Consider the following 230,686-nt stretch of genomic DNA (forward strand, 5'->3'; position numbering starts at 1 on the left):
CAGCTAGCGGATTAATCGAAATAGTTACCAGATATTTCAGTTTCCAGGGAAACTCTTTTGTGACCTCATTTTTCCCCACAAACACAACTTGGTTTGGTACGTCCCAATAAAGCTGGAGTACCTGATGCCTCAGCCAGCCATGTCGCGGAAATGAAGAAAGAGCTTCGATCGGCTTTCCGAAAAATGGAAAACAAATCGGAATGCCACCTCTGGATTTTTCACCAACCATTCTTTCTGGATAAATAAGGTTTTTACCGTGATATACGAATTCCTTCACGGTTGCGCCAGTGGATGAAATCACAGCATAAGTACTTTTGTCACCAATAGTTTTTAGCATGATTCATAATCCTCCTCTTGAAAAGTTGTTGTAGATTCTAACAAAATATCACCTTTTTAGATTATATCTAACCTCTCTTTGAGAGATAGTTTTTGTTAAAAAGCTGGATTTACTATTTAAGCATTATTGTAAAGTAAATGCAAATAATCAAATGTTTTCCAATATAAAAAGGCTTTAATAAGCCTTAAAATATACCTATGCTCCGCGACCAGGACTCGAACCTGGAACCAATTGATTACACATAATCTTTCTGTTTCCAAAAAGGGTGGACTATATCATCTCCTCATTACTAAGGAGTGAGGCGCTTCCCGTCCCGATTAATCGGGACAGTACTCTCTTGCGAGATAGTCTCTGAACCTTCCTTCACTAAAAGATTGCTTTGCAAGCCGTAGCTTTAGCGAAGGCTTGGCTGCTGATTACCATAATTCCCGCTGAGGAATATTAGGCTTCCAGCAATTCACCTCATTCTTCACTTCCAAATTTCTTTGGAAGGCTGCGTATGTTGTTATGCAACTCTCTATGACAATTCGCGCATACAAGGATGCACTTTTTAATCTCACTTTTTACTCTTTCCCAACTGCGAGTCAACCCCGCTTGAGAAACGCCAAATTCTTTTTCCGAAGAATTGGCATGGTGAAATTCCAATGCATCACTGCAACGATCATAGCCACAAAGGGCACATTTACCGCCTCCGTATTCAATCGCCATTTCTCGAAGCTTTTTGCGTCTTTTTGAAACGGCTTTTTTTATATACTCTCGGCGGTCAGCGTATTTTCGGGTTTCCTTCATGTATCAATTATACCATTTTGCACAAAGGATGTGTACCACAGTCAACTGCTCTACCATTGAGCTATCGCGGAATATTTGATTTGTAAATTACAAAACAAACTTATTCTAGCAAGGAATTTCGAATAAATCAATAGTCGGCTTTTATATGCCCTATTTTTGATAAATTTTAGGCGAAAAAGAACTAGAAAATATGTTGCTAAATTATAATTGCAGGATTATTTTTGACAATTTAGTGTTCTTTATTTGGCTAATTTAAGTCATAATTTCATATTATGCTAAAATCATATGAAAAATACTTGACAAGTTTTTGCCCATGCTCTATACTGGACTTAGTTAGTACCTTTAATAAAAAATAAGCCAGTGAGGAGCGGTTTTGAAGATTTGGCGGAATTTGATTGGGACGGGCAGAATTTTCTCCCGATACATTTCGATTGATAAATCCTTACCAATCTTCCCTCTCATTTTCCTTTCCCATCTTCTTTCTCCCTTCTTCCTCGCTCGCTTTCTTTTTCACACTGGAATAAACATCGCTTTTATTTCAGTTCTTCTTTTTTAAAGCAACTTTTTAAAATATATATGGACACAACAATTCTCAAAAAACTTGGCCTTGATGACAAGGAAGCTAAGGTTTATTTGACCCTCTTGGAATATGGCGCCATTTCTGTGCGTGGCCTAGCGGAAGTTTCCGCGCTCAACCGCGGGACAGCTTATGACACTTTGAAACGCCTGCAAGAAATCGGCCTGGTCAGTTATTACTATCAAGAAAAAAAACAACGCTTCGTGGCGGAAGATCCGGAGCGCCTCTTGGAAATTCTCAAAAAGCGTGAACAGGAAATTAAGGAAGTGAAAAATGGAATTCTTGATATCATCCCAGAACTAAAATCGATCCAAGACAAAAAAGATTTGAAACCCGTTTCCAAGCTCTATGAAAACCGCGCCGGCATAAAAACAATCTTGGATGATTTATTGTCTTCGATGGAAACTCTGCCCGAAAAAGAACGGGAATATTATATCTATTCTTCAACCCAAGCCAGTGCTGACATCCACAAGGCCTATCCCAATTTTACCCAAGAGCGGATTAAGCGCGACATTCACGTCCGCTCAATCTCGCTGGCGCAGGGCGGAAATTTGCACGGTTTGGATCACCGGCGCTGGCTCGGCACGGACAAAGATTCGGCCACTTTTATCCTGATCTACGCCGAAAAATGCGCCTTCATTTCCCGCGACTCCGAGGGTACGCCGGTGGGAATTTTGGTGGAAAACAAGATGATCTACGAAACACAAAAAATGATATTTCTCAAACTGTGGGATTTTTTACAATAAATCAATCTAAAAAACAAAACTATGTGTGGAATCATCGGTTACATTGGCAAGCAAAAAGCGGCGCCCATTCTTTTGGAAGGACTACGCCAATTGGAATATCGCGGCTATGACAGTGCGGGAATTTCTGTCATTGAAAACGACAAAATAAAAACCATAAAAGCCGCAGGAAAAGTTGTCGCGCTTACCCAAAAGATGGAAAAACTAGAGCTGAAAAGTACCGTCGGCATCGCCCATACCCGCTGGGCCACGCACGGAAAACCATGCGATATCAATTCGCACCCACACGGCGACTGTCACGGAGATATTTTCTTGGTGCACAATGGCATCATTGAAAACTACCAAGAATTGAAAAAAATTCTTCTCAAAAAAAATCACAAATTCACTTCCGAAACCGATTCAGAAATCATTGCCCATCTGATTGAAGAGTTTGGCAAAAAAATGGTTTTTAGAAAAGCCGTCTGCGAAGCTTTGAAACTGCTTCGTGGCACCTATGGCCTGGCGATCCTGAGCCGCAAAGAACCCGACAAACTGATTGTCGCACGCCTCGGCAGTCCCTTGGTTTTGGGCATCGGCAAAGATGAATTCATTGTTGCTTCAGATGTGAGCGCCATTGTTCGTCACACCAAAAAAGTGATCTACCTTGATGATGGCGAAGTAGCGGAAATTAATCGCACTGATTTTACTATTACTAATGTTAAAAACAAACCGGTGAGTAAAGAAATTGCCGAGTTAAATTGGACGATAGAAAAATCACAAAAGAACGGCTTTGCGCATTTCATGCTCAAGGAAATTTTTGAACAGCCCGCAGCAATCCGTAACGGACTGCGTGGCAGAATCGATACTTTTTTACGCGAGAATACGGCGCCGATTCTGGGCGGTTTGCACTCAGTGGAAAGACGCTTGCGCAAAATCAATAGAATTATCATCGTCGCTTGCGGCACCTCCTATTATTCCGGACTGGTCGGCGAATATATGCTCGAAGAATATGCCGGCATTCCAACCGAAGTGGAATATGCCAGCGAATTTCGTTATCGCAAAATTCTGGTCGATGAAAAAACGGCCGTTATCGCGATTTCCCAATCGGGTGAAACAGCCGATACGCTCGCCGCGATCCGGGAAGCGAAAAATAAAGGGGCGCTGACTTTGGGAATTGTGAACGTTGTCGGCTCGACTATCGCCCGCGAAACCGAAGCAGGAACATATACACTGTCAGGTCCGGAGATTGGCGTCGCATCGACCAAAGCTTTCACTTCCCAACTGACCGCCCTCACAATTTGGACACTGATGCTCGGTCGACAACGCGATATGTCCTTTGTGATGAGCAAAAGAATCGCCCAAGAGCTCAAGAAAATTCCAGAACTGATTGAGAGCATTTTGAAAAAATCAGGAGAAATTAAAAAAATCGCGGACAAATACTGCGCGGCGAAAGATTTTCTCTATTTGGGCAGAAAATATAATTTTCCAATCGCGCTGGAAGGAGCATTGAAGATCAAAGAAATTTCCTATGTACATGCCGAAGGTTATCCCTCAGGAGAAATGAAGCACGGCCCGCTAGCACTCATCGACGAAACTTTTCCGGCAATTTTTATCGCTCCACGTGATAGTGTCTACGAAAAAAATATCAGCGGGATGATGGAAATCAAGGCTCGTGGCGGACGTATCATTGCCATCGCAAGCCTTGGAGACGAAGAGATCAAAAAAATTGCTGATGATGTGATCTATATCCCCAAGACCATCGAGATGCTCACACCATTCCTCGCCATCATTCCTTTGCAACTTTTCGCCTACTACTTCGGCGTCGCCAAAGGATTGGATGTCGACAAGCCGAGAAATTTAGCCAAGAGCGTAACCGTGGAATAATTTCTGGTCAACCGGAAATTGCTCGCTTTGGCAAAAATTATTCTTTATGCTAAACTCTGTTTAGTAATTAATAATTTTAAAAAATATATGAATCTTGAAGGAAAAGTTTATGGGTATGAAAAAAAAGTGCTCGCCGTTATTGTGCTAGTTGTCTTTGTAGCGGGGGCAATGTTTTATGCCGGTGCAAAGTATGAAAAAAGAAAATTAGATAAATTGGGACTTTTGAGAAATGCTCCGGCCAAAACAGCCAAAAAGAAAGAGGCCCCAAAGAATCCACCAGCTGAAAATGCCACACCAGAAGATAATTCCACTACTCCAAACAAGCAGGACAACACAGCCCCAGCCGCGCCTGAAGCAAATCCGGGAGCTCCAAAAGCGCCAACTGCAACTACTCCAGCCACCATGCCAGTACAAAACTAGATTCTGTTATAACTTACTTAAAAAAACTACGACCAATCGGTCGTAGTTTTTGTTTGCCCTTGCGCTCTTCCCTTTTTGGGAAATATGGTATAGAATAAAAACTCGAGTAATTTAAGTTAATTTTTGTCTTATGTCAGCAAACGAGCTAGCAATCAGGTTTAATGAGGTTTCCTTTGAATTTGCTAAAAACAAAGTCATCCTGGATGATGCTTCTTTTTCTTTGCGCCAAGGAGCAAAAGTGACTTTAATGGGTCAAAACGGTGCGGGGAAAACCACGCTATTGGAACTGATCACGGGAAGCCTGAAACCCAAATCCGGCACGATCCATCTGGCCAAAAATCTCACCATTGCCTATGCCAAACAAGTCATTCCGCGCGAAGAATTGGAACTCACTGTCACGGAGTTTTTTGCTAAACGTTTTTCGGAAAAAATCTATAACCTCTCTCCGCGCATCGACAAAGTTTTGGACGTGGTCAACCTCAAAGCACCGCATGACCGAGTGGTCAAATCTTTTTCCGGTGGCCAGCAAGCGCGCCTACTCCTCGCCTCCGCGCTCATCACTGATCCAGATCTTTTGATCCTCGACGAACCGACCAACAATCTTGATCCGGCCGGCATCATGCATCTCACGCAGTTTTTGATCGATTATAACAAAACATGTCTCGTCATTTCCCATGACGCCGATTTTCTCAATTCCTTCACTGATGGCGTGCTGTATCTTGATATTTTTAATCACAAAACACAACAGTATCAAGGCGACTATTATTCCGTCGTGGAAGAAATTGCCGCGCAGATTGAAAAAGAAAAACGCAAAAATGCCCAATATGAAAAAGAAATTATTGCTAACAAGGAAAAGGCCAACTTCTTCGCCAACAAAGGTGGCAAGATGCGTCTCGTTGCTCGGCGGATGCGTGACAAAGCGGCTGAAATGGAAGAAGCCAAAGTGGACGTCAGAAGAGAAGACAAAGCCATCAGAGAATTTGAAATCCCCTGCCAGACGGAACTGGGCGGAGAAATTCTCCACATCGATTCGGTCACGATCGTGAAAAATTACGAACCGACAGAAAAAAATGTCAATGTATCTCTGCGCAAAAACGAGCACCTTTTGCTTTCCGGACCAAACGGCATCGGCAAAAGCACTCTACTTGAATCGATTGCTAAGCAGGAAACGCTGAGCGCCAAAATTGCCGAAGGTGTGCGCGTCGGCTATTATCGCCAAGATTTTTCCACGCTTAATTTTGAAGACACGGTCTATGATTCATTGCTCTCTGTGATGCTTTTAAAAGACGAAGAAAAGATGCGTTCTGTCGCCTCTGGATTTCTCATTACCAAAGATCTAGTTTACTCTAAAATCGGCAGTCTTTCGGAAGGTCAAAAAGGTTTGGTCGCTTTTGCCCAATTAGTACTTCTGGAACCAGGGCTCCTAATTCTTGACGAGCCAACCAATCACATCAATTTTCGCCATCTGCCAATCATCGCTAAAGCGCTGGATGAGTACAAAGGCGCGATGGTTTTGGTTAGTCATGTGCCGGACTTTGTGATGCAAATCAGGATTGACGAAGTGCTGGATCTGGAAAGATAGTTTTGTTTTTTATTTTGACTTTTTATGCTAAGCTGGAAGTATTAATCTAACATATTCACGTGGATTATGATTATCCTCCAAATCATCTTTTTTCTTTCCTTGGCTGTCGTTATTCTTTTTGGTTCGCACTATTTTCTCTATACTTCACTCATCAAGTTTTTTCCTTTTTTTAGTAGCCATAAGCTGGGTCTAATCATCACCCTGAGCATCTTGGCGCTCAGTTTTTTTCTCACTTCCTATTTTGCCCATCAACGCGAAGATCTAATTACTCGCATCAGCTATTTCCTGTCTGGTTTTTGGCTAGGACTACTTGCTAATCTGACGCTAGCGCTCATACTGATTTGGCTTTTGCATTGGATCTTCCAATTTGCCAACATTACCTTTGACATCTCAATGACGGCGGCGATTTTTCTTGGCGTGGCTCTTGTAGTTTCGGTCGTGGGAGCGTGGGACGCTTTTCAGCCGAGGATAAAAAACATCGCGGTTACCATTCCCAATCTACCACCCAATTGGCAAAACAAAAAAATCGTCCAGCTGTCCGATGTGCATCTAGGACTAATCTATCAAAAAGATTTCTTGGAAAAAATTGTTGCTTTGACTAATTCAGTCAATCCCGAATTAGTCGTGATTACCGGTGACCTGTTTGACGGTACGGACAATACGGATCTGGATGCGCTAACTGTTCCACTCAATCATCTCAAGCCCAAACGGGGCGTCTTTTTCGTGAACGGCAACCACGAGACCTATCTTGGGACAGACATTGCAGATAAAGCTCTCCAAAAAACGCAAGTGAAAATTCTCGACGATCAGGTAGTGGATATCAACGGTCTCAAACTGATCGGCCTGAGTTATCCTGAGCGTGATCTGAAAAAAGACGTTGTCGCTACACTATCCCAGCTGAAGCCTCAATTTTTCGACTCACCCAACATTCTGCTTTATCACGCCCCAACTAACATCGAAGCCTTTGCTAATAACGGCGTCAATCTGCAATTGTCCGGCCACACCCATCTGGGACAACTTTTTCCTTTCAATTTTATTACCAAGTTGATTTATCACGGCTATGATTATGGCCTGCACACGATCGGAGATTATACACTCTACACAACAAGTGGCATCGGCACCTGGGGACCAACTATGCGGACTGATAGTCGACCGGAAATTGTGGTGATCACACTTGAGAAAAAATAATTTTTGCTAATTTTTCTTGCCTCGCTCTTTTTTTTCTGTTAGAATAATTTTAGACCAACCGAAAGAAAAAAGTTATGCAATTTTCCCGAAAAAATAAACTGATTTTCCAAGCACTGGCTGAGCTGGTAATGTTTTACAATGCAGATTGATAATTTTCCAAAGCGCCTTATGGCGTTTTTTAATAACCACTCACGGGATAAAATAAAAATATGGCTGATAGCACAAACCAAATTGATTTACCAGAAGAACAATCAACCAAATCCGGAAAAATATTCTTTCTGGTTTTTGGCTTACTCATCGCCGGATCGGTGTTCGCTACTTATTTACGCATAATGGTCCAAAAAAACTATACCATCGAAGCTCAGACGGAGTGCGACCCCTATACGCAAAAATGTTTCGCTTGGTTTTGTGATCCGGCATCGGACGTAGACGGAGAAGCATGCACCGGCGACCCCGACAATGATAATTGGTACTATAAACTTTCCAAAAGAAACGCTTCGAAAATTCCCCTTTGCGATCCGGTCACCGACGAAACTTGCCAGCCGATGCTTTGCGACCCAGGAGAAAAAGATTGCGAAGACATTTATTGCAACGAAGAAAATAAAATTGAGCAAGAAGTGGAATGCAGTGATCCGGAAGAATATACTAAAAATAATCCACCAGAAGAGGAAGACGCGATAGACGAATCAACTGAAACTTGCGCGTCAGATGATGCGGAGTGTCAAGCGAATGAGACAATTCCATCTACTGACGAAACAATCCCGCCTACTGATGAAGTAAATACAGCCACTGATAGCTCATGCACACCTGGTGATCCAGCTTGTCAGACTGCTCCAGCTCAACCAAACACAACCAACCCCGAGCCAACCGTTTTTCCTGCAAATTAGTCGATTAATGTTTGACTTTAATATGCAATAAAAAGAGAAATCGTCACTTGTTTCTCTTTTCTTTTTTTGAAACTGCAATGACAATTTTTTGGGCAATTCTACAACTCGCGCTTATCATCTTAATCGTCCCACTGACACTCTATGGTTTTATCATCGGCGCGCCGATCTTTTTTTCGCCCAAAAAAGGCATCGGAGAAATTCTCGCTGAGTGCCATGTTAAACCGGGAGAAAAATTCTATGACCTGGGCGCCGGCAACGGTCGAGCAATGATTCTCGCGGCCAAAAAATTTAACCTGGACGTCTATGGTTTTGAATTATCACCGCTTTTAGTCTTAATCGCTAAACTTAATTTATTACTTTGCGGAGTAAAAAAATCCACCATCTATCTCAAAAATTTATATAACGAAGATCTGAGTAATGCCGACATCATTTTTTGCTTTCTCACTCCCAAAGCGATGGAGCGCCTCCGACCAAAATTTGAAAAAGAGTTGAGGCCTGGCACAAGAATAATTTCCTATGCCTTTCCACTCAAAGACTGGCAACCAAAAAAAATCATCCGCAATGGTTATCCGGGGAATATGTATCTCTACGAAAAAAGCTAGAAGCTTTTTTCATTGACAGTCCGCCAATTTTCCGCTAAACTGCCAAATCATTTCAAACTTAAAAAATTCTAATTCATTTCAAACTATTATGGACAACACCGCTGCTTTTCTTGCCAATCACTGGATCCTCATTGCATTCATGGCGCCATTATTTTGGTCGCTGGTGAATATCATTGATGTCTATTTCGTCGATGGCATCTACAAAGATGAGCTTGATGGTTCAATCATCTCCGGACTTTTCCAAATCATCCCCTGGTTCATTCTCATCTTTCTTGTCGACATCAGATTGGTGGATATATTCAATCCCCAAGATCCTAATACTTTTTTCTTCATAGATAATACCCTACTTCTATCTCTTTTTGGCGGTATCGTATATGTTTTGGGAATTTATTTCTATTTCAAAGCTCTTTTCAACTCTAATGACGCGCCACTTTTGCAGATTCTCGCCAATATGGCCGTGATCGCCGTTCCCCTTTTTTCATTTCTCCTCTTCAGGGAGCAGCTACCGCTTTCCGGCTACACTGGGATGCTCATCACTTTTTGTGGCGCCACTGTCCTCTCTTTCAATCCGCATCTGCGAAAAAAACTTTCCGGTAAATATTTCAAAATAATGCTCGGCGCCGTGCTTTTGATGTCACTTAGCATGGTGATTGAAAATCACGCTTATGGCCTCCTGGAGAATTCCTATGGGGCAAGAAGTTTTTGGTTGGGCTTTCTTTTTTTCAGTCTCGGCGCCTTTCTGGGCGCGCTGCTCCTGGCGATCTATGCTAAACGAAATCCACTGCCCACAATCAGGAAATATTATGGCATCTTTTTTATCGGCGAAGGTCTGTATTTTTTGGGCAATTTCGCTTCCCAAAAGGCCATCTCAATCGCCCCTTCCGTCTCATATGTCGCCCTGATCGAAACTTTCGGTCCAGTTTTCATCATGGCATATAGCCTCCTCATCATCTTTTTCTCTTCTTTTCTCCTGCACAAAAAAACCGCGGCCGTGAAAAGGATCTATTCTGAGCAGATCGGCGGAATTTGGGTAAAAGTTTTGGCAACAGTAATCATGGCGGTTGGTGTTTATGTCATCAGCTCCTAGTTACAAAAATCCTTGACAAATAGATACGACTAAGCTACATTTGATTTATTAAAATATAGGATATGAATTTTTCACACCAAACAATCTCAATCCGTCGTCATAGACTTTCAAGAAATTACTTGAGGTTGTTTGAGAGTGCTCACATTGAATAATCAGCTACTTTGAACTCTTACATGCAGCCTCAAGTGAGGCTGTTTTTGTTCTTTTACCCAAACAACACATAACCCCAAGAAAGGAGGACTCTAATGACAGTTTCCATAGAAAGTTGGGAAAAATTGGCAAAAGCTTTGCAAAAAGAAGCTACAATTATGGGCTATCGGAATACGGCGAAAAATCTCTCCGACCTATATCTGGAAGATTTGGCCGTTATTAAACAAAACCGGATTGGCGATATCATAACTTTTGGTGGATTATGGTCGACAACGGAAGAAAAATGCCTCGAGGCGGGATCATTTTGGGTCCATCCGGAATATCGGAATAAAAAACATTCCTCTTGGATGTTTCAACGATTGTCTGAAAAAATTCCAACTGGCTATCTTGCAATGTGTATTACCCATGTCGATAAAGTGGCCCACTTAGTGATCAAATCCGGTTGGTCAGAGTCAAGCAAGGAAAATTGGCATAGTGCCGTTCCTTTCGCCGCTTCATGTGGCCCTTGCGATGTGGTTGCAGATAACGAAAAAATGACCTGCCCCCACATGGCGACAAAAAGTTTGTGTAGAATGTTCTATAAAATTGGATAAATCATCCGGGCGGGTATCTAAAAAATTAGATACCCGCCAAACTAAACTAACCAAAAAAATTTATGACAACTATTGAAAAATTATTGATAGAAATGCTCAAAATCGACTCCGTTTCCGGAAATGAAAAGGATCTTGGTAATCTTATTGTACAAAAATTAGAAGGTTTTAAGATAAAAAAACAATTTATCGGAAAGGGAAGGTTTAATATCATCGCCAAAAAAGGAAACTCTGATGTATGGCTGGTCGGGCATCTTGATACGGTGCCTGGAGCAGTGCCGATCAGAATAACAAAAGAAAAAATTTATGGCCGTGGCGCTTGTGATAATAAGGGTAATCTGGCGGGAGCGATCCTGGTGGGGAAGAAATTAAAAAACATCAACCTCCTATTCACTGTTGGAGAAGAGGTAGATTTCGCCGGAGCGGAAAAGGTCAAGATAAAGGGATCTAAAATTATTGTTTTGGAGCCAACTATGCTAAAAGTTATGACGGGACAATTAGGGATAATCGCCTACTCGATCAGCACCAAAGGAAAAGAAAAACACACATCATTGCCCTTCACTGATAAAGAAAATGCCATCCATGAGCAGATAAAAATATGCAATTATTTGAGAGAGAAAAACTTCAATGCTTTCAATGTAGGGAAAATAAGCGGTGGCTTAGCAGATAATATTGTCGCCGGAAACTCCGTGATGGATATTTCCCTGCGACCAAAAGATGGAAAAGAATACGCCCAAGCACTAAGCATCTTCAAATCGCTACCGAAAAATTTCAACTGCAAAGTGAAATTAAAACACAAGTATGCACCATTTTTCACCAATTTAACCGTCAAAGGAGAAACAGCGCAATTTTTTTCCGAAATGCAATTTTTCAAAAATAGCCTCCTGTTTGGTGCGGGAAATATCAAGCAAGCGCACGCTAACGATGAATATGTTTCAAGATCACAGCTGAACTCTCTTGAAAGAGAGCTATTGAAAATTATTCCATGATTTTTCTTGCCCCACCTGCTTTTCTTTGTTATACTAAAATTACCATAAAAAAATCAAGAATCATATGAAAACCTTTGGACAAGATACTGATCAAGCACGGATAGTTTTTAAATCATCGGCTAGGTCGATGGAAATAGCTTGCGTTTCAAATTAAATATTGTCTCCCAACGCCCATTGTGGCGTTTTTTTGTCGCCCGAAGCGGAATTTGCCCAAAATAAAGGCATTCCTCCGCCATTGACAAACCCATTATTTTGTGCTAGGCTGGTAAGTTACTTTAGTCATGAAAAAACTAAGCTCTATGCCAAGAATGAAAAAAGAATTATTTCAGACAATTACCAATTATGCTTTTTCTCCAGAGAAAGCCGAGCTATTTTTTATTTTTTCTGCCAATAGTTAGTGTTCTTCTGGGGACGGCGTGCGCCGTCCTTTTTTGTACGTTTATATCCTATTGTGTCACTGATAAATTAAAATAATTAATTAATTTTCTATTTATGCGAGTATTGTTTGTTTCGGGCGAACTCATTGCGGCAGATTTGTGTCTAAGATTGCAACAAGAAGGTTGCGAGGTAAAACTATACATAGAGGATGAGGGAAGGCGTGACTGCCTAGACGGAATGATTGAAAAAGTTACTGACTGGGAAAAAGAACTAGACTGGGTAGGAAAGAATGGGCTTATTGTTTTTGATGATATTGGTTATGGTAAAATTCAGGATGATCTAAGAAGTGAGGGTTACAACGTCGTTGGCGGAAGCCTAGGCGGAGACAAACTTGAAAAGGAACGCGAATTTGGACAAGTTGTTTTTTCTACCTACGGCCTAAACGCCCTAAAAACAATTAATTTCACTAAAATTAGCGAAGCTGTTAATTTTATCAAGAAAAATCCCTGCGCCTGGGTAATAAAACAGAACGGACATATTAGCGCCCTCAATTATGTTGGCCAGTGGAGCGATGGAAGCGATGCAATCTCTATTTTGGAAAGTTACAGAAGACTAAATGGAAATTTGGGTACAATAAGCTTGCAAAAAAGAGTAGACGGAGTAGAGATCGGCGTTGGGCGATACTTCAATGGGAAAGAATGGATTGGTCCGATTGAACTCAATATTGAGCATAAGCATTTATGCAATGGAAGCATTGGTCCAATGACTGGAGAGATGGGAACGGTAATGTGGTATACTGAAAATGAAAAAAATAGACTATTTCAAGGAACACTTGCAAAATTAAAACCCTTCCTTGAGAAAGTTAATTTCAAGGGGGATATTGACATTAATTGCATCGTTGATAAAAAACACATTTACCCACTTGAGGCGACTGCTAGATTTGGTTGCCCAGCTATCCAACTCCAAACAGAAATACACAAATCTCCCTGGAAAGACTTTTTGTTGGCCGTAGCTAAAGGAGAAAAATATGACCTAAAGTATAAAAAAGGTTTTGGCGTAGTCGTATCCATTGCCATCCCCCCATTTCCCTACAAGTCCATTTCCACGGATTATCACGACAAGGGAGTGAAAATATTCTTCAAAGAAAAACTTTCCAAGAAAGAACTTGCCAGTCTTCACTTTGAAGAGGTATCCTTGAAAAAAACAAATTGCACGGAGGATTTGTGCGTTGCTGGAAGCAATGGTTTTATTATGTATGTTTCTGGATTCGGAAAAAACGCAAAAAGCGCTCGTCACCAGGCATATGAGCTAGTAAAAAAAATTAACATACCTAAAATGTTTTATCGAGATGACATAGGAGAAAGATTTGTAAAAAAAGATATGAAAACATTGAGGGAATGGAACTGGATATGATATGGAAAAACGCCATCTGGCGTTTTTTCCTTTTTTGACAATCAAAACACCCTTCACTATTAAAGCCAATATGCTATAATTAAGAAAGCATTATTTACATTGAAAGATCGTTTTGTCAATATCTTACCCTATAATTATTTAATTGCTTGCAAACAAAAATGGAAAAGTCTTCTTTTGGAAAAGAAAATGCCAATCTTGAACAAAACGTAGAGATCGTCAATGAATTTAGTGAAGACTCTCTGGCTGCAATATTAGATTTGGAAAAAAAATGCTTCCCTGCTGACTGGCAATATGAAGATGCTGATGACTATTACAGAAAGATGCTAAACGACAAGGAAAATATAAATATTTTTTTAAAACAGAACGCTGCAATCGTTGGCTATGCATTAGCTAAGCCACTCAATAATGCCTTAAGTGATTTAATGAAATATGACCCAGAGATACAAAGTATTGATAATAATTTGTACATAGAAACGATTCAGGTATTAGATCAATTTAGAGGGAAAGGTGGAGCCAAAAAGATTTTATTAGAAATTTGTAATGAAGCTCTAAAACGGGGAATTGTAGATTTTTCAATTCACGCAAGAAAAAGTAATGGACTAAATTTAAAGCTCAGGAAAATATTTGATGGAATGATCACTAAGCACAGACAGATAGAGTCATGGGAACCCGGAGGAGGAGAGCCCTATGAATACATGGAATGGAGCTATAAAAAAAATAATTAGATTAAAACAAAAAAATATGTTGTGCCCGGAATATGCTAACCCGCAGTATTTTATTTTTTCAAATCAGGTCCCCCCTCTTCTTTATTATTCCCACTTGCCGGCCATAATCACATCCCTACTTATTGGATTTTTTGTTTTTTTAAAAAATCCAAAATTGCTCCTAAGCAAGCTGCTACTTGGCTTATCGATATCATTTTCATTATGGGCAATAGCAAGTCTCATTACTTGGACAAATAATAGCAGCGACATCATAATTTTTGTATGGTCACTATTTGGAATTTTTTCATCATTAATATATTTTTTCAGCCTTTATTTTGTCTACGTATTTATCAACCAAAAAGATATAACATTAAGAGGAAAAATATTATTAGGACTAACAATTCTTCCCGTAATCATTTTCACTCCAACCAAACACAATCTGAATGAATTCAATTTAGGAGTTTGTGGCATCTTCACTGAGGGTAAGTATTTTACAAATTATTTCTACACACTTGGCCTTGTAGTTTTCTTATGGATACTGTTTCTATTGAGTACTAGATACAGAAAATCTGATCGTGAAACTAAAAAAAAGATTATTTATTTAGCGCTTGGCATAGAATTCTTTCTATTCTCTTTTTTTGTCTCTTCTTTTTTGGCAAGCTTCCTCGTTTGGATGGGCAAAAGCAATGATTTTTCGATAAATCTATACGGTCTTTTTGGAATGCCTATCTTTACAGGTTTTCTCGCCTATCTTATTGTCAAATTCAAAGCATTTGAAATTAAACTCTTTAGCGCACAAGCTTTGGTTGTAGCATTAATTGTCATCATCGGATCACAATTTGCCTTTATTCATAGCAGCATTAATAAAATTTTAACCGCCATAACGCTAACATTAGCCATCGGCTTCGGATGGTTTTTGATCCGCTCGGTCAAAAAAGAAATTGAACATCGGGAAGAATTGGAAATTGCCAATAATGAAATTGAAAAAAGCAGTTTTGAGATTGAAAGCCGTAACAAAAAACTCAAAAAAGCCAACAAGGAAATCAGTGAGCGGAAAAATCAGTTGCAAAAAATTTCCGACTCTTTGGCGATTGCTAATGATAAGCTGAAAAAACTGGACACAGCAAAAACGGATTTCATTTCAATGGCCTCCCATCAATTGCGCACCCCCCCAACTCCGATCAAAGGCTATTCCTCGATGCTTTTGGAAGGCTCTTATGGACCGCTCAACGCAGAACAGAAAAGAGCAGTGGAAAATATTTCCAATGCCAACAACCAGCAAATCACCTTCGTAGAAGATCTTTTGAGTGTTTCACGCATTGAATCAGGCAGTTTGAAGTTCGAGTTTAAGAAGACCCAACTGGATGAGTTATGCAAAGAAGTAGTTAATAATTTGGTTCTCAAAGCCAAAGACAAAGGGCTTTATCTGGACTACAAGACTCCCGAGCCCCTGCTCCCAGAACTGAATGTCGATGGAGCAAAAATCCGGGAAGTACTTTCCAATCTAGTGGATAATGCCGTGAAATATACCCAGCGAGGCGGAGTAACTATCAGCACGGAACTGTGTAAAAAGAAAGAAAAGAATTGCCTGACGAAACCCCACCTGCGTATTACCGTTTCCGACACCGGCATCGGTGTACCAGCTGAAGAAATCCCCTACTTGTTCCAGAAATTTTCCCGTGGCAAAGATATTACCCGACTCAATACCAGTGGAACGGGACTCGGGCTTTATGTCGTTAGAATGATCACCGAAGCGAACGGTGGCAAATCCTGGATTGAATCCCCCGGCGCCGGCCGCGGATCAAAATTCATCGTAGAACTGCCGCTGGAACAATTGACAGAGACGATCGAACGGAATGGGTAGTATCAGATTGTGTTAAATTGAGATAATCTCACAAATAAAAACCAACTAGGAAATAGTTGGTTTTTTAATTCTTTAAAATCTGAGCCCTTTACTTTTCTCCAAAAACCAGCATACTGAAAAAGTTAACTATTTTTACAATTAAATGCCAAAATATCTAACCCAAAAAGATATCTTTGCTAATCAAGACTTTTATGCCTCCGAAATCCAGAAGGGCCGGCTTTTTATCTACCCTACTGACACCTTGCACGGACTGGGCGCCGATGCGAAAAATACTGGAAGTATTGAAAAAATTGTTGCTCTTAAAAAAAGAACCGGCCAGGCTTTTTTGGTCATCGCCCCGTCTCTCGAATGGATCTTTTTCAATTGCGAAATTTCCAATGCTACTATCAAAAAATTACTCACTGAAAAATTACCCGGGCCATTTTCTTTTATCCTAAGACTAAAAAACACCCAAGCTGTCGCTCCCCTGGCGCTAAATTTCGGAGAAACTATCGGTGTGCGGTTGCCTAAGAATTGGTTTTGGGAAATAATCGCAAAAAGTGGTGCGCCCTTCATTTCCACTTCCATAAACTACAGCGCAACACTTTCGGCCAAAAGCCTCGAAGATATCCCAACAGAGATTCTGAACTCTGTAGATTATATTATTTGGGACGACGCAGCGCCCACCGGAAAAGCCAGCACTATAATTGATGTGACTTCCGGAGTACCAAAAATATTGAGGAAATAAAATTGTTATAATAAGCATCTTCCCTTGTGCCATCCCCATCTTCGCAGAGATGAAAAATCTTTGACAAAAAGCTTTTTTAGGGGTAGAATAAGGTTTATGTTTAATTAGGTTAAATAAGCAACATTTGTACACTTGTAAATTTGTACGAGATTTGTAGTTTGTAGTGTTATGGAAATTAGAAACATTGCGATTATCGCCCATGTGGACCATGGTAAAACAACCTTGACTGACGCCATTATGCGCCAAACCGGAAACGCCCCTGAAGGCGACACGATGGACAGCAATGCCCTGGAAAAAGAGCGCGGAATCACGATTTATTCCAAAAATGCCGCTATCATCTACAAAGACACGAAAATTAATATCGTGGACACTCCAGGTCACGCCGATTTCGGCAGTGAAGTAGAACGAGTTTTGCGTTCGATCGATAGCGTCGTTTTAGTTGTAGATGCTCAGGAAGGTCCGATGCCCCAGACCAGATTTGTTTTGAAAAAATCCCTCGAACTGGGACTGAAACCAATTGTTGTGATCAATAAAATTGACAAGCCGGCTGCTGATCCGGATATGGTCCAAGAACAAGTTTTTGAACTGTTTTTGGATCTGGGCGCGAACGACGAACAATTGGAATTTACAACTGTCTATGCGATTGCCCGCCAAGGGATCGCCAAGATGCACTTGGAAGATGAGTCAACTGATCTCTCTCCACTCCTCGACACGATCCTCGCGCGCATTCCTGCAACACCCCTAGAGAACAGTGACAAGCCACTGCGCATGCAATTTTTTAATCTCGGCTATGACAATTTTTTGGGACGCCTCGGCATCGGCCGGATCTATGAAGGAAAAATCCGGGCTAATGACACGGTGACGGTGAAAAAAAGCGACGGAACGGTTGAAGCAGGGAAAATTGTGAAATTGTTCTCCTTTCTCGGCACAGAAAGAAAAGACGTCCCCGAAGCGATTGCCGGAGATATCGTGATGATTGCCGGAATTCCCAAGATCGACATCGGTGAAACTGTCTGCGCTACACCAGAACAAGAAGCTCTGCCTTACATCAGTATCGATGAGCCAACGATTTCTCTTAGTTTTCTGGTCAACGACTCCCCATTTGCCGGCAAAGAAGGCAAGCTCGTCACCAACAAACAGATCAAGGAACGCTTGATGAAAGAATTGGAAATCAATGTCGGACTCAAAATTGATTTTTCAACCGCGGAATATTATACGGTTCTTGGTCGCGGCGAACTGCACATCGCCATCCTTTTGGAAAATATGCGCCGGGAAGGATTTGAATTACAAGTTTCCAAGCCACGCGTAATCATCAAAGACATTGACGGAGTGAAATCCGAACCTTTCGAGGAACTGACAGTGGACGTACCGGAAAAATCTTCCGGCGTGGTAATTGAAAAAATCGGAAAAAGAAAGGGCGTGATGATGAACATGAAGCAGACCGGAACGCAGATGCGGATGATTTTTGAGGTGCCGACCCGCGGAATCCTCGGATATCGCGGAGAATTTATGATCGACACGCGCGGCGAAGGCATCCTGTGCAGTCGAGTGATCGGTTTTCGCCCTTATGCCGGTGAGATCAAAAAGACTGATACTGGTTCAATGATTTCCATGGCCACCGGAAAGGCGCTCGGCTTTTCTTTGGCTAATCTCCAGACGCGCGGTACGCTTTTCATCGAACCATCGACGGAAGTCTATGAAGGTATGGTCATCGGAAACACTTCAAAAGGTCAAGATATGACTGTGAACCCAACCAAAGGCAAAGCGATGAGCAATATGCGTTCCTCCGGAGCCGACGAAGCCATCCAGCTCTCTCCTCCGATTAAAATCACCCTCGAACGCGGTTTGGAAATTATGGCTGATGATGAATATCTGGAAGTTACTCCTCTTTCCGTGCGTCTGCGCAAACAATACTTGAACGAAACAGAACGGATCAGGCATTCACGAAAAGCGTAATTTTATACCTAAAACTTTTGCAACAAAAAACTTTCCGGGAATGGAAAGTTTTTTGTTACAAAGAAAGATTGTTACTTAATCAATCTGCTTCAAAGCTAAAAGTAATTTTTTGTTTTTCTGTTCGTCTTGGATAGTGATACGCACATAGCCCTTACCCTCCAATCCAAAGCTTTCCCTGAAATCAGCCGTCAGAATAAATTTATTTTTCAATTCATTATAAAGATCTTTCTTCTTATGCTTCAAGATAAATACATTCGTCTCAGAAGTTCCCCCAATTTTATAGTTTTTCAGCTTTTTTATTTCTAAGAACAATTTTTCTCTGATTGCTCTGGTCTTATTCGCAACTTGAGTAATATAGTTTTTGTCTCCGATGGCAATCTTAGCCACCTCTTCTGACAGGGCATTTATATTAAAAACCGGCTTGATATGATTTATCTCTTCGATCAAACTTTTGTCCGCCACGACAAAACCCAATCTTATCCCGGCCAAGCTATATGATTTTGACAAGCTTCGGACGACGATCAGATTTTTATATTTCTTCACAAGATTGACGGCTGATTTTTTTCCAGTCGGATCAAAAAAATCAAAGAAAACTTCATCCACAACCAAGATTGTTTTTTGATCGATGTTATCCAGGATATACCTAACTTGTTTTTGCGTCATCATGTTTCCCGTTGGATTATTCGGATTGCAGATCCAGGCCGTCCGCGCTTTTCTCAAATTTATTTCAGCAATGAAATTGTCCAGAAAAGTTCCGTCATACTTAAAATCGTTCTTTTCATCCAGCCCCACTAAGTGCACATTGATTTTAAACATGATATTGGCTTCAACGATCCGATAGAAAGTTGGCACAGCACAAACACAATCACTGTCTGGTTCGCCAAAGACACGCGGAATTATGCCGATGGCCTCGTCTGCTCCGACCGACAGGAGTATATTTTCCAATTTCACACTGAGCCGGTCAGCAATCACTTGTCTCAACTCCCCATATGTCGGATCGAGGTAAGCGCTCAATTTCTTCAAATCGAACTTGCCTAAAACCGGCCTGATTTTTTTGCAAGGTGCAATGAAGCTTTCGCCCATATTAAACAGCTCGTATTTGGAAATATTTTTGATGTCATCATGCACATAGCCAGCCACTTTTTGACTGAGTAAATTTTCAATGTAGGAATTCATAGTTTTTTAGTTGATTAAATATTTAAATTTATTGATTAATAAATCTGGATGGGAAATTGCTCGCGAGCAATTTCCCACCTTTTGTCATGAAAAAACTTGTCGATATTGGTCACCAATCAGCTGATCCAACTGTTGCATGCACTCGATAAAGGTCTCGATCGGAGGACTGCCATTGAGATGAAATCCCATAGCAGAAAAAATATCAAAAGCCGGTTTCAGAGTGTTTCTTTTTATCTTCGCCGTTTTGACTGTTCCACCTTTTCCTCTTACGAGAAATTTTGCTGAAAGACTGTCCGCGTCTTCCACAAGCAACACTCGACAATCCGCCGTAGTACGCTTTACCAAATAGGGCGGTCCAGGCACATAATTGGGAATCATCCCGGGAAATTTTCCCAGTACAAATCCGATGTCATTACGCTGCGGAAAAAATTTCTTGAAATGATAGGAAAAATAATGTTCATCCTTGGCCAAGAAATTTGTTTTGTAATATGGATAGACCCAGCCAATCTGGAATCCCCCATCCGGCAAAAGCCGATTAGTGATATTGCTCTGGACTTCTTCATAGCTCCAACCCAAATTTTCATCGGCAAACAGATCGGAATATTTCACAATCCGCCAATCTTTCATGCCAAGAGAATCAAGGAAGAAGGTAACAAACTTTTCTTCTTCGGAAACATCAATGATGTCCTGACCAAACGGCTTGTTCATGAGAAATAGCGTAGCACTTCTGGCTGATAACTGCTGCCGGGTTTCTTCGGCCATCTTCAGCATAAACAGAAAATCCAACCCCAATCCGCAACACTTACTGCAATCGCTACCGAAAAATCCCATCCCCATATAGATATCAGGATTTTCCAATGTACATTCCGGCACAACCACTTTTTCCACAAAAGGCACGTTCTTCAAATTCTCGAGCATATTTCCCCCTCTTTCGTATGTTGGTCATCGATTATCGACAAATTATATTCATTTTTCCAAGGAACAAAAAAACCGGTCTCGCGTGAGATCGGCTTTGACTTGACTGAAATAGATGGAACTTTTTATGCGTTATCTATTTTAAGCAAACCAAAACCGATCTGGCTAAACCAGAAGCTAAAGAAATAGAAACTATATAAATTTTGGTTGGTTTGATTGCTCATTGTTTTTTACTAAATCAGTTTAGCACTTTTAGAAATCTTGTCAACCCAAGGTGATGAGTCATACAGCCTTCTTCGCCAAAAGAGCAAAAGCTTCGTCTAAATAGTTCATACCCATGCCTCTTCCATCATCTAAGTCACTATGATAAACACTCATAAGTTTATCCAGACTTGCTGTAACAATCTCGGTTTTTTTAGTTATTTTATGCAAGTTTTTTACCGGAAAAGCCAATATTACTATGCTTGGATCAGTGATCACAATTGTTGGGTCATTTCCCACGCAATCGATCACAATAATTTTTTTGGCGCCATCAATAAGTTTTTGGTATTTCAGTTCAAAAGCACGGAAACCACTCCCCCAATAAATCGGTTTATCATAGGATAATTCCTCGGCTCCAGAGAAAACAAACAAATTGTTTTTCAATATCTCCGGTTTTTCCAAAACAACCCTCATCATAACTGCAACTCCTGAAGCATTATCAATTGCACCTTTTTTAATACTATCATAATGAGCGAAAAAGATGGCTTTAGGATTTTTTGCATTTCCCACTAGTATATTAGCTGATTGATGAGAAACTTTTTCAACCTGAACATTGCCAACGATTTTTTTCGCCTTAACTATTTTTGAGATATCTTTATAACTAACACAAATTGCTGGAGCGAAATAATAATTTTTTAGAGATATCCCCTCGCATCTAGGATTGAAACTAATACTAGAAATTTCCTGGCAAATTGAAGATGAAAGCAGTGAACTAATCACGACGTCATTGTTCTTAATTTCCCCACTCAAAAAAGAACAGCCTTCACATTTGACTCTTTTACCATCCGCCAATAGAGAAACATTTTGCGTTAAAGGAATCGCTACTTTGAATTTTTGCAACAAAAATAAGATGGAATTTTCTTTTAACACGGAAATTAGAAAATCGCACGCCTTTGATTCTCCTTCCAATTGCCTTGGAGCAAAAGAAACTAATTTGGAAATAAACTTTTGATAATTGAATTTTTTAGTATTCATAAAAATATATAGAAAATTTAACTGCAATTAAGGGAAGGAGGGTTGCACTAATACAATCTTAGCACAACCCCCTTTTGAAGCAATCACGAGTGAGCAATCAGCTCTTTTTCGTAATGCTTCATTAGATCAAAGAAGCAACCGTCAATAGTGGTTTGGGACGGCGTAGGAAGGGATCGCAAAAAGCCATTTCCGCCCAAGGCCTTCCGAGGAATCTCGTTCAACTTTGAGCAAAATCCGTCAGCCTCCACTTTGAGCGGAGTATCGAGAATAAGTGGTAAAAAGCCACAGATATTCTTGATTTTTTGGTTGCTCTCCCGAAACCACGCAATGACTTCCGGGTCCTCATCAACAGTCGAAGCAAGACCACGACTGCCACTGACGAAAAGAAGTAAATAAAAAAAGTAATACCAGTCTGCCGGCGGACGCGGATCGTTCGCCTCAGATAAGTCACAGCCATAAAAAATTTTCTCTCGTCTACCTTGACGCACAAAAACACAGCGGGGTAAATTTTTTGAAGAACTCATAAGTAATTCTTGGAAAAAACCAGCGAGCTCAAGCTTTTGAGGAGGATTATGAATGGCTTTTTCCATTAGCTCCCAATGAACCTCCGGAAGTTTCCTGCCACACTTTGTTCTCAAATCGGCAAGGATAATATTTTGCAGGACACTATCTTGGACCAAACGTTCATGCTGAACCGAAATCCCCTTTCTTCCATGAAACATTCTCGGTGAATTAACCAGAGATTTTTTGTACTGGTTTTCTGCCGCCTGCTGCGGGAAAGAGTCACGGGTCAATGACATATAGACCGGCTCTAGTCCCCAAGCCTTAGCCGATAAATACGTCGCCAAATGCTCGACATTTGGTGTTGGTACTTGACGCACCAAGCAAACCTGAAACCCGCCCATTTGTTCAGGTAAATGTTTGTCTGCAATTGCAAAAAAATCTTTGATCCCAAACTCTTCCGCGCAATATGCGTTAACAGAGCTTCGAATCTGATCCCGACGATTCGTCCTTGCCGCAACTTCTTTTTCGATCTGCTTTCGTTTCATCTGAATAATCCCCCTATTCCCATAGTTGCTAGTTGACTTGAATCAAATAACTCAAGCTGTTATTATATTTTTTATTTCTTCATATTCTTTCAAGGAACTAAAAAACCGGCTCTTGCGAGACCGGTCTTGGTTTAGTGAAAATGTTTTTTTTCTTACCCCCTACACATTTCCCTTAAACCAAAACCAGCCTTGACAATAATCAAGACGCAAATCAACATCAAAGTGATATTCTTTTCAATTGTTTTGGTTATATCTCTAAACATAGTAATAACTTAGCAAATAGCCGGTTTTTTGTCAAATTTTTTATCCTTTGGCTTTATACAGCTTGTAATTCACGCTATCTGAGAGCGCTTGCCAACTGGCTTCAATCACGTCATAGGACACGCCCATCGTGTGCCAACGCCCGGCTTCGCCATTGGCTGATTCGATGAGCACCCGCACGCGCGCCGCTGTTCCTGCCCGACCCGGCAGCACCCGCACTTTGTAATCAAGCAGTTTCATCTCTTTCAAAACCGGATAATATTTCTCCAGCGCTTTTCGCAAAGCTCGGTCAAGCGCGTTGACCGGACCATCGCCCGAAGCAATTGTTTCTTCCAACTTATTCCCAACTCTGATTTTCACCAGCGCTTCCACTTGCGGATTTTCTTCCCCGGCCTTGCGCTCATCAATCACCCGCCGGCTGATCAGTTCAAAAAATTGTGTCTTTCTCCCCAGCGCTTCGGATAGTAAGAGCTCAAAACTCGCCTCAGCAATCTCAAATTGAAATCCACTATTTTCCAACTCTTTCAATTTTTTGAGTGCTCCTGCAACGACAGGATTTTTTGGATCAAGTTCGATCCCTAATTCTTTGGCTTTCATAACAATTGACGCTCGGCCGGCCAGATCGGAAACTAAAATTCTTCTTTTGTTCCCCACATGCTCCGGCTGGATATGCTCATAGGTATGCGGATTTTTGGAAACGGCGCTGGTATGCACTCCGCCTTTATGCGTAAACGCACTTCGGCCGGTATAGGCTTGGAAGTGATTGGATGGCAAATTGGCCAGTTCCATAAAATAGCGACTGAGCGCTTGTAACTGCACCAGATTTTCTTTTGGCACGCACTCGATTCCCAATTTTAGTTGCAAGGTGGGAATGATCGAACAAAGATTAGCATTACCACAACGCTCGCCCACTCCGTTCAATGTTCCCTGAATCTGCGTCGCGCCCGCTTTCACTGCTGCAAGCGTGTTGGCCACCGCCATCTCTCCGTCGTTGTGCGTATGGATGCCCAAGGGAACATTAGGCAGCTGCTTTTTAACTTCCGCCACGATGCGCGTCACTTCATCCGGCAGTGATCCGCCATTAGTGTCGCATAGCACAAGACAATCCGCCCCGCCAGCCTTGGCCGCTTTCAATGTCAAAAGCGCATACTCCGGATTATTTTTATACCCATCAAAAAAATGTTCCGCGTCATAGAAAACTGTCGCAATATTTTTTTTCAAAAACTTCACGCTCCCTTCAATAATTTCCAAATTGCGCTCGGGAGAAATTCTCAGAACTTCCTCCACGTGCACCGTCCAACTCTTGCCAAAAATGGTCGCCACTGTCACTCCGGAATCCACCAACTCTTTGAGATTCTCATCAGTCTCGGGCGTGTTTTTGGCCAGATGCGTCGAACCAAAAGCCGTGAGCTTGGCATTTTTCAATTTTTGCGTTTTCATGACTTCAAAAAATTCCCGATCCTTTGGATTGGATCCCGGCCAGCCACCTTCAATATAATGCACGCCAAACTCATCGAGCTTCCTCGCAATCCGCACCTTGTCCGCCACCGAAAGGCTCATCCCTTCGCCCTGAGTGCCGTCCCGCAGAGTCGTGTCATAGATTTTTACTTTTTGCATATATTTTTTAGCAATCAAAAAACCCGGTTCCGCCGGGCTATGCTTTGCTTTTGTCTTATTATCTTCTATGCATAAACCCGAGCGAAAAATTGTCGTCTAATAATGACGATGCTAATAATCTCAAAAAATTTTCGCGCTATGTTTTGCATAGGAATAGTTTAGCTTGTGGGAGGAAAAGTGTCAAATTAAAATAAAAAGCGGCTCGGTAAATCCTTACCTCACCGCTTTTCCAGACTGTTTTAAATCCTTGCTTATTTCCTTTGCATGAGCTGACTTATTTCTGCGTTTCTCTCAGCTAATGAATTCAGCCATTGCAAAAGAACTTCTTCGTGAAAGCAGAAATTGTCGTCATAGGAATTTAACACGGCTTCCATTTCCGCAATCTCCGCTTCGGTTTTGTACGAGTTACGCGCCCAAAGATTTATTTGCATAATCTCATCGGGCGAATAATTCAAGAGAAAAAGCCTGTTTGTTTTCGCATGTGCTAGCCATTCTCTTGCCGATATGATACTTCCTTTTGAAAAGTCTAACTGATCCAAAAGCATATCGACATACTCACGCATTTTCATTTTTTGCAGCTCAAAGTAATAGTCCACGATACCTCCTTATTTTTAGGGGAAGGAACGATAATTCAGGTTTATTTCACATTGTACTGAACTTATATTTTTAGCACAGTATCTAACTTTAGTCAACCCCGCCTTCCTTCATTAACTACTCGACCATTATTGGTAATCAAAAAACTATTTTTTATACACATCCGCCTTGTATGCCAGAGGAAGCAGTTCTTGCGAATCGGTTTTGATTACAAGGGAAAAATCACTATTGGTAAGCAGGATTGGAATGGCTCTGTTTTTTATCCCATACCCTTGCGCTTCTGACAAAATTTGACGACAAGTCCCGCAGGGCGGAGTAAGTTGATCGGATTTCCCGCTCCCATCAGCGCTATTGTTGTCAAAAAATCCCACGATAGCCAAAAGTGCATAGTCATAATTTTGATCAAAAAGTGCTTTGTCGAGTGCCATCCGTTCTGCGCAAGTTGAATTGCTCGTGTTCGTCCGGCGGATACTAACACCGTGATAAACTTTCCCATCATCACAAAGCAGTGCCGCGCCAATATGGCGAGTACCTTTTTTGTTTATGTACCGAGCTCCAGCGCCTTTCGCTTCTTGCAAGAGTGATTGTTCTTTTTCACCCAACTCACTAAAGTTGATTTGTTGCATAAAAATAAAATTAAATTAATAAAATTAATTAAATAACCGCAGAGCTTTTCCATCTTGAATTAAAAACAGCCACCATACTCTGTCGAATATCGCTCCCCAATGCAACAATAAAGCTTTCCTTTTTCCCCAAATAATTAAGACTATTTCCAGATAACCAAAAATTTCCGCCATCCATAATATATCTGTCATGCAATATGCTATTATGGTAAGCCCTAACCTCAATTTTAAATCCTTCTTGTTTGATTTCATCTAGTTGCCTCTTAAAGAATCCCTTTGGTTTATCTATAATATTTGCTGTTAACACTTTAATTGGCACTTTTTTATTGAAATTATGAAAGATAAAATCAAGGGTATTCACATCCACATATGGATCACAAATTTTGACTTCTTTTCTAAGATTCGAGACAAGCGCTCTAAGCGTTTCATTCTTTTTTGCTGAAAATGGCTTATCAGCGTCAATAAATATAACCCTCTTTACACTCCCTGCTTCCGAAAGATCCTGCCTGCCCTTTTCCATCATCTTGAAGGAGCCCCCTTTACAATGAAAAATACTTTTTTTTCTTTTCAGGATATTCCGAACAGCCTGGACTGAAGTCTTTATTCCCTTTTCTTCAATTAAAAAATTAGCCACATCAGATGGCTTAAACCTATCTTTTGTGTCAGTTTCAAGTTGATCAAATGCCCAATAAACTTTATAACTTAGTTCATCCAAGCAATACACATCTATTTTTTCGCTTATCTTAATATTATTCATTATTTTACTTAAACCTATTTTCCACAAACAACTCCCCCGTGCTAGTTAGACACCACGCCTTTCTGCTATTCTTTTTTTCCTTTAATTCCATGATATGACCTTTTTTGATGTTCATATTCACTTTGTCATTTATGTTTTGCGGCACTTTCTCTTTGGCAATCCTGAAAGACCGTCCTAAGTCATCAGCATTAAAAGAAGTTGCGTCTTCAAATTTTTCCAAATAATATCCCATAGAAAGTGCCCTTTCCACATCCGTTAATGGCTTTTTCGATAATAAGAACTCCCTTAAGGACATTTTCTTTTGTTGTGGATTACTAGAATCCACTTCTGGGGAGTGTGGTTTTTCCAGTTTTGCAATTCTTTTTTCCAACTCCATGATCTTTTCTTTTATTTGTTGAATTTCTTCAGCCATAGTGTTTATTCTTAATATTAACTTTTTTTATTTTCTTATCACATACTCCCATTTAGTTCTGCCTTTATCAACAGCAGGTATTCTTTTTAAAACCTTCTTATTAGAAACAAACCCATTCCTTACTGTTGCGTCGATAACACGATCGTCATGAAATTTTACCTCTTCTCTCAGTTTTTTTGAAATTTCCTTAATCGTTTTTGGCGTGTTAAAAAACCCACCAACAACCAACTCCTGTATATCCTTGCCTATTCCTTTTGTAGAAATTCGCTTATTTTTGCTAGGCGAACTTTTTACTTTAATACCTTGCGCATCCCGTAATAAAAGATTATCCAAGAAAAATTCAATTTTATGTGGCATAACTTGATAGACACCCCTTTCTATTTTTTTTGCAAAACCAGATCTTACAATTTTCGAAAGTCTAGACCCCGTCGCCTGCGTTCTTTCTTGGATTATTTTTTGTATTTCTGAAAGCGTTGCGCTTGACTGTATCCCGCTATCAAAATTATGAGCTATGAACCGAACCACCAAACAAAGTTTTATTTTTTCATCAGACGGGAGCTCATTATTTTCTATCAAAATCTGCCCGTTCTTGGCGATTTTTGCATATTTTAAAGCCTTTTCTGCATACTTTTTCACTTTTTCTTTTGTATATTCATTCTCATCAACAATGAACATATTTTCTATCTCTTTTTCATTTGTCATAAAAGTTTAATTGTTTTTAATTAAATAACGCCTATATTATACATCTATGTTTATTTCTTGTCAATTATTAAAATTTTTATTATATGTAATATGAAAAAAAACAGCCTTCTACGGGCTGTTTTTCCTTGTATGTCTTGTACTCCTAATAATCCCTCAGCTTCTTGATCGTCTTATGATCCCGGATCTTTTCCAACGCCTTGGCTTCGATTTGCCGGATGCGTTCGCGGGTGACGCCAAACTCTTGGCCGACTTCTTCGAGCGTGTGGGTCACGCCGTCTTCGAGGCCAAACCGGATTTTCAAAATCTTTTGTTCGCGCGGAGTCAGATCTTTCAAGATTTCTTCGACATGTTCCTTGAGCATTTTTCTTGATGCCAACTGATTAGGCATGACAGTTTCTGTGTCTTCCACGAAATCGCCCAAAACTGAATCATCATCACTGTCTCCCACTGTCGTTTCCAAAGAAACCGTTTCTTGGGAAATCTTTTGGATGTGACGGATCTTTTCCACTTCCACGCCCATTTCCACCGCAATCTCTTCCGGCAACGGTTCGCGTCCCAAGTCCTGGACAAGCCGTCTTGTGATTTGGGTATATTTATTGATCGTCTCCACCATATGCACGGGAATTCTGATTGTTCTGGATTGGTCAGCCAATGCGCGCGTCACCGCTTGGCGGATCCACCAAGTAGCATAGGTGGAAAATTTGTAGCCTTTGCGATAATCAAATTTTTCGACTGCGCGGAAAAGTCCGATGTTCCCTTCTTGGATCAGATCAAGCAGTGACAGATTGTGCGAACGGCCGACATATTTTTTAGCGATACTCACAACAAGACGCAAGTTAGCTTCTGTCATTCTTTGTTTGGCAGCTAGATCGTCTTTTTCTATTCTTTTTGCGAGAGCAACTTCTTCGGCCGTGGAAAGTAATTCCACCCGTCCGATTTCGCGCAGGTACATCTGAACCAAATCCGATGAAACATCATCGGAAATTCCGGCAGCCAAATTATCCTTGCGCGTCGACTTGCCTTTTTTGTTCGGTTTTTCACTTTCAAAATCTTCGGAAATCTTATCCGTCTCGAACTTGATCATCTCGTCTGAACTGATTACTTTGATGCTGCTTTTTTCTAATTGATCATAGAGCTCTTCCAGTTTTTCAATGTCGCGTTCTGCATCAGGAAAGGCATGTAAAATTTCATCTTCGGTGATGAAGCCACGTTGCTTGGAACGATAGACCAGATCTTCAATCTGGTTTTTTTTCTTCGTCTCTGTTTCAACTTTTTTTTCACTCAGCACTTTTTTTTGCTTGCTTTCTTTCTTGGGTTTTTCAGCTGTTTTCGGCTTGTTCTTGGGCTTGATCTTGATCGTAAAACGCCCGGCAGTCTTTTTGGAGGTCGGTTTTTTTTCATCTTTGCGCTTCAAAACTACTGGCTTTTTTGCCGGATTTTTAGATACTTTTTTAGGCGTCTTTTTCTTTTCGGTCTTGACTTTGACCGGTTTTGATTTCTTTTTCAAGGGCATAGTTTTCTTTCCACCAGCTGGCGGATTAATTTTCTTAATTTGTTTCTTTTGTTTATTTTTTTTAGGCAAACTTTTTTTTATTTTAAACGGTCCTTTTTTCTTGGCCATAAAAATTAAAAGTTTAAAAATTTATCTATAAAAATTTACTCCGTGAGTATTTTTTCAAACTCTCCTCTCAAAAATTTAAGTGCTGCTTGGTCGCCATTCTTTTCAGCCAACTCCAGATCCTTTGTAATCTGCAACAGTTTCGTCTTCTTAATCTCTTTTTTCAACTCTGCCAAAATCTCCCCAAACTCCTTGGGAAATTCTTCCGGCAGCACTTCTTCTAATGTATTTTTCAGTCCCAAGCGGAACTTCTTGCGAAAAAAAAGCTTTTCGGCGTAGAGTTTTTGCTCCCGCGAAAGCACACTAAGCAGATTGTTGAAATCAAAGTCAAGCTCCATTCCCCGCGATAGCATGATGCCGAGCAACTCAAGGCGCGAAAAATAGGAATGGTATTCATTTTTTTCTGACAGCTCCTCCCAGATCACTCCGGAAACGAGCACCAAGCCGGCCAGCTCTTCAAGCAATATATCTATTTTTTGCCGGTCGTCGATTGGGACAGACGCGACAGCTTGAGTTCTAACGCTCGCCGATATTCTACTCACCAGCTTAGCCTTTTTTAGCTCTGCCGTCAATGCCTGCTCTGAAATATCCAAACCTTGCGCCAGTTTTTTGATCCAATGACTTTTCTCAACTTCACTCGAAAGACTTGCAACCATCTCCAACAGCGCCTCACTGATCTTTTTTTTGCCCTCCGCCCGGCTGCGATCAAACGAAGAAAAAGCTTTGTCATAGAGATATTCCATCGCGCTTTTGGCTTTTTCGATCGCTTGACGTAATTTCTCCGGATTGTTTTTCGCCACATCAGCCGCATCTTTTCCAAACGGCAACTCCACAATTTGGACAGTGATATTTTTTTCCAGCGCCAACTTGATACTTTTTTTCGTTGCCGCTTCGCCGGCCGCGTCCATATCAAACAGCATCTTGAGATTTTTTGTGTAGCGTTTCAAAGTATCGAGTTGTGTCGGGGTAAGCGCCGTTCCGGAGACTGCCACCACATTTTTGATCCCTGCTTGACTTGCTGCAATCACATCCATATTCCCTTCGACGAGCAACGCAAAATCTTTCTGTTTGATCTCACTTTTGGCCTTATCAATTCCGTAGAGCGCTTTACTTTTGTGATAGACTTCTGTTTCCGGCGAATTGACATATTTCGCTTGCGACTCGTCTCCGCCAGGGGCGACGCGGGCGCTATAGCCCAAAACTTTGCCGGAATAATCACTGATGGGGAAAATGATTCGGTCACGAAAGCGATCATAAAATTTCACGTTGGCCGTCTGCATTTCATCTTTGCGCACTAAAAGGCCAGTCTTTTCAATTTCCAAAATATCATAACCGCGCTTGGTCAAAAATTCTAACATGTTGCGCCAACCATTGGGCGCATAACCCAAACGAAAAAGTTTGATTGATTCTTCAGTCAGTCCCCGCTCTTTCAGATAGTTCACAATTTTTTCTTTGCCCGCCCCTTTCCAAAGTTGGATCTCATAAAATTTCGTCGCCAGTTCCAAAATTTCCAGTGTGCGATTTTTTTTCTCAACCGTGCCAGGAGCGACTTTCTTCAACTCCACTCCCGCCTTTTCCGCCAGCTGTTTCAAAGCGTCACGAAATTCCAAACCTTCAATTTCCATCACAAAGGAAAAAATATCTCCGCCTTTTTGACAACCAAAACAATGCCAGATCTGCTTGTCCTCACTGATCATAAAAGACGGGCTTTTCTCATTATGAAAAGGACAGAGCGCCCGATAATTGGTCCCTGTCTTCGTCAAACGCAGATATTCACCCAAAACATCCACAATATTCAGGCGGTTTTTGATCTCTTCGAGGTCTGTTCCCATAGCCTAATGCTACTATACTACGAGAAAATATGCAAAAAAGGTGCGATTTTCGGGAAATTTAGCTCAATTTCTTTTTGGCAATTGTTTTTAGCTCTCGATTAAACTGGGCAATTGCTTCATCGATGGCTGGGTCGAAGTGTTTATAGATTTCTTTTTTCTTCACGACCAAGCTTGCTTCCAAAAGCGAATCGTAGGTTCCCGCATCAAGCCAGGCGCCACGGATCTTTTCCACTTTCAACTCCCCCATTTTCATATAGCGTTTATTGATATCAGTGATTTCAATTTCTCCCCGCACGGAGGGCTTCAAACTCTTGGCAATTTTTACCACTTGATTGTCATAGACATAAAAGCCTGTGACAGCGAAATCACTTTTTGGTTTTTTGGGTTTTTCCTCGATGGAAATCGCTTTATCATCTCCATCGAATTCCACCACGCCAAAGCGTTCCGGATCAGTTACTTTTTTAGCAAAGACTAATCCGCCTTTTCCAAATTTTTTAATTTTAGCACTCAAGTCATCTTCAAAAATATTATCCCCCAGAGCCATCGCTACAGAGTCGTCGCCGATGAAAGTTTCACCAAGGATAAACGCATCAGCGAGACCTTTGGGAATTTTTTGCACGCGAAATTCTAGATGAATTCCTACGCCTTCAAAAATCGAACCCAAAAGATTGATGAATTGCCCAGAGTGTTCTGGCGCCACAATAATGAGGATTTCCTTGATGCCGGCTTTAATGAGCACGTTTAGGGGATAGAAGATCATCTGCCGATCATAGACCGGAAGGAGTTGTTTGGAAGTAGTCGCGGTGAGCGGAAACAGCCGCGTCGCCGTTCCACCGGCTAAAATTATACCTTTCATATGCTTTATTATTTATTGCAATTCGCAAGACAGGCCGCTTTTGCTTCAGCGGGAAGACTGCCGCACATCTGGCAAACATCGGTCGGTTTTTGACTACCTGCTTTTGGCAGATTGTTGAGCATCTGAGAAAAATCATTGAATTGGATATCGGCAGGAAGGACAAATTTAGAAGCGTCCACGTTCCACTTCTGGCAATTATAATCAACTTTATCATTCAAATCTATGTTTCTTCGACCCTCTTCGTTCGGTTTGATGTTTGTATCGACTGGACTGTTTTTTTGGACATCTTCCGCCATTTTTTCCACTTCGCTAGTTTTCATTTTCGTACCCATCTTGGACATCGAATTCCATTGATAGATCCACTCCCCATCGTTCAGGAGATAGCTCTTAATCTCTCCTAGTTCTACTTGGGTTGTAGAAAAATCTTGAAAAAACTTATCTCCACTGACATAGACCGTACCGGACACTTTCCCTGATTCGTCAGTCGAGGACCAGGCGCATTGCATATTAGACCCTTTGGCCAAAAGATCCTTGATCGATCCGGAGAATAGTCCGCCGGTATCATCCTTCTTTTCCGTCTGGACATCGGTTGGATTTTCTCCCGCAGGCTTAGTTTTTTCTCCGGATTCCTGGGCCTGATTGCCACAACCAGAGAGTAAAAAAACTGCCAACAACGCCCCGGCCAAAACAAAGTGTTTTTTCATTTGATTTAAGTTTTAAAAAATTATGCTTCCATCTTAGCACTATTTGACCATTTTTCAAAATCCCTCCCTCGTTAGCGCAAGATTAATCTTTCCAGCTATTATAGGCTCACGGGTTATCGATTGAGATACGTAATGGTCAGCTGCAAAACAGTGGCAAAAGTTACCCAGAGCAAATAGGGAATATTGACATAAGTGATCCAGCGCGCGTGCGGATAAATCGCCATGAGCGCCCAAATAAGTGTCCCAAGGACGAGCAAAATATCGACAGCAGCCAGCAGATTATTTTTAAGCCCGAACTGCAACGGCGTGAAAGCAAGGTTGAAAATCAGATTAAGCACGAACGGCAAAGCGATAATCCAGGAAATTTCTTTTTTGAAAACCAGCCAAAAAACTTTACCGAACGAAACCGCAATGACAGCATAAAGAAAAGTCCAGACAGGACCAAACAGCCAAGCCGGCGGAGACCAGGAGGGCTTAATTAGTTGCGAATACCAATTGTAGTTATTCATAGGTTTTTTATTTTTTTCTTCACCTTTTTATCGAGCAATTTAATATTTTCTAAATATGCCTTTTCGACTGGCGAAAGAGTTTTGGCCTGAAATTTCCTGTATTCTTTGATGGCCTTTTCGGTAGCTTGTTCATTGCTAACTTTCCCAGCATTTTGTAACACACCCTTGCCATAATTTTTAACAAATTTATCTAATTCCGCCACCCAATCAACCATACGCATTTTTTGTTTTTCTCGGGCTTTTATTTCAGCCAAATCAAAGAATGCCGAAACCATGCGGTTGAGCCGAAACAATTCGTCTTCGGTAAGATAGTTTTTTGCCACTGTAACTTCAGATAATATTGGCAATACTCCAGCAAAAGTGGTCAGTCCCATAAAATCTTTTTTGGCATCGGCTCTTTCGGCGATTGTTTCCGCGGCGGTGTACTGATTGGTCGCATAATGAAGTTTGTTTTGCACCACCTTAAAAAATGCAATTGATTCAGAACCATGAGGATCATAATCAATGCTCGTAGCATACAAATCCAACACCTGACGATAAAGAGCTTTTTCACTGCTTCGAATATCACGGATGCGATCAAGCAATTCTTTCCAATAATCTCCCCCGCCGGTCCCCTTGAGCCTCTCATCGTCAATCACAAAACCTTTAACAATATACTCTCTTAATTTTTGCGTCGCCCAAATGCGGAATTGTGTACCGCGTGATGATTTCACGCGATAGCCAACGGAAATAATTACATCAAGATTATAGTTTTTTACAAGGTAATTTTTGCCATCAGAAGCAGTTGTCGAGTATTCCTCGGTAACTGAACTTTCCCCTAGCTCAGCCTCTTTGAAGATATTTTTTAGGTGCAAGCTAATATTATCGACACTGCAATCAAAAAGCTCCGCCATTTGCTTTTGCGAAAGCCAAACGGTCTCGTCTTTCATCCGCACCTCAATCTTAGTCTCGCCGTCTGCGGTGTTATAGATAATTATTTGGTTTTGGATTGCTTTTTTCATATTTTTTTATTACTGAATTTATTCAGGAATTATTTATAGCCATTAACTCACTTTGTCCAGAAACCGATGTCGGTGCCGAGAAGGAATACGAGAATAGCAAAAAGAATTTTTATTTTTTTATTTTCTGGATGAAGTAGTACTTGTTTATTTTTTGCAAGTTTGCGCCATTAACTTTTTTATTTAATAAGTTGATTTATTATGTAATTATCGTGCCTCAAACTCAATTTTTCTCAACTGAATCATTTCATCTTCTCTTTTTCTCTCTTCTTCCGCTTTTTCTTTGAATTTTTCAATCATTCTTAAGGCAAATTTTTTAACCCATCCTTCATTTTTATTAACATAATCTTCTAATAATTTGACTTTTTCTTTATAAGCCTCGGAAAAACCGTGTACCCCCATAACTGTTCCCGTTGAATACATAACGGACTCGACTCTATCTAAGACTTCCTTATCGGTGGTTTTTTTCACAATTTCAAAGCAAATTTCAAACGGTGGAACATTGACAGTTCTCAAGATATCAATTGCATTGTTAAAACTTTTTTTGTCTCCTCGATTAATAATATTTTTTAAAACATCTGCAAAAGATAAATTCATTTTTTCAATAAATTCACCTAATTCCCAATTATACACGCTCCAGTCTTTTGTCATTTTTTCGGACCATTCAGAAACATATTCAAGATACCCATTTTTTTGATCCTCACTGATATATTTTATCAAATCATCATTGAAATGATACGGAATCGCGTTATATCGCCTGTCTTTAAATTTTTTCTTCGGATTTTCTTTATCGGCCTTCTGAATTCTTTTTAAAAACACCTCCATCAATTGGTCGAAATATTTTTCACCAATACCTAAGAGAATATTTTGCGCGCTATGATCCAGATCACTCAATTCCACTAGCCTCTTTAAAATATAATTCCTCAAGCCATTACTCCAATTTGAGATATGCGCCATTCGCTTGCTATTCATAAAATCCAACTCCCTGACATATAAACTCAGTAATTCTTGGTTGCTTTCCATTTCTTCAATTATTAATTTCTCTATTGCAATAGGATTTTTTTCGAATATTTGCAAAAGTCCAGAAAATAAAGAGGAGTGCAATAATAATTTATTAGTTCCTTTCGCCCTCAAAAATTTATATTTTCCTTTGCCCACTATGGATTTCCTTAGTAAATCTATGTCGCTTTGCCTGACAACTTTTTTTATATCTTTTGCATCAATATACATTAAAGAAACGAATGCTGTGGAAAGCAAGTCGGATGATTTAATTTCAATTATTTTCTCGACATATCTATCCCAAAGTATAACATTGTTTTTTCGCCTAAAACCAGACAGAAAATAATCAACGAAGTTAATGAGTGGTTTTTTATTTTTAAATGCGTCATCTAATAACATTTCGGCAATCATTGGCTTTTCTTCGGCAATTCTTTGCATAAAATTGTTAAACCCCTGAAGCGTCCACCCCTCAATAACATTTTTATATTTTGCAATATTATCCAAAGTTTCAATCCATCCATTAACATTGTCGTCATTTATTTTTTTAAGAGAATCATCAATTTTATCATCCTTCTTTTTTTGCCAAGCCTCATAACCTCCTTCATGATAAACAACATCGCCAATAAGCATTCTGTATAGCCCGTAGAATTCATCTTCTCTGATCTTTTTTGTTATGTTTTCAATCTTTTTCTTATCAATAAATTCATCCCCTTTCGACATCCAATACAGCCTATTCTCAATTTCAAGAATAATTGGTGCTTCGGCTATAATACTGCTTTTTTTATCGAAAATTACTTTTTCATAAAATCCTACAATATAATTCAAATCATCCGCAACAAACTTTCTTCCTTTTTCATCAATACTAGAGTGAACTCTGGAAGCGTTTTCAAGAACATTAAGTAAACTGATTTTTTCTTTTATATCCTCACTGTGATTAAAAGTTTCCATAATTAAATTAATGGAGTCAACTCTTATCTTTTTCAGGTAATCGGTCGGAGATAACGGACCTGATTTAAAGACCATCTTATTCGCCTCGACCATTTCTGTTCCCTCAAACTCAAATTGCAAAAACTCACCCACTACTAGATTTATAATTTCTAAATATTTATCCCGCTTTTTTTCTTTCCACCCCAAGATAATGTCTAAAATTTTTCTTTGTGTCGTGTAACCGATATTTTTCAGAGCGAAGTAATTATATTTGGTAAGATTTTTTATAGCATCTTTTGATTTTTCAGAAATCTTTCCGTCTATTTTTAGATCAATCAAAATCTCAAAAACATCTTCTGTCTTTATATATTTAATGTAGCTTAATAATTCAACGCATTTCAAAACAAGATCTTCATAATTCTTGCCATCATATGTTCCAAATTTAGTTTTATATTTTTTGACTCTGTTTGTTTTCTTGTTTTTAATAATATCCCTGACAATATCCAACGCAATTTCCGGAACTTTATATATAAATTCTTCCAGCAATTCTAATTTTTGAAAAATTTCATCATTATTTTTATTCTTCATTACCTCCATTTTCATTTTTAGCGACGTACTACTTAAAAATGAATTTGAAATGTCACTATCAATTTTTAGCAGTTTTGAAAAAGCCCTTTTCTTTTCTTCATGATTAAACAACTTTAAAATTTCTTCAATTTTTATAAAACGGAAAAACATAGTCCCTGCTTCTTTGCTATATTTCACAGTAAAAATATCTCTTTCTTTTGAAACCAAGTCCATTTTTAATAAATCTTCTAGATATTTTTTTTGAAAATCTACAGTAACCCCGATAATATTTTCAATCTTTTCCATAATTCCACTCTCGGTTTGCATATCTAAATGTCCCAATAAACTGATTATTGAGTAAAAATTATTTAATTTTTTTGGAATATTATTTTTTTTCATCATTTTTTGAAATATATTTGAATTGTTCTTTTATATTTTCTGCTTCGTTTATCCTCTCTTGATTTAATAATTCATGTTCCTTTTTTAGCTTGTTGGTGCTTGGATCATTAATAATTCTACCCACATCCTCTCCATTATAATTTCTTCGACTATTAACTTCTATAAATTCTCGTCTTAAGTCATTAATAATATCATCTTTACTTGCTAAATTATTAGGCATTTGTTCGTTGCTGTACATTTTTTCCCAAATAGCAGGATACAAAGCAATGCATTTTTTTAATGATAAGCTTCCCGGTGACCACCATAAAATTTGAGATTGACCAAGTCCCAAATTATTTATTTTTGGTATTGTGTCTAACAACCATTTATCCTGTTCTTTATATTTTGAAACTACACAATAGCAAGTTGGTCCAGTTTGACCCATTACCAACATGTCGATAATTTTGTCAGCTAGCTCTTTTTTATAAATTTTTTTTCCATACTTTCCTCTCAACTCATGACTCTTGCATTCAAACCACCAATCATACAGGACTCCATTATGTCTCCATTTTGCAGTTATATCCCTTCCGTTCTGATCTCCTGCTTGCTGAATACATGGCTCTAATATAAACGTGCTTAATAAAAAACATTCTTTAATAAATATCTTTAAAAATTCACAAAATATTTTTTCAAACTTTGTTCCCTGTGCTTGAGAATTTTTATTTTTTTTAGTTTTAGTGAGATTACTTTTTGGCATTTTTTCATGAACTTGAATATTTTTTATACAACCCGAATAAAAGTTCCACCCTCTCCGCTGAAGAATTGAAGGGGGTTTTTGCCATAGGCGTTGTCCAAACTTCTTCCTTTGGACTTATGTTCAACCAAAAGCATCCCCGACCAAAACAAATCAACAAAACCTTGATTTCCTCCGTATTTTTTCACATGCACTTCAAATTGCGCCAAACGCCTCCGAGTCAATCCAAGCACATTGAAAAATCCATCCCAAAAAGATTTGGCTTCCGCGTCTTCCGAGCCTTCATCTTCCCATTCTTTGGAAAATTCAATCGCTCTTGATTTTATTTCATTCCATGATAGTGGCATAAAATTATTCTTATTTCTTCCAATCCTTAACCAATACCCCTCCCCGAACACGTTTCACTACGACCTTTTGTTTGTCCTTCCAGCCAAGCTCGCGGACGACTTCGATGGGCAGAGTGAGACCGATGGATTTTCCGCCACCGGATTTGGTTAATTTTCTGATATTACTTTCTTCTGCTTTTCGCCTTGGCATATGTTTTGATTTATTACTGAATTAGTTCCTGAATTTATCCTAATTCTACAACAAATCATAGCTTTAGTAAAACAGGCTTTTTCACCAAAAAACCCGCGAATGAGCGGGGTGCTTTAAATTGCTTGGTAATAATTTAGTAAAACAAAGGTCGCCTTCGCGTACCTTCTGGCGGACTGCGTCACGCCGAAGGTCCGCTACGGCGAATCAATAGCGGAAGGAGAGGGATTTGAACCCTCGATGCCCGTTAAGGCATGCCGCATTTCGAGTGCGGTACTTTCAACCACTCAGCCATCCTTCCAAGACTATCCTGAACTGAAAATTTTGTGTTCTCAGGGGGGTTCGAACCTCCGACCTCAGGTTCCGGAAACCTGCGCTCTATCCAACTGAGCTATGAGAACTGAAAAACTTTTGTGGACTTGAGGAGAGTCGAACTCCTGACCCCTACAATGCGAATGTAGTGCTCTACCAACTGAGCTACAAGCCCGAAATTAAGCATATTATCAATCTAGCACGCCTAATCGGTTTTGTGTAGTCTGGCACGCGGAAAGACGTGGCAGTGCCACGTCTCTACAAGCATGCCCAATCTAATTCCTGCCACAACCATGGCAGTTTGCGCCGGGACCAAAATTGCCGCCTGGGGTGATATTTTTCATCATCCCCCGCATCGGTCCTTGCTGTAGCCAGACATTATCCAGCCCGGTCATATCAATAACGATTCCTGTAGCAATAATTGCCAGGACAAAACCCAAGATCAAAAACCAAAAATTCTTCTTATAGGAAAAATCAAATTTGCGCATTAAAACTACGCCGATTATTAATGCTAAAATTGCGACCAGCGGAACCCAGAGCGGAAAACTGGTGAGCAATTGTTCTAGGCGAAATTGCCCCATCGGTCCGTGCGTACGAAACATAAAGCGCATCAGGCTGACTAAAAAAATTGCTGTGACGCTTGACGCAACCAATCCAGTGAAAACAAAGATTGATCCAAGGATAAAATAAATCCGGGGGCGCATCTTGATTTGACCTTTGTTAATTTTTTCCATCACGGCGCTGGAAATATTTACTGATTCTTTTGGCATACTTTTTTCATTAATAATTTTGCGCGACTGATCCTAGTTGCCACTGTCCCCTGCGGTAGCTTTAAGATATCACCGATCTCTTCGTAGGATTTTTCTTCGATGCAATATAGCGCTAGCGGCTCGGAATAAGCCAGCGGGAGTTTGGCTAAACATTTTTCCACCGCGGCGACAATTTCTTTTTGCGAATAATCTTTTTCCAAATCTTCCACGCTTTCAAAATCAAACTCTGGAAGCATCGGCAGTTCTTTTTGATATTTTTTCAAAACATTGAGCGCCTCGTTGTGCACGATGCGATAGATCCAGCTGGAAAATTTTTTCTTGAGATTAAACCCATTAAGATTAACAAAGGCGCTGATAAAAGCTTCCTGCACAACATCTTTGGCGCGGTGCTCATCTTTAACTAAATTATTAGCATAGCGCAAAAGCTTGGATTGATACCGCTCCATCAAGTACGCATAAAATTCCTGATTTTCCAATCGAACTTTTTCCACAATCTCTTCATCGGTCAGTTTTTCAAAAGCGTTATTTTTGACAGCTTTATTTTGCATAATCTGATTATAGCAGAACTTACGCATTCGCTCGAGTCAGCCGCATTTTCTAAAAAAATCTTGTCTGAGAATGCCTTTTTTCTTCAAAATTTTCCATTGGTTGCCGTCGATTGAGGGAAAATTTTGAAAAGAAAAAAGAGCGTTCGAGTTATTTTTTTAGAAAATACGGCTGTGAGGTGAAATGTATAAGTTCTAAAAATATTAAGCTCCAGCAGAACTGGAGCTTAAATATAACTTGCCTCGTCAACGCTTAGCGATTTTGGCAATTCCCCATTCCCCTGCCGGCACCAGTACCATTTTTCAGTCCCAGTCCAAGTTCTGCGCGAATTTTTTGCGCTCCGGCTAAATCACCACTTTCTGCTAAACGATGCGCTTCGGCAAATCTCGCAAAATTGCTTTCATTCACAACTTGCATCGCTCGACCGCGTCCCGCCATCAGACTTTTCCAAGCATTGTAATCATTATTTTTAAATGCTTCTAGCATTGCTTCGTGTCGCTCCTCCGAATAGTTAGGTCCCTTAACATTTGGATCGCCCTCGTATGCCTGCGAGCTATTAGCAAACGCCACTGCACCACCCAAAATAATTGCTAGCGCGCCTAATCCTATGATTGTTTTTTTCGTATTATTCATATAATTTTATTTGTTTAGGACTTACGCATTTGGCTGGGAAAAGTTCGCATGGTAATCTTTTTTAGCATCCTCAGGCTTTTGGTAAACCAGAGAGGGAAAACCAAGTTGCGGTAACCGTGCTTTCAGAATTTTTTCCAGGCAAATGCGTAAGTCCTATATTAGATTAATTAAGTTTATCGACCCTTCTAATATTAATACAATCTGAGATGCGTTTTTCTTTCACTTGCAAAAAAGCGCCCTTTTGAGGCGCTTTTAGACAAGTTAATCAGAAAAAAACTAAATGCTAGAAGATTTTGAGGTAGGAGTGGTTTTGGTTGGCGCATTGTTGGTAGGTGCGGTCTTGTCCGCACTTGCATCAGGAGCGGATTTTTGCCATTTGGTTGCGTCCCAAGTCAGTTTGTCTCGCAGGGCGCTTTCCACCAGATAGGTGTTTTTGATTCCGTCTTTTCGCATATAAAACTGGTTAGGCACACTGCTGGCTTTTCCCACTAGGAAAATATTGTCTTGGCCGTTTTTTGTGATGATCAGTTGAATAGCACTTGCACTGTCAACGCCAAATTTAGCTTGATTAGTTTCGGTTTGAGAAACCATTTCTCCGACTTTAAGACCCTTGAGTTCCGTAAAAAAGTCAGCCACTTTTTGAGCGTCTGCTTCATCATTGCCAATCAGCCATTTTCCGTCCTGGAAAGAAAGCGTTTTTTCCGCACTGGCATTTTTAATCACAATTTTCCCCACAGAACTTTCCGAGAAATCCGAAAAATTAAGACTGATATTTTTGGGCGCGCTGGCATCCTTGTTCCCATTAATCATCCGACCGACAAAAGGCAGGGCAACAATCACGGCCATGACAATAAAAACGCCTGTTAAAATTTTTAGCATTTGATTATTCATAGTAAAAATAGGTTAATGATTTAAGCTTCATAGACATCGTTTTTCCTTTTCTTTCGCCTCCAGAGACGCAGTGTGCCATAGCCGGAAACAGCGAGGAATACGAAAGCCAAGTTTCCGAATTTGATCAAATTGGGATCATCGCTATTGTCAAAAACCAATTTTCGCTCATCCAAATTTTTGATCTTTATATTCCCCAGCGAACTCTCTTGTCCGAGCCAAGAAAAAGTATCCAGCGCAAAAGACAGATTGGCTTGGCCATTTTGCAAAAACTGATCAGAAATGAAATTAGAACTACCGACAACAATCACGTGCGACTGATTTTTATCTCCCGCTTTTGGTGCGAGGGCTAGAGCCAGTACCTTTTGCCCGAGTCCGCTCTGGCTGAATTTCTGGTTCGGTGTGATGTTAAATTGAGCCGATTGCGTCCCGCCATAAGCCGAGGAACTAAATAGATCAACCGCATCCCAACCCTTCCCATCAATCACGCCACTATCCGCAGTCAAAGAACTGCTCCAAGGCAAAAGAATATTTTCCAGCTTAGTGGCAATCGGCAAAGAATTTTTATCCCTAATGGCTTGAATCCAAAATGGATAGGGCAAAACAACCCGAGATTGTCCCGCTCCTCCAAAGCCAACCGCTTGATTGGATTTTAGATCATACACAAGATCTTTCCCCACTTCAACGCCCGTCTGTTCTTTAACAAAATCAGCCAGACTCTTTTCATTCACCGCCACACTCATATTCTCAGGAGAAATTGTCGTTCCATCAATCATAAAAAAGACGCTTCCGCCATTGGCGATGAAATCTGCCACGGCTTTTTTTTCTTCATCGGAAAAATCCTGTGTCGGTCCGGCAATCACCAGCACCTTAAGACCTGTTGGGATAGAAAAACTTTTGACCGGCGCGGGAGTACTCGTCGCGCTTTTGGTTTTATTCGCAGTTGTAGTGTCTTTGCTTGATGCGGCTGGTTCTGCTCCCGCCACCGCAACTGGTACAATTTCAAATTGCTTGGCTAATTCTTTTTGTAAAATTGTATAGTCACTAGCCAGCGCCTTCTCGCCATGCCCGGAAACAAATCCGACTTTCGGTTTATTCTCCGCCGTCAATTCTTTGATAAAACTGGTCAGTTGGTATTCCAGATCATTGACATTCTGCACAAAAGGGATGCTCTCGTGCTTTCCGCCATAAGAAACCGCCAGACCCAAGTAACCCTCATTGACTTGAAACTGCTCCTGAGAAACTACATTGAATTGCATCGGAGTTACGCCAAGAGACGCCGCTTCCTTGGCAATTGCAGTGTCGCCCGACGGATTTTTATCGCTGACGTGAATATTGCCTTTGGAAAAAGCCTGATAGTCAGCCAAGATATCTTTCGTTTCTCGCAAGACTGGTTGCAACTGAGCCGGCAATTTATCGGAAGCATACAGCGTGACATTGACCACGTCCGGCAAATTCCCAGCGATGCCCCGCGTCGTGTCAGACAGTGTATAAATTTTTTCCTCAGTCAGATCAAGCCGCCCAGGAATATTTACTCCGATAATATTCGAGAGGACAAAAATTCCCGCAAGCAAACTCACTGCTAATTTGATATTGCGAAATGCGGACTTTCGGTTGCCATATTTATTTTTCACAAGTCCGAGATAGGCCAGACCAAGAAAAACCGCTGAGAGCGAAACGAAATACCACAGATCGCGCAAATCAATCACCCCGCGTGCCATTGAATTGAAATGGGTGGAAAGCGAAAGTTGTTCAAAAAAAGGCGCAAGCTCAAATGGCAATCTGGCGGTCATCAATTCCGTGCCGGAAATGATCAGAAAAAAACTGGCAATGATCGTTATGAGAAAAGCGGAAATCTGACTGGAAAAAAGACCGGAAATGACAATTCCAAGACTCGCGAGAACCGACACAGCAAAAATACTGGCTAAATATTGACTGAAGATTTGTCCCCAATCGAGATTACCAAATTTGCCCAAACTCCAGGCGAGCGGAAAAATGAAAAGAAGGGTCAGGGCAAAAAAAATCACGATGCTCAAAAATTTTCCGATAATTAGCTGTGCTTGTTGCAAAGGATGAGTGAGCAAAAATTCCAAAGTGCCTTCACTTTTTTCCTCTGCGAGCGTTCCCATCGTAAGCGCCGGCACGATGATAAGCAATATCCAAGGCAAGATATCAAACAGCCCGCGCAGAGAAGCTTCGCCGACCAAAAAAACATTACGAAAAAAGAGAAATTCCCAGAGGAATAAAAAGGCCAGAATAATGATGTAGGCGGTCGGATTGTTAAAATAGTTCCGCAGTTCTTTTTTGATAATCGTTAGAATGTTTTTCATACTGTTAAATAATAGTTAATAACATTTAAGCTTTGCTCTTGGTTGCTAGTAGGGCTTACACAATCGCCAAAAAGTTGTTCGCACGTTCAACTTTTTTAGCATCCCAGGGCTTTTGGTAAACCAGCAAGGGAAAGCCAAAATGAGGAAACCGTGCTTTTGAGAATGACTTTTTGGCGATTGTGTAAGTCAGTTTGCCTAACAAAATAAAACTAGGATTTAGTCAACACTTGGAAAATTTCTTCCAGTTTCTGTTCTTCTTCATGCAAATTCCAAACGATCCAATGATTTTCCCAGGTCAGCTTGGCAATATCTTTTTGCGCCGTATGCCCTTCTTCCAAAATCAACTTGCCTTCGATACGCTCATTTTCTTTTTTAGTAACTTCCAGTTTTTTCAAATGCGCCAAAACACTGAGCCGCGCTTCAATTTCCCGGCCTTCCAGTTCGAAATTCAACACTTTTTCTTTTTGAGACAAGCGGGAAAGATCATCAGCTGTTCCATCGGCGACCAATTTTCCTTGGCTGATGATCAGGAGCCGACTGCAAACAGCCGAAGCCTCTTGCATCACGTGAGTGCTAAGAATGATGGTGTGCTCTTTAGCTAAATCTTTGATCAACTGACGAATTTCTGCGCGCTGATTCGGATCCAAGCCTTCCGTCGGCTCGTCCATGATGATAATCTGCGGTTTGTGGATCAGTGCCGCCGCAATCCCCACCCGTTGCTTATAACCCTTAGAGAGCTCCCCAATCGGACGATGGAATACTTTTTCAATCCCGACCGCCTTCACAACAAACTCAAACGCTTCCGCTTTTTTCTCCGCCGCAATCTGATGCAGACTAGCGGCTAGATCCAGAAATTCCGCCACTTGCATATTTTTGTAGAGCGGATTGTTTTCCGGCAAGTACCCGATCTTTTTTTGCGCCGCGATTGAGTCTTTTTCGATATCCACTCCGTCAATCAAAATCTTACCTTTGTCCGAAGAGAGAAAACCGGTCAGCATCCGCATCGTCGTCGTCTTGCCGGCGCCGTTGGGTCCGAGAAATCCCAACACTTCGCCAGAATGAATCTCGAAGGACAAATTATCTACCGCTTTCACACTACCAAATTTCTTGGTCAGATTCTCGACTTTGATCATAGGTTTGTTTTTGACTGATTATTGATTTAAAAAAGTTGGCGTTCGGAAGACCAGACCACCAACTCTTATTTTATAAAACTGAGTTTTCTTGTCAAGTAAGGCCAGTTTGACAAATTCAAAAACGCTTCTGTCGGATATGGCAATAGGGTTCGTGTCCATTTTTGGCATAATATTTTTGGTGATAGCTTTCTGCCTCCCAAAAAGTTCCAGCCTTTTCCAGTTTCGTCACCACGACATACCCTTTTACCTTGAGCAAACCGATCAGTTTTTCTGCAATGGATTTTTGCTCAGCATCCACGTAAAAAACAGCTGAACGATATTGCTCGCCGATGTCCGGTCCCTGGCGATTAAGTTCAGTCGGGTCATGAATTTCGAAAAATAGCCGTGTCAACTGTTCATAGCTTGTCAGCGAGCTATCAAAAGTAACCTCTAGAGTTTCTGCATGACCGGTTTTTTTGGCTGAAACTTCCTCATAGGTCGGATTCTCCTTGAATCCGCCCATATAACCGACTTTAGTCAAAATGACTCCGGGCAGATTTTGGAAATAGTACTCCACACCCCAAAAGCAACCGCCGGCGAAATAGGCTTTTTGAATTTTGTTGTTATTATTTTTCATCTGGTTTAAATTTAAGCGAAATTGAATTGACACAATGGCGTGTATCTTTCTCGGTCAATTTTTCTCCAAAGAAGATATGCCCGAGATGCGCCCCACAATTCGCACAAACAATTTCTGTCCGCATTCCGTCCTTGTCCGGAATTCTCTTCACAGACTTTGGCAACTCCGCGTCAAAACTGGGCCAACCGCAACCGGAATCAAATTTGTCATCCGAACGATAAAGCGGAGCACCACACCGCCGACAAACAAATGTACCCCGAGCTTTGAAATTATTATACTCACCGGAAAACGGCGCTTCCGTGCCTTTGTGGACAATGATGCGCTCTTCTTCGGAAGAAAGTTGGTTGAATTTTTTAGCTTTCATATTATTGAATTATACATTATGTATACGATAAAAGCTCCAAAATCGATGCTGAATTGTTTTTATTTGAAGGTAGATATAAAAAAAGACCAATCACATATTGGTGGTCTTTTTTTACAGAGGCGCTCTTGAAAGCTTTGAAGTGGCAAATTCTGCCTTCATATGGCTTTGGCGGACTGCGTCAGCCGTGGGCTTCAGCATGGCGAAAGCGGAGAGTATGGGACGAAATTAGAACATACGTTTCAGTATGCAATTAAGGTAAAACAAGAATTTAGCCTCCATTTCTCCTCCTTTCTTATTTTTTTCTCTTATATTCCTGTGCCGCCAGCTCTCTGGCTGATTTTCTATCTTTGGGCAGTTCAATTCCATGTGCCTTAATCATATCTTCCAACAACATCTTTCTCGTTTCATATTCCGTAATTGCATATTTTTTTCTATATCTTATATCTTTAAATTTACAGTGAAAAATTTTATTTCTTATAGCATTAATTTCTCTATAAAAACTAGCGCCCTTGATTAATTTTTTATTTTCGGAAAAATATTTTTTCAGTAATTTTTCATAGATATTAATTTTTTGTGTAAATGTCAGCTCTTCAAAAGCATACTCCATCATTCCATTGACTTGCGGCGTAACAACGATTGCTCCTCTTTTTATGAAATCTGCACATACTTTCTCGATATTTTTTTCACAAAAAAATATTAACATTGAAACAAAATTGATCGCCTTATAATCAGCCTCGTCTATTCCAATACTTTTGCTAAAAAATTCAATAATCTCAGCTTCGAATTTATCATTAAGTTGAGCTTCTATTGCAAGGCTATCACGAGCTTTTTCCGATAATTTTTCCAGGCTACTTTTTGCCATTTGATTTGTGAACAGACATCATCCCCCTAGCTTTACTCCTTACAATTTTTTTTGAACGAAGTTAGAATTTATTTAATCAACAACCCTAATTCTATTGAAGTTTTTCCCCTTAAGCCCATCTATCTTAATTTCTTCCCATTCGTAGCGAGTCGACGCAAGTTGTGACGGTGATAAGATAATTTCTTTATACGAATCATCACTTCTTTTCAGTGCGCCCACTCCAACCCAAAATTTTGCTATAGACGATTTTGTTGTTCCTACTGAGATAGTCGTTCCTGACGGCAATGGTTGTGTGAAAGCCAGAATCTTATCTGATCGAAAATGGTAATTCGCCATGCGTTTCGTGGCCATGTAGGCGCCATGGAGTTGCCATACTTTTTCACGCCAGCTAGGATCTTTTTCTTGCTCGGGAGTTATCTTGACGTTTAATTCCACCATAGCTCTTTGTGAATCAGTGAGAGCGGGTAGTTTTCCGGCAAATTTCTGCTTAAGCTCTGAAAGGTTTCGTTCCAATATTTCATTGAACTCTTCAGAAGAGGAAAATTGGGAGCTGACCGGCGTAATTGTCATCTTAAGATTCGAAGGCTGGTAAGCCTTAAGGAAATTTATAACTTCCTGAAATGATTCTACATACCTTTCGACATCACTTATCGGGATATTATCAAGTTTTGGGACAATAGAATCATCAACAAAAAAGTCAAACCAAACACCAGGCTCGTAAATATCACATATGCCTTTTGCCCAGTTTGTATAATACATGAGAGAAAATAGTTCCGCCCAATCGGCATAGGGTGATTCTTCTAACCGCCAAAGCTTATAGGCGCCGTGAAGAAAAGTAATATTGATTGGTTTATTCTCAGCTATCAGGAGAGAAATAGCCTTATTGCAATGGTCTATTAATTCTTCGTTCGCCGCGTATTTTCTAAATTTTTTAGACAAAAGCAGCCGTAAAATCTCAGCCTCAATAGAGTGAGCATCTTTTATCTTGGCTATGCTATTTGCTTCTCTTAGTTTGTTTAATTGTGCTTCAAAAAATTCTTGTGGTGTCATGAGATGTGGGCAGGATTTGAACCTGCGTATTTTGCTCTGCAAGCAAATGCCTAAGCCAAGCTCGGCCACCACACCGGAAACAATTTAAATAGTCAAATAGTGCCATGTTGAAAAAACAAGAAAACTGGCGGAAGAGGGGGGATTCGAACCCCCGGTACCTTGCGGCACACACGCTTTCCAAGCGTGCCGTTTAAACCACTCACGCACCCTTCCAAGAAAATCCTACTTAAACAAGACTCCAAATAACCACCCCACCCTATTTATTTGCCCATAATTGTATTTATAATAATTTAAGTGAATAATGCCACTTCTTCCCGATTCTAAGCGCTTTTTACTAATTGCCTCTAAAAGCCTCTAGAAAGCCAATTCATAATATGTGTTTACTGAAGCACCCTTTGTAATAAAAATCTCGCAATCTCGCAATTTCTTTAAATCACTATTTATCGTAGCTCGCGGTGTTCCCCTGAGTATTTTTTGACAATCCTGAATAGTAAGCCGACTCTTCAATAACAATACGTCAATTAATTTCACCTGTCTATCATTAAGATTGCGATATTTTTCTCCTAAAAGTATTGCTTCAAAACTATTAACTGAGTTTCTAAATAAGGGTGATGGCAAATTCCATTCTTGCATTTTTTTAATCACAATATTAATGCCTCTTCCATATTCTTCCAAATATTTGAGATCCTTAAGTCTCGCAGCGATCATTGAGTTGCGACTAAACTGCGCTTCTTTGATGTTTTCCACAGTGACACCAGGAGGAAGAGAGCCGGGATTTGCAATTTCAATTCTATCTTTAAATATTCTAATTTGGTTACAAGTTTCAATAATTTTGTAGTCACGATGGATAATAGCATTTGCGATTAATTCACGAATTCCCTCTTCTGGATATTCGTATTTCTCTACTCGCTTTGTTCCAATTATAACCGCTTTTTTGGAAATATTCTTAAGAACAAACTTATATGAATCATCAATTAGCATGTCAAGTGTTCCTTTTATATCAGCAGAATCAATGATTTCCGATGACGGATCGCTTCCCGCATATCGCACACAACGAATAACATATCTATCATAAGGACTCTTGTTCTGTGGGATACTATTAGCAAAAATCAAATAGCCACCAATCGTTGGGCTATATGCGCCGTCAAAGCGAGTAATGATACCAAGATTTTCAAGAGTGATATCGCTAACTTCGTGACTAGCGCCTCGTTGAGTTTCCAGCTCACTCTGCGCAAGAAGATCTACCACCTTGTCAACAGAAAGCTCTTCTTTATTAACACCCCTAGCTTCAGAACGATCAAACTGAAACTCTTTTGAAGTTGCGACATATGTTCGAAATTCGTTATCAGTAATTCTACGACTAGTATTTCCCTCTCTAATATAGGCTCCGTTTGGTAGCCCAACTGGCTTAAAATAACATGGCATATAGTCTTTTGGACATTCAGGAATGTAAACTGCCAAAATTATTTTATCCTTGATTTTAATCACATGATATTCTGGTCGCAAGACAAAACTCATTTTATCATTAAAATATTCCGTAAGTTTTGTTTGCATAAGATCTAAATTCATGCAACCAGTAATTTCATTTTTTTCTTGACTGACACCAAAAACAACTAATCCTCCGCCGCGACGATTAGAAAAAGCCGAGATTGTTCTCCAAATATCATTCGGGATATTTTTACTAGCTGTTTTAAATTCTAGATCGGAAAGTTCCGATGCTATCTCTAGCCCATATTTTACTTTCTTGATAATATCCTTCTCTGTCATACTTAGCTTTCTTTAAAGCAAGAGATTTTTTTAATTATTCTCCCTTATTAATTTATCTCTCTTATCCCCACCAACCGCATCTTCTCTCCTCCAGGAATCCTGCCGAGAACTACCACCACCTTATCCCCCGCCTCGATCTTTTTCTCGCTTTTCAACCTTTCAATCATCGTTTCGATAAGTTGCTCCTTGTCCACATTCTCCAGAAGGTAGCTTTCTACCCCCCAGACCATTGAAAGTTGATTATAGACCTTTTCGCTCATTGTGGCAACATAATTGTTTTGCATCGGACGGAAATGAGAAATAAGCCTTCCCGTCAGCCCTGAAACCGTAATGGCGACAATAGCCTTAGCCTTTGAGTCTCTGGCTAGGTTATAGGCGCTTTCGATAATGGCGACATAGTCCTGATCTTTGTCATCACTCGGCGTGGCGCACTGCAAATCATCAAAACGGGAATCTTCCGTGTCTGTTATGATTTGGCTCATCGTCGCTACTGCTTTTTGGGGAAATTTTCCGTTGGCCGATTCACCCGAGAGCATCACGGCATCAGTGTGGTCAATGACGGCATTGGACACATCAGAAACTTCCGCCCGCGTCGGGATCGGATTTTGGATCATTGATTCGAGCATCTGCGTCGCCACAATCACCGGTCGCACCGCCTTGATGCATTTAGCGATAATTTCTTTTTGATAGATGACCACTTTTGTCTCATCCATTTCAATCCCCAAATCTCCGCGCGCCACCATAATCACGTCAGTCGCGGAAATTATTTCATCAATATTTTTGATCGCTTCTTTTCTTTCAATCTTAGCTACAATTTGTGGAAGATTGTCCTCACGTCCCAGAAGTTTACGCATTTTTTCCCGCGTCTCTTCGATTTCTTTTCCATTAGACACAAAAGACAAAGCAATAAAATCCACTTCTCGGCTCATTGCGTAAGCCAGATCCTCTTCATCCTTTTTGGTCACTGCGCCAATTTTGAGCTTTGAATCAGGCACATTCACCCCCTTGTGATTTTTAATCACTCCGCCATTAATCACTTCTGCTACGAGTGATTTTCCATCTTTTTCAACTACCACTAAGCGCTTTAGTCCATCCTCGATTAAAATATTTTCTCCAATATTTATATCATTAACAATCTCCGGCCAATCGAGCATTATTTTTTTATTGGAAATTTGGTCATTTGATATTGATTTGAAATTGGAAATTTGAAATTTGAAATTATCCCCTACCGACACATCTGAAATCCAAATGCACTCTCCATTGTTAATTTCCACATCCTCACTCACGACCGTTCGTATTCGTGGCCCTTGTAGATCAACCATAATTCCCACCGGCACACCCAACTCTTGAGAAAGTTCCCGCACCATCGTGATCACCTTACCATTGGAGTCATAGGTTCCATGAGAAAAATTGATCCGGCAAACATTCAGGCCGGCCAAAATTAATTCTTTCAATACTTCTTTCGAATCAGAGGCTGGTCCGATTGTCGCTACTATCTTAGTTTTTTTCATAATATTTTAGTTTATTGTTTATCTACTCTATATTGGCACAACAAACAAAAACAGACAACCCCGAGAGGTTTGTCTGTTTTTTGAAACTTAGAAGTCTATTTGATCAATTCAAATCCGCCAATAATCGGTAATTTTTTCATCTCTCCCTTGGCAGAATTAATGATGCCCATAATCGCCAAAACTATGATCAAAATTGAGCCCAGTGGCAAAATAATAAACCAACCCAGAAACGGAATAATTGTTCCCACTACATTTACTGCAATGGCCGCCAAGAGCAGATTGAGCTGTTGGTTGGCATGAAACTTAGCAAACGGACTGTTTTTGGCATCTGATACTAACGGGATAAAAAACAAAATTGGGATTATGTATCCAACGATCGCCATCGCTTTATTTTTCTCCGCATCTTCCTTATTCACTTGTGGAGCGACTGTAGGAGCTTGCCCGCCAGCCTCATTTTTTTGTTCGTCCATATTTTTATTATTATATTACTTATGAATTACTTGCCCCTATTCTAGCATAACCCCAAATATCCGCAAGCTTAAGCGACGCCAGAAAGCTCCCGCAAAATTTCTTCTGGAATAGGATTCTTCTGCGGACTCACCCCCGGATACCGCCACGCACTAATAATTTTCAAAGGATTTTTTTCCAAAATTTTACATTTTGATTTTTGCATTTTACATTTTCTTTGGTACATCACCCAAACCTCATGCTTCCAAACTTCCTTGCCACTCACAATTTTTGGCGAAACTGGCTTCATGACAGCAATCGTCTTTTCCACAATCCCCTCCTCTTTTCTTTTGGGACTATTGATCACTCCCAAGATTTTTTGCTCGCTAAGGCCATAAAACCGCATCTTGAATTTCACGTGCTCGGTCCAACAGTAACGGCTGGTGTTTTTGGGGGATTTTGTAATCATACTGCTTTATCCGTAAATCCTAATCTTCCTGCTCATTAAACAGATACTTCTCCGGTTTCAGATAAAAAAACAAAGCCGTAAGATTGTGACCAAGAAATTTATTGTCTTTATAAAAAATATTATATTTAAACGCTTTTATTTTTTCCACTAATTTTTTACCATAATGAAAAGGTATTATAACATCTGCCTTACTGAGAAAAATTGAGATTTTTTTAACTTTTAGTTTATTAATATTATTTTCCGGAGCCAAGCTCTGCCAATATTCTTTTAGTTTTTTCAAAGTAATCTTCTTTCTCTTATAGACTTCCCTTATTTTTTGAGTACTAATCCCCTTCCACATTGACTCGGCCAAGCAACGCCCAGGGACGATCAGGAAAAGTTCATCAATAGTTGAATTATTATTTGCAATCATGCAAGTATTGATACAACCAATACTAACTCCGATGAGTTTTATTTTTTTAAACTTATGTTTTTTCTTAATTTTTTCTATTTCTTCAATAATAGCCTTGCGTATTCTACTAAATTCCTCCAGAGTAATTTCCCAATTCGCAGATAAAATTGCCTCAGGAAATTCATACTCAAGGAATGAATATCCTCTCTCGAGTATTTTTTTCCGGAGAAAATAATTAAGATAGAGACGTCCTCCCCACGGAGGGAGAATGACAAACAATTCTTCTGAATCCTTACTCTGCCAAAATTTCTTTTTTATCAACTTTCGAGCGGGAATTTTTTCGTCAAAAACCTGCCTACTATGTCTGATATAGAAAAATATTTTATCAAAGATCATATTGTGTATGTGTTTTGGAATTTTTCCGACATTTTTTAAGCCTTGCAAAAAATCAAATATTCATCCCTCTCAACGCCTTGATTCTTTCTTCGATGGGAGGATGGGTCATAAAAAGCGAGGAAACTTTTTTGCCTTTGAATGGGTTGGCGATAAAAAGATGAGCTGTGGCACGGTTAGCGACTTCAAGCGGTTCCGTATCTTGGGAAATTTTTTCCAGAGCACTGGCAAGCCCTTCTGGGTAGCGGGTGAGCAGTGCCCCATCGGCGTCAGCCAGGAATTCCCTTTTTCGCGAAATTGCCAGTTGCATCAAAACTCCAGCAATCGGAGCTAGGATAGAAAGGACGATCGCCAGAACAATAAAGAGTAACCGCAATTGCCCTCCTCCCTCGCTATCAGATCCTCTACGAAAAAACGCCCAGTGACGGAACCAATCGGCCAAAAGTGTCACGAAACCGACCATAACTACGACGACTGTGGAAAGCAAGATATCGCGATTACCAATATGCGAAAGCTCATGAGCAATCACCGCCTCCAGTTCTGTTTTTTCTAAGCGAGCGATAATTCCCGTTGTGAGGCAAATCACTCCATGCTCCGGATCTCGTCCAGTCGCAAAAGCGTTCATCGCCGAGTCTTGGATGACATAGATTTTAGGCACAGGAAGCCCCGCCGTAATGCAAAGATTTTCCACGAGATGATAAATCTCGCGATTGCTATCATGATCGATTTCCTTGGCGCTACTCATTGCCAAAACAATTTTATCGCTCCACCAATAGGATCCAAAACTCATCACAACAGAAAAGATGACTGCGATGTAGAGAATGTTACTATTCCCCATCGCTCCGGCAAAAACATAACCAACACCGATGACAAAGATCAAAAAGCCGGTGATGTAGACCCAGGTGAGACGCGTATTTTTATCTGCTTGATTGTATAATGTTGACATAAAATTCTGAACCACAGATTATCACATGAGCACACTGATTTCACTTGATTTTTTAATCAGTGCAATCAGGCAGATCAGTGCTAATCAGTGGTTCTGATAATTATAGCTCATTTATTTTCTATTTAAAAATGTCCATTTTTCAGACTATTTTTCAGCTCCGGAGAAACAGCACTATTTTCACTGAGCCAAAAAAGTAAATTGTCTTTCTTTTGACCTTCGGCCAGTGTCGTGCTGCCATCTTTATTCAGACTGAGCGGAGAAAGATAAAAATCTAAATTAGTACCTTTCACAGACACACCAACTGCCAAGCCCTCCATCGTTTCAGGCGAAAAATATTGATCAAATACAAAATTACCGAGAGAATAAAAGATAGCTTTGTTTTTGTAAATCTCGATCGGCTGGACAACATGCGGATGCGAACCAATGATCAGATCTGCTCCAGCATCGACAAAACTATGCGCCCAATCTTTTTGCTGAGTACTAGTAGTCCGCGCATATTCATTTCCCCAGTGGGCATAAAGTACTACGAAATCATTGGCCTTTTTGAGTGCACTTATCTCCGCCGCAACACTCTGCGCGTCTTCTCCGAAAAACTGATTAAAAGCGACAAGGGCGACCTTTTTCCCTGCAATTTCTTTTGTAAGCGGTTCGCTTTTGCCTTTAATATCGCCAAAATAGCCAACACCATTTTCTTTCAAAAAACTTTCCGTCTCCATTAGTCCCTCTTTCCCAAAATTTAAAATATGATTATTACCAAGAAAAATAGAACTAGCGTGTGTGTGTTTTAGGAAATCTTTTGTCGCATTTTGGTCAAAAGTAAAACTCATATGCCCTTTCTCACCAGGCACAGTATTTTGCGAGACAGATTTATTTTCCGTCACCGGTCCTTCTAGGTTAAAAACTATTTCATCTGGTCCCAAAAATAGCCGCGCCATTTTTTCCGTGATAAACCCAACACCTTTTTTATCCGCAACGGTTCTGATTTGACGATCAAGCATCGCGTCTCCGGCGAAAAGAAAACTAAGCGACTTTTCTTCTTTTTTATCAGCCACAGGCAAAGAAACAGCCTTTTTTGAGGCCGTTTCCATTTTTTGTTCATTAACTATTTCCGTATTTGATTTGCCTGGTTTAACAAAAGCAAAACCTATCACGACCACAATAACCAGAAAGGCTAAACTGCAAATCAGAATTTTTTGTTTCATGTTTTATGCTACATGTTGTATATAGTTAGAACTCCACTTTCACATTCTCCTTCTCCGCTCCGGCGGCTTCGAAAAATTCACGTTTGGTAAAATTCAAAGCGCTGGCCAAAATGTTGGTTGGAAAAACCTCGATTTTTGTATTGAAGTCACGCACATTGCCGTTGTAGAATCTTCGGGACGCCATAATCTTATCTTCTGTGTCAGTCAGCTCTCGTTGCAATTCCAAAAAGTTTTGGTTTGCTTTCAGTTCGGGATAATTTTCGGAAACAGCAAAAAGTGTTTTCAATGTTCCAGAAAGGGCATTTTCCGCCTCAGCCTTGTCCTGAGCATTTCCTGCTCCCATCGCTCGAGTTCTCGCTTCGGTCACTTTCTCAAAAACTTCCTTCTCGTGCGCCGCATAACCCTTCACGGTGCTTATCAAATTCGGAATCAAGTCATAGCGTCTTTTGAGTTGGACATCAATGTCACTCCATGCTTCATCTACACGATTTTTCAGGCGAATGAGACCGTTATACATACCCACTAGCCCCAGAGCCAACACTACGACGACCACGAGCACGATTATTCCCACCATATTTTTTAGCGTTAAAAATTACCCCTAGATTATAGCATTTTTGGAAAAAAATGCAAAAAAAAATAATCTATGCTAAAATTAAATTGTCAAATATGTGTGCACAAAAAAATGTCAGCCCATGGCTGATCCGCCTCGGGCGGATAATCACTAACAAAAAACTATGCCAAATATTTCCAGCTACTATGTAGTACTACTCCCTATTGCCATCGGATTCACCGTTTGGGTGATCAAGTTTCTGGTTTTTTATATCCGGCACGATTTCAATTGGAGTCACGCCGTCAAACACGGAACCACCTATGGCCATATGCCCTCCGCCCACACTGGATTTATCACCTCACTCGTCACTTCTGTCGGATATTATGAAGGGATGGATTCCGGTGCTTTTGCCGTTGCTGTCGCGCTCGCTATCATCGTCGTTGATGACGCCTTGCGCCTAAGGATCTATATGGGCGACCAAGGTCGCCGGCTTAACTTCATCATTGAACAGCTAAAGATCAGCAAAAAAGAATTCCCTCGCCTCAAAGAACGGGTCGGACACCGAAAAAGCGAAGTGATTGTCGGCGCGATTTTGGGAGTTCTCTTAACTTATCTATTGGCTACTTTCTTGAAATAGCTTTATTTAAAAATAATCACCAGTCAATGTGTCATTCCCGCGACCGCGTGCTGCCTTAGCTTTAGCGGTGGAGCAAGGCGGGAATCCAGGTTTCACTAGTTGTAAACTCTAGAAAATTAAGTTGCAAGTGTAATAAACTTTATATATCAGTCAGTCTTGAATTTTAATAATTCGCTTCTTCTCAACTTTTAGCCTGAGGTGCCTGGATTCCCGCCTTCGCGGGAATGACACGTAAAAAAAGAACCGCACGGTTCTTTTTTATATTTGAATTTAAATAAGTGTAATCAGGAAAATCAGTGCGAACCCGCCTGCTCGGCGTGGCGAAATCAGTGGTTCAGATTTTTTTCAACTCCTCCTCAATCACCCTCCGATCATTCCAAGGAATTTTTTCTTTCCCCACTTGCATTATTTCTTCTGCGCCTTTGCCGGTGACTAAAATTATATCGCCGGGCTTGGCTAATTTTAGTGCGCTGGAGATGGCCAACCTTCTGTCTAAAATTCTCCAGCAGTTCTGATTCTCTTTCAGTTTTTTATTTTTCACCACGCCAGAAAATACGGCGTCGATGATTATTTGCGGATCTTCTCCATACGGGTCTTCATTAGTCACAAAGACATAATTCGCGCAATTAGACACAATTTCTCCCATTATTGGACGCTTGCCTTTGTCACGATCTCCACAGGAACCAAACACCCAAATTAAGCTCTGCTTGGCTGTTTTTTGCTCGATAATTAGCGCGCCTAATTTTTCCAAACTGTCCGGTGTTACCGCATAGTCGATTATAATTTTTACACCGAGAGCATTTTCCACCTCATCCATCCGCCCAACGACTTTAGTAATTTTCGCCAGTGCCTTTTTTATTTTCTCCAGATCAATTTTTTGGGAAATTCCGACGCATATCGCTGCCAATGCATTTTCCACATTAAACAGTCCTGGCAGATTTATCTTAAACTTATGCCTATCAATCTCAAACTCCGAACCATCAATCCCCAGTTTTATATTTCTGGCTTGGACAGTTTTTATTTTCTTATCTTTCAGCTCCGCCGTATCATTTTTTGTCGTATAAACATAAACATTTTTCGCCCCACAGTTCAAAAATTCCTCCGGCTGTTCCATATCAAGATTCACAATCGCTGTTTTGACGCTCCTGAATAATCGCAATTTCACTCGGCGATATTCTTCCATCGTCGCGTGGTAATCCAAATGCTCGCGCGTCACATTCGTAATCACGGCGCTAGCATATTTCACCCCCCAAACCCGGCTCTGATCGAGCGAATGTGATGATGTTTCCAAAACTAAATATTCACACTTGGCTTTTACCGCTTGAGCGATAAATTTTTGTGTCTCATATGCCGAAACAGTCGTAAACTTTGTCTTATTCACCCATTCCTTTTCTCCCATCTTAAAATTAATCGTCGAAATCATGGCTACGCGCGCGCCGGATTCTTCCAGAATTTTCGCAATCATCTGACTCGTAGTTGTTTTGCCATTTGTACCAGTGATGCCGATTACTTTAATCTTGCGAGAAGGAAAGCCATAGCGAATATTCGCCAAGACTGCTTGCGAAAGATGGTAGCTATTTTTGAGGTTTTGGGGAAAAAGCGCTTTGATAGACATAAAATAATTTTTGCTCATTTGCACTTCTATCTTACCAGCCAATGAGCAATTCAAGCAAGAAAATTATTTAGAACCTGATTAATAGCACGTTACGACAGGGACTAAGTCCCCAATTGGGGACTTAGTCCCTATAGAACACTTTTTAGTTAAATTAGCATAAGTCATCATGCTATTCATAACGCAAAGCATCGAGAGCATGGGTCTTGGAAGCGCGACGTGCCGGCATGATGCCCGTGGCAAAACCAAGGAACGCCACAAAAGCGACGATGGCAATTACAAAATACATCGGGACAGAGATGAAGTTGACCACATCCTCTCCTCTTTGTTTGGCGAAATAATTAAAGATGGCATTGGCGCCTTTTGCTGCGCCATAACCCATTGAAAATCCCAAAATTCCGCCGGAAAAACTAATGATAGCCGCTTCGAAGATAAACATTTTGAACACATCGGCTCGTTTGGCGCCGAGGGCTTTCAAGATCCCCACTTCGCGGGTTCGTTGCAGAAGGGAAACGCTCAAAGTATTGAGCATGCCCATGGCGGAAATGGACATAATGATCGTGCCAAAAACCACCATCACAATCTTTATTACATTGAAAAAAGAATTGACATCTGTCACTGTATCGCTGATGCTTTCCGTGGAAAAGCCCATCTGTTCGATGCGAGACCGGATAGAATTAAGATCGGCCTGGATGTTTACTTCAACTTTTCCCGCCTGTCCACCAGTCAAGCCGAAGTCTTCCTTGAGGTGATCATACATCGTGACGGCATATAATGAGGTATTTTTATTGCTGTCATCATTGATCAATCCGGCAATCTCAATGTCTTCTTTTTCTTGTTTTTTTGCAATGTCTTTGTTGATAATATCTTCTGAAATGATTACTTCATATTGAACAGTTTTGCCAATGATATCGGCTGGATTGTCATAGCCCATCAGTTGCGCCAGCTTTGGTGTGACAAAAACTTTTTCTTCCGTATCGCTAAAATTAGTCGACCCTTCTTTGATCCGCACATTGGCCATTTCCATATACCCCCGCGTGTAGCCGTAGAGCACTGAATCGATTTTGGTGTCGTTGCTATAGAATTTCACGCCGATATTGACTGCCCTTTCTACTCGCGTTACGCCCTCGGTGGCACGAATTTTTTCCATCGTTTCGTCATTAAGCGTGATCAGATTTTCCAAGCTACCATTACTCACCTCAACCACATTAGAAGGATTATTTTTCGTGATCTCGCGAATGACCATTTCTTGAATTCCAAAACCCAAAGAGATAAGAAAAGTAATGATCCCAATGCCAATGCCCACTCCGCCGATCGTCAGAAAAGAGCGAATCTTGTTGGCTGCGATATTGCGCCAGCTGATAAGCGTGATGACGGAAAATTGCATATTCACACCAATATCCTCTCTTTCTTTTCCAAAGAGTCGATACGCTCGATCGAGCAGGCTATTTTTTATTTTTGAGATTATACTCATTTTGTCATACAGCTTTTGGCCTGTGCTTCAATTGCACAACTTTTAGCTTGTGTTTCATTGGAAATAATTTTTCCATCTTCCATGTTGATGATCCTTGTTCCGAAACAATATTGACTTGGATTGTGCGTAACCATCACAACCGTGAGACCAAATTGTTTGTTGATATCTTCAATCAGCTTCATTAATTCATCCCCCGCTTTATGATCAAGATTGCCCGTCGGTTCATCAGCAATAATCAATTGCGGATCAAGCAAGAGCGAGCGAGCCAGGGCGATACGTTGTTGTTGCCCTCCGGAAAGATCATACGGCCGGTGATTAGCCCACTTGCTCATACCCACGAGCTCAATCAGTTTGGCCGCTTTTGGGATCGATTCGTGAAAAGAAGCGCCAGCGATAACGGCAGGGATAGTGATATTTTCAATGACTGAAAGCGATTTGATCCAAAAAGCTTGCTGAGGAATGAAACCGATATTTTTATTGCGAAAATGGGCGCGCCAGTCTTTGGAATAGCTCCAAATATCTTTGCCATCAATAATAATTTTGCCTTCCGTCGGCGGTTCCAATCCATAGATCGAATGGAGCAAGGTAGACTTTCCGCAACCAGACGGACCGATGAGCAGACAAAACTCTCCCTTCATTATCTCAAAATCCAAACCAAAAAGAATGGGGATAACATTTTCACCAACCCGAAATTCCTTTTTTATATTCTCCACTCTAATTTTTACTTCGCCCATAAATTTGACATCCAACCGAAACGCGACGCAAACGTTCCCGTGATCACTTCAGTCGCGCTCGCTTTAGCTTTCTCTACTACCACGCTGGTAATTTCAGTTTTCGTTAAGTTACCCACTGCGTCATAACACTCTGCTTCATAACTATATACCTGTCCTGGTTCGGCTGGAATAGTGATGAGGTGATAGGTATTAAGACCATCACTGGAAACGGTTTGCTCTAAAGTTGAAGTGACTACTCCTTTGGCATATTTAACTTTGACATTCGTTTCCTCATCGGTTTCTATCTTGATGTATACATTGGCTTGTGAGTTATTGCCTCGTCCCAGCACCTTTCCCAGTGAGCGATTAGTGACAACTTTTGGCGGACGGGAATCAGATTTAGTGGTGATTTTTTGCTCCAGAGGCGTAATATTGATTCCATTGTCATCGGTGCCAGTGATGGACAGGGTATACTCCTTAGCGGGATCAAGCCCTTCAATTCTTGCTTCATGCTCAGTCACTTTTTCGGAAGTGAGAAATGTGTGCGGGGAGCTTTCTTCGCTACTTTTGAAATAAACCAAGGTGGTGGTGGGGACGTTTGTCAGATATCTGATAACGATTGTCGGTAAATCGACATTTTCTTCGTTCTGGACGGTTACATCACTAGCTGTTGGCTGTTTCGGAGTAACAAAGGTGTATTCATCGGAAGAAAATTCATTCAAATCAGCATCGACGCAAGAAATTTTGAGTGTGTACGTGCTATCAGCGGAAAGATTATTTATCCGTTGCACATGACTTGCTCCGCCCGACTCTTCCTTATTCGTGCCCGCTCCATAGCTAAGCGTGCAGGCGGCGCTGACATTAGTTTCCCAGGAAACGATCGCTTCATTGAGCACAATGTTAGTAATCAGCACCTCAGAAATTGTCGGCGGTGGAAGAGTGATAAAATTTAGTATATCAGACATACCGATATTACCGTCCGGATCAATATACTTCACACGATAAAAATATTTTGTTCCGGCCGAAAGGCCTGTGACATCAACCATGTGATCGGTGAGGGAGTCAACTTGTCCATTGGTCTTGCCAAAACTGGACGATGTGCCATATTCCACAAATGAACTGGCTACACGATTAGTCGCCCAAGTAAAGTTAGCCGCGAACGATTGGACAGTTACTTTTGGCACACCAACCAGAGTTGGCGCTGTAGTATAGCGACCAGTTGGAGTTAAAGAAACAATACTAGTCGGGATAGAATAATTATTAGTCTTATCTTTTGATTTGACATAATAGTAGTACAATTTACTTTCTAGGTTAGTGTCTACGAAAGCTGAACCAGTCGTCATCGCAATTTCATCACCAAAATTAATTCCGTCATCTGAGCGAAAAATAGCATAACCGGCAAAATTCCCTTCATCATAAGTTGTCGGAGCGCTCCATTTGAGCGCTATGCTATATTCCGCAGCTTCACGATCCGATGTGTCAAAAGCCTGAGCATTAAGCGGAGGACCAGGCGCAGTTGTTCTCGCGTAAAAAAACACATCTGCCGGATGCTCCCAATCCACATCGTCTGGATTAGTCTTTGATCCGCCCTCACTCATCGCTACGATATGGAAAGTATTTTTCCCAAATTGCGTAGCAAACGGTCCAGGACCAGCTGATGTAGCCGTTGTTTCTACGGTATTAAAAGGCGTAGGATCATAATTAACGGAATAAAAGTAAGTGATCTTACTAGAATCGCCCGCATAAGATTCGGGAATATGCCAAGTGAAAGTAAAATTATTGGTCACATTATCTTCATTGCTCGGGTTGACTTCAAGCCCAATCGGTTTGGATGCGGCGCCCCCGCTCCAGAAAAAATACTTAGCCCCAGAAACAGTTTCATTACCAGCGACATCTAAAACTTTTAGATAAAATTCATTTTCATTTGGCTGATAGGGCTCCACTATCTGAGAAAGTGTCCCCAATTCCGTAAGTTCATGCCAAGTATCAGGAGTTTCGTTGCCTAGTCTGTACTGAAATCGATCTATTCCCGATTGATCATCTTCCGCATCATCCAACCAAGACCAAGTGAATTTACTAGAGGAAGAATAACTGCTTGGATTGGCAGAAATGTTGGTCGGCAAGGTCGGCGCTGTTTTATCAAGCTGATAAATAAACCCTGTATAACTTTCCGATGGCAGCCCGACGTTGTCTACGGCTGCTATTTTTAAATAATATTTTTTTCCACTATCTGTTGGAAGGAGCGTCGGAGCGGAAAAGGTGTTCCCCTCTTGAAAATCACCGTTTGCAATCGCATCAGGGCACTCTTCTTCCGTACCAAAGCAAACATAATATCCGGAGATTCCCGAGCCACCCGGATTCGGATTATCGCTAGCGCCATTCGCTTCTCCCGCCACCGGCCATTCAAAATAAGGCGTATCATATCCATACCAATTTTGGCCGGTTGGATACTCCTCATCAGTAACATTTGTAATGATTACTCGAGGATCTTCCGCGGAAGTTGCTTCCTTGCTATAAGCTGTTACCGCAGAGGGACTATTTGGTTGCTCGATATCTTGATAGTAATAGATAGAAAAATCATCCACCCGAGGAGAAAAGATCTGATCGGCAGAAGCAAAGCCGATCCGAACTTGAATATATTGCCTGGGATCAGAGTTTATATTGAACACGTGACGATTGCCATAAACATGCTCATTGGATACTGGCGTCCAAGTTGACCAATCAGCTTCATCTTCCGGCAAAAGAGAACCGCTCTCGGATGTTCTGGTTTCAAAAGTTAAAAAGTTATTAACTTCATCAGGCAACGTATAATCGATAGAGATATTTCCCCATCTGTACACTGAATTATGCGTGTCAATAACACCGGAAACATAATTACCAGTCTTCGAAAAACCGACCTGATTGGCGCTTGAACTAACAACGTAGTTAAAAAGTCCGTCTTGAAAAGAACTGTAAGTATAGGTAGCATTTCCGGAAGTAATCCAGTTTCGATTGGAAACGTTTGTTCCCGATCCTCCGGTAGTGACCACTGCCGGAACCTTACTGGTAGTGTTATTTAAATTTTCCCAAGTATAAACCGGGCCGGTTTGTGAGGCATTGAAACGGTAATATTCATTACCCGTAGCTACATTTCCCCCTCCGCGTGTCACATAAATATAGCCATCTCCACCATCCATCATAGCTGACCCAGCTCCAGCCGCCCCAGGAAGCGGACCAATATTGGTCCAGCCCGTCCCAAACTTATAACGATAGACACTTGTACTACTACCACCTTGTGTCTTATATATATATTCATTATCACTTGCGTCTTTGTAGTATAAAATTTTTGATCCATCGTTGGAATTACAACTGCCCGTGCCAGTCATAGCCAACCAGACCGGAGTATCTGTTTCCTTTGTGTCATATTTCCACCAAACAGTATTGGCGCCTCCTTGAGTCAGATAAATATATCTTGAACCGTCATAAGTCATCGATGAACCGGTGGCTATTTGAAGACTAGGTAGATTACTCAAAACATTCGACCAGGAATTTTTGTTTACATCATAACGGAAAAAATATGGACTCTTGGTATCTGTCCGACGCGTTCTCAGACCGCCGGGAACATAATAAATAGAGCCACCCTCCAAACTTCCATCTACATAGGCGGCGCTGGCTCCATTAAACGCTCCCACCGGTAGCCGAGCTAATTCATTCGAAGCTCCTGTGGAAACGTCATATTTTTCAAAAGTATTATCATAGCCACCACGAAACATATAGAGATTCCTACTGTCGTCATCAACCGTAAAAGCGCCGTTAGTGAAGGGAAAGAAAGAATCAACATTATTATTGTTCCCTTTCGGAATTTCTGGACCAAATAGGCCCCTTTGCGGTGTCTCCCAACTGTTCTCGGCAACATTAAACCGGTAAAAAAGATTGGTATTGCCACCACGCATAAAATAAATATACCCATCATATGCAACTAGCGATGCTCCGGGATATGCCACCAGACTCGGAGCGTCGGGAAGATTAGACCAATCATCGGTTTTAATATCGTACTTCAAAAAAGACTGATGGAAATTATTATACGCAGCGTTATTTCCTGTAATGGCATAAATTGAATCAGTTTCACTATCATAGGTCAGACTTCCACCGTTATAAAATCCTTCCGGCGCCGGAGTAAGTGGCGTCCAAGTATTTTTTACCTCTCCATAATCTGCGTCATTACCAAAAGAATACTTGGCAAAATAGGAATACTGATTTCCCTGAATCACATACATATTGTTACGTTCGTCATAAACAGAATCCCCACCTTCTCCGGTAAACTGTCCGCTGGCCGCATCATAAGGATTGCCAAAATCGGCATTTTCAATGGACGCCGGGCTGTAGGGGTTTTTCCACCCTCCGGTGCATCCGCTCACTCCATTACAGGTATCATAAATCAAAAGGACATCATCTGTTCCTGGCATAGCATAAATATAACGCGAACCATCATAAGTCAGATTACTTCCCGCCGCAAAAGATTTGGGAGCGTTCCCCAATTCCACCCAGGAATTATTAAGAATATTATAAGTCCAAAAAGCCGCCGCGTTAACGACAACCTCATTGCCCGCTCCTCGAGTCGCATAAAGATACCCTTCGGGACCCTCCACGAGCGAACCACCCGTATTGGAGTTGTAGGGAGTCGTGGCTCTGGTTGTCCAAGTGTCCGTTTCAATTTCGTAGCGGTAAAAAATTTTTAAATTATTCCCTGCCATTGTATAGAGGCAATGATTGTCATTGAACTGATATGGCGGCTCGACGTCAGTGTCATCTTTGCACCTGCCCAGCGCCAATTCTCCTCCACCATAAACATTACCCAAGAGAGTGCTTAAACGATTTTGATTCCAAAAACCAGAGACAGGACTTAATTTCAATGATGCCGCGTCCCCCGTACCAAAAACAGCTACGTCAGAAGAAGACCCTCCGCTAGTGAAATCATTCGTGCTCGTTACTACGCTATGCAAAGGATCCACGCCTGTAGCAGTGGAAACACCGGCATAATTATACACAAAAGCATCCCAAATTTCATTCGCCATCTTGCCTTCATTATCTTTTGTTTTTATTTTCAAATGATAATCTCCCGTTGAAAGTGGCGTATTGGCCAAATAAGTCGCACCGGATTGGAATGACCAATTACTGCCTGTCACCGGTTCGGAACAATTACTATCACTGTCAAAACAAACATAATATCCATTAATGCCAGATCCATTATCAGTCATTCCTAACCAAGAAAAATAAGGATGTTCATAGGGATAACCCTCGCTATATTCTGATTCTATGGCAAATCCTCCTACTTGCTGGGAATATCCCTGAAGACTTGATGGGTTAGTCGGCACTTGGCTGTTGTGATTATAGGAAAACGTGTAGTCATAAACAGTAGGCGTGTTCTGTCCGTCTGTCGAAACAAAATTTATCTTAATTTTGATATATCTTCGGGTTCCCTCCGATGAAGAGATGTCTGCCGTCAAAAGGCCATCCTCCTCTTGTGCGTTATCCACTTCGTGCCAGTTACTACTATTGGTTTCGTCCGGCCAGTTGGCATTATCCGCATCAGTCATGGTCGAGAAAGTTATTCCGGTATTAAGTGGGATATCCACATTAGCGCTGATACCCTCCCAACTGGAAACCGTCGAGAGATCCATCGCCTGGCTGATGTACGTACCCGCTGATACTGATGAATTAACAAAATTGTGAGCACCTATTTGAAAATGTCGCATGGAAGTCTGATCCTGAGCAGTTCCATAATTTCCTATTAGGGCATACAAAGAGCTTCCTCCTGAATATTCTATGTTGGCTCCTTGCCACACCCCTCGACCAAAAGTATATTTTTCGGTCGCCGGCAGTTTTCGCCAGGAATTATTGGAAATATCATATTCCCAAATTTCATCTTTGTAATATCCCGCTAGCGCGTAAATCTTACCGGCAAAGTAAGTCATAGTTGTTCCGTAATATTGAGCAAACGGAGTTGAGGCCAGCTTACTCCATACCCAAGAACCGGTAGAATTGGAATACTTCAAGAAAGTCGTTTCCCCGTCTCCCAAAGTCAGATAGATATCGGTGCTGTTGACTTCTTCGCTAAAATATGTTCCTGGTGAAACCATCCGAGCGCCAACATTAGCAAAATACGCGACGCCTCCAACAACAATATCATTAGTCGCGCCACTAATACGAGCACAAGCAGAAAAACTAGTACCACAATCATAGAAGTAACTTGAAATCGGGCTAGCTCCTCCGCCCGGCATTACATAATAATGACTGCCATTATAAATTATTCCTCCGCCATTCCCAACTGTCGGCATTCCAGTGGGAACAGAAGAACCCCAACTCCCCGGAGCAGCTTGAGTAGTATCAAAAGTATAAACGGATGTTCCGCGCGGATAATATATAACTCCGGAAACCTCGTTAATTGTTCCGGTTGCATCAGCTGTTACGCTCGCTATTGATCCTCGCGTAATCCAGTCATTTTGCGAAACATCGTATTCATTGAAATAAACCGAATTGCCAGAAACGGCGAAAACAGAGCTATCCTCCGCAACTGTCTTGCCATTCCAAATCAGATCGCCACCTGTTCCCACAGCCCTTAAGGTACCGGCTCCGTCCTGGACTTGCTCCGGACCGACCCATTGATGACCAATTGCTCCGCTTGGGTCATATTTCCAAAGATCAGTCGTTGCCGCACTTCCATTGCTGGCTCTTATGACATAAATATTTTTATCCGTTTCATTGTAAGTCAAAGAAGAATAATTATTGTTTCCGGGAGCATTATCCACTGTAAACCAAGTATTTTTTTGTCCCGGACAAGTGCCGTCTGACCCATCATCACAAGTAATCTGATAGCGATAGAAGGTGGCCGTGTTAGTGGAACGCAAAAAGAAGAGACTTTTGGCGTGGCCCGCTCCTCCGCCATCCCAATAGACTCCCTTTTGCTCCCCATTAAAGTTAGCTAGAGTATTTGCCATTAGCTCCCAACTGCCCATATCATCATCCGTCGCGGGAATTAAAAAACGATAAAAACTTGCAGTATTGCTTCCCCGAATTGCATAAAGATATCCATCATGACCATAGACAAGATCCCCTCCGGTATTAACGGTGGCTGGTGAAGTTATGCCGGATAAGTTTTGCCAATAAGGATCATCGGCATTTACATGATATTTATAAAAGTCACCGCTGGCATTTCCCCGTAAAAAATAAACGTCCGCACCGTCAGTTTCGATAGATGATCCATAGTAAGTAGAATCCCGCAAATCCGGAAGCTGTTTCCAACTTTGAGTCGCAATATTGAATTCATAAAATTTTTGTAAATATCCCCCAAAAATAGCATATATTTTCCCCGTTCCTTCGGTTGCGCCGGGAATAAAAGTCATATCAGCACCATAATTGGCGGGAAAAGGAAGATCCGGCAATGTTTCCCAGCGATCATTTACTGTGTCATAACGCCAAAATTCTTTATCCGCATATCCTCGCATAACATATAAATAGTTCCAGGCCATCTTGGAAGCACTGCCAAAATATATTGTGTCCGGCGGAGCCGCCCACAGCCTAGCATCCCAGCTCCCCTGTGGCGCTAGCTGAATAGCATCTTGGCTAGTATTAGTGGTTACGCCGGTCAATGACCCTAACTCCCAATCAAACGCAGAAGTCACTGTTTTGAATTGGGGTGAGGCGAGAATCGTTGGGATAATTCCGCCCAAAAAGACAAAAATTACAAAAGTAACAGTTAGGCGCAAAGTGGTTTTTGAAGCAAAAAGGATAATTTTAGTAAAGATCTTCTTTATATAACCAAAGATCGCTACCCATTTGCGCCGACGAAGATAGCTTTTCCCCAGGCTATGCTTGGAAGCCAAGTCATAATCTTGCAAAAATCCGCCCAGGCTTTCTTGGGTGATGAGAATTTTTTTCTTCCGTCTGCGCCTGCTTTCCAGATGAAAAAAGGTGAAAAATTTTCCCCACAAAAACGCCGTCTTTTTTTGAGAATATCTGGAAAGTCTATTTTTTTTATGTTTGGTCAGGTTGATCAACTTTTTTTATTTTTACATTTTTTAACACACCGCGATGACTTGCATTTTTGCAAGTTTGCCAAAAATTCTATATAAATAAATACAAAAAAACATTTGGTTTTTTCGCCATTTATCACTCTAATTATTATACCATAAAATTTATTAAAAAAAAGCAGCCCGTCAAATATAAACCAAGCCCCGGAAATATTTCCGGGGCTTGTGAAAAAAAGTTGGAATGTTTCAGAAAAACAAGAAACGTTAATCACTGACAATTTCCTTCACCCGCTCAATAATTTGCGCCATTTTCCACTCTGCTTTGAGCATATATTCTTGGATACCCAATTTTTTCGCCTCTTCAATTTTATGCATATCGCTGATATTGGTCAGTAAAATCACAGGAACATTATTCCCCCACGCATCATGCCTTAATTTTTCCAGCATCTCAAGGCCGTCCATGTTAGGCATGGCGATATCCAGAAGAATCACCAATGGGTGAATTTCTAATGCCTTCTCTAATCCTTCTGCGCCATCTTTGGCGAGTGCGACGGAAAACCCGGAAGTGCCGAACTTATCGCTCAAAATTTCTCGCATATCCTCTTCGTCATCAACGATGAGAATTTTTCTTTCTTTGTCGTTTGCCATTTTATTCACGACTTACGCATTTACCCGAGTCAACTGTATTTTCTAAAAAAACGTGTCTGAGAATGCCTTTTTTCTTCAAAATTTTCCACTGGTTGCCTTTGATAGAGGGAAAATTTTGAAAAGAAAAAAGAGCGTTCGAGTTATTTTTTTAGAAAATACGGTTGCGAGGTAAGACGCGTAAATCCTATTATTAATAAAAAATTTAAATTAATTTTCTCGTTCCTTCTTTTTTGGGCATACCAGATTCTGGCAAAATAACCGTGAAAGTCGTGCCTTTGTTTTCAATCGAATCAAATTTGATCGTTCCGCCGGAATGTTCAATGATTGCTTTTATGATATAGAGCCCCAGACCAGTCCCCTCGGCGTCTTTTTCTTTGGCATTATCCGCTCGGAAAAAACGAGTAAAAATATCGGATTTCTGATTGTCCGTGATGCCAATCCCCTGATCAACCACTCGAATCACAATGTTAGGTGATTTTTGAGAGATTTCCAAGACTACCTTACCATCTCGCTTGGAATATTTGATCGCATTGGTCAAGAGATTCTGAAAGATCATCGTTATCAATTGCTGATCTCCTTTGAGCATTATCTTCTTTCCGGAAAACTTTTTCTCAATAGAAATATTTTGGATCGAACTGAATGAGCTGAGATCTTTAACAAGATTTTCTGCCAATCGCACCAGATCAATCTCTTTTGTTTCAATTGAAAAAGTGCCCATTTCCAGCCGAGAAGTATTAAGGAGCGCCCGCACCAACTCAACCATCCGGTTGGTAGCATGGCTGATTTTTTCCAAATATGTTTTTTGTTTTTCCGAAAAACCCCGCTGATCTTCCAGCAGCGCTTCACTATGCCAACTGATGATGGAGAGCGGGGTGCGCAACTGATGGGAAGCCAAAGAGACAAACTCGGTCTTGGCTTTGTCAATTTCATTTTCCTTGGTGATATCACGAAAAACCAAAATGGCACCGATTAATTTGTTCTCGGAAATGACCGGCGAAGCCGTAATGAAAACGGGAATTTTTCTGCCAGAATGGACACAAAAATATTTTCCTGAAATTTTTTCCCCGCTAGTGATCGTTTTTTGCAAAGGCTTTTCTTTGTTTGAAAGTTTTTTTTCAAATTCATCTTCAACTTCATACAGCTCCGCTGTGGTTTTCCCCAAAAGCTCTTTACTCGGCCTGCCCAAGATGACCTCGGTCTGCCTGTTGACTAAAATCACTTTGCCCTTTTTGTCGATCGCGATGATGCCCTCTCCGACACTATCCAAAAAAGCCTCCTCCTTTGCTTTGTCCTCAGTAATATTCCTCGCACAAGCCACTATCTCATTCGTCTTCGCTTTAACTTTTTTTTCCATCTGCGTATGAAGAATTTCCAATTCAAGCGCCATCTGATTGAATGTTTTGGCGATCATCCCAAATTCATTGTCTCCGACAATATCTATCCTAGTTTTGAAATCACTGCTAAATTTAGCGATAGATTTGGTAATTTTATCGATCGGACGCAAGGCATATTGCAGATAGAAAAACAGGAAGAGTGGGAAAAAAATAGAAATTACTCCCAAGACTTCCCAAAGCACCATCCGCATGTCTCGTTCATAGGCCAGTATCGTTTCCGCGGGAATATCCACGCCAACAATGGCGATCGCCTCACCCTTCTCATTGAAAATTGGAGCATAGCCGGACAACCAACAGCCCCATTTGTCGCAACTGATTTGTTTGTCAGTTGTCTTGGCCTCAAAAGCCTTCGCCATTTCCGGAAAAGCCGAGATTTCATATTCTTCTTCAAAATCAACACCCACTTCATTTTCCTCAATCGCCCCGTTGCCATTCCGATCCTGGGTGTCATTTGCGCTAACGATGAACTTTAAGATATTGCGATAAGCGGATTTTTTCATGAGATAGATGTCATCAACTTCCGGATTGTTCATTTTGATTTTTTGAAGCATCCCTTTCAGCTCCAGATAGTTATCACTGGCTGTGTCCGCTTCCGTCTGGATCGCCGCCACTTTTTCCGGATCAATAACCGCCGCCGAAGAAGAAGCGATAGCAAGCAATTTTTCCTGAGAAACTTCCCGGATCAGCGCTTGGCGAGTTTGATAGGTGATAACACCAACTACTATGAGGATTGTGACGACGACGACTTCTAAAACTAAGATGACTCTTGTTCTAAAACTGATATCTCTTATTTTTTTCATTTATTTTTTATTAATTGACTCTTTGTTTTTTATCATAACACGGATATGGAAAATTCAAAAAAATATTTTTTTACAGTATTCATTTTTATGCTATAATTTAGTCATCAAGAAGTCAGTTTGTGAGAATTATCACCAATTATGCCCAATATCAACAAATTTTTTCAACGCTTATCTTCGAAAAACAAATACTTGCCTGCCGGATTAGCTACGCTCATTTTGGCTGTTCTTTTTTTGTCCGGTTTTTTTCTCGGCAGAAAGATGCAAACCGGAGACAATGGGCAAAGCAAGGAGATCCGCCAATCATCCGGATATGCTTTTATTAACCCGCTTTTGGAATGCGAAGTTGGGAATGAATCACCAATCTTGAAATCAGCCGAGTTGAAAGTAAAAAAAGCGATCCAGGAGCAGATAATTGACAAAAACCCCTCCGCCAGCATTGCTTTTTATTATCGGGATCTGAATAATGGTCCGACATTTGGAATCAATGAACAGTCCAGCTATTCCCCAGCCAGTCTTTTGAAAGTTCCAATCATGTTGGCCTACTATAAATATTCCGAGCACGATCCGACTATTTTTGGGAAATCACTCACCGCGGGAAAACCAGCCACTGAGTTTTCCCAGCAGATCCAGCCGGAAAAACGGATTTCGGAAGGCAAGAGCTACACCGTTTCGCAATTGATTGAAGCGATGATCAAATACTCTGACAACGATGCAACCAATCTTTTGTTTCAAAATGTCAACCAAAAAGATTTCGGCGCGGTCTTTTCCGATCTGGGAATCAATATGCCGGAAATCTACAATGCGAACAACTCGATGACCGTCAAAGATTATGCCTCTTTTTTCCGCATCCTCTATAACGCATCCTACCTAAACCGAGGACTTTCCGAGCAAGCATTAGCACTACTCGGAACGGTTGATTATAAGGGCGGACTCTTAGCTGGAACTCCGAAGGGAATTACAGTTGCCCATAAATTCGGAGAGCGAGAATCATTAGGTGATGATAAACAAGTCGTGAGGCAACTGCATGATTGCGGGATCGTGTACCATCCGCAAAGACCCTATCTGCTCTGCGTGATGACCAAAGGGCAGGATTTCACCAAGCTTTCCCATATAATCGCCGGAATTTCTAAAATCATCTACGACCAAGTCGATTCCGGAGCACGTTGAAAATAAGGTTACCAAAAAAGAGACGGATTTTTCAATCCGTCTTTTTTTAACTTGAGTTTTTTTGATTTAGAACTTACGCAAGTCCCGCAATTATTTCCCACCTACAATCACCAGCACATCTGCTTTCGGCACCGCTTCTCCCGCAGGAACCGCAGTTAAAACTTCCCCGTCGATTGCACTGGCCAAATCGGTCGCAAATTGGCCGTTATTACCGGAAAGATCGATGACGGTTGTTTTCAGATAATCTCCAGCTGCACTGGTCTTTTTCACCACATCAATATTAGTATTGACCGAAATGATCGTCTGCGCCATCTTCTCCGCCACACCTTTCACGCTAGTCCCGTTATAGACCGCCACACGAAAACGTTTGTCTATCGGCGTTATTGCTTGATCAATTATCTGAGTTGCCGCCTTGCCTACTTCGTTCTGATTTACAATTTGCGCAACCATTCCTATTTGGTCTGCATTTTGCGTATCAGCTCCGGCTACTTGCGCCTCTGTCGCCACCAGCGCCGTCTGGTTTTCCGCGTGCGCCACTATCTTATCTTCTTCTGAAGAAAACGGTGTTGTTTCGACAATCTTTCCACTCGAAGTTCGATAGATAATCGCTTTTTTCGCCCCGACATAAATCACCGCTTTGTCATCGGCGGACACATCGGAAGAAAAAGCTTGTCCGGTCAATTTTTCCACATCCCCCGCTGTCGCAATAATGGGATCTTCCCCACTGGGAAGTTCCGCCAAATTGCTGACATTGCCCAAGACCAACTCGCGGTCATTTTTTTCCAAAATAGTCGGCGTCTTCACTAATTGTACATATTTATTGCGGTAGTAATAGGTAAAAAATCCTAAAACAAAACAAGAAACAACCAGAAGCGGAACAACAAACAAGACAACCCTGTTCCTCTTTTTTTCTTTCCCGGTTGCTTTGGAAGCAATTTTTATTTTTTCTTCTATGGCTGTTTTGTTTTTTTTCTCGATTTTTTTCGGCGCCTTTTTTTTCGCGGAAAAAAGTTTCGCGATCTTTTTTTCTTTGACGGATGCGCCGTCTGTCTCCACTTCGATTTCCATAATTTCAAAAATTAATATTTTTATTTCTTCTTACAATTTTATTATACAATATTTTTTAGCTTATTGCTATATAACGCTTAGCAAAAACTTTTCACTTTTTGAATAAATCGATAAAGCCAATACTTTACCGGATTTATGATAATATCATAACTCCCAGGGAAAACCGTCGGCAAAGTTTTCGGCGCAAAGCCAAGTTTGAATTTCGTAATTCCACTCCAAGTATTTTTACCGTTCACTGTTTCCTGCTCGCCTGCCGAAGCCTTGGCGTAGGCAGGTTCGCTGTTAACTGTTTTTATCCCCCCGAAATCATACCTCATGCATCCCGCCTTTTTCGCGTCGCAAATTTGTCGCCACTGCAAAAGATAGGGCGCCATCACGTTGCGAAAATTATCATCCGATGCGCCGTGGAGATAGATACAAGTCTCGCCATAAAAAACAACTAGATTAGCCGCAATAATTTTTCCTTCATATTGGGCAACATACAATTTCAAGTTGTCCCCCGGAATAATTTCCAGCATCTGACGATAATAATTTTCCGGATGCGCCACAATCCCCTGCCGCCTTGCCATCACCCCAGTCAACCTTAAAAACTCCTCGATGTATTTTTTTTCTTTAATTTGATCATTGGGATTTGAAAATTTATTGGAAATTGGAAATTGGAAATTGGAAATTACTTTCACTAAAACATTATGTTTTTGTGAAAGTTTGATATTATACCGAGTTTTCGCCTTCATCTCCGCCAAAAGCTCTTCTTCGCTTTTCGCAATATCAATGACATATAGCTCTTTGGGCTGCATATCGTGTGGCGCCTTCGCTATTTTATAATTTATATTTTTTCTAATCGCTTCCAGCAATTCTTCCGTCTCCGGATCAATCCGGATCCAACCCGCATTGTTTTCTTTTGCTAATTTTATCAGTTCTCCAAAATCGGAGCCAGGCTCCGGAGCTCCGGAGCCTGGCTCCGATTTTACCTCTGGTCCTCTCGGAACATAAAAATATTTCCCCACCACCGGAAGTTTATGAAAAATTATATTCGCCCAAAAATTTTCAGAAGAAAGATGAAAAGTTTTCCGCCCCACACTCTCTTGAAATTGACGCCACACCTCCGACTGCAAAAATTCTCCAAAAGGAGAATCGTTTTGCATAAAATTATTTTTAGCCAATGTTTCCATTTTCAGAAATACTAAATTTATATCCCCTTCTCCCTCCGGGAGAAGGTGGCCGAAGGCCGGATGAGGGAAAGGGCTATATATTAAGAAAAGACTAGCTTTGTTTAGAATTATTCTTAACCTATTGCCCTTGCCCTCACCTGTCACGAGTACGTGACATCCTCTCCCGGAGGGAGAAGAGGAATTGAAAAAACTATTCCATAGCCTCACTGTCCTACGGACATCCCTGCCTACCGGCAGGCAGGCTCTCCCGAAGGGAGAGGAGGGTATTGCAATTATTTTCTCCCGATATTCTTCAGCGCCATCCCCACTCTCTTCCCAATATCTTTCACATCCCCCGACACACTCTTCAGCGCTTCCCGCGCTTCATAAGCGCTATAGCCCATCGCCATCAGCGCCTCAATCGATTGCGAATCGCCAGTCGTTTCGTCTTGATCACCCTGCGAAATTGTTCCCACTTTATTTTTCAACTCCAAAATCACCCGGCCGGCGGTTTTTTTGCCCACGCCGGAAACTTTCGTGAGAATGGAAGTGTCTTCATTCACAATCGCCGCCTTGATCGTTTTCGGGCTGGCAATCGCCAGGATGCTCGAAGCGGCTTTAGGTCCGATACCGGAAATAGAAATCAAAAGCTCAAACATCTCCTGCTCTTCTTCAGTCAAAAATCCAAACAGCGCCAGCACATCTTCACGCACATGAGTATAAATAAACAGCTCGACACTCTCCGTCCCGGCAATTTTCGCCAAAGAATAACTATTCATCTGGACCTTATACCCAATATCATGCACATCTAAAATGACATAGTTTTCCCTGATAGTATCAATTTTTCCCTTAATTTTTCCAATCATAATTATTCCGTGTCATCCTCGCCCCCGTTTTCACGAGGATAAACTCCGGCGGGGATCCAGTCTCACAGCCCTTGATTTATACACAAAACTATCACACTTACAGAGATAGTGAAGAAAGTTTTATACTCTACATTATATACGACCCAGCCAAAAATTGCACGCCCAAAAGAAAAAGGGAAGCACAGTTATATGCACTTCCCTTTTCAAGTATCTATTATTTAAGTATCTATTATTTTTTGTGAGCTACAAAAATGATCTGCTCACTATTTTCATCGTATGGACTACCCCACCAATTGCCATAAGCCTCACAAGACACAAACCCGGCGTCAAGACACCAATCGACAAACTCATCTTTTTCAAAAACTCTGACCGAATAATCCTTTCTCACTAGTGTTCCGTCGGGCCTGATAATAATCCAGGCTCCGTCCATTCTTTTGGTTATGGCACTATACCGATCAATGATTTGTAGTTGATTTCCCGATATAAGTTTCCTAATCTCGTTTTCCTTGTACTTCCCTGCCCGCACTCGCGACAGATTGACGTCGGTTTCCATTAAAAATTTTCCACCGGGCTTCAGTGCCCTAAAAAAATTTCGTAAAACTTCCCGATTGTCACTGTCAGTCTCGAAGAAACCAAAGGAGTAACACATATTGATTATGTGATCAAACTGGTTGAAATAAGCGATATCTAGCATACTTTCTTTCCTGAAATCAACTGCAATTCCCAGCTCCCTTAAACGATCAATCGCATTTTTAAGATGCGTCGCATTAATATCAATACCGACAATAGCATAGCCCCTCTTTGCCAATTCAATGCTGTGCCTGCCATAGCCACAAGGAATATCCAAGATTCTTTCGCCACCGGTCATGCCCAACAATCTGACAACACCATCAACATCTTCCTCTGTTCGTTCTACAATCGTTCTATTTTTATCTTCCAAATATCCTTCCTTGGAATTATCCCCCTCCATGTAAAATTCACCAAAAAAATCATACTTTTCATCCCACCAATCAGAATCGATTTCATTTTTCATAATACCCTCCTCCTTGATTTAATTGATAAATAACTCTGTTAAATATTCAACTAGCCTATCTAATTTTCAATTTAACTGCTTATTGTATCCCAAAAACCCAAATCTGTCACTACTTAGGTCAAGAGATATGTGAATATTGACAATATATGGCTTATTTGATATACTAATACTAACGACCCTTTCTTCGTCACGCCATAGTCACAAGTACTCTTGGGACGAAGGCGGACTGAGTCACGCCATAGCTTAAGTAAAGGCGGACTGCGCCACGCCGTAGCCCAAGCGAAGGCGGACTGCGCCACGCCGTAGCCCAAGCGAAGACGGGTATAGTCCAATAAACCACCAAATTCATGCTCCAAGACAACCTCCAAAAAATCGGCCTAGACAAGAAAGAAAGCCAAGTCTATCTGGCGCTTTTGGAGTTGGGTAGCGCCAATATCGGGCAGATTGCCAAAAAATCCGCCGTTAAACGGACAACGGTCTATGATATTTTAGATTCCTTGAAAGAAAAAGGCCTATTAGGTCAGACTAAAAGCAAGAATCACACGCTCTTTTTCGCCGAAAACCCAGAAAAATTGGAACGACAGATCGAAGAAAAGAAAAAAATTATCCTAAAAGTGATGCCAGAACTTCTTTCCATCGCCAACCGATTGGAGAAAAAGCCTAAAATCAAGTTTTTTGAAGGAAAAGCTGGCATCAAAGAAGTTTATGAGGACACTCTGAAATATCCCGACCAAGAAATTTTAGCTTGGGCAACGGACGACGCGTTGAAATATTTCGACGCGCAGTATCTGTGGCATGAATATGTCCCCGCTCGGATAAAAAATCGCATTTGGGAGCGCACAATTGCGCCAAACAATGAACAAATGCGCCACGTCAAATCCTATGACCAAAAACACCTGCGCCAGATCCGCTTCGCGCCGGAAAACGAAACGCTCTTTGAAGTAGAAATTAATCTCTACGGCAAAAAACTGATCGGCATCATGGCCTTCGAAGAACAGATCGGCCTCATCATTGAAAGCGAAAAAATCTTCAACACTTTGAAAAGTATTTTTGAAATCAATTGGAAGGCGTTGGAGAAATAACCCAAAACGTGCATTTTTTGTTATGCTTGGTATAATAAAACGTAATAAAAAAATTTATGATAAAAAATGAAAAGCAACCTGCTATACCCAATGAAAGGATAATGAGCCAGATCTATTTCATCCGCGGGGAAAAAGTGATGTTTGACCGCGATTTAGCCGAGCTTTATGGCGTGGAAACTAGATTGCTTAAACAGGCAGTAAAAAGAAACTTGGATCGATTTCCCGCAGACTTCATGTTTCAACTAAATAAAAAAGAACTTGAAATTTGGAGATCACAAATTGTGATGTCCAAAAGTGATAAGCAAGGATTAAGATGGCTGCCAATTGTTTTCACCGAACAAGGCGTAGCGATGCTTTCGGCAGTTTTGAAAAGTAAGCGCGCCGTAGCAGTTAGCATCCAAATAGTACGGACATTCGTGAAGTTGCGAGAAATTCTTTCTACCCACAAGCAACTACGCGAAAAAGTTGAGCTGATGGAGGATAAGTATGACAAAAGTTTTAAGGTAGTTTTTCAAATGATTGCACAACTGATGAAGGAAGACGCGGAGCCGAAGAAACGTATTGGATTTTAACTATTTTCAAAAATTTTATGGAAACCCCCAAACCCGAAAAACTCATCCTTATCGACGGTAATGCTATCATCCATCGATCATACCACGCTCTCCCGCCGTTCACCACCAAAAATGGCGAGCTAGTGAATGCAGTTTATGGATTTGCCTCAACTTTGCTTTCCATCATTGCCAAGTTCGAGCCGAAATATATCATAGCCACTTTTGATTTGGCCGGACCGACTTTTCGCCACATTGAATATGCGGAGTATAAGGCGACGCGCGCGAAAGCGGATGATGCGCTTTATGCGCAGATTCCTCGCGTCAAGGAAGTGACCGAGGCGTTTGGTATTCCGATTTATGCTGTCGCCGGCTTTGAAGCGGATGATGTGATTGGAACACTCGCAAAACAAGCGAGGGAAAACTCTCGGGAGCTAGAGACTATTATCGTCACGGGCGATATGGACACATTGCAATTAGTCGATGATGTGACTTCGGTGTACACGATGCGCCGGGGACTGACTGACGCCGTGCTCTATGGCAAGGCGGAAATTTTTGAACGCTTCTCACTGGCACCGGAACAGTTGATTGACTACAAAGGTCTGCGCGGAGATCCGTCAGATAATATTCCGGGCGTAAAAGGCATCGGCGAAAAAACCGCTATCGAACTTTTGAAGACTTACGGCACATTGGAAAATGTTTATGCCCATTTGGAAGACATCAAAAAACCACTGCGGGAGAAACTGGAGAAAGATAAAATGATTGCGATTCAGAGCAAAGGACTGGCCACAATTTCCCGAGTTGTCCCGGTCACGCTAGATCTGGAAAAAGCGGTAACAAAAGATTTTGACAAAGAAAAATTGGTCGCGCTTTTCACGGAACTTAATTTTCATAGTCTCAAAAAAAGACTATTGGGAAATACGACTGACAGCAAATCAAATAAAGCTGACCAGAAAAATGCTCCGACGGAAAAATCAGAAGGTATTAAAGATTTTAAATTTGAAATAGCTGACCAGAAAAATTTTCCAGAACTGCTCGCGAATCTAAAGGAGCAAAAAGAACTGGCTATCAAGCTTAGAACTAATGGCGTCTCTGTGCACGCTAGCACGCTTTCTGGCATTGCCATTGGCTATAAGACTGGTCGCGCAATCTATTTCGATTTAGAGAATAAAGAAATTTTTTCGGAAATAAAAACACTCTTGGAAAATCCACAGACGGAAAAAATTTGTTTTGACTTGAAAAGTGATTGGGAGGTTTTGCAAAACGCCGGGGTAAATCTCGCCGGAAACTATTTCGATATTCTGCTTTCCAGCTATGTTCTTAGCCCGGGCCGGAAAATAACTTTGCCTGATCTCGTCGCGGAATTTTTACAAGAAGAAATGGCCGAAGAATCCAAAAAGGGCCAACTAGGCCTTGAGATTGAAAGTACCGAAGACATTGCCCAAAAAAATTGCGCCGTCGCCGACTATATTTTCAAACTGAAAAAAATCCAAAAAGAAGAAATCGAAAAAATCAGTGCGGAGCAAGTGAAATCTGGAAATTCTCCGGCGCACACGCTCAGTACGGTTTTTTGCGAACTGGAAATTCCCCTGGCTAAAGTTTTGGCACAAATGGAACTATCTGGCATCAAATTAGACACTATGATTTTTGCCGGCATTTCCGAAACGATCACGAAACGCATTGCGAAGCTCGAAGAAAATATCTATGCGCTTTCCGGCACAACTTTCAACATCGCCTCTCCCAAGCAACTCTCTGAGGTGCTGTTTGAAAAAATGCACTTGCCGGTCGGAAACATTAAAAAAGGTAAATTCGGCGTCATCTCAACGGCTTCGGCGGAACTGGAAAAATTGAAAGGTGAACATAAGATCATTGAAAAAATCGAAGAATACCGCGAAATCACAAAACTGAAAAATACCTATCTCGACACCCTGCCAGAAATGGTCGACAAAAATTCCCGCCTCCATTCTACTTTCAACCAAGCCGTCACCGCCACCGGTCGCCTCTCATCCTCTGATCCCAATTTGCAAAACATTCCCACCCGCACCGATCTGGGACAACTTTTGCGCACGGCGTTTGTCGCTGAAACTGGTCACAAACTCGTCAGCGCCGATTATTCTCAAATTGATCTGCGCGTAGTCGCTCATGTTAGTAGTGACAAAAAAATGATCGAGCTGTTTCATAAAGACGAAGACATCCACCGTGCCACTGCGGCGGAAATCAACAACCTCACGCTCTCGCAAGTGACGGACAAAATCCGCCGCACCGCCAAAGAGCTAAACTTTGGTGTGATTTATGGCATGGGCTCCTTCGGTTTTTCCGCCCGCGCCGGCATTTCACGCGATGATGCGAAAAGATTTATCGATGCCTATTTTGAAAAATTCCAAGGGGTGGCGAAATATATGCAAGGGATTCGCGAATCCGCCAAAACCAACGGCTACGTCGAAACAGAAATCGGCCGCCGGAGATATATTCCAGAAATCAACTCATCCAATTTTCAGTTACAAAGCGCCGCCGAACGGATGGCGATCAATATGCCCATCCAAGGCCTCGCCTCAGACATCATGAAAATCGCTATGCTCCACGTCACTAAAGAATTTGAAAATAATCCCGATGTCAAAATGCTTCTCCAAGTCCACGATGAAATTATTCTCGAAGTCAAAGAAGATCTGGCCGAAGAAGTAGCGCAAAAAATCAAAACGATTCTTGAAAAAGCCTACACTCTCAAAGTTCCACTCGTGGCGAACGTTGAGATTGGGGATAATTGGGGAGAATTGTAGAAATATAGTAGGTTAGCTTTTTTCACAACTCAAGAAAATAGCCAGGAAAATATTGCCCGAAGAAAAAATAATTGATATCATTCCAGCATCAATTGAAGAATTTCATAAATTGATCAACGGGATTAAAAAATGAAAAAAACTTTATCCATAATTATACTCATGTTGTTGCTACCAATAGGAGTTATGGCAACATTTCAGATACCATCGGATCGCTCCATCACATGGACAGGAAATGCTGGAGTAAATGGAGGCATTCCGATTAGAACTACTATTTGCCAAACTATTACAGCATCTAGTGGAGACAGGACAGCTGAAATCCAGACCGCCATAAACAACTGCCCATCAGGTCAGGTAGTATTGCTAGGTGCTGGGACATTTAACATATCTGGGTTACAAATGAAAACCGACGTCACTTTGCGTGGTTCTGGCATGGGATCAACAATAATCGTGCCAAGTGGTTCTGAGTTTATTCATTTTGGAGCTTATGGGGTAGATTATGGTACAGCCGTTGGGCTATCAAGTGGATTAACTAAAGGTTCAACCTCAATCACAACCTCTGGGAATCACGGATGGAATGTGGGTGATTGTATTGTTATCGATCAATTAAACAATGCGGCAGGAGACCCGCCAGTCACTAATGTCGGAGAAGGTGGCAGTATGACCATGAGCGGCCGAACAGGAGATGGGACAAGGGCAATCCAACAAGTAGTCAAATTGGTAGCACCTACATCTGGAACCACGGCAACGCTTGAAATCCCGCTATACTGGACTATGGATGGTACAAAAACACCGCAGGCAGCAAAAGTAACAATGCAAGTTACAAACGCTGGGATTGAGGATTTAACTTTTAACTCATCCTACTTCTATAACGTTACCATTTTCAATGCCGATAATTGCTGGCTGAAGGGAGTGGAGTTGAATGGATTTTCCGAATCTGGAATGGGAATTTATTTGACAAATGCTTATAGAATCCAGATTGAAAAATGCAATTTTCATCAGGTGGTTGCCGGGACAGCTAATGACAACTACGCAATTACCTCAGCAATGACGGGTAGCGCGCATCTGATTCAAAATAACACAATCCATAACGTATCCTGTGGGGTAGTGATTCAGGGTGGATTTTCTGGCGGAGTCATTGCTTACAATTATCTGACAAACATATGGCAAGAGGTATATCCAACCGCAAATAGATATGCAATCGGACTTCATGGTGGGCATCAATTTCAAAACTTATTTGAGGGAAATGTAATCGAAGGTGCTCTTTTTAGTTCTGATAATTACTGGGGGTCAAATAGCAATAATACATTATTCCGAAACAGAATCCATATGGATTATACGAAAGTGGATCAACTGGTCACTCTTGGGGTGTCAAACAACCAAACATACTACAATGTGATTGGAAATTATCTTGGCACTGCCGGACAGGACGACGCATATGAAACCACAACTATCCCGTATGCACCATCATCTAAATATATTTATTTTACCCCTTCTGGGGCATGTAAAACAACAATGCTCCGACATGGAAACTGGGACGCAGTAACGGCAGGACAAAAATGGTGTGATAGTAGCGGAGAGCCTGGATGTCAAGGTGCAACTGTAGATCATTCATTGCCTGATTCACTTTATTATGACTCAAAACCAGCATTTTTCGGGTCCATCGCATGGCCACCAATTAATCCAGAAACCCCTTTTGTCGCTGATATTCCTGCGAAAGTATATTATGATACTGGTTCATGGCCAGATACAGGAGGCGATGACACCACGCCACCAAATGTGCCTAGCGGGCTGAGCGTGGAATAAAGAGCTAAGAAAATTTGAAAATAATCCGGAAGTGGAAATCGGAAATAATTGAGGGGAATTGTAAAACTAGCTAACAACTATTTTATTATGCTTCATTGTTATCAATATTGTTAATAATCATGAATCATTAAACACGAATTGCTTATCCCCTCTCCTTAACAAGGAGATTTTACCTTCAACGACTTGGAGGGAAAAGGGTGAGGCGAATTTAACTTTACTAATTAAAAACATAGAAAAAAGGAGTTGCAATGATTGGCAACTCCTTTTGATTATACCTGCAGAAAAAATCTTTTCCCCCTTTCTTATTTCGCGATAAAAATTTTGTAGATAGGATCATCTAAAAACTTCCGCCAGAAATTTTCCCCGTATTTCCGAATCCCCTCATTAGATACAAAGCACGGAAGCCATTCAACAGAAAACCCGATTTTTTCCAGGACTTCCTGGTAAGTTTTTTCACTCCAATAGATATCATCGAAGTCAAGAAATTTACTACCACCAAAATCAGATAGAGAAACATTGGACGGCTCGCCTTCTCGGCCAGTTGGTGATGAAATTCTTACGCCATAACCATCGTAGTCAGAGAAAGGAACGACGACCGCCAAAAATTCACCACCGGACTTGAGTACTTTCTTGACGTTGGAAAACAATTTTTCCAGCATTGCTCGTTCCGTACAGTAATGTACCGATAAAATTGCCGTGACCAAATCGAATTTTCCCAAATCGCTCAAGTCATCAATAGCATTTCTGATTAAATATTTGATGGGTTCGTAAGAATCAATTTCCCGTGCTGTAATAATTTCTTTTTCAGAAATATCAATGCCTACAACTCTCCGCGCTCCGCATGAAAGTGCTAGACGACTGGAATTGCCCATGCCACAACCAACATCCAATACTCTCTTTCCAGAAAGATCGCCTAAATGCTTAACCAACGATGGCTGGAGAGTTAACTCTCGTAGTTCTCGTCTCGAAGCCTTGGCATATTCATTTGCATTGGCATCATACATCACGGCAGTATCTGCAAACATCTTGTCCTGATTAATTTTTGACATATTATTTATTCCTTTTTTTAATGTGCAAATTTAATTTTCCCTCCATCTCAAGCCTCAAAACAATTTTGAAACTTGGGAAAAGGAGGCGAGCATAGTGCGATGATACGCGTGCTCGCCTTTCCTACAATAAAGAACGATTTAGGAGAATTAAGAGATATCTTCCTCAAGGATTATCTCTTGTTTTACCGGCTTAGATCTGTTTTATTGATGTGGAACTTCCAAATGCCAGTTGCCATTTTTAAAGCCATCATATTTTTGGTTAAACTTATCACCAAAAATCAGGGGCTTAATACTTTCCCAGAATTTCAAAAGTCTGGTCAAGCCCGATGAATCATATTCAGCATAGCGATTTATTTGTATCATCATAAATAAATTTTCACGCTCTACACCATAATAAACCCAGAGTCTAACGCACCCGTCTTTCGTAGTGGTCGACATGCAATGGAAAGAACCATGGTACTTGTCAAAGTCATCTGAAGAAATCCATCCAAGCTTGCAAAAAACATTCTTTGCTTCTTCCTTCCTGTCATTGTCTTTCCATAGATTAATCAAGTTGTTACAGAATTCAATGCACTCCTCATCGGAATTCAACATTTGAAATGCTTTGCTGATAGGAATGCGACTTCTATTAATAGTATCGTGAAAATAGAAAATAGCCACTTTCTCCCGATCATGAAAAGCTTTTTCGCCGATTATGATAGTATTCAATATATCGCTCATTACTATTCTCCTTGTTTTAAAGGTACATTTTTTTGTCTCCCCGAGAATCCATTTCTCAGCTTGACTCCGGAGTATAGCACGTCTATTGTTTATTGTCAACAGTAATCTTGCGACAATATTGACATAAGTTTTAAACTGATGTATAATTAAGCCAGGATAAGGGATTTTTGGAATTTGGTCAGTTTGAGATTGACAGAAATCGATAGTGGACATTTTGCGGACAGTCTCTACGAATTACGAATTTGTACGAATATACGAATGTAAAAATAACCCCCATGTGACTAGTTTTAGTTATATTTTAGTCAAACTTTAATATAACTTGACTATAGTTTTAGTTTGATATATACTATAGTCATAATTGTTAACTTATTCATTTTTATGCTCTACAAAAGAAAAATTAACGATGAAATCCTAAAATTCCTTGATTTAGAGGAAATAATTGTTTTGCATGGCGCCCGGCAAGTTGGTAAGACGCATATTTTACTGTGGCTGGAAGATTATCTGAAAAGCAAAGGAGAGGATGTATATTACATAGATTTGGAAGATTCGCGGTATAAAAAGCTACTAGACCTAGGAACCGCTGAATTTATCACCCACCTGAAGGAGGAGGGACATTTCCCGAAAGAGAGCAAAAAAACTTTTGTATTTATTGATGAAATTCAGTATCTGGACAATCCTTCTGAGTTTTTGAAACTGATTGCCGATCATCACAAAAATATCAAGTTGATCGTGTCGGGATCTTCCAGCTTTGAGATAAAAAGCAAATTCAAAGATTCGCTTGTCGGACGAACGATTAATTTTGAAATTTTTAACCTATCTTTTGAGGAATACTTAATGTTCAAAAAATACACCTATACTCCAAGTAAAAAAACAACAGCGCTAAAGCAAGCCGAATTAAGAGCTCTCTACAGAGAATTCGTTTTGTTTGGCGGCTATCCAAAAGTGGCACTGATTGACAATATTGAATTAAAAGAAAAGCGCTTGCAGCAAATCATTGATACCTACATCAGAAAAGATATCAAAGAATTAGCCAACATCGATAATATTGAAAGTTTCAACAAATTATTGGAGGTTTTGGCATCGCAAAGCGGTCAATTGGTTAATAGCAAAGAATTAGCCAACACTTGCAAGCTATCCGCAATAACGATTGAAAAATATTTATTCATTCTCGAACAAACCTACATAATAAAATTAGTCAGGCCCTATAATAAAAACATTCGCAGCGAACTTTCTAAGATGCCAAAAGTATTCTTTTATGATTCTGGATTGATGCAGATGCTTTGGCTCAAAAGTTTGCAAAAAGAGCTTATTGGCAATGTTTTTGAAACTAGTATTTTCAGTGAACTCGTGAAAAAATATGGGAGAGATAAGGTTTATTATTGGCGGACAAAAGATAAAAAAGAAATTGATTTTATCGCTATTCCCAAAAATGAAATTGTTCCCATCGAAGTTAAAATTAATTTTAACAAAGCTAATCTATCGGCCATAAACTATTTTTTAGAAAATTATAAACTGAGCAAATATCAAATAATTGGTCTTGATGGATATGAACAAAGAAAGGGCTGGGTTTATCCCTGGGAGATTTAAAATAAATTACACCTTTTTATGGAAAACGAACTAAAACAACTTGGGCTCACACCCAATGAAATCAAGATCTATAACGCGCTGTTGGAATTGGGCGAAAATACGGTGGGGCCACTGATCAAAAAGCTGGGGATGCATCGCCAGGTGGCTTATGACGCGCTGGAAGGATTAGAAAGTAAAAAGATGATTTTGAAAACTACCAAAAATAACCGCTTGGTTTTTCGGGTGGCTAATCCGCAAAATATTCTCGACAACATCAAGCAACAAGAAATCATCGCTTCTAGTTTGGTCGAAGAAATCAATTCCAAACTAACCGGTCAACAAAAAGGTCAAGAGATTCGAGTTTATGAAGGCGCCAAGGCTTATCGAGAGTTAATTAAAAGAAAAGATGATTTGATGCCGGAGAATTCGCAATACCTAGTTGTCACTGGCGCGGCGATGAAATTCAAAGAAATAATGCTCAAATCCGGTGTGTTTGAAAGAAGTAACCGCATCCGCATGAAAAAAAATATCAAGACAAAATTGATTTTTGGCAACATCAGCTCCGCGGAAGCCCAGCTTGTCAAACGCGCCAACTCGGAATATCGCTTTTTGCCGGAAGGCTATTCTTCGCCAACATCATTTGACATTTGGCACGACTCCATCACTCTCAATTCCTATGGCTCGGGAAACGGCGATGATATGTTTTGCATCGAAATCAAAAACGAAGACTTCCGCCAGTCTTATCTGACCTATTTCGATCTGCTTTGGAAGATGGCGAAAAAATAATTGAAATGCTATTTATTCAAAAGCCTCTTATTCTCCGGATTTTTTATAAAATTCTTTTTAGAAACCAGCGATCTGCCCAACTTAGTTTCCAATTCTTTTCTGGCATTGCCAGCAATTCTTCCGCCAATCTTTGCATCATCTTTCAGCTTTTTCACGCCTTTGGAATTTTCATTTTTATGAATTTCCGTTGTCGACCGCTCGCCAAGCATCGTAAAAATCAGCTCGAAATCATCCATATGATCACGCAAGTTTTCGCGCTTCAAGCCTTTTAGTTTTTTGTATTCAACCGGCGTCACGCCAAAAGTCGCTTTAGAAATTTCCGCTGTCAAAATTTCATAATCTCGATTTTCTCTTGCGCCTCGCTTTTGCCACTCATCCGTCAGTTCTTCGCGAATTACAATCCCGCGCATGCGCTTTTCGATCCAATCCTCGGAATAGCCCTTGAGCTTATAGAGTGCTCTGGTTCTTTTGGCTGCCAATTCCGGATCTTCGATTTCCTGCACTCGCTCATAACCAACTTTCGCCAGCCAGCGCTTCAGAGGCTCGGCTTTGGGCGAAGGAATTGATTGAATAATGCGAAACATCCCTTCGGTGTTAGCGCAATCGGTTTCACGCATTTTTCCATCAGGAGCCAGCAATTTCAACTGTCTACAAATTGTAGATAGTTGAAACTCGGCCTCATCTTTAACTCTTGCCTTCATCGCAGTCCAATAAACACTTGGGCGATCGCTATCTGTAAGCGCATAAATTACATCCACAACCGAAAACCACCATTCATTTTGATAGATGATTTTTCGAATTTCCTTGCCCTTGAAAACGGCAACTTTCGTGGAGAAAATATTTTTGTTCATATTTTTTTGTTTTAAAAAAATTATAGTGTTATTGTACCATTATAAATATCTTTTTGCAACTACTCCTTTTTTAGGCATAGAAAAAAGGGAATTGCTATGATAAGCAATTCCCCTTAAACCCTAAAACAAAGAACTAATGCGAGAGCAGCTCTGTTGCGCTGCTCTCCGAACCATCATTCAAACATCGCTGAAAGCGGGAGCACTCCTACGCCCCTTGCTTCCCATCTTTTTTCATACCGCCGAAGTTGTTCTTTATCGTCCTTCCCCTCTCCATTAGAGAGATATAAAACTGCCAAATAATAATCACTCGGACGGTTTTTGTTATATTTTTTTAGCCATATAGATATGGCATTATTTTCCCCTTCGAGACCTTTTCGACTTCCCTTTATGCGAATCCTTCGATCTGCAACAAAAAGAAAGTCTCCTTCTTTCCTGACACTACCCCGAAGAGGAACATGCCAAGCCACCTCAAGAAAACTGGGAGGATCAATATCAACAGGATACAGGGAGACACAGAGTACTTCATGCTCTCCTTCTGAAACATCAACACGAAAATCTGGAGACTCACATGATTCAAATGCGCGTTCGAGCGCATCTACCCTTTCCGCTCTGCGCACCTGAGTTTGGTGATTCCTCTCGTCGATTAAACTTATCTCTGCGAGAGTGTCCTTTCGCACTCTCTCCCTCTCCAATTCCGAAACAGCAAGTGCGGCAACCAATACTTCCGCGGCTTCTTTTTTTAGCGCACTTTTCAGCGCACCTCTCCTTGCCAACTCGATATTGCAATCCGAATCGGACGAAGCGGCAACGAAGAGGATGTTACGACTTTTCAAATAATCAGCGATTTCAATTGTGTTGCCACCGATTATGCAAAAGTCCAGAATCGCTCCAGCAATTTTTTCAGTCGTTAGTGTTTGAGATCTCCAATCAGCGACACTCTCAAGCTCAACGACTTCAAAACCATTGGAGTTCAGAACCTTTTGCCATCCATCCCGGATTGATTTTATATCTTCTACTATCACTATTGTATTTTTCATTTCTCTCTCCCTGCTCCATTTCTACCCCGCCGATGCAGACGGCAATTCATTGCTACCATCGTTTTATTCCAGCTACTGCAAGAATTGTCCCAAAAACACTCAATACAACTATTCCAGTAGCAGATAACATCCCCATACTTTGACATGATCTTCCGCCTTCAAATCCAAATTCCCAAATTAAGGCAAGAACCATGAGTGCCAATCCAACCAAAATCATCAAGAAACCTTTCTTTTTCATTTTCTTCTCCTTTTCACTCCTTCGTTTATTGCTATACATATTCGATTTTAAAATAACTCTCTAATTCAGCTTAACGAGAAAGTATAGCACCAAAATACTATTTTGTCAATATATTTTGATGATAATATAATGATATTGACTTGGCTATAATAAAGGTGTATAACATAAGCATGTCAAATAATCTTGATAAAAATTTATTATCAAATCTCCAAGCGCTAGGCCTGTCTGAAAAAGAAGCGGTTGTTTATGTCGATCTTTTGAAAAAAGCCCGGCCAGTCGGCAGTTCCAAGATAGTGACTAGCACCGGACTTCACGGGCAATATGTCTATAATTCGCTCTATGCACTAGAAGAAAAGGGGCTGGTCAAGCACAGTATCGTGAATGGTCGCAAGAAATTTGAATCCAATCCACCGGCACGTATCAACAACTTAATTGAAGAAAAACGGCTAGTGGCAAAAAAGACACTAGAACAACTAAGTGACATCGCTGTCCGCCCAATAGGGCAAGAATTCGAAGTGTATCAAGGCGAAACCGCCTACATCCAAAGGCAGTTCGATACCTTGGAAATTATGCCTGAAGGCGAAGAAATGGTAATTATTTCCACCGATTGGGGCGAGTTGTTCACTGAGAAGCGGACGGATTTTCTTGATGCCTATGAAAAACGGCGCAATGAAAAAAAAATTTCTATTCGTTTCATTCTAAATGAAGGGCTACGCAAAGTCGCCAAGCGATCAGACGAGACGCGCCTCCGGACTCAGTACCGCTTCCTACCGGATCATCACAGCTATGGCGGAATTTGCGTCTTCAATGATGCGGTAGATTTCTTCCTGAAAGGTGACCCAATTACTGTTTTTTCTTTCAAAAACCAAAAAACTACCGCCGGTTATCGCAATTTTTTTGAAGTATTGTGGGGAATGGGGAAAGAATAGACAAAGAATTTATACATAGAAAAAAGGGCACGGCCACAATAGGCAGTTCCCTTTTTTTATTTTTTTTGATCATATGCTTTTTTTCCTTAGTTTTTCGACCAATGCATCTGATACAACATTAGCCAAGATTGTCATTGCGTGCTCAATGGCGGTGCGCGTCAAGGTGAAATTTAATAGAGTCAAGAGCGATTCTATCGCCAAGGCAAGCGTTTCATCCTTGACCCCCATAGTATCAATTGAGAAAAAAGCAACAAATTCTCTTTTTTGATTTTCAAAGAACAATTTTGCATCTTCCTCATTTTTGATACCCGCAATTTGCACCGTGAGCAGACGATCTGCCCTATTTTTCAAAACAACAAAATTATGTTTTCTCATGATTGCTCCTCCTTTTTTTTGGTTGTTGTTTTTAAAATTAGATTTGGCTACAAAAATCAGCCTGATGCAAAAAAATCTTTTTTATGCTAGTCTAGAAAAGCTAAATTTTGATTGATAAAGTATGCCAGAACTGCCAGAAGTTGAGACAATTACAACAGATTTAAACCAAAAAGTCAAGGGATTGATTATTACAAAATTTTGGTCAGATTTTCCGTCGGCCATAAAAGGCACGACGCTTTTGCAGTTTCAACGCGAGATGAAAAACAAAAAAATCCTTTCCGCCCAGCGGGTGGGGAAAAATATATTCCTCCATCTTTCTGGCGGGAAATCGCTGCATATTCATTTGCGGATGACGGGACATTTGCTTGTGAAATTAAATCCACCTCACCCTAGCCCTCTCCTTAGTAAGGAGAGGAGACAAAAATACAAAAAAAGCCCTTCTCCTTACCAAGGAGAAGGTGGCCGTAGGCCGGATGAGGTGGATTTTTTCAACGATAAGGTCAATCAATATATTCACCACATTTGGTATTTAAATAAAAACAAGACATTGGAATTTTCTGATTTGCGAAAGTTTGCAACGATGCGACTTCTGGAGACAAATAGTATTAAAAAATATTTGGCGGAAAAAAAGATTGGTATTGATGCGATGAGTGAACAGTTTACGCTGACAAAATTCAATGAACTGCTTGACGCTAAACCAAAAATGCTCATTGGCATCTTCCTCCTTGATCAAAGTATCATTTCCGGCATTGGAAACATCTATCGCAGTGAGATTCTTTTTGCCTCCGGAGTTTTGCCAGAACGCAAAAATGAAAGTCTGGAAAAAGACGAGCGCAAAAAAATCTTTCTGGCCACAAAAAAAATCCTAAAACTGGCCATCAAAATGCGCGGAACATCCGACAGTGATTATCGCGACTCAGATGGTGCGCCGGGACATTTTCAAGAAATGCTAAAAGTCTATCGTCGAGATAAATTGCCATGTCCCGCAAAATGCGGCGGACTAATTTTGCGCAAAAAAATGGCACAAAGAAGTGTGTTCTTTTGTGCCAAATGCCAGAAATAATCTAACTTTTTTTGTGTCATTCCCGCGAAGGCGGGAATCCAGGTTCCACTAGTTTTAAACTCTGAAAAATCGAGCCACAGGTCTGACAAGCTCTCGGTTTCAGAAAGTCTTGCATTTTAACAATTTGTTTTTACTTTATTTTTAACCTGAGGTGCCTGGATTCCCGCCTTCGCGGGAATGACACGGTTCTTGTTTATATAAAAGACGCAGCAGTGCTGCGTCTCTACGATATTTCTATTTTACAAATTTAAACCGCGGAACTTTTTTACCATCAATCACAACTTCTTCCAGAAACGTTTTCTTCGGCCTAACCCAAAGAGCATTTTCGCCGAATTCTTTGCTAGCATAGAGAGCGCGATAGACAACCAATTCTTCCAACGTTTCGCTATGATGTGCCACGCCAAGCACTTCATAGTATTTGCCTTTATAGTGTTGATATTTTCCTAACTTCATGCTTTAAGAATTTAAAATTGATTGAAAATTGTGAATTGTGAATTGAAAATTTCACCTTTACCATCCTCCCCCACCACCGCCTCCTCCGCCACCGCCTGAACCGCCGCCACCGCCAGCACCTGAGCCGGAAGAAGTATTGGCGGCCATTGCCGAAGACAAGCTGTCGATCTGCGATGAAAAACTATCCGCGTCAAAGGATGCAAGACTGCTACCAACAAACCAACCAGGGTGATAGGAATTGAAATAATCTTCGCCATAGATTTCTTTCATTTTCTTAATCCAGAGTTTCGTCATTCCAAACATAATCGCGTAGGGTAAAAGTTTTTCAAAAATATTTTCTTTCTCATAAAATTGGTCACGGTACTTTTCTGCCGTTTCCATGTAGAGCTTGAAACCTTGCGTTTTCCAAAAAACTTCAGCCCCAGAAGATGTTCTTTTGGGCATCAAAAAGGCGAAAATAAAGAGAATAATCGTAGTGAAGATCATTGCCGGCAAACTCAGAAAGGAATAAGCCGCAAGGATAAATGTCAAAAACACAAAAGCAACACCTAAAATCAAAAAGGCGACTTGGAAACTCAAGCCAGCAACTTCGATAAACTTTTTCTCCTCCAAGTTTTTTATGGTTTCTTTTTTAATCTTCGATATGCTTTGGTAAAACTTATTGCGAAGCGACGAAAGCATCACTTCGTCTTTCCCTGAAAATACACCTTCGATCAAAACTTGCTCCGGCTGGGAAAGTTCGGCTATTCTTGCCTGATCAATTATTTTCAATCGAAAATCTTTGCCGATATGCAAAAAATTCAAGGTCTTTTCTATGAAACTTTTTTGCTTGTCTGAAAATTCAGAGACCACTTCCTTAGCGGGACCATCCGGCACAGAATCAAGTCCTTCGGTCTCCTCGATCTGGATAATTTTTTTGACTGCCAGATTGATGATTGCGGCGGTGATATATTCATTCTTTAATGTTCCATTGAAAAAAAGCGTCCCCAATTCCAATGGAGAAAGCTTTTCCGGCACATCAAACTCAGTGATGATTGTTTTGTCCATTCTGGGATCTTTGCCATATTTATTCCAAAGGCCGAAGCAAATTGCAAAAGCGACAAGCGGAATGATAAACCAAAGATAAAAAGCATACTTTTCAATAAACGTCGGGGCATAGGGCGTGAAAATATTTTTCGAGAAAGTGATTGAGGCCGTGATTCCTTCGCCAATACCAAGCATGCCAGTTGACTGGAATTGCAAGATATTATCGCTGATCCAAGAATAATTGGCACCAGCCTGGCTTTTACTGCCAATACTGCCGGTATAATAATCCACTTTAGTATTATTTTTTGTGACTTCAGCAGGAAAAACTATTGTGCCAGTAAAGTTGTCTGTTTCAATGTCCCAAAAATTACCGTTCAAGTTCCAATAAAGCTCGTCAAAAGCAGGATTATCAAAAAGGATGGTATTTTTTATTTTATAGGTTATGAGATAATTATTCACTCCGGTCACGGTCCGATCAGGATCACCAATCTTCCACGTCACCGTATTATTCGAATAGTTTTTTTGCGTGGAATATTGCAAGCTTTTTCCAGCAAAATCCGTGATACTCACAAGTTCGACCGGCATCGAGATTGTTTCGTCCGTCGTACGAAAAACAGTCGGCAAAGTGCGGAAAATTCCGTGTTTGCCGGAAGCCATCCCACAATCAGCTGTGATTCTCTCTGCGATGAGTAATGTTGAATCTTTGTTGACTAAAATTTCTGATTGAAAATCTTTGATATACCAATCAGTGACATTGGTCCGCGCAGTAACAGCAGCTCGCGCGTCGACTCCAAAAAGCGAGAATGCCAATCCAGCTACAATCAAAACAAAAAAGTATTTTCTCATATAATTCATTTTATTTTTAATAGCTCAATCTTAACATACAAATGGCTTTTTAAAAAAATAAAGGGGTGTGGGTTATAAAATTAAAACTCACACCCCACCTGAAATGAACGTATCAACCATAGGCCACCTCTTTTTTAGAAAGAAGAGGCCAAGCACACTGAGTTATGCGATCTTCTTCATCCAACTTATATGCGCCACATCTTTCCGCCACCTTTGTCGGCTTAAGTATCACCCTATTGATCAACCGGCACACATTGCCACAGACACCTGCGCCCACAAAGAAGCTCCTGACACAATTACTACAACTTCTTGTTATTAAAGCTACCTCCTTTTTGCATTCATCACAAAGCATCGTAGTTGTAAATTCATCCGTTTGATCGAACAGACACCGACACTTCATGATGCAGTTATCATCACAAAACATCAGCATTCTGACTCTGCATCCGATCGACGACTTACATCTATAGCATCCGAAATACTCATCATTAACATTAAGCCTTGCACTTTCTCTCATATCTTCTCCTTTCTAAGCATGCCCATCTATGCGATGATAGCAGGGGTTTTTACATGCTTCGTGAAATTCGGTTAATATTATTTCCGGGGTAGTTTTATCCCAGATGCAATTAAGCAGGAAACAACGCCCTTCGCACCATCTGTTTAGAATAAAAACACAGCCGACATTTTTGCCACATACTGGACAAACAAAAAGTACGGTTGAAGACATAAAATCAATCCTCCTTTTTTTCTTTTTTTATGCCAAAGCTATTACACCTTTGGGCATAATCCAAATCTCTATTTTTAGGAAATACCGAACAACCACCAACTTCCTTTGCACTTAAGACAACTTTTTTCCTCAGGAGATGTGTCTGTGACTAAATCGACGACTTCATCGATTTTTTGACATGAAGTATTTCCCTTGCTCGTCGCAATTTCCACATATCCCCAAGAAAAAACGCCAGGATCTCCCTTCGCTCGTGCCTTAGTACATTTTGGATTTTTATCGTTATCCAGAATTGTCGGAATTTCTGGATACAGCGGACAATCTCCTGCCAGCGACCTTTTTTCCAGAGAGCAACGACTTCCTCTGAAAATTCCACATTCTCCACAGCAGATATCATTCATAATTCTTACTCCTTTAGCTAGAATTAAGAAAATACAAATACCACAAATTGTTAAAGAAACAAAAAACCGGTTCCCTCCTAGGACCGGCTTTGGTTTTTGTAAAATGATTTTTCTCTATGCGCTAATCTTCATTTCTCAAAAACCAAAGCCGGCCGGTGGTAATCCCGGACATATTATTATTGACTCGCTTGGTTGTTTGATAAATACTGTGCATGCGATAAATATAGCAAACGGTCAAATTCTGTCAATAGTCGCTACGTTCTGTCAAAGCCTTCCCTATTTCGGAGTATTGCGATATAATAGGAAAGTAATTTTTAAACTTAAATTTAATGGGAAGTAAGAAAAAAACTATCGCGATTATTGTTGTAATAATACTGATTGCGGGTGGTGGTTATTGGTTTTTCAAAAACCAAAATCAGCAGGCAGCGAAAAAACAAATTGATCTTAACCCTAAAAAGGCCGCACAAACTGGTCCGCTCAATAGTGAAAACGTCAGCCCGATTTCCGGATTGGCTTGTGAGAATTGGAAAAATCGTTCCGTAGCAGTTATGCAACCAGCTGATGTGCTCGCGAGACCAGCCGCCGGATTTTCACAGGCTGACATGGTAATTGAAATGCCCGCCTACACTTCTTCTGTGACACGCCTGATGGGAGTCTATCTTTGCGACATTCCAAAAGAAATTGGCGCAATTAGAAGTGCCCGCCATGACTACATCGCCCTTGCCAAGGGACTTGATTCCGTGTATATCAATTGGGGTGGTTCGCATTTCGCGCTAGATCTTTTGAAAGACAAAACACTGATTGATAACATTGATTGCTTAGTTTATTCTGGAAAATATTGCGATCGTTGGGATTGGAAAAATGACCCCAAGATGCGGATGGAAGACTCCGGCCACGTCAAAGCGGAAAAAGTACAGCAAGCCATGACTGACTTGGGCTATCGGACGGAAAATAAATTTGTCGGCTATCCCCATCAAGCGGAAACTCCGCTCGAAGACCGGCCCAGTGGCGGACATCTGCGTGTCGCCTTTGCCAATCCCTACGATGCTACCTACGACTACGACAAAGCCACCAATTCCTATCTGCGCACCTGGGATGAAACAGCCGACACAGACCGAAACAACGGCCAAAGATTGGCACCAAAAAATGTCGTCGTAATTTTTGCTAAATCGGAACAAATCACCAATACCCAAGATTATGTCGGCCAAGGCTTGCAAGATCCATGGAAGAATGTCGAAGAAATCAAAAAAACCGGCGTCGAAAGCATCAGTGGGCGCTATAATAATGTGGAAATTGGCGACCCGTGGTACGATGCAACAGACTCTGGCGAAGCGCACTATTATATGAATGGAAAAGAAATGACCGGCACTTGGAAAAAAGACCGTTCCAGCCTAGACAGCAAGCTCTTTTTCTATGACCAGAGCGGACAAGAGATTCAGTTCGTGCCCGGACAGATCTGGCTGGAAATCTTGGAGCCTGGACAAAATCTAAAATGGACTCCAGCAGAATAATTTAGTGAAAAATATCGATGATTATTTTTTTCTACGGCGATGACGCTTTCCGGTCAAGTGAAAAAGTACTGGAAATAAAAAATAAGTTTTCTCTCAATGACAAATCCAACGCGGGTTTGTCTTTGTTTGATGCGACTGATTCAAAAACCGGCGCACTGGAAAAAATGCGCTCCGCCCTTTCAGCTTCCGGACTGTTCTCCACCAAAAAATTATTCATCGCCAAAAATATCATCACGGAAACTCCAACTGACGAACAGGCCAAGCTCCTGAAATTTCTGAAAGACAATATTGAAAAAATAAAACTCGACGCTGACGCGGTCGTGATCTTTTGGGAAAAAGGCAGCCCGCGAAAAAACAATGCACTGTTCAAATTTCTCCTGGAGAATGCTAAGAAACAAAATTTTGAAAAACTCACAGGACTAAAGTTAAGCCAATGGATTTTGGCAAAAATTAAAGAGGCCTCTCTAGAAGCCTCTATTTCAAAATCCGCTTTGGAAAAACTGATCACCTATGTCGGCAATGACACAGCTCTGCTGACGCAGGAAATTGAAAAATTAATCGACTATTCTGAGACGGAGTTGATCAGTGACGCGACGGTTGATCTTTTAGTCAAAGCCGAAATGGATAATAATATTTTCGAAACAATCGAAGCGATGTCCGCCAATAGAAAGCCCAAAGCACTGGAACTGTTCCATCGCCATCTCGACCAGGGCGACGATCCGTTCTATCTTTTTTCGATGCTTGTCTACCAATTTAGAAATCTTTTGCGCATTGCTTCGCTCCAAGAAAATGGAATTTTTAGCGAATTTGAAATCGCAAAACAATCCAAGCTCCATCCCTATGTGGTGAAAAAAAGCATGAATCAGGCCAGAAATTTCGGCGAAAAAAAACTGATTGCCATCCACAAAAAACTCGGCGCACTCGACGCAAAAATCAAAACCGGCCAAGCCGATATCAAATTGTCTTTGGATAAATTTATTGTGGAATTATAAATAAATTTATCCCTGCCACTAAAGAAAACCTTGCTAAAAAAATGTCTAGCATTAGGTGTCATTCCCGCGGAGGCGGGAATCCAGGTTCCACTAATTATAAAAGTTTTAGAAAGTCGAGCTGCAAGTGCAATAAACTTTCTATTTAGGCAAGTCTTGAATTTTAATAATTCGTTTTTCTTTATTTTTAACTTGAGGTGACTGGATTCTCGCCTCCGCGGGAATGACACAATAAAAAAAACGGCAGTTTATAGACTTGCCGCAAGTCTTCGATGACGATAGAATCATTTAAAAAAAGATTCTACCGCCCTCAATGATCCCTCGAACCGCAGGAAGTATTGGTGGCAATAACCGCCACACGTCCCGCGACAATTCGGGGGCATGAAATAGTCGTAATAAATTCTATGCAACAGTACCTCCTTTCCTTTGATCAATACAACTACCTCACAACCATCATTGTCAATAATGAAGGCGGTTTCTTCCGGTAACTCACTACTCTTAATATATCCAGCTATGCTTTCACATAGCTTTATATATTCCTCCTGCTCCCCTTGCCGATAACCCCGATTTCGAGGACAAGAAATGCGTATAGCCTCTTCCCTACTCTTCAAAAACTCCACCGCACTAAACTTACTACCTAACATTGTTGTCATAATTTACTCCTTGCTCCACATTTACCCCGCCGATACAGGCGGCATTTTTATTATTTTTTTAAAAAACTACGATTCACCTAAGAAATTAGATAAACTCTAGGAGAGACGGAAAACTTTCTGTCTCCCACTAGAATTTACGGTTCAATCACGCTTTCAATCTGGTCAGTTCGGCGATGAATTTCTCTTTTGTAATCAAAAGTATAGTATTTCTCCTTTTCCCTCTCCGCTTCTTTTTGAGAAGGAAAGTGCCAAAACTGATTGAGATATTTTCTGGTTTTTTCCGGCATACTCGGAGAATCGCCAATTATTGTTCCGTTGTTCAAAAGCATTTTCATTGTTTTTGCTTAATGGTTAGGTTGTTAAGATTTAGTCTTGTTTCTTTTTACTTTCTCATCTTAACAGCAAAGTATAGCATGATTTAGGCATAGTGTCAATGATTTATTGACTGTTTTATATGACTTGCTTTTATCTAAAATAAGGTATATAATATAGATATGTCAAAGATTATTGACCATAAACTAGAAAACACCCTCATTTCCCTGGGTCTCAGCAATAAAGAAATTCAAATTTATGTTGAATTGCTTCAAAATGGCGAAATGAGCGCAATAAGCTTAAGTAAAAATATTGAGTTGCATCGCCAATTTGTCTATAACGCTCTAGAAACTCTCAAGGAAAAGGCTCTAGTTAGCCAAATTGGCGCCAAACGCTCCATCTGGCGAGCGCAAAACCCCCGAAAACTGATTTCCTTGGCTGAGGAACGCGAAAAAAAAGCGCTGGAGGCGTCAGCAATGCTCATCGGCCTTATGCATCAAAAGGTTGGACAAGAGTTTGAAGTGACCGAGGGCAACAAGGCTTTTCGTAATCGTTTCCTGGAAAACATCAAGGAAACTCCAAAAAAAAGCACAATTCTGATGATTTGTGGCGAGTGGGAACGCTATTTCGAGCAAGCAGGTGAGGCCGTCCATAATGAATGGGACCGCATCCGCATCGCACGAGAAATCAACTTTCGCCTGATCGGACCAACATCATTAGACAAAACAATGGCCAAATCTTCAACCGAACGCAATTTGATGGAATACAGAACAATGAACGGACTAGAAAAAAATCTTGTCAACACGGTAATTTCCGCCGATCGAGTGGATTTTGAAATCTATGGCGACCCGCACCTGACTTTTAGTATCAAAAACCCCGCTGTCACCGAAAGCCAGCGCATTTTCTTTGAAGCGCTGTGGTTGGCTAATAGCAAAAGTGCTTAATACCGGACGCGACTCTAGCGAGGTAAAATTTATTACACAAATCGAAAAAAAAGATTCGTCTATCTCTTTTTTTGACGAACACGGAAAGGATTATCTCGAAAATCAAAGAAAATTCTACTCCCAGTCCCCTGACACCGGACGGAGATTTTTCCAAGAATCTCTAGGACTAAATATTGAAAAAATGACTGTCACCGATATCGGTTGCGGTGCTGGAGATGACCTTCTTACCTACGAAGAAATGGGAGCGAAAAAAGTGATCGGAATTGAACCATCCATATCCATGCTTTCTGAAGCCAAAAAAACTCTCGGAGAAAATCATCCCGGCATCGAACTGGTTGCCGGCAACTGGAAACATATCCCACTTGCTGACGGTAGCGTTGATGCTATTATGGGACGTTACTCATTTCATGTCATGTCTGATTTTGATGAGGCTATTTTGGAAGTTGCGCGTGTTCTCAAGAAGGACGGACTGTTTCTGATTGCTGCTCCTCATCCGATCCATGATGCAAAAATAGCTGCCGAACAAAATTTAAAACCGGGAGAAAAGATGAAAAAACCGATCTTTGAAGGAAAATTCATTGTTGAAAATCCTCCACATACGCTAGAAGATTATCTTTCAAAAACCTGCCTTGAACATTTTACCCTAGAAGAGCAAAAAGACTATTCCATGTTTGAAGATGAAAATGAAACAGAACCGACAGGGATATTATTGAAATTTAGAAAAAAGGGATAAGCTTATGATTTGCCTAATTATCAACTAAATTAAAAAACCATCCAAAATTCTCGGATGGTTTTTTTATTTCAAAGATAAGAAAAACTATTTTTTGGTTACGAGCGCTTTGACCGCTTTGTTCAAACGGGATTTTCTGCGGGCGGCTGTATTTTTGTGGATCACGTTTTTTTCAACTGCCTTGTCCAAGGCTTTGATGGATTTTTTGAGATATTCAGTCGCTTTTGCGCCATCGGCTTTCACTAGAGCTTCCTTGGTATATTTCATCGCACTTCGGAAGGCTCCTTTGATTTTACGGTTTTTCTCGGTCTTCCTTTCGGTCACCCGCATATATTTCTTAGCGGCTTTTTTGATTGGCATAAACTTTTTTTCTAAATTATTGATAAATTATTGTGCTGAGACACTTAGGTATTTTTAGCACGCTTTTCGGATTTTAGCAAGTTTTTGGTCTTTTTTGTTATTTTACTGGAGATTGGTTTGAATGTTAAATCAATCCGCCCAGAAATTTATCCATACTCATTACGCGAATATTGTCTTTTAAGAAATCAACATTTTCCATATCAACCAGTTGGTAGCAGAAGGGAATATCGAGCTTTTTTCTAAAATATTGCAGATTTTTGGAAATTGCCTGATCTGATTTTTTTACCTCAATTGCCAGCCAAGGTTTTCTATCAACTGTTACAAGAAAATCGACCTCGTGCTGATCAATGTCGCGCAGATAAAAAAGCTCTGCCTTGTGGCCTTTCGCATCATACAAAAAATTACACAGCTTTAACAGATGTGACGCTATAATATTTTCCAACTTCGCTCCTTCCTCGGAAACTTGCGACCAATCCCAGAGATAGAGCTTTGCCTCTTTACGAAGTGACTTAATCGCACTAGCAGAAAAAGGATAAATACGAAAATGATAATAAAACTTTTCCAAGATATCCATCCAAAGTTTTATCGTTCCATGCGCCACCTCCAAATCTTCCCGCAGAGAATTAAGCGATAGCAGCGAGCCGACCTTTTTTGGCAATAACTCAACCAGCACCTGCAAAGCTGACAAATCCCGCACAACCTCGACATCGCGAATGTCTTCTTTGATAAGTCGATCAACTTTTTGATTGTGCCAACGACGCAAAACCTCCAAGTCCTGACTGAAAAATGGCTCTGGAAATCCGCCAAAAGCAACTAATTTTTTAAATTCAGAATATGCTTTTGCTGATAGATTAAAGCTTAACTCTTCAAAAGGCTCGGCGTTGAATTTATTGCCCAAAATTTCAGCAAGTGAAAATGGATGGAGTCGAAAGTAATAATACCTTCCCATCAAAGAATCACCGCCTTTCTGATAGAGATCGAGCCGAGCACTGCCCGTCACGAGAATTGCAAAGCGTTCCTTGTACTTATCAAACTGGCCTTTGATATAATTTTTCCATTTTTTGTATTTGTGAATTTCATCAAAGATAATTAGTTTTGCTTCTGACTCAAACTGACTGGCAATAATTTTTTTTCGGTCTTCTGTATTATCCCAATTGAGGTAGGAAAAGTTGGCATAGCCCTCTTTCCCGATTAGGCGAGAAAGTGTTGTTTTGCCAACTTGCCGTGGCCCACCGATAAAAACCATCTTTTTTTCAAGATCTTTAGCAATTTTGTCCTGCAAATAGCGCTTTTTCAACATATTCCTATGATTTATGTCCATACCTGCATTTTACACCCACATAGAAAATATTGTCAAGTATTTTCTAGTTGGCTCAAAAACACTTGACCATATTTTCTATTATTGGCTTTTTACAGCCAAAGTTATTTTTCTTCTCTTGGCGTCTTGCCACTCAAACCCAATCCAAATCGCCCGCTCCGGAATGATTTTTTCCAGCTTATCCGCCCACTCAATGATGCAAATATTGCTCGGTTCAGCCATCATTTCCTCCCAGCCGAGGTTTATTATATCCTCCGCTTCCACCCGATACGCGTCAAAATGATAAATTTTACGGATTTTTTTGCTTACCCGCAGAAGCTTTAGCGTAGGCGGGTTTTTCAATTCATATTCTTTCATCACCACAAAAGTCGGGCTAGTATAGGGCTTTTGCGCTCCCAGACCTTCCAATAGACCTTGTGTAAATGTGGTTTTCCCTGCCCCCAACTCACCAAAAAGACAAATCACTTCCCCACCACAAAGCTCAGAAGCTAATATTTTTCCAAGCTTCTTAGTCTCACTAATTTTTTCAGTAATAAATTCGGTTTGCATATACTCCAAGCTTAGCGGATTTTGGGAAAAAAGGAAGGGCTATCTATTTTCTTGATTTATATCGCTATTTATGGAATACTCGAGTTATCAACATAACCATAATTATACAATATTATGCGCCCACTCTATATTCTCAAGCTTGGCGGAAGTGTTGTAACCTGCAAAGATGAGCCAGGCATATTAGTACGTCATGCTTTACTCAGAAAAATAGCTCTCGCGATAAAAAAAGTTCAAGCAAAAGAGAACTTTGATCTAATTATAGTCCACGGTGCAGGATCTGTGGGACATCGTTTGGCAAAAAAATATAACTTGACAAAAGGAACAAATGAGACGAAAGATAAAATCAAAAAAGCCTTGATTACTTGCAATGCAATCCAGGAATTGGATAACACCCTTTGCAAAATATTTATCACTAATGGCTTAATGGCTTTTCCAATTCATACTGCCTCAGCCATCATCCAAAAAGAAAGGAAAATAATATATTGCAATTTAAAAATGATACGCGAAGCGCTTAGTAAAAATTGCCTGCCCATACTTTATGGTGATATGGTTTTTGACAACAAGCTTGGCATGTCCGTGTGCTCTGGGGATGCTGTCGCTCCATATCTGGCTGAAAAATTAAAGGCTGAAAAAATATTTTTTGCTTCTGATATAGATGGGATTTTTACCAAAGATCCGCATCTGCATGAAGACGCAAAATTATTAGAAATAATTGCATTAAATGATATTAAAAAAAATGCTACACTATCAGGATCTCACAATGTTGATGTCACAAGCGGACTTCTAGGAAAAATCAAGAAATTAGACATACTAAGAAATAAGATGTTAAAATCCGTTGAAATCTTTAACGGTCTTCGTGCAGAAAATTATACCAAAATATTCTCGGAAGAAGATTTTGCTCATACGAAAATTTTTATGAAAAAACGCGGTCATTGAGAATAACCGCGCTAATTTATTTTTTCTTGTTTTATTAGGAGATTATTTAATCCCCCGTTTTTCATAAAGTGCTGAAGAATTGGCAGAACCTCAACCCTTATTTTAGTAAAGGCCAATAATTCCTCCAATGTCCACCAGCCAGCATAAACAATGTCGTCATCTTTGGGAGAAAAATTTTGCCTATAATCTCCCCCGAAAATGCCATAGAAATAGAAAATTTCGATTCCCTTGTGTATTAAAAATTTTTTTGAAACCATCTCGTAAATATACACTTGTTCTGAAATATTTCCAACCTCCTCGTCAATTAGTCGTGATAATGTTCCCTCCATGCTTCCATCTTTTTCCTCCTGGGTTTCCAAGGGAAAGGAAATCATCCCACTTTCCTTACGAATCATTGGTTTCGATTTCAATTCTTTGATTGTGAAAATCCTCCAACCACCCTTGATCCAAGCAAAGAGCAGAAGTCCGATACCAACAATGCTTTTCTCCTCTTTCATTCTTCCACCCTCCCAATATTAGGTTCTTGTTTATGCTATTTTCATTAAATGTACTAGAAATTTATACTACCACCAAAAAAATCATTCTGTCAACCAAAACGGTAATTGAAAAGCCGACATTGGTGTGGCTGGTGGCAAAGGGATGGGCGCAATTTTCGCCAAAGGCAAAGTGATCAAATCCGTGAAAGAAAAAGACATTCTCAACGCGCTTTTGGAAGAGATTGAGAAATTGTGATTTTGGTTTTATACTAAGTTTGTATACATGTACTGACAAGATGTATACAAACCACTATATTTTGTATACATTAAGCTAAAGATGTAAACAAACTATGCAAAACATTACGATTGGCCTAAATATAGACCAAAAGGAAGGCTTCAAGGCTTTTACCCCAAACCCTTTTCCACCCAGGGAGGATTTTAATTTTGAGCCAAAAATATTAAAAAAAAACAATGAAGCTACTCGACTATTGGGAAAGCTTGACGGCATAACAAAATTACTCCCTGACTCTGATTTTTTTCTTCTAATGTGCCTAAGAAAAGATGCTGCTTCATCAAGTCAAATTGAAGGAACTATGGCAACAATGATTGACGCTATCGAAGCTGAAGTGAAAATTAACACAAATATACCCCAAGATGTTGATGATATCCTGCACTACATCAAAGCACTTAATTACGGAATAAAAAGAGTATCCGCGGATAATTTTCCCATGACACTTAGATTTATTAGAGAGCTGCACAAACAGTTGATGCATAAAGCTCGAGCGACTCATTTTTCCGATCCAGGAGAATTTCGTAAAAGTCAAAATTGGATCGGCGGAACTAGACCAGATAATGCTAAATTCGTCCCGCCCACTGTTTTTGATATGCAAAAAGCGCTTAATGATCTGGAAAAGTTTATACACGCAAATGATACTACGCCAACAATAATCAAGGCGGGTCTTGTCCATGCTCAATTTGAAACAATCCATCCCTTTTTAGATGGAAATGGAAGAACAGGAAGAATGCTAATCACTTTCTATCTTTGGAAGGAAGGCTATTTGGAAAAACCAGTCTTATTTTTGTCATCTTACTTTAAAAAACACCAAAAAATTTATTATGAAAAACTTTCTGACTATCACGATGGAAATGTGCCGGACTGGATTGACTTCTTTTTGGATGGTGTTATTGAAATAGCTAATGAAGCGATTGATATTGTCGGCAAAATTACCGTCTTGCGCCAAAAGGATATAATGAAAGTTCAAAAGCTTGGTAAGCGCGCCTCTGAAAGCGCAACAATAGTGTTGCCAAAACTTTATGGGCAACCGATTGTAAATGTAAGTCTAATCCAAAATTGGACTGGTTTCACTCGCGCAGGAGCACAGTCAATCATTGATCGATTTATTAAGATGGGAATTTTATCACCAAAGAATAAAGATAGAAAATATGGACAATCCTACATATACAAAGATTACGTTGAGCTTTTTAATGACAAGGACTAGAGAAAAATATTCTTAGCGCGCTATTGGAAGAGATTGAGAAATTGTGATTGTTTTATTTTCCAACTCACAAAAAAGAGTTCCCTTTAAGTAGAACTCTTTTTTTGTACAACAAAAAGACCAAAACCCACCATCATTTGACACCCGCAAAAATCCCTGCTACCTTGAAATACTACCTGAAACAAAATCGCAGCTAAGAACCTAACTCCTTTTTTCTATGAGTCTCGCTCTGCAAGAACAATTCCAGAAATTCATCGCTCAGGCGAAAGATGTTCTTATTTTCATCCCCGAAAACCCCGGTTTTGATGCCATTGGCAGTGCTTTTGCCCTGGCGTTTTTTTTGGAAAACAGAAACATACCTGCCACGATCGTTTCCGGCAAAAAACTATCGGACACTAAATTTGAATTTCTCCCCCGCCCGAAAAATATCGCCTCGGAAATTTCCGGAGCACGGGAATTTGTCTTGTCTTTTGACACGAGCCGCAATAAAATCACGGGATTGCGCCAGGAAACAATCGGCGACGCTTTTAATGTTTATCTCACCCCAGAAAAAGGCTCGATTGATCCGCGTGATTTCTCTTTCATCTTGGCTAAATTTAAATATGACCTGATTGTCGTTTTGGACAGTCCCGATTTGGAATCATTGGGACAGATCTATATCAACAACTCTGATCTATTTTTTGAAGTTCCGGTCATCAACATCGATCACCGGGGCAACAATGAAAACTTCGGGCAGATAAACCTCGTCGACATCACAGCTTCTTCTTGCGCAGAAATCATTAAGCCGGTTCTGGAAGATATCGATGCGACCAATTTTGACAAAAATATCGCCACAAGCCTTTTGACCGGAATCATTGGCGCGACCGGAAACTTCCAAAAGAAAAATACCACGCCCAAAGCCCTTTCTGCCGCGGCAGATCTGATGGATCGCGGAGCGGATCAGCAAGGCATTATCCGCTGGCTTTATAAAACCCAACCACTCTCTACCTTAAAACTGCTAGGACGAGTGATGAGCAAGCTTAATTGGGAAGAAAAGAGCAAGTTAGCCTGGGCCGCCCTGAGTCTCGATGATTTTGTCCAGAGCCGCACTACTCCAGAAAGCCTGTCAGTTATTTTGGAAAAATTACAAGAAAACTATAACGATGGCCAGATCTTTATGATTCTTTACAACGATACGCCCAATAGCTCTTCTGCGGTCATTAAAACTATAAGCCCCGAACTCTTGCAAAAAATGGCTTTGCTTTTCGGAACAGCTAGTCAAAATGAAACTTTGGATATTAAATTAGCAGGAAGTGATTTGATTCTGGCGGCGAAGACTATTCAGGGGAAAATCGAAAACTCCATCTAAAGCCTCTTCTCCCTCCGGGAGAAGGTGGCTGAAAGCCGGATGAGGGAAAGGGCTTTTGATAAAATTATTACTTTCCTACGCAGAACATTTTTATTTCTTAGCATCACCCTTGCCCTCACCTGTCCTTCAGACATCCTCTCCCGAAGGGCGAGGAGGATATTCGAAGCAAACCATTCAAAGGACAGCCTAAAATAATCCCGGGCTGTTTTTTTGTTTTACTTTTTTGTGCTAGAATTGAGCTATAAAAATAGTTTTATTTAGAATATAACTAAAAAATTATGATAAAAATAACCACAAAAGCAGTTGGGGATGAAGAAGCAAAAAAAGCGGTTTCTGACAACCTTGTTTCCAAATTGAAACATCGCTCAGAAGAAGAAGAAACGGCTCAGTTTGCTGCTAAGTTAGAATTGCCCTACATTGACACCAACATCGTACCGGTTTCCATCGATAGCTTAAAACTGGTTGATGAAGCCGACGCACGAAAATTAGGCATTGCCGTCATTCAAAAAAAAGCCAAAATCCTGACAGTTGTTTCTGTTGATCCGATGCAAGCCGATACACAAGAATTTCTCAAAAAAATGACTGAACGGCTCGGACTAAAAATTAGTCTTTTTGTTATTTCTCCCTATAATTTCGAGCGTGTGCTGGAGAAATATAAAAAAATCGTTTTTACGGAAATTCTCGACCAACTGAGCCTAACTATTGAGGATGAGGAATTGACTGATTTTCAGGCTGCCCTAAAAAATTTGGTAGAACTCAAAGAAAGGATCAAAGAAATGCCAATCACGGAGGTGATGAATACGATTATGGCTGGGGCTTACACCCTCGGCGCTTCGGATGTACACATCGAACCAGAGGAAAAAGATTTCCGCCTGCGTTACCGCATCGACGGCGTTTTGCAAGACGTGGCTTTTTTTCCATTAAATATCCACAAACGGATCGCCACCAGGATCAAAATGATGTCGGGAATGAAACTCAATCTTTCTGATATGGCACAAGATGGCACTTTTGATATCAACTTGGCCAACAAAAAAATTGCCATCCGCGCTTCGTCCATTCCTGGTAATTATGGCGAATCGATCGTGATGCGTCTACTTGATCCTGATTCGATCAATGTCAATATTGAACAGCTTGGCCTCCAGGGTCTAGCGTATGAATTAGTCCAAAAACAAATTGAAGCGCCCAATGGGATGATTCTTACGACCGGACCGACTGGTAGTGGAAAAACCACTACGCTCTATGCCATCATCAGCAAACTAAATACGCCGGACAAAAAAATCATCACTATCGAAGATCCGATCGAATACCAACTAAAAGGCGTTTCTCAAACCCAAATTGAAAAAGCCCGCGGATATACTTTCGCCAATGGTCTGCGGGCAATTGTCCGCCAGGATCCGGATATTATTTTGGTCGGTGAAATTCGCGATGATGAGACAGCGGACATCGCCGTCAACTCTGCCCTCACAGGTCACCTCGTCCTTTCCACCTTTCACACCAACAGCGCTATCGCGTCTATCCCCCGCCTCATCGAAATGGGCGTAAAACCATCTTTCATCGCCCCGGCGGTGAATGCTATTATTGGTCAACGCTTAGTGCGCAAATTGTGTTCGTGCAAAGAAGAATATATCCCCGCCAAAGAAACAATCGATTCACTGAAAAAAATTCTCTCCATCATTTCCCCGCGCGCTAAAGTAGAAATCCCAAAAAATATCGAAAAACTTTATCGTCCCAAGGGTTGCCTCAAATGCGGAGGCACGGGATATAAAGGTCGAATGGGAATCTTTGAAGTGCTCACGATCAGCCCGGAAACGGAAAAGATGATTCTTGATCTCGCCGGAGAAACAGAAATCACAATGGCAGTTTTGGAAGAAGGAATGGTGACGATGCTCCAAGATGGCATCCTGAAAGCCATCAGCGGAGTCACTTCGATCGACGAAGTGAAAAAAGTGACTGGACAGGGAGAATTTTTGGAAGGCATCTATGAAAAACTAATGGCGCAAACTTTGGGCAGTACACTCCCGATCAAAAAAGAATTTTATGACCAAACGCGGGAGAATGTGAATGATTTTGCCAAAATGCAAACGCTGCTTGCTAGCACTAAAATTGCCGATGTAGTTAAGATTATTTTCTCCGCCGCGCAAATCCTGGGTGTTGGCGACATCCATATCGAACCAGAAAAAGAAATCGTCAAAATTCGTTTTCGCATCGATGGCATCTTGCAAACCGTCGCCGAACTTCCGCTCACAGAATATACGACATTTTTGGGACAAATAAAAATGCTCAGTGGCGTAAAAACCGAAGCGCGTCAAGGCGTCATTGATAGCCGTTTTAGCATTACCTTTGACGACGAACTCACCGAGCTGAAAGAAAAATCCGTCGACATCCGCGTTTCGATCATTCTCGGTGGTTTTGGCGAAACAGTCGTGATGCGACTTCTTTCCAAATCTTCCGTCGCGCTCGATTTGGATAAATTGGGAATCAGAAAACAGAACTTGGAAAAGATTAAACATGAAGTTTCAAAACCGAATGGCGTCGTGCTCAACACCGGTCCGACCGGTAGTGGAAAAACCACCACGCTCTATGCAATTTTAAACATGATTAAAAATCCGGAAATCAAAATCATCACCGTCGAAGATCCGATCGAATACCAAATGGAAGGCCTCTTGCAAACGCCAGTCAGTGAAAAAGACGGCTATACTTTTTCCACAGCTCTGCGCGCTCTCCTGCGTCAAAATCCCGACATCATGATGATCGGTGAAATCCGCGACAACGAAACCGCCCAAATCGCCGTCCAAGCCGCCCTCACAGGACATCTCGTCCTTTCCACGCTCCACACCAACAACGCCTCTGGCGCCGTCGCCAGGATGCTCAATATGGGCGTGAAACCCGAAGACATCGTTTCTGGCGTTAACGCTTTCATTGCCCAACGACTTGTGCGCACACTCTGTGAGTGCAAAACTAAAGTTCCAGCGACAGAAGACGAAAAATTCAAAATGGAAAAAGTTTTGAAAACCATCAGTCCAAGGGCCGGTGTAGACATTCCAGAAATATCGGAGGTACATAAACCAAATGGCTGTGACAAGTGCAATCACATCGGCTACAAAGGCCGCACAACCATCAGTGAAATATTTTTATTCTCCCGCGAAATCCAAGAAGCCGTAATGCACGGCGCCGTCACATCAGAGCTTAATCAAAAAGCGACTTCTGAAGGAATGATTACGATGGCACAGGATGGGATTTTGAAGGTTTTGGAGGGGGAGACGACTTTGGAGGAGGTGGAGAGGGTTACGGAAATCTGAACCACTGATTAGCACTGATTTCCCTGATTACACTGAAATTCACCTCATCCGGCCTCCGGCCACCTTCTCCTTGGCAAGGAGAAGGGCTATTTCTTTATTTTTCTATTTTTAAAACGTCAATAAGGCATACAATACTTTTGCATTTAGTCCCCTCTCCTTACTAAGGAGAGGGTTAGGGTGAGGTGGATTTTTCATGTGTAATCAGCGTAATCAGTGCTAATCAGTGGTTCAGACAAATTAAAAAAAGCGTAGATTCCTCGAATCCACGCCTTTTGTTTTTCCAACATACCCCATTCAACTAATTGTAACGCGAACACATTCCCCTTCTTCTGTGTTCTGAATTATCTGAAATATGATGGTCCAGCCATTTTTTTTAAAACGACTCCGCAATTCATCCATGGTCTTATCATATCTCAAGAACATACAAGAGGAAAAAATCATCTCAATGACACATCCCTTTTTGAGATATTTCTCCTCGATTTCGGCATTTAATAATGCTTCCAACACCGAGGCATCTGTCATAATGCTCTCTTTTATTTTTTCTTCCAGCTCCTTCTTTTTCATATACCTCCTCCTACGAAAGAATGTTTATTTTTAATTTACACAAAACCAAATGGTTTTAATTAGTAATAATCTGCAGGCAAAAATCTCGAACTAGGAGCCCAAGAAAAGGAACAAAATCGAGGAATAACGCAGCCGGTTTGCTCAAGGAGCAAGCCAACCATTTTACCCATATCTTGAAAAAAGTTCCCCATATTGATGACAAAAGATAGAAGCCACCAATTGCCTGCAATTTACTGCTTGCCATCAAAAAACCTTAATTTTCGGATGACTTAGTAATGTAGCACAACTTTGTTTTTTTGTCAAATAGTGCTAGAATTATATTGTTAAATTGCTAAATTGTTGAATTGCTGGGATTATTTAGAAAATTCACCCAAATTTCATAACAATTTAACAATTTAGCCATTTAACAATGAAGTGATGATTACAAACTCCCACGAACAGCTTGAAGACCTCAATTTGGACAATACTCTGCGCCCGCAAAGCTTTTCCGAGTATGTCGGGCAAGAAAAAGTCAAAAAAAACCTCGATATTTTGATCCAGGCGGCCAAAAAACGCAAGGAACAGATTGAGCATGTTTTGCTCTATGGACCAGCGGGCTTGGGAAAAACCACCCTGGCTAACATTATTGCCAAAGAGTTGGGCGTGAGCATCAAGACCACTTCCGGCCCCGCCATTGAGCGTGTGGGTGATTTTGGCTCGATTCTCACTAATTTGCAAGACGGCGACATTCTTTTTATCGATGAAATCCATCGCCTGAACAAATCCATCGAAGAAGTGCTCTATCCGGCGATGGAAGATTTCAAACTGGACATTGTAATTGGCAAAGGCCCTTCCGCTCGCACGATCCAGCTTGATCTGCCCAAATTCACCTTGATCGGTGCCACAACCAAACTTGGCTCTCTTTCTAATCCTCTGCGTAATCGTTTCGGTGCCATTCATCGTTTGGAATTCTATGAAACCGGAGAAATTGAACGGATCCTTAGGCGTTCGGGAAAAATTCTCGCTGTTCCAATGGAAGACTCGGGCCTCGGCGAAATTGCCAAATGCGCGCGTTGCACTCCCCGCGTGGCGAACCGCCTCTTGAAACGCGTGCGCGATTTTTCCCAGATCAAAAACTATCCGACAATCGACAGCGTGCGAGCACGGGAAGCCCTGGAAATGATTGATGTTGATGAATTAGGACTTGAGCCAGCTGACAAGCACATTTTGCGCACAATCATCGAAAAATTCGGTGGCGGTCCGGTTGGACTTTCCACGGTTGCCGCAGCAACCTCGGAAGAAATCAAAACCATTGAAGATGTCTATGAGCCCTATCTCCTCCAAATCGGCTTTCTCACTCGCACCCCACGTGGTCGCATGGCGACCGAAGCCGCCTATGATCATTTAGGCATTAAGTTTCCGGCTAAGTTAATTTAATTTTAAAAACAATAGGAATTACGCGTTTACTCAAGTCAGCCGTATTTTCTAAAAAAATATGATAGTAATTGTCTATGGATTTTATGCGCTTTTTGTTCTGATGTATCTTCTAATTTCTTTTTTTGTCGTCTATCATTTGATCAATTATGCCATCAATTCACATTTCAGCAAACTGATGGTCTCTATCTTCTCATTCGTTTCCATTTTTCTTTTCATCTCGAACGTCGCGTTATTTTTCTCCGTCGATTGGAGTACGACTCTGATTAATTTTTTGCCTTCCAATTTTAATTCTTTCTAATTTTTTCACCTATGCAAAACTTCAATCAATTTCATTTCAAAGGACAAAAAGACGGCGAAGAGATTCTCATGGTCGTGCATCGGCATTGGTTCGATATCTTGAGCCAGTTTTTCATTATTTTTATTATGCTCCTTCTGCTTTTTGGCAGTCTTGTTTTTGCTTCTCAAATCGTTGACTCTTCCAATGGCGCCATCAGCCCAAGCCTTTTTCTTTTTTTAGAAAATATTTTTCTCATTTTTATCTGGTTGTTTTTCTTCATCATTTGGATCGATTATTATTTTGATGTTTGGATTGTCACCAACGAACGAATTGTGAACATCGAACAAAAAGGTCTTTTTTCTCGCGGTATCAGTGAACTGGAACTAGAAAATATCCAAGACATCACGGTGGAAGTCCAAGGCATCATCCCCACTTTTCTCAACTACGGCAATCTCTATGTCCAGACCGCCGCAGAAAAAGAGCGTTTCATCTTCAAACACGTGCCCAATCCCTATGCCATCAAAGATTTGGTAATGAATCTGCAAAAAAGTTATGAGAAAAAGGAAGCGCACAATCTCGGCGCCGTCATCCGCAAAGAAATTCATGATGAATTAAATTAGTTTTTAAGCTATGAATAGACAACGCGTAGCTGCAGTGATAATCCAAAATAAAAAAATTCTTCTAGTCAGGGATGATAAAACTATTTTTTTTGGTATACCGGGTGGAACACTTGAAGACAATGAAAATCAGATTTCTGCGCTTACTCGCGAAATATTGGAAGAAATTGGCGTTCCATTGGAAAAAGCTCGGTATTACTATTCTATTGATCATACTAATCAAATTTACAATGTGCCACAAACCGATCATATCTACATTGTTTCAATTAAGGGAATCCCCATTCCTTCTTCAGAAATAAGTGAGCTTGGATGGTTTTCGAAAGATGACCTTGAAAATAAAACTGTGAAGATTTACCCGATATTTTATGACAATATTTTTCCAAAATTAGTCAAAGAAAATTTTTTATAAGTTTTACTTCATAAGAGTTTGGGGTGAAGAATAAAAATATAAAAACAAAACTAAGTTTGTTTCTATTTTTGTCAGTGCTTATCGCAATTGTTTTTTGTTTTTGGAAAAATAGCTCCGCTGACGAAACGTTAAAAATTACCGCAATTCAATATAGCGGCGGAACCGGAAAGACCGATGAAGATTTTATCGAAATAACCAACAATTCAACTGCTGATATCGACCTCAATGGATATCGGTTGGTCAAGAGATCCGCAACAGCGAGCAAAGACACCAATATAAAATCCTGGACGAGTGCTGTCATTGTTCCCGCTGGCCAAAAACACCTTTGGGCAAACAGCCAAGATGGCTTCGCAGAAAAAATTAAAGCGAACTCAAGCACAACAGAAACAATTTCTGAGGGAAACCAGATCGCCATAAGATTAGGAAAAGTCGATGAAGGCACAATCATCAACAGTATCAATTGGAAAGAAAACGACGAAGAAGAAAATCCTGACGATGAACCAGAAGAAGAAAATTATTCCGGAAAACTAAAAATAAATGAAATTTTTCCTGCGCCGAAAACCAAAAACGAAGGAAAAGAATTTGTGGAAATCATCAACACGTCAGATGAAAAAATCGATCTTGCCGGAATGCGGATCGAAGATGAAAAAAATCATAAGGTAAATTTTCCCGAAAAAACTATTGCTCCGTTGGAGCTTTTTATTTTAGAAGGAAACTTCGAACTGAACAACACTTCCTCTGACACCGCTTTTCTCATTGCCAAAGATAACACCAAGGAAAATCCGATCGATGCAGTAAGCTATGAAAAACCCAAATATGACTACGCCTACGCCTTTGATGGCATCGCCTGGCAATGGACAAAATTATATACACCTGGAACAGAAAATAAATTTGAAAAATTGCTTTCCGGAAAAATAAAAAAAGACTCAAAAATTTATGCCAATGTTTATGCTAATTTTGAAGTGAAAGCAGATAGTGCCGCGCAAAAATTCACCTGGAATTTTGGCGATGGCCATAAGAGCTATCTCAAAAAAACGCGCCATAAATACAAAAAAACTGGGACGTATGAGGCCTCACTCAAAATCACTGGCGACGGCAGAGAAAATCTTTTGAACTTCACTGTTAAGGTAGAAAAATTTGGAAAAACTAAAGTGCAAATAATTTCACTATCGCCGAATCCCCAGGGAAAAGATAGTGTTGGAGAATGGCTGGAGATTCTCAACGGCACGAAGAAAAAAGTGAATCTTAAGAATTGGAGCATTGCCACTGGTTGGGAAAAATTATACAACCATCCAATCGCAAAAGATTTTATCCTGAAAGCCGGCGAAACAAAAATGCTGACGCGCAAATTTTCCGCATTCTCCCTGGGAAACAAGCAAGCCAAAATTGAACTGCGTTATCCCGATGGAAAAGTGGCGGACAAATTAAAATACGACCACAAAAATAAATCGATTTCCGAAGACGAGCTTTATCAAAAAACAGGCAAGAGCTGGCAATGGATCTTGTCACCAAAAGACACAGAACCTGCCCGCAATGCTACGCATAGCGTTGCAGGCGGGGAAAGAACAAACTATACAAAAAACAAGCCCGTAGCTATTGCGCCTGAAGTTAAAATCGAAGAACCGCTAAAAGCCGACTTTGATTTGTCCGATTTGGGAAAATCAACCAAAAATCCCTCTTGGCACAAAAAGCAAGAAAATCAAATAACGCTACTTTTCGCCGGATCAAATATTTCACCAGTGAAATTATTAGCTCAAAATCAAGGGCAAGTTTTGGGAATTTCTACGATTAAGCTCGTCCCAAACATTTCCCACAAAGAAGCCACCGCTCTTAACTTTTTTGACCAACTTTGGAAAAAAATCAATGCGAAATTAAATGAGTTTATATTGTTATTTTGAAATAACTTTTTTCCTTGAATTTATCCCCCCAAAGTGCTAAGCTTAAATCATACTAGACACTAAATACTAGCTACCAAATTACTATTATGTCCGGACACTCACATTGGGCGGGAATAAAACAACGAAAAGGCGTTAATGACGCAAAACGTGGCAAGATTTTCACTAAATATGGAAAGTTAGTCACGATTGCGGCGCGCGACGGCGGTGGAAAACTGGACACCAACTTTCAACTCAGAATGGCCGTTGATCGGGCACGGGCGATGAATATGCCCAAAGAAAATATTGAACGCGCCATCAAGCGTGGAACGGGCGAAATCAAAGGCGCGATGATCGAAGAAATCCTCTATGAAGCCGTCGGTCCAGGCGAACTGATGCTCCTCATTTCCTGCACGACGGACAATAAAAATCGCACAGTTTCCGAAGTAAAAACTATTCTTACAAAAAATAATTCCAAATTAGGCGAAAAAGGCTCGGCAATGTGGAATTTTGAACAAGTCGGCAGCATTAGCATTGATCTGGAAAATAAAGACGCGGATGAACTGGAAATGCAAGCCATTGAAGCTGGTGCCAAAGATACGATTCTAGAAGAAGAAATTTTGAATATAATTACCGACCAGAAAGATTTTGCCAGAGTGCGAGAAAATATTGCCAAAGAATCGCTTAAAATACTTGATTCGGGCCTGATTTATCTGCCCAAAACCACCATCACGGTTCCTGAAAAAACCCGTGAATCCTATGAAAATCTCATGGAACTACTGGACGACCATGAGGATGTGAGTGAAATTTATAGCAACTTAGCGTAAGCCAATATATCCCCTTCTCCATTAGGGAGAAGGTGGCCGAAGGCCGGATGAGGGAAAGGGCTATATATTAAGAAAAAACTGGCTTTGTCTAGATATCAATAACCCATTGCCCTTTCCCTCACCTGTCACGAGTACGTGACATCCTCTCCTTAAGGGCGAGGAGGCTATTTCAAAGAAACTCATGAAAATTTTAGGAATCGACCCGGGCACAGCCACTACTGGCTGGGCCATCATTGAAATTAAGGAGGGAAAGCTCTTGCCTTTGGCATATGGCCACATCAGTACGGCCAAAGAAAACAGCGATGCTGAGCGCATCTTGGAGGTTTCTGACGACTTGGCCAAGATCATCAAAAAACACAAACCTCAGGAATCTGCCATTGAAAGCCTCTTTTTCTTCAAAAATCAAAAAACGGTCATCCAAGTAGCGCAATCCCGCGGGGCAATCCTCTTGACTTTAAAGCAAAATAGTGTTAGAGTGTTTAGTTACACACCGCTCCAAGTCAAACAAGCTCTCACAGGCTATGGCCGAGCAGAAAAAAAACAGATGCAACAAATGATCAAAAGTGTTTTGCACTTGAGTTGCATCCCAAAACCCGACGACGTGGCTGATGCACTGGCAATTGCTGTGTGTCATGCTAACAGTCGCGCCATAATTAGTCTAAAAAATGACTGCGCCAGCCGCCTCCGCTAAAGCTAGGGCAAGCCGAGGACCGCTAAGCATCAAAGAGCCATATGAACGAACTAAATTTCCACGTCAGTCCCGTCTTGACTTTTTTTCTCAATGAGGGCGTGCCGTTTGAAACGATCAAACTAATCTTAATGCTTCCGATCATCGCCACTTTGATTGCTTTTTTGCGCCAGGTAATTGGAATCAAGGCGTTTGGTATCTACACCCCGCTTCTCGTCACATTCGCCTTCCTCGCGACCAATGGCATTAAATATGGCATCGTAATCTTCGTGATGATCATTCTTATCGGCATGCTGATGAGGATCGCTCTTAAATCTTTCCGCTTACTCTACTTACCGCGCGTAGCTATCATGCTTACAATCGTTGCACTTTCCATTCTCGTCATGCTGGCGATCGGCGGAAGCCTGAAGAGAACCGGTCTAGCTTCTGTTTCCATCTTCCCGATCCTGATTATGATTACTCTAGTGGAAAAATTCATCGCCGTGCAGATTGAAAAGGGCGACCGCGCAGCTATCCTTTTGGCCGCCGAAACATTGATCATTTCTATTTTAGGCTTTTATCTTGCTAGCTGGGAGGTATTGATCCACTTTATTGCCAGCTATCCCGGAGTTATCCTTTTTACCATTCCACTCAATATCATGTTTGGTAAGTGGACCGGTCTTCGTCTCACGGAGTACTTGCGTTTCGGAGAAATTATCAAAAGAAGTTAATTTAAGGAGGAGCTTATGTTTGAATTTATTAAAAAAAGCCGCGGAATCCTGGGAATGAATTCCCGAAATTTGGAATACATCCGCCCCCTCAACCGTACTTCCGCCAAACGCTTGGCGGACAACAAACTTTTGAGTAAGCGTATACTCAAAAAAAATGATATCGCCGTCCCCACGCTTATCGCCCAGATCAAGTCACTTGAAGATCTGGATAATTTTGATTGGCAAAAATTACCGGATAGTTTTGTCCTAAAGCCTAATCGCGGATTTGGTGGTGAAGGTATCATTGTTATTTATGGCCGAAAAAAGCACCGTGACGATGCCTGGGTCAAAGCCGATGGATCAATCATCACAATCAACGATCTTAAAAATCATACCAGAAATATTTTGGACGGCTCCTATTCCCTCTCGGGCATTCCTGATACGGCCTTTTTTGAAGAACGCTTGAAACTTTTGAAACTTTTTAAACCCTATGCCTTCAAAGGCATCCCTGATATCCGCGTCATTGTTTTCAACAAAATGCCAATCATGGCAATGCTCCGGCTTCCTACCAAAGAATCTCACGGAAAAGCTAATCTCGCGCAAGGCGCAATCGGAGTCGGCATTGACTTGGCATCCGGCGTGACAACGACAGCCGTGGCCGGTAAACAAAAAATTATTGAATATCTGCCTGGCACAAGACTCTTGCTTTCCGGAATCAAAATCCCCTACTGGATGGACATTTTGACGCTGGCCGTCCGGTCACAAGAAATTTCCGGACTAGGTTTTCTCGGTGTCGACATTGCAATCGACAAAGAGCGCGGACCGGTCATTTTGGAAATTAATGCCCGACCAGGACTAGCCATTCAAGTCGCCAATCTCGATGGCCTCAAGTGGCGTTTGAAAAAAGCGGCTGGAATCAAAATTAAGACCGTCAAAAAAGGCATCCGCGTCGGCATGGATCTATTCGGAGGAGAAATTGAAGAAGAGGTGGAAGAAATTTCCGGAAAAAAAGTGATCGGCACGGTGGAAAAAGTGAAACTGATCGGCAAAGATGGCAAAGAAATTGAAGTCGAAGCGAAAATTGACACGGGCGCCGACTGGTCTTCGATCGATAATGAACTGGCCAAACAGCTTGGTTTCACGGAAACGATCGAAGAATTTGAAAAGTTGAAAATGCCCTATGAAAATTTGAAAAATCTAGACAAAGAAAAACGCTGGGCAATCTACAAAAACGTTCCTGATATCGCATCTACCATTCCCGTTAAATCTTCCAATGGCTACACTTACCGCCCGATGATCAATATCGAATTTGTGATGGACAATGTGACCACTACGACAAAAATCACCCTAGTCGACCGTTCACATATGCATTATCCGATGATTATCGGCAAAGTCAATCTGAAAAAATATTTAATCGACGCAAGCAAATAAATGATCAAAAACCCACCACTGATAAAGAAAGTTGTTGAAGAAATGGGAGGAACTTTTGAAGAAGTCATTCCAGAACGAGGTTGCTATAATATCCATGTCCGCGGCAAGGTTTTTTTAATTACAAGAAAATTCAGAATTGCTAAAAACTTCATCAGCATCGCCGGAGCAACGACCCATAAAGATCTGACCTACACATTACTCAAAAGACGTTCCTTACCGACACCAACGACAGTGTTCTTTTTTAGAAAAAATTTCCAAACAGAAGATGCTGAGAAAAAAATAGCCAGCCTTAACTTTCCCATAATTATCAAAGACGCCTCTGGCTCAAACAGCCAGGGCATTTTTCCCTACATAAAAACTCCCAAGGAAGCGCAGTCCATCTTGAAAAAAGAAATAGTCAATTTCCGCTCTTTAATCGCTCAAGAAATGATCTTTGGCAAAGAATATCGCGTACTGATGCTTGACGAGAAAGTCATCGGAGCGCTCGAAATGATCCCCCCGAGAGTTTTCGGCAATGGCTGCTCGACCATCCAAGAGCTCATCGAAGAAAAGCAAAAAAGTACGCACCGCAAGACTCCGATCGATACAACGCTAGAAAAAATATTGCAAGAGCAAGGCTTTTCTTTTGACCATATCCTAGGCGTTGGAGAAATCGCCTCGATCAAAAAAAGTTCTTCGCTGGCCGAAGGAGGAGAAACTCGTGACGTCACGGAACTGGTCAATAAAAAAATTGTTTCCATCTGCGCCAAAGCGGCTGATGCTATTGGCGACTATCTGGCCGGCATCGATATCATCTGTGAAGATATTTCCGCCGACCCAAAAGGCCAAACTTTTGGAATTTTGGAAATCAACGGAAAGCCCGATATCTATATCCACTACAACCCGACCTTTGGAAAATCTAGAAACGTCATCAAAGACATCATAAACTTCATCCTAAAACTCAGCACGACGCAAAAAAGCAATTTGTCTAAAAATAAAGATTGTTAGATCGAGCTGCGACCACTAAACTTTATTTATGAAAAAAATCCTCCTCATCGGGATCGGGGAAGAAACCAGTCCCAAGCAGCCAGTCATGACTGCCTTAAAAAGAACAGGCCTGACCTATCTATACGCAAAATGGTCTGACCTATCTTTCTGCGGAAAAACTGTCTGCCTGAAAAATGTCGAGCTGGATCTCAAAAAAATCGGTTCTGTTTTTTTTGATATCTTCCGCTTTCCCATCACAAAAAAAATAAGCCGGAAAGAATTTCAATTCAATCTGGAAAACGAATTTAATGTTTTTCTTAACCTGTTAGAAGAAAAAAAGATCTACACGCCAAACAGCCAGTTCTTCCTGCAAAATCCTTTTTATAACAAATTTTCCCAGATGCACCTTTTTGCTTCGAAAAAAATTCCTACCATACCGACAGTCCATCTCTGTGACAATACGCCGGAAAAAGTTTCCGCCGCTCTTGGAAAACAAGGTTTTTCTTTTCCCCTCGTAGCCAAAGAAAGTTATGGTGGAGGCGGAAACAAGGTTTGGAAACTGTCCACCAAAAAAGAACTTGACGCCTTTGTCGAAAACCGCAGAAACACAAATATCCTTTTCCAGCCCTACATGAAAAATGAAGCTGATTATCGAGCAATCGTGATCGGAGGAAAATGCCTCGGCCTGATGAAAAGAAGTGCGCAAAAGGGAGAATGGAAAAATAATTTTTCCCTTGGTGGTAAGGTGGAGAAACATACTGACGCAAAAATGAGCGCCTTTGCTGTTCGTGTGTGCAAAAAATTAGGCCTCGAATCGGCCGGGCTCGATATCTTATCCACAAAAACGGGTTTTATCATTATAGAAATTAATTTATTTTTCGGCATTGAAGGTTTTCAGTCCATCTATCCAGAAATAGCTGTGGCTGAAAAAATAATCCACTTAATCAAAACTAAAACCATATGAAAAAAGTGATGATCCTTTTTGGCAAAAGCGATTGGAAAAAGGCCAAGCCATTTAGCAATAAAGACTATCAATATTCCTACGAGTATTTCTATTCGCTCTGCAAAAAAAATAATATCCAGATGTATCGCGCCTCCTACGAATGGTATGATTATGAAAAAAAACTTTTCAAATTTGCTTGGCTCTATGAAGGCGAGGGCGGCAACTGGAAAAAAGTGGAAAATATCCGACCGGATCTGGTCTATGACAAGACCAAAGCGCGGCTGGAAGTTTACCACAAAAAAGAATTGATCGGCGCGAAATATCCGTTCATCAATGATTTGAATTTTACCCGTCTCATCGATGACAAATTTACCACTAGCCTGATTTTCAGCAAATGGTCAAAAAAAAGTTGGATCATAAAAAACCAGACTGAGTTGAAAACTATCTTGCCCAAAATAAAATCTACCAAACTAGTCCTAAAGCCACTCAGTGAAAGTGGCGGGAAAGATGTCCAAATCGTGGATAAAAAAAATATTGCCGGACTAAAGATTGAGAAGGAAAATATCGCCCAAGAATTCATTAATTCTTCTCAGGGAGTCCCAGGAGTGAGCAAAAAGATGCACGACCTACGTCTAGTTTTTGTCAATGACAAACTGATCTATTCCTACATCCGCGAACCGAAAGAGGGCAGCTTTCTGGCTAACCTTGCTCAAGGCGGATCCCTTGTTATTGTTCCAAAAGAAAAACTGCCCGAATCACTCTCTCCAATCATCGCCTATGCCAATGAAGTTTTTACCACTTTCACTCCACGCGTCTATTCGATCGATCTGATGTTTGATGAAAATAAAAAGCCTTGGATAGTTGAACTCAACTCGATGCCTGGACTGTTTTTTACTCCGGAAGAAAAACCGTATATGCTAGAAATGTATCAGGAACTGCTTGATATTTTTAAGAAAAAATTGCAAAACTAGCCCTATTTCCCCCAAAATACTTAGTCTTGATATTTCCCCCAATTTAGACTAAACTATAGGCAACCTAAATGGCCTAATTTTATTGTATGCAAAATATATTTTCACCGCGTAATTCTGGCTTGCCTAAGCGAAAAAGGTTTAATCTTCCCTGGAAGCGACTCTTTCAGGTTTTTGGCGTCTTGATTGCTATTGGATTTTTAGCTGTTATCGGCATTTTTGCCTATTTTTTCAAAGATCTGCCCGATCCGGGAAAAATCAATAATCGCTTCATTGCTGAGTCAACAAAAATTTATGATCGCACTGGCGAACATCTACTCTATGATGTCCATGGTGAGGAAAAGCGGACGCAAATTACTTTTGCCGAAATGCCAGATGTCCTGAAATACGCGACAATCAGCCTAGAAGACCAAGATTTCTATAGCCACCATGGCATAAAACTAACCTCGATCTTGCGTTCGATTTTTAAAGATATCGTGAATCTAGGAAAAGCCCAGGGAGGATCAACAATCACCCAGCAATTCGTCAAGAATTCCCTACTTACCAATGAAAAGACGCTGATCCGAAAAATCAAAGAGGTCATCCTTTCATTGGAACTGGAAACAAAATTTTCCAAAGACGAGATTCTCACGATGTACCTCAATGAAATTCCTTATGGCTCCAACGCCTATGGTGTTGAGGCGGCAGCGCAAACTTTTTTCGGAAAACCCGCCCGCGAGCTAACGCTTGATGAAGCCGCTGTGATTGCTTCCCTCCCCCAAGCCACCACCTACTATTCCCCCTACGGCTCCCACACAGATGCTCTCATTGGACGAAAAAGTTTCACCCTAAAAACGATGGCAAAGTTGGGCTACATCACAGAAGATCAGGCGAATGAAGCCATTAGCACAGAAACACTGAGCAAGATAAAACCTCAGAAGGATATTTTTGCCGCCCCACATTTCGTGATGTATATCAAAGATTATCTTCAGGAAAAATATGGTGACAGTGCCGTAGAACAAGGCGGACTCAAAGTTTACACCACTCTTGATTGGGACAAACAACAATTGGCCGAAAAAGTCGTGAAAGAGGGGGCAACAAAAAATTCCACCACCTACAAAGCCGCCAATGCCGGTCTGGTCGCGATGGATCCAAAAACCGGGCAAGTCCTGGCGATGGTTGGTAGTAAAGATTATTTTGCTAAAAGTGAGCCTGATGGCTGTATTCCCGGAAAAAACTGCGTCTTTGAACCTAATGTTAATGTGGCTGTTTCTCTTTTGCAACCAGGGTCATCTTTCAAGCCCTATGTCTATCTGACCGCTTTTGAAAAAGGCTTTACGCCGGAGACCAATATTTGGGATGTGGATACTAATTTCAGCACGGATGACGGAAAAATTTATGACCCAAAAAATTATGATGGGAAAAATTCGGGACTCCTCCAAATGAAAGATACCTTAGCGCGATCACTCAATGTTCCGGCGGTTAAGACGCTCTATCTGGCTGGCGTGAAAGATTCGATCAACACGGCCAAAAGTATGGGCATCACCACTCTCAATGAGCCGGATCGCTATGGCCTTTCTCTTGTTTTGGGTGGCGGCGAAGTGAAACTACTTGACCATGTCAATGCCTTTTCCACTTTTGCCACCGACGGAATTCATCATGATACGACTGCAATTTTACGTATCGAAGATAGCAAGGGCAATATTTTGGAAAAATACACCGAAAATCAAGGATCCAAAGTAATTGATGAGAAATACATCGCCATGATCGATTACATCCTTTCGACCAACGCACTACGTGCACCGGTTTTTGGCGAGAAAAGTCCACTTGCCTTCACTGATCGCGCCGTGGCCGCTAAAACCGGCACGACCAATGAGTGGCGTGATGGTTGGACAATGGGCTACACGCCATCGCTCGCCGTCGGTGTTTGGGCGGGCAATAATGACCATTCCATTATGAAACAAGGCGCCGATGGAGTTTTTGTGGCCGCTCCAATTTGGCGAGCCTTTATGGATGAAGCACTTAAAAACACTAACAAAGAAGAGTTTCCCAAATACGAACCGGAAGACACCGACAAAGATGTGCTTAATGGAAAACTTTCCATGAAAAATGAAGTCAAGGTCTGTGAAATCCCCGGGAAAGACAACAAATACTGCCTCGTTAGTGACGCTTGTCCGAACAACAAAGCCAAAAAGAAAAAATTTGCCGATGCGCATAGTATCCTTTATTACGTCAACAAAGACGACGTTCGAGGAGATGCGCCGAAAGATCCGGAGAAAGATCCACAGTTCAAAAACTGGGAAGACGCCATCAAAAAATGGCTGAAAGATAACGACTATTCCACCGACAGCGCACCGACGGACAAATGTGAATCAAAAGATTTCTCTAAATATAAAATCAATATCGAGAGCATTTCCCCTTCCGGCGGAACAATTAGCACTGGCTCATTTTCCATCTCAGTCAAACTCTCCGCTCCCTATGGAGTTAAAAAAGCCACAATTAAAGTTGATGGCAATGAAATCGCCTCCAATGATAATGATTCTTTCAGCGCCAACTACACCGTGCCGAGCGACAAATACAATTCCAGCCTGGAGATCAAAGTGGACGCGGAAGATGATAATGGCAATTCTGATTCAAAAAGTGTCAGAGTCAATACTGCCATTGCGACACCGTAAATAGATTTTTAGACTTTGCACAAAAAAACAGCTTCGACGATTTGTCAGAGCTGTTTTTTATTTTGTTTTGTTTTCCTATCTATTTTCCAACATCTCTGCTTTTCTTAAAGCATATCGCCAGCCCTTTTCAGTAAGATTAATCAATTGCCCAAAACTTCCAACAACCCCTTTTGTGTTAGTATCCTCCATTCCTCCTAATTGGATCATTATATTGCGACTACTCTCTCCTAGATTTCTAATGCCATATGCCACCCGCCTTAAGCTATCAGAATTATCCCTGATCATGCCTATCCTTGACGAATCTTTTCCGATAGTATTAATAGCAGCCACTACCCCCATGATGGTCCGCTCGACATCCTCCGGCTTGCTTTTTTTGTTGCGCAACATATCTTTCAGGTCATCTGCCGCATGACTCAAATAGCCAATAGTCCTTGGATCAATTATAGGCGAAAGATTGTCACTCTCTCTTCTTCGTAAAGTATTTGCCAAATCCCTCGCATAACCAGAAAATTCATACATCCTAATTTTTTCTAAAGCCACTTCCGCCGATTTTTGCTCACTATTTTCTCCATTTTCTTTATTTTCTATCTCATGAAAATTGTCTTGCTCCACATCCCTAACAACACTAGCTTCGGCTTCTTTTTCCTTTATGATCGCCTGCTCTGGACCGCCAACAACTTCCTGCCTCAACCTATCTTCCTGCTCTTCCTCCAAAGGCTTTCCAGTTTGGTTGGCATTTTCTGTCCTTTCCTCAATTTCAACTTTTAGCTCATTATCTTTGTCCTCTGGCCTATCTGCAAGATGCTCTCCTATTTGACTTCCAGGCTTTTCTTCAATTATCCGATCAATTGGACTTTTTGTTTCGCCATATTCCCTATTTAAAAAAGATTCCATCAATTCTCCCTGTTTTTCTTCTTGCTTTTTAATTTCTTCTTCCACTTCGATCTGACGAATTTTATTTTTTTCAAGTTCCTTGTTTGCCGCGGAGATACTTGGCGCTTTTTCAACATTCTCATCTGAAATGCCTAATCTTTTTCTAGCTTTTTTTATTTCAACAGTATCTTTTTCAATTGACCCTACCAATTGTTGCTCACCCTTAGAAAGACCGTGTTTTTTGGCCAGCGCAGCCGTTTCTGGATATTTTGTGGCCTGTTGTGAAAATTCCCTTACAAATCGTTTTTTTGCATGCTCCAAAACTTCAAGCATCGGTTTTCCTCCTCCGATATTTTGAAATGGTTTCGTGCTAGAATCAACATCTTTGCCGATCAAATATCCTTTTTCATCAAGCGCGCCGGTAAATTCACGATTAAAGTACTCTTTATTTTGCGTCTTCAGCCAATCTAAGCTTTCTTCTTGTAAGATTTGATTAAATTGCGGATCATCTTCCATTCGTAAAAGTTCCTCCGCTTTTGCTTCTGGAGCTTTAAATGATTCTACTTTTCCATCCTTAGGTTTATTTTGATTATCAATGCTCATATTTTTTATATTAAATACTATTTAATCATAATGTGATTCGCTTAAATATTTTTATTTCCACTTAATCGCCTTTTTTTATTTCATCTTAATATTCTCCACCGCCTCCTCGCCTAATTCTTCGTTGATTTTTTTGATTATCCTAGCTTTATTGGTCCAAAGTTCGGCTGACCAGGCACTGTTTTGCGCTTTGACAAACAAAATTCTCTTGGCGAAATAATCTGGGGTGAATTTTTGTTTTCCTAGTTGGCCAAACTCAACTTCGATAATTTTTTTAAAGACAAAAAAAACCGTCTTATCATCCAAGACTAGTTTTTTTTGCACCCGTCTTTGGCTTAAAATATCCCCAAGCGCTCTCATTTTTATATTTTAATTTTTTATCGGCATAATAATATAGGTAAAATTAGCCAATGCCTCGCCGGTTTTTTCATCCAACTCGCGAATGGCCACTGGAGATGAATCACTATTCGCCGATAAAGATAGTTTATTGGAATTAATCACATTAATCCCTTCGAGAAAATATTTCAGATTAAAAACAATCTCTTGAGAGTCTCCCTGTGCCTTAAAATCAATTTCTGTTGAGTTTTCTCCCACCTCAGCACTCTTAGTGTCAATCAGGATTTTATTTTCACTCGCGTCAATTTTAAGCACCACTTCATTGGATTTTGTACTCACAAAAACGCCGGCAATTTTCAGGGCATTTTGGAGGGTTTTTTTCTCCCCAATAATAGTGGTTTTGTAAGTTTGCGGCATAATATGCTTATATTCAGGATATTTCCCATTAATTAGGCGCGAAACCAATTTCAATTCCCCCACTTCAAAGAAAATTTGTCCCTCTTCAATAAATATCTTCACTGAAGCATCTTCAAGGTTATTGGAAATTATCCGATTCAACTCTAAAAGTGTGTTGGTCGGGATAATAATATTTTTTGTTTTTTCCACAAATTCAATATACCTCTCTTTATTTAAATTATTATCATTTAATTTTAAAATATATTCTGACAAACGAAAACCATCTGTGGCGGCAAAAAACAACTCTTTTTCCCCAAAAATAACATTCACCCCAGTCAATTCCTGACGCGCTTCATTATGCGCGACGGAAATCAAAATCTTGGAAAAAATATCTTTCAATTGGGAAATTGCGATCTCCATCACCATTTCCGTGTTTTTTTGCGGAATTAATGGAAAATCCTCTGCGGAAAAACCCTTAATAATCGCTTTCGTTGAACCATCTTTAATTTTCAAACTATTATCCACAACCTCCATCTCAATATTTTCACCCTCAATTAAGCTATTAGAAAAATTACTAAGAAGTTTAGCTGGAATGGTGATTTTTCCCTCCTTTTCTATTTTCGCTCCAATCCTCACTTCAATCCCAATTTCCAAATTAGTGGCAGTTATTTTTAGAAAACTCTTATTTGCTTCTAAGAGAATATTATTCAAAATTGGTAGTGTGGTTTGCTTAGAAACTACTCGTTCTGAATTAGTGATCGCTTTTTTGAAGTTGTCCTGTGTACAGATTAATTTCATGAGTTTATTATTATCTTATTATATATATAAAATTATTATTACTATTATTATGCAGGGGTTATTTGTGGATAACTCACTAAATTGTTTTGGACAGTGGAAAGTTAGGTGAGATTGACTGTGGATAACTCTAGTTTTTTATGTTGAATGGGTTGTGGATAGTTTTGGTGTTTTGGTGTGTGGTGTTTTATTTTGGCAGGTTATAAACAATGTTACTAGTAGGATGTTCACTAGTTTTAGGTTGTATTATAACAACTTGTCCACAGTTTATTAGTCTAATTTGTAAATTTGGTCTTTAATTTGGGAAATTTCTTCATTTAGTTTGGCATCAGTAAGGATGTTTTTGGAGATTTTTTCAAAAGCATGGATAGCAGTGGTGTGATCACGACCACCTAATTTTTCCCCAATACCGGGATAGGAAAATTCCAATTCACTCCGCAAGAGGTACATCGCCACTTGTCGGGGACGAACTATTTCTTTTTTGCGATTTTTAAGGATGAGATCAGATTGATCAATGTCATAAAAATTGGAAACCGCTTTTATGATATGCTTATGGGTAATTCCCTTTTTTATGCCGCTGGAAATTAGTTCGGATAATTGGTTTTTGGCAAAAGTGATAGTGATTTCCGTTTTGGTTAATTGAGAAGAAACAATGAGGCGGTTTAGGGCGCCTTCTAGTTCGCGAATATTATTTTTGATGTTAGTGGCGATAAAAAGGAGAGCTTCTTCGCTGATTTGTAGTCTCTCGTCGAGTACTTTTTTGCGCAAAATTGCCAGGCGGGTTTCAAGATCGGGACTGGAAACATCCGCAATCATCCCTCCTTCAAAGCGGGAACGCAATCTTTCTTCAAGGATTTGGATGGACTTTGGTGGACGGTCACTACTAAGGACAATTTGTTTGTTTAGTTGGTATAGATAGTTGAAGATGTGAAAAAATTCTTCTTGGGTTTTTTCTTTGCCGGAGATAAATTGGATATCGTCGATAATAAGGATGTCCATTTTTTGGTAATATTCCTTAAAATCATTAATTTTTTGGTTTTGCAGGGCATCGATTAGGTTGGAAGTGAAGCGCTCAGAAGTGATGTATTTTACGCGAAAAGCGGGATTTTTCTCGAGGATTTTATTGCCGATGGATTGGATAAGATGAGTTTTTCCTAAGCCTACTCCGCCATAAATAAAAAGCGGGTTATAAATTCTCCCAAGGTTTTGTGAAACGGCTGTGCAGGCTGCGTGAGCTAGTTCGTTGTTTCCACCGATGATGAAATTTTCAAAAGTATATTTGGGATTTAGGTTGTTTTCAATATTGACTATGAAAGGCTTTTTTTCGATACCTTGCTCATGTCGTTGTGGGGCAATGATTGCGTCCATCATAGGTTCTTTTCTGTTTGGTGGCGGATCTTCTTTGAGCGTAGCGATGAGGCAGGTGGCTGATTTGATGTCAGGCTGGATGTTTCGGAGAGCTCTTATGATGTAGGTGTTGTATTTATTTTCTAACCACTCCTTAGCAAAACCATTGGGAACACTAATAACCACCTTGCCATCCTCATTGGAAATGATTTTTGTGTCCTTGAGCCAGGTGATGAAATTGGCCTTGGAAATGGAGAGCTCTATTTCATTGAGCGCTGCTTGCCAGAGTTCGTCGTTGGTCATTTTCGTGGAGAATTAAATAAGAAAAGCCTATTAAAAAAAGTATAGCATAAAGCCAAAAAAGACAATATGCGCAGACGATGGAGAACCTGTTGATAAAGTGTTGATATGATTTTAAGTTAATATAAAAGTGTTAAAAAAGCAAATCTAAATTATGGCGGACTCGCGTGTTCACTAAAAGCAACCTTTAAGTCGCGTGGCCTCGTAGAGTGTGTTTCTATTGTTTATAGTCAATAAGACTTCTGACGGCTTTCTCGCGAACCCTGGCTATGGAAAAGCTTGCTTTTAGCGAACACATGAGTCCTTATTTTTATGGATGTTTGTATATAGGCTTTTTAATTGACTTTTCTGGGAATAATTGGTAAACTTTCAATTGGTTAGTTCTAACTAATTTAATCGTTTAAATAAATGAGCGTAACATATAAACCCAAGAGTATCAAAAGAAAAAGAAGCCATGGTTTTATTGAAAGAAATAGCACTCCTTCGGGAAAAAATGTGCTAAAAGCCAGAAGACGAAAGGGTCGCGCAAAATTGACGACGGTTTAATTTTCCTTAACTTTTAAAACCCAAGGGATGTTGCCAAAGAAGAATCGAATTAGAAAAGATGCTGATTTTGGGGTAATTTGTCGCTATGGGCGGACTTTTGCGGGCAAGGGATTGGTTTTAAAGGTGAGGGAGAATAAATTGAATCTGGTGCGGATCGGGGTTTCTGTTGGTCTGAAATTTTCCCGAAAAGCCGTGACGCGCAATCGGATAAAACGTCAAAGCAGAGCCTTTTTTTGTCAAAATTTGGCAAAAATTGTTTCTGGTGTTGATATTATCATAATCGTCGGGAAGGGCTGGGATGAAAAGGTGAATCCGGGAGTGGAAATTGGGCAGATTTTGAGAAAAAATGGCTTAATTAAAGAATAATTATCGCTATTTCATGAAAGTAGCGTGAAAACAAAATGGGTTCAATTTTTAATGCATTTATTTATCAGCCGATTTATAACCTGCTGATTTTTGTTTATAATGTCGTGCCTTTCCATGATTTTGGTGTGGCGATCATCTTAGTGACGGTTATAATAAAACTCATTCTTCTTCCCCTTAGTCGAAAACAAATTGAATCGCAAAAGAAAATGCAGGAGTTGCAGCCTAAAATAAAGGAAATCCAGGATAAATATAAAAACGACAAGGAAAAGCAGAGCAAGGCGCTGATGGAATTTTATAAGGAAAACAAGGCCAATCCGTTTTCTGGCTGTCTCCCGATGATTTTTCAATTAGTCTTTTTGATTGCCATTTATCGGGTACTTTTCAATATTTCTCAAAATGGACTGATGGTTGATGGTAGTCTTTTATATCAGTTTATCCACAATCCCGGTCAGATCAATCGCTTTTTCTTAGGCCTCGTCGATCTTTCCAGTATCGTTAGTTTTAATAGCTTTACTGCGGGCAATATCGCCCACGTTATTTTGGTTATTGCCGCTGCTGGCGCGCAATATATTCAAACTAAAATGCTGATGGCAACCAAAGCCAAATCGGACAAAGAAAAGGGTGTTGAGAAAAAAGACGATAAAAATCCGGACTTTGCGCAAGTGATGTCCAAACAAATGCTCTACCTCGCCCCGATTATGACATTGTTTATCGGAATTAAGTTTCCTGCCGGACTGGCGCTGTATTGGTTGGTGTCAACACTATTCATGATTGCTCAACAAGAATATCTGGAAAAGATGAAAACCCAAGTTAAATTGTAAATTTTAAATAAGCCTGAACTTTGCGCTGGGAGAGGGTTCAGCGGAGGCGGGCCGGTAAATCAGATGGAAAGAGAATTATTAGAGAAAGAAGTAGTGACAATTGTTGAGGAATTGATCGGAAAGATGGGCTTTGAAGCAACTGTGACGATCAAAAATGGCGAAGAAGAAGGGAAAGACGTGATTATTTGTGATATTAGAACAGAAGATTCCAATTTTTTGATCGGACAATATGGTTTAAATTTACAATCATTGCAGCATATCGTGCGGGTGATGATGCGAAAACGCATCGAGGAGCCGGTTAACTTTATTCTCGACGTCAATTCTTATCGGCAAGAAAAAAACGAATCAATTGTGCGTTTGGCGAAAAACTTGGCCGAGGAGGTGGTGGCAGGTAAAAAAGAGATTGTGATGCGACCAATGACCGCCTATGAAAGACGGATCGTGCATATGGAACTTTCTAAAAATGAGCTAATAAAAACAGAAAGCATCGGCGAGGGAGAGTCCAGAAGAATCGTAGTTAAGCCGATGGAGCTAGCTTAAGACGTTTAACAAATAAATAAGCCTCCTCGCCCTCCGGGAGAGGATGTCACGAGCACGTGACAGGTGAGGGCAAGGGCAATAAATTATAAACAATCCGAGCTAAGCTGGTTTTTCTTTGATGTTGAGCCCTTTCCCTCATCCGGCCTTCGGCCACCTTCTCCCTAATGGAGAAGGGGATATTTTTTTTAATCTTTATGGTTATTGCGAGAAAAATAGCCTATAACGTGCTGGTCAGTAGTGTTTCTAAGGTGCTTTCGACCGCTTTGGCTTTAGCAGCGATCGGTTTTATTACGCGCTATCTTGGCAAGGGTGGGTTTGGTGATTATGCGACGGTTTTGGCCTTTTTGTCCTTCTTTTCAGCTATTTCTGATTTGGGGTTATATCAATTTTCCACGCGAGAAATTTCCCGTCCCGGCGCAGACGTCGAGGTGATTATGGGCAACGCCTTTTCTTTGCGGGTGATTTCATCGCTGATAATTTTTTTCTTTTCTTTCGTTTTGGTTTTCTTCTTGCCTTATTCTGCTGGGGTGAAATATGGCATTATTGTGATTGCTGCTTCATTTGTTTTTTCTTCCGGTTACCAAATTCTTAATGGCGTGTTTCAAAAAAATCTGGCAATGGATAAGATCGCTATCTCTGAGCTTTTGGGTAAGGTAGTGCAATTAGGCATTGTGATTTTGGCGGTAAAAATGCACCTAGGCTTTTCCTGGATCATTAGCTCCCTTTTGTTCAACATGTTAGTTAGCTTTTGCTTGGTTTATTTTTTGTCGAGGAAATACCTAAAATTGAGTTTTCGCTTTAATTTTGCCTATTGGAAGTGTTTTCTTACAGAGTCTTATCCGATCGGAGTGATGGCGATCGTAGTGTTTATTTATTTCAAGGTGGACACGATTTTGCTTTCTATCATTAAGAGTAACGCCGAAGTGGGAATCTACAACGTCGCCTATAAGGTATTGGAAAATATTTCTTTTTTTCCTTCAATGATTGTGGGGTTGATTTTTCCGATAATATCAGCGCATATTTTTAGTGACAAAGCGAGATTTGCTGATATTTCTAACAAGACAGTTAAAGTCTTTATTTTGCTTACCGTGCCGTTGATTGTCGGCATTCTTTTCCTTTCTAGCGGACTCGTCCGGCTGATTGGTGGCTCAGGTTTTCCTGAGTCAGCCTTGGTTTTGCGCATCCTAGTTTTTGCGATGGCGGCCATTTTTTTCAGTAACCTTTTTAACGCGATTTTGATTGCTGGAAACTTACAAAAAAAACTGATGTATGTCTTGTCTGGCGCGGCCATTTTTAATGTTTTAGCTAACTTAGCTTTAATTCCGCTTTTTTCCTATGTGGCCGCCGCTTCAGTTTCTACTGCCACGGAAGTGCTTGTGGCGGTTGCCACCGGATATCTCGCCTATCGACAGTTGCATTATTTTCCGGTCGTAGAAAGGGTTGGCAGAATTTTTTTGGCGGGAGGTGTGATGGCGGCGTTTTTGTTTGTTTTCAGGTCTAGCAATTTTTATCTCTTGGGCTTTGGTAGCGCCGTGGTTTATTTTTTGGCCATCTGGGCGCTTCAGGCCGTGGAAACTTCTGAGATAACGAGCATAATTAGTAAGCGCGGTGTGAAGGAGTATGAACAGCCAATTTCCGAAAGTTAATATTGTCGTTTTGAATTACAACGGAAAGAGTTGTCTGAAGACATGTCTTACTAGTCTTTTTTGTTTGGATTATCCTAATTTTGAAGTGGTTGTAGTGGATAATAATTCGACTGATGGATCACTTGAAGATGCAAAGCTACGCTTTTCTCGAGTAACATTCATTAAAAATGAGGAGAACATAGGCTTTTCCGCTGGGAACAATGTGGGGATAAGATATTCTTTGGAAAAAATGGCTGAATATGTCTTGCTTTTGAATAATGATACGGAAGTGGAAAAGAGTTTTTTGGCTAAATTGATCAATAGCGCTTCAAACAATGCTTCCGTGGGAATTTTCAGTCCGCTGATTTTTTCTGGCGATGGCAAGGCCGTTTGGTTTTCTGGTGGAAAGATTGACTGGCTGCGAATGAAGTCTTTTCATCGCAATGAATTTTTGAAACAAAATTATATTGACTCGGATGTTATTTCCGGTTGTGCGATGCTTGTCCGCGCGGAAGTGTTCAAAAAAATCGGCCTTTTGGACGAAGACTTTTTTCTTTATTGGGAAGATGCAGATTTTAGTGTGCGAGCGAAAAGAGCTGGCTTTGAGCTTTTGGTCGTGGCTGATGCGCAGATCCGTCACTGGGAAAAGAGCGAAAAAGCCAAGATGAACAAGGTTTATTGGCTGGTGCTTTCGGGACTGCTGTTTTTCCAAAAAAACGCATTATCATGGCCTACTAAGGCCTGGATTTTTATTTATGTAATTTTACGACGGCTAAAAAATTGGAATGATGTGCGGAAAAATAAGACGGAGATAAATACCGCGGTACAAAAGGCCTATTTGGACTTTAGACGGCTTAAATAAAATGAAGCTATCGATAATAATTGTAAACTATAAAAGTCGGGCATATCTGGAAAAATGCTTGATTTCAATTTTTGCGAAAATTGATGCGGGCATCGATTTTGAGGTTATCGTAGTTAATAATGACGCAGAACAGGAAATAGTGGCTCTGACTGAGGCTTTTCCCAAGGTGCGGGTCATGCAAAATCAAAAGAATAGTGGCTTTGGTAGTGCTAATAATTTTGGGGCGAAAGAAGCAAAGGGCGAGGTGTTATTTTTTCTTAATCCGGATACGGAAGTTTCATCTGGCAAAATCTCCTCCGTGCTAGAGGAATTTTCAAAAGACGTCGACCTGGGCATCTTAGGGGCAAAACTGATAAATCCTGATAGCACGGTACAAAAATGGATTGCAGGAGGAGAAGTGAGTCTTTGGCGGATCATTGGAAACAACTTCTGTATGATAAGAGATAAAAAATATTGGCAGAGTTCTGAGGAAACTAGCGTTGCCTGGGTGGCGGGAACGGCGATGTTTGCCAGAAAAAAGCTTTTTTTGGAGCTCGGTGGCTTTGATGAGCAATTTTTTATGTACTTTGAAGACACTGATCTTTGTCGACGTATGCGACTTTTTGGCAAGAACGTGCTTTATTTCCCCGCTTTTTCTGTTTTGCACCACGGTGGAAAAAGCTTTTCTGAAAAAAATAAGCAAAAAAAAGCCTATTATTTGTCGCAAGAGCGTTATTTCAAAAAGCATCGTGGAAATTTTGAGTTTTTGTTACTGAGGTTTTTGCGGTTTTTTAGTTTTTAATGTTTATATCCCCTTCTCCCTCCGGGAGAAGGTGGCCGTAGGCCGGATGAGGGAAAGGGCGTTTGAAAAAAAATTCTCTATAATATAACGCTTATCGCAATTAATATTACCCTTGCCCTCACCTGTCCTTCGGACATCCTCTCCCGGAGGGAGAAGAGGCTATAAAGAAAGTTTTCTAGTATTAATTCAAATAATGTTATTTAAACTGTTTCTAATTTTTTGTGCCTACTTGCCTTTTCAGTTGGCGCTTAGTCCAAGTGCCGGTGTTGATTTGGCTAGTGCACGAGTGTTTATCTTGGTGCTGTTTTTTGTGTGGCTGGCCGAGGGACTCAAAAGTAAAAAACTCCAAATAGGAGAGAATAAGGCGAATTTTTTTCTGATCAGTTTTCTGTTTTTAAATCTATTGTCTCTAGCTGTGGCGAAAAATACGGACTGGTCGCTCCGCAAGCTCTTGTTTCTGTTTTCTATTTTTCCGCTCTATTTCGTCGCAACAAACTTGCTCGATACGAAAGAAAAAATGGAAAAAGTGGTCAAATATCTTGTTTGGGGTGGATTTTTTGTGGCCAGCTTGGGCATTTTGCAGTTTATTGCTCAGTTTATTTTTGGGCTTGACGTGACGTATCAGTTTTGGGCAAAATTTATTTCTCCGCTTTTTTTGGGGCAAAATGTGACGGCGGCAGTGCTCAAAAATCCCAGCTGGCTGGTAAATATTTCAGGGGCGACCTATTTGCGCTCAATTGCCACTTTTCCCGACCCGCATATGCTAGCATTTTTCTTGAGCATGCTCGTTCCCTTCGCTTTTGGATTGTTTTGGCAAGCAAAAAAAAAGAGCCACTTGTTAATTTTTACTACAATTTTATTGGCCGATCTGCTGACTTTTTCTCGTGGCGGATATTTGGGATTATTTGCCGGTGCGAGCGTGGCCTTTTTGTTTTTGTTAGCTAAACTTAAAGCTAAATATAAAATAAGGGTGATTGTTTTTGCTGTTTTTTTGGCGGTTTTACTGATCATTCCTGGACCGATTTCTGAACGATTTTTCTCTAGTTTTAATCTGAAAGAAGGTTCGAATCAAGGCAGAATAGAAACTTGGGGAAAAGCGGTGGAAATAATTTCCAGTCATCCTTTTTTTGGCGTCGGTATTGGCAACTATCCACTGGAAATTAGCGCGACGGCGGATTATCGCGACCCAATTTATGCTCATAGTAATTATTTGGATATTGCGGCAGAAACTGGCATTTTCAGTTTATTGGCTTGGCTGGGATTTTCCGGCGCACTAATTGTGGTATTTTTAAAAAAAACAAAAGATGTTTTATTTTTTTGCGCGCTGATTAGTATAATAATATTTTCCGCGCACGCTTTAGTGGAAACGTCACTTTATTCGCCAGTTGTTTTGCCCTTATTTTTAATCATTGCTAGTTTTAGCAACGTGGCCTATGTGGAAAAAAATACTTAATTTGGAAAAGTTAATTTATCTAACTATTCTCGCGCTTCCTACGTATCTTTTGCGTTTTAGGGTGCTTAGTTTTTCCGTCAGTACTCTGGACTGCTTGCTCTTACTTTGCATCGCGTGGTGGCTCATAATTTATCGCAAGGAGCATTCTGGTAAGCTATTTTTCAAAAAATGTAAGTTTTTTATTTTTTCTGGTGGAGTCATGCTTTTTGGTCTTTTCTTTTCAGTCTTGGTTAATAAAAATTATGTGCCAGGAGTGGGAATATTTATCAGCTGGTTTTTATTGCCGATATTTTTTTCTCTAGTTGCTAGTTCTGTTATTTCATCAGAAAAGCGAAAAAACATTTTTCTGGCTTACTATTTTTCGGCTTTCTGTGTGGCCTTAATTTCTTTGGTTTACTATTTCTTCGGTTTTGTGACTTTTGATGGCCGTCTCCAGGGGTTTTTCAACTCACCAAACTATCTGGCAATGTGTCTGGCCCCGGCAATTTTTATCGGCTACGGATTGTTTTTTGAGCTAAAAAAGCAAAAAAATATATTTTTATTTTCTGGCGCTAGTATTGTTTTAGTGGTGTATTTGACCTATTCTTATGCCAGCTGGATCGCTATTATTATTTCTTTGGGGATTGTTCTTGCGCTAAAGCGCGAGATGAGTTGGAAAATTAGCTTGATGGGTTTTTTAATACTGGTGGTTTTATTATTTTCACAAATGACGACAAGCAAATTTTCCGCGCTGGTTAGCTATGATAGTCGCTCATCGCTCGCTTCGCGGTTGATGATTTGGCATTCGGCGGAAAAAATGCTGGAGCGGCATTGGATTTGGGGTATCGGAGCGGGTAATTTTCAAGAAAAATATCTGGAGAATCAAAAATATTTCCCACCCTATCTGGAATGGGCGGTGCCTCATCCGCACAATCTCTATCTAGCCTTTTGGCTTTATGGTGGGATTTTTGGTTTGATCGGGTTTTTGATGTTAGTTTATTTTTGGTTTTTGAATCTTTTTATGGTGCAAAAAAATCCCCAGCTAAAATTGATCGGGCTGGGGGTTATGGTCTACATCTTGCTTCACGGACTGGTGGACACGACCTATTTTAAAAACGACCTGGCGGTCGTCTTTTGGCTTTTGTTTTCTGTGATCTAATAAATTACGCCCAGCCTAAAAACAAACTTTAAGCATGGAAAAACTTGCTTTTAGGCTAGGTGTAAGTTATTTTTATCCAATAATTAAAGGGTAATTCGGTAGAGTTTTCCATCTGTGCGGTTCACAAAAAACAAGATGCTTTCATCTGCATTGAGAAATAGTTTGGTGGCATCATATTCGCCATTGATTTTTTCTAGGTCGATGATTCTGTTTTTTTCTCCCGTTACCGTGTCGATTTTCCAAAAAGTATCGGCTGTATGGAATTTTTCTTGATCGTAATCATTCGGCATTATGATGTTGGCAGGGATTTTTCCTGGCATGGCGCAATAGGCCATCTTATTGTCTTTAAGCCAGGCGCACTTAGATGTGAGAGTAGGAAAATTCAAATTTCTAAATTCTCCCCCATTGGAGTTAATGATAGCGAGTTGGATTTTTGTTCCAGCTTTGGCATCAGAGTGGCTGACGAGTGCAGCTGTCCCATCTTCATTCCAAAGGTAGTCTGCTCCAAAAAAGCCATTCAGAAGGCTTTTCTTTTCTCCTCCGATCACAGGAACAGAGCTGAGGTTAGTCTCAAAAAGAGCGTCTGGCTTATTCCAGAAAGAAACTAGGCTACTTTTGGGAATTTGAGCGATAGAAATATTGGGAAAATCTAGATCAGCTAATTTTATCCAATTGGTTCCATCAGGATCCGAAATGTCCAGAGCTGATTTTTTAGTAGCAGGATCATAATAACGGTAGAAAATGCGATTTCCGGTGTTTTGCCAAGTAACTTGATCAATATTATCTCCTAGCGGTAAATTTCTTTGTTTTGTGTAATCGTAATAGTATAATTTAATTTTTCCGGTAGAGATAAATTTTGTAATTACCTTGGTTTTATCTGGCGACCAATAAACATCACTTAGTCCGATCAGTTCTTTGTTGGAAAGAATCTTTTTATTATTGCCGTTAAAATCTATTTGATAAACTTCGCCGTTATTTTTAGCGTAATAGTCAATAGCGCTTAGGCTATTATTTAGGATTGGAGAAATTACTGCTTCATCGGATATAACGGTGATTGGGTCGGCGCTGACTTTTGGAGGAACAACGACGGGTGGTACGTCAGGGGCTTTTTTTTCCACTGAAGTGGTGTTGATTGGATTTCGGAATGCTAGGTTATAGATGCCAAAAAACAAAAGTGCGACACAAAAAAAGGCCAGGGATGTAAAAAAAATTTTCTTGTTGATCGACATGGGATAAAAAAGTTATTTTTTCATGCAGCTACCTGCTTGTTATGGCAGACAGGCGTGATTTATTTGGTGGTTGCAGTGCTGGTGGTTGAACAAGTGAAGGAGTGCCAATTTTTATCTTGCTCCAGTCCAAGGTTATAACCCCCTGTTCCGCTTTTGGCAGAAAATATCCAAAGCGTGACGTTGACGATTAGCCAGGCACCAAGAGTTAAGGCAAAACCGATAACAGCGCTTGTGATAAAGCTTTTTCCTTGCGTAGTAAGCTTCGGATCCCCCGATGACACAATAAGTATCACTCCAGCTATGCAAATAGCAGTGATTGCGAGAGTGATAATAATCGTCATGCCCCAGTCCATTAGATTTTTAATCCCAATGATCAGGTGGCAAAGCGTACAGGGGTCATTTGCGCCAGTACCGCAAGGGACAATTCCAGCTGCTGAAGCGAAATGAGTTGCGCCAAAAAACAAAGCAAGGAAGGAAGATAAATAAGCTAATTTCTTGAAGGTATCTTTTTTCATCACATTTTTAAATTAATTAGGAAATTCTGTTTCGCCAGGGCAGAAGCTTAATCCATAATTTCCTCCGCTGGCAGTTTCATTGACAGTTGGCGGAACGGTAAGGGATACATTTAGTTGACAAGCTTGATCTTTGGTGATGCCTAGTATATCAAGAAAATCACTCTCTGCAATTTCTCGCGCTTTTTGGATGTTTGGATCCATCATGGCAATAATAAATCCCTGTTGTTTTGGATAGTAGGCCATGTAATAATATTGGGTATTTTTGAAATTTACTCCATCAAGATCTAGCGGTTTGGCATCAGGCAATTTGTAGATATTATTGACCGCAACTGTTCCGGTCTGGGTTGCTATTGTAAAAGTATCAATTGCTGTTGCTGGTTTTTCTCCGTGGATTATAGGCAATTCTTTTTTAGCAGTGTTTTGGTTTGTTTCTGGCTGATTATTGTCCGTTTTTTTGTTTTTTTGCGAAAGCCAGAATAGCAGGATTGATGTAATGGATAACAGGAGGATGATGCCAAAAAAAATTTTTCTTCTTGTGCTCATAGAAATAGGTTGAGTTTTAGCTTAAAATTTAAAATCCACATGTCTTATTGCTATTCTCCCAGGTATTATATTTATTTCCACTATGTTCTTTATAGAGCTGACAGGCAGCGGTTATATTTCCGCTTCCACTACAATTGCTGTCGACGCAAGACTGGTAGCTCGTTCCGGCTCCGGTGCATTTAAAACTCGCGCAACCCTTGATCGGATCTCCTCCAGTGAAGGCATTCTTGCCTTTGCATGTACAGGTCATATTGACTTGCAGCGCTCCACAAGAGAAAGACGTTCCATCAGTGCATTTATCCACTTTGCTCATAGTAGGCTTTCCGGCGCTATCAACATCGACACCTCCACTTTCCTTATTGCAAAGTGATGAAATTTTAGAAAGATCAGCCATTCCGTCAAAGCAACTTCCTGTTAACGAATCAACCGAGCAAGGACCGCTCGTTACGGGTTCGCATTTTCCAGTTCCAGCGCTTCCGCCTGTTCCCGTACCTGTCCCTGTCCCTGTTCCTGAGGTTGTATTGCTGCCAGACTGGCTCAATGGCACTATATTAACTAGATTTGGATTGATGGTATATAGGAGAACGTAAGAAGTGAGAGCAAGTATAACACCAGCAATAGCATCAAAGATGATTTCCTTGGCCTTTCCTACTCTGCTAGTGTTTCCAGCGCTAGTGATGTACATGAAAGCGCCGATGGAAATCATGAAAACTGCTGAAATGCCGACCATCCAAAGTCCAAATTTATAAATTGCTAAAATATAGCCTTCGTAGGAGGTGATATTGCTAAATCCAGGAATTTCTTCCATCGGGGTGTAGGAAAAGCTTGATGCGTCAGCTAAGACAAGACTAGGCAAGAAAAACATGAAAAGGGCTGATGCCCAAAAAAAACTTTTTGGTTTTGTTTTAAAATTCATCAATTTTTGTTTTAGGCAATATGAAAAAAACAATTTTTAGCGCTAAAATAATTGCTATGCCGGAAAGAGCGACGCGGAAAAGAAAAGCGATATAAGTTGGAATACCAGAGGAGACTGTAGCAAAAATTTTCTTGGGGGATGTGCCGTTTTTTGCTAATGGGCCAGCGCTGGTTACAGCAATTTCAATGTTATGCGTCAAGGTTCTCTCATAAAACCCATTATAACTGATATTCCAATACTTGTTAAGCGCTTCCCTGGTAGCGTTAGTCGGTGTGTATGTGGTAGAAAAAGAGACAAGATAGGTCTTTCCGGTTTCTTTCTGCGGTAAGGTTAATTTACCATAGTTTGTCGTATCGATGGAGTAGCCATAGCTTGCAGCATTATCGGCGTTAATATCTACTCCATCAATATTCCATACATAGGGGCAACTTGATGGTACCCCCACTGAGTCGTTGAAGTCTTTTATTCCATCTGTTCCAGAAAATACAGGAGTAAGAACGATGTTATTATTAGTTAACGCCTGGAATACTGTTTCGCTACGGTCTTCATAAGCAACATTATTAAAATCATAGTAATTTCCCAGTAGCAGTCCCTTGCATGTCTGATTGCCGGAAGCGTCGTGATTATCAGTGTCAAGTGGCACAATCTTAACATCTGGCGTAACAACCTTAAAGACTCTTGTCAGGCTAAATTTCTCGCCAGTTTCAATATTAAGCATCGACAGTTCTATGTTATATTGACTGCCGGCACTTCCAAGGACAGGAAAGTAGGTTCTTTCTGTCGCTTTATCGTCCTTAATACATCCATAAAAGTTTTCATCTGGACAGATTTGAGTTTTTCCATTGATTGTCCAAAGAAAGTCGCTATATTTAGTGCCTGTGTTATCAACAGCTAAGGTGATTATTTCATCTGGCGCTACTGCGCAGACTGACTGGGGCATGGGATCAGCATCTTCATTAGTAGGATCAATGAAGAGGCATCTTTCTTGAGCGACGGGTATTGGCGCGGCTGGATCGCTCCCATCAGCATTTGGAATGATCAATAGTTTATTATTGTTTGTGGTGACTCTTGCTGTATAGACCCTTATTCTTTCTTGTGATGAAAAAATGGGAAGGATTACATTGGCGTGTCCTTCTCTGCTTCCGGCGTCTCCTTCTAAGGAATCATTGACAACTGCAACAACCTTGAGATATTTAGGAATAATATTATTGGTGAAGGCATTTCCTGAAAAATCAGAATCCTTGAAGTTCAAATTGAACTTAAAGGTATTTATTCCCAGACCGGAAGTTGATGTAGAGCCGTCCAGGATGTCCTTGGAGAGAGGGGACCCCCAATCATCAGGGTTGGGTTCATCGCTACCATAAACTGTCCAGGTATAATTAAGGTAGGTGTCATTTGTCGCATTTGTAGCTGTTGCGGTAAATGAAAGTTCATCGCCATTTCCCTTGGGATCCCCCTCGACATAAGTGCTAGGGAGAGGATTGGAATCATTATTGGGATTTTGTGGTAGATATTCTAGACTAACATCCAGTTTTTCCGTTGCGCCTCCACCTTCAGACGGGGTAATGAGATTTTGATAAAGACAATCATTCATATCGCCTGAATCCATGTCCGTCATAGTGATCGAAACATTTTCCTCATCTAGTCCTGAGCAATTTGCTACTCCATTTTCGATGTCGCTTCGAGAGCAGGTATTAGTTGTAGTGGTTTCGTCAGATATGGGATTGGTTGCGAGCAGGCCGGGGTCGGTGCCAACATAGGTCACTACAGTATGGGTTGTGGTTGTTGTCCTTATCGTAGCTGTGTCAGCAATTTGAGTGCCATCTAAGATATCTTTTGTTGTTGTGGTTGTAATTGTTGTTGTGTAATCAGTAGTTGGCGTATTTAGTCTTGTTTCTGTATCTGGTCCTGTTGTTTTTGGGTATCCAGTATCCTCTCCGAGATTTGTCGGCTCACACTTATTTTCAGTAAAAGCCCACATTGTTTTATATGATGAGTCAGCGTCTTGAGTTGATTGGATCGCAACACCTTCTACAACAACACCCACCTTATCTCCGGTTGTGTATGGAAAGGAGAATGTATTTTCACCAAGTCCGGTGACATTGGCTTCGTCCGGGTTTCCAGTTGTGGCAGTGTCATTATTATTTGGGTCAGTACGCCAAAATTTTTCCTCGCTTTTATTGAATTGACCATCCCCAGTTGTATCACTGGGCGCATTGGGAAAAAAATGATGGCAATCCACTTCGTAGTCATCGCCGGAAGAAACATCACGGACATAACATGAGGCGGGTTTTTCTCTTTGGTCATCGCCACCAAAAACTGATTCGTATCCGTCATCGTCAGCATCCTTAGAATAATCGGCATTTTGCCAATCAAAATCATTATCCACGATGATTCGCATCGCCTTAATCTTGTAATCTTCAATATCGACTTCTCCATCATCATCTAGGTCACAATCCTTATTGTAACTATAATCTTCATCAGGAGTCTTCTTGTCGGTACATTTTGCACCCTTAAGATACCAGGTAAAATAGAGATTGTCGATTGAATTCGTGAAATATGTTGGCATGGCCGTGGCAGTGACCGTTTCTCCTGGTACGGGATCTGCAGGGTCAAAAGTAACAGAAACCATCGGAGGATTGATTTTCCTTCTGCTGACATTCATTGTTTGGATACCATTTTTCAATTCATTCTTATCAATACCCAGTTCGCCAAAAACTGAATCCATGAGTGACATTGGGTTGCCAAGCGAAACACCAAGTAAATCTGCGTAAACCGGCAAGGCTGTCAGTGAAAAGACATTGACAACGATCAAAAGAGTGATTATCGTTTTTTTTAGATCAAGTTTCATTTGGTTAGGTAGATGATAAATGTATCTAGAATTATTATAACAAAAAAACTCATAAAATACGAATAAAAAAAAGATTTTGTTTTATAGGTCAAAAAACCTCCCGTGATTGAAAGGATAATGAGGGGTAAATTTTGCCATGAAATGTTTTTGGTGATGATAAGTGTTGCAAAGAAAATAGCTGCTTGAATGGCTATCGACCAGTGAGCTATTTTTTTGTCAAAAAGCAAAAGGATAAATCCTTGGAAAAAAAAGCTGAAAATAAAAATACTGAGGTTGACAAGTACTAGTTCATAAGCGGAAAAAAGCCAGAAGTTATTTTTCAGAGAATCATTTAATATATAGCCTGTCTTGAATTGGGTAAACATTGTCAATAAATAGAAAAGCACGAGAATGCATAGACATATGCCTATTCCCCAGCGGAGAGCTAAATTTTGATTTTTAAGATTCCATCCAAAATATGCAAGATCTTCTCTGAGAATTATTTTTATATAAGCGATTGGGAGTAGAAGAAGAAAAAAAAGACTTTTTGTGATTGCTTGGGCGGAATTTTGTGCGGGAAAAATAAAGACGGAAAAAAGGCAAAATAAGGCAAAAACAAGGCTGATGAACAACTCCTGATCGGTAGAAAAAAATTCTCTTTTGATTTTAGTCATTATTTTTCTGTGCATTCTGATTTATATTGAATTTTTATGCCTAGGACGATTTTTCTTGAAAGATATCAGAAAATAGATATTTAGGCGTTATAGTTAGATATTTCCTCATCTTTTTCTGCTTGTGTGGATTTTTTTTCAGCACTAGCATCTTTTCTCTCTTGTAAAAGGAATACATAAATCAAAACAGTGGAGAGTGTTTCCATCGGCAAAAAGTTTAATCCAGGAAGAAACTCGATCAAATTTCCCAAAAGCAGTGTTGTGGCCTTTTTTTTCCCGAAATAGTGCGATTCTCCGCAGACCAGCATTGCTGCGACTGTCAGTATGAATGTGAGGGGGGTCAGTATTGTTCCGATGATTCCCAGGTCAAAAATATCCTTAAGTAGCGCCATCGTAATGGCAGTTATGAAAAAAATATCTCTAGTTTCTATGAATCCGATCAAAGAGGCTGCTGAAGCGATGTTTTTTGATAGCTTTTTGATGCTAGCTTTCGGCTTTCCTTCCCCTTTTTTCGTTTGCTTTTTTTCTTCTTCCGGCGGAGTTTCTTTTTTTTCTTGGCTGCTCTCTCTTTCCGCTTCCAGTCGCCTCTGGTTATCTTCTTCTTGAGACATACTTGGTTATTAATTTAAAATTCTACTTATGCTTCTTCGCTCAGTTCTTTTTTGGCCCTTTCAATGTCCAACAGCTGAGATGGGTCGGTTGTGATAATCTGATCTTCAGAGTAGGAGGCGACAACCTTGATTGCAACATGGTTTGTTCCGGCAAAAAAAATACCCTCTCCAACATTGCTTTCTAGGAGTAAAAATTTTTCTTGGTCGGTGAGATAAAAAGTATCAGTGATGACGTCAATGCCAGCAGGGGATTGTTTTAAGAGCAGTTGTAAGGAGGAATTGGTCACAATTGCTTTGCCATATCGGGAAGAAAGAAAGTCATTGACATCCTGAGTGATTGTTGTGAGGCCCGTGTAATATTTGCGGCAACGCTTGGCGATACCAAAGAGAAAGGAGGCCGCATCTTCATATTTCATCATAACCCAGGCCTCATCAACCAGCACTAACCTTTTTTTCATATTTGTGCGCATCTCGTTCCAAATGAATTGCAGAATGATATACATAGCTACCGGGCGCAATTCTTCCTCCATGTCGCGAATATTGAATACGACCAACTGATTGTCCACCTTGATGTTGGTTGTGTTATTGAGAAAACCGGCAAAAATTCCCTGGGTATACTTTTCCAGACGAACAGCTAAAACCTCTCCACCGTCCAGGCTACGCAGTATTTGGTAAAGATCAGACATTGTAGGAAAGGAGTCTTTGTTGAGTGCATTTAAGTTTGTCTCACCAGTGATATCTTTGATGCTGTAGGTTTCGTGGATAGCCCGATCTAAAACAGAGTCTTCCTCTGGCGTTATTGATCCAAGCATGATATGTAACAGTCCTAGCAGGTTGGCAATATTATTGCGCAAAATATCTTCTGGATCTTCATCATCGCCTACCTTTGGCAAGTCAAAAGGGTTGAGATGATTGGGAGAGTTGAGTGATATTTTGATAAAAGTTCCTTCAACAGTATCACAAAGATGTTTGTATTCATTTTCTGGGTCGATAATGATAACATCTGTCCCTACCATCATTGAGCGCAAAACCTCTAATTTGACGGTGTAGCTTTTTCCAGCACCAGACTTGGCAAAGACGACCATATTAGCATTTTCCATTTGAAAGCGGTCAAAAATAATCAGGCTGTTGTTGTGTCGGTTGATGCCATAAAGGATTCCGGTGTTTGAGGATAGTGTGGATGAAACAAATGGGAAAGTGGTAGAAAGCGGAGAGCTGTTCATATTTGTCCCGATATCCAGTTCATCATTTGCTAATGGCAAAGAGGAATTAAATCCCTGTTCTGATTTGAATACGGCAGGTTTTATATAGACTAGTTGAGCTTCTAGGATTGCCTCAATACTTTTAATGTTCTTTGTAACTGCATCTTCATTGTCTCCATAAGCTGTTATGTAGAGGGCGAAACGGAAAAACTTTTCAGTCCCCTGCTGGAGCTTATCACGCAATTCATCGATGTCTTGTTGGGCGGTTTCCAACGCTGGATCGCGGATCAATCCCTTATTTTGTTCAATCTGGATTTCAGATTCGACTTGTGTCGCACTTTTTTTTAAAGTTTTTAGGATATCATAGGTGTCGACGGGATGGATGAACATGGAAATGTCAATCGGCATATCAATATTGATGATTGGAGAAAACCAATTGCTGTGCAGATAGCGTGGATAAGCGATAACAAAAATGGTCTGTGCGATTGTTTCTCCTACGCGGATAGATTTGGGCATGATCTGGATTGCGGCAGGCGCAATTATATCATTGAGCTTAGCTAGCCCCTCTTGGTAATACTTTTCTGATTCCAATATCTCATCTTGTGGTTTGGTTGGTTGGTTTGATGAAATATCAGTCGAATTTTTTTTGGCGAATGGGTTAAACATTGATGTTTGTGGTTTTATTTATATTCCCTTTATCTCTCGAGAGAGGTCCATTTGATGGCGAGGAAAATTTGGGCTATCTTAATTCCATTTTTTCCGTATCGATATAGCCCTTAGTATCATAAATAGTTGGATTATAAGCATTAAACAGTAGTTCGATCAATTCTTGTGTCTTGAGTGGAGCGATGCGGACTCCGATACCAGAGAGTCCGGCAGTAAGGTGGTCGACCCTTTGATATAGTTGGCTCTTGTATGTCTCAAATGTTTCTCTTTTCTCTATGATTTTTCTTTTGGGATTAAGCATGTTGGAAAAATTACTAAAAAAACCTCTCTCCTGGTTCTCAATAGGGGAAAATGGTACGACAATATAAAACATTTTATCCATAATATCAGACATGGAAACTAATTGGGTGATGAAATTTTTATATTCTGATATTTGCATCCGCATCAATTCGGTCTTTTGTTGCTTCTCCTTGGTGGTTAAAAAATCGAGATAGGTGTCTATATTTAGCTTTCGCGAATTAATCAGAATTTGCAGCGGAAAATCCACTGAGTTGAGAAAGTTTTGGTACTGATTGATGATTGCTTCTTGCTCATCCGTTGCTTTAAGTTCAAAATTGATTGCAGAAACAGCCAAAACTGCCCTAATTGATCCGCTCTTAAGGACTATTACGTCTTCCTTTACTTCTGCTACGTCTAGATATTTTTGCGTAGGTGATTTGGAAGCTTGCTTGGTAAGTTTTTGAGAATAAAGTTTTTCCATGTTTTTTATCTTTTTTTCATATCTAATAATTGGGAAATATCGGCTACTTTTTGAGCGTCAAATTTTTTCCGGCTAATCACGGGAGTGGCTGCTTGATTTTTTTTAGCCTTTTCCGCCATTTTTTCTGGCAAGCGCCGCCAGATATACATTTTAGGTCGGATGATAAACAAGATCGAGGAAAGAACAAATTTAATGAGTGGCTGGTTGTAGGGCCTATAGAAGGCAAAAGAGCCAAAAACGGCTGAAACAATAATAATAGAAAGAATAAAGGCCGACTGGTCTAATGTTTTATAGGTGAGCAGAAGAACTACTGCGCCAGCAGCAAGCCAGCCAAGTTGTTTGGCGGTGAGCGGGCCAACCAGCTTGTCTTCAATATCAATAAATTGGGGGACGTTGAATATCATTAAATTGTCTAAACCGTTAATTAACATTGATTTCGCCGAATTTAGAATTTAATCGGTGCAATAAGTAAAAATAGGTGTTAATCAATGGCTCTAAATTTGCTCATTCCTCTTTCAAGTTTACCACATTTTTAGGTAATGGTCTTGGTGGAGTGGAGTAATTTATTTTAGTGACTTGGCTGGCTTGAGGAAAACTGAGTCGCGGTGGGTGCAAAGTTTCAATCGGTTTTTCTATGGGAAGAGTTTGCGGGGAAGAGAAATGGATATTCCCCGTTTCTGGTTCAGTTTTTGCTGTTTCTTTTTTTGGCAGATCTCTTCTCCAGGCGGAAATCCTTTTTTCATCTGGCTGGAGCTTAGGCGCTGGCTGAGTGATCCTTTGTTTTGGATAATTATTTGTTTGATTTTGTCCTCTTCTGATTTCCGCCGGTTCAGTTGTGCTATTGATGTTTCCAAGATCGATAATTGGTTTTCGAGGAACTTCTTCTTTCTCTGGTATGTTGAAAATTATTTGCTTGGAATTACTATTTATGGAAAGTGGAGTTTTATCTTCAAAGGATTTTATGAGCGCTGACAGCCTTTCTCGGTCTTGAAAGGATAACGTTTGGGTGTTGTCACTTTTAAAAAGATAATTTCCCCGGATAATTGGGTCATGATTGCTGATGCCTATTGTGAAAGTGTAGTCCGAGAGCCAGTTATCGATAGATGGTCGGACTGGTTCGGGGTAAGTTCTGATTTTAATATAGTTGGCGGTGATTAATTGTTCCCCTAGTAGGGGGTATTTTTTTAGTGCATTTTCGATCGGTAGGCTTTCTATTTGGGCTGCATAGGCTTTTTCTTGCGAGCTGTCGTTGATTATTCTTTGGATTACTAGATCGGAAATCTTTTGCGCCGTAGCGATATTAATGCCTATCTCCTTAGATAAATTGGCGGGAAAGTCAGAGAGTTTGAGTTCTTGAAAATAATAACTGCGAATCGCACGAGAAATATCAGCCATTTGTAATGGTTCGAGGTGGAAACTTTTGCCAATATTTTGGATTTTTTGAGCTGTTAAGTCAGTAACAAGTTTGTCCTTTACTGGCTCTGGCAGGATGAGGAATTTTTCTTGTCTCTTTCTGATTTGCTCTGAATTTTCATCATCAGGATTTTTGGTGACAGAAACAGAATAAGGACGGGTGCATAGCACCAGCTTCGCATCCTCATTTAACTTAGAAAAAGGAAATTCTTTTGACATGAGATTGGTTTTTTATTTTAGACAATTCCGATGCTGCTTAGCGCTGAAGAGTTGTTTCCAGAGAGTCTTTTGCGAACTTCTGCTTTTGCCTCAGTTTTTAGATTTGCCCATGCGACTTGTGCTGCTAGTATAGCCCGGTCCCTAGTCGGTCCTGCTGGTTGGCTTATTGTTGCAGTCCAATCTTGATCATTCCACTGTTCAGCGGAAAGCGCACCCATTTGCTGATTTGCAATATGTTGTTGAATGTCGGCAGTTGCGGCTGCTGCGGTTACAGTTGGTGGCAAGCCTGCCGCACTAATTCTTGCATCTAGATCTGCTCGAGCCGTAACTTGGCTTGCAGCACTGAAACTGTCAACATTTTCTCGTTTTGCCTGTTCGGTCGCATCATTTGATTTATTGATAGCAACCAGGTCGTTTCTATTTTGCTTTACTTTGGCGTTTACAGCGCCTCTTAATGCGGCATTGGAATTAGTCCTAATAAAGGCATCATAAGTTGTCTGATCCATTTTTTTATCTTCCGCTAATCTTAGTGCAGCTCCGGCGTCTCCAGCGGCAGCTAGAGTTTTAAGTTCAGGATCGGTCGTGAGATTTTTCTTGTGTTCGTCAGCCTTTCTTCGCATTTCCTTTTCTAGTGATCCCTTGACGGCAAACATGCCCTTGCCAGCATACCTAGCTTCTCTTTCTGCTTGTCTGTCGGATCCAAAATATCCAGTTTTTTTCCAATTGGCCCATTTCTGTTGTACTCCGCCAGGAATGCCGGTTTTCTTAGCTGCCCACCAGGCAGTCTTATGCGGCGCGCTAGCTAATTGTTTCATTTTCTTTTGACCATATCCAACTACTGCTCCTGCGCCTGCGATGCCAGATTTTTGGGCTATGATAATGCCATACCAAAGGATAATGATCGGCAATGCGAAAAAAGAAGCTGCGGAAACCAGTGTTGTTGTGTCCATCGTTGATCCGCTAGTGTTTGTTTTAGCGAGCGCTTGTATACTAGTTTGGCTTGCGCTGATTGCCGTGAATAGTTTGCTGGCAACAAATAGAAAAAAAATTATAATCGGACCAGAAAAACAATATTTCATAAAATCTGTCCACCATTCACTGGCAGAACTGGCCAATTTTGTTCCGGGGGCGATTTGCCCGACAAAAGCGATTGGAGAAAAGATAATATATATAGTGAGCGCTATTGTCCGTATGAGCAGAAGAACGGCGATTATGAGCAGTGTGATGGCTAGGATAAAAGTGAAAATAATAGCAGAAATCAAAAAAACAAGGTCAATACTTTGGCTTTTCAGAATATTTTGAATCCCAGTTCCTTCAATGAGGGTCATAAAAGAATTGGTTCCGCCAAGCGCGTTCAGGAGACCAAACATAAGCATATTGGAAGCGTCGATAATGAAGCGAGAGATGGGGAAACTGAAATTGACCAAAAGCGCCATAATGATCAAGTTGAGTAAGATATTTTTATAGTTAAAATTTGTACTCGCCTGAAAGATGGTAGCGAAAGCGGAGAAGAGCAGTACCATGATAAAGGCGATGTTAAAAACATCGCGGACAGTGCGCCAAGTATCATAAACCACTTGGTTGCTCATGATCGCCTTCATGTTGTTTGCATCAACGATGTATCCAAAAATAGTTTGGGCTACGCTGAGTATTACGGCGACAAAGCTTAATATTCCCTTAAGCAGCCATGCTATTCCCCGTTGAAACCAAGTTGCGCTATCTACTTTTGGTATAGGCATTTTTGACGAATCTATTGATGCACCCTCAGCCCCATAATTATTGGAATACCCTGCAGAAGACTCTCCATTGAGATTGCTTAAGACATTGGAGTACCAATGATCTTCAGCTGAAACTGGTCTAGCTGAATAAACAAGTGGTAAAAAAAATGCAACACAAAAAACTGCTAATAAAATTTTCAGTTTGTTTTTTTGAAAAAAAGTAAGCACGAGTGTATGTTTTTTCATTTTTTATTTATATAGTGCTCCTGGGCCGTAGGCATCAACAGTTTTATTTATTTCACTGCTCGCCTTATTATTTACTGTGGTTATTTGCTGGTTAACTTTTTGCTTAACGCCGGAAACAGCTTTGTTTACTGCGCTAGAAATAACTTTAGACACGGCCGCTGCTGCCAATTCTCCGATACTATTCGCACTTGTAACCGCCAAATTAGGAAGATTGTCCGCGTTAGCTTGCATTTCCTTGTAGAGTATGCCTGGCTTGTCTATGATTCCACTTGTCGTATCACTGATAAATCCCTGATTTGCGATACTTTGCGCGCTTGCAATAGCTTTTTCACTTTCCAATGCCGCGGCGTATTGCTGAGCAATGGCGGACTCGGCATCCCAAATCGTATTTCCACCATTACCATCACCTAAAAGGTAGAGGTTTAGATTAGAAAGTGATGAACCCTGAAACATCTGAGCCGGATCTCCCGGATAGCTCAATTGCCATTCCTTTATATCAACAATAGTATCTTGAGCCATTGTTTGGATGCTTTGGGCAAAGCTTGCACTGCTACTAGAGGAATCAGATGCTCCCAAAACAGCTTCTTTGCCGAAACCTTCCTCGGCAATCGTGCTGGCACCTAAAACACTACCAACTGTTTGATAGCTGGAACTGCCTCGTCCGGCGAGTGCGCGACTAATGTAGTCATTAGCATAGGTTTGCGCGTTACGAGCGGGTGCGGCAATTAAGTAGTCTTGCCAATTAGTTATGAATTTTGGGCCACTGCCTCCTCCAGAAATAAAACTATCCATTTGCTGGGAAAGCATCTTGACAGCGGCTTGTTTCATGGAACCCATAATCATACCTTTGATGGTGTAGGAAATTTCTTCTTGTGCTTGCTTGAAAATGGCGCCCGGAATAGCATCGAAAGGGGCAATCCAAGCATAAGTCTTGACCGGACTCAACAAGAGATAGGAAAGAATCATGAAAAAAAACATGCCCAGATTGATTTTAGTGGGAAGGTGGCCTTCTTTTTGTTTTTTAAAATTATTTTGCATAAAGTGAATAAATATTTTTCCAATAGTGGGAAAATATTGACGGGTAGTGCGCGGTTATTTTAGGGAGTTGTTGTGCCAGCTGTTGCGTCAGTATTGATATTAAACAGCGATTCTATGCCACTGAGATCTTTCGGTGCACTGATGCCATAACTTTCCAATTTCTTTTGGACGGTCTCGTCATAAGTCAGGCCATACTGAGAAAATTTACTTTGGGCTTCGGAGGTAAAATCAGAAAAGACGGTCATAAATCCTTCTATCTTGGAAAGATTGGCGATATTACCCATCGGGTCATTGTCTTTGGCTTGAAAAAGCTCTCCTAGGCTTTCTGAATAAATTGCAAAACGCAAAGCTTTAATATGGATGTCGACCAGATCTTCCGGTACTTCGATGGCATTCAATTGCTCAACTATTTTTTTCTCACTAGTGATGAGATCTTGCAATCCGGAAGAATTCTGATTGGTGATAGCGGTAGTTATAGTGGAAAGGACGCTGGACATGACGCTAGGCGCATCAGTGAGCGAGGTGATTGGCTTAGGGGAATTACTAGAAAAGATGTATGTGATAGCAACGATATAGTTCAAAAGGTCATCTTTTTTCTTGGCGGTAGCCTCGGCTGTGCTTAAATTACTATAACTTTGCGTTTTTATTTTTATATCATCTCTTGTGATGACAGGCAGATCATCCTCGGAAACCGTGCTAGGCGTCATTGTTTCATCGATCAGTGTTTGCAAATCGTCTAGGGAAATTTGCGTATTAGTGGAAGAAGATTGCTGTGCCAGCGTGCTGGCTTTCTGGGCGATTTCGCTTGTTAAATTATCTTCCGTAGTTTCACCAAGGACTGAGCTTGTGGAATCGGCAGAAGAAGCCGGATTTGTGGCGGTGACCGCAGTTCCAGCTGTTGATAATTTATCGCCAGGCGCTTTTTTCAAAGGGTCGTAGCCACTGCGTACTTCTGCTCCGTCAGAATAGCCATCATTATCCGTGTCGGAATTATTCGGATCAGTGGTATAGACTTTTTCTTCTTCATCGGAAAGTCCATCTTGGTCGCCATCGAGAAAGATACTTTTTGTTTCACTGGAAGTAATTTCGGCGCGTACGTAAAAAGCAAAACTCGAAACGATCAAGCTCGCAAGAATGAAAAAAGACAGACTGACATTTTTTATTTTCATATGTAAAAATTATACCACAATAATAGTTAGCTTGGGAAGAGCAATTTTGGAAATTTGCCCAAAAAAGGAAATGGTGATAGTTTTGTCATAGCTATGAGAAAATTTTTTTCCAAAATCGAACACTTGCTTGACACTACGTTTGAACAAAAAGTCGGTATTTTAAGCTGGCTTTTGGGATTTTCCGGCATCATCGCTTTACGGATATTTATTGATTTTTTCTTGGCATCGAAAGCGTTGCCGATCCCGCTCATCATTATTGAATATGTGCATAACTTTTTGTTTTTTTCTATCTCAATAATTTTTATCTGGCTCATTTTAAGTTTTTTTCTAACAGTTAATCCGCAAAAACTTTCCAAGCTACTCTTTTGGAGTCTTTGGGGAATTCTTTTGCCACCCTTGGTTGACATGCTCAAGACCGGCGGAGAAGTTTTCTGGAGTTTTTATGTCATTGGTGGACCGAAATTTCTAATTAGTCAATATCTTACTTTTCTTTCTGATCTGCCTTCGGGAATTGTCTATTTTGGCACTAAGGTCCTTTTTATGTTAGCTGTTATTTTTTCTGGTTTAGTGGTATATCTGAAAACAAAAAATTGGTGGCGGACAATTTTCTCTTCGCTTTTGGTTTATCTTGTGCTTTTTGTGATGGGTGCCGCACCATCATTGATCAGCTTTGGTTATTATTTTTTCGACAAGACCAAAAGAGTATCGGAACTTCAGCCTTATCAAATTGTCCAGTTGTTTGCTTTTCCTACGCCGATCTTTGGGGTGATCTTTGATAATTTAGAATATTCCTTTCCCTATAATCTGCAATTGGTGCTTTTTCCATTCCTACTAATGGCATTGGGATGTCTCTTTTTTGCTTCGGATCGGCTAAAATTTATGGCGCTTGTGAAAAATTTTCGATTACCGCAGATAATTTATCACGCTGGTCTTTTTTTTGTCGGCTTAGGTTTGGCTGCTTGGATTTACCGATCTAATTTTTCACTCAATCTGTTTTCGATTTTTGCCGCATTTGATTTGCTTTTTTGCGTGATTTTGGCCTGGGCTGCCTCCGTTGTCCCCAATGATTTGGCAGATACGCAAGTTGATTCTATATCAAATCCACATAGGCCGCTTCAGCAAGAAATTATTTCACGAGAGCTTTATAGCGAAATTGGCTGGGTCTTGTTTTTTTTGTCAATTTTTGGTGCACTTTTGGTCAATGTGAAGTTTGCTGCTTTACTTTTGGTTTACCAATTTTTGGCTTTCACTTATTCTGCTTGGCCCTACCGATTGAAACGCTTTATTTTTGTGGCTAGTTTTGTGAGTGCCTGTGCTTCACTTATTATTTTTTTTAGCGGATTTGCGCTGGTTTCTGGTGATCAAAATATCCAAGGACTTCCTTGGCGGGTGATTTTTCTCTTGCTTTTTTGCTATACAGTTTCTTTGCCAATTAAGGATTTCAAAGATATTGCTGGGGACGCTCGTGATGGAGTGAGGACGGTGCCGGTGGTTTTTGGCGAAGAAAAAGGACGGATCATTGTGGCTTCTGGTTTTTTTATTTCTTTTATATTGAGCGTTTTCCTGCTCAATGAGAAGCGTCTTTTTTGGTGGGCGCTTCTTTTTGGCAGTTTAGCTTTCATTATTATGACCAACAAAAAAATCCACCCGCGGAAAGTTTTTTGGTGGATTTTGGCTGTTGTTTCTCTGTACGGAATGATTTTGGTCAAAGTGGCTTTTGAGTTGACTTTTTAGGTGATTTCTGCAAAAATAGAAAATCAACAACAGAGAGTGAGAATGAATAGTAGCTTAAAAATGCAAGGGGGTGTAAATATGCAATGGGAATATCTCGTCTATTACTGGATTGAGGGCAGTCTTCAGGAAAAGTTGAATGAATTTGGCCGGGACGGCTGGGAGTTGGTTGGTCTTAGTCTTAGCGGCGGGTATGTTTTTAAGCGGCCCATGGTGTTATGAAAAAAACTTAATGCTATAAAAACAATAAAAAAGGGAGCTTCAAACGCTAGGTTCCCTTTTTTCTTATGGCTTAAAACAAATTAGAGAGTTTTTTCCAATTCTCTAAGCTTAATTCTTGCGCACGTTGGCTTGGTAGGATTCTAAGGCTTTTTAATTTTTCTTCCACCAAGGCTTTCTCTAATTTTAGACTCGCAGAAAGATTATTAGCTAGTGTTTTTCGTTTCGCCGAGAATCCGGCTTTGACAATCCTAAAGAACTTTTTAATTTCTTCTTTGTTTCTTGCTTCGCCCGTCGGAGCTTTAGCGTAGGAGGGTTTTTTAATCCTTGTTAGCCTAATCACTGCACTATCCACTTCCGGAACAGGAAAAAAAGCTGTTTTTGGTACAGCGAAAAGCAATTCAGCGTCGGTATAATATTGCACAGAAAGCGCCAGAATACTCATCTTTCCCGCTTTCGCGCAAATTCGCTCGGCCACTTCTTTTTGCACCATGAGAAGCATTTCTTTTGGTGGATAAGCTGTTTCTAAGAATAATCTAATGATTGGCGAGGTGATATAGTAAGGAATATTGGCAACGACTTTATAGTTTGTAAAATTATTTTGTTTTAACATCTCTGGCAAATTTATTTCCAATATATCGCCCACAATAAGGGAAGATTTATTTTTAAAATTTAAAATTAAATCATTAGAAATTGATTGAAAATTGAAAATTGAAAATTGAAAATTGCGAGCCGTATTCTCTGCCAAATGGCTATCCTTTTCTACCATTATTAATTTTCCAACCCGTCTAGCAAGTTCTGTGGAGAGTGCTCCTTCCCCGGGACCAACTTCAATCACTAAATCATCCGCCGTTAAATTGGCGGATTTTATGATTTTATCCAGGACTTCTTTATCTCTGAGAAAATTTTGACCTAATCTTGATGGCATAATATTAATTTAAAACTTCCTCCACTTTAACCCCGATTACTCCCGCACCGAGTGAAGCGATTTTCGCAAAAGCGACTTTGTCAAGATCGATGATTCTGCCTTTGCCCTGAGGTCCGTAGTCATTGATCTGGACCATAACTGATTTGCCATTGGCGGTGTTGGTCACTTTAGCATATCCGCCTCTGGCGATGGTTGTGCTGGCGGCGAATAATCCGCCTTTGAAGGCATACCAAGTGCCTTGGCCTTTCTTGGCTTCTCCGGTTTTCACATAAGTGCCTTGGACAACAACTTCAGTCACGGGTTCTTTGGTAATGTTTTTCTCCAGAACAACACGGGAAACTTCTTTTCCATCTTTGTAGGTGATTTTGTATTTTACTTCACGGATGCCTTTTTGTCCAGCGATTTCCACTTTTTTTTCTCTCCAGCATAGCTTGCTGTCGGTTTTCTCGGTGGTCTTAAACGCAATATCTTCCGGAATGACTTTCTCTTCTACATTGATGCGAGTAACAGTAATTTCTAGATTATCCATAAGGGGGCTATTTTTATCTGGGGTAGTTTTGTCTAATCGTCCCAAAGTGACATTGTTTTCAGCTAGAGCGAGGACTAAATTATTTGCGAGAGTGTGGTTTTCAATTTTTTTGCCATCGACGAGGATTTTTATTTTGGCTGCGCGACGGATTTGCATGCTTGTTCCCGGAAGAAGCGTGCTAGACCTGTCTGGCAGGATCTCATCATAGTCAGAAAGAATAATTTTTTGTTCCGAGAGGAAGTTATCCACAGTCTGCGCACTGCTAAATTTCCTTGATTCAAGCCCATTATCGTATAAGGTGACTAATTTTGGTTGATTTTCAAAAGATAGCTCTCTTTTTGGGGAATGAAAAAAAAGTTTCCATAAAATGAGCATTATGAAAGCGAAAAGAAGCAGTTTAACGAAGGTTTTTAGAGATTTTTGGAGCATTTATATTTATATCCCCTTCGCCCTCCGGGTGAAGGTGGCCGAAGGCCGGATGAGGGCAAGGGCGTTAAGTTAAGAAAATACTAAATTAGTATAGTTTATTCTCAATCCATAACCCTTGCCCTCACCTGTCACGAGTACGTGACATCCTCTCCCGAAGGACGCGGAGGCTATTTTAGTTATTCACTCTTAAACCGATACTGAATTGCCTCAGCGATGTGTGATGGCTTAATGCTTTCCTCATCTTCCAGGTCAGCAATCGTTCTGGCGACTTTTATGATCCGGAAATAGGCGCGGGCGCTAAGGTAGAAGCGGGAAAGGGCGTTTTTCATCAGTTCCGCTCCAGCTGAGTCTAGCTGGCAATATTTTTTGATCTGCTCACTTTCCATTTCACTGTTAGAAACAATTTTGGAACCTGCGAAACGTTCCTTTTGAATTTTGCGGGCTTTTTCTACGCGCAAGCGGATACTCTCAGAATTTTCTTGTTGGCTGTTTTCGGCCAATTTTTCAAATTTTAACCGGGGCACTTCAATATGTAGATCGATGCGATCCAGGATCGGTCCGGAAATTTTGGCTTGGTAGCGAATGATATTGGCCGGACTGCAGGAGCAAGCTTTTTCCGGGTCAGTGGCGTTGCCACAAGGACAAGGATTCATTGCCGCGACAAGGGTAAAGCGAGCGGGAAATTCCAATGTGCCCTGAGCGCGGGAGATCGTGATGATGCCGTTTTCTAGTGGTTGGCGCAGATTTTCCAGGACGGAGCGAGAGAATTCTGAGAATTCGTCCAAAAATAAGATGCCGCGATGAGCAAGGCTGATTTCACCTGGTCGCGGAAATGTTCCACCTCCAACCAAAGAGGCGGCGCTGGCACTATGATGCGGCGAACGGAACTGTCTTTTAGTGATCAGGCTATTTTCTTTAGGTAAATAGCCGGCGACAGAAAAGATTTTTGTCACTTCCAATGCTTCAGAGACAGTTAATCGTGGTAAAATCGAGGCCATTGTTTTGGCAAGTAGAGTTTTTCCTGATCCGGGCGGACCGCTAAGGAGGATATTATGCGCACCGGCCGAAGCGATTTCTAGCGCTCTTTTGGCGTGTTCTTGGCCTTTGATATTTCGCATATCATAAAGATGACTATTCTCTTCGAAAAGTTTTTCCAGGTCGGTCTTGGGGTAAAAATCTAGCGTGGCTATGTTTTCCAGGTGGCTGAGTAATTCTTTGAGTGTAGATACGGCAATGATGTTTATGCCTTCGATGATTGACGCTTCTTTAGCGTTTTCTAGAGGAACAAAAAGAGTTTCGATTCCTTTTTCTTTGGCAAGGAGTGCGACGAGCAGTACGCCCTTCACAGGCCTGATTCTGCCGTCTAAGGATAGCTCACCGATAAAAAGCTTGTTTGTGTGATCAAAAGAGATTTGCTTGCTAGCCAGCAAAAATCCTAGTGCGATCGGCAAATCATAGAGCGGACCGACTTTCGGCAGATCCGCCGGAGCAAGATTGACTGTGATTCGTCCGCAACGATGCGGAGCGATTAGCGCGCTGTTTTTTATGGCAGAGCTGACGCGATCTTGCGATTCTTTGATAGCCGTGTCTGGTAGACCGACAATATTGAAGCGATGCATTCCAGCAGCAACTGTGTCTACTTCTACTTCAACGAGCGCGCTTTTGAGCCCGATAACAGCGGCGGAAAAAACTTTTGAAGCCATATTTATTTTTTGTTAAACTTTAATATCAGGAGAAAAGCTCCTAAGCAGATAAAAATATCCGCTAGATTAAAAACTGGCCAAACCCTCAGATCGATGAAATCAATCACGCAACCATTATACAGGCGATCGAGCAAATTTGAAATAGCACCGGAAAGAATGAGGACAAGGGGATAATTTAAAATTTTAAATTTAAAATTTGAATTCAATTTAAAATTATTAAATTTAATAATTTCTAATTCATTGAAAATTTTAAATTTCAAATTTAAAATTAAAAAACTAGCAAAAGCAAGAATAGCGATAATAAGTCCTATTATTAGCCAATTTGGTAGGTTTATTCCAAACGCAATGCCCTTGTTACAAATATAAAATCCGCCCGAAGAGCGGATGATATATTTAGCTGACTGATCAATAAAAATCAGTAAGATTGTGAGCAAAAATATTTTTTTATTCGCAGATTCGCATTTCATTCGTAGTTTCGAATCGGATTTAGCATTTAATGCAGGTCTTGGCGCTAGGATTAGCTTTTAGCCTTTCGATGTCAATTTCTTTTTGGCAATTTTCACAAAGGCCATAGGTGCCTTTTTCCATCCGGTCTAGTGCACTAATCACTTCTTGCAAATTTTTCTCGAGAGTTATTTCCACAGGTAAATTGTCTGTATATTGTTCGACTTCGGTCGTGTTGTCTTCGCGGTCAGCCCCGACTTCGCCAAAGGTGGTTTCATAATCCCCTTTTTCTTTGTCGACTGGTCTCGCTATGCGCGCCAAATTTTCTTCTAGCTCTGCCTTTTCTTTTAATAAAAGAGCCTTAAGCTCATCTTGAACATTCTTCTCCATTTGATTAGTTTAATTGGTTATATTTGCGACGATTATATGTTAGCAAAAAAATCGAGACTTGTCTATTATTGATAATTTGAGCTAGATTGACCTTATGTGTTTTATTTTGGCTCTTCTCGTTATTTCATTGATCCAAACTGCAATCACATCAAAGCGATAATCGCAGGCAGTGAGATTGTTTTGCTTTAGGTAAAAATAAGCGATTTTGTCCAGCTTTTGCATCTTATGATAGTTGACGTTTTCTTCCGGATTGGTATTTTTGAATTTTTGCATCTCACGAGATTTTACTTCGACAAAAACCAGCTCGTCTTTTGCCTTATCTTTCGCGATAATGTCAATTTCTCCCAAGCGGCGTCCGCTGGGATTGGCATAATTTAGAGCAATAATCTCGTAGCCTTTATTTCGGAGATAGTTGGCGGAGATGGTTTCGCCCAAGTTTCCTAGTGATTTTTTGGGTGTGATGGTCATGTTTCTAGTATAGCAAGAATTTTCAGTCAAACAAAAAACACCCTTTCTTTGGTGCTTGTTTTTGTTTAATTGTTAATACTTTTTTCCACTGGTTTCGATAAGGTATGGAAACCAGTGGGCTCAACACCCAATAATAAATAAATTTGGCGAGAACCCACCGGTGTTTGTCATGTAACAACATGCAACACGGAAACATTTTTCGAGGGTGAGTTCGATTGTGTTAAATGATGTGCATGTACTATGTCTACATAACGCAAGATTATCCTTAATCTGACGCTTTTTGGCTTAAGAATTTTGTTTTACCATTCTCTGGTGAATTTATCACCTTTGAATTTGAAGGTACTGTGCTAGAATTTTCTAGCGTTTTTTAATTTTTGTTTTTTATTTTTACAAAAATTTTTGTTTTTATTTTTAGGGTCTCTGATGTCAGAAATCAGAGCGGCCATCGCTCGTTGGCGACAACACTTGAACAGTAAAACAATTTTCAATCGCAGATAGGGGGAAATTGCGATTGAAAATTGTTTTACCGTTTTTCTCTCGTGTTTTTAATGTTCAATATATTTATTATAGCAGGAAAAAAGCTCTTGGTCAATGGTAGAAATCATTAGGCTTAAATGGGGCACTGTTTGCATCGGGCTATTTTTTGAAAATTCTATTTTGGTTTCATTTAGTGGCCTGTTTTATAAAGTAATTTACTTTATAAATCTTAGGATAAGCCATTGTTTATCAATCATGTGACTGTTTGGAGTGTCTGGCTCCTGTTCATATCGCGGCATTGTAAATCTATCTTTTTAGCCAGGCTAATTTGCAGTATCAGAAGTTGTAATTTTATCGATAATTGCAAACATTGTCGCCTTGGTAACTCCTAGATAAAGATTATTTCCATAAAAGCTGTAGTCGATAGAGAGATTATCTGGAGAAATTATGTTTTGATAGCGAATGTTTACTCCTGAATAGGTAGTACTGAGAAATGGTCTGGTATTGTCGTAGGAATTTTGAGTAAAAAAGAGCGGATTGACCTCATCAGCAAGATCTTTTTCCTCTTGTAAGAGTACTTTTGCAAGATTGATGTTGTCCCGTGATTCGATTGATAATCCTATTTTTGGCATTGAGGCATCATTGTGGATATATAGGCTGAATTTGTCACCCAAAAGAGCCATAAGTGCAGGGGAGAATTTCAGGCCCATTAGATCGGAAAAAGTCTTGAAATTAAGTGGTTTGTTTTGAGCATCTGTCACGATGAATTCAATTGGAGCTGTGTAATTTCCCAAGGAGACTTTTCGCATGTATTGTTCTAGGGTAGCTTTGATTTTTTTTGGGTCAAAATCAGATGTTTCTAATCGGAGATAATTAGGGCTTGTTTGTGAGTAAGATAGGGTTACTGGTTGCTCTGGTTCTTTGTTTTGGTTTTGTATTTCTGGTTTTGCAGTATTTTTTATGAGGGGCAAAGTGATTTTATCAAAAGGGTTGAAATTATTATCGCGATAATAGCTAAGGCCGATCCAGCTCAAGAGAATAAGAAGGATTGAGGAGAAAATAGAAAAAAAGATCAGGCGCCAACTACGATGAGTAATAGAGTACTCTTTTACCATCGATGGAGTCGGTTTTAATTTGGAAGAAGTAGTAGGTATTTCTGGTTCAAATCTTTTCTGTGCTCGTGTGACTGTCATTGGATCATTATTTTCAACAGATTTTGTTCTTTTTGCGATATTTGCTATCAAGTCATCTGGTTGAAGTTTGTCATCCGTGACAATAATTCCGCTTAGGGGATTTTTGTCGGCCAAATTAGAGAGTGGGCTGTTGCTTTGTTTATGAGGCAAGGGAGTTTGATTGGGTTGGTCGCTTTTTTCTTCACCCACAATCATTTTATGGTTGATGCCGGGAAGCTTCAGGTCTTCTTGCATTGTATATATCGGTGCCTCATCAACATTAAAAGCTGAAGGTATCGCCTGATCTTCGAAATTATTTTTTTTTGCTGATTGATCTGGAGAAACTTTTTTTGTAAAACCGAACATTTTTTTATTCTATCCCTAGCCACTTTATTCAGAAGGTTATATTTGTGGTCAGTGGACTTTTTTTAAATTTATTTATATACAAAGGGGATGATTATTGTGGGATTGAAAAAAGAATAAAATAGAAGCGGAAATCATCCGCTTCTATTATAAAACATAATTCAATTTTTGACCAATTTATTATTCCGCTTGATTTGCCAGTCTTGCTGAAAGATTAATCCGGCCTTGTGAGTCGATTTCTTTGACCTTGACTTTCACAATATCTCCGACGCTCAGAACATCTTCCACTTTCTCAATCCGTCTCTCAGCAATTTCAGAAATATGAATTAGTCCTTCTTGTCCTGGGAGGATTTCCGCAAAGGCGCCAAAGGCCATGATGCGGGTCACTTTGGCATTAAAGATTTCTCCTGCTTTGACTTCGTGGGTGAGATTGTCAATCCATTCCTTGGCTTTTCCGGCAGAAACTTGGTCAGGCGAAGTGATGAAAATCATACCGCTGTCTTCAATGTCGATTTGCACGCCAGTCTGATCAATGATTTCATTGATGATCTTGCCACCAGTTCCAATGACATTTCTGATTTTCTCTGGATTGATCTGCATTGTGATGATTCTTGGGGCATATTGGGACATCTCGGTGCGTGGTGCTGGCAGAACATCGGTAATTTTTTTCAAAATCTCCAGACGATTTTGGTGAGATTGGGTCAGAACCGCAGCGAGCATTTCCAGTGTGACTCCGTCAACTTTCACATCCATCTGCATCGCTGTGATGCCTTTTTCCGTTCCAGCTACCTTGAAGTCCATATCACCGTAGTGATCTTCCAAGCCTTGAATGTCAGTAAGAATCTTGAATTTATTATTTTCTCCGACAATAATTCCCATAGCAATTCCGGAAACTGGGCGCTTGATCGGCACGCCAGCATCCATCAGCGATAGTGTCGAACCGCAAGTGGAAGCCATGGAAGATGATCCATTGGAGGAAAGAATTTCAGAAACTAAAAGAATGGTATATGGAAATTCCTCTTTGGATGGTAAAACTGGAACGAGCGCTTTTTCGGCCAGCGCGCCATGTCCCACTTCTCGTCTTCCCGGTCCTCGCATTGGACGGACTTCTCCGACTGAATATGGCGGAAAATTGTAGTGATGGATGTAGCGTTTTTTCATGTCTACCTCCATCGTATCGATAATCTGCTGGTCACCAGGCGAACCGAGTGTCGTGACTGTGAGGGCTTGGGTTTCTCCGCGGGTGAATAGTCCGGTTCCATGAGTCCGTGGCAAGAGGCCTGTTCGACATTCAATATGGCGGATTTCATCTAGTTTTCGTGAATCCGGGCGCAATTCTTTTTCGAGAATATTTTTATGTACGATTTCATCGGATACCTCCTCAAAGACAATTTCAGCTACTTCTTTCAATTTCGCTTCTTCTTCTGGAAAAGTTGCTTTGATGTAGTCCTTGACTTTGTCATTGATCGCACTCATCTTTTCCTCGATTACTTTCTTGTCTTTGTCATACAATGCTTCAGCTAGATTTTCAGTCATTAAAATTTCTTTGACTTTAGCTTCAAATTCGGGTGTTCCAGCCACAAGCGTTGGCACATTTTTTTCTTTCCCTATTTCCTTTTGAATTTCTAAAATGAAACCGACAATCTTTTTGATTGCTTCTTGTCCAAAAGTAAAGGCTTTGAGCATTTCTTCTTCAGAAATTTCCATTGCGCCACTTTCTATCATATTGACTTTGTCAGCACTGCCGGAAATCAAAAGATCAAGTTCGCCTTCAGCTAATTCTCCATTGCTGACTGGATTAAGCACAAACTCCCCACCGGCTTTTCCGACGCGTACAGCAGCGACTGGACCATTCCAAGGAATATTTGATATGGCGAGAGCAGTCGAAGCAGCGATGATAGCAATCGTATCAGGGTCGTTTTCTCCATCATAAGAAAGTACGGTCACAATTACTTGCACGTCATTTCGCATCCGGTGGTTGAAAAGTGGACGGATTGTTCGGTCGACGGCGCGTCCGGAAAGGACGGCGTCATCGGATGGGCGGCCTTCACGTTTGATAAAACGCGAGCCTTTGATTTTCCCGGCGGCATAATAGCGTTCTTCGAAATCTACCATCAAAGGGAAATATCCACAGACGCGGGATGCGCCTTTACTCATGACAGCCGTCGCAAGTACGACTGTGTCGCCATAACGCACTGTGACGGCGCCATTAGCTTGTCCGGCTAAAAGGCCGTTTTCGATTTCCAAGATACGTCCCCCAATTTGGAGAGACCATTTCTTTTGATCCATTTAGTTGTGTGAAGTCGCATCTGGCACTAAGTTTAGCGAAAAAAACATGTCGTATGACGATGATTTACGAATTAGGAACTGCAAATTTTTGCAAACCCTAATTCATAAATCCCCATACTTTGGCTAATTTATGCCTAAAATGAGACTTATTTTTAATTATTTAACTTTTCAAGTCTAGCCTATTTTTGGGTTTTTGGCAAGTTTTTGCCTGTTTTGGAAAACAAAAAACCTCCAATGGAGGTTTTTTAGTTTCTGGTTTTCTTAAAGCGAAACGTTCATAATTTTAATTTCCGGCTTTTGTGGCGTATTATCAATTCTGGAAAAAGCGAGATAGCCAGGAACAATAAGATTTAGCGGTGAAATAATCATTAGAATTCCCAGCCATTCTGGTTTTCGCAATATCTTGGAAATTCCCATCCAAACCAGTACATAAGTGACAAGATTAGCCACAGGAATGAAAAACCAAATAATCCACCAAGTGGGTTTTTTGGCAATTTCCAGCGCCAAGAGCATATCAAGAATTGGAATCCAAGCAAACCAAGCATTTCCCGTGTTAGTTTTCCTGGCAATTTTTAAAAGGCAAATTGACATATAGACATAGCACAAAGAAAAAAAGATAAACAGAAAGATGAATAGTCCGCCTACAATTGGCAATATTGACTCATTTGGTATGTTTATTTGATTCATATTGTTAAATCAAAAACTTTTTCTTATTTTCGCTCAAATTAATGAAAGCGTCCAGTTCTTCAACCAGCTTGTTGCTGGTCGATTCCATAAAAGCGATGCCTTCGACGCGACAACCAGTGGTGGATTGGATATATTTGACCAAAGGAATGTAATCTCCATCGCCGGAAACCAAAACAATTGCATCAAGGGTTTTGGACATTTTAATGGCGTCCACGGCAATTCCCACGTCCCAATCCCCCTTTTTGGCTCCGCCGGGAAAGATTTGCAAATCTTTGGTTTTGACCTCATAGCCGACTTTTTCCAAGGCGTCAAAAAACTTTTCTTCTTGGCCTTCGAGAGTCTTGATTCCATAAGCGATGGCGCGGATCAGTTTCCGGTCACCGACGGCTTCTTTCAGGACTTGACCGAAATTGACTTTTTTTTGATGAAGCACTTTCGCGCTGTAATAGAGGTTTTGGATGTCGACCAAAACACCGATGCGTTGTTCTTTGTAGATACTCATAATGTTTTTTGTTATTTTAACCTAAAAAGCAAAATGATAATCATTTTGCTTTTAGTAATTTTAGCCTTTGAGTTCCAATTTCTTGATCAAGGCTTTATAGTTTTTCTCGTTAGTTTTTTTCAAGTAGTCGAGAAGTCTTTTTCGTTTTGAGACCATTTTTAGGAGGCCTCTGCGAGAATGAAAGTCTTTAGCGTTTTTCTTGAGGTGCGCGGTCAATTTCTTGATCTGTTCGGTGAAAAGAGCAACTTGGTATTCCGGAGAACCCGTGTCTTTTTCGTGTCTTTTGACATCGCTTGTTACCTTTGCTTTTTGCTTGCCTGTAAGAGCCATAGCATTTTTGAGGCAAAACAGAGGTTGCGGCTACGCGTCAACTGCTGTTTGCTAATAATATGATTATATTTGAACGATATACTATAATTAGAGTTTTGGCAAGGGAGCGGCGTAATTTTCTGATTTATCTCAAATTTTGTTCCTGTGCTACAATGGTTAGATAATAGAAAAAACTATGACAACATTATTAGAAAATCTAAATCTTTCCCAACGTGAAGCGGTAGAAACGACCGAGGGGCCGGTTTTGGTGATTGCCGGCGCCGGTTCAGGGAAAACACGGGCGTTGACTTTTCGCACTGCATACCTTATTTGTGAAAAAGGCGTGCGACCAGGACAGATTTTGGCGGTCACTTTTACTAACAAAGCGGCCAAAGAAATGCAAGAGCGGATCGCGCAATTGCTATCCGAATATGGTTTTAAGGGAAAATTGCCTCTCATCGGCACTTTTCATTCGATCTGCGCGAGACTACTGCGCGCGGAAATTGGCAAGATTGGCTATGAAAGCAATTTTAATATCTTTGACGCCCAAGATCAGCAGAGTCTTATCAAAAAAACGATGAAGGAGTTGGGCGTTGATCCGACGCAATTTCGTCCACAAAGTATCTTAGGCGCAATTTCTAAGGCTAAAAATGAACTGATTGATGCTGAAATGTTTCAAAAGGCCGTTGGCGGTTATTGGGAGGAAATTGTTTCGAAAGTCTACACAGCCTATCAAGAACGGCTAAAAAAGAATAACGCGCTGGATTTTGATGACATTTTAATGCTTTTGGTCAGGATTTTTCGGACATATCCAGAAGTATTAGAAAAATATCAAAATATTTTCCGCTATGTCATGGTAGATGAATATCAAGATACAAACCATGCGCAATACGTTCTCATTAAAATGCTGGCGGACAAACACAAAAATATTTGTGTCGTGGGAGATGATTGGCAGGGGATTTATTCCTGGCGCGGAGCCAATATCCAAAATATTCTTGATTTTGAAAAAGACTATCCAGCTGCCAAGGTGGTGAAACTGGAGCAGAATTATCGCTCGACCCAGCAGATTTTGGACGCGGCCTATGGGGTGATTTCCAAAAACATCAATCGCAAGGACAAGAAAATTTGGACGGAAAATAAGACCGGCCATCTTTTAGCGTCATATGAAGCTGAGGATGAGAGTGATGAAGCGCAATTTATTGTTTCAGAAGCAATTTCTCTTCGCAATAAGGGCGTGAAATTAAACAACATCGTCGTGCTCTATCGGACGAATGCGCAATCACGGATCATTGAGGAAGCGCTTTTGGGCGAATCAATTCCGTACCGCATTATTGGCGGACTGAAATTCTATCAACGAAAGGAAATCAAAGATATTATCGCCTATTTGCGTCTGATTGAAAATTTTAATGATGAGATTTCTCTTGAGCGGATCATTAATGAGCCAAAAAGGGGCATTGGAGAAAAGACGGTGGAGAAATGGGTTTCTTTTGCAAAGATAAATAGTCTTGATCTAATCGCAGCTGGTTTGGAAGTTTCAGTTCAGGACAAAGCAACTGGAACTAAAATCATTAAGACTAAATTGGATAGCATCGCCAAATTTTGTGAGTTCACAAAAAGAATGCGAGAAGTGAAAAATAAGCTGACTTTAGCTGACTTTATTCAGAAAGTCTTTTCCGAAAGTGGCTATGAGAGACAATTGACGGATGGAACAGATGAAGGGCAGATGCGGGTAGAAAATGTGCGAGAGCTGCTCACAGTAGCGAAGAAATATGACAAGTTCGTGGATGGTGAAGGTTTGCGGCTGTTTCTGGAAGAGGTGGCGCTTGTCGCGGATACGGATAATATTGATCAATCCAGCGAAGCGGTGCATCTAATGACATTGCACAGCGCTAAGGGTTTGGAATTTCAATACGTTTTCATTATCGGCTTGGAGGAGGGGATTTTGCCTCATTCGCGCAGTATGCTCAGTGAAATTGAGATGGAAGAAGAACGGCGATTGATGTATGTCGGAATTACGCGGGCAAAAGAAAAGGTCTATCTGCTTTTTACCAAGATGCGTACAATTTATGGTTCAACGCAAATCAACGCGCCATCACGTTTTTTGGATGATATCCCGGCGGAACTGGTGGAAAATGCCGAAAATTCAATAATTAATGCATGCGTTGAAAAATACGCTTCTAGCAGAAAAAAGACTATTCTTACGGATATGAAAATTTGCTACAAAGGCGGTGAGCGGATTAGTCACGAAAAATTTGGTGAAGGTCTGGTGATTTCTTCTCAGGGAAATATTATTACAGTTGCATTCAGGTCTGTTGGACTTAAGAAACTAGATGTTTCTTTGGCGCCGATTAAAAAATTAGCTTAGCTTTAATTATATCCCCTTCGCCCCTCGGGAGAAGGTGGCTGAAGGCCGGATGAGGGCAAGGGCTTTTGGTAAAATTATTACTATCCTACGCAGAACATTTCTATCTTTTGCTATCACCCTTGCCCTCACCTGTCACGTGCTCGTGACATCCTCTCCCGGAGGGAGAAGAGGCTCAGAATACAAAAAACGTCCCAATTAGATGGGACGTTTTTATTTTATATCAAGAAATATTATCGAATAAATCCTTTAATCACCCGACTATTCTTAGCCACGACGCGGGTAGATTTTTTGGCCCAACCCTTATAGTTCATTTCCGAAACGGTAAACGTGTCCGATCCGACGCTGGTGACAAGTGCGACATGTCCCCACCAAGACTCAGATGAAACCATGATTGATCCGACAGTCGGAGTTTTGCCAGTTGCATAGCCGGCGGCCTTAGCATGATAGAGCCAGGTTCCCGCATTGCCACCCCAAGGAATATTTCTTTTTTGAGCGACGTACCAGGTGCAATAGCCATAAGGAAAGCTGTGTCCGCTTCCTCCAGCACCGCTGAGTGTTTTTCCGGCTGATTCAAATGATTCATAGGTGCGCGGAGCAATTCCTAGGCTAGTTGCGGTTTCAGTGGGTTTGGGCTTGGGAATTTCTCTTTGTCCGTCTGGAATAGTGATGGTGTCGCCTACTTTCAGTTCCCCATCAAGATGCAGGGAATTAAAAGCAATGATTTTATCTTTGTCCGCCTTAAATTCCTTGGCAATACTATTGATATCATCGCCATTTTTGACTGTATAGGAGAGTCCGGAAACAGGAAGGATGAATATTTTGTCTCCCGGCATGATGGAATCGACATCATCAATCGCATTAGCCCAAAGGAGCGTATTGATTGTGACATTGTTAGCTGAGGCGATCGATCCCATCGTATCACCATTTTTGACTTCATAAATTACCACGCCGCCATCTTCTTCTGGGTCTTTGAGGACGGGGCTGTTTTCACAAACCAATGAGTTTCCTTGCATAAGTACCGGGTCATTTTCGTCGTCGGCTGGTTTCAGTGTCAGATCAGGAACTTTAGACGCCTCGGAAAGCGGAGCAAGCGCCAAAGAAGTTTTTTTGTTGGCGGTCAAAAACATCTTGTCTTCCAGTGGGCTGGCATAATTGTCGGTGTTGCCAGTTTCCAGGTAGCCAAAAAGGAATCCGCTGGAGTTTTGTCCGGCAGAAAGATTAGTGGCGGAAACAAGAAGTGCACTGGAGGCAACGACAACAAAAGAAGAATAATTGCGGAAAATATGCAAAAGTTTCACCGTGCGGCGTCTTTTGATGAAAATCACCACCCTTTTTTGGAATAAAAAAAGGCTAGTGAGAAAGTCTTTAAATTTTTTCTTACGGAAGATAATGGGAGAAGTTTTTTGAATTAGATTACTAATACAATTAACCTTTCTTTTAGTTTTAGCAAGAATCTTGCCCGTTCCTCGTCTGATTATCGGACAAACCTTGATCCTAAAACCCTAATTTTTACCTGCTAGACAGTATAGCTCAGGCGAGTATTTTTGTCAATCGGGTTTTTGGTGTAGAATTGGACTATGGATATCCACGAACTTGAAGTCCAATTTTTGGAACATTTGGAAATTGAGAGGGGTCGCTCGCAAAAAACGATCGAAAACTATGACCACTATCTCAGGCGCTTTTTGGATTGGGCTGAGATCTCTCGACCCGAGCAAGTCACAGCCGAAATGGTGCGAAATTTTCGGATTTATCTTAATCGCTACGAAGATGCGAAGGGGAAAAAGCTGAAAAAAATTACGCAAGGCTATTATGTGATTGCCATCCGCAATTTTCTCAAGTTTCTCTCCAAAAGAGATATCAAGTCGCTTCAGGCGGAAAAAATTGAAACGGGAAAAGCCCCGACGCGGGAAGTAGATTTTTTGGAAATGGAGGAAGTGGAGCGAATTTTAGCGCAGGCGAATGGGCAAGATCTCAAGAATCTGCGTGATCGGGCGATTTTGGAACTGCTTTTTTCGGCCGGTCTTCGGGTGTCCGAGTTGACGGATATAAATAGAGAAAAAATTGACCTGAAAGGGCGAGAGTTGAGCGTGCGAGGCAAAGGCGACAAAGTACGGGTAGTTTTTATTTCCGACTCCGCCGCTCAAGCGATAAGTAAATACCTAGACAAGCGCACGGATGTTGATCCAGCACTGTTTGTCCGGGATTTTCAGGGACTTATGAAATTTGAAGCTAAAAATAGCAAAAAAACTGGGGATAACTTGCGACTAACTCCCCGATCAGTCCAAAGAATCGTCAAATACTACGCAACTAAGGCCGGAATCGTGAAAGATGTCCATCCGCACACTCTCCGCCATTCCTTCGCCACAGATCTCCTCATCAACGGCGCCGATATCCGCTCAGTCCAAGCCATGTTAGGACATTCTTCTATCACAACAACCCAGGTTTATACCCATGTTACTAACAAGCAACTTAAAGAAGTACACCAGGCGTTTCATTCCAGGAGAAAAAGATAGGCTTAAAAAGAAAAAATCGCCAATCAGACTGGCGATTTTTTCTTTACGGGATAACTAGGTTAATTTTGTGGGACCAGCCCCGCCTCGGCGGGACGACCAAGAAATTGTTGTGGGACCAGCTGGATTCGAACCAGCGACCAAGAGATTATGAGTCCCGTGCTCTACCACTGAGCTATGGTCCCGAATTTACGAACTAAATCTAGTCTAGCCTTTGTTCGTGATTATGTCTAGGTATATCGCTCATAAAACCCTGTTTTAACTTTATTTCTGGCAAATGATCCCACAGCGCTTCAAAAATAAGTTTCAAGGTGTTGTATATTTCCGAACTCTCAATGATGACCGCTAGGGTTTCCTTAGCGGAGATGAGGGATATTTTTGAGTGGCCGTAAATATCTATTTCTATGGAAAAAGGATATTTACTTTTATCGATTAATTTTGTGGAGCGCAATTCTTTTTGGTCGTTTTCATGGAGCATTCCATGGGTGTAGTCTGTTTTTGGTAGGATTGCTCGCACTCGAATGCCCTTTTTTATTCTCTTTTTAATAAACGTGCCCATCCATTCTTGCCCGACAATCTTTACGATATCTTCCGATCCAAAAGCCGAGAATCCGCCAGAATATCTCAAAGTATCCAAGTAGACTTCTTTTATACCTTCGACTCCCTCATAGAATCGGATTTTTGGTTTGACGCCGGAAATGTTGTAGAGAGAGCGAAATTGCGGTAAGGCTTCTAGAAAGATCGCTTCTTTCCGTTCGAAATCCTTTTTGAGCTTTTCTGGATCTTCAGCGATGAAAAATCTTCTTTTTCCTTTTGTTGACTCAAAAATCAGCCCCTTGTTTTTGAGATCCAGCAGGATATCATAGCAAGTGGTCCTTTTAATGAGGGCTTTTTTGGCGATTTGAATGGTCGTTCCGGAGCCTAACTCTAATGATGCGAGATAGACACCAGCTTCATGGCTAGACAGTCCGATTTGTTCCAAAATAGCTTTTAGTTCCATATATTTAGTATAATGACGACAAAACCGTCATCTATTGCATTATAACAAAACTAGTAATAATAGTCAAATAATGCTTATTATAAGGAAAATAAAGCAAAAGAGCTTTTTCAACTATCGACAATGATTGACGCTATCTTTGACAATATGACGTTTTAGTAGTATAATTGGCTGTTAAGATGAATAGCCACGAAATGATGGGGCGAGTCTTAACAAAAACTTACCATTAACCAAAAAATTATGAAAATGATCTTGAATAATGGAACAGTTATCGGTAATGCACCGATAATGTCAGAAAAAACCAGGGAATATCTCAATCAATTCTGGCACTTTCCTTCTAATGAAGAAGCGGAGAAGGAAAAAGAGAAATATTATACCTTTGATTACAAAAGAGAGATTCACAGAAGAACCGATCAAACAGAAAACGAAATTAAGCCCTAAATTCTAGCCGAGGACAGAAAAAGCTTCTGTCTTCCTTAGAGTTTATCTAAATTCGCAGATGGCTCAAAAGCTCATTAAAAAATCAATAATAATGCCGCTTGTATCGGCGGGGTAGAAATTGAGCAAGGAGAGAAAATGAAAATAATTCTGCTAATTGAAGACAAGCCGGAAGAAATGGCTAAAGCTAAATTGATTTTGTCAGAAAAAGGTTGTCGGTTCGTTTCGGCCGACAATCTAGACGATGCCATGCGGGTTTGGTCAAAACTTGGAAACAAGATTTACGGAATCTTGACCGATCTCCATTTCCCAGAAAGAATTGGAGAAAAAGAAACAGCTTGTGGATTTGCGGTGGTCACTCGCGCAGTGCGGATGGGAATTCCAGTTTCCATTTGTACTGATGTTAATCACCATTTCTGCGGATATCTTAAATATTTTATGGAAGATATTGAAATGCTGACCCACCAAAATGTTCCATATACCATGGACAATAAAAATTGGCAACAAGCGGTTCAGAAACTAATCGAACAATTCAAGGAGGATTGATATGCAAAAATTGATGATTATTGGTGGAGATATTTTGGGCGAAACACTTAAGGTGGTCTTGGCTGACTACTTTGATGAAGTGATTGTCGTGGACCACAAACAAGCATTGGAAACTTTTTTCCTTGAGGATCCTACTCATGTGCTTATTTCTGACACGCTCGGTTCTCCTGGAGATGCGCAGGTAATGAAAGATATCCGTGGCGCGAACGTATCTAGCCGGATTGTTTGCTATGGTTTCGGTGGAAATGTGGATATTAAGCTTCCAATTAAAAAAGAGGAACTCATCAGTGTTCTAATGGGCGAAAAGGAGTAAAAATGAAAATTCTGTATATCGACGACGATGCTGAATTGCGTTATCATTTCAAATCCATGCTGGAGGAGCATAGAGGCCACGCTGTCGAAGTGGCTTCTAGCGGGGACGAGGGCACTAACATGATTGCAGGCAGTGCTTTTGATTTAGTTATTACTGACATGCAAATGCCTGGAATGTCCGGGTTGGATGTTATCCGTTTTGTTAAGGATAGATATCCAGAAATAAAATTAATTCTCAAATCCAAAGGTTTCTTTAGGAAAGTCGCGGAAAAAGAAGGCGTTCCTTTTTATGCTATGATGGAGGGCACTAAATATTTATTGGATATGGTTGAAAACATGTCCAAAGTTCTTTAAACCACAAACCGACTTTGAGTCAAGTCGTAAAACATGGCTCTTTTTTTATTTTCAATAAAACAAAAAACAACTCATATTTTTGGGGAATATGAGCAAAATTTTGCTTTCAAGTGAAGTGAAAAAACTTTTTTGTGGGCGTGAGAGGACTCGAACCTCTGAAACCTCTACAATGTCAATGTAGCGCTCTAACCAACTGAGCTACACGCCCAAATTATTATATTTCCCCTTCTCCCTCCGGGAGAAGGTGGCTGAAAGCCGGATGAGGGTGCTTTGTGTAATATTATCCAACTTGTCTAGCCTACCTCAAAAAACCATTCCCGTCAAAACTATTCCTCAGTTTCAACTTCGATTGTTTTCATTGCTTCGCCACCTGTCAGTGCGGTTGCTTCTGCCCCGATTTCCTCTACTTTCTCCTCCACTACTTCTTTTACTTTCGGCGTGGCAATGACATAGAAAAATAGAACCCAAGCCACTTCGGAAAAAGCGCTGAAAATGGAATAAAAAAGAATGGCAGAGGGAATGAAAACGGCAAGACCCAACGCAAGAGCAATGATTGCACCGGTATTTTTGAAGGCGAAAAATAAAGCCAATCCGATGAGGCCAAAAATAATAAGAACGATGAGGGCAATCGCGATGAGAACAAAAAAGGAAAGAATACCAAGAGGAATGAAAAGCAGTGACATGATGATGCTAGCGAGAATATTTTTCTTGAAAAGCGCATAAGCATTTTCCACGGCGAGCCACGGTTTCAAATCAGCCAGTACGACATAAAAACAGGCATAGGTTTGGATATACTTGGCGAGGATTAGCAAAGGAATGAGGATTGCGACAGCCAAAATTGCCAGTATTGTAGCGATAATATAGGATTTTGCGACAAACAGGATTGCGATGGGGACAAAAAGTATAATAAAACAAACGGCGACGACTAATCCGGAGAAAAAAAATATAGAGAATATGGGCCAAAAATATTTCTTACCATCCCGGAACCCTATTTTGAAACTATTTGGCTCATTTTTCAAGATTTTTTGGGTTGATTTAACCAGTGCTCCTCTGCCGATAAAATTTAAAACCAGAAAAATTAGGCAAAGCAAAATTAGGATCATAAGGCCAATGGCCAGTAGAGCAGAATGTTTCGCAATAAATTCTTGCAAGTGAAATTTTTCTGTGAAAGTTTGCCAATCTTGACTTGATTTTTCATCACCGGAAGAAAAGTAGTTGAAATTTACTCCTCCGGAAGCGAGCATGAAAAGACCAAACCACCACAAAAAGCGGTTATTCCAAGTGATCTTCCACGCGTCGCGGAAAATTTTTAGGTAATCGATGTTTGGCATAGATTTGTATTTTATGACTTACGCATCTACTTCAAAGACAACTGTCATCCTGAGCGAAGTCCGTACTCGGACGAAGTCGAAGGATCTGTCATTGATAACCGTAGTTTATGTAATTTGTAGTAATACTGACGATAGCCAGAGGTAGATCCTTCGGCTTCGCTCAGGATGACAATTTCTAGATATTCTTAACTTCCACAGCTTCAATTTTTTCCTGCGTAGTTTCTGTGGCCATTTCAACTGGTTCAATGATAATAGCTTCGTCCTCGTTCTTTTTTGCTGGTGCAATTCCCATAATCGCATTGAACTCAGCTTGTTCAATTGTTTCTTTCTCAAGAAGAACGTTGGAAATTTTATCCAAAAGCTCTTTCTTTTCAATGAGGATTTTCTCCGCGACCTTGTAGGCATCGGCGATAAATTTGGTGACTTGGTTGTCAATTTCTCGGGCGGTTTCTTCAGAATAATTCTTTTCTTCGTGCATTTCCTTGCCTAAAAAGACCATTTCTTCCTTGTGGCCAAAAGTGCGCGGTCCCAGATCGCTCATTCCATAACGCGTGACCAAATTTCTCGCAATCGCGGTTGCTCGCTCCAAATCATTGGAAGCCCCGGTCGTAATGTCGCCAAAAGTCAATCTTTCACTGAGGTATCCACCCAAAAAGACGGAAAGCTCATCGATGAAATAATTGCGGGATTGTAGAGTTTTGTCTTTGGTTGGTGCGTTTAGGGTATAGCCACCAGCATGACCGCGGGAAATGATGGAAATTTTTTGAACGGGATCGGCGTGTTTCAGCGTGGCAGCAATCAGTGCGTGTCCCGCTTCGTGATAGGCGATGATTTTTTTTTCATCTTCATCAATGCGGCGACTCTTCCTTTCTGGCCCAAGGATGACTTTCTCGATCGATTCCGCAAGCTCGTTCATGCCGATAGTTTTCATGCCTCTTCTAGCAGCCAGAATTGCAGCTTCATTAAGTAGATTAGCCAGGTCAGCTCCGGAAAATCCCGGTGTTCGTTGAGCAATAACGCGTAGATCAATATCTTTTACCAAAGGTTTATTTTTAGAATGAATCTTGAGAATCGCTGTGCGTTCTTCAATGTCTGGCAAATCCATAACCACGCGACGATCAAAGCGTCCTGGCCGAAGGAGCGCCGGATCAAGCACGTCAGGGCGGTTAGTAGCGGCAATGACAATTACATTAGTATTAGTATCAAAACCATCCATCTCCACCAGAATTTGATTCAAAGTTTGTTCCCGTTCGTCATGTCCCCCGCCTAAGCCTGCTCCACGATGGCGTCCAACGGCATCAATTTCATCAATGAAAACAATAGCCGGTGAATTTTTCTTGGCTTGTTTGAATAGGTCACGCACACGAGATGCTCCCACTCCGACAAACATTTCTACGAATTCCGAACCGGAGATATTGAAAAATGGTACATTGGCTTCTCCAGCAACTGCTTTGGCAATCAAAGTTTTGCCTGTTCCAGGAGAACCGAGGAGAAGCACACCTTTAGGAATCTTAGCGCCAAGGCTCAAAAATTTCTTGGGAGTTTTCAAAAATTCTACAATTTCATAGAGTTCTTCCTTGGCTTCCTTGGCTCCGGCGACATCGGCGAAAATGACACGGTTTTTTTTGTCTTTCGGGTCCGATACGCGCGCCTTGGATGTTCCAAACGACAATGCTTGATTATTCCCTCTTTGCGCTTGGCGGAGCATAAACCAAATGAAGCCGGCAATAAGTAGGAACGGCAAAAGAAAAGGCAAGATTGTTCCCAACCAAAGGCTGGCGGAACTTTCGCCTTTGACGACAATATTCACTGCATCAAGTTTTGCCGGGTCAACCCCATAATTTTTAAAAGTTTCCGTCAGCCCCGCTTCTTTTTCTTTGGTTGATTTCTCTGTCGTTCCGTCAGTCATGATGATGGCGAGGTCGCTGTCAGTCACATCGATCTCTTTGATTTTTTGATCATTGATTTGAGAGACGAGCGTGGAAAGTGAAATGTCCGTCGGTTTTTTCTCGGGGTTATTGAGTAAAATTAGGATACCGGAAATAAAGAGAAAGAAAAGTAGTGCGTAGCTAATATTGCGTAGGAGATTTTTCATATGTTTTATTATGTAAAAAATTAAATAAGTTCTAAGTTAATTTTATCACCTCTGCGGGTCATTTTCAATCCCCCACTGGAGACGATTTGGTTTTTGTTTTTTGTACTCCGGATGGCCTTCAAGATTTCTTCAATCTGTGAATAGTTCTCGTGAGCGTCGGCCGGTTTTTTTAGCGCTATTGTTTTTAGTAGAATTCTCTTTTGAATCGCTTCTGGCATTGCTAGTATTTTTTTCACACTCAGCACTTTGTTTTCTTCCCACGCTTTTTCTGTCAGTTCTTCGATTACCGCATAATCCTCCGAAAAAGTCCGGGCACTTTTGGCGAGCAATTGTCGCAAATTAGGATTGTAATTTTTTTCCAGATAGGGAATTAATTTATTCCTAATCTTATTTCTCAGATAAATTGATTCTCTGTTTGTCTTGTCGATGCGGTAACTTAATTTATTTTCTTTCAAATATGCAATAATTTCTTTGCGCGTCATCTCGAGCAGCGGTCGGATAATATTTCCGTTTTTCGCACTCATTGCTGAAAGTCCAGCGAGTCCTGTTCCGCGGATCAGTCGCATCAGCACCGTTTCCGCTTGATCATCAGCGTTGTGCGCGACCGCGATCAGATCAAATTTATTTTCTTTGCGCAATCTTTCAAAAAAAGTATACCGCACATCGCGCAAATATTCTTCTGATTGATTTTTCTCTTCAATCTTGGCGTCAAGAATATCCAGTGATAAGTTATATTTTTCGGCTAGCTTTTCTACAAACTCTTCATCCTGGTTACTATCTTTCCCTCGCAGATGATAATTGACGTGAGCAATGGATAATTCTAAATTATATTTTTTTTGTAGTTTGGAAAATACATCAAGAAGCACTGTTGAGTCCGGTCCGCCGGAAACTCCCAAAACAATTTTAGCTTCTCTTTCTAAAAGAGAGTTTATAGAAATAAAGTTTTGGATTTTTTTGATCAGATTAGGCATCATCGTGTGAGCAAACAGGCTGCCGGATCTTAGCTATGAGAGTTTGAATCCCTCCGTTTTTAAAATTTCTACAATTTCATTAACAGCCTCTTCTAGCATATCTTGTTTATTAGTGACTATAAAATCATAATAAGACATTTCATTTTTTATTTCAGTTGCAGCGTTGACTAGCCTATCAGCTAACTCTTCTTCGGTGATAGATGGCTCTCTATTAAGGATTCGCTTCCTTATATTTTCTATTAAATCGGGTTTAATAAAGATTGTTGTTGCGTTATAATTTTCTTTGAAATATTTCGTTCCTACAATGTCTGGATTGGCGATTATATTAAAGCCACCGACTATTTTTTTATCCAAGTCTGGCTTGTAGCTTCCATAATATACTCCTCTATTTTTTACGTAAGTATGCTCGATAATGTTTTTATTAATGATTTCATCTTTAAACTTTTCTTCGGACAAAAAATAATAGTCAATGGCTTCTTGCTCCCCAATTCTCATTGATCGCGTAGTCGCGGCAACCAGACGCTTAAAAATAGGAAAACGCTTAACGATTTCATTTGTTAGGGTGCTTTCTCCGCATCCAGTTGGGCCGGAGATAATTAGTACTCGTTTATGCATATTTATTCTTTCTCTTTTTTCTCCTTCTTAACCTTCTTCACTTTTTTCTCAGCTGGTTTCTCTGCGTCTTCTTTTGCTTCTTCAGTTTTTTCGATTTTTTCTTTCTTGGATTTCTTCTCTACCTTTTCTGTATCAGCATCAACTTCTTCCGCCTTTTCTTTTTTAACTTTCTTCTCCTTTTCCGGCTTATCAATAAGTGTCAGTCCCATACGGTGTTCGCGTGGTTCGATAGAAAGAATTTTCCAGCTGTAATCCTCCCCAGTCTTGATCAGATCGCCAAGACTTTTCCCTGGATGTGTATCGAGCATTTCGCTGATGTGTGCCAGGCCGTGGATATCATTGTCGAGATAGACAAAAGCGCCAAAGTGATTGATTTTGTGAACTTTTCCTGTCACGATGTCCCCCACCTTATATTTATTCGTCGCTTCGCTCCATGGGTCAGCCTGCAGTGCGCGAATGGAAAGCGAAATTTTATCATTATCAATACCGATAATTTTAGCCTCAACCTTATCTCCTACTTTTACGATTGTGCGTGGGTTTTCGATCAATTGCCAAGCCAGTTCTGAAATATGTACCAAGCCTTCGACTTTTTCTCTTTCATTGATCTCGCCGTCATCGTTTCTTGGAGAGAATTTTACGAACGCACCAAAATCCACCACTCCGGAAATTTCACCGGAAATCACATCACCAACTTTGAAATTGGAAATAGTTTCCTTATCGCGGTCGCTTTGCGCCGCTTTTTCACTGGCAATCAATTTTTCGGCTTCACGATCAATGTCCAAAACACAAACTTCCAATTCTTTTCCGACCAGTTTTTTGAGCAAGTTTAGAATCTTATTTTTATCTCCATCTTCAACGCGAGGATAGTTTTTGCTAGAAAGTTGTGACACAGGCAAAAATCCGGCAATCCCATTGATTTCGATAAGCAGTCCGCCTTTATTAGCGCTGATAACTTTCGTCTTGACCTTATCCCCTGCGTCTCGTTTCTTTTCGATATCCTCCCATGCTTTTTCATAGGAAGCTTCGCGGATGGAAAGTTCGATGTAACCCTCTTCATTTTCCAAATCAGTCACAGTAGCAGAAACCTTATCGCCCAATTTTAGTTTTCCAGAGCCCATGCCATCCTTAATTTCTTTGCCCAAAACCAATCCTGTTCCGAATGGTCCGAGATCCAGATAGATTTCGCTGGAAGAAACTTCTAAAACTGTTCCAATAACAGTGTTGCCCACTATTGGAAACTCAATCGGGTTGTCCAAAAGTAATTGTTCCATAAAAGAAACTTTCTTTTCTTCCGGCGCAGTTTTTTCGTCTGCCGGCGCAGTCGTGACAGGAGCACTAATTTTTTCATCACTCAATTTATCCACTTCATCAGCAAGACTAGCCAATATATCGTTCATTTGATTAAATTTTTTGCAACTGACATCAGGGCTGCAAGATAATGATTATGAATGTCTTAAATCTTTATAATAAATAAAAAATTTCCAAACAGTGTGGAAATTATTAAGAGTGCGCCCCTAAAGGCTAGAAAGTCAGGAATTAAAGCATTCCCCTATTCATTTTTCTTAATAATTAACGTAAATTGAGTATACTCCACCTTTTTTGTTTTGGCAAGTCTCGTGGTGAGTTATTAGCATACGCAGAATGTTTTGCGTATGCTAATAATTGAGCGACCAGATTATTCAACAGAAATGATCCGTCTGGTCAGGCCTCGGAATGATTTTCTCCCGTGGCCTTGATTTGAGAATTTCCTGGATCTTTGTCCAGAGGCTTGTGCGGGTTGTAAAGTGTTGGAATCCTAAATCCGCGTATATAGACATATGATCAAATGTGCTATGGTTCCAGACGATAATCGTTTGGTTTTTCATTGTTTCGGGAACCGCTTTTGCTTTTGATATCCCAGCGCCCAGATTGTTACCAATAACAACAAGATTAAAATCTTGATCCTTAAGGATCCACTCGATGTTGTGGCACAGATCGCCACTAGCCTGACGGTATACATTATCCGATCCCAACTGAAACTCCGTCGTCGCATTGATGCTTGTAGCAGTTGGGTTGAACTCAACAAGAAACTGCAAGTCTTCATCAAGGTATAATACGCGTAGTTGTTCCATAAGCACCCCCCTCTGTTGTTGTTAAAAGATATTTTATTGCTGATTAAGCTTTAGTATGTACTAGCTATAATTAAGCGCATTAATGACAAAAAGTCAAATTTATCTGTGTTTGTGCTCTCGTCAAGAATCGAACTTGAATCTAAGGCTTAGGAGTCCCTTGTTCTATCCGTTGAACTACGAGAGCTATCTTTGTGGACGATACTGGGTTCGAACCAGTGACCTCACGAATGTGAATCGTGCGCTCTAACCAACTGAGCTAATCGTCCAAAATTTTCTCTTTCAATAATAATTACAATTGTGGACCTGAGGAGGATCGAACTCCTTGCCTCTCGCATGCCATGCGAACGCTCTACCAATTGAGCTACAGGCCCTATTTCGCTATTTTTAGTATTAAGCCAAAACAAAATATTGCCTACTAATCATAACAGTTAATGCGAGATAGTCAATTTAATGTGTAATTTGAATTCAATTTGCGGTTATAGACAAAAAATACTACACTATCAGTAATTATCCGGGCTACTATTATGATGAATTTAACTGAAAAGCTTGCAAATATCTGGAAAATAATCAAAAACCAGCCAAAAGATATTTGGTTTTTCTATTTGTTTTTATTGACTTTTACGCTTGGAGTAAGAAAGGTAGTATTATACTTTCCAGTCAAAAGAACTTTCAATGAGTATGCCGGAGTGTATGTTTACGCTTCCGACATATTTCTATGTTCCACGATCCTAGTTTGGATCATGACTATATTATATAATAAAATAACAAAAACGTCAAGTAGAAATTATGCCTCAGCAGGACTTATCCACAAGATAGATCATGCAGAAAGTGTGGATAACTCGCCTACTCATAATTTATCCACAGGAGAAAAAGGGCTAATTAAAGCCACTATTTACTATTTTCGAGCAATGCTATTAGGATTGATCATAATTTCGCTATTTGACCACTATTTGTGGGATATTTGGCAGGGGCAGGTTTTATTTTGGTTGGTTTGTGGGATTTTAGTCGGTATTGCATCTTTGAATTGTTCCACGTGGAACAATTCAAAATACGCCAACACCAAAAAATGTTCCACGTGGAACAATTTAAAGCAGTTTAGTATTTTTTTAATTCCCCTTGCTCTGGTCGTTTGGTCGTTTATTTCTATTGCTTGGTCTGAAAATCAGTTAATTGGTTTTTATCGATCCGCTAGATTTCTGGAGTTATATGGATTATTTGTTTATGTTCCTTTCCGTTTTATGCCCTACTTGATTAATTGTTCCACGTGGAACAATTCTATGGTTGAGAATTCTGAAATTGTTCCACGTGGAACAATTAATATCTTTGGCGCATTTTTCCTCATCGTTATATTCTTAGGAGTGGCGCAGTCCTTAATTGGAATCGCTCAATTTATCGTTCAGCACTCACTGGGACTGTTTTGGCTCAAGGAAAGCCTGATTGGGCAAGATATCCTTGGTGTGGCAAAGATTATCGTTAATCATCAAGTTTTAATTCGCAGTTATGGCTTATTTCCGCACCCCAATATTCTGGGTGGTTTTTTGTTTTTTACTATTGTTGTTACTTTGCTTTATCAAAAATTGTTCCACCCTGAAGAATCTACAATTGTTCCACGTGGAACAATTGTAGATCACGGGGCAGACGCGGAACAAATAAAAGAACATGATAATGTAAAATGTTCCACGTGGAACAATTTTAAGCAGGCGTGGAAAAATGTTCCACCTGCCTACCGGACAGGCAGGCGTGGAACAATTTGGCTGAATTCTATCAAACTTGTTTTAGTGGTTCAAGTTATTGGTTTATTCCTTTCCTTTTCTAAATCGGCCATTTTCGCTTTAGTGGTTGCGCTTGTATATATAATTGTTCCACGTGGAACAAATTTTAGAGAAAAGATTAAAAAATTGTTCCACGTGGAACAATTTAGGAATTTAGTAGTTTTAGTGGGGGTAGCTTTTTTGGTGCTGTATTTTACTGGAGTCCAGTTTTATGCCTTGTTTTTTAAATCGCTGGCAGAAAGGATGCTTTATTTGGGCATCTCAATTCAAATGATTAGCGCTAATCCTTTGATCGGCGTCGGAACCGGCCAATTCACCCTGGTTTCGGCGAGATTATTTCCCAATCTGGAAATATGGCAATATCAACCGGTGCATAATGTTTTTCTTCTGATTTGGTCAGAATGGGGGATTGTTGGGTTGGTTTTATTTATTGTGTTTTTGTGGAAATTGTTCCACGTGGAACAATCTTGAGAAAAGCCTCTTCTCCCTTCGGGAGAGGATGTCCGAAGGACAGGTGAGGGACGGGCTATAGAATAGATGCAGTTCAGAATAGAATTTACGCTGTCCAATTTGACAAATAGATTATTTTATTTTGTAATATTGAAATAAAAAAAGCCCCGAACTGAATGTTGTCAGTTCGGGGTTAATGTTACTCAATAGTCAGGTCTCCAATGTCTAATTTTTGAAACATTGAATTTTTTTTTCTTTCCGCAAGGAAAGAAATTATTGCCAATTTTTTCAATTGGCCTAACCCATGCGGGGCATACGTTATTTTGCCCTTGAAAGAAGCCCAGTTGAAACATTAATGGTTCAACTGGATCGAACCACACCTCGTTCCTTTCAAACACGAGGTAGTCTGGACCATATCCAGAAAACTTTTCTCCTGTGGTTAGGCGGATCATTCCGTCCACAGAAAACATGATCTCTAGTCCAGTTATTATCATATACCGCGATTTTATCGCAGTATTTATATCAGATGGTTCAATCTTACAAGTCCACCGGTGAAGGTGATCACAATCATCACTTTGTTTCTTTAGAATCTGCATATTTCCTCCTTCCCGATATTTATCTTTGGCCTCGGGTGCGGGCGATTCTGTTGTTTCAAATTTTTAATGAACTGAGCTACCTAACTATTTAGATAAACTCTAGGGAAAACAGAAGTTTTTTCTGTTTTCTACTAGAATTTACGGTTCAATCTCGCTTTCAGTTTGGTCATCTCGCCTGTGTATTTCTCTTTTGTAGTCAAATAGATAGTATTTTTCCTTTTCTTTCTCAGCATCTTCTTTGGAAGGAAAATGCCAGAACTGACTGAGGTAGTGGCGGGTTTTTTCTGACATCATTGGTGTATTGCCCACTATTACTCCAGTATTTAAGATCATTTTCATAGTTTTTGGGTTAATTATTAGTTCGTTAAGATTTTGCTTTTTTTTATTCTTTTATCTTAACAGCGTAGTATAGCAATTTTTTGGTGAAATGTCAATAATCACGTCAAGAAAATATGAAGTTTAATTAAAAAAGCCTATAATTACGCTATAATATTGACTATTATCGTGGTTATGCTATAATATAAATGTTGACATAATTGACGACAAAATAAGTATGCTTGAAAAAGAACTGCAAAATGCGGGTTTAAGTGAACGAGAGTCGAAGGTCTATTTGACTTGCCTTGAAATGGGGGAGACGAGCATCGCAAAATTGGCCAAAAAAGCTCAGATAAAGCGTACAACGGTCTATCTTTTGATTGAATCTTTGCAAGAAAAGGGTCTTATTGGTCTTATTAAGAAAGGCAATAAAACTTTGTATGTTTCGGAAGATCCGCGGAAAATTGCGGAAAAAATGGAACAAAGGAAATCAGCCATTGAAAAAATTCTGCCGGAACTGCTTTCGATGACGAATTTTACTAATATAAAGCCGCGGATAAAGTACTTCGAAGAAAAACGAGCCGTGGAAGATGTGTATCGAGACACGTTGCTTTATCCGGATCAAGAGATTCTTTCTTGGTTTCCAGCCTTGCTTATCCAGGATGACAAGGATTTTTTTAATGATTACTATATTAAAAAAAGACTAGAAAAAAAGATTTGGGTGCGTGCGTTTGCTCCAGATACGCCTGATATGCAAGAATACTTTCGGCGCGATAAAACAGAATTGCGCCAAACAAAACTCATTTCTCAAAACATCTTTAATATTGAAGTTGGAATTTTATTATATGGAAAAAGCAAGCTTGGGATTGTCTCGTATGATGAAGGTATGGGACTTATTATTGAAAGTCCGAAAATATATAAAAGCTTGAAAAATATCTTTGAACTAGCTTGGAGTTCATTGCCGGAAAATAAATAATACCAATCTAGTATAGAATAATCAAAAAAAGACACCTTGTGGTGTCTTTTTTAGTGTTTAAGTTGTGGATAACTTTATTTTTATAACCAAGATAAGCTAGATGAATTTAAAAAGATAATATTTCACGTCACCAAGTAAAAGGAAAAGATAGCTTGAGACATCAGAGACGTCTTTGCGGGAAGAAGAATATATTTCGTAGTAGGCCTTTTCAAATCGGTCAAGAATCCAATAAATTTTCTCGGCGTTTTCTTTATGAAAATACAGCGAAAAGCCTAAGAGTAAAATGGCCAATTCCACTGGATTTTCACCGCTGGAATTTTCTGGATCAAAATCTTTTCCTAGTTGAGAAAATTTCCCCCAGACTCTTTTGGCTTGATTTTCTGCAATCATCTCCACGCTTTCATGAAACTCGTCAATTTTTTCAGATGTGGTAAATGCACTGACATTTTCCTCATTAAAAAGAGAGAGGCGATTAATAATTGCTTTTGCCTCAGCTTCCGGGTCTGTCTGAGTGGAGTCTGCTTGGATGCTTAAATCAAATGAAATTAGGGAATATTTTTCCAGAAAGGAAAGCATGCTTCCCACTGTCCAATCTTCTTCGCTAGTCACAATTTCTTGCTGGCCCTTTTGTGCCTTTCGTCCTGCTACCTTGAGCTTTAGGGTTTTTACCATTTCCAACGCGATAAAATCAAAATCAGAGCCATATTCAAATTCGCCGTCCAGGTTAATAAAGATGTCATTTTGGCCAAAATTAACAACATCTTGATTGTCGATCAGGCGCAGATTTTTCAAAAAAATTCGAGCGGATGGTTGTTTACTTTTCGCTTGGGCGATAATTTCCCAAAGAATGATCGTCGCTCTGGATCCGGATTCAACGGTCAGCCAATTAATTTTGTCATTTTTGTTTATAGTGTGAATATTAGTGGCTTAGAGATTCCCAGATGGCTAGGAATATTCCCCTTAGAGTATTAAATACTTTTGTGTTCTCGATAATGACGCCGACGTTTTCCTCAGCGGGCATGATGGCTAGCTTATTTTTACCATAAAGCGCTATCTCTGCTTCAATCGGAAACTGATTTTCCTTAACAAGCCTAATGGCGGAACTGATATGGATTCCATCTGATTTATTTTCGGGAACGATTATTTTCCAAGTGGGTTTTTCTTGTGACGGATTATCTTCGAATAACCCGGCGTTAGCTCCTTCTGCCGCCCAAATCAAAGCTTCTTGGTCGTCATGATTGAGAATATCTTTTCGAATGTCTTTGATTCCTTCTTCATTTTCAAAATAACTGATGAATGTTTTTTGCGGTGACGCCGAAGTGAGCACGAGCAATTGGGGCATAATCTTCTCCAAAACGCTTTGCTTTTCTTTCAGGCTTTCTTCGATTTTCTTGGGGTTTTGGGCGGAATATAGTATCTTCTTTTGCCCAATGACGATTCGCAGTAGTCCTTGGCTTTTGAGTGATTTGATGATGCCGTAGACCGTCGTTCTTTTCACTCCTGATTTGGCAGTAATTTGTTGCATCGTGGCTTCACCAAGCCCTAATAGAGCCAAATAGACCCTTGATTCCCGGCTGTTTAGGCCTAATTTTTCCAGTTCTTTGGTTAGCATATTTACTTTGTTTAGGCGATTATTTGAATTATAGCTATTTTTGACTTTTCTGTCAATCGAAAATAGTGACGACGAAACGGTTGACAGAATTTAAAAGGTGTGCTATGCTCGGGAGAAGCTATATATGACGACGCAATTGGCGTCATAAATATAGCTAATAGTACACTAACAATCAAATAATGAAAAAGGAGAAGATTATGAAGATAGCGATGTTAAAGGCAGTGAAAAAGGTTTTTATCGCTTTAACACTTGAGAGCTGGGAACTTGCAGAGATTCTTGAGGTTGGTTTCAATGGCGAGATTTATTATTATGATTTACTGGAAGAGCAAAAGCCCCCACATGCCATCTTAGAAGACTTTAATAACTGTGGAGAAAATTCAGTTATTATTGTCAGAGCCGATAGATGCACTTGTTCTCAAAAAAAAGGGGATAACCGATATTATAAATATCTTCATAATCCGGAAGGTCCGGATGAAGTCCATCAGTGTAATGAGGCTGGTTTTCAATGGAAAAAAGTTCGCAAGGATATTGATAGATATCCAAAGCAGCAGTCTTTGTTTCCCATTGAAATTCCAGAAGGATTTAAAAAAATTTATCCGCCTGAAAGATAGGCTCGCTGTCAAATTCAAAAACCACTTACCGCAAGCCGTATTTTGACAATAAAATACGGCTTGCATCGAATATTGAACTAAAAAAAGGAGATTGAAAAATGGCAAATACAATACATCCAGCAGAAAATCAGAAATTTATCGAAAGATTTGGCGACATAAAAATCAGTGATGACTTGAAGGCGCAAATCCTGATGTATGTCGACAGAGACAGCTTGGTTATTGCTAATGAACATATCGCTGTTTTATTATCAGAACGCAGCGAATATGGTCGCGGTGTCGGTTATTGGGATCAGGTGCACGTTTTTTGTTGCCACAAAAGGATAGTCAAAGAATGGAACTGGCGGCACAAAGATTATCAGCATCTCGATCAGAAGCATCTCGCTGTCAATGGTATCGGTGCGATCAAGGCGACCAACAATAATGAAAACCAGGTTATCATACAGGTCGAGCTCTTGAATAATAGCGGGAGTCGTAGTGTGAATTTCGAATTCAACTTCGGCGAAAATGATTCACCATTCAGGAAAAACGAGAAAATCATCCAGATAAAGAAGGTCAACCCGACCGAAGAGTATGCGCGAAAAAAGATGGAAGAAAAACTTAAGTATGCCATCGATCCGGAAGATATTCGGAAGTTTGCGGAAAAAAACGGAATCGAACCGACGGAAGCTGATTTTCGCCAGATGATGAGAAATAATTTGCAGCTTGGTCTTATTGAATATTTTCAAAAAGCTCAGGAGGCGGAAAAAGCTTGCGGGCTTGAAATGACAATGGACGACTACATGTTTTTTGTGTGCAAGAATCTGGGCCGCAGAGATACGAAGCCAATCGTGGACATTAAAACAGTAGATTCTTTCGCCAAGTTTTCGGAAAGTGATTTTCAGAAAATTATTGACTTGTGCATAGCTACAAATGGCGAACGCGGCATGCGGGTTGCTGTGGAAATGGTTGATTATGGGAAGCTGGACAAAAGCACTTTCCATCGGATTGCCAGCGCCTACATAGAACGCTGCCCGAAAGAAGCTTTCCAGTTGTCTAAGGAAAAAAACTTCAAATTCTCTAAAGCAGAATATCGGAGGATTGTTAAGGAAATTCTCTCAGAAGGAGCCTCTCCCTGGAAAAATAATCTGTTTTTCTTGAGACAGGCGCAAGAAGTGGCAAATGCTGGTGGAATAAAAATTGCCAAGAAAGAATATAGGAAGTTTTTGATTGATTCAATTTTTGGATGCAGTAGGAAACCAAGATCGCCAAAAAAATATCCAAAAGAAGAACTGGAACAAATTCGAAAACTGACCGAGGAGGCAGGAATTGAAATAACTTGGTAATCGTTTTAAAGTGCAGAATTTCCGCAAGCCGTATTTTGACAACGAAATACGGCTTGCATCGAATACTAAATACTTAATTTAATGAGGAGGAATATTATGCAAAGCTTGGATCGTATGGCTGATGACAAGAGTCGTCTTGATGAAGAAGTTTTTGTTAAGATTTTTCAAAACAAAACGCATTGTCCGGAGGTTATAAGTCGAAATTTATTTGAGAAACTTCAAGAGACCGATCCTGATGCCAAAAAATATTTTTTGAGGTCTGGTGTTCTTTCTGCCTTACATCACAGCTCTTGGTGGAATCACGATCACGATCTTAGATCCATCGAGAATGTCGTTTGGTTCTGCTTGGAACGAGAACTTTATGGAAAGACGCTTGAGGCGGCGATCGACCTCGTTACATCTAGAGAGGTAACAGATGAGATAAATCCTGAAAGTGTTGATTATCAGGAGGTGTGTCATACTATCGGGCATTTCTATGAGCATATGTATGATACGGGAAGGATAGATTTGGTCAATAAATTAAATTCTTATACTGTCAAGATAATGATTTCAGCTAAGTCGACGGAATATGGAGGTGGAAATTATTTAAACAATGTTTGCACCTCTCCTATAACCAATATTATTTGTGATACCGGTGAAAATCCTTTTCCTTTTAAAGGATCAGCTTTTGACAACGAAGAATTTTTGGAATTGATCAAGGCCGCCGACTCTTTTCATCGCTGTGCTTATGACGACCTCATGGAAATCAAGCGTTTTGATGAAGAAGCCAAAGTTCCCCCAGTAAGAATACTTGCTGAGCCAGAAAATATGGTTGATGGTGTGTTCGTCGATGTCGACGGGACCTTGGTTGTTGGTGCGAATCAACTCAATCAATTTGTTGTCGATTTGCTTAAGAAATACAAAGAATCAGGAAAGGCGGTAACGGTGTTTACTGCTGGTAATATCTACAGTCAGAAAACGCGATTAGAACGACTTGGCCTCACGGAAATTATTGGTGAATTTGAAGTTAGAGCAAAGAGTGATTTTACTGGGCAGAAACTTGAGATCGTCATCGACGATTTTACGCCAAAGAAGCTCAGGGATATGTTCGGCATCTTCATTGGAGAGCACATCCTGCCCTAGTCTGATGCAATAATATACTTATTGGTAGAACGGATCAAAGTAAGAGGAGTTAATAATTTCAACTTAAAGCCTGTCCAAGGATGGAAACCTTGCAGGCATTTTTTATTTGCTAAAAAAGACACCACGCGGTGTCTTTTAAAGTTCCTAAGTTGTGGATAAGTCTATAATACGGTTATTGCGCTAACTTTATCCCCAGCTTGCGGTCTCATAACTCTTACTCCTTGCGTGGCGCGGCCGAGGGTGGAGACGCTGGCGAGGGCGATGCGGATGATTTGACCTTTGTCGGAAGTGAGGATGAGATCAGCATCAAGATTATCAACATTGATGACGCTGGCGCCGACTAATTTTCCGGTTTTGGTTGTGACTGCCGCTGTCTTGATGCCGGAACCGCCACGTTTTTGTAATTTGTAGTATTTGATGTCCGATCTTTTGCCATAACCATTTTCGGTGATGACGAGCAGTTGGTTGCCTTTTTGACCTTTGAAAAAGACATCCATTCCCACGACGAGATCATCTTTTTTGAGTTTGATGCCGCGCACGCCTGTGGCGGAGCGTCCCATTGAGCGGACATCGGATTCTTTGTAGTGAATGGCTTGGCCGAGAGAAGTGGTGATGACGATTTCATCAGTGCCAGTTGTCGCATTGACCCAACGGAGGGCGTCGCCCTTGTCTAGTTTGATGGCGATAAGGCCGGAACGACGGACATTTTCAAATTCTTCTAGCGTGGTTTTTTTGACTGTGCCCATTTCAGTTGCCATAAAAAGATATTTGTAGTTGTCGTCTTTATTGAAAGCAATGACGGAGGTCACTTTCTCTTCGCCAGACAGTTGAAGGAAGTTGACGATAGATTGACCTTTGGAGATGCGGGATGATTCGGGGATTTCATAGGCTTTAGTTTGGAAAACTTTTCCGCTGTTGGTGAAAAAGAGCAGATTGTCATGCGTCATGATACCAAGCAGTTTTTCAATCTCGTCGCCTTCTTTGGTGCTGGCGCCGATTACGCCTTTGCCACCACGTTTTTGGACCTTATAGACAGTCGGATTCATCCTTTTGATGTAGCCTTCTTTGGAAATGGTGATAATGGCTTCTTCATTGGGGACTAAATCTTCTTGTTTAAATTCGGAAACGCCGGATTTGATAATGCGAGTCATACGCTCGTCGCCATATTTTTCTTTGACGCGGTCGAGTTCGCTTTTGACAATGCCGAGGATTTTCTTTTCGCTCTTGAGAATCGCTTCCAGTTCTGCAATAATGCGTAGTTTTTCGGCCAGTTCGTCTTCAATTTTCTTTCTTTCGAGTCCAGCCAGAGTTTGCAAACGCATTTCAAGAATGGCTGTGGTCTGTCGATCGGAAAATTTGAACTTACGCATCAAATTGGCATGCGCTTCTTCTTTGGTTTTGGATTTACGGATCGTTTCGATGACGGCGTCGATGTGATCGAGCGCTTTTTTCAAGCCATCGAGGATATGAGCGCGATCTTTGGCTTTTTCCAGATCAAATTTGGTGCGGCGGGTGATGACTTCTTTGCGATGAATGATGTAATATTCAAAAATTGATTTCAAATTGAGCACAGTCGGCTCAATGCCATTGACCAAAGCGAGCATATTGACGTTGAAATTTTTCTGGAGGTCAGTGAGGTCGTAAAGTTTATTGAGGACTTTCTGTGGATAAGCATCTTTTTTGAGTTCAATGACCAAGCGCACGCCGTCTTTATCAGACTCGTCGCGGATGTCGCGGATGCCGACAATCTTGCCTTCTTTCACCAAATCTGCCATCCGTTCGATCATGGTAGACTTGTTGGTAGCATAAGTCATCTCCGTCACGATGATTTGGAATGCACCGGCTTTGGTTTCATTGATTTCCGCTTTAGCGCGAGTGAGAATTTTTCCACGGCCGGTCTTATAGGCCTCAATGATGTCTTTTTTATTATAAATAATACCTCCAGTTGGGAAATCGGGTCCTTTGACGAATTCGCAAAGATCTTCGACGGAGGCGTCTGGGTTATCAATCAAGTGATCGATGCCTTCAATCAGTTCAACAATATTGTGCGGTGGGATGTTGGTAGCCATACCGACGGCGATGCCCATTGAACCATTGAGTAGCAGTTGAGGCAAATTGGAAGGTAAAACAGAAGGTTCTTTGTGCTGACCATCAAAGTTTGGCACAAAATCAACCGTATTTTTTTCAATGTCAGTGAGCATCTCTTCGGCAATGGCGGAAAGCTTGGCTTCCGTATAACGATAAGCCGCCGCTGAGTCGCCGTCCATCGAACCGAAGTTTCCTTGACCTTTGACCAGCGGGTAACGCAGAGAAAAATCCTGCGCCATTCTAACCATCGAGTCATAGACGGCAACGTCGCCGTGTGGGTGATATTTTCCCAACACTTCTCCAACTACAGTGGCAGATTTGCGGAATTTGGCGTTAGCTCGCAGGCCTGTGTTCCACATCGAGTAGAGAATTCGGCGGTGCACCGGCTTCATTCCATCGCGGACATCCGGAAGGGCGCGGGAAACGATGACGCTCATGGCATAATCCAGGTAGGATTGTTGGATTTCTTCAGTTATTTCTCTGGCCTGGATATTTTCCAGTTCAATTTTCATTTCCATAATGGTTTTTTCTATTTAAGACTTATGCTTTTCACCTCACAACCTTATTCTTTAGAAAATACGGCTGATTCAGTCAAGCGTGTAAATTCTACTATTGTTTGATTACGTCAGGCAAAGGTCTTGTGTTGTTTAGTGGTGGTTGATTTTCGTCTTTTGGCAATGGTGTTTCGTCGGTAGGTTCTGGTTGTGTGGTTTTTTCCGTTAGCGGCGATGTTTCTATATTTTTTTCTTCATCTGTCGGAAGCGCTTTATCGTTTTGGTCGGGGGAGGTTTTTTCTAGATTGGTGTTTATGTCATAGATGGATTTTCTCACGTCTTCAGTCGCATCTTTGAGGGATTTTTTTTGTGTTTGCAGATCTTCAAAAACATTTTGTTTTTTTATGGTGGACTTTCTGATGGAATTGGATAGGGAAAAAGACCAGAGTATCAGGATGAAAATCATCGAAATCGCCACAGCCGCATAAGTGTAGCGCAGTTTAATATGTTCCGGTTTACGCCGGATTTCTTCCAATTTTCTTTGGAGATTCATTGTTTGTAGTGACTTACGCTTACCCTAAAAACAACCTTCAAGCCGCGTGGCCTCTTTGATTTTTTTTGAGTATTGTTAAGCTTGAGCTGTTTAGGAGGTCATCTTGCTAGTACTGGCTAAAGATAAGCTTATTTTTAGGGTAAACGCAAGTCACAGATATGGGATTATTCAATACCCATAACTATGATTTCCATGTTCTTTCCTTCCATATCTTTACTTTTCAGGTTCAATTTTGATGGCCTATCTTTCACGCAATAGCCCATTTCGGAACAGAATTTCGTCTCATCTTCAATATTTTCCGTGGTTCCTTTCAGTTTGAAGTGGATCGGAATGACAATATTTGGTTCGATTTTTTTGATAGTTTCGATGGCTTTTTTGTAGTCAATGGTATAGTTTCCGCCAATTGGGACAAAAAGTACATTGACTGTGCCGATTTTTTCAAGTTGTTTTTCCGTCAGGTCGGTGCCCAGGTCTCCTAGATGACAGAGTTTCAATTCTTCTCCATCGATGATGAAAATTGTATTCTGGCCTCGCTCGGTGCCTTGCTTGTCGTCATGAAAAGAGGGGATGCCGATGACGTTCACACCTCTAACGGAATATTCGCCGGGCAGATCGATGACACGCGGTTCGCCTTTCAGTGCTTCGACGTTATTGTGGTCAGGATGATCATGGGAAACCAAGACAAAATCCGCTTGTCCTTGGGGCGGACGCAGGCCGATGGATTTATCAAAAGGGTCGATAAAAAGCACTACTTCGTTTTGGCCACGTCCGGCGGGTTTCAAAGAAATCTTGAAGCAAGAGTGTCCGTAGTATTGGATATTCATAGGATATTTTGGCTAAAAATTAGTAAAACATTTTGCGCAAAAACACGCAAAATCTAGACCAAGTCAAGTTCGCATAGATATATTAGCACGAGAAGAAATGGCTGTCGAGGGAAAAAATAAAAAAAGCCATGCTTGGAGACATGGCTTTGTTTTTTTATTATTGTTGGGCAAGAGCAGATTCGCTGATCTGATTGCCCGAAAAAACTACTTATACCTTCTTTTCGTTTTTTATCAGTTTATCGAGGAGTATCTTTTGCAAATCATCCAGATTGAGATCCTCCCATTTCTCCCAACCATCATAGTCGGCGAAGGTATTTTTCCAGCAATAGTAGTGTCTTGTGGTTTGATATTTTTCTTCCTCGCAAATCACGTACTTGTCTATTAGGAACATGAAATTATTTTCCCCTTCCTTCTTGCCCTTTGCTATAATTTTTCCCTTATAGACTCTTGTCCGTCGCTGGTATGGAAATTCTGCGAAATACACACATTCATTATTGATGTCAATAACATGCATTTTGCGAAATTTTTCCCTATCGCCAGTTTCAGCGACGGTGTAATAGTGTTTTCCTGTGTTAACAAGCTTCATCTCACCATCCTTAACGAGTAATCCTGTTTCACTGTAATCTGATTTTTGGTAGATATCAATTCTGCCAATTTCATCGACTTTCCTGGTGTCAATTCGATATCCAGCTTGTTTTAATTCTTGTCGCTCTCTGATTATTGATGCGAAAATTCCTTCTAACATGATTCTCTCCTTCTCCGATATAACCCTCGGTAGCGGGGTATTTGGTATTTTAAGTAACTGCGAGTTATCTGACATCAGATAAGCTCTAGGGAAGACAGAAGCTTTTTCTGTCTTTGGCTAGAATTCATATGACAGGGTTACTATTTTTTTCGTTAAACTCTCTTTGCCATTCTCTTTTATAATCAATGACATAGTATTTCTCTTTCTCTTTGTCGGTTTCTGCTTTGGAGGGAAATGTCCAAAGTCCGCTGAGTTGTTTTCTGCTTTTATCCGACATATCCGGGGCGTTATCAATGATCGTTCCATTATTTAGGCGCATTTGCATAGATTTTGGCTTATTGATTAGTTTTGCTAAGATTAGCCCTTTTTCTCTCTGGCTATTTATCTTAACTACGCAGTATACCGCAAATTTAGCAAATCGTCAATAATATCGACGAAAACCGGCAAAGTCTGTTTTGCCAAGATTGATAATATAGGCTTAAAAATAGTATAATATTGACAAAATCAGCCAATCTGCTATATTGAATATGTAGTCGAAAAAGTCGACAAAAAACAAAAATATGCTACTTTCTACCCTAAAACAAGTCGGTTTGAGTGAGAAACAAGCCAAAATATATCTGGCGGCGTTGGAATTGGGCGAGACGACCGTCAAAGAAATCGCGAAAAAGGCCGAAATAAAGCGCACAACGATTTATGATTTGCTTTCGGAGCTTTTGGAGAGCGGGATTATGAAGCAAACCGTGCGTGGTGTGAAAAAAAGATTTATTGCGGCTAGTCCGGAAGATTTGCAAGTGTTGATCCAAAAACGCGCCGTGCTGTTGGCACAGATCATGCCAAACTTGGATTCAATGAGTAATGTGGACAAGGTTCGGCCAAAAGTCAGGTTCTATGAAGGACGTGCGGGATTGGCAGAAGTTTATGCTGACACACTGAAACATTCAGGCGAAATTTTGGCTTTTGCTTCGGATGATGTGGCAAAAGTGCTTGGTCTGGACTGGGCGGGGCAATATATCCGGCAACGAATGAAGAAAAAAATCTACTATAAAGGCATCGTTGCGCGGTCGGCGCTCATCGAAAAAGAATTCGCTACCAAAAATCAAGAGCAGTTGCGTTCGATCAAGATGATTGATAGTCATAAATATCCTTTTTCCAATGAAGTAATGATTTATGGTCACCAAAAAATTGCCATCATCTCAGCTAAAGACGCAATGGGCATCATTATTGAAAGCGCGGAAATCTTTCTGACGCAAAAATCCATCTTTGAACTTTTGTGGGATTTATTGCCGGAGATTAAGATTTAGGTTTTTATTATTATTATTATTGAAGTGCTAGACGCAGCACTGCTGCGTCTCTACGGGAATAGATCAAATAAAAAAAGCCATGTTTAGAGACTTGGCTTGAAGTCTTTTTGTCTATACCTCCTTTTTGAGTATTTTGGCCAGATGGCGGCCAAGGCCGTGCGAAAGATTTCGCGTGATGATCGCAATAACAGCGTGTTTCAGGCTATTTTTTCGCATATTGTTATATGCTTTGCGAGCATCCTCTTCGGAACCATTTCTGATTTTATCGAAGAGTTCATCGTCCACTTTGCATCACCTCCTTTTCGAGTAAATGTACGACTACTGGTGAATATTTTGTCTCAACCAGTTCGATGTATTTTTTATCTTTTGTTAGGAGGTAAAGAAAGTACATCGATCGGGCAGTTGGGCGGATGGACAAAGTTTCCTCCGCCAGTTTGATCGCCTCCCTTTCCTCGTCCACTAAAAGCAAATAGCTGGAAAGATTCTCTTTGGTAGCAATCATTCCGGGGCAAATCTTTTCCGCTTCGGCTAGAATCCTTATTTTGCGATAGGGATTTTTTTCCAGCCAAGCCATGGAAATTAGCCTTGAGGCTGTAACTGCTTCCCAAAAAGGAAGCGCTTTAATCTTTGGGTGAGAAACGTCCCTTTCGAACGGAATAGAGAGCGGTTCAAATTGTTTTCCATCAACAACAAGGACGCTATGTGGTTCTTCATACATCAGGAGTTCTTCGAAAAAAGAATCCGGTTGATCGGGATCTTTTTTGAGTATATCCAGGAGGATATTACAGAAAAAATCCTCCAACACCTCACCAAGCATAAGTTTAACTTCCGGAAATTCTTTTTCCACAACTGCTCCGGCTTGAGCCACTTTTCCCAGGCAGCCGCGTCCATCCAATTCCAGATTGTAGGTTGCAATCTGAAGTTGGCTGATGTTTTGATCGGTTGAAAAATAAAATGGAAAATTTCGTAACAAGGAAACCGCATCCTTATGATTTCCGCAGTATTTTTCTGCAATTTGTCGATGTGCTATTTCTCGCACCTTGTTGACCTTATTTAGCATATTTACACCTCTCTCGGGTTGGATTTTTCAGGAACTTCAAAGCGATACGGCGCTTTGACTTGGTAGTATACACTATTTTATGAATTTGTCCAGTCAAAAAGTTGACTCTATAAACTTTCAAAATATTCAAAAGCTTAATTGAGCGAGCAATCAGATTCGCTGATCTGGTTGCCCGTGAATTTCTTCTTAATGGTAATGCCAATCGACGTCTTCAAATACTACCCACCGCCCGATTCTATTTCTGACATCAATTTCTTCTGACAAAATAAATGTCTCACCCTCCTTTTTCATTATTTTTCTTCGAAAGCGGAGGCCAGATCCGTAATATACAAATCCCCCTCTAATCTTAACTTTCTCGGATTGGTCTATTGCCCGCAGACGTTCATAAGCTGTAATATTGCCATTGCCATCGTCGTATGGCGACAGTCCATATCCAGTATGGCTTAAAAGTGCCTTCCCATTAATCGCAGGTACTTTAATTTCACAAACAAACACTTTTTTTTATTATCTATTTTCATAGTGCTTCTCCTTTTTTTGAAAGTACTTGCTTTCTATAAAATTGCAAACCATTTTGCAATCTTAATTGAAAGGGCAATCAGATTCGCTGATCTGGTTGCCCGGAAACTCTACTGCTTATTTGAGCCTTGCTTTACGACTTGGCTCGAAGTCGCTGTGGGTCTGGGGCTAAAATTTTTGCCCTTCCCGCCCGATCCTGTATTCGCGCCTGCCATTACTTTCACCCCCTTTCTTCTGTAATGTGTCGTTTTCAAACTTCGAATTCTTTTTCACCTTCAAAGCGTATGAAAAACTTTCCATCTGCTTTTCTTGCAGACATTAATCTCGTCGGCATCCTCGATCCAACCACTCCCTCGTGGGTAGTTCGATATAGGCATTGACCATATCGACTCCCAATAACGCAAGGGTCACCCGACAAATCTACGACAATAGCGTATCTTGTCGAATAATCAGTTGTTGATCCGCCACACCGACCACTACTGCAATCAGCGGACCAGGACTGTTTCGCGACGACCATTATATCACCTTCAAGATTTATCTGGTACATCCCGCCGTTGTCGGTGGCTCCGAACAAACCCCTGGCAAATGCTGCGATTGTGGCATTGGCCATTTTTTCTACAGTATTTTCCAGCTCTGCTAGTCTTACTTTTTCCGAATTTTCCATTTTTATTTCTCCTCGTATTTAGTTTTTAAATAACCGAGTTATCTAATAATTTAGATAAACTCTAGGGAAGACAGAAACTTTTTCTGTCCTCGGCTAGAATTTAGGGCTTGATTTCGCTTTCGAGCTGGTCGTTTCTTCTGTGGATCTCTCGTTTGTAATCAAAGGTATAATATTTCTCTTTTTCTTTTTCGGCTTCCGCTTTCGAAGGAAAGTGCCAGAGACTGCTTAGTTGTTTGCGAACCTTTTCGGACATATCGGGGGCGTTGCTGATGATTTTTCCATTGTTGAGTAGCATTTGCATATATTTATTGGCTTAATGATTAGGTTTGTCAGGACTTTCTGGTGTCTTTTTGGTTATTCATCCTAACAACGTAGTATACACCGATTTTAACTAATCGTCAATAAATATGCCTAAAAATAGAGGAAATAATGAGCTAAAAATAGTTAAAAAAAGCTTAAAAAAAGCCAATAAACACTTGTGGCCTTAAATAGTTGTCAAAAACGTTGACTATAGTGCTAAATCGTGCTAGAATTGGGTCATAAGCAATAAATAGGGCTATTATGGAACATTTGATCGAACCGCTAAAAAATCTAGGTTTAAGCGAAAAAGAGGTGCTGGTATATTTGGCACTGCTTCAAATCGGCTCGGCGACGCCCTATCAAATTGCCAAAAAATCGGGGATTAAGCGGCCAACGGCCTATGTGATTGCAGAAGAATTAGTGGCAAAGGGCTTGATCGTGCATATTCCTGGGGAGGAAAAGAAGCGCTATATTGCCAAAAACCCCGATGCTTTCTTTGAGGAGAAAGAGGAGCAGTTGGCAGCGGCGCGGAAGATTTTGCCTGAACTGCGCTCTTACCAGAAAAACGTGGCAGAAAAATCGAGTATTTTGTATTTTGAGGGGATCGATGGCTTGCATCAGGCTTATGCGTATCGCCAGAAAGAACTGCACGGCAAGGAAATTGTGGGCTTTTTTGCTTCCAATGAGGATTCAACCTCTGAAGTGACGGAATATTTCGTGGAATGGAATGAATATCGCGCCAAACATAACACGCCGGTGCGCGGAATTACGGTGGATGCGCCGGATCTTTTGCCTTATGCTAAGTTTTTTGGAGAGGGGGCGGGTGCGATGAATTTGAAATTTTTGCCACGTGATGTCTATGGCTCGAAGATTTCTATCGAGTCTTGTGATAATCAGTTTGTGCGGATTTTTCTGTTTGAGAGCGTGGAGACGCTGATTATTGAGTCGCCGAAATTCGCGGTGGCCGTGAAGGAGATTTTTGAATTGGTTTGGAAATCGGTAGAAGGTAGGTTTGATAAGCCGGCGACATGGGTGGGGTAGGAATATTCGCTATTTCGGAAATATTTTGCTAGAATGGTGAATATGAAAAAGGAAAAATTGGTCAAATTTGATGTGCCTGTGCATATTCTTTCGGTGATGAAAAAGCTGGAAGAGGCGGGATTTGAAGCGAATGTCGTGGGCGGATGCGTGCGGGATTTGCTATTGGGCGCGGAGCCGAAAGACTGGGATGTGGCGACCAATGCCAGGCCAGAAGAGGTGCAAGAGCTGTTTCCGGATAGCGTCTATGAAAATGAGTTTGGGACGGTGGGGGTTAAAATCAGAACCGATTCGAAACTACGAAACGAATCCGAATCTACGAAAACTACTAAAGGGGATATTGGTGTAGTTGTGGAAGTGGTTGAAGTGACGACGTATCGGATCGAGTCGAAATATTCCGACAAACGGCATCCGGATGAGGTGAAATTTGCTAAGACATTGGAAGAGGATTTGTCTAGGCGTGATTTTACGATTAATGCGTTGGCAATAAATTTCAAGAAACTCTCCTACGCTAAAGCTTCGGCGGGCAAGCAAGAGAAAAGAAACCCTCCTACGCTAAAGCTTCGGCAGGCAGGCAAGAAACAAACAGGCCTTGTCGAAAAAGTGACCGGTGCTGAATTTAAAATAGTGGATTTATTTTCAGGGATAGAGGATTTGGAAAATAAATTGATCCGGGCGGTGGGGGATGCTAACGCGCGATTTGATGAAGATGCTTTGCGGATGATGCGGGCGATTCGGTTTTCGGTGACGCTGGGTTTTGCGATTGAGGAAAAAACTTTTGCGGCAATTCAAAAGAATGCAGAGAATCTGAAACATATTTCACCGGAGCGGATCCGGGATGAATTTGCAAAAATTATTTTATCATCAACGCCGGCGCGAGGTATTGAACTTTTGCAAGAAACAGGAATTTTAAAAATAATTTTGCCAGAAGTTGAAAGCGGCATTGGTGTGACACAAAGTCATCATCATTATTATGGACCGTATAATACGGTCTACAAGCATCTGGTGGCGTCTTTGGAAAAATGTCCGTCGCCAAAATTGGAAGTGCGGTTGGCGGCACTGCTCCACGATGTGGGAAAACCAAAATCGAAAAGAGGCGAAGGAGAAAATGCGACGTTTTATAACCATGAATATATCGGCGAGCGGATGACGAAAAATATTTTAGAACGTCTACGATTTTCGCGGCGTGTGATTGATAAAGTGACACTACTCGTGCGCAATCATATGTTTTATTACAACGTCGATGAAGTCGGTGAGTCTGGTGTGCGGCGTGTGGTGCAAAAGGTTGGCTTGGAAAATATTATGGATCTGATCGATGTAAGAATTTCTGATAGGCTGGGGAGCGGTGTGCCAAAAGCCGTGCCCTATAAATTGCGACATTTTCAGTTTATGGTAGAAAAAGTTTCGCATGATCCGATTTCCGTGAAACAACTGAAATTGAATGGCAATGATTTAATGTCCGAATTGGGCGTAGAACCAGGACCAAAAATCGGGGCGATTTTGGCTGTGCTACTTTCGCAGGTGATTGATGATCCTGCGCGGAATGTTAAAGAAAAACTGATCGTGCTGGCGAAGGAGTTGGCGAAAAGTAAGGTGGAGGATTTGCGTAAGATGGCGGAAGAGAAAATTAAGAAGGAACAAAAAAAGGAAGAAGAGTTGATCAAGAAAAAACACAAGGTTTCATAAGAAGTATAGTGATGAAATTATGGAAAACATTGTCTTTGAGGGAAAGGATAATATTTTGGAAAAAGTTGATCTGGATGAGTTCAGGAAAAAAATGATGGATGAAATTCATCAAGTTGAAGATGAAATGGATGAAAATGGTGCAAGTACTAAAGAGTTACGAGAAAAGAGGCAGAGGATGATGTCTGAATTCGTGGAAAATCTGAAAATAGAAAAAGAAAAGTTTAAATTAGTTTTTGAAACAGAAAAAGGATCAGTCTATTTTGTTTCAAAAGATGGGCAGTCCTGGAGGTTTAAGAGAGATGAAGATGGAAAGATCAATGATCAGCCGATAGTAAATAAGATATTTTTTGTTTCCGACGAGGAGGCAGAGCGGATACTTGAATTTAAGAGAGCTGACCCAAACTGGCAAGAGAATATAATCGGTTTTGAGATTAGGCAATCTGAATTTAAGGAGGGAGTTAGGCCTGTTGAGATGGGAATTAAAAGCAGTCATCAGAAGCTATTTTTTGAAGAAGGCGGGGGAAAGATTAAACTGGCAAAAGTGGTATTTGTCCATAATAATGAAGAAGATGATCAGTTCGCTGCGGGAATCCATATTGGACATGCTGTCTCTAGGATTTGGAAAAAATAAAATAAAAAACAATGGCATCTCAAATCGCGCATATCGTTTATGCGAAAAAATATTTCGACAAGATCGAGAATGGAAAAACTGACGAGGCTTTTTTGGATGAAGAAAAAATAAACCATAATCATAAGATCAATCGGGATGAGTTTTTGTTGGGTTCGGTTTTCCCGGATATCCGGATGATCGAGCCGAGCATCAAACGTAAGGATACTCATCTTAAATTTGAACCGCTCGATCTGAATTTCTCCGGACTGACTTCGTTTGAGGCTGGTTGGAAATTTCATCTTTATTGCGACATGCGGCGGGAAGAAATTCTCAATCAGAACGGATTTTATGAACTAGAAAAGACTGGCGGATTATTCGGTCGTCCGGCGAAATTATTGGAAGATATCTTGCTTTATGATGTCTATAACAACTGGGAAAAACTGGCTAATTATTTTCGTAATCCGCCGTTAGTTTCTCCTGACATCAAAGTTGATCGAAAAACATTTGGGCTGTGGTATGCGATTTTGGCAAAGTATGTTGAAGAAAAAGTAACCATAAAATCAATCAGTATTTTTTTGAGCAAGCAACCGAAACTGGCAGAAAATTCTGAGGAGATTGTTGCGCTGGTAGATGAGTTGGGAAAAAATAAAATAGTAGTTAAAAAATTATTGGCGGTGGTTGATAAAATTGTTTAATCAGACTATTGTTGATTGATCGGACTTGCACAACCGCCGAAAAGCTATCCTAAAAGCGACGTTTCCTCATTTTGGTGATTCTTCTGCTGGTTTACCAAAAGCTTTCTATGCCAAGAAAGATGCACGTGCGGACAACTTTTTGGCGATTGCGCAAGTCCTGATTTTCTAGGCATTTAATATGAAGTTTACTTGTGATAAGTTATGAAGAATAAAAAAAGCAAGAAAATATTAGATGTTGTAAATTATCCGGCGGATTTACGAAAATTGCCTAAGGGAAAATTGCCGAAGCTTTGCGAAGAAGTTCGTGATTATTTGATCGAAAGTGTGGCGCAGAGCGGGGGACATTTCGGATCGAATTTGGGCGTGGTGGAATTGACTGTGGCGTTGCATTATATTTTTGACACACCGAAAGATTTGCTCATTTGGGATGTTGGACATCAGGCCTATGCACACAAGATTCTCACCGGGAGAAAAGACCGGCTTTCTACGATCAGGAAAAAAGGAGGGTTAGCTCCCTTTCCCCGAAGAGAGGAAAGCGAATATGATACTTCGAACACGGGGCATACCAGCACATCAATTAGTCTTGCAACGGGAATGGCTGTTGCAAATCGTAATAAGAAAAAAGCGCCGCATGTTGTCGCTGTGATTGGCGATGGGGCTTTGGCTGGGGGAATGGCCTTTGAAGCGCTCAATCACGCGGGGGATATTAAGGCGGATATTTTGGTGGTGTTGAATGATAATAAGATGTCAATCTCACCCAACGTTGGAGGAATGGAAAAATATTTGACGCGGCTGATTTCTTCTCCGTCCTATGTTAATTTACGCGATAAAGGATTGGAAGTTTTAAAGGGCATGCCAACCGTACAAAAGCTAGTGCACAAAGCCGGCATCCAAGTGCGTGGGGTGATTACTCCTGGGACACTGTTTGAAGAATTGGGGTTTAAATATTATGGACCGATTGATGGGCATGACACAGAGATGCTTTTGGAAGTTTTGGAAAATTTGAAAAAACTGAAAGGGCCACGTTTTTTGCATGTGATCACAAAAAAAGGCAAGGGTTACGCTCCGGCGGAAAAAGATGTTTTTTCTTTGCATGCGACAACTCCTTTTGATCCTGCGACTGGGGAGAAAAATGGCTGCGCTAAAAATATCGCCTACACCGACGTTTTTGCCAATTGGATTTGCGAAAAAACGAAAAAAGATTCCAAGTTGCATGCAATCACGCCGGCAATGACCGGAGGATCGGGGCTTTTGAAATTTAGCGAGCAATTTCCCAATCGTTTTTTTGATGTGGGAATTGCCGAGCAACACGCGCTGACTTTTGCGGCGGGGCTTGCGCTTCAAGGAAAAAAACCGGTTGTGGCGATTTATTCTTCTTTTTTGCAACGAGGTTATGATCAGCTGATCCATGATATCGCTTTGCCTAAACTCGATGTGCTTTTAGCGATTGATCGCGCGGGAATCGTTGGGCCGGACGGGGCGACGCACGCGGGCAGTTTTGATCTGTCATTTTTGCGCATCGTTCCGAATATGATTGTGATGGCGCCATCCGATGAACATGAATGTTATGCAATGCTGGAAGTGGGCTATAATTATTCTGGACCGGCGGCGGTGCGTTATCCTAAGGGTGCTAATCTTTGCGGTTGTGGCGGGAAGAAAAGTCAGTCAATTGAAATTGGAAAAGCTAAGATTGTAAAAAAGGGAAAAAATGTGGCTATCTTAGCGTTTGGAACAATGGTGGGTCGGAGCAAGTATGCGGCGGAAAAAATTGACGGAACATTAGTTGATATGCGTTTCGTGAAACCACTGGACGAGGAACTATTGCGGGAATTATCCCAGACACATCAATATTTTGTAACAGTCGAGGATAATGTGATTATGGGTGGAGCGGGCAGTGCAGTGAATGAGTTTTTTGCGAAAGCCGGTCTTGGTGTTAAAATTAAAAACCTAGGATTGCCGGATGAGTTTCTCTCTCACGGAACACGAGGAGAAATTTTGGCGGAGGTGGAGTTGGATGAGAACGGGATATTCGAGGCAGTGGAGAAGTTTATAAAAGAGTAGAATTTTTATTTATAGCCCCTTCTCCATTAGGGAGAAGGTGGCCGAAGGCCGGATGAGGGAAAGGGCGTTAGATAAAATTATTACTTTCCTACGCAGAACATTTTTATTTTTTAGCATTACCCTTGCCCTCACCTGTCCTTCGGACATCCTCTCCCGAGGGGAGAGGAGTATATATTAAATTTACGAGCTAACCAAGAATTTTTTGTTTGTGTAGGTCTTAACTTTTTTTAAAATAATTTTATGAAAACAGACATCCAAATTGCCAAAGAATCGAAAATGGAACCGATTGAAAGTGTGGCGGAGAAAATCGGCGTCATAAAAAATGATCTGGAGTTGTATGGAGAATACAAAGCGAAGCTAAAACCAGCGCTGTGGGAGAAGATTAAAAATCAAAAAGACGGAAAATTAATTTTAGTCACAGCGATCAGTCCGACGCCGGCAGGCGAGGGAAAGACGACGACTTCAATTGGTCTCGCTATGGCGTTCAGTCGCCTCGGCAAAAAAACGATGTTGGCTTTGCGTGAGCCATCATTAGGACCGTGCATGGGCGTGAAGGGTGGTGCGGCGGGTGGGGGATATTCGCAAGTGATGCCGATGGAAGAAATTAACTTGCATTTCACAGGTGATTTGCATGCCATTACGACGGCCAACAATTTGCTCTCGGCCATTATTGATAATCATATTTTTCAAGGTAATGAATTGCAAATTGATGCGCGCCAAATTCTTTGGAAACGGGCGATGGATTTGAATGACCGGACGTTGCGAAACACGGTGGTTGGTTTGGGCGGAAAATCACAAGGTGTGCCACGGGAAGAAAATTTCAACATCACAGTTGCTTCAGAGATTATGGCAATTTTATGCCTCAGTGAAAATTTGGCTGACCTCAAAAAACGTTTGGGAAATATTTTGGTGGCTTACACATTTTCTGGTGAACCGGTTTATGCGCGTTCTCTCAACGTGGTCGGTGCACTCACTGCAATTTTGAAAGATGCCCTAAAACCAAATTTGGTGCAAACATTGGAACACACGCCGGCTATTATTCACGGCGGACCGTTTGCCAATATTGCGCACGGATGCAATAGTATCTTGGCGACACGCTATGGACTGAAACTGGGAGATTATCTCATCACCGAAGCAGGCTTTGGCGCGGATCTCGGAGCGGAGAAATTTTTCAATATCAAATGTCGCGTCGCAGGATTGAAACCGGATGCAGTAGTGATTGTGGCAACAGTGCGCGCGCTGAAATATTCTGGTGGGATGGAAAAGGAAACACTGGTGATGCCAAATTTGATTCATCTGAAAAAAGGTTTTGCTAATTTGGAAAAGCATGTCGAGAATTTGAAGAAATTCGGCGTGCCGGTCGTGGTTGCTGTGAACGTTTTTCCAACTGACACGCAAAAAGAATTAAAACTCTTGGAGCAAATGGTGAAAAAACTTGGTGCGTCCTATGCGCTCTCTCACGTTTGGGAAAAAGGCGGAGCGGGTGGAGAAGATTTGGCCAAAGTTGTTTTGGAAACGCTGGCCAAGAAAAAAGCGAATTTTAAAGTTCTCTACTCGGAGCAGTCACATATCAAAGTGAAGATCGAAACTATCGCGCAAAAAATTTATGGTGCAAAAAACGTGGAGTTCAGTGCCAAGGCGCAAAAGCAGATGGAAAAGCTGGAAAAAGAAAAATTGGACAAGTTGCCAATTTGTATTGCCAAAACCCAATATTCTTTTTCCGATGACCCAAAGCTCCTGGGAAGACCAAAAGGTTTTACGCTAAATATTCGCGAACTGCGAATTTCCAACGGCGCAGGATTTATTGTCGCGATTGCAGGAGAAATAATGACGATGCCGGGACTGCCAAAAGTGCCCGCGGCGGAAAAGATTGATGTTTCGGAAAGCGGGGAGATTGAGGGGTTGTTTTAGGGAAAATATTTTAGTGAGAGTTATTAAAAAACAGAAGCGCTGTTGATAGCGCTTCTATTTTTTATTGTCGGTTCAGTGTCTCCCTGCCTACCGGCAGGCAGGCTGACCTGAACCGTCTTGTTCTTGTTAAACTATGCAGATATAGCCAGTTGATTAGAAATAAGAGATTCAAGTCGGAGACTTGAACCGACGAGGGTTTTTATTTATTTCACAAATTCGTCAGCATTATTAGCTATTGCGCGCTCTCTTTTTAAAAATTGTGGAATATAGTTTTTATATTTTTTGAATAATTTTGGAGACAAAAAGCGAGCGCTTCTGATTATTTTTCTACAATTATTTTGCTCGCAGTTACATTTCATTTTCCAATTAGGATCGTCTTCTGTTGTAGAATAGTCGATTGTAAGTTGCTCAGATTTTTTGATATTTCTCATTGCGACGACGGTGACGTGACCTTTGAGTCCTACGTTTGGCGTACAGGAGTGATTGATATTAACCCAAGGGTTATTGTCAAGAGGGGCTAGCCAAATATTTTTTTCTATTGCTAGCCAATTTTGACCTTTCTGGGAATCTTTCGGCGAGTATGGACATTTTTCGAGTGTGCCCTTGACTATGAAAATAATTTCATTTTTTTTAATATCAGTCTTAGCAAAAAGACCGTTTCCGAGTTTTTTAGTTTTGGATGTGTAGACTTTAGACATCATTTAGCGCTTATTTACGATTCTTACTGATGTAATGGTATCACGTTTTATATATATTTAGAATCCCCTAATTCTTCCGGCAAATAACTCTGTTCACGACTATCCTCGAGCGGAGTATATTTATAGCCTTTGCCATAATTTAATTCTTTCATTAGTTTTGTTGGCGCGTTACGCAAATGAAGCGGGACGGGAAGATTGCCGAATTTTTCCACGTCTTTTTTGGCTTTGCTGTAGGCAGCGTAGGCAGTGATGTCCTTTTTGGATTTGGCGAGATAAATTACGCATTGGGCGAGGTGGACATTACATTCCGGGTAGCCCAGCTTGTGACAAGCGTCGAAAACGGCATTGGCGAGAAGGAGGGCAGTGTTATTGGCAAGGCCAATGTCTTCGCTGGCAAAACGTACGAGGCGTCGGGCGATATAGAGCGGATCTTCTCCGCCTTCAATCATCCGCGCCAGCCAATAGACGGAAGCGTCCGGGTTTCCGCCGCGCATTGATTTGTGCAGAGCGGAAATAATATTATAATGTTCTTCTCCAGACTTGTCATAGAGCAGATGCGATTTTTGCAAAACTTCTTTTACTAGTTTTGGAGTGATGTTTTCCGTCTGGTTGACGCAAGCTTCGAGAGTATTGAGCGCCATCCGCGCATCACCATTAGAAAGATTGGCAAGTAATTTTATTGTGTCAGAATCTATTTTAATTTTTTTTGTTGCTTTGATTTTTTCCAACGCCCTTTCAATTATTTTTTCCAAATCAGTCGGGGTCAGTTTTTCCAAAACAAAAACACGGGTGCGAGAAACTAAGGCGGAGTTGACTTCGAAGCTGGGATTCTCGGTCGTTGCTCCAATCAGTGTGATCGTGCCGTTTTCGACATGAGGGAGAAGCGCATCTTGCTGGGCTTTATTCCAACGATGAATTTCGTCTATAAATAAAATCGTTTTTTTATTTTGCAGTTTATTCTCTTGGGCTTTCGCAATAATTTCCAAAAGGATTTTTTTGCCAGAGGAAACAGCGCTGATTTTTAAGAATTCTGATTTGGTGGCGGTGGCAATGATGTGGGCGAGCGTGGTTTTTCCTGATCCGGGCGGACCCCAAAGGATCATCGACGGAATGGCGTCACTTTTAATAGCGCGAAAAAGATAGGAAGTTTTTCCAATGAGTTTTTCTTGGCCGAAAAAATCAGTGAGATTTTCCGGGCGAATAAGATCGGGGAGTGGGGTGGGCATGGGATTAAATTATTCTAATTACTAATTGACCTAATTATTCTAAATAAATCTGAGGAGTTTATTCTGAGGATATTATATCACTGAATTGGTGTGGTTGGCAAGGGTGGTTTTTGAGGTGTGCTATACTAGTATATAAATGGCGAATAAAAATGTTGTCTAAATGGTAAACTATGCGGACCAGGTTGCAAACCTGCTCCTGCGGTACGAAGATAATGACAAAAATAATCGACGGGAAAAAGATTGCGGAAGAAATTAAGGAGGAGCTGAAAAGTGATGTTTTGGCTTTGGGAGAAAAAGGGATTGTGCCAGGACTAGTTGTGATTTTGGCCGGGGAGGATAGTGCCTCGCAGGTGTATGTGAAAAATAAAGAACGCGTGGCGAAAGAGATTGGAATTAATTCTGAAGTTGTGAGAATGTCTGCGGAAACTTCGCAAGAAGAGTTGGAAAAAATAATTTTGCAATATAATGTGGATGAAAAGATTCACGGAATTTTGGTGCAATTACCGTTGCCGAAAAATATCGATGCGAAGAAAATAATTAATCTGATTGATCCGAAAAAAGATGTTGATTGTTTTCATCCGGAAAATGTGGGGCGTATGATGATTGGAGACGCGCGGTTTTTGCCTTGCACGCCGGCGGGAATTTTAGAGTTACTCGAGCGAAGTGAAATTTCGGTTGAAGGAAAAAATGTTACGATTGTGGGACGGAGTAATATTGTGGGAAAACCTCTCGCCGTGATGCTCATCAATCTTGGCGCGACAGTGACGGTTTGTAATTCTAAGACAAAAAACTTACAAAAGCTTTGCGCACAAGCGGATATTCTTATTTCAGCAACGGGACGCGCAGGGCTGATTTGCGCCGAGATGGTAAAGCAGGATGCGGTCGTGATTGATGTGGGAATCAATCGAAACGAGGAGGGAAAATTAGTCGGCGATGTTGATTATATTCGCGTTTGTGATAAAACTAGTTGCATTACTCCCGTTCCGGGCGGAGTTGGTCCGATGACGATAATGATGCTGATGCGAAATACAATAATAGCGGCGAAGAATCAAAAATGAATTCCTCCTCGCCCTCCGGGAGAGGATGTCACGAGCACGTGACAGGTGAGGGCAAGGGCTGTATATTATGAATAAACTATACTAATTTAGTTTTTATTTAGTACAACACCCTTTCCCTCATCCGGCCTTCGGCCACCTTCTCCCTAATGGAGAAGGGGATATAAATTTAATTTGTTGTAAAATTAAGTTAAACCTATGCAAATCGAAGTCAAAAATGTCGAAGGTAATCCGGTGAATAATTTGCGCCGACTGGGATATTCATTCCAAAGGCACGAAGGTGATGAAATGAGTTTTGTGCGGCCACTGGCTTCGGCTGGTTATCCACGGTTCCATATGTATGTGAAAATGAATGGGGCGGATATGCTGATCAATATCCATCTGGATGTGAAAAAAGAAACTTATGGCGAGAATACCCGGCATCATGGGGAATATGGTAATGATGGAGCACTGAAAGAGGAGGTAAGACGGCTCAAGGCGCTTTTGGAATAAAATGTGTGTCATCCCCGAGAAGTCGGGGATCCAGGCACCTCAGGTTTAAAATAAAGAAAAAACGAATTATTAAAATTCAAGACTTACTAAAATAGAGAATTTATCAGACTAGTGGCTCGGTTTTCTAGAGTTTAAAACTAGTGGCACCTGGATTCCCGCCTTCGCGGGAATGACAAGATGGATATTTGCCAAAAAAGATATAACACCGTATGATAAATTGGTGCATATATCGGGCACGTGGCGGAATTGGTATACGCGCATGCTTCAGGAGCATGTGGACGTAAGTCCTTGAGAGTTCGAGTCTCTCCGCGCCCACAGAAAAGGAAAAACAAATATGCCCAGATGGCGGAATTGGTATACGCGCCAGTCTTAGGAACTGGTTCTCGCAAGGGATTGGAGGTTCGAGTCCTCTTCTGGGCACAAATAAGATACGCGTCCCGCCAGGGCGGGATTCTCGCAAGGGATTGGAGGTTCGAGTCCTCTTCTGGGCACAAGTGTTATGCAAAAAATAATCATCACAAAAGACAGCTCGGGCGAGCGATTAGATAAATTCCTCAGTAGTGGGGAGTTTTTTGATGGGAAAATTACGCGCAGTGAAATCTCTCGGCAGATCAAGGCGGAGAAAATTTTAGTCAATAGAAATAAAGTCAAATCTGGCTATGTGCTCAAGAATAATGATGTGATCACTTTTGATTTTGAATTTAGCGAAGAGAAAATAATTTTGCCAAAAGAGAAAAAAGAATTGCCGATTATTTTTTCGGATGAAAATATTATCGTGATTGACAAACCAGCCGGGATGCAGGTGCATCCGGACGATACAAGAAAAGAGGACACGCTAGTGAATTATCTTGTTGCCCAATTTCCTGAAATTGAAAGTGTCCGTGAGAATACTAAAGAAGGAAAGTTGCGTCCGGGGATTGTGCATCGGTTGGATAAGGATACGAGCGGAGTGATTGTGGTCGCAAGAAATATGGAAACATTCTTGGAGTTGAAACGTCAATTTCAAGACAAGGAGGTCGTGAAAAAATATCAAGCGATTGTCTATGGCGTGCCAGATCCAGCAGAGGGCGTGATTGAAAAACCATTGGCGCGTTCGGCGGATTATCGCCGGCAAGTGGTGGCAGGACACAAAACAAGGACAAAAATTCGCGAGGCAATGACGAGATATCGAACTTTGAAGACGTCCAAAGATGGGTTTGCTCTTTTGGAGCTTTCGCCCAAAACCGGCCGGATGCATCAGATCCGCGTACACTTAACTTCCATCGGACACCCGATTGTGGGGGATAAGAAGTATTTTTTGCGCGGGATTGCCCGTCTTGATTCTGCCAGAAGGCAGCTCCTGCACGCCGAGTCGATCGAATTTACCCTTTTTGGCAATACTTATGCATTTAGCTCTCCCTTACCCGAGGATTTTTTGAATTTTGGCCATTTCCTTGACTAAAAGGGGGAAAAGAGATAGTATGAAAAAGCGAAAAATTACACCACCAGGTGTGATTTTCAGGGAAGGATAAGAGGCTTTTGGGGCCTATTTTAATTTTAAGTAATAATTTGCTATAATAATCGTATGGAAAAGAAGATCATTGAATTCAACAAATCTCAGCGAGCACTGAAAAGCGAGCAAGAATTTCACAGTGGAGATGTGGTTAAGGTATTTCTCAGAATTAAGGAAGGCGCCAAGGAGCGTACTCAAATTTTTGAAGGTCTGGTTATCGCTGTCAAAGGTGGACAAAGCTCTTCTCCAACAATCACTGTGCGAAAAGTAACGCATGATGTCGGCGTGGAAATGATTGTCCCGGTTGGCTCGAAGAATGTGGAAAAGATCGAACTTGTGAAGCGGGCCAAAGTGCGCCGTGCAAAACTGTATTATATCCGAACGCTCACGACAAAGCAGAGTCGTATGAAATACAAGGATATCAAGGATGTGAACAAGAAAGATAAGCCAAAAGTTGAGACTGTCAAAGCGGAAGTGGCATCTGAAAAAGTGGAAGAAAAAGCTGTGGAAAAAGTTGAAGAAAAAAAAGCGGAGTAATTTTCGCGCCTTCGTGGTGGAATTGGTATACACACATGCTTGAGGTGCATGGGTCGCAAGGCCGTGCGGGTTCGAGTCCCGCCGAAGGCACCGATAGTATGCGCGGATCCTTAGCTCAATGGCTAGAGCACCTCGTTTACACCGAGGGGGTTATAGGTTCGAGTCCTATAGGGTCCACAGTGCCGAGTTAGCTCAGTGGTAGAGCAGAGGACTGGTTTTCGGTCCGCTCTGAAGTAATTCAGGGATGAAAATTGGATGAATTCGAGGAAGCCTAAAACTAATTTTATTAGAAACGGTAATCTCGAGCTAAGCTTCAAAGGGCCTCAGGTTTTGAAGAAAGTGTAGAGACTAGCAAGTGAGTCCCAACAATAATCTTGCATTAGCGTCCAATATCCTATTTTGCTAAGTTGGCAAAAGGATAATGAAATAGTCCGATCCTTGGGGAAACTCAAGAAAAATAACAAGGAAAATCCTTGTGTCCCCGGTTCAATCCCGGGACTCGGCACAGATTGCATAAAATTGAAAGTCCGTTCGCGGGCTTTCCTGTCGTAGCTATGCTGCGGCGGGACGAAGCCAGCTTTCGCTCGACTTCTGCGGGTTTTACCACGCCGAAGCCGAGCTTCAGCTTGGCGAAGGCGGGTGTCGTATAGTGGCTATTATATCAGCCTTCCAAGCTGAGGAGGGGGGTTCGATTCCCCCTACCCGCTCAGATAAAATAGAAATCTCCCCAGAAAGGAGGTTTTTATTTTTTATGCTAGAATAGCATTAGCTATTAACTATGAATTAATATGGATAAAAAAGAGATATGCGTATTGCCTGGGACTGGCCAAATTGTAAAAAACTATGGATATGATGGTTTGGATATTTGGATAACTGGTCAAATAGAAGTCATCCCTGACGCTAAAGTTTTTATTGGGCATAGCTTGGGTGCAAGTTTTATTTTAAAATCAAAAGTTAACAGCGCCAGTAAATTTATATTTATCAATCCCTTAGTTAAAAAGAGAAACTTTTTTATGCATTTCATAAACTGGATAAGATTTCTTGTTTTTGAAGGGTTTAAGGTTAAAAAAGCGGTTCCCGCGAAATATTGGGGGCACACTTTTAGGCAAGTGGTAGTTTTGCTAAGAGTTGACGTTCTTAAACAACTGAAACAGATTCCAAAGGAAAATATAATTATAATTCGAGGAAAATTTGATAATTATTTTTGTGATAGAGAAAATTTTGAAATATTAAAGGCAAATAATTTTAGTTTACTTGAGGTTGACGCCGGGCATGATTGGAATGCAAATGTTGCGAAAGCTGTGGCGAGTATTATTGAAAGTTGGAAATAATAGTAATAATAAATTTAAAGTCTAAGTTTAAAATTGTTACGTAAAAAAGACAATACAAAAAGCCCCAAAATATCTTGGAGCTTTTTGTGTTTTATGGTCTAATATTGGCCAAATTTTGACCTTCGACGCATCTGTGCTATGGTGGAAAGGAAATGGGGGTGATTATCTCCAGAACTAAGAACTTTTTGACAGGAGATATGAAGAACTACACACTTTGGTATTATTGCAAAGAAGTCTTTTTGGGTGTCATGACCGCAATTTTCATGTTTGTTTTTGGCGCGGCCATTGCTACTTTTTTTATCTATAAATATCAAACACCTAGCGTAGCAGAAATATCCAGTTTTCGTCCGCCGCAAACTTCAATTATCTATGATCGCACGGGGAAAACTGTGCTTTATGAGATTCACGGTGAGGAGAACCGCAAAGTACTCTCTCATGCTGAGATTCCGGATGTGGTGCGGATTGCGACAATTGCGACGGAGGATAAGAATTTCTATTCCCATTTTGGAGTAGATATTTTGTCGATCTTGCGCGCGATGAAAGTCAATGCTAAAAACGGCGAGGTTTCTCAAGGCGGCTCAACCATCACGCAACAACTGGCGCGCAATGTTTATCTGACGCGGGAAAAAACTTTGCGCCGGAAATTTATGGAGACGCTGATCGCTTTTAAGATTGAGAAAAATTTTACTAAAGAGGAAATACTAGACCGCTATCTCAACCAAGTCCCTTATGGTTCTAATGCGTATGGGATCGAAGCGGCCGCCGAAGTTTTTTTGGGGAAATCAGCAAAGGAGCTTAATCTCTCCGAAGCGGTTTTTCTTTCTGCGTTGCCTAAAGCACCGACCTACTATTCGCCGTATGGAGATAATATCAGTGAATTGACCGCGCGCTATCGGGGTATTTTGGATCAAATGGCTCAACAGAAATCAGCCGATCCGGTGGAGATTGAGCAGGCGAGAAAAACTAATATCTTAGCGAAAATTGAACCTTTTCGTGAACCGATTTTAGCGCCGCATTTTGTTTTTTATGTGACTAGCCAATTGGAAGAAAAATATGGTCGGGACTTTTTGGAGCGTGGCGGGTTGAAAATTATTACTACTCTGGATTATGACTTGCAAAGAATCGGGGAAAAAGTGGTAGCTGACGGGGCGAAAAGAAATCTGAGTTATGGCGCAGAAAATGCATCACTGGTGGCGGTTGATCCAAAAAGCGGAGAAGTTTTGACAATGGTCGGCAGCCGTAATTTTTTTGACCAATCAATCGATGGTCAGGTGAATGTGGCAGTACGACTGCGTCAGCCTGGATCTTCATTCAAGCCAATTGTCTATGCGACGGCCTTTGAAAAAGGTTATCAGCCGGAAACATTAATCCTAGACGCTCCGACTAATTTTGGACCGGATGGCGGAGGCATTAGTTACATCCCGCAAAACTATGACGGAAAATTTCACGGCGTGTTGCCGATGCGAAAAACATTAGCAATGTCACTGAATATTCCCGCCATCAAAACACTTTCTTTGGTCGGGATTGATAGCGCGATTGATATGGCGCATCGTCTCGGCATTACCACTTTAAATGATAGAAATCGCTATGGACTATCTTTAGCGATCGGTGGGGCGGAAGTAAAATTGGTCGACATGGTTGGTGTTTTTGGAGTATTTGCGACGGAGGGAAAAAAATATCCACTGCACTCTATCTTAGAAATCGTGGATAATAACGGTCAATCATATTTTGATAAAGCTCAAAGTAAGCAAGTGATTGATGTGGAGGTAGCTAGGAAGATCGACTCTATCCTTTCAGATAATGATGCGCGCTCGGCAACATTTGGCGCGAGGAGCCCACTTTTTATTCCCGGGCGTACGGTTGCAGCTAAAACGGGAACATCGCAAGATTTTCGCGATGCTTGGACGGTTGGATTCACGCCGTCTATTGCTGTCGGAGTTTGGGCGGGTAACAATGACTCGCGTCCGATGCACGCTGGCGCGGATGGCGTCTTTGTGGCCGCTCCGATCTGGCGCAGTTTCATGGATCTGGTACTTTCACGCTATCCCAACGAGGGCTTTACTGCCTATAGTGTTATTCATAAAGACGAAAAAGTGGTTTTAAGTGAAGAAGAGCTGAAAAAACTTGAAGAGCAGAAAAAGCAAGAAGAGAAAGACAAGAAAAAAGCGGGAAAGAAGAAAAAGAAATAAAAAACTCCTCCTCGCCCTTCGGGAGAGGATGTCACGAGCACGTGACAGGTGAGGGCAAGGGTTATATGTTAAGAGTAATCTAAACAAAGCTAGTTTTTTCTCAATATATAACCCTTTCCCTCATCCGGCCTTCGGCCACCTTCTCCCGAAGGGCGAAGGGGATATTAGCAGAGCCCTTCCTGGGGCTTTTTTGATTTGCAGGGCTTATTTAAGCCAATAAGACGCAAATGGCTAAAATGCGATGGCTTATTAGAGCCAAAATAGCGCCATAATGCTTGACTTTTTGGGCATTATTTGCTAAGATTGTAGGTCAGTCTGAAAAGGGGAACTAGATCCCTGACTGGCAATTAACAATTAAAGTTTATGTATGCGTATTAGCACGAAATTGGCCATTCTAGCTGGTTTTGCTGTCATCCTAAGTTTTGGAACGATGGTAGAAACGGTGAAGGCTGATGAGTCTAATCAAACAAAAATAAACTTCAATATCGTAGAAAATATCTTGACTATCGGACAAACAAATGTCTGTATGGCCGAGGAACTTGCTCCAACTGCGGAAGTTATGGCAGAAAAGAAGGTGGAGGAAGTAAAAAAGGAAGAAAATGTAATTGAAACTAAAAAAGTACCTAATAATAGCAATCTTCCAGAAGGGAAATTCATTATCAATGCTTCAGCGTATACTGCTGCGGCAGATGAGTGTGGCAAAAGCGATGGAATTACCGCTTCGGGAAAAAAGGTAAAGGAAAATGAGACAATCGCTTGTCCAAAAAACTTTGCTTTTGGAACAAAGGTCAACATCGAAGGCTATGGGACTTACATCTGCCAAGATCGCGGAGGTGCGATTAAGGGGAATAAGATTGATATCTACATGGAAACAAAAGCGCAAGCGTTTGCTTTCGGTAGACGAAACTTAGTCGCCCAGATTGTGACTGAATAGTTAAAAAGAGCACTCCGAGTAATCGGGGTGCTTTTTTTATGCAAATTTTCAAATAAAAAAACCTTTCTGCTATGTTTAGCAAAAAGGTTTGGAGTGGTGGGATTTTCTGGGGATAGGTTAAGAATTTTAGTGAGGCGCGGCGTCTAAATAAATCAGGCGACTTTTTGGAAAAGTACGGAATGAATTTTGATTCCATTAACATCATCTTCCGGGCAATTTTCCATGTAGTCAATTACTTTTAAGGCGGGAAATTCAGCGATGAGTTTTTCGATTGTGAAACAGCGCATATAATGCTTTCCCCACAGACAGAAGTCTTTACCTTTTGGAACCTTGAATTTTTCCGGCAATGGATCGGCGAATTGGGAGCTGATTAGATATCCGCCATATCTGAGACAGCTTAAGATGTTATCTTTGTATGCTGGAAGGTATGCTCTGCGGATATGATCCATTACAGACCAATCAATTACAAGACTAAATGCAAGATCTAATTTCAAGTGGCTATCAAGAAGGGCTGTGGGTAAAGTAAAGTCTAAATTTTCAAGGTAAAATCTTGGATAGCCACCAATAGTTTCGCAACAATTTCTCAGTGCGTTTTCGGAGATATCAATCCCCAGTAGTGGAATATTTTTTTCTAGAAAATATTTGGCATTGCGCCCGTCAGCTCCAATGCCGATATCCAGAACATTTCCGTAATAAATTCTTTTTACATGTTTTTCAAAAAGGGCAACCATCGATGGGCTGGGAGTTGTTCCCCAACCATATCCTCGCTCCAGCCGTGTCGCTGGATCCTGATACGCTTCGTCGTAAAAATCCTTTTCGATTTTAAGGTGCTTTGGTTTCATTTTGACCTCCTTTGGTTAATTTTCTTTCATCTCAAATTTCAAAACTTTTTTGAAACCTGGGAAAAGAAGGCGAGCAGGATGCGATGATCTGCGGGCTCGCCTTGAAACCTAAAGAAAGAACAATTTCAGGAGAATTAGAAAATATCTTCCCCAAGTAGTATCTCTTTTTAAAAGTTATTTCTACTCGATTACTCAGCCTTTAACGAACAAATCAAACGCGGTATTTCCTTCCTTAAAAAATCACTTATGCTGGAAGGATCTGCGGACAAGTTACACCCGGCCGCTTGCTGCAATGCCCGAATGTTGGGATTGCTACTTGAAGCAACCATGATCGCTTCAGGGAATTTTTCCCTTGCCAATTTAATAAGATCAATGCTGATTCCATCCGGAAGATTAAAGTCCCAAATGATTAGTTGGAATTTATGTTGTATGATTATACATGATGCCTGTAGTAGAGTTGTCGCCCAATAGACATCACAACCAAATTCTTCGCAAGTAAATCCAATGTTTTCACCTGTTGCAAGATGATCTTCGACTATTAATACTTTTATCATTTTATTGTCCTTTTTATAATGTACAATTTTTATCTCCCCAAGAATCCATTTCTTAGTTTGACTCTGGAGCATAGCAGATAAAACAACACGTGTCAACAAAATATTGTTGACGACAATAAGAAATTGATGTATAATGGGTCTAGGATAAGCGAAATTGGGCTTGGGGTGTCGCTTTATGGTTGACGGGGTAAAAAGCTTAAAATTCACTGCATTGTCGGTTCAGTGTCTCCTGACCTGAACTACCTAGTTCTTATTTGGATTTGTGGTGAAAAGTTAGCTGGTTAGAAATAAAAGGTTCAAGTCAGAGACTTGAACCAACGCTGGATGTAATTATTAACAAAAATCAATCTTATGGAACAAGAACTATTAGCTTTGGGGCTGACTTGGAATGAGGTGAAAGTATACAAAAGCCTAATGAAACTGGGCGAGACACAAGTGGGTGGCGTGATTGCTGATCTCAAAATTCATCGTCAGATTGCCTATAACGCCCTTGACGCGCTCGAAAAGCGCGGGATGGTGGCGAAGACGATGAAAAATAAGTTTCAGCACTATAAAATTGTGGATCCGGAAGTGATTGTGGAAAATGTGAGAAAGCAGGAAGCCTTAGCAGAAAGGTTAGCGCGGACCATCAAGCACGAGATGAAAAAAAGCCGGCACGAGAACGAGATTAACATCTATTCTGGCCAAGCCGGTGCGCAAAAATTTTATACATATGTCTATAAAAAAATGCCCAAAGGAGCGGAGACGTATATTATGGGCGTATCTGTGAAAGGACATTTGAACTCTTTAGGGGAAGATTTTATTCGAGGGACATATAATAAGCTAAAAACTGAAAAGCAAATAGTTGGAAAGCTGGTGATGGGTGAGAGTGAGCGCAATGATAATGAAGAATTTGGTGAAAAAACCAATCCGAAATTGCGAGAGTCTCGCTATTTGCCATATGAAAATAGCAATCCAGTGTCCACGACAATTTGGCCGGACAGAATCACTTTCATGGCGACAGGCAAAGATATCTTTCTCATCGAAATCATCAATCAAGAATTTCGTGATTCCTATAAGGCTCATTTTGATATGCTTTGGAAGATGGCGAAGAAATAGAGCGTTATAATTGACTTTAGGGCTTGAGCTTGGTAGTATTTACCTGTGGTCAAAAATTGGTCCGGTGGCCGAGCAGTTAGGCAAGGGTCTGCAAAACCCTGTACAGCAGTGCGAATCTGCTCCGGACCTCAAATTTCCATAAAATTTACTATTGTGGTATACTTATAAGGTGATATTAATCAACGAGTATACCATTATGAGAAAAAGAAGTTGGACAGAAAATGAATTGAAAAAAGCAGTTAAATTATCCACAAGCGTTAGACAGGTTTTGAAAAGATTGAAACTAAAAGAAGCTGGTGGAAATTATTCCCAAATAAAAAAGTTTTTAGCTGAATATAAAATAAACACGGAGCATTTTACGGGAAAGGGCTGGAACAAGGGGATGCGGGGAATTGGAAAGCCGCGAAGAAAATTAGAAGAGATTTTAAAGAAAAACACCGACTTTCAAAGTTTTAAGCTAAAGAAAAGATTATTTTTTGCAAAATTAAAGCCAAAGCGTTGTGAGGAATGCGGCTGGCATAAAGTATCTGATGATGGACGATTACCGCTAGAACTTGATCACATTAATGGTGACAGTAAAGACAATCGATTGGAAAACTTGCGCGTGCTATGTCCCAATTGTCATAGCCTAAAACCAACACACAGAGGACGGAATCGAAAAAAATAATTTTGGGCGAGTGGTGAAATGGTATACACTCGACACTTAAAATGTCGCGGAGCTTGCTCCATGAGGGTTCGAGTCCCTCCTCGCCCACAGTAAATTTAGCATCAAAAAATCGCCACTGAGGCGATTTATTTTTTCTCTTCTTGTTCAATTTTTGCAATAATTTTCGGAATCCGTTTGAAATCTTTGATGAGCGTTTCGCGCATTCCGCCATTATAGAGCGCCGCCGCAGGATGATAAAGTGTGTAGAAAATCTGCTTGCCCATACCTTCGATGTCTTTTCTCATCGCTTTGCCGTGAACTTCGGAAATCTTAAAACCAGGCAAAAATCTTTCCATCGAATGGCGGCCAAGCGTGACGATTAGTTTGGGCTGGATAATTTTTATTTGTTCCAAAAGCCAGGGCCAGCAAGCAGCGACTTCTTCGGGGAGCGGGTCGCGATTTTCCGGTGGGCGGCATTTGCAGACATTGGCGATGTAGACGTCTTCGCGTTTAAGCTTGATTGTCTCGAGCATTTCATTGAGAAATTTTCCGGCGGCACCGACAAAAGGCACTCCGGTTTCATCTTCTTTTCTTCCGGGTGCTTCACCGATAAACATAATTTTCGCATCGGCATTTCCTGCGCCGGGAACGACCTGGGTGCAACCTTTTCTTAGCGCGCACTGGGAACAGGCGAGCATTGCTGCGTTTAGTTTTTCGAGTTTGGATTGGTTTGACATGGAAGAAATGTAAAATGTAAAAATCAAAAATCAAAATGACAAATCAAAATAAAAAATTCGGAATTTAAGCATTTTGAATTTCACATTGTCATTTTGATATTTGCATTTTGATTTTTAATTTATTTCAAATCATGAATTCTCAATAGTTTAAAATTATCATTTTCAGTATTCCACACCGCAAACGTCGGTGGATAGATTTCTCCCGCAACATTGCCAGGATTGAGCACTGTACATTTTATCGATCCTTGGTCCGCCGTAGTTTCAACGGAGGAGACCCAAGGTTTATGCGTGTGACCATGAAAAACAAAAGCATATTTTCCAGTTTCCGCTAATCTTCTGGCTTCACGGGGAAAATGGACAAAGGCAATTTGCTTATTCTCAATTATAGTTTCGCCGAAATTTTTGAATAAAAAAGTCTGGCGATATTTTTCTACTGATTCAAGCTCGCGCAGTTCGGTGTAATCGGCATTACCGAAAGTGTAATAAATAACGCCTGCAAAATTATCATTCATGAGATCAAGCACTTCTTTTGAGGCTAAGTCTCCGCAACAAATGAGCGTGGTAATTTTTTGTTCGGCGCAATAACGCAAAACTTTTTCCAAGTTGACTTCGTTATTGTGAATGTCGGAGGTGATGGCGATTTGCATATTATTTTTTTATTTTCTATTATCCAACATTCTCCAATTAAGTTCAAAGATGGTTTTTAGGGTAATGTAGATTTTTTCACTTTCAATGATGAGGCCTAGGTTTTCCTTGAAGGACATAATGCCGATTTTTCTTTTGCCATAGAGGTTTATCTCAACTTCCAGGCATAGTTCACGGGAATCATAGAGGCGGGTTTCTCGCAGGTGCTTTTTATCCTCCGCCTGAATCTTTTGCACAACTCCCAGATTTTGTCCAATAGCGCGCATCCAAATTTTTTTCTCAATTCTTTTTTTGAGATAATAATCCCACATATAATTTTCATCAAAATAGGTGAAGACGTCCGTCGTGCCCCACATCAGGATTTCTTGTCCGGGATAATTTAGGGTGTCTTGATAGACATTTTTGATTCCTTCACTACCTTCAAAATACTTCACGTCCGGTTTTTTGTCGATGCAGCTGGCCAGCGAGAGTAGTTGCGGAAGAATTCCCTTGAGCACGGTTTTCTTTTCTTCCAGCTGATTTTCCAAAATTCTCGGATCCTCGGCATAATAGAGCGTGCGTTTTTTTCTTTTTGTTGTTCCGATGAGACCCTTGGCTTTTAGTGCTTCGATTACATCATAGACGGTTGTGCGTTTGATCTTGGATTTGCGAGAAATTTGCTCGACAGTCGTTTCGCCCAATTCTAAAAGCTCGACATAAACATCAGCTTCACGCTCCGAGAGGTTGAGTTTTTCCAGTTGCTTTTTGAGAATAGCCATGGTAAAAGATATTTTGTCGGCGAAAGGGTCGTTTTGGATAGGTTAGCATAGAGACTAGAATTTGTCTATATTTAGGTAAAAAATAGCTTAGATTGTGTCTAGTATAGTAATTTTATTAAAAAATGACATAAAATCTTTTAAATAGTATAGGCTGTAATTTCACAGATATCGAAGGTTGTTTGACAATTTAATTCACTTGGATGCACTTAAAAAGTGTAGAAGGAGGTGTTTATGGAATTAAATGAGTTGCTAATAATAGGTTTGTTTTTTGTAATCGGCGCTGTTTTTTTGGCATATTTCACTTTCATATTGCAAAAAATAAAAAAATGGATACAAAATAATAAAAAATAAATGAGCGAAGGTGTGAAAGGAGGTTTTATGTTTAGGAACATCGAGAAGTTCTTTGAAAAAAAGCTTAGATGCCGAGCATCTAAGGTGGAGGGGGTGAGCTGCCCCAAATGCAGCTCTTTTAACTTGGAGTTAAAAAGAAGAGAATTTTTAGAGAGAGGTAGTTACGGAGGAGCAGTTTTTCATTTGGAGTATAAGTGCCTTGATTGCGAAACGGAATTGGAGACTACTCGTGAACTGTTGATGACACTTCGTTAGAAATAGGTCGAGGCATGAAAGTTTTTAACAAAGCTTTCCTGTTTTTTATTGCGAATAAAAAAACCAGTCAAAGCGGGACTGGCACCGGTTATTTTTTCAGGTGTTTTGCTTGGGGGCAGTTGATGCAAGAGAAATAATAAATCTTGTTTTTGCTTGCGAAAATTGCACAGCTTCCAATGAAAGTGCAACCGCCGCTTTGATGAAGGGCTACTTCTCTAGGGTGAAGTTCGCGAGACAGTTTGGTCATAATAATCTCATTTCCCGATTCAGTGCGGACGTATTTTTTTAGCCGCCGGAGCTCACTCATTTCTCGTTTCTTGGCATACGCTTTCAGTATATCTTTATATGTAGGCATAGGGACTGGCTTTCGGCGAACTGCAGGAACTGATTTTTGCCGTTTTTGGTCAAATATTTTCCAATCCATCCAGGATTCAGCGGGAATACCATAAAGTGATTTTAGCCAATTTCTTACTTTTTTAAAATTACTACTTTCAAATAATTCTTTTTCCTCCTTTGATAGCATATCGTAGTAATCTGTGTCCGACAGCTTATCTTTCCGATTGTTTAAATCACTGCCAGTTGCATTGTTCATGCGCATCCCTCCTTAAATTAATGTTATTTTTTGGTAAAGAGCCGGTCTTTTGTTGGACTGATCTGAAAAAATTTAGCCTCTGAATTTTTTGAGGAGCTTAATATCTTCTATTACTCTATCATGATCAGTTTCTAAAATCATATCAGTATTATTTTCTTTGGCGAATGTGACAATATTTTGAAATGCGGCTTCGCCAATTTTGCCTTCGCCAATATGGGCGTGGCGGTCACGCTTGGAATCGAAATCAGTCAAGCTGTCGTTGGCGTGGAAAAGTTTAATTTTTTTCAAACCCAATTCTTGGTCGATCCGCGTAAGGGTTTTCTCAAAATCTCGCCAGTCATAACCGGAAGCAAAAGAGTGTTGAGTGTCGAGGCAAATTCCGGCTATGGCTTTACTTTTTACTCCATCAATTATAGTTTTGAGATCAGCGAGCGAACTGCCGATAATTTCTCCCGCGCCGGCGCTGTTTTCCAAAAGAAGTTTAGTTTTTCCGGAATAATTTTCCAAAGTTTTTTTGAGCATCTCAATTACTTTTTGGATCGACTCGTCGTGAGTCATGCCTTTGGCTGATCCGAGGTGGGTCATGACATATTTCGCACCGATGAGGCTTCCGCGCTCCAGTTCGTCGCGAACGATTGGGACTGAGCCGTAGCGGATTTTGTTATCCAATGAAGCGAAGTTGATATAGTATGGCGTGTGGATGTAGGTGGCAAGAATTTTGAATTTTGAATTTTGAATTTTGAACTGCGCGCAGATTTCCGGCGTCAGTTCTGGCGCTTTGCCACCGCGCGGGGAGCGGGTGAAAATTTGCATCACTTCACAACCTAAATCAGCGGCTCGTTCGGGAGCATTGATTATTCCGCCAGCGATGGAGACGTGAGCGCCTATGTTCATAATAGTTAATTGGACTATTTTTAGTGTAGTTTTATTTTAGCACAAAAATTAATTATGTTCAGATAGTGTTTTCTTTGTGTCATTCCCGCGGAGGCGGGAATCCAGGCACCTCAGGCTTAAAATAAAGATAAAACGAATTATTGAAATTCAAGACTAGCTGAAATTGAGAGCTTGCTGGACTTGTATTTCGATTTTCCAGAGTTGGTAACTAGTGGAAACTGGATTCCCGCCTTGCTCCACCGCTAAAGCTAAGGCGGCACGCGGTCGCGGGAATGACACACCTATTACTCAATCTTCCACCCATTTTCCGTCTCAACAATTTTACCTTTGATTTCAAAGCCGGAGGCTAGTTCGTGGCCGCCGCCGCCGAATTGGGCGGCGAGGGTTGAAACGTTGACGCCTTTGTATTTTTCACTTCGCAGGCTTCCTTTGATGATTCCGTCATCACGCTCGGAAAGGACGAGGGAAAATTTTGTGCCAGGAACGGTGTTGAGAATTGTTGCAACTTGGGCGATGTCTTCGGTAGTCGCGCCAAACTCCTTGATGTCCGCTTTGGTGAGGACTGACGTGATCATCCCGTTTTCTTGGTTGATGCGTGCGCGTTCAAAGGCGCGACCCCAAAGTTTTAAAGTGGAAATTTTTTTGCTGTTGAAAGTGGCGTTGATAATCTTTCCCATCGGCGCGCCTTTTTTCATCAGTTCCGAGATGATACCGAGTACGTGAGAAGTGGTATTAGAATGCTGGAGGACGCCAGTGTCGGCAATAATGCCAAGCATCAGGAACGTAGAAGTTTCCCGGGTGATGGGAAGATTGTTAGCAATAAAAAATTCATAGACCATTTCGCAGACTGAGGAAAAAGCGGGATCAACTATTGTTATGTCACATTTGATCGTGATGTCTGGATGATGGTCGATGATAGCAGTGACCTGATCGGGAGATATTTTCGGCAGAACTTTTTCAAAACCGCGCTCGACACTGTCAGTCGCAATGATTAATTTATATTTCGCAAGGTCAAGATTGTCAGGGTGGATAAAAGTAATTGAAGAAAAAGGGCTGAGATATTCCGGCAATGGATCAAAACAAACGACGTCGACATTTTTCCCCAAGGATTCGATATATGCTTTCAAAGCCAAAGCAGACCCGACCGTGTCTCCGTCAGGTCGGGTGTGGGCAAAGAGCAAAATATTTTCCGATCCGCGGATCGTATAATTCAAAGTATGAAATTCTTTGGTAAATTTGGGCATAAAGAAAAAGTAGCCTCCTCGCCCTTAGGGAGCGGATGTCACGAGCACGTGACAGGTGAGGGAAAGAGCCATGCATCAAGGATGGTCTTTGCAAAGCAGGTTTTTTCCTAGTATGACGCCCTTGCCCTCATCCGGCCTTCGGCCACCTTCTCCCGAGGGGAGAAGGGGATATAAATAAAGTTTTGTGATTTTAGAGTTCTTTCAGCAGTTTTTCAATCTTGTCCGCTTCGCTTTCAGTAAAATCGCTACGAAATTCCAGGCGAGGCAAGGGTTTGATGCGCAGTCGCTTATTAAGACCAAGTTGAATATTATGGCGTTCTTTTTCCAACGTTTTTAAGGCATAGGGAAACTCGCTTTCCGGAAAAACACTGATGAACACTCGAGTATAGCGGACATCAGGAGAAGTGTCAACTTTGGCAATTGTCAAAAGAACTCCGCTTTTTAGCGAGAGATCTTTGAGGATTATCTCATTGACATATTTTCTTACGAGTTCATTGATTTTGGGAATGCGATTGGCAGCCATAGACTTATAATACTTTTTTCTTCATATCCTCCTTGAAAGAAATCAAAATATCATCAACTTTAATTTTCGTTTCTCCGAGGAATGTGATGCCGCACTCGTTGGGTGCTTTGCAATCATTGACGTCAACTTTGTTGGCTTGCAGATTTCCCATCTTGCCTTTGCCAATAACCACGTCGTCTCTCTCTACTTCCAAAGAAGAGTTTTTTTCGATGCGGCCTGAGGTGACGCGTCCGCCGATGATCATATCTTTCTTGCCGGTTTTAAAGATCGCCAAAACCTTCATCTTGCCAAAATCTTCCCTTTCAAATTCATCGGGGAGCATCGCGACGAGGCGCGCTTTGATGTCATCGATCAGTTCATAGATGATTTTGTAATTTTTCACTTCTACTTTGCTAGCTTCGGCCATTCTTTTGGCGACTGGAGTAAATTCAACATTGAAGCCAAAAATAACCGATTTAGAACTACTAGCAAAACGGACATCGGATTCGGTGATATTTCCCACGCCTGTGCCGACATAGTCGATGGCGACTTTGTCATTTTTAATCTCTCCTAGGATTTGCTGGATCGCTTCCAGGGAGCCATGGACATCAGATTTGATGATGACATTTAATTTGGCAACATTGCCACTAGCAATGCTGGAATAAATTTTTTCTGTGTTGAGATTGGTTCCACTTTCGGCGTGGGAGAAAATCTTGGCTTCGCTGAGTTTGGCTTGCCCGATCGATTTTGAGGCGACGACTTGCAAGATATCATTAGAATTGGGCGTGGCATGGAGGCCGATGAGACTGACTGGTGTGCCTGGCAGGGCTTGTGTAATTCTTTTTCCGGTAAAGTCTTCCAGACGTCTGACGCGGCCAAAGGTATTTCCTGCAATCACGTCCTGACCTTCCTTAAGAGTACCGGTTTTGACTAAAATTGTGGAAACGGGACCTTTATGCGGATCGAGATGTGCTTCAAGTACAATGCCGAGCGCTGTGCGTTCGTGGTTAGCTTTAAAATCTTCTACTTCAGAGATAAGCAGGATATTATCCAAAAGATCATCAATGCCGATATTTTGCTTGGCGCTGATTTTGGAAGAGAGGACCTGTCCGCCCCATTCTTCGAGCAAGATGCCATTTTCGGCCAGTTCTTGTTTGACTCTTTGGACATTTACACCAGGCTTATCAATTTTATTAATTGCAACAACGACAGGAATTTTTTTGGCTAAAAGATATTCAATGACCTCTTTGGTCTGCGGCCTGACTCCATCATCAGCGGCAACGACCAAAACAGCAATATCTGCGAGACTGACTCCGCGTTCCCGCATCGCGGAAAAAGCGGCGTGACCGGGAGTGTCGATAAACGTGATCAGTTGGCCTTTTTTCTTGACTTGGTAGGCGCTGATGTGTTGGGTAATTCCTCCGGATTCCTTCATTGCAACGCTAGTTTTACGGATGGTGTCGAGCAAAGTGGTCTTTCCGTGATCAACGTGGCCTAAGATTGTGACGACTGGCGGACGTGATTTGAGATTTTCTCCTGAGGAAACCTCACTTTTGCAGATTTCCAACAGTTTTTCCAAAGTCATGGCGTCTCCGGCATCGAGTACTTCTTCGGAGGCGTCAAAACCAAGGTCGCTGGCGATAATGGAAGCGGTCTCAAAGTCAATTTTTTCGTTAATCGTAGCAAAAATACCGTTTTTGATCAGTTCGGTAATGACTATATTCACTGGCAGTGCCAAAAGCTCACTAAATTTTTTGACAGTGACCGATGGCGGAAGGATGACTTTTTTTCTAATGACTTCTGGTTCGGGCATGATATTTTACGATTAGGGTTATTTAGTTTGAGACTTACTCATTTGCCAAAAAATTATTCTCAAAAGCACGGTTTCCTCATTTTTACCGGTCCTTGCTGGTTTACCGGAGGCCTGGGATGCTAAAAGAGATGGGCGTGCGAACAACTTTTTAACAAATACGTAAGTCCTACATCTTTTAATTTTGTGAATATTAAAGCCTTTTGTAGGGTTATTTTTTCTTCCTGTCTTCAACTAAAAGCGCGGTTTCGATGGCCTTCTTTTCTTCTTCGGTCAGAGGGAAATTTGGCGATTCTCCATTCGTAATGGCCTTGGAATAAACCCTCGTGCCTTCTTTGGTGTAGAGAGCGGTAATAGTGATGCCGTTATTTTTTCCGTTCAGAAGCGCAATAGAAAAACTTTGATTTCCGCCGACATCTTTGAATGGATTGAAGCGGATAGCGGAAATCTTGTGGATGCCACGCATCGCCAAATTATTGATCTCATTGGAAATGGTGTAGAGCTCTTGGATGTCTTTGTCGAGCACTTTCAGATTTTTGGCTTGTTCTAGGAATATTTCTTCCAGGTTTTTGACTTTTTCGCCTTTGAAAAATTCTCGATTGGTGGCTTGAAGCTTTCGTAGAGTCAGATGTAGAAAAATGTTCCAAATCAGCACAACTAATAAAAAAAGAGAGAAAAGCGCCAAAAAAAGCAATAAATGTGTTTCGATTAGGATTTTGATGGTTGCCATACCTTGATACGACGTAGCTATAGCGTAGTCTATTTTATGCTTAAAATAAAGAATCTCTCCTATCCAGGTTAGCATTAAAAATGAGTTATGTAAAGCTTAAAATAGAAGTTGAATTCCTAATGTTTTAGAGGTATAGCTTTTAGCAATTGGGATGCGGTTGTTGTTTTTTGAATTTTATTGTAAAATGAAAGAGTGTAAAGGACTTGAAAGATATTTTGAAAAGCAAATGGAAAAACAAAAAAAAATAAGCATGGATGGTGATACCAGTATAATAGGGAATCCTTCTCTTGAGATGAAGTTTATCAATCCACAAGCGATTATTGACACGATTGAAATTACTGAAGGAATGACCATAGGGGATTTTGGCTGTGGAACAGGCTACTTTTCATTCCCTCTTGCAAAAAAAGTTGGGCAAAGCGGAATCGTGTACGCCGTCGATATTTTGAAGGAAAAATTGGAAGTAGTCGAATCAGAGGCAAAGATATTGGGGCTTGACAATATTATTGTCAAAAGAGCCAATCTTGAACTGATCGGTGGATCAAATCTGGAAGGGGAGAGTCTGGATTGGGTTTGTTTAGTCAATATGCTTTTTCAAAATAAAAATAAAAGTTTAGTCATTGAGGAAGCTGTAAGAGTTTTGAAAAAAGGTGGGAGGATGCTGGTTGTTGAATGGAGTGGGGATAATCATTTTGGTCCGGAAAAAAAGATGCGTGTAACGCAAGACGAAATTTCTAAATTAGCCTTAAATGCTGGATTGAGTTTTTTGCAAGAGATTAAAATTAGTAATTTTCATTACGGTATAATTTTAGGAAAATAATATGAAAAACAAGATTAGAGCCTTCTCAGCTTTGCTTGCTGTAGTGTCTGTACTATTTGTTTCTGGTTGTGGTTGTGCTCCGGTAGTTAAAAAATATAAAGTCAATTTGGAAGTGTGGGGCGTGGTAGATGATAGCGATGCTTATGTGGAAATTTTTAAGAATTATCATGATATAAATCCCAACGTGGGAACCATCACTTACAAAAAGCAGCGGATCGAGACTTACCAGCAGGATTTGCTCGATGCTTTGGCTTCCGGCAAGGGTCCAGATATCTTTCTTATTCAAAACAATTGGTTACCGATGTTTGCTAATAAGATAGTTGCGGCGCCGAAGGAGATTCTTACCGAACAGAGATTTCGTTCTAATTTTGTCGACGTTGTCGCTGACGATTTTGTTTCCAATGGCGACGTGTTTGCTGCTCCACTTTCAGCTAATTCACTCGCACTTTACTATAATAAGGATCTGTTTAATGCAGCAGGGATCGTTGCTCCTCCAAAAACTTGGGATGAATTTTTGAGCGACACGGAGAAAATAACTAAAATCAATTCCAATGGAGAGATTAGCCCTTCCGGTGCGTCACTAGGAACAAATTCCGGAAATATTAATCGAGCGACTGATATTTTGGGGATGTTGATGTTGCAAAGCAAGGCTTCGATGCGAGATGCAAGTGGAAGGGTGAATTTTGGCAGGGATCAGAGTGCTATAAAGGCACTGGAATTCTACACCAATTTTGCTAAGAGTTCAGCGCCAAATTATTCCTGGAATTCGCGGATGCATTATTCAATCGACGCTTTCTCCGAAGGGACTCTTGCTATGATGTTTAATTATTCTTGGCAAATACCAATAATCAGAAGCAAAGCACCAAAATTAAATTTTGCCGTTGCGTCTGTTCCACAGATGTCCCTTGGGTCGCCGGTCAATTATGCTAACTATTGGGGTTATGCGGTTACGGGAAATAAAATTATCGTCAATGATCCAAAAAGTAAGCTGCTACCGGTTACGAATGATATGCGAGTAACTGAGGCGTGGAAACTTTTAACTTATTTAACAACAAAGGAGGGGATTCCGGCCGTTGCATCATCTTCGGGGATAAGCGTGGTGAAAAAACCAGTCGGAAATTTTGATCCGGCAGCGAATTATCTCGAGAGAACCAAACAGCCAGCAGCAAGAAGGGACTTGATTGATACACAGAGGAGTGATGTTGATCTCGGTGTTTTTGCTCAGGGCAATTTGATCGCCAAGAGTTGGGTAGAAAATGACCCCGTAGCAATCGAAGGTTTTTTTGATGAAATGATAGATAATATCAATCATGGAGCGATGAGTGTGGCAGATGCGATTTCTGTAACGGCTGACCGGATTCAAAGATCTGAACTGAAGTAATCAGACGATCTGTTTCTGATGCTTTTTGTTTTTTTGAGTGCGGGATGTTTATAAATTTATGATAAAAATTAAGTCATTAAAAATGCCCTCATCCACTTTGTGAATGCAAATAAAAAGTGGTGGGAACAAATAAAATGCAAAAGAAAAAATATTTGATCATATTATTGGTCCTCGTGTGCGGTTTGCTATTTGTGAATAATGTTTTTGCCGAATCAACCGGAGGTTCTGTCACAACTTCCTTTCCCAATCCGATTACCTCCAACTCGATTGCCGATGTTTTAAATGGACTGATGAAGGCACTTTATGGCCTGGTAGTAACCTTGGCAATCATCTTTATTGTTATCGGCGGAATTCTTTATATGATGTCCGCAGGTGATCCGGGAATGATTACGCGTGCTAAGAATTGTTGGTTGTTTTCTGTTATTGGTCTTGCTATCGTAATCGCCGCACCAACTTTTCTTAAGCAAGTCGAATCAATCTTGGGAGGAAGTTTAACTGACGAAAATGGCCAGCTTAAAAATGCATTGACAATTGGACAGATTGCTACCAATATTCTTAACTTCCTCTTGTCGGTTACGGGAATCATTGCTATAATCAGTTTAGTTATTGCGGGAGTGATGTATATGACCGCTTATGGTGATAGTACAAGAATAGAGACTGCCAAAAAAACGGGAACATGGGCGCTTGTGGGAATTATTGTTGCGCTGGTTTCTTTGATTGCTGTTCAGCAAATTGCTAAATTGATCACAGGATAGACTCTACGAATTACGAATTTGTACGAATGTACGAATAAATACAGGGGGTTTTTATGATTACTATTAAGCTCGCAACAACAGATTAGTACATTTATAGGAATTCGTAATTCGTAGTCAGATAAAAAATAAAAATAGAAGGAGGTGTTTCAATGAAAAATACAATTAAAAGATTAGCTTACGGAGCATCAGTGACAGCCCTAACGTTACCAGTAATGGCCTTGGGCTATGGGACTTTTGATCCGACGGCTGGTGGCGGGACAGGTCTTCCTCAGCAGTCCATCATGGGAATCATCACGAATATTATGAAGTGGCTGCTTACTGCGATCGGAATCGCTGGAGTGATTGGATTTGCGATTGCTGGAATCCTTTATTTGACAGCTGCGGGAAATGAGGATCAGATCAAAAAGGCTAAAGGTGCTATGGTCGCCTCCATCATCGGAGTGATTGTGGCTTTGGTCGGAGTGGTGGCGCTTAACGCAGCCAGCGGATTGCTTGGCGGAAGTCAGTTCTGATCTATTTTTTATCATTGACTCAATTTTTGAGTTAATATAGAAAAAGGCGTGTTGAGATAAGGAATTCTAATCTTAACATAAAAAATATCTGGTTAATGGGGATAAGCGACTTTTCTTATTGACTTAAAAACAACCCTGGTTAGCCAGGGTTGTTTTTATATTTTAATTTTTTGTGGTATAATTCTGATGCAATGGTTATGTTTAATTTAATTTTTAATCGAAATAAAAATGCAAAAAATAAAAACAATACTGAAGAAAGTTTTTCCAGCTGTGGGAGTAAGTTTGACCTTGCTATTTCTTTGGGCGCAGGATGCTTTTGCTGTTTGGGATCCTACTAGCTTGGTTG

Annotated in this window: 218 protein-coding genes, 17 tRNA genes and 1 pseudogene (2 of these 236 cut by a window edge); 96 read left to right on the top strand and 140 right to left on the bottom strand. The window is 40.8% G+C overall.

The genetic code is table 11. The features are described 5' to 3' along the window. A protein-coding gene (locus tag WC848_01210; protein MFA5961285.1) for a hypothetical protein crosses the window boundary here: on the bottom strand, positions 1-337 show its beginning. It extends 422 nt beyond the left edge of the window; the window shows 337 of its 759 coding nt (coding positions 1-337); it begins with the start codon at positions 335-337; its stop codon lies beyond the left edge, outside the window. Positions 338-799: 462 nt separating this feature from the next. Then, the gene (locus WC848_01215) at positions 800-1,126 is read right to left on the bottom strand and encodes a hypothetical protein (protein ID MFA5961286.1); all 327 of its coding nucleotides are present in this window, start codon (positions 1,124-1,126) and stop codon (positions 800-802) included. 576 nt (positions 1,127-1,702) lie between these two features. On the opposite strand from WC848_01215, the gene WC848_01220 reads away from it, so the two are divergent. The 12 genes from WC848_01220 to WC848_01275 all read left to right on the top strand — a co-directional run bounded on the left by WC848_01220 (position 1,703) and on the right by WC848_01275 (position 14,320). Then, complete coding sequence (locus tag WC848_01220; GenBank protein ID MFA5961287.1) at positions 1,703-2,449, top strand: helix-turn-helix domain-containing protein; 747 nt, start codon at positions 1,703-1,705, stop codon at positions 2,447-2,449. A gap of 21 nt (positions 2,450-2,470) precedes the next feature. Then, on the top strand, positions 2,471-4,309 hold the full coding sequence (gene glmS, locus WC848_01225; protein MFA5961288.1) for a glutamine--fructose-6-phosphate transaminase (isomerizing): 1,839 nt from the start codon (positions 2,471-2,473) through the stop codon (positions 4,307-4,309). An 87-nt stretch (positions 4,310-4,396) separates the two neighbouring features. After that, complete coding sequence (locus WC848_01230; GenBank protein MFA5961289.1) at positions 4,397-4,729, top strand: hypothetical protein; 333 nt, start codon at positions 4,397-4,399, stop codon at positions 4,727-4,729. A gap of 130 nt (positions 4,730-4,859) precedes the next feature. Further along, entirely contained in the window at positions 4,860-6,311 is a 1,452-nt protein-coding gene (locus WC848_01235; protein ID MFA5961290.1) for an ABC-F family ATP-binding cassette domain-containing protein, read from the top strand. A 66-nt stretch (positions 6,312-6,377) separates the two neighbouring features. Then, a complete protein-coding gene (locus WC848_01240) occupies positions 6,378-7,499 on the top strand; it encodes a metallophosphoesterase (protein MFA5961291.1) in 1,122 nt (373 codons plus the stop codon). Between the two features lie 209 nt (positions 7,500-7,708). Further along, positions 7,709-8,386 (top strand): hypothetical protein, encoded by a 678-nt coding sequence (locus tag WC848_01245; protein MFA5961292.1) that lies wholly within the window; start codon positions 7,709-7,711, stop codon positions 8,384-8,386. 77 nt (positions 8,387-8,463) lie between these two features. Beyond that, on the top strand, positions 8,464-8,988 hold the full coding sequence (locus WC848_01250; protein ID MFA5961293.1) for a 50S ribosomal protein L11 methyltransferase: 525 nt from the start codon (positions 8,464-8,466) through the stop codon (positions 8,986-8,988). Positions 8,989-9,076: 88 nt separating this feature from the next. After that, complete coding sequence (locus tag WC848_01255; protein MFA5961294.1) at positions 9,077-10,075, top strand: hypothetical protein; 999 nt, start codon at positions 9,077-9,079, stop codon at positions 10,073-10,075. 245 nt (positions 10,076-10,320) lie between these two features. After that, complete coding sequence (locus WC848_01260; protein ID MFA5961295.1) at positions 10,321-10,818, top strand: hypothetical protein; 498 nt, start codon at positions 10,321-10,323, stop codon at positions 10,816-10,818. 62 nt (positions 10,819-10,880) lie between these two features. Beyond that, positions 10,881-11,804, top strand: a complete 924-nt coding sequence (locus tag WC848_01265; protein MFA5961296.1) for a M20/M25/M40 family metallo-hydrolase — start codon at positions 10,881-10,883, stop codon at positions 11,802-11,804. 492 nt (positions 11,805-12,296) lie between these two features. Further along, on the top strand, positions 12,297-13,595 hold the full coding sequence (locus tag WC848_01270; GenBank protein ID MFA5961297.1) for a phosphoribosylglycinamide synthetase C domain-containing protein: 1,299 nt from the start codon (positions 12,297-12,299) through the stop codon (positions 13,593-13,595). 158 nt (positions 13,596-13,753) lie between these two features. Continuing rightward, positions 13,754-14,320: a GNAT family N-acetyltransferase gene (locus WC848_01275; protein MFA5961298.1), complete on the top strand. Its 567-nt coding sequence runs from the start codon at positions 13,754-13,756 to the stop codon at positions 14,318-14,320. A gap of 84 nt (positions 14,321-14,404) precedes the next feature. Here the strand turns inward: WC848_01275 and WC848_01280 are convergent, their stop codons facing one another. Then, positions 14,405-14,572 (bottom strand): hypothetical protein, encoded by a 168-nt coding sequence (locus WC848_01280; protein MFA5961299.1) that lies wholly within the window; start codon positions 14,570-14,572, stop codon positions 14,405-14,407. Positions 14,573-15,020: 448 nt separating this feature from the next. Here WC848_01280 and WC848_01285 point away from each other — a divergent pair, with 448 nt between their 5' ends. The 3 genes from WC848_01285 (at position 15,021) to typA (ending at position 18,846) form a co-directional block, all read left to right on the top strand. Beyond that, positions 15,021-16,163, top strand: a complete 1,143-nt coding sequence (locus WC848_01285; GenBank protein ID MFA5961300.1) for a HAMP domain-containing sensor histidine kinase — start codon at positions 15,021-15,023, stop codon at positions 16,161-16,163. Between the two features lie 142 nt (positions 16,164-16,305). After that, positions 16,306-16,890 carry a Sua5/YciO/YrdC/YwlC family protein gene (locus WC848_01290; GenBank protein ID MFA5961301.1) on the top strand — a complete coding sequence of 195 codons (585 nt, stop codon included), beginning with the start codon at positions 16,306-16,308 and terminating at the stop codon, positions 16,888-16,890. 168 nt (positions 16,891-17,058) lie between these two features. After that, positions 17,059-18,846, top strand: a complete 1,788-nt coding sequence (gene typA / locus WC848_01295) for a translational GTPase TypA (protein MFA5961302.1) — start codon at positions 17,059-17,061, stop codon at positions 18,844-18,846. Positions 18,847-18,921: 75 nt separating this feature from the next. On the opposite strand, the gene WC848_01300 is transcribed toward typA, so the two are convergent. From WC848_01300 to WC848_01505, 42 genes and pseudogenes are all read right to left on the bottom strand, one after another. Continuing rightward, on the bottom strand, positions 18,922-20,022 hold the full coding sequence (locus tag WC848_01300; protein ID MFA5961303.1) for an aminotransferase class I/II-fold pyridoxal phosphate-dependent enzyme: 1,101 nt from the start codon (positions 20,020-20,022) through the stop codon (positions 18,922-18,924). Between the two features lie 84 nt (positions 20,023-20,106). Then, the gene (locus WC848_01305; GenBank protein ID MFA5961304.1) at positions 20,107-20,940 is read right to left on the bottom strand and encodes a hypothetical protein; all 834 of its coding nucleotides are present in this window, start codon (positions 20,938-20,940) and stop codon (positions 20,107-20,109) included. Between the two features lie 279 nt (positions 20,941-21,219). After that, entirely contained in the window at positions 21,220-22,173 is a 954-nt protein-coding gene (locus tag WC848_01310; protein ID MFA5961305.1) for a M28 family peptidase, read from the bottom strand. Between the two features lie 83 nt (positions 22,174-22,256). Beyond that, positions 22,257-23,222: a hypothetical protein gene (locus WC848_01315; protein ID MFA5961306.1), complete on the bottom strand. Its 966-nt coding sequence runs from the start codon at positions 23,220-23,222 to the stop codon at positions 22,257-22,259. Between the two features lie 303 nt (positions 23,223-23,525). Continuing rightward, positions 23,526-25,100, bottom strand: coding sequence for a citramalate synthase (cimA, locus tag WC848_01320; GenBank protein ID MFA5961307.1), 1,575 nt, complete (start codon positions 25,098-25,100; stop codon positions 23,526-23,528). Between the two features lie 251 nt (positions 25,101-25,351). Continuing rightward, positions 25,352-25,669, bottom strand: coding sequence for a hypothetical protein (locus tag WC848_01325; protein MFA5961308.1), 318 nt, complete (start codon positions 25,667-25,669; stop codon positions 25,352-25,354). Between the two features lie 171 nt (positions 25,670-25,840). After that, positions 25,841-26,320, bottom strand: a complete 480-nt coding sequence (locus WC848_01330) for a hypothetical protein (protein ID MFA5961309.1) — start codon at positions 26,318-26,320, stop codon at positions 25,841-25,843. A 28-nt stretch (positions 26,321-26,348) separates the two neighbouring features. Beyond that, positions 26,349-27,074 (bottom strand): hypothetical protein, encoded by a 726-nt coding sequence (locus tag WC848_01335; GenBank protein MFA5961310.1) that lies wholly within the window; start codon positions 27,072-27,074, stop codon positions 26,349-26,351. Between the two features lie 4 nt (positions 27,075-27,078). Next, entirely contained in the window at positions 27,079-27,486 is a 408-nt protein-coding gene (locus WC848_01340) for a hypothetical protein (protein ID MFA5961311.1), read from the bottom strand. A 27-nt stretch (positions 27,487-27,513) separates the two neighbouring features. Next, positions 27,514-28,188 (bottom strand): hypothetical protein, encoded by a 675-nt coding sequence (locus WC848_01345; GenBank protein MFA5961312.1) that lies wholly within the window; start codon positions 28,186-28,188, stop codon positions 27,514-27,516. 142 nt (positions 28,189-28,330) lie between these two features. Then, positions 28,331-29,809, bottom strand: coding sequence for an RNA polymerase sigma factor RpoD (rpoD, locus tag WC848_01350; protein MFA5961313.1), 1,479 nt, complete (start codon positions 29,807-29,809; stop codon positions 28,331-28,333). A gap of 35 nt (positions 29,810-29,844) precedes the next feature. Continuing rightward, positions 29,845-31,638 (bottom strand): DNA primase, encoded by a 1,794-nt coding sequence (gene dnaG, locus WC848_01355; GenBank protein ID MFA5961314.1) that lies wholly within the window; start codon positions 31,636-31,638, stop codon positions 29,845-29,847. Between the two features lie 58 nt (positions 31,639-31,696). Then, positions 31,697-32,494 carry a sugar phosphate nucleotidyltransferase gene (locus tag WC848_01360; GenBank protein ID MFA5961315.1) on the bottom strand — a complete coding sequence of 266 codons (798 nt, stop codon included), beginning with the start codon at positions 32,492-32,494 and terminating at the stop codon, positions 31,697-31,699. Positions 32,495-32,502: 8 nt separating this feature from the next. Beyond that, positions 32,503-33,198: a hypothetical protein gene (locus WC848_01365; protein MFA5961316.1), complete on the bottom strand. Its 696-nt coding sequence runs from the start codon at positions 33,196-33,198 to the stop codon at positions 32,503-32,505. A gap of 113 nt (positions 33,199-33,311) precedes the next feature. Further along, on the bottom strand, positions 33,312-33,707 hold the full coding sequence (locus tag WC848_01370) for a TspO/MBR family protein (protein MFA5961317.1): 396 nt from the start codon (positions 33,705-33,707) through the stop codon (positions 33,312-33,314). Next, positions 33,704-34,708 (bottom strand): virulence RhuM family protein, encoded by a 1,005-nt coding sequence (locus WC848_01375; protein ID MFA5961318.1) that lies wholly within the window; start codon positions 34,706-34,708, stop codon positions 33,704-33,706. Before WC848_01375 ends, WC848_01370 begins: the two co-directional genes overlap by 4 nt. Positions 34,709-34,912: 204 nt before the next feature. After that, positions 34,913-37,600, bottom strand: a complete 2,688-nt coding sequence (locus WC848_01380; GenBank protein ID MFA5961319.1) for a hypothetical protein — start codon at positions 37,598-37,600, stop codon at positions 34,913-34,915. Beyond that, the gene (locus tag WC848_01385; protein MFA5961320.1) at positions 37,584-38,333 is read right to left on the bottom strand and encodes a hypothetical protein; all 750 of its coding nucleotides are present in this window, start codon (positions 38,331-38,333) and stop codon (positions 37,584-37,586) included. The genes WC848_01380 and WC848_01385 overlap by 17 nt, the downstream gene beginning before the upstream one ends. Before the next feature lie 23 nt (positions 38,334-38,356). Then, the gene (locus WC848_01390) at positions 38,357-38,677 is read right to left on the bottom strand and encodes a type IIL restriction-modification enzyme MmeI (GenBank protein ID MFA5961321.1); all 321 of its coding nucleotides are present in this window, start codon (positions 38,675-38,677) and stop codon (positions 38,357-38,359) included. Positions 38,678-38,687: 10 nt separating this feature from the next. Next, positions 38,688-38,867 carry a hypothetical protein gene (locus WC848_01395; protein ID MFA5961322.1) on the bottom strand — a complete coding sequence of 60 codons (180 nt, stop codon included), beginning with the start codon at positions 38,865-38,867 and terminating at the stop codon, positions 38,688-38,690. A gap of 211 nt (positions 38,868-39,078) precedes the next feature. Beyond that, positions 39,079-39,165: transfer RNA gene (locus tag WC848_01400), tRNA-Ser, on the bottom strand. A gap of 26 nt (positions 39,166-39,191) precedes the next feature. Next, positions 39,192-39,265, bottom strand: a tRNA-Arg gene (locus WC848_01405). Positions 39,266-39,278: 13 nt separating this feature from the next. Further along, positions 39,279-39,351 (bottom strand) — tRNA-Ala (locus WC848_01410). 100 nt (positions 39,352-39,451) lie between these two features. Then, positions 39,452-39,946 carry a hypothetical protein gene (locus tag WC848_01415; protein MFA5961323.1) on the bottom strand — a complete coding sequence of 165 codons (495 nt, stop codon included), beginning with the start codon at positions 39,944-39,946 and terminating at the stop codon, positions 39,452-39,454. After that, positions 39,928-40,494, bottom strand: a complete 567-nt coding sequence (locus WC848_01420) for an RNA polymerase sigma factor (GenBank protein MFA5961324.1) — start codon at positions 40,492-40,494, stop codon at positions 39,928-39,930. The genes WC848_01415 and WC848_01420 overlap by 19 nt, the downstream gene beginning before the upstream one ends. Before the next feature lie 250 nt (positions 40,495-40,744). Next, the gene (locus WC848_01425) at positions 40,745-41,125 is read right to left on the bottom strand and encodes a hypothetical protein (GenBank protein ID MFA5961325.1); all 381 of its coding nucleotides are present in this window, start codon (positions 41,123-41,125) and stop codon (positions 40,745-40,747) included. 276 nt (positions 41,126-41,401) lie between these two features. Then, entirely contained in the window at positions 41,402-42,004 is a 603-nt protein-coding gene (locus tag WC848_01430) for a DUF4340 domain-containing protein (protein ID MFA5961326.1), read from the bottom strand. 32 nt (positions 42,005-42,036) lie between these two features. Further along, entirely contained in the window at positions 42,037-44,343 is a 2,307-nt protein-coding gene (locus tag WC848_01435; GenBank protein MFA5961327.1) for a Gldg family protein, read from the bottom strand. 209 nt (positions 44,344-44,552) lie between these two features. Further along, positions 44,553-45,476, bottom strand: a complete 924-nt coding sequence (locus WC848_01440) for an ATP-binding cassette domain-containing protein (GenBank protein ID MFA5961328.1) — start codon at positions 45,474-45,476, stop codon at positions 44,553-44,555. Positions 45,477-45,591: 115 nt separating this feature from the next. Beyond that, positions 45,592-46,456, bottom strand: a pseudogene (locus tag WC848_01445) (bifunctional methionine sulfoxide reductase B/A protein). Positions 46,457-46,748: 292 nt separating this feature from the next. Next, entirely contained in the window at positions 46,749-47,318 is a 570-nt protein-coding gene (locus WC848_01450) for a hypothetical protein (protein ID MFA5961329.1), read from the bottom strand. Between the two features lie 72 nt (positions 47,319-47,390). Further along, a complete protein-coding gene (locus WC848_01455; protein ID MFA5961330.1) occupies positions 47,391-48,368 on the bottom strand; it encodes a hypothetical protein in 978 nt (325 codons plus the stop codon). A 1-nt stretch (position 48,369) separates the two neighbouring features. After that, a tRNA-Cys gene (locus tag WC848_01460) sits at positions 48,370-48,443 on the bottom strand. 50 nt (positions 48,444-48,493) lie between these two features. After that, positions 48,494-48,581: transfer RNA gene (locus WC848_01465), tRNA-Ser, on the bottom strand. 141 nt (positions 48,582-48,722) lie between these two features. Next, the gene (locus WC848_01470; protein ID MFA5961331.1) at positions 48,723-50,135 is read right to left on the bottom strand and encodes an ATP-binding protein; all 1,413 of its coding nucleotides are present in this window, start codon (positions 50,133-50,135) and stop codon (positions 48,723-48,725) included. Positions 50,136-50,182: 47 nt separating this feature from the next. Beyond that, positions 50,183-51,646 carry a pyruvate kinase gene (pyk, locus tag WC848_01475; GenBank protein MFA5961332.1) on the bottom strand — a complete coding sequence of 488 codons (1,464 nt, stop codon included), beginning with the start codon at positions 51,644-51,646 and terminating at the stop codon, positions 50,183-50,185. Positions 51,647-51,741: 95 nt separating this feature from the next. Next, on the bottom strand, positions 51,742-52,116 hold the full coding sequence (locus WC848_01480) for a DUF4870 domain-containing protein (GenBank protein MFA5961333.1): 375 nt from the start codon (positions 52,114-52,116) through the stop codon (positions 51,742-51,744). Between the two features lie 68 nt (positions 52,117-52,184). Next, positions 52,185-52,562 carry a hypothetical protein gene (locus WC848_01485; GenBank protein ID MFA5961334.1) on the bottom strand — a complete coding sequence of 126 codons (378 nt, stop codon included), beginning with the start codon at positions 52,560-52,562 and terminating at the stop codon, positions 52,185-52,187. Positions 52,563-52,581: 19 nt separating this feature from the next. Then, positions 52,582-53,349 carry a hypothetical protein gene (locus WC848_01490; GenBank protein ID MFA5961335.1) on the bottom strand — a complete coding sequence of 256 codons (768 nt, stop codon included), beginning with the start codon at positions 53,347-53,349 and terminating at the stop codon, positions 52,582-52,584. A 52-nt stretch (positions 53,350-53,401) separates the two neighbouring features. After that, entirely contained in the window at positions 53,402-54,292 is an 891-nt protein-coding gene (locus WC848_01495; GenBank protein ID MFA5961336.1) for a M48 family metallopeptidase, read from the bottom strand. Positions 54,293-54,414: 122 nt separating this feature from the next. Next, entirely contained in the window at positions 54,415-55,494 is a 1,080-nt protein-coding gene (locus WC848_01500; GenBank protein ID MFA5961337.1) for a CapA family protein, read from the bottom strand. A gap of 25 nt (positions 55,495-55,519) precedes the next feature. Continuing rightward, positions 55,520-56,068 carry a LemA family protein gene (locus WC848_01505; GenBank protein MFA5961338.1) on the bottom strand — a complete coding sequence of 183 codons (549 nt, stop codon included), beginning with the start codon at positions 56,066-56,068 and terminating at the stop codon, positions 55,520-55,522. A 160-nt stretch (positions 56,069-56,228) separates the two neighbouring features. Here WC848_01505 and WC848_01510 point away from each other — a divergent pair, with 160 nt between their 5' ends. Continuing rightward, the gene (locus WC848_01510; protein MFA5961339.1) at positions 56,229-56,681 is read left to right on the top strand and encodes a divergent PAP2 family protein; all 453 of its coding nucleotides are present in this window, start codon (positions 56,229-56,231) and stop codon (positions 56,679-56,681) included. A 334-nt stretch (positions 56,682-57,015) separates the two neighbouring features. On the opposite strand, the gene WC848_01515 is transcribed toward WC848_01510, so the two are convergent. The 6 genes from WC848_01515 to WC848_01540 form a co-directional block, all read right to left on the bottom strand. Beyond that, a complete protein-coding gene (locus WC848_01515) occupies positions 57,016-58,296 on the bottom strand; it encodes a UDP-N-acetylmuramoyl-L-alanyl-D-glutamate--2,6-diaminopimelate ligase (protein ID MFA5961340.1) in 1,281 nt (426 codons plus the stop codon). Positions 58,297-58,465: 169 nt separating this feature from the next. Next, the gene (locus WC848_01520; GenBank protein MFA5961341.1) at positions 58,466-59,767 is read right to left on the bottom strand and encodes an FtsX-like permease family protein; all 1,302 of its coding nucleotides are present in this window, start codon (positions 59,765-59,767) and stop codon (positions 58,466-58,468) included. Beyond that, the gene (locus tag WC848_01525; protein ID MFA5961342.1) at positions 59,764-60,501 is read right to left on the bottom strand and encodes an ABC transporter ATP-binding protein; all 738 of its coding nucleotides are present in this window, start codon (positions 60,499-60,501) and stop codon (positions 59,764-59,766) included. The genes WC848_01520 and WC848_01525 overlap by 4 nt, the downstream gene beginning before the upstream one ends. Beyond that, complete coding sequence (locus WC848_01530; GenBank protein ID MFA5961343.1) at positions 60,489-68,450, bottom strand: hypothetical protein; 7,962 nt, start codon at positions 68,448-68,450, stop codon at positions 60,489-60,491. The genes WC848_01525 and WC848_01530 overlap by 13 nt, the downstream gene beginning before the upstream one ends. A 303-nt stretch (positions 68,451-68,753) precedes the next feature. After that, positions 68,754-69,137 (bottom strand): response regulator, encoded by a 384-nt coding sequence (locus WC848_01535; GenBank protein MFA5961344.1) that lies wholly within the window; start codon positions 69,135-69,137, stop codon positions 68,754-68,756. Positions 69,138-69,339: 202 nt separating this feature from the next. Then, complete coding sequence (locus WC848_01540) at positions 69,340-71,331, bottom strand: ATP-binding protein (protein MFA5961345.1); 1,992 nt, start codon at positions 71,329-71,331, stop codon at positions 69,340-69,342. 138 nt (positions 71,332-71,469) lie between these two features. Here WC848_01540 and WC848_01545 point away from each other — a divergent pair, with 138 nt between their 5' ends. Beyond that, positions 71,470-72,498 (top strand): serine hydrolase, encoded by a 1,029-nt coding sequence (locus WC848_01545; GenBank protein ID MFA5961346.1) that lies wholly within the window; start codon positions 71,470-71,472, stop codon positions 72,496-72,498. Between the two features lie 90 nt (positions 72,499-72,588). Here the strand turns inward: WC848_01545 and WC848_01550 are convergent, their stop codons facing one another. The 4 genes from WC848_01550 to WC848_01565 form a co-directional block, all read right to left on the bottom strand. Next, the gene (locus tag WC848_01550; protein ID MFA5961347.1) at positions 72,589-73,566 is read right to left on the bottom strand and encodes a LytR C-terminal domain-containing protein; all 978 of its coding nucleotides are present in this window, start codon (positions 73,564-73,566) and stop codon (positions 72,589-72,591) included. Positions 73,567-73,643: 77 nt separating this feature from the next. Further along, a complete protein-coding gene (locus WC848_01555; protein MFA5961348.1) occupies positions 73,644-74,711 on the bottom strand; it encodes a peptidoglycan bridge formation glycyltransferase FemA/FemB family protein in 1,068 nt (355 codons plus the stop codon). A 299-nt stretch (positions 74,712-75,010) separates the two neighbouring features. Continuing rightward, positions 75,011-75,583, bottom strand: coding sequence for a Holliday junction branch migration protein RuvA (ruvA, locus tag WC848_01560; protein ID MFA5961349.1), 573 nt, complete (start codon positions 75,581-75,583; stop codon positions 75,011-75,013). Between the two features lie 229 nt (positions 75,584-75,812). After that, a complete protein-coding gene (locus WC848_01565) occupies positions 75,813-76,616 on the bottom strand; it encodes a methyltransferase domain-containing protein (protein ID MFA5961350.1) in 804 nt (267 codons plus the stop codon). 347 nt (positions 76,617-76,963) lie between these two features. Between WC848_01565 and WC848_01570 the strand changes: the two genes are divergently transcribed. From WC848_01570 to WC848_01585, 4 genes are all read left to right on the top strand, one after another. Next, positions 76,964-77,698 (top strand): helix-turn-helix domain-containing protein, encoded by a 735-nt coding sequence (locus WC848_01570; protein MFA5961351.1) that lies wholly within the window; start codon positions 76,964-76,966, stop codon positions 77,696-77,698. 56 nt (positions 77,699-77,754) lie between these two features. Then, positions 77,755-78,270, top strand: a complete 516-nt coding sequence (locus tag WC848_01575) for an ORF6N domain-containing protein (GenBank protein ID MFA5961352.1) — start codon at positions 77,755-77,757, stop codon at positions 78,268-78,270. A gap of 17 nt (positions 78,271-78,287) precedes the next feature. Then, on the top strand, positions 78,288-81,023 hold the full coding sequence (gene polA / locus WC848_01580; protein ID MFA5961353.1) for a DNA polymerase I: 2,736 nt from the start codon (positions 78,288-78,290) through the stop codon (positions 81,021-81,023). A gap of 129 nt (positions 81,024-81,152) precedes the next feature. Beyond that, positions 81,153-82,826: a right-handed parallel beta-helix repeat-containing protein gene (locus WC848_01585; GenBank protein MFA5961354.1), complete on the top strand. Its 1,674-nt coding sequence runs from the start codon at positions 81,153-81,155 to the stop codon at positions 82,824-82,826. A gap of 302 nt (positions 82,827-83,128) precedes the next feature. Here the strand turns inward: WC848_01585 and WC848_01590 are convergent, their stop codons facing one another. Beyond that, the gene (locus WC848_01590; GenBank protein MFA5961355.1) at positions 83,129-83,875 is read right to left on the bottom strand and encodes a class I SAM-dependent methyltransferase; all 747 of its coding nucleotides are present in this window, start codon (positions 83,873-83,875) and stop codon (positions 83,129-83,131) included. Positions 83,876-84,076: 201 nt separating this feature from the next. Further along, entirely contained in the window at positions 84,077-84,808 is a 732-nt protein-coding gene (locus WC848_01595) for a hypothetical protein (GenBank protein MFA5961356.1), read from the bottom strand. A gap of 165 nt (positions 84,809-84,973) precedes the next feature. Between WC848_01595 and WC848_01600 the strand changes: the two genes are divergently transcribed. Next, a complete protein-coding gene (locus tag WC848_01600; GenBank protein ID MFA5961357.1) occupies positions 84,974-86,182 on the top strand; it encodes an ATP-binding protein in 1,209 nt (402 codons plus the stop codon). Positions 86,183-86,200: 18 nt separating this feature from the next. Further along, positions 86,201-86,947 carry a helix-turn-helix domain-containing protein gene (locus WC848_01605; protein MFA5961358.1) on the top strand — a complete coding sequence of 249 codons (747 nt, stop codon included), beginning with the start codon at positions 86,201-86,203 and terminating at the stop codon, positions 86,945-86,947. 8 nt (positions 86,948-86,955) lie between these two features. Here WC848_01605 and WC848_01610 read toward each other — a convergent pair whose 3' ends face one another. The 3 genes from WC848_01610 to WC848_01620 form a co-directional block, all read right to left on the bottom strand. Beyond that, the gene (locus WC848_01610; GenBank protein ID MFA5961359.1) at positions 86,956-87,798 is read right to left on the bottom strand and encodes a Bro-N domain-containing protein; all 843 of its coding nucleotides are present in this window, start codon (positions 87,796-87,798) and stop codon (positions 86,956-86,958) included. Between the two features lie 173 nt (positions 87,799-87,971). Next, positions 87,972-88,835: a hypothetical protein gene (locus WC848_01615; GenBank protein ID MFA5961360.1), complete on the bottom strand. Its 864-nt coding sequence runs from the start codon at positions 88,833-88,835 to the stop codon at positions 87,972-87,974. Between the two features lie 52 nt (positions 88,836-88,887). Beyond that, complete coding sequence (locus tag WC848_01620; protein MFA5961361.1) at positions 88,888-89,073, bottom strand: hypothetical protein; 186 nt, start codon at positions 89,071-89,073, stop codon at positions 88,888-88,890. A 170-nt stretch (positions 89,074-89,243) separates the two neighbouring features. On the opposite strand from WC848_01620, the gene WC848_01625 reads away from it, so the two are divergent. Next, on the top strand, positions 89,244-90,002 hold the full coding sequence (locus WC848_01625) for a helix-turn-helix domain-containing protein (protein ID MFA5961362.1): 759 nt from the start codon (positions 89,244-89,246) through the stop codon (positions 90,000-90,002). Between the two features lie 69 nt (positions 90,003-90,071). Here the strand turns inward: WC848_01625 and WC848_01630 are convergent, their stop codons facing one another. Continuing rightward, complete coding sequence (locus WC848_01630) at positions 90,072-90,377, bottom strand: hypothetical protein (protein MFA5961363.1); 306 nt, start codon at positions 90,375-90,377, stop codon at positions 90,072-90,074. 121 nt (positions 90,378-90,498) lie between these two features. Here WC848_01630 and mutM point away from each other — a divergent pair, with 121 nt between their 5' ends. Beyond that, positions 90,499-91,440, top strand: coding sequence for a bifunctional DNA-formamidopyrimidine glycosylase/DNA-(apurinic or apyrimidinic site) lyase (mutM, locus tag WC848_01635; GenBank protein MFA5961364.1), 942 nt, complete (start codon positions 90,499-90,501; stop codon positions 91,438-91,440). 234 nt (positions 91,441-91,674) lie between these two features. Here mutM and WC848_01640 read toward each other — a convergent pair whose 3' ends face one another. From WC848_01640 to WC848_01655, 4 genes are all read right to left on the bottom strand, one after another. Then, on the bottom strand, positions 91,675-91,893 hold the full coding sequence (locus WC848_01640; GenBank protein MFA5961365.1) for a DUF1653 domain-containing protein: 219 nt from the start codon (positions 91,891-91,893) through the stop codon (positions 91,675-91,677). 57 nt (positions 91,894-91,950) lie between these two features. Next, positions 91,951-93,765 carry a DUF2207 domain-containing protein gene (locus WC848_01645; protein MFA5961366.1) on the bottom strand — a complete coding sequence of 605 codons (1,815 nt, stop codon included), beginning with the start codon at positions 93,763-93,765 and terminating at the stop codon, positions 91,951-91,953. 112 nt (positions 93,766-93,877) lie between these two features. Next, positions 93,878-94,279, bottom strand: coding sequence for a hypothetical protein (locus WC848_01650; protein ID MFA5961367.1), 402 nt, complete (start codon positions 94,277-94,279; stop codon positions 93,878-93,880). A gap of 284 nt (positions 94,280-94,563) precedes the next feature. Next, entirely contained in the window at positions 94,564-94,887 is a 324-nt protein-coding gene (locus WC848_01655) for a hypothetical protein (protein ID MFA5961368.1), read from the bottom strand. A 329-nt stretch (positions 94,888-95,216) separates the two neighbouring features. Between WC848_01655 and WC848_01660 the strand changes: the two genes are divergently transcribed. After that, entirely contained in the window at positions 95,217-96,398 is a 1,182-nt protein-coding gene (locus WC848_01660) for a DUF3048 domain-containing protein (GenBank protein MFA5961369.1), read from the top strand. Between the two features lie 17 nt (positions 96,399-96,415). Beyond that, the gene (holA, locus tag WC848_01665; GenBank protein MFA5961370.1) at positions 96,416-97,390 is read left to right on the top strand and encodes a DNA polymerase III subunit delta; all 975 of its coding nucleotides are present in this window, start codon (positions 96,416-96,418) and stop codon (positions 97,388-97,390) included. A 281-nt stretch (positions 97,391-97,671) separates the two neighbouring features. Here the strand turns inward: holA and WC848_01670 are convergent, their stop codons facing one another. Then, a complete protein-coding gene (locus tag WC848_01670; protein ID MFA5961371.1) occupies positions 97,672-98,040 on the bottom strand; it encodes a hypothetical protein in 369 nt (122 codons plus the stop codon). 134 nt (positions 98,041-98,174) lie between these two features. After that, positions 98,175-98,375 carry a hypothetical protein gene (locus tag WC848_01675; protein MFA5961372.1) on the bottom strand — a complete coding sequence of 67 codons (201 nt, stop codon included), beginning with the start codon at positions 98,373-98,375 and terminating at the stop codon, positions 98,175-98,177. Positions 98,376-98,534: 159 nt separating this feature from the next. Here WC848_01675 and WC848_01680 point away from each other — a divergent pair, with 159 nt between their 5' ends. Further along, on the top strand, positions 98,535-99,296 hold the full coding sequence (locus WC848_01680; GenBank protein MFA5961373.1) for a helix-turn-helix domain-containing protein: 762 nt from the start codon (positions 98,535-98,537) through the stop codon (positions 99,294-99,296). Next, positions 99,289-100,029, top strand: a complete 741-nt coding sequence (locus WC848_01685) for a class I SAM-dependent methyltransferase (protein ID MFA5961374.1) — start codon at positions 99,289-99,291, stop codon at positions 100,027-100,029. The genes WC848_01680 and WC848_01685 overlap by 8 nt, the downstream gene beginning before the upstream one ends. An 84-nt stretch (positions 100,030-100,113) precedes the next feature. Here the strand turns inward: WC848_01685 and rpsT are convergent, their stop codons facing one another. The 3 genes from rpsT to tsaE form a co-directional block, all read right to left on the bottom strand. Beyond that, entirely contained in the window at positions 100,114-100,386 is a 273-nt protein-coding gene (gene rpsT, locus WC848_01690; GenBank protein MFA5961375.1) for a 30S ribosomal protein S20, read from the bottom strand. Positions 100,387-100,510: 124 nt separating this feature from the next. Then, entirely contained in the window at positions 100,511-101,686 is a 1,176-nt protein-coding gene (locus WC848_01695; GenBank protein ID MFA5961376.1) for an ATP-binding protein, read from the bottom strand. Positions 101,687-101,785: 99 nt separating this feature from the next. Further along, positions 101,786-102,253, bottom strand: a complete 468-nt coding sequence (tsaE, locus tag WC848_01700) for a tRNA (adenosine(37)-N6)-threonylcarbamoyltransferase complex ATPase subunit type 1 TsaE (protein MFA5961377.1) — start codon at positions 102,251-102,253, stop codon at positions 101,786-101,788. 114 nt (positions 102,254-102,367) lie between these two features. Here tsaE and WC848_01705 point away from each other — a divergent pair, with 114 nt between their 5' ends. Beyond that, complete coding sequence (locus WC848_01705; protein MFA5961378.1) at positions 102,368-103,189, top strand: isopentenyl phosphate kinase; 822 nt, start codon at positions 102,368-102,370, stop codon at positions 103,187-103,189. An 11-nt stretch (positions 103,190-103,200) separates the two neighbouring features. On the opposite strand, the gene WC848_01710 is transcribed toward WC848_01705, so the two are convergent. After that, the gene (locus WC848_01710; GenBank protein MFA5961379.1) at positions 103,201-103,686 is read right to left on the bottom strand and encodes a hypothetical protein; all 486 of its coding nucleotides are present in this window, start codon (positions 103,684-103,686) and stop codon (positions 103,201-103,203) included. 329 nt (positions 103,687-104,015) lie between these two features. Here WC848_01710 and WC848_01715 point away from each other — a divergent pair, with 329 nt between their 5' ends. From WC848_01715 to WC848_01725, 3 genes are all read left to right on the top strand, one after another. Further along, positions 104,016-105,164 carry a Fic family protein gene (locus WC848_01715; GenBank protein ID MFA5961380.1) on the top strand — a complete coding sequence of 383 codons (1,149 nt, stop codon included), beginning with the start codon at positions 104,016-104,018 and terminating at the stop codon, positions 105,162-105,164. Between the two features lie 214 nt (positions 105,165-105,378). Then, positions 105,379-106,509 carry a DHH family phosphoesterase gene (locus WC848_01720; protein MFA5961381.1) on the top strand — a complete coding sequence of 377 codons (1,131 nt, stop codon included), beginning with the start codon at positions 105,379-105,381 and terminating at the stop codon, positions 106,507-106,509. A gap of 278 nt (positions 106,510-106,787) precedes the next feature. Next, positions 106,788-109,808 carry a GspE/PulE family protein gene (locus WC848_01725; protein ID MFA5961382.1) on the top strand — a complete coding sequence of 1,007 codons (3,021 nt, stop codon included), beginning with the start codon at positions 106,788-106,790 and terminating at the stop codon, positions 109,806-109,808. Between the two features lie 294 nt (positions 109,809-110,102). Here WC848_01725 and WC848_01730 read toward each other — a convergent pair whose 3' ends face one another. Beyond that, positions 110,103-110,372 (bottom strand): hypothetical protein, encoded by a 270-nt coding sequence (locus WC848_01730; GenBank protein MFA5961383.1) that lies wholly within the window; start codon positions 110,370-110,372, stop codon positions 110,103-110,105. A gap of 417 nt (positions 110,373-110,789) precedes the next feature. On the opposite strand from WC848_01730, the gene ruvB reads away from it, so the two are divergent. The 13 genes from ruvB (at position 110,790) to WC848_01795 (ending at position 124,131) form a co-directional block, all read left to right on the top strand. Further along, a complete protein-coding gene (gene ruvB / locus WC848_01735; GenBank protein ID MFA5961384.1) occupies positions 110,790-111,788 on the top strand; it encodes a Holliday junction branch migration DNA helicase RuvB in 999 nt (332 codons plus the stop codon). A gap of 58 nt (positions 111,789-111,846) precedes the next feature. After that, a complete protein-coding gene (locus WC848_01740; protein ID MFA5961385.1) occupies positions 111,847-112,086 on the top strand; it encodes a hypothetical protein in 240 nt (79 codons plus the stop codon). 11 nt (positions 112,087-112,097) lie between these two features. Next, a complete protein-coding gene (locus tag WC848_01745) occupies positions 112,098-112,685 on the top strand; it encodes a PH domain-containing protein (protein ID MFA5961386.1) in 588 nt (195 codons plus the stop codon). Between the two features lie 10 nt (positions 112,686-112,695). Then, on the top strand, positions 112,696-113,091 hold the full coding sequence (locus WC848_01750) for an NUDIX domain-containing protein (GenBank protein ID MFA5961387.1): 396 nt from the start codon (positions 112,696-112,698) through the stop codon (positions 113,089-113,091). A gap of 56 nt (positions 113,092-113,147) precedes the next feature. Continuing rightward, complete coding sequence (locus tag WC848_01755) at positions 113,148-114,989, top strand: lamin tail domain-containing protein (GenBank protein MFA5961388.1); 1,842 nt, start codon at positions 113,148-113,150, stop codon at positions 114,987-114,989. A gap of 86 nt (positions 114,990-115,075) precedes the next feature. Then, on the top strand, positions 115,076-115,792 hold the full coding sequence (locus tag WC848_01760; GenBank protein MFA5961389.1) for a YebC/PmpR family DNA-binding transcriptional regulator: 717 nt from the start codon (positions 115,076-115,078) through the stop codon (positions 115,790-115,792). Between the two features lie 181 nt (positions 115,793-115,973). Then, positions 115,974-116,483, top strand: coding sequence for a crossover junction endodeoxyribonuclease RuvC (gene ruvC, locus WC848_01765; GenBank protein MFA5961390.1), 510 nt, complete (start codon positions 115,974-115,976; stop codon positions 116,481-116,483). A 41-nt stretch (positions 116,484-116,524) separates the two neighbouring features. Next, positions 116,525-117,190, top strand: a complete 666-nt coding sequence (locus WC848_01770) for a 7TM domain-containing protein (GenBank protein MFA5961391.1) — start codon at positions 116,525-116,527, stop codon at positions 117,188-117,190. A 15-nt stretch (positions 117,191-117,205) separates the two neighbouring features. Then, positions 117,206-118,600 carry a sugar-transfer associated ATP-grasp domain-containing protein gene (locus WC848_01775; GenBank protein MFA5961392.1) on the top strand — a complete coding sequence of 465 codons (1,395 nt, stop codon included), beginning with the start codon at positions 117,206-117,208 and terminating at the stop codon, positions 118,598-118,600. Continuing rightward, positions 118,601-119,587, top strand: a complete 987-nt coding sequence (locus WC848_01780) for an ATP-grasp domain-containing protein (protein ID MFA5961393.1) — start codon at positions 118,601-118,603, stop codon at positions 119,585-119,587. A gap of 28 nt (positions 119,588-119,615) precedes the next feature. Further along, complete coding sequence (locus tag WC848_01785) at positions 119,616-120,530, top strand: ATP-grasp domain-containing protein (protein MFA5961394.1); 915 nt, start codon at positions 119,616-119,618, stop codon at positions 120,528-120,530. Beyond that, complete coding sequence (locus tag WC848_01790; GenBank protein MFA5961395.1) at positions 120,527-121,480, top strand: ATP-grasp domain-containing protein; 954 nt, start codon at positions 120,527-120,529, stop codon at positions 121,478-121,480. Before WC848_01785 ends, WC848_01790 begins: the two co-directional genes overlap by 4 nt. Before the next feature lie 86 nt (positions 121,481-121,566). Continuing rightward, positions 121,567-124,131: a transglycosylase domain-containing protein gene (locus tag WC848_01795; protein ID MFA5961396.1), complete on the top strand. Its 2,565-nt coding sequence runs from the start codon at positions 121,567-121,569 to the stop codon at positions 124,129-124,131. A gap of 75 nt (positions 124,132-124,206) precedes the next feature. Here WC848_01795 and WC848_01800 read toward each other — a convergent pair whose 3' ends face one another. The 4 genes from WC848_01800 to dnaA form a co-directional block, all read right to left on the bottom strand. Continuing rightward, entirely contained in the window at positions 124,207-125,607 is a 1,401-nt protein-coding gene (locus WC848_01800; protein MFA5961397.1) for a hypothetical protein, read from the bottom strand. A gap of 75 nt (positions 125,608-125,682) precedes the next feature. Continuing rightward, the gene (locus tag WC848_01805; GenBank protein ID MFA5961398.1) at positions 125,683-125,928 is read right to left on the bottom strand and encodes a DciA family protein; all 246 of its coding nucleotides are present in this window, start codon (positions 125,926-125,928) and stop codon (positions 125,683-125,685) included. A 45-nt stretch (positions 125,929-125,973) separates the two neighbouring features. Then, a complete protein-coding gene (gene dnaN / locus WC848_01810; GenBank protein ID MFA5961399.1) occupies positions 125,974-127,134 on the bottom strand; it encodes a DNA polymerase III subunit beta in 1,161 nt (386 codons plus the stop codon). Positions 127,135-127,401: 267 nt separating this feature from the next. Then, the gene (gene dnaA, locus WC848_01815) at positions 127,402-128,781 is read right to left on the bottom strand and encodes a chromosomal replication initiator protein DnaA (protein MFA5961400.1); all 1,380 of its coding nucleotides are present in this window, start codon (positions 128,779-128,781) and stop codon (positions 127,402-127,404) included. Between the two features lie 405 nt (positions 128,782-129,186). Here dnaA and rpmH point away from each other — a divergent pair, with 405 nt between their 5' ends. The 9 genes from rpmH (at position 129,187) to WC848_01860 (ending at position 136,910) form a co-directional block, all read left to right on the top strand. Next, the gene (gene rpmH / locus WC848_01820; protein MFA5961401.1) at positions 129,187-129,324 is read left to right on the top strand and encodes a 50S ribosomal protein L34; all 138 of its coding nucleotides are present in this window, start codon (positions 129,187-129,189) and stop codon (positions 129,322-129,324) included. A gap of 27 nt (positions 129,325-129,351) precedes the next feature. After that, complete coding sequence (gene rnpA, locus WC848_01825) at positions 129,352-129,690, top strand: ribonuclease P protein component (protein MFA5961402.1); 339 nt, start codon at positions 129,352-129,354, stop codon at positions 129,688-129,690. Between the two features lie 35 nt (positions 129,691-129,725). Continuing rightward, positions 129,726-130,511, top strand: coding sequence for a YidC/Oxa1 family membrane protein insertase (locus WC848_01830; GenBank protein ID MFA5961403.1), 786 nt, complete (start codon positions 129,726-129,728; stop codon positions 130,509-130,511). A gap of 63 nt (positions 130,512-130,574) precedes the next feature. After that, positions 130,575-131,051, top strand: coding sequence for a R3H domain-containing nucleic acid-binding protein (locus WC848_01835; protein ID MFA5961404.1), 477 nt, complete (start codon positions 130,575-130,577; stop codon positions 131,049-131,051). 194 nt (positions 131,052-131,245) lie between these two features. Then, positions 131,246-132,697, top strand: a complete 1,452-nt coding sequence (locus tag WC848_01840) for a flippase (GenBank protein MFA5961405.1) — start codon at positions 131,246-131,248, stop codon at positions 132,695-132,697. After that, positions 132,672-133,538, top strand: coding sequence for a glycosyltransferase family 2 protein (locus WC848_01845; GenBank protein MFA5961406.1), 867 nt, complete (start codon positions 132,672-132,674; stop codon positions 133,536-133,538). The genes WC848_01840 and WC848_01845 overlap by 26 nt, the downstream gene beginning before the upstream one ends. 1 nt (position 133,539) lies before the next feature. Continuing rightward, positions 133,540-134,319, top strand: coding sequence for a glycosyltransferase family 2 protein (locus tag WC848_01850; protein ID MFA5961407.1), 780 nt, complete (start codon positions 133,540-133,542; stop codon positions 134,317-134,319). 193 nt (positions 134,320-134,512) lie between these two features. Then, on the top strand, positions 134,513-135,772 hold the full coding sequence (locus WC848_01855) for an O-antigen ligase family protein (GenBank protein ID MFA5961408.1): 1,260 nt from the start codon (positions 134,513-134,515) through the stop codon (positions 135,770-135,772). Next, on the top strand, positions 135,753-136,910 hold the full coding sequence (locus WC848_01860) for an O-antigen ligase family protein (GenBank protein ID MFA5961409.1): 1,158 nt from the start codon (positions 135,753-135,755) through the stop codon (positions 136,908-136,910). Before WC848_01855 ends, WC848_01860 begins: the two co-directional genes overlap by 20 nt. An 83-nt stretch (positions 136,911-136,993) precedes the next feature. Here the strand turns inward: WC848_01860 and WC848_01865 are convergent, their stop codons facing one another. The 13 genes from WC848_01865 to WC848_01925 form a co-directional block, all read right to left on the bottom strand. Then, positions 136,994-138,139: a hypothetical protein gene (locus WC848_01865; GenBank protein ID MFA5961410.1), complete on the bottom strand. Its 1,146-nt coding sequence runs from the start codon at positions 138,137-138,139 to the stop codon at positions 136,994-136,996. Between the two features lie 59 nt (positions 138,140-138,198). Next, positions 138,199-138,654: a hypothetical protein gene (locus tag WC848_01870; protein ID MFA5961411.1), complete on the bottom strand. Its 456-nt coding sequence runs from the start codon at positions 138,652-138,654 to the stop codon at positions 138,199-138,201. Between the two features lie 12 nt (positions 138,655-138,666). Continuing rightward, the gene (locus tag WC848_01875) at positions 138,667-139,197 is read right to left on the bottom strand and encodes a hypothetical protein (protein MFA5961412.1); all 531 of its coding nucleotides are present in this window, start codon (positions 139,195-139,197) and stop codon (positions 138,667-138,669) included. Between the two features lie 28 nt (positions 139,198-139,225). Next, positions 139,226-140,113, bottom strand: coding sequence for a hypothetical protein (locus tag WC848_01880; GenBank protein ID MFA5961413.1), 888 nt, complete (start codon positions 140,111-140,113; stop codon positions 139,226-139,228). Next, the gene (locus tag WC848_01885; GenBank protein ID MFA5961414.1) at positions 140,103-142,964 is read right to left on the bottom strand and encodes a hypothetical protein; all 2,862 of its coding nucleotides are present in this window, start codon (positions 142,962-142,964) and stop codon (positions 140,103-140,105) included. The genes WC848_01880 and WC848_01885 overlap by 11 nt, the downstream gene beginning before the upstream one ends. A 733-nt stretch (positions 142,965-143,697) precedes the next feature. Then, positions 143,698-144,225, bottom strand: a complete 528-nt coding sequence (locus tag WC848_01890) for a hypothetical protein (protein ID MFA5961415.1) — start codon at positions 144,223-144,225, stop codon at positions 143,698-143,700. Positions 144,226-144,251: 26 nt separating this feature from the next. Further along, positions 144,252-146,093, bottom strand: coding sequence for an ATP-binding protein (locus WC848_01895; GenBank protein ID MFA5961416.1), 1,842 nt, complete (start codon positions 146,091-146,093; stop codon positions 144,252-144,254). A 73-nt stretch (positions 146,094-146,166) separates the two neighbouring features. Further along, complete coding sequence (locus tag WC848_01900; protein ID MFA5961417.1) at positions 146,167-146,853, bottom strand: hypothetical protein; 687 nt, start codon at positions 146,851-146,853, stop codon at positions 146,167-146,169. A gap of 5 nt (positions 146,854-146,858) precedes the next feature. Further along, positions 146,859-147,284, bottom strand: a complete 426-nt coding sequence (locus tag WC848_01905) for a PrgI family protein (GenBank protein ID MFA5961418.1) — start codon at positions 147,282-147,284, stop codon at positions 146,859-146,861. 73 nt (positions 147,285-147,357) lie between these two features. Beyond that, entirely contained in the window at positions 147,358-148,485 is a 1,128-nt protein-coding gene (locus tag WC848_01910; protein ID MFA5961419.1) for a hypothetical protein, read from the bottom strand. Positions 148,486-148,502: 17 nt separating this feature from the next. Then, positions 148,503-150,449 carry a hypothetical protein gene (locus WC848_01915; protein MFA5961420.1) on the bottom strand — a complete coding sequence of 649 codons (1,947 nt, stop codon included), beginning with the start codon at positions 150,447-150,449 and terminating at the stop codon, positions 148,503-148,505. Between the two features lie 3 nt (positions 150,450-150,452). Beyond that, positions 150,453-151,487 (bottom strand): hypothetical protein, encoded by a 1,035-nt coding sequence (locus WC848_01920; protein ID MFA5961421.1) that lies wholly within the window; start codon positions 151,485-151,487, stop codon positions 150,453-150,455. Between the two features lie 59 nt (positions 151,488-151,546). Further along, positions 151,547-152,656 (bottom strand): hypothetical protein, encoded by a 1,110-nt coding sequence (locus WC848_01925; GenBank protein MFA5961422.1) that lies wholly within the window; start codon positions 152,654-152,656, stop codon positions 151,547-151,549. A gap of 54 nt (positions 152,657-152,710) precedes the next feature. On the opposite strand from WC848_01925, the gene WC848_01930 reads away from it, so the two are divergent. Next, a complete protein-coding gene (locus WC848_01930; protein ID MFA5961423.1) occupies positions 152,711-154,390 on the top strand; it encodes a UbiA family prenyltransferase in 1,680 nt (559 codons plus the stop codon). A 78-nt stretch (positions 154,391-154,468) separates the two neighbouring features. Then, entirely contained in the window at positions 154,469-154,609 is a 141-nt protein-coding gene (locus tag WC848_01935) for a hypothetical protein (protein ID MFA5961424.1), read from the top strand. A 70-nt stretch (positions 154,610-154,679) separates the two neighbouring features. Here the strand turns inward: WC848_01935 and rsmA are convergent, their stop codons facing one another. The 11 genes from rsmA to rpsO form a co-directional block, all read right to left on the bottom strand. Then, on the bottom strand, positions 154,680-155,534 hold the full coding sequence (rsmA, locus tag WC848_01940) for a 16S rRNA (adenine(1518)-N(6)/adenine(1519)-N(6))-dimethyltransferase RsmA (protein ID MFA5961425.1): 855 nt from the start codon (positions 155,532-155,534) through the stop codon (positions 154,680-154,682). 4 nt (positions 155,535-155,538) lie between these two features. Beyond that, on the bottom strand, positions 155,539-156,492 hold the full coding sequence (locus WC848_01945; protein ID MFA5961426.1) for a G5 domain-containing protein: 954 nt from the start codon (positions 156,490-156,492) through the stop codon (positions 155,539-155,541). 176 nt (positions 156,493-156,668) lie between these two features. Continuing rightward, complete coding sequence (locus tag WC848_01950; protein MFA5961427.1) at positions 156,669-158,195, bottom strand: YifB family Mg chelatase-like AAA ATPase; 1,527 nt, start codon at positions 158,193-158,195, stop codon at positions 156,669-156,671. Positions 158,196-158,197: 2 nt separating this feature from the next. After that, entirely contained in the window at positions 158,198-158,662 is a 465-nt protein-coding gene (locus tag WC848_01955) for a signal peptidase II (protein ID MFA5961428.1), read from the bottom strand. 19 nt (positions 158,663-158,681) lie between these two features. After that, on the bottom strand, positions 158,682-159,029 hold the full coding sequence (locus tag WC848_01960) for a TraR/DksA C4-type zinc finger protein (protein ID MFA5961429.1): 348 nt from the start codon (positions 159,027-159,029) through the stop codon (positions 158,682-158,684). Between the two features lie 81 nt (positions 159,030-159,110). Continuing rightward, complete coding sequence (locus tag WC848_01965; GenBank protein MFA5961430.1) at positions 159,111-159,497, bottom strand: YraN family protein; 387 nt, start codon at positions 159,495-159,497, stop codon at positions 159,111-159,113. A gap of 800 nt (positions 159,498-160,297) precedes the next feature. Continuing rightward, on the bottom strand, positions 160,298-161,512 hold the full coding sequence (locus WC848_01970) for a hypothetical protein (GenBank protein ID MFA5961431.1): 1,215 nt from the start codon (positions 161,510-161,512) through the stop codon (positions 160,298-160,300). A 177-nt stretch (positions 161,513-161,689) separates the two neighbouring features. After that, a complete protein-coding gene (gene pnp, locus WC848_01975; GenBank protein MFA5961432.1) occupies positions 161,690-163,798 on the bottom strand; it encodes a polyribonucleotide nucleotidyltransferase in 2,109 nt (702 codons plus the stop codon). A gap of 261 nt (positions 163,799-164,059) precedes the next feature. Beyond that, positions 164,060-164,485, bottom strand: coding sequence for a DUF5684 domain-containing protein (locus tag WC848_01980; protein MFA5961433.1), 426 nt, complete (start codon positions 164,483-164,485; stop codon positions 164,060-164,062). A gap of 4 nt (positions 164,486-164,489) precedes the next feature. Further along, positions 164,490-164,987, bottom strand: coding sequence for an NYN domain-containing protein (locus WC848_01985; protein MFA5961434.1), 498 nt, complete (start codon positions 164,985-164,987; stop codon positions 164,490-164,492). A gap of 60 nt (positions 164,988-165,047) precedes the next feature. Beyond that, positions 165,048-165,317 carry a 30S ribosomal protein S15 gene (rpsO, locus tag WC848_01990; protein ID MFA5961435.1) on the bottom strand — a complete coding sequence of 90 codons (270 nt, stop codon included), beginning with the start codon at positions 165,315-165,317 and terminating at the stop codon, positions 165,048-165,050. A gap of 175 nt (positions 165,318-165,492) precedes the next feature. On the opposite strand from rpsO, the gene WC848_01995 reads away from it, so the two are divergent. Further along, positions 165,493-167,661 carry a UvrD-helicase domain-containing protein gene (locus WC848_01995; GenBank protein MFA5961436.1) on the top strand — a complete coding sequence of 723 codons (2,169 nt, stop codon included), beginning with the start codon at positions 165,493-165,495 and terminating at the stop codon, positions 167,659-167,661. Positions 167,662-167,891: 230 nt separating this feature from the next. On the opposite strand, the gene WC848_02000 is transcribed toward WC848_01995, so the two are convergent. Further along, positions 167,892-168,986 (bottom strand): LysM peptidoglycan-binding domain-containing protein, encoded by a 1,095-nt coding sequence (locus tag WC848_02000; protein MFA5961437.1) that lies wholly within the window; start codon positions 168,984-168,986, stop codon positions 167,892-167,894. Positions 168,987-169,238: 252 nt separating this feature from the next. Between WC848_02000 and xerA the strand changes: the two genes are divergently transcribed. Next, complete coding sequence (gene xerA / locus WC848_02005) at positions 169,239-170,174, top strand: site-specific tyrosine recombinase/integron integrase (GenBank protein ID MFA5961438.1); 936 nt, start codon at positions 169,239-169,241, stop codon at positions 170,172-170,174. A gap of 110 nt (positions 170,175-170,284) precedes the next feature. Here xerA and WC848_02010 read toward each other — a convergent pair. Both WC848_02010 and WC848_02015 read right to left on the bottom strand, forming a co-directional pair. After that, positions 170,285-170,356 (bottom strand) — tRNA-Ile (locus WC848_02010). A gap of 17 nt (positions 170,357-170,373) precedes the next feature. Continuing rightward, complete coding sequence (locus WC848_02015) at positions 170,374-171,171, bottom strand: helix-turn-helix domain-containing protein (GenBank protein MFA5961439.1); 798 nt, start codon at positions 171,169-171,171, stop codon at positions 170,374-170,376. A gap of 237 nt (positions 171,172-171,408) precedes the next feature. Between WC848_02015 and WC848_02020 the strand changes: the two genes are divergently transcribed. From WC848_02020 to WC848_02035, 4 genes are all read left to right on the top strand, one after another. After that, positions 171,409-171,609, top strand: coding sequence for a hypothetical protein (locus WC848_02020; GenBank protein ID MFA5961440.1), 201 nt, complete (start codon positions 171,409-171,411; stop codon positions 171,607-171,609). Between the two features lie 135 nt (positions 171,610-171,744). Next, positions 171,745-172,152: a hypothetical protein gene (locus WC848_02025; GenBank protein MFA5961441.1), complete on the top strand. Its 408-nt coding sequence runs from the start codon at positions 171,745-171,747 to the stop codon at positions 172,150-172,152. A gap of 1 nt (position 172,153) precedes the next feature. After that, entirely contained in the window at positions 172,154-172,465 is a 312-nt protein-coding gene (locus WC848_02030) for a hypothetical protein (GenBank protein MFA5961442.1), read from the top strand. Positions 172,466-172,467: 2 nt separating this feature from the next. Next, a complete protein-coding gene (locus tag WC848_02035; GenBank protein MFA5961443.1) occupies positions 172,468-172,818 on the top strand; it encodes a response regulator in 351 nt (116 codons plus the stop codon). A gap of 132 nt (positions 172,819-172,950) precedes the next feature. On the opposite strand, the gene WC848_02040 is transcribed toward WC848_02035, so the two are convergent. From WC848_02040 to WC848_02085, 10 genes are all read right to left on the bottom strand, one after another. Next, positions 172,951-173,026: transfer RNA gene (locus tag WC848_02040), tRNA-Val, on the bottom strand. A gap of 118 nt (positions 173,027-173,144) precedes the next feature. Beyond that, entirely contained in the window at positions 173,145-174,149 is a 1,005-nt protein-coding gene (locus WC848_02045) for a hypothetical protein (protein ID MFA5961444.1), read from the bottom strand. A 175-nt stretch (positions 174,150-174,324) separates the two neighbouring features. Further along, the gene (gene ftsH, locus WC848_02050) at positions 174,325-176,244 is read right to left on the bottom strand and encodes an ATP-dependent zinc metalloprotease FtsH (GenBank protein MFA5961445.1); all 1,920 of its coding nucleotides are present in this window, start codon (positions 176,242-176,244) and stop codon (positions 174,325-174,327) included. A 20-nt stretch (positions 176,245-176,264) separates the two neighbouring features. Continuing rightward, a complete protein-coding gene (tilS, locus tag WC848_02055; GenBank protein MFA5961446.1) occupies positions 176,265-177,218 on the bottom strand; it encodes a tRNA lysidine(34) synthetase TilS in 954 nt (317 codons plus the stop codon). A gap of 30 nt (positions 177,219-177,248) precedes the next feature. Next, positions 177,249-177,830, bottom strand: coding sequence for a hypothetical protein (locus WC848_02060; GenBank protein ID MFA5961447.1), 582 nt, complete (start codon positions 177,828-177,830; stop codon positions 177,249-177,251). 2 nt (positions 177,831-177,832) lie between these two features. Beyond that, positions 177,833-179,227, bottom strand: coding sequence for a S1 RNA-binding domain-containing protein (locus tag WC848_02065; protein MFA5961448.1), 1,395 nt, complete (start codon positions 179,225-179,227; stop codon positions 177,833-177,835). 282 nt (positions 179,228-179,509) lie between these two features. Beyond that, positions 179,510-179,941: a hypothetical protein gene (locus tag WC848_02070; GenBank protein MFA5961449.1), complete on the bottom strand. Its 432-nt coding sequence runs from the start codon at positions 179,939-179,941 to the stop codon at positions 179,510-179,512. A gap of 112 nt (positions 179,942-180,053) precedes the next feature. Beyond that, positions 180,054-180,125, bottom strand: a tRNA-Arg gene (locus WC848_02075). Positions 180,126-180,133: 8 nt separating this feature from the next. Next, positions 180,134-180,207: transfer RNA gene (locus tag WC848_02080), tRNA-Val, on the bottom strand. A gap of 32 nt (positions 180,208-180,239) precedes the next feature. Next, positions 180,240-180,312, bottom strand: a tRNA-Ala gene (locus WC848_02085). 153 nt (positions 180,313-180,465) lie between these two features. On the opposite strand from WC848_02085, the gene WC848_02090 reads away from it, so the two are divergent. Then, positions 180,466-182,184, top strand: coding sequence for an O-antigen ligase family protein (locus WC848_02090; protein ID MFA5961450.1), 1,719 nt, complete (start codon positions 180,466-180,468; stop codon positions 182,182-182,184). A 182-nt stretch (positions 182,185-182,366) separates the two neighbouring features. On the opposite strand, the gene WC848_02095 is transcribed toward WC848_02090, so the two are convergent. Together WC848_02095 and WC848_02100 are read right to left on the bottom strand one after the other, a co-directional pair. Further along, positions 182,367-182,759 carry a hypothetical protein gene (locus tag WC848_02095; protein ID MFA5961451.1) on the bottom strand — a complete coding sequence of 131 codons (393 nt, stop codon included), beginning with the start codon at positions 182,757-182,759 and terminating at the stop codon, positions 182,367-182,369. Between the two features lie 138 nt (positions 182,760-182,897). Continuing rightward, complete coding sequence (locus WC848_02100; protein ID MFA5961452.1) at positions 182,898-183,098, bottom strand: hypothetical protein; 201 nt, start codon at positions 183,096-183,098, stop codon at positions 182,898-182,900. Positions 183,099-183,312: 214 nt separating this feature from the next. Here WC848_02100 and WC848_02105 point away from each other — a divergent pair, with 214 nt between their 5' ends. Then, entirely contained in the window at positions 183,313-184,050 is a 738-nt protein-coding gene (locus tag WC848_02105; protein MFA5961453.1) for a helix-turn-helix domain-containing protein, read from the top strand. A 96-nt stretch (positions 184,051-184,146) separates the two neighbouring features. On the opposite strand, the gene WC848_02110 is transcribed toward WC848_02105, so the two are convergent. Next, positions 184,147-184,842: a hypothetical protein gene (locus WC848_02110; GenBank protein ID MFA5961454.1), complete on the bottom strand. Its 696-nt coding sequence runs from the start codon at positions 184,840-184,842 to the stop codon at positions 184,147-184,149. Positions 184,843-184,969: 127 nt separating this feature from the next. Next, positions 184,970-185,662: a helix-turn-helix domain-containing protein gene (locus WC848_02115; GenBank protein MFA5961455.1), complete on the bottom strand. Its 693-nt coding sequence runs from the start codon at positions 185,660-185,662 to the stop codon at positions 184,970-184,972. 179 nt (positions 185,663-185,841) lie between these two features. On the opposite strand from WC848_02115, the gene WC848_02120 reads away from it, so the two are divergent. The 3 genes from WC848_02120 (at position 185,842) to WC848_02130 (ending at position 188,717) form a co-directional block, all read left to right on the top strand. Next, positions 185,842-186,273, top strand: a complete 432-nt coding sequence (locus tag WC848_02120) for a hypothetical protein (protein ID MFA5961456.1) — start codon at positions 185,842-185,844, stop codon at positions 186,271-186,273. A gap of 98 nt (positions 186,274-186,371) precedes the next feature. After that, positions 186,372-187,595, top strand: coding sequence for a hypothetical protein (locus WC848_02125; protein MFA5961457.1), 1,224 nt, complete (start codon positions 186,372-186,374; stop codon positions 187,593-187,595). Between the two features lie 96 nt (positions 187,596-187,691). Further along, positions 187,692-188,717, top strand: a complete 1,026-nt coding sequence (locus tag WC848_02130) for a hypothetical protein (protein ID MFA5961458.1) — start codon at positions 187,692-187,694, stop codon at positions 188,715-188,717. Positions 188,718-188,878: 161 nt separating this feature from the next. Here WC848_02130 and gyrA read toward each other — a convergent pair whose 3' ends face one another. The 5 genes from gyrA to WC848_02155 all read right to left on the bottom strand — a co-directional run bounded on the left by gyrA (position 188,879) and on the right by WC848_02155 (position 193,746). Further along, positions 188,879-191,323 carry a DNA gyrase subunit A gene (gene gyrA, locus WC848_02135; protein MFA5961459.1) on the bottom strand — a complete coding sequence of 815 codons (2,445 nt, stop codon included), beginning with the start codon at positions 191,321-191,323 and terminating at the stop codon, positions 188,879-188,881. A gap of 91 nt (positions 191,324-191,414) precedes the next feature. After that, a complete protein-coding gene (locus WC848_02140; protein MFA5961460.1) occupies positions 191,415-191,852 on the bottom strand; it encodes a hypothetical protein in 438 nt (145 codons plus the stop codon). A gap of 164 nt (positions 191,853-192,016) precedes the next feature. Continuing rightward, entirely contained in the window at positions 192,017-192,676 is a 660-nt protein-coding gene (locus WC848_02145; protein MFA5961461.1) for an MBL fold metallo-hydrolase, read from the bottom strand. Between the two features lie 208 nt (positions 192,677-192,884). Continuing rightward, entirely contained in the window at positions 192,885-193,421 is a 537-nt protein-coding gene (locus tag WC848_02150; protein ID MFA5961462.1) for a hypothetical protein, read from the bottom strand. A 124-nt stretch (positions 193,422-193,545) separates the two neighbouring features. Continuing rightward, a complete protein-coding gene (locus tag WC848_02155) occupies positions 193,546-193,746 on the bottom strand; it encodes a hypothetical protein (protein MFA5961463.1) in 201 nt (66 codons plus the stop codon). 235 nt (positions 193,747-193,981) lie between these two features. On the opposite strand from WC848_02155, the gene WC848_02160 reads away from it, so the two are divergent. Next, positions 193,982-194,722: a helix-turn-helix domain-containing protein gene (locus WC848_02160; protein ID MFA5961464.1), complete on the top strand. Its 741-nt coding sequence runs from the start codon at positions 193,982-193,984 to the stop codon at positions 194,720-194,722. A 111-nt stretch (positions 194,723-194,833) separates the two neighbouring features. On the opposite strand, the gene WC848_02165 is transcribed toward WC848_02160, so the two are convergent. The 5 genes from WC848_02165 to WC848_02185 form a co-directional block, all read right to left on the bottom strand. Beyond that, positions 194,834-195,007 (bottom strand): hypothetical protein, encoded by a 174-nt coding sequence (locus WC848_02165; GenBank protein MFA5961465.1) that lies wholly within the window; start codon positions 195,005-195,007, stop codon positions 194,834-194,836. Beyond that, positions 194,997-195,782, bottom strand: coding sequence for a hypothetical protein (locus tag WC848_02170; protein ID MFA5961466.1), 786 nt, complete (start codon positions 195,780-195,782; stop codon positions 194,997-194,999). Before WC848_02170 ends, WC848_02165 begins: the two co-directional genes overlap by 11 nt. A 186-nt stretch (positions 195,783-195,968) precedes the next feature. Then, a complete protein-coding gene (locus WC848_02175) occupies positions 195,969-196,277 on the bottom strand; it encodes a hypothetical protein (GenBank protein MFA5961467.1) in 309 nt (102 codons plus the stop codon). A 271-nt stretch (positions 196,278-196,548) separates the two neighbouring features. Beyond that, a complete protein-coding gene (locus WC848_02180; protein MFA5961468.1) occupies positions 196,549-196,962 on the bottom strand; it encodes a hypothetical protein in 414 nt (137 codons plus the stop codon). A gap of 100 nt (positions 196,963-197,062) precedes the next feature. After that, the gene (locus WC848_02185) at positions 197,063-197,263 is read right to left on the bottom strand and encodes a hypothetical protein (GenBank protein ID MFA5961469.1); all 201 of its coding nucleotides are present in this window, start codon (positions 197,261-197,263) and stop codon (positions 197,063-197,065) included. 260 nt (positions 197,264-197,523) lie between these two features. Between WC848_02185 and WC848_02190 the strand changes: the two genes are divergently transcribed. From WC848_02190 to WC848_02215, 6 genes are all read left to right on the top strand, one after another. Next, positions 197,524-198,303, top strand: coding sequence for a helix-turn-helix domain-containing protein (locus WC848_02190; GenBank protein MFA5961470.1), 780 nt, complete (start codon positions 197,524-197,526; stop codon positions 198,301-198,303). 42 nt (positions 198,304-198,345) lie between these two features. Further along, on the top strand, positions 198,346-199,986 hold the full coding sequence (locus tag WC848_02195; GenBank protein ID MFA5961471.1) for a CCA tRNA nucleotidyltransferase: 1,641 nt from the start codon (positions 198,346-198,348) through the stop codon (positions 199,984-199,986). A gap of 19 nt (positions 199,987-200,005) precedes the next feature. Then, positions 200,006-200,617 (top strand): hypothetical protein, encoded by a 612-nt coding sequence (locus tag WC848_02200; protein MFA5961472.1) that lies wholly within the window; start codon positions 200,006-200,008, stop codon positions 200,615-200,617. Positions 200,618-200,628: 11 nt separating this feature from the next. Beyond that, complete coding sequence (locus WC848_02205) at positions 200,629-201,291, top strand: hypothetical protein (protein MFA5961473.1); 663 nt, start codon at positions 200,629-200,631, stop codon at positions 201,289-201,291. Between the two features lie 201 nt (positions 201,292-201,492). Next, positions 201,493-203,352 (top strand): 1-deoxy-D-xylulose-5-phosphate synthase, encoded by a 1,860-nt coding sequence (gene dxs, locus WC848_02210; GenBank protein MFA5961474.1) that lies wholly within the window; start codon positions 201,493-201,495, stop codon positions 203,350-203,352. Between the two features lie 240 nt (positions 203,353-203,592). Then, positions 203,593-205,263 carry a formate--tetrahydrofolate ligase gene (locus WC848_02215; GenBank protein ID MFA5961475.1) on the top strand — a complete coding sequence of 557 codons (1,671 nt, stop codon included), beginning with the start codon at positions 203,593-203,595 and terminating at the stop codon, positions 205,261-205,263. 203 nt (positions 205,264-205,466) lie between these two features. Here WC848_02215 and WC848_02220 read toward each other — a convergent pair whose 3' ends face one another. Both WC848_02220 and WC848_02225 read right to left on the bottom strand, forming a co-directional pair. Beyond that, a complete protein-coding gene (locus WC848_02220) occupies positions 205,467-205,964 on the bottom strand; it encodes an SET domain-containing protein (GenBank protein MFA5961476.1) in 498 nt (165 codons plus the stop codon). A 44-nt stretch (positions 205,965-206,008) separates the two neighbouring features. Beyond that, entirely contained in the window at positions 206,009-207,187 is a 1,179-nt protein-coding gene (locus WC848_02225) for a replication-associated recombination protein A (GenBank protein MFA5961477.1), read from the bottom strand. 212 nt (positions 207,188-207,399) lie between these two features. Here WC848_02225 and WC848_02230 point away from each other — a divergent pair, with 212 nt between their 5' ends. From WC848_02230 to WC848_02285, 12 genes are all read left to right on the top strand, one after another. Beyond that, a complete protein-coding gene (locus WC848_02230) occupies positions 207,400-208,245 on the top strand; it encodes a tetrahydrofolate dehydrogenase/cyclohydrolase catalytic domain-containing protein (protein MFA5961478.1) in 846 nt (281 codons plus the stop codon). A gap of 195 nt (positions 208,246-208,440) precedes the next feature. Next, positions 208,441-208,734: a hypothetical protein gene (locus tag WC848_02235; protein MFA5961479.1), complete on the top strand. Its 294-nt coding sequence runs from the start codon at positions 208,441-208,443 to the stop codon at positions 208,732-208,734. 231 nt (positions 208,735-208,965) lie between these two features. Then, positions 208,966-209,049 (top strand) — tRNA-Leu (locus tag WC848_02240). 21 nt (positions 209,050-209,070) lie between these two features. Then, positions 209,071-209,154: transfer RNA gene (locus tag WC848_02245), tRNA-Leu, on the top strand. Positions 209,155-209,233: 79 nt separating this feature from the next. Further along, positions 209,234-210,175 carry an RluA family pseudouridine synthase gene (locus WC848_02250; GenBank protein MFA5961480.1) on the top strand — a complete coding sequence of 314 codons (942 nt, stop codon included), beginning with the start codon at positions 209,234-209,236 and terminating at the stop codon, positions 210,173-210,175. A 123-nt stretch (positions 210,176-210,298) separates the two neighbouring features. Further along, positions 210,299-210,763: a 50S ribosomal protein L19 gene (rplS, locus tag WC848_02255; protein ID MFA5961481.1), complete on the top strand. Its 465-nt coding sequence runs from the start codon at positions 210,299-210,301 to the stop codon at positions 210,761-210,763. Between the two features lie 7 nt (positions 210,764-210,770). After that, positions 210,771-210,853: transfer RNA gene (locus WC848_02260), tRNA-Leu, on the top strand. A 14-nt stretch (positions 210,854-210,867) separates the two neighbouring features. Further along, positions 210,868-210,940: transfer RNA gene (locus WC848_02265), tRNA-Val, on the top strand. A gap of 458 nt (positions 210,941-211,398) precedes the next feature. Further along, positions 211,399-211,470: transfer RNA gene (locus tag WC848_02270), tRNA-Gly, on the top strand. Between the two features lie 81 nt (positions 211,471-211,551). Continuing rightward, positions 211,552-212,094 (top strand): hypothetical protein, encoded by a 543-nt coding sequence (locus WC848_02275; protein ID MFA5961482.1) that lies wholly within the window; start codon positions 211,552-211,554, stop codon positions 212,092-212,094. Between the two features lie 197 nt (positions 212,095-212,291). Beyond that, positions 212,292-214,283: a transglycosylase domain-containing protein gene (locus WC848_02280; GenBank protein ID MFA5961483.1), complete on the top strand. Its 1,992-nt coding sequence runs from the start codon at positions 212,292-212,294 to the stop codon at positions 214,281-214,283. A 367-nt stretch (positions 214,284-214,650) separates the two neighbouring features. Next, positions 214,651-215,217, top strand: coding sequence for a 3D domain-containing protein (locus WC848_02285; GenBank protein MFA5961484.1), 567 nt, complete (start codon positions 214,651-214,653; stop codon positions 215,215-215,217). A 152-nt stretch (positions 215,218-215,369) separates the two neighbouring features. Here the strand turns inward: WC848_02285 and WC848_02290 are convergent, their stop codons facing one another. After that, complete coding sequence (locus tag WC848_02290) at positions 215,370-216,059, bottom strand: class I SAM-dependent methyltransferase (GenBank protein ID MFA5961485.1); 690 nt, start codon at positions 216,057-216,059, stop codon at positions 215,370-215,372. Between the two features lie 188 nt (positions 216,060-216,247). After that, positions 216,248-216,613 carry a response regulator gene (locus tag WC848_02295; protein MFA5961486.1) on the bottom strand — a complete coding sequence of 122 codons (366 nt, stop codon included), beginning with the start codon at positions 216,611-216,613 and terminating at the stop codon, positions 216,248-216,250. A 351-nt stretch (positions 216,614-216,964) separates the two neighbouring features. On the opposite strand from WC848_02295, the gene WC848_02300 reads away from it, so the two are divergent. From WC848_02300 to WC848_02315, 4 genes are all read left to right on the top strand, one after another. Continuing rightward, positions 216,965-217,711: a helix-turn-helix domain-containing protein gene (locus WC848_02300; protein MFA5961487.1), complete on the top strand. Its 747-nt coding sequence runs from the start codon at positions 216,965-216,967 to the stop codon at positions 217,709-217,711. 58 nt (positions 217,712-217,769) lie between these two features. Further along, positions 217,770-217,840 (top strand) — tRNA-Cys (locus WC848_02305). Positions 217,841-217,907: 67 nt separating this feature from the next. Next, entirely contained in the window at positions 217,908-218,378 is a 471-nt protein-coding gene (locus tag WC848_02310; protein MFA5961488.1) for an HNH endonuclease signature motif containing protein, read from the top strand. Between the two features lie 4 nt (positions 218,379-218,382). After that, positions 218,383-218,465 (top strand) — tRNA-Leu (locus WC848_02315). A 38-nt stretch (positions 218,466-218,503) separates the two neighbouring features. On the opposite strand, the gene WC848_02320 is transcribed toward WC848_02315, so the two are convergent. The 9 genes from WC848_02320 to WC848_02360 all read right to left on the bottom strand — a co-directional run bounded on the left by WC848_02320 (position 218,504) and on the right by WC848_02360 (position 226,875). After that, on the bottom strand, positions 218,504-219,055 hold the full coding sequence (locus WC848_02320) for a uracil-DNA glycosylase (GenBank protein ID MFA5961489.1): 552 nt from the start codon (positions 219,053-219,055) through the stop codon (positions 218,504-218,506). Between the two features lie 158 nt (positions 219,056-219,213). Beyond that, positions 219,214-219,741 (bottom strand): YfcE family phosphodiesterase, encoded by a 528-nt coding sequence (locus WC848_02325; GenBank protein MFA5961490.1) that lies wholly within the window; start codon positions 219,739-219,741, stop codon positions 219,214-219,216. Positions 219,742-219,750: 9 nt separating this feature from the next. After that, complete coding sequence (locus tag WC848_02330) at positions 219,751-220,497, bottom strand: helix-turn-helix domain-containing protein (protein ID MFA5961491.1); 747 nt, start codon at positions 220,495-220,497, stop codon at positions 219,751-219,753. Positions 220,498-221,191: 694 nt separating this feature from the next. Further along, a complete protein-coding gene (locus WC848_02335; GenBank protein ID MFA5961492.1) occupies positions 221,192-221,701 on the bottom strand; it encodes a hypothetical protein in 510 nt (169 codons plus the stop codon). A 66-nt stretch (positions 221,702-221,767) separates the two neighbouring features. Beyond that, positions 221,768-222,589 carry a deoxyribonuclease IV gene (locus WC848_02340; protein MFA5961493.1) on the bottom strand — a complete coding sequence of 274 codons (822 nt, stop codon included), beginning with the start codon at positions 222,587-222,589 and terminating at the stop codon, positions 221,768-221,770. Positions 222,590-222,873: 284 nt separating this feature from the next. Next, on the bottom strand, positions 222,874-223,833 hold the full coding sequence (locus WC848_02345) for a bifunctional oligoribonuclease/PAP phosphatase NrnA (protein ID MFA5961494.1): 960 nt from the start codon (positions 223,831-223,833) through the stop codon (positions 222,874-222,876). A gap of 190 nt (positions 223,834-224,023) precedes the next feature. Then, the gene (locus tag WC848_02350; GenBank protein MFA5961495.1) at positions 224,024-224,356 is read right to left on the bottom strand and encodes a ribosome-binding factor A; all 333 of its coding nucleotides are present in this window, start codon (positions 224,354-224,356) and stop codon (positions 224,024-224,026) included. A 4-nt stretch (positions 224,357-224,360) separates the two neighbouring features. Further along, on the bottom strand, positions 224,361-226,148 hold the full coding sequence (gene infB / locus WC848_02355) for a translation initiation factor IF-2 (GenBank protein MFA5961496.1): 1,788 nt from the start codon (positions 226,146-226,148) through the stop codon (positions 224,361-224,363). A 208-nt stretch (positions 226,149-226,356) separates the two neighbouring features. Next, positions 226,357-226,875, bottom strand: coding sequence for a DUF4446 family protein (locus tag WC848_02360; protein ID MFA5961497.1), 519 nt, complete (start codon positions 226,873-226,875; stop codon positions 226,357-226,359). Between the two features lie 226 nt (positions 226,876-227,101). On the opposite strand from WC848_02360, the gene WC848_02365 reads away from it, so the two are divergent. From WC848_02365 to WC848_02385, 5 genes are all read left to right on the top strand, one after another. Continuing rightward, entirely contained in the window at positions 227,102-227,692 is a 591-nt protein-coding gene (locus tag WC848_02365; protein ID MFA5961498.1) for a methyltransferase domain-containing protein, read from the top strand. A gap of 1 nt (position 227,693) precedes the next feature. Further along, positions 227,694-229,073: an extracellular solute-binding protein gene (locus tag WC848_02370; protein ID MFA5961499.1), complete on the top strand. Its 1,380-nt coding sequence runs from the start codon at positions 227,694-227,696 to the stop codon at positions 229,071-229,073. Positions 229,074-229,207: 134 nt separating this feature from the next. Further along, positions 229,208-229,828 carry a pilin gene (locus WC848_02375; protein MFA5961500.1) on the top strand — a complete coding sequence of 207 codons (621 nt, stop codon included), beginning with the start codon at positions 229,208-229,210 and terminating at the stop codon, positions 229,826-229,828. A gap of 149 nt (positions 229,829-229,977) precedes the next feature. Next, the gene (locus WC848_02380) at positions 229,978-230,340 is read left to right on the top strand and encodes a hypothetical protein (protein MFA5961501.1); all 363 of its coding nucleotides are present in this window, start codon (positions 229,978-229,980) and stop codon (positions 230,338-230,340) included. Positions 230,341-230,568: 228 nt separating this feature from the next. Further along, positions 230,569-230,686, top strand: partial view of a hypothetical protein gene (locus WC848_02385; GenBank protein MFA5961502.1) — the start only. 260 nt of this gene lie beyond the right edge of the window; only the first 118 of its 378 coding nucleotides appear in the window; its start codon is at positions 230,569-230,571; its stop codon lies beyond the right edge, outside the window.

The organism is Parcubacteria group bacterium, assembly GCA_041659505.1.
Lineage (GTDB): Bacteria > Patescibacteriota > Minisyncoccia > Moranbacterales > UBA2206 > UBA9630.

Bases quoted from the DNA above. Each gene is read 5' to 3' on its own strand.
- WC848_01215 (MFA5961286.1), bottom strand. From the start codon at position 1,126: ATGAAGGAAACCCGAAAATACGCTGACCGCCGAGAGTATATAAAAAAA.
- WC848_01220 (MFA5961287.1), top strand. From the start codon at position 1,703: ATGGACACAACAATTCTCAAAAAACTTGGCCTTGATGACAAGGAAGCT.
- glmS (MFA5961288.1), top strand. From the start codon at position 2,471: ATGTGTGGAATCATCGGTTACATTGGCAAGCAAAAAGCGGCGCCCATT.
- WC848_01230 (MFA5961289.1), top strand. From the start codon at position 4,397: ATGAATCTTGAAGGAAAAGTTTATGGGTATGAAAAAAAAGTGCTCGCC.
- WC848_01235 (MFA5961290.1), top strand. From the start codon at position 4,860: ATGTCAGCAAACGAGCTAGCAATCAGGTTTAATGAGGTTTCCTTTGAA.
- WC848_01240 (MFA5961291.1), top strand. From the start codon at position 6,378: ATGATTATCCTCCAAATCATCTTTTTTCTTTCCTTGGCTGTCGTTATT.
- WC848_01245 (MFA5961292.1), top strand. From the start codon at position 7,709: ATGGCTGATAGCACAAACCAAATTGATTTACCAGAAGAACAATCAACC.
- WC848_01250 (MFA5961293.1), top strand. From the start codon at position 8,464: ATGACAATTTTTTGGGCAATTCTACAACTCGCGCTTATCATCTTAATC.
- WC848_01255 (MFA5961294.1), top strand. From the start codon at position 9,077: ATGGACAACACCGCTGCTTTTCTTGCCAATCACTGGATCCTCATTGCA.
- WC848_01260 (MFA5961295.1), top strand. From the start codon at position 10,321: ATGACAGTTTCCATAGAAAGTTGGGAAAAATTGGCAAAAGCTTTGCAA.
- WC848_01265 (MFA5961296.1), top strand. From the start codon at position 10,881: ATGACAACTATTGAAAAATTATTGATAGAAATGCTCAAAATCGACTCC.
- WC848_01270 (MFA5961297.1), top strand. From the start codon at position 12,297: ATGCGAGTATTGTTTGTTTCGGGCGAACTCATTGCGGCAGATTTGTGT.
- WC848_01275 (MFA5961298.1), top strand. From the start codon at position 13,754: ATGGAAAAGTCTTCTTTTGGAAAAGAAAATGCCAATCTTGAACAAAAC.
- WC848_01280 (MFA5961299.1), bottom strand. From the start codon at position 14,572: ATGATGTCGCTGCTATTATTTGTCCAAGTAATGAGACTTGCTATTGCC.
- WC848_01285 (MFA5961300.1), top strand. From the start codon at position 15,021: ATGCCTATCTTTACAGGTTTTCTCGCCTATCTTATTGTCAAATTCAAA.
- WC848_01290 (MFA5961301.1), top strand. From the start codon at position 16,306: ATGCCAAAATATCTAACCCAAAAAGATATCTTTGCTAATCAAGACTTT.
- typA (MFA5961302.1), top strand. From the start codon at position 17,059: ATGGAAATTAGAAACATTGCGATTATCGCCCATGTGGACCATGGTAAA.
- WC848_01300 (MFA5961303.1), bottom strand. From the start codon at position 20,022: ATGAATTCCTACATTGAAAATTTACTCAGTCAAAAAGTGGCTGGCTAT.
- WC848_01305 (MFA5961304.1), bottom strand. From the start codon at position 20,940: ATGCTCGAGAATTTGAAGAACGTGCCTTTTGTGGAAAAAGTGGTTGTG.
- WC848_01310 (MFA5961305.1), bottom strand. From the start codon at position 22,173: ATGAATACTAAAAAATTCAATTATCAAAAGTTTATTTCCAAATTAGTT.
- WC848_01315 (MFA5961306.1), bottom strand. From the start codon at position 23,222: ATGAAACGAAAGCAGATCGAAAAAGAAGTTGCGGCAAGGACGAATCGT.
- cimA (MFA5961307.1), bottom strand. From the start codon at position 25,100: ATGCAAAAAGTAAAAATCTATGACACGACTCTGCGGGACGGCACTCAG.
- WC848_01325 (MFA5961308.1), bottom strand. From the start codon at position 25,669: ATGAAAATGCGTGAGTATGTCGATATGCTTTTGGATCAGTTAGACTTT.
- WC848_01330 (MFA5961309.1), bottom strand. From the start codon at position 26,320: ATGCAACAAATCAACTTTAGTGAGTTGGGTGAAAAAGAACAATCACTC.
- WC848_01335 (MFA5961310.1), bottom strand. From the start codon at position 27,074: ATGAATAATATTAAGATAAGCGAAAAAATAGATGTGTATTGCTTGGAT.
- WC848_01340 (MFA5961311.1), bottom strand. From the start codon at position 27,486: ATGGCTGAAGAAATTCAACAAATAAAAGAAAAGATCATGGAGTTGGAA.
- WC848_01345 (MFA5961312.1), bottom strand. From the start codon at position 28,188: ATGACAAATGAAAAAGAGATAGAAAATATGTTCATTGTTGATGAGAAT.
- rpoD (MFA5961313.1), bottom strand. From the start codon at position 29,809: ATGGCCAAGAAAAAAGGACCGTTTAAAATAAAAAAAAGTTTGCCTAAA.
- dnaG (MFA5961314.1), bottom strand. From the start codon at position 31,638: ATGGGAACAGACCTCGAAGAGATCAAAAACCGCCTGAATATTGTGGAT.
- WC848_01360 (MFA5961315.1), bottom strand. From the start codon at position 32,494: ATGAAAGGTATAATTTTAGCCGGTGGAACGGCGACGCGGCTGTTTCCG.
- WC848_01365 (MFA5961316.1), bottom strand. From the start codon at position 33,198: ATGAAAAAACACTTTGTTTTGGCCGGGGCGTTGTTGGCAGTTTTTTTA.
- WC848_01370 (MFA5961317.1), bottom strand. From the start codon at position 33,707: ATGAATAACTACAATTGGTATTCGCAACTAATTAAGCCCTCCTGGTCT.
- WC848_01375 (MFA5961318.1), bottom strand. From the start codon at position 34,708: ATGAAAAAAGCAATCCAAAACCAAATAATTATCTATAACACCGCAGAC.
- WC848_01380 (MFA5961319.1), bottom strand. From the start codon at position 37,600: ATGATGAAAAAAAATAATATTCCAAAAAAATTAAATAATTTTTACTCA.
- WC848_01385 (MFA5961320.1), bottom strand. From the start codon at position 38,333: ATGCCAAAAAGTAATCTCACTAAAACTAAAAAAAATAAAAATTCTCAA.
- WC848_01390 (MFA5961321.1), bottom strand. From the start codon at position 38,677: ATGCCACTATCATGGAATGAAATAAAATCAAGAGCGATTGAATTTTCC.
- WC848_01395 (MFA5961322.1), bottom strand. From the start codon at position 38,867: ATGCCAAGGCGAAAAGCAGAAGAAAGTAATATCAGAAAATTAACCAAA.
- WC848_01415 (MFA5961323.1), bottom strand. From the start codon at position 39,946: ATGCCAAAAGAATCAGTAAATATTTCCAGCGCCGTGATGGAAAAAATT.
- WC848_01420 (MFA5961324.1), bottom strand. From the start codon at position 40,494: ATGCAAAATAAAGCTGTCAAAAATAACGCTTTTGAAAAACTGACCGAT.
- WC848_01425 (MFA5961325.1), bottom strand. From the start codon at position 41,125: ATGAATAATACGAAAAAAACAATCATAGGATTAGGCGCGCTAGCAATT.
- WC848_01430 (MFA5961326.1), bottom strand. From the start codon at position 42,004: ATGCTAAAAATTTTAACAGGCGTTTTTATTGTCATGGCCGTGATTGTT.
- WC848_01435 (MFA5961327.1), bottom strand. From the start codon at position 44,343: ATGAAAAACATTCTAACGATTATCAAAAAAGAACTGCGGAACTATTTT.
- WC848_01440 (MFA5961328.1), bottom strand. From the start codon at position 45,476: ATGATCAAAGTCGAGAATCTGACCAAGAAATTTGGTAGTGTGAAAGCG.
- WC848_01450 (MFA5961329.1), bottom strand. From the start codon at position 47,318: ATGGCAAAAAGTAGCCTGGAAAAATTATCGGAAAAAGCTCGTGATAGC.
- WC848_01455 (MFA5961330.1), bottom strand. From the start codon at position 48,368: ATGACACCACAAGAATTTTTTGAAGCACAATTAAACAAACTAAGAGAA.
- WC848_01470 (MFA5961331.1), bottom strand. From the start codon at position 50,135: ATGACAGAGAAGGATATTATCAAGAAAGTAAAATATGGGCTAGAGATA.
- pyk (MFA5961332.1), bottom strand. From the start codon at position 51,646: ATGAAAAAAACTAAGATAGTAGCGACAATCGGACCAGCCTCTGATTCG.
- WC848_01480 (MFA5961333.1), bottom strand. From the start codon at position 52,116: ATGGACGAACAAAAAAATGAGGCTGGCGGGCAAGCTCCTACAGTCGCT.
- WC848_01485 (MFA5961334.1), bottom strand. From the start codon at position 52,562: ATGATTACAAAATCCCCCAAAAACACCAGCCGTTACTGTTGGACCGAG.
- WC848_01490 (MFA5961335.1), bottom strand. From the start codon at position 53,349: ATGATCTTTGATAAAATATTTTTCTATATCAGACATAGTAGGCAGGTT.
- WC848_01495 (MFA5961336.1), bottom strand. From the start codon at position 54,292: ATGTCAACATTATACAATCAAGCAGATAAAAATACGCGTCTCACCTGG.
- WC848_01500 (MFA5961337.1), bottom strand. From the start codon at position 55,494: ATGAAACAAAAAATTCTGATTTGCAGTTTAGCCTTTCTGGTTATTGTG.
- WC848_01505 (MFA5961338.1), bottom strand. From the start codon at position 56,068: ATGGTGGGAATAATCGTGCTCGTGGTCGTCGTAGTGTTGGCTCTGGGG.
- WC848_01510 (MFA5961339.1), top strand. From the start codon at position 56,229: ATGCCAAATATTTCCAGCTACTATGTAGTACTACTCCCTATTGCCATC.
- WC848_01515 (MFA5961340.1), bottom strand. From the start codon at position 58,296: ATGTCTATCAAAGCGCTTTTTCCCCAAAACCTCAAAAATAGCTACCAT.
- WC848_01520 (MFA5961341.1), bottom strand. From the start codon at position 59,767: ATGAGTATAATCTCAAAAATAAAAAATAGCCTGCTCGATCGAGCGTAT.
- WC848_01525 (MFA5961342.1), bottom strand. From the start codon at position 60,501: ATGGGCGAAGTAAAAATTAGAGTGGAGAATATAAAAAAGGAATTTCGG.
- WC848_01535 (MFA5961344.1), bottom strand. From the start codon at position 69,137: ATGGCAAACGACAAAGAAAGAAAAATTCTCATCGTTGATGACGAAGAG.
- WC848_01540 (MFA5961345.1), bottom strand. From the start codon at position 71,331: ATGAAAAAAATAAGAGATATCAGTTTTAGAACAAGAGTCATCTTAGTT.
- WC848_01545 (MFA5961346.1), top strand. From the start codon at position 71,470: ATGCCCAATATCAACAAATTTTTTCAACGCTTATCTTCGAAAAACAAA.
- WC848_01550 (MFA5961347.1), bottom strand. From the start codon at position 73,566: ATGGAAATCGAAGTGGAGACAGACGGCGCATCCGTCAAAGAAAAAAAG.
- WC848_01555 (MFA5961348.1), bottom strand. From the start codon at position 74,711: ATGCAAAACGATTCTCCTTTTGGAGAATTTTTGCAGTCGGAGGTGTGG.
- ruvA (MFA5961349.1), bottom strand. From the start codon at position 75,583: ATGATTGGAAAAATTAAGGGAAAAATTGATACTATCAGGGAAAACTAT.
- WC848_01565 (MFA5961350.1), bottom strand. From the start codon at position 76,616: ATGAAAAATGAAATCGATTCTGATTGGTGGGATGAAAAGTATGATTTT.
- WC848_01570 (MFA5961351.1), top strand. From the start codon at position 76,964: ATGCTCCAAGACAACCTCCAAAAAATCGGCCTAGACAAGAAAGAAAGC.
- WC848_01575 (MFA5961352.1), top strand. From the start codon at position 77,755: ATGATAAAAAATGAAAAGCAACCTGCTATACCCAATGAAAGGATAATG.
- polA (MFA5961353.1), top strand. From the start codon at position 78,288: ATGGAAACCCCCAAACCCGAAAAACTCATCCTTATCGACGGTAATGCT.
- WC848_01585 (MFA5961354.1), top strand. From the start codon at position 81,153: ATGAAAAAAACTTTATCCATAATTATACTCATGTTGTTGCTACCAATA.
- WC848_01590 (MFA5961355.1), bottom strand. From the start codon at position 83,875: ATGTCAAAAATTAATCAGGACAAGATGTTTGCAGATACTGCCGTGATG.
- WC848_01595 (MFA5961356.1), bottom strand. From the start codon at position 84,808: ATGTCCACTATCGATTTCTGTCAATCTCAAACTGACCAAATTCCAAAA.
- WC848_01600 (MFA5961357.1), top strand. From the start codon at position 84,974: ATGCTCTACAAAAGAAAAATTAACGATGAAATCCTAAAATTCCTTGAT.
- WC848_01605 (MFA5961358.1), top strand. From the start codon at position 86,201: ATGGAAAACGAACTAAAACAACTTGGGCTCACACCCAATGAAATCAAG.
- WC848_01610 (MFA5961359.1), bottom strand. From the start codon at position 87,798: ATGAACAAAAATATTTTCTCCACGAAAGTTGCCGTTTTCAAGGGCAAG.
- WC848_01615 (MFA5961360.1), bottom strand. From the start codon at position 88,835: ATGAAAAATACAATAGTGATAGTAGAAGATATAAAATCAATCCGGGAT.
- WC848_01620 (MFA5961361.1), bottom strand. From the start codon at position 89,073: ATGAAAAAGAAAGGTTTCTTGATGATTTTGGTTGGATTGGCACTCATG.
- WC848_01625 (MFA5961362.1), top strand. From the start codon at position 89,244: ATGTCAAATAATCTTGATAAAAATTTATTATCAAATCTCCAAGCGCTA.
- WC848_01630 (MFA5961363.1), bottom strand. From the start codon at position 90,377: ATGAGAAAACATAATTTTGTTGTTTTGAAAAATAGGGCAGATCGTCTG.
- mutM (MFA5961364.1), top strand. From the start codon at position 90,499: ATGCCAGAACTGCCAGAAGTTGAGACAATTACAACAGATTTAAACCAA.
- WC848_01640 (MFA5961365.1), bottom strand. From the start codon at position 91,893: ATGAAGTTAGGAAAATATCAACACTATAAAGGCAAATACTATGAAGTG.
- WC848_01645 (MFA5961366.1), bottom strand. From the start codon at position 93,765: ATGAGAAAATACTTTTTTGTTTTGATTGTAGCTGGATTGGCATTCTCG.
- WC848_01650 (MFA5961367.1), bottom strand. From the start codon at position 94,279: ATGAGAGAAAGTGCAAGGCTTAATGTTAATGATGAGTATTTCGGATGC.
- WC848_01655 (MFA5961368.1), bottom strand. From the start codon at position 94,887: ATGAATGATATCTGCTGTGGAGAATGTGGAATTTTCAGAGGAAGTCGT.
- WC848_01660 (MFA5961369.1), top strand. From the start codon at position 95,217: ATGGGAAGTAAGAAAAAAACTATCGCGATTATTGTTGTAATAATACTG.
- holA (MFA5961370.1), top strand. From the start codon at position 96,416: ATGATTATTTTTTTCTACGGCGATGACGCTTTCCGGTCAAGTGAAAAA.
- WC848_01670 (MFA5961371.1), bottom strand. From the start codon at position 98,040: ATGACAACAATGTTAGGTAGTAAGTTTAGTGCGGTGGAGTTTTTGAAG.
- WC848_01675 (MFA5961372.1), bottom strand. From the start codon at position 98,375: ATGAAAATGCTTTTGAACAACGGAACAATAATTGGCGATTCTCCGAGT.
- WC848_01680 (MFA5961373.1), top strand. From the start codon at position 98,535: ATGTCAAAGATTATTGACCATAAACTAGAAAACACCCTCATTTCCCTG.
- rpsT (MFA5961375.1), bottom strand. From the start codon at position 100,386: ATGCCAATCAAAAAAGCCGCTAAGAAATATATGCGGGTGACCGAAAGG.
- WC848_01695 (MFA5961376.1), bottom strand. From the start codon at position 101,686: ATGTTGAAAAAGCGCTATTTGCAGGACAAAATTGCTAAAGATCTTGAA.
- tsaE (MFA5961377.1), bottom strand. From the start codon at position 102,253: ATGCAAACCGAATTTATTACTGAAAAAATTAGTGAGACTAAGAAGCTT.
- WC848_01705 (MFA5961378.1), top strand. From the start codon at position 102,368: ATGCGCCCACTCTATATTCTCAAGCTTGGCGGAAGTGTTGTAACCTGC.
- WC848_01710 (MFA5961379.1), bottom strand. From the start codon at position 103,686: ATGAAAGAGGAGAAAAGCATTGTTGGTATCGGACTTCTGCTCTTTGCT.
- WC848_01715 (MFA5961380.1), top strand. From the start codon at position 104,016: ATGCAAAACATTACGATTGGCCTAAATATAGACCAAAAGGAAGGCTTC.
- WC848_01720 (MFA5961381.1), top strand. From the start codon at position 105,379: ATGAGTCTCGCTCTGCAAGAACAATTCCAGAAATTCATCGCTCAGGCG.
- WC848_01725 (MFA5961382.1), top strand. From the start codon at position 106,788: ATGATAAAAATAACCACAAAAGCAGTTGGGGATGAAGAAGCAAAAAAA.
- WC848_01730 (MFA5961383.1), bottom strand. From the start codon at position 110,372: ATGAAAAAGAAGGAGCTGGAAGAAAAAATAAAAGAGAGCATTATGACA.
- ruvB (MFA5961384.1), top strand. From the start codon at position 110,790: ATGATTACAAACTCCCACGAACAGCTTGAAGACCTCAATTTGGACAAT.
- WC848_01740 (MFA5961385.1), top strand. From the start codon at position 111,847: ATGATAGTAATTGTCTATGGATTTTATGCGCTTTTTGTTCTGATGTAT.
- WC848_01745 (MFA5961386.1), top strand. From the start codon at position 112,098: ATGCAAAACTTCAATCAATTTCATTTCAAAGGACAAAAAGACGGCGAA.
- WC848_01750 (MFA5961387.1), top strand. From the start codon at position 112,696: ATGAATAGACAACGCGTAGCTGCAGTGATAATCCAAAATAAAAAAATT.
- WC848_01760 (MFA5961389.1), top strand. From the start codon at position 115,076: ATGTCCGGACACTCACATTGGGCGGGAATAAAACAACGAAAAGGCGTT.
- ruvC (MFA5961390.1), top strand. From the start codon at position 115,974: ATGAAAATTTTAGGAATCGACCCGGGCACAGCCACTACTGGCTGGGCC.
- WC848_01770 (MFA5961391.1), top strand. From the start codon at position 116,525: ATGAACGAACTAAATTTCCACGTCAGTCCCGTCTTGACTTTTTTTCTC.
- WC848_01775 (MFA5961392.1), top strand. From the start codon at position 117,206: ATGTTTGAATTTATTAAAAAAAGCCGCGGAATCCTGGGAATGAATTCC.
- WC848_01780 (MFA5961393.1), top strand. From the start codon at position 118,601: ATGATCAAAAACCCACCACTGATAAAGAAAGTTGTTGAAGAAATGGGA.
- WC848_01785 (MFA5961394.1), top strand. From the start codon at position 119,616: ATGAAAAAAATCCTCCTCATCGGGATCGGGGAAGAAACCAGTCCCAAG.
- WC848_01790 (MFA5961395.1), top strand. From the start codon at position 120,527: ATGAAAAAAGTGATGATCCTTTTTGGCAAAAGCGATTGGAAAAAGGCC.
- WC848_01795 (MFA5961396.1), top strand. From the start codon at position 121,567: ATGCAAAATATATTTTCACCGCGTAATTCTGGCTTGCCTAAGCGAAAA.
- WC848_01800 (MFA5961397.1), bottom strand. From the start codon at position 125,607: ATGAGCATTGATAATCAAAATAAACCTAAGGATGGAAAAGTAGAATCA.
- dnaN (MFA5961399.1), bottom strand. From the start codon at position 127,134: ATGAAATTAATCTGTACACAGGACAACTTCAAAAAAGCGATCACTAAT.
- dnaA (MFA5961400.1), bottom strand. From the start codon at position 128,781: ATGACCAACGACGAACTCTGGCAAGCAGCGCTCAATGAAATAGAGCTC.
- rpmH (MFA5961401.1), top strand. From the start codon at position 129,187: ATGAGCGTAACATATAAACCCAAGAGTATCAAAAGAAAAAGAAGCCAT.
- rnpA (MFA5961402.1), top strand. From the start codon at position 129,352: ATGTTGCCAAAGAAGAATCGAATTAGAAAAGATGCTGATTTTGGGGTA.
- WC848_01830 (MFA5961403.1), top strand. From the start codon at position 129,726: ATGGGTTCAATTTTTAATGCATTTATTTATCAGCCGATTTATAACCTG.
- WC848_01835 (MFA5961404.1), top strand. From the start codon at position 130,575: ATGGAAAGAGAATTATTAGAGAAAGAAGTAGTGACAATTGTTGAGGAA.
- WC848_01840 (MFA5961405.1), top strand. From the start codon at position 131,246: ATGGTTATTGCGAGAAAAATAGCCTATAACGTGCTGGTCAGTAGTGTT.
- WC848_01845 (MFA5961406.1), top strand. From the start codon at position 132,672: ATGAACAGCCAATTTCCGAAAGTTAATATTGTCGTTTTGAATTACAAC.
- WC848_01850 (MFA5961407.1), top strand. From the start codon at position 133,540: ATGAAGCTATCGATAATAATTGTAAACTATAAAAGTCGGGCATATCTG.
- WC848_01855 (MFA5961408.1), top strand. From the start codon at position 134,513: ATGTTATTTAAACTGTTTCTAATTTTTTGTGCCTACTTGCCTTTTCAG.
- WC848_01860 (MFA5961409.1), top strand. From the start codon at position 135,753: ATGTGGAAAAAAATACTTAATTTGGAAAAGTTAATTTATCTAACTATT.
- WC848_01865 (MFA5961410.1), bottom strand. From the start codon at position 138,139: ATGTCGATCAACAAGAAAATTTTTTTTACATCCCTGGCCTTTTTTTGT.
- WC848_01870 (MFA5961411.1), bottom strand. From the start codon at position 138,654: ATGAAAAAAGATACCTTCAAGAAATTAGCTTATTTATCTTCCTTCCTT.
- WC848_01875 (MFA5961412.1), bottom strand. From the start codon at position 139,197: ATGAGCACAAGAAGAAAAATTTTTTTTGGCATCATCCTCCTGTTATCC.
- WC848_01880 (MFA5961413.1), bottom strand. From the start codon at position 140,113: ATGAATTTTAAAACAAAACCAAAAAGTTTTTTTTGGGCATCAGCCCTT.
- WC848_01885 (MFA5961414.1), bottom strand. From the start codon at position 142,964: ATGAAACTTGATCTAAAAAAAACGATAATCACTCTTTTGATCGTTGTC.
- WC848_01890 (MFA5961415.1), bottom strand. From the start codon at position 144,225: ATGTCTCAAGAAGAAGATAACCAGAGGCGACTGGAAGCGGAAAGAGAG.
- WC848_01895 (MFA5961416.1), bottom strand. From the start codon at position 146,093: ATGTTTAACCCATTCGCCAAAAAAAATTCGACTGATATTTCATCAAAC.
- WC848_01900 (MFA5961417.1), bottom strand. From the start codon at position 146,853: ATGGAAAAACTTTATTCTCAAAAACTTACCAAGCAAGCTTCCAAATCA.
- WC848_01905 (MFA5961418.1), bottom strand. From the start codon at position 147,284: ATGTTAATTAACGGTTTAGACAATTTAATGATATTCAACGTCCCCCAA.
- WC848_01910 (MFA5961419.1), bottom strand. From the start codon at position 148,485: ATGTCAAAAGAATTTCCTTTTTCTAAGTTAAATGAGGATGCGAAGCTG.
- WC848_01915 (MFA5961420.1), bottom strand. From the start codon at position 150,449: ATGAAAAAACATACACTCGTGCTTACTTTTTTTCAAAAAAACAAACTG.
- WC848_01920 (MFA5961421.1), bottom strand. From the start codon at position 151,487: ATGCAAAATAATTTTAAAAAACAAAAAGAAGGCCACCTTCCCACTAAA.
- WC848_01925 (MFA5961422.1), bottom strand. From the start codon at position 152,656: ATGAAAATAAAAAATGTCAGTCTGTCTTTTTTCATTCTTGCGAGCTTG.
- WC848_01935 (MFA5961424.1), top strand. From the start codon at position 154,469: ATGCAATGGGAATATCTCGTCTATTACTGGATTGAGGGCAGTCTTCAG.
- rsmA (MFA5961425.1), bottom strand. From the start codon at position 155,534: ATGCCATCAAGATTAGGTCAAAATTTTCTCAGAGATAAAGAAGTCCTG.
- WC848_01945 (MFA5961426.1), bottom strand. From the start codon at position 156,492: ATGCTCCAAAAATCTCTAAAAACCTTCGTTAAACTGCTTCTTTTCGCT.
- WC848_01950 (MFA5961427.1), bottom strand. From the start codon at position 158,195: ATGGCTTCAAAAGTTTTTTCCGCCGCTGTTATCGGGCTCAAAAGCGCG.
- WC848_01955 (MFA5961428.1), bottom strand. From the start codon at position 158,662: ATGAAATGCGAATCTGCGAATAAAAAAATATTTTTGCTCACAATCTTA.
- WC848_01960 (MFA5961429.1), bottom strand. From the start codon at position 159,029: ATGGAGAAGAATGTTCAAGATGAGCTTAAGGCTCTTTTATTAAAAGAA.
- WC848_01965 (MFA5961430.1), bottom strand. From the start codon at position 159,497: ATGACCATCACACCCAAAAAATCACTAGGAAACTTGGGCGAAACCATC.
- WC848_01970 (MFA5961431.1), bottom strand. From the start codon at position 161,512: ATGTTCGGTTTTACAAAAAAAGTTTCTCCAGATCAATCAGCAAAAAAA.
- pnp (MFA5961432.1), bottom strand. From the start codon at position 163,798: ATGGATCAAAAGAAATGGTCTCTCCAAATTGGGGGACGTATCTTGGAA.
- WC848_01980 (MFA5961433.1), bottom strand. From the start codon at position 164,485: ATGAATCAAATAAACATACCAAATGAGTCAATATTGCCAATTGTAGGC.
- WC848_01985 (MFA5961434.1), bottom strand. From the start codon at position 164,987: ATGAGTATCTACAAAGAACAACGCATCGGTGTTTTGGTCGACATCCAA.
- rpsO (MFA5961435.1), bottom strand. From the start codon at position 165,317: ATGGCTCTTACAGGCAAGCAAAAAGCAAAGGTAACAAGCGATGTCAAA.
- WC848_01995 (MFA5961436.1), top strand. From the start codon at position 165,493: ATGACAACATTATTAGAAAATCTAAATCTTTCCCAACGTGAAGCGGTA.
- xerA (MFA5961438.1), top strand. From the start codon at position 169,239: ATGGATATCCACGAACTTGAAGTCCAATTTTTGGAACATTTGGAAATT.
- WC848_02015 (MFA5961439.1), bottom strand. From the start codon at position 171,171: ATGGAACTAAAAGCTATTTTGGAACAAATCGGACTGTCTAGCCATGAA.
- WC848_02020 (MFA5961440.1), top strand. From the start codon at position 171,409: ATGAAAATGATCTTGAATAATGGAACAGTTATCGGTAATGCACCGATA.
- WC848_02025 (MFA5961441.1), top strand. From the start codon at position 171,745: ATGAAAATAATTCTGCTAATTGAAGACAAGCCGGAAGAAATGGCTAAA.
- WC848_02030 (MFA5961442.1), top strand. From the start codon at position 172,154: ATGCAAAAATTGATGATTATTGGTGGAGATATTTTGGGCGAAACACTT.
- WC848_02035 (MFA5961443.1), top strand. From the start codon at position 172,468: ATGAAAATTCTGTATATCGACGACGATGCTGAATTGCGTTATCATTTC.
- WC848_02045 (MFA5961444.1), bottom strand. From the start codon at position 174,149: ATGCCAAACATCGATTACCTAAAAATTTTCCGCGACGCGTGGAAGATC.
- ftsH (MFA5961445.1), bottom strand. From the start codon at position 176,244: ATGAAAAATCTCCTACGCAATATTAGCTACGCACTACTTTTCTTTCTC.
- tilS (MFA5961446.1), bottom strand. From the start codon at position 177,218: ATGATGCCTAATCTGATCAAAAAAATCCAAAACTTTATTTCTATAAAC.
- WC848_02060 (MFA5961447.1), bottom strand. From the start codon at position 177,830: ATGCATAAACGAGTACTAATTATCTCCGGCCCAACTGGATGCGGAGAA.
- WC848_02065 (MFA5961448.1), bottom strand. From the start codon at position 179,227: ATGAACGATATATTGGCTAGTCTTGCTGATGAAGTGGATAAATTGAGT.
- WC848_02070 (MFA5961449.1), bottom strand. From the start codon at position 179,941: ATGGAACAACTACGCGTATTATACCTTGATGAAGACTTGCAGTTTCTT.
- WC848_02090 (MFA5961450.1), top strand. From the start codon at position 180,466: ATGATGAATTTAACTGAAAAGCTTGCAAATATCTGGAAAATAATCAAA.
- WC848_02095 (MFA5961451.1), bottom strand. From the start codon at position 182,759: ATGCAGATTCTAAAGAAACAAAGTGATGATTGTGATCACCTTCACCGG.
- WC848_02100 (MFA5961452.1), bottom strand. From the start codon at position 183,098: ATGAAAATGATCTTAAATACTGGAGTAATAGTGGGCAATACACCAATG.
- WC848_02105 (MFA5961453.1), top strand. From the start codon at position 183,313: ATGCTTGAAAAAGAACTGCAAAATGCGGGTTTAAGTGAACGAGAGTCG.
- WC848_02115 (MFA5961455.1), bottom strand. From the start codon at position 185,662: ATGCTAACCAAAGAACTGGAAAAATTAGGCCTAAACAGCCGGGAATCA.
- WC848_02120 (MFA5961456.1), top strand. From the start codon at position 185,842: ATGAAAAAGGAGAAGATTATGAAGATAGCGATGTTAAAGGCAGTGAAA.
- WC848_02125 (MFA5961457.1), top strand. From the start codon at position 186,372: ATGGCAAATACAATACATCCAGCAGAAAATCAGAAATTTATCGAAAGA.
- WC848_02130 (MFA5961458.1), top strand. From the start codon at position 187,692: ATGCAAAGCTTGGATCGTATGGCTGATGACAAGAGTCGTCTTGATGAA.
- gyrA (MFA5961459.1), bottom strand. From the start codon at position 191,323: ATGGAAATGAAAATTGAACTGGAAAATATCCAGGCCAGAGAAATAACT.
- WC848_02140 (MFA5961460.1), bottom strand. From the start codon at position 191,852: ATGAATCTCCAAAGAAAATTGGAAGAAATCCGGCGTAAACCGGAACAT.
- WC848_02145 (MFA5961461.1), bottom strand. From the start codon at position 192,676: ATGAATATCCAATACTACGGACACTCTTGCTTCAAGATTTCTTTGAAA.
- WC848_02150 (MFA5961462.1), bottom strand. From the start codon at position 193,421: ATGTTAGAAGGAATTTTCGCATCAATAATCAGAGAGCGACAAGAATTA.
- WC848_02155 (MFA5961463.1), bottom strand. From the start codon at position 193,746: ATGCAAATGCGCCTAAATAATGGAACGATCATTGATAACGCCCCGGAT.
- WC848_02160 (MFA5961464.1), top strand. From the start codon at position 193,982: ATGCTACTTTCTACCCTAAAACAAGTCGGTTTGAGTGAGAAACAAGCC.
- WC848_02170 (MFA5961466.1), bottom strand. From the start codon at position 195,782: ATGCTAAATAAGGTCAACAAGGTGCGAGAAATAGCACATCGACAAATT.
- WC848_02180 (MFA5961468.1), bottom strand. From the start codon at position 196,962: ATGGAAAATTCGGAAAAAGTAAGACTAGCAGAGCTGGAAAATACTGTA.
- WC848_02185 (MFA5961469.1), bottom strand. From the start codon at position 197,263: ATGCAAATGCTACTCAACAATGGAAAAATCATCAGCAACGCCCCCGAT.
- WC848_02190 (MFA5961470.1), top strand. From the start codon at position 197,524: ATGGAACATTTGATCGAACCGCTAAAAAATCTAGGTTTAAGCGAAAAA.
- WC848_02195 (MFA5961471.1), top strand. From the start codon at position 198,346: ATGAAAAAGGAAAAATTGGTCAAATTTGATGTGCCTGTGCATATTCTT.
- WC848_02200 (MFA5961472.1), top strand. From the start codon at position 200,006: ATGGAAAACATTGTCTTTGAGGGAAAGGATAATATTTTGGAAAAAGTT.
- WC848_02205 (MFA5961473.1), top strand. From the start codon at position 200,629: ATGGCATCTCAAATCGCGCATATCGTTTATGCGAAAAAATATTTCGAC.
- dxs (MFA5961474.1), top strand. From the start codon at position 201,493: ATGAAGAATAAAAAAAGCAAGAAAATATTAGATGTTGTAAATTATCCG.
- WC848_02215 (MFA5961475.1), top strand. From the start codon at position 203,593: ATGAAAACAGACATCCAAATTGCCAAAGAATCGAAAATGGAACCGATT.
- WC848_02220 (MFA5961476.1), bottom strand. From the start codon at position 205,964: ATGATGTCTAAAGTCTACACATCCAAAACTAAAAAACTCGGAAACGGT.
- WC848_02225 (MFA5961477.1), bottom strand. From the start codon at position 207,187: ATGCCCACCCCACTCCCCGATCTTATTCGCCCGGAAAATCTCACTGAT.
- WC848_02230 (MFA5961478.1), top strand. From the start codon at position 207,400: ATGACAAAAATAATCGACGGGAAAAAGATTGCGGAAGAAATTAAGGAG.
- WC848_02235 (MFA5961479.1), top strand. From the start codon at position 208,441: ATGCAAATCGAAGTCAAAAATGTCGAAGGTAATCCGGTGAATAATTTG.
- WC848_02250 (MFA5961480.1), top strand. From the start codon at position 209,234: ATGCAAAAAATAATCATCACAAAAGACAGCTCGGGCGAGCGATTAGAT.
- rplS (MFA5961481.1), top strand. From the start codon at position 210,299: ATGGAAAAGAAGATCATTGAATTCAACAAATCTCAGCGAGCACTGAAA.
- WC848_02275 (MFA5961482.1), top strand. From the start codon at position 211,552: ATGGATAAAAAAGAGATATGCGTATTGCCTGGGACTGGCCAAATTGTA.
- WC848_02280 (MFA5961483.1), top strand. From the start codon at position 212,292: ATGAAGAACTACACACTTTGGTATTATTGCAAAGAAGTCTTTTTGGGT.
- WC848_02285 (MFA5961484.1), top strand. From the start codon at position 214,651: ATGCGTATTAGCACGAAATTGGCCATTCTAGCTGGTTTTGCTGTCATC.
- WC848_02290 (MFA5961485.1), bottom strand. From the start codon at position 216,059: ATGAAACCAAAGCACCTTAAAATCGAAAAGGATTTTTACGACGAAGCG.
- WC848_02295 (MFA5961486.1), bottom strand. From the start codon at position 216,613: ATGATAAAAGTATTAATAGTCGAAGATCATCTTGCAACAGGTGAAAAC.
- WC848_02300 (MFA5961487.1), top strand. From the start codon at position 216,965: ATGGAACAAGAACTATTAGCTTTGGGGCTGACTTGGAATGAGGTGAAA.
- WC848_02310 (MFA5961488.1), top strand. From the start codon at position 217,908: ATGAGAAAAAGAAGTTGGACAGAAAATGAATTGAAAAAAGCAGTTAAA.
- WC848_02320 (MFA5961489.1), bottom strand. From the start codon at position 219,055: ATGCTCGCCTGTTCCCAGTGCGCGCTAAGAAAAGGTTGCACCCAGGTC.
- WC848_02325 (MFA5961490.1), bottom strand. From the start codon at position 219,741: ATGCAAATCGCCATCACCTCCGACATTCACAATAACGAAGTCAACTTG.
- WC848_02330 (MFA5961491.1), bottom strand. From the start codon at position 220,497: ATGGCTATTCTCAAAAAGCAACTGGAAAAACTCAACCTCTCGGAGCGT.
- WC848_02335 (MFA5961492.1), bottom strand. From the start codon at position 221,701: ATGCGCATGAACAATGCAACTGGCAGTGATTTAAACAATCGGAAAGAT.
- WC848_02340 (MFA5961493.1), bottom strand. From the start codon at position 222,589: ATGAACATAGGCGCTCACGTCTCCATCGCTGGCGGAATAATCAATGCT.
- WC848_02345 (MFA5961494.1), bottom strand. From the start codon at position 223,833: ATGCCCAAATTTACCAAAGAATTTCATACTTTGAATTATACGATCCGC.
- WC848_02350 (MFA5961495.1), bottom strand. From the start codon at position 224,356: ATGGCTGCCAATCGCATTCCCAAAATCAATGAACTCGTAAGAAAATAT.
- infB (MFA5961496.1), bottom strand. From the start codon at position 226,148: ATGCCCGAACCAGAAGTCATTAGAAAAAAAGTCATCCTTCCGCCATCG.
- WC848_02360 (MFA5961497.1), bottom strand. From the start codon at position 226,875: ATGGCAACCATCAAAATCCTAATCGAAACACATTTATTGCTTTTTTTG.
- WC848_02365 (MFA5961498.1), top strand. From the start codon at position 227,102: ATGGAAAAACAAAAAAAAATAAGCATGGATGGTGATACCAGTATAATA.
- WC848_02370 (MFA5961499.1), top strand. From the start codon at position 227,694: ATGAAAAACAAGATTAGAGCCTTCTCAGCTTTGCTTGCTGTAGTGTCT.
- WC848_02375 (MFA5961500.1), top strand. From the start codon at position 229,208: ATGCAAAAGAAAAAATATTTGATCATATTATTGGTCCTCGTGTGCGGT.
- WC848_02380 (MFA5961501.1), top strand. From the start codon at position 229,978: ATGAAAAATACAATTAAAAGATTAGCTTACGGAGCATCAGTGACAGCC.